Raw genomic sequence first — 230,686 nt, forward strand, 5'->3', positions numbered from 1 at the left:
GCTTTCGCACCTCAGTGTCAGTATTAGTCCAGGTGGTCGCCTTCGCCACTGGTGTTCCTTCCTATATCTACGCATTTCACCGCTACACAGGAAATTCCACCACCCTCTACCATACTCTAGTCAGTCAGTTTTGAATGCAGTTCCCAGGTTGAGCCCGGGGATTTCACATCCAACTTAACAAACCACCTACGCGCGCTTTACGCCCAGTAATTCCGATTAACGCTTGCACCCTCTGTATTACCGCGGCTGCTGGCACAGAGTTAGCCGGTGCTTATTCTGTCGGTAACGTCAAAATTGCAGAGTATTAATCTACAACCCTTCCTCCCAACTTAAAGTGCTTTACAATCCGAAGACCTTCTTCACACACGCGGCATGGCTGGATCAGGCTTTCGCCCATTGTCCAATATTCCCCACTGCTGCCTCCCGTAGGAGTCTGGACCGTGTCTCAGTTCCAGTGTGACTGATCATCCTCTCAGACCAGTTACGGATCGTCGCCTTGGTGAGCCATTACCTCACCAACTAGCTAATCCGACCTAGGCTCATCTGATAGCGCAAGGCCCGAAGGTCCCCTGCTTTCTCCCGTAGGACGTATGCGGTATTAGCGTCCGTTTCCGAACGTTATCCCCCACTACCAGGCAGATTCCTAGGCATTACTCACCCGTCCGCCGCTCTCAAGAGAAGCAAGCTTCTCTCTACCGCTCGACTTGCATGTGTTAGGCCTGCCGCCAGCGTTCAATCTGAGCCATGATCAAACTCTTCAGTTCAAACATCTTTGGGTTTTTAAGAAACCCTAAACTTGGCTCAGCAATCGTTGGTTACATCTTTGATTTCTCGCGGAGTAACTTGTGATGCTGATAATCTTGTTGACTATCAGTCTGACTCCACAAGCACCCACACGAATTGCTTGATTCAGTTGTTAAAGAGCGGTTGGTTAAGATCTTTCGTCTCAACCGAGGCGCGCATTCTACAGCAGCCTCATTTGCTGTCAAGTGGTTATTTTCAGAAGTTTTCGAAGACTTCTTCAACAACTTCAACCACTTGCGCTTGCGATCTCTCGTAAGCGGGAGGCGAATTCTACAGCGTTACACGCTGCTGTCAACACCTCTTTTTCAACTTCCTTTTGGCTTCGATGAACTGAAGCAACTTGCTGTCGATAACTGCATAACTCATTGTTTACCAAGAAGTTTTCCGTTTCGACTGCGCCGGAAGTGGGGCGAATTATAGGCTTCCAGAATCTGCCGTCAAGGCTTAATTACGCTTTTGTGGCAGAAGGCGCTTTTTTAGCAATAAGGCGAGGGATTCGACGCATTACCGGCGGCACCCGCATCAACAGAAGTAGCGCACCTATAGACGCGTAGATGGCCCACTCCTTCAGGTCCGCCCGCACTATCCATAGCATGTGCAGCAAACCGAGCCCAAGAATCACATAGACCAGACGATGCAGTTTCTTCCATCGACTCCCCAACCGACGCTGGCTATAGCGGTTCGACGTGACGGCCAAGATAAGGAGAGCAACAAACCCCAGCGCCCCCACAATGATGTAGGGCCGCTTGCTCAACTCTACGCCGAGCTGCGACCAATCCAGCCCCAGGACAAACACACAATAGGCCGCCAGGTGCAGCACAACATAAGCAAAGCACCACAGCCCCAACTGTCGCCGCACCGCTATCCACCCCGCCCAACCGCTCAATTTCTGCAGCGGCGTCATAGCAAGCGTGATCAGCAATAAAATGAGCGTCCCCAAACCCAGGCGATCAACGAGCACCTTGCCTGGATCAGGCCCCAGCGCAGAACTCCACGCTTCATACAGCCAGAGCAATGGCCACACTGCTGCGGCTACAAACACGCCGATGCGCCAGATGGGGTAGCGCATCAGTAGTTCTTCCGCAGATCGAGGCCTGCATATAAAGAAGCGACCTCATCCGAATAGCCATTGAACATCTGCGTCTGGCGCACATTCGGACTGAACAGGCCGCTCGGCAGGCGGCGCTCCCGCGCCTGGGTCCAGCGCGGATGATCGACCGTAGGATTCACATTCGCATAAAACCCATACTCATCGGCAGCAATACTTTGCCAGGTCGTTTTCGGCTGCTCACTGACCAGACTGATACGTACGATGGACTTCACACTCTTGAAGCCATACTTCCACGGCACCACCAAGCGCAACGGCGCGCCGTTCTGGTTAGGCAACTCCCGCCCATACATGCCCACAGCGAGGATCGCCAAAGGATTCATCGCCTCATCCAGGCGCAGCCCTTCCACATAAGGCCAGTCGATCAAGCCGAAACTTGAGCGTTGCCCAGGCATGCTCTTGGGATCCTGGAGGGTTTCAAAACGGATGTACTTGGCTTTGGAGGTTGGCTCGACCTGCTTGAGCAACGCCGAGATGGGAAAGCCTATCCACGGAATCACCATGGACCATGCCTCGACGCAACGCAGACGGTAGATGCGCTCTTCCAGCGCATAGGGTTTCATGAAGTCCTCCAGGGCATAGCGCCCAGGTTTTGCGACTTCACCATCAATCACGACACTCCAGGGCTGCGTCTTGAGCGAGCCCGCATTCGTTGCCGGGTCGCCCTTGCCTGTCCCGAACTCATAGAAGTTGTTGTAGTGAGTTGCATCCTTGAATGGCGTGATGGCCTCATCTTTGACCGTCACCGATTGCCACTTCGTGTTCGGAAGTTTTTCCGTAAACCAGTTGGGCGCGCTGCCCGGCTCGACGTCGGCATACCGCGAAGCATCGCTCGCACTGGCCCAACGCGGCAAGCTGCTGGCGGCAATACCAGCAAGCGCACCACCGAGCAGGCTGCGGCGAGAGAGATAGAAGGATTCAGGCGTGACGTCCGATTCGTGACAATCGGACGCTTTGGGTAATTTGATTAACATGGTAACTCCGCAGCGTTGGAGAACTGATGCACCAATAGACTGCGGAGTATGGGGGAAATTACATTAAGACAATGTTTTGTCCCGACGCAGACGCAACAAGTACTGAATCGGACCCGAAGCGGCGTAGGCCAGGAACGCCAGCAGCAGGATACGCGGTGGATCACTGAACACGACCGCGAACACTAGCACCACCACAAGGATGGCCACGAAAGGCACGCGCCCTTTGAGGTCAAATTCCTTGAAGCTGTTGTACTTGATGTTGCTGACCATCAGCATGCCGGCCGCTGCCACCATCAGGGCAACCAGGAACGACATCTTCGATCCCTGAATCCCGTAATCACTGAACGCCCAGACAATCCCCGCGACAACACCCGCCGCTGCCGGGCTGGCAAGGCCGATGAAGTAGCGCTTGTCGGCAGTCCCCACCTGGGTGTTGAAGCGCGCCAGGCGCAAAGCGGCACCCGCGACATAGATGAAGGCAACCATCCAGCCAACCTTGCCCATGTCACCCAATGCCCAGGCAAATGCCAGCAATGCGGGGGCAACACCGAAGGCGACCATGTCCGACAGCGAGTCGTACTCGGCGCCAAAAGCGCTTTGAGTATTGGTCATGCGCGCCACGCGACCATCCAGGCCGTCGAGCACCATGGCCACGAAAATTGCGATAGCAGCAAAGCCAAAGTATTTGCTGGCACTCGCCGCATCACCCGCCGCCAGCGCGCTCTGGGCACTCATGGAGTTGATGATGGAGTAGAAGCCGGCGAACAGGTTCGCCGTGGTGAACAGGTTGGGCAGCAGATAGATGCCACGATGCCGGACCTTGCGGCCTTCGGCGTCATGCCCTTCTTCGACATGTTCATCGATCGGCAGCATGCTTTCGGCGTCGGAAGCCTGGTTTGGCTCTTCGGGACGTTCGCTCATGGACTTTACCTTGCAACGGTGTGAAAAAATTCGACAGATACTTGCAGCGAGTGTTCGCCTGCAAACGATGCAGCTTTATACCAGAACCAACCCCTCAAACGAAAAAACGCGGCCTAAGCCGCGTTTTCCCTTGATGCGTACGACTTAGTTCTTGGCTTTGTCGACGATCTTGTTGGCACCGATCCACGGCATCATGGAGCGCAGTTGCTCGCCGATGACTTCGATACCGTGAGCGGCGTTGTTACGACGCTTGGCGGTCATCGAAGGGTAGCCGGTAGCGCCTTCGCTGATGAACATTTTGGCGTATTCGCCGTCCTGAATACGTTTCAGGGCGTTGCGCATGGCCTGGCGGGACTCGGCGTTGATCACTTCAGGGCCCGTCACGTACTCGCCGTATTCGGCGTTGTTGGAGATCGAGTAGTTCATGTTGGCGATGCCGCCTTCGTACATGAGGTCAACGATCAGCTTGAGTTCGTGCAGGCATTCGAAGTAGGCCATTTCCGGCGCGTAGCCAGCTTCAACCAGGGTTTCGAAACCGGCTTTTACCAGCTCAACGGTACCGCCGCACAGAACGGCTTGCTCACCGAACAGGTCGGTTTCGGTCTCGTCCTTGAACGTGGTTTCGATGATGCCGGTACGACCGCCACCCACGCCAGCAGCGTAGGACAGTGCAACGTTTTTGGCATTGCCCGACGCATCCTGGTAGATCGCGATCAGGTCAGGGATACCGCCGCCTTTGACGAACTCGGAACGCACGGTGTGGCCCGGTGCTTTCGGCGCGATCATGATCACGTCGAGGTCAGCACGCGGTACAACCTGGTTGTAGTGAATCGCGAAGCCGTGGGAGAAGGCCAGGGTAGCGCCCTTCTTGATGTTCGGCTCGATTTCGTTCTTGTACAGCGAGGACTGGAACTCGTCCGGGGTCAGAATCATGACCAGGTCGGCAGCCGCGACAGCAGAAGCAACGTCGGTCACTTTCAGGCCATGGGCTTCAGCCTTGGCTACGGTGGCCGAACCTTTGCGCAGGCCAACGGTGACGTCAACGCCGGAGTCTTTCAGGTTGCACGCTTGGGCGTGGCCCTGGGAACCGTAGCCGATGATGGCGACTTTCTTGCCCTGGATGATCGACAGGTCACAATCTTTATCGTAATAAACTTTCATGAGGTTCCTCTATATATCCAGGCCGTGAGGCCATTCGCTAATTTGGGTTAGATGCTGAGTACTTTGTCGCCACGGGCAATCCCGGTGACACCACTGCGTACGGTTTCCAGAATCGAGGCCGTCCCGATCGACTGGATGAAGCTGTCCAGCTTGTCGCTTGTACCGGTCAGTTGAACGGTATAAACGCTGGCGCTCACATCGACGATCTGCCCGCGATAAATATCGGTAGTGCGCTTGATCTCGGCACGTTGGGCACCCGTGGCCTTGACCTTGACCAGCATCAGTTCGCGCTCGATGTGGGCGCTTTCCGACAGGTCGACCAGCTTGACCACTTCGATCAGCTTGTTGAGGTTCTTGGTGATCTGCTCGATCACCTCATCGTGGCCCACAGTAGTCAACGTCAGGCGCGACAGGGTCGGGTCTTCGGTCGGGGCCACGGTCAGGCTTTCAATGTTGTAGTTGCGTTGCGAAAACAGGCCGACAACACGGGACAAGGCGCCGGGTTCGTTCTCCAGAAGCAGGGAGATAATATGCCGCATGATTAAGTACGCTCCGTCTTGTTCAGCCACATGTCGCGCATAGAGCCGTCTTTGATTTGCATCGGATAGACGTGCTCGCTGGTATCGACCTGAATATCGATGAACACCAGACGGTCCTTCATGGCGAACGCTTCTTCCATCTTCGGCTTCAGATCTTTCAAGTCAGTGATGCGAATGCCGACGTGGCCATAGGCTTCAACCAACTTGATGAAGTCCGGCAACGATTCCATGTAGGAATGGGAGTGACGACTACCGTAGCTCATGTCCTGCCATTGACGAACCATGCCGAGCACGCCGTTGTTCAAGCAGACGATCTTCACCGGAAGACCGTATTGCAGGCACGTCGACAGTTCCTGGATGTTCATCTGGATGCTGCCTTCGCCGGTGACGCAGGCAACGTCGGCATCCGGGAAGCTCAGTTTCACACCCATGGCCGCAGGGAAACCAAAGCCCATCGTGCCCAGGCCACCGGAGTTGATCCAGCGGTTAGGCTTGTCGAACTTGTAGTACTGCGCCGCGAACATCTGGTGCTGGCCCACGTCGGAGGTCACAAAGGCGTCGCCCTTGGTCACTTCGCACAGGGTTTCGATCACGGTTTGTGGCTTGATGATGCTGCCGTCACCCTTGTCATAAGGGAACAGACCGCGATCACCGCGCCATTCGTCGATCTGCTTCCACCAGCTGGCAACGGATTCCTTGTTCGGCGTTTCGCCGATGTCCTTGAGCGCAGCGACCATTTCGGTCAATACGCTCTCTACAGGACCCACGATTGGCACATCGGCCTTGATGGTCTTGGAGATGGACGCAGGGTCGATGTCGATGTGGATGATCTTGGCATTCGGGCAGAATTTGCTCGCGCCGTTGATCACTCGGTCATCGAACCGCGCGCCCACGGCCAGGATCACATCGGCGTGGTGCATGGTGAGGTTGGCGGTGTAGCTGCCGTGCATACCGAGCATGCCGACGAACTGACGGTCCGAACCCGGGAATGCGCCGAGGCCCATCAGGGTGTTGGTCACCGGCAGGTTGAGCAACTTGGCCAGTTCGGTCAACGGAGCGGAACCGCCGCCCAGAATCACGCCACCGCCGGAGTACAACACGGGGCGCTTGGCCGCCAGGAGCATTTCTGCCGCCTTGCGGATTTGCCCCGAGTGCCCGCGGACGGCCGGGCTGTAGGAACGCAGCTTGGCTTTCTTGGGAAAAACATATTCGAATTTTTCGGCCGGGTTGGTCATGTCTTTCGGGATATCAACCACCACAGGGCCCGGGCGACCGGACTGGGCGAGGTAGAACGCCTTTTTCATGACTTCCGGGATTTCCGACGCGTGCTTGATCATGAAGCTGTGTTTCACGATCGGGCGGGAAATACCGATCATGTCGGTTTCCTGGAATGCATCGGTGCCGACCATGGTGCTAGGCACCTGGCCAGAGATGATCACCATCGGGATGGAGTCCATATACGCAGTCGCGATGCCGGTAATGGCATTGGTTGCGCCTGGGCCGGACGTTACCAGTACCACGCCGGCTTTACCGGTGGCACGGGCGTAACCGTCAGCCATATGGGTCGCGGCCTGTTCGTGGCGAACCAGGATGTGGGTAACAGCCGGTTCCTTGAACAGTGCGTCGTAGACATGCAGCAGAGCACCACCTGGGTACCCGTAGATATAGTCGACGCCTTCGTCACGCAAAAAGCGGACGAGCATCTCACCGCCAGATAAAAGCTCCACGTTGTTCACCTCTAAAACGCCAGAATACCGTCCGTTAAAAAACCGACGGGTCTTAATAGGTTTACTTCTCAACAGAGCATGAGCGACGGTGGTCGCCGACTACGTCAGCACTGACTGAGCAAGTATTGGGATCGTCCCAAGTGTTGCGGGCTTTTCCCACCCAGCGCGAGGTAACGCGTTGCGGGTGTTACAGGTCGGCGCGGATGTGCGCCTCATGATCTGCTGAGCGGGCCTGCTTCTGGCAGTCCCGATACAGCGGACTTTGGATTCTTCTGTTTCACGCCCTTCAAGTCAAGCAATAATTGCGCTTTTTTCCAACTAAGCGCATGAGAACGTAGAAGAAAGGGCTTTGAGGAGGGATAAAACTCGCCTGAATGTCGTCAAGCGGTAGAAATGTGCGCAAGACTGCCGGAAAAACCGGCAGTCAGGCAATTAACGAGCGTCGACGATCAATTGATCGAACTTTTTCAGCGCGTTACGCAAGCCGAGGCTCTCCCGCGGCCGGTCGGCGTAGACCATCTCGGCCATTTCCAGGATCCCCGACGCATTCGGCAAGGGCAGGTCCTGTTCCAGGATCTGCTTCATACGCGCAAGGAAGATCCACTGCAGCCACTGGTGGAAGTCCAGGGTATCGACGGAAAAGGGCTCGACACTGCTGAGCGCTTCAGCACTGGGGGAGACTTCATCCCACCAGCCCTGAACGCGCAGTTCGCGCTCGATCAGCAATAACTGCTCGGCAATCGCGGGAAAACGCGCATCCATCAGAGGCTGACCTTGGCTTTTTGCCGTGCCTGCGCAGCACCCGCTGCATCGCCTTGGGCTGCACGCGCATCCCCGATCAAGGCCCACAGGCTGGCTTGCAGGTCTGGGCGCCCATTGGCCAGGCTCAGGCCACGGCGAGCGAACTGCTCCGCCTGGGGCGCATCGCCCTGGGCCATGCGCACCTGGGCCAGGCGATAGAGCACTTGTGGCTCACGCGGCGCCACGCGCTGGGCACGTTCAAGGCTCGACGAGGCGCCATTCAAATCGCCACCCGCCTGCTGCTGCTGTGCGGTTGTGAGCAACGCCAGCACCGGGCCATCGAGTTGTTCGTCAGCCGACAACCCGCCCGCATTGGACGATGACGGAATACCGCTCGGCGTAGAAGGCATGTTGTAGGTGCCCTGGTTGACCGGCGCGGTTTGAATCGGCGTGGAGTTCACCGGCCCGGAAGTGCTCGGGCCTGGGGTCCATGGTTCGGCACTGATAGGCGCCGAGGTTGCAGCCCCACTGCCGGGCACCATCACTACGACGCCGGAATCCTGTGGAATTGCCTGGGTTGCAGCTTGGGCAGGCCGTTTGACCACGGTCTGACGGAAGCCACCATTGGCCGAAATGCGGTCGTTATTGGAGACGGACGTGCTTGAGTCCACCACAGGGATAGAGCCGCGCTGCACGCTGGAGCAACCGCCGAGCAAAGCCAGAGCCGTAATGGCTGGAATCCACAACTTGTTCACTTGAAACCCTCTTTGCTTAATTCATCCAGCCCTTGACCCAATCCATCACCGAATCCGCGTCAGCAGGGGCACTGCCACTGCACGCGGCGCCGGGTGGTGGTTCGCTGCCGCGAATATACGGCATCTGCACCGCGCCCGGACAGTTGGCATCGGAGCCTTGGCCGGTGTGCGGATCAATCCAGGCCTGCACGATATTGTCCGGCTGCGGCATGTTGAGCGGCAACGGGTCAGCCTTGCGCATGAAACTGGTCCATACCTGCAACGCGCCTGTCGCACCGGTGAACGGCGTCTTGCCATTGTCGTCGCGCCCCAGCCATACCACGGCCAGTACATCCTGGCCGAAACCCGCGAACCAGCTGTCGCGAGAGTCGTTACTGGTACCGGTCTTGCCCGCCAGGGTCAGGTTCGACGGCAGCACGCTATAGACCGAACGCCCTGTACCCTCGCGCATCACACGCTGCATGGCGTTCTGGATCAGGTAGATGGAGCCGGCGTCGAAGCGCTGCTGAATCTGGAACGGGTAGCGCTTGAGCGGTTCGCCATCGGCGGTCAGCACACTGCGAATACCGCGCATCGGCGTATTGAAGCCACCATTGGCCAGGGTCTGGTACATGGTGGTCACTTCCATCGGCGTCATGGCCGCAGCGCCCAGAAGCATGGACGGGAACGCCGGGAACTCACGTTCGATCCCCAGTCGCGCCAGGGTCTTCAGCACATTCGGCACACCGACTTCAAGCCCCAGGCGCGAGGTCGAGATGTTGTAGGAATGCGCCAATCCTTGATACAGGAACACCGTGCCATGAGAGCGGCGGTCGAAGTTCTTGGGCGTCCATACCTGGCCATCCGCACCTTTGATCGACAGCGGGTCATCGGACAGCCAACTGGTCAGCGTGTACTTGCTGGGTTTTTCCAGTGCCGTGAGATAGACCGCGGGCTTGACCAGCGAGCCAATCGGCCGCACGGCATCCAGTGCGCGGTTGAAGCCTGCAAAACTGGCCTGGCGGCTGCCGATCATGGCCTGGACCTCGCCGGTTTCCGGGTTGGTCACGACCATGGCGGCTTCGACTTCATCCGAGCCTTTACGGCCAGTCAGGCGCTTGAAGGTGTCGTTGACCGATGCTTCGGCCTTCATCTGCAGGATGGGGTCGAAGCTGGTGAAGATCCGCAGCCCCTCTTCGGTCAAGTCTTCGTCGCGGTAGTCTTCGCGCAGTTGGCGCTTGACCAGGTCGATAAAGCCCGGGAACGAGCTATCCGCCAGCTTGCCGCGGGTTGTCACACCCAGTGGCATTTTTTTCGCAGCGGCCACTTGTTCAGCGGTGGCCACACCCTGCTGCTCCAGTACATCGAGCACCAGGTTGCGACGTTCAAGCGCACGCTCCGGGTTGCGGCGCGGGTTGTAATAGGACGGCCCCTTGACCATCCCCACCAGCAACGCAACCTGATGCAATTTCAATTCGGACAACGGCTGCCCGAAGAAGAACTGGCTGGCCAGGCCAAAACCGTGCACGGCGCGCTGGCCATCCTGCCCGACGAATACCTCGTTGAGGTAAGCCTCGAGGATTTCCTGCTTGCTGTAATGCAGCTCCAGCAACATCGCCATCATGGCTTCGGTGAGTTTACGGGTCAGGCTGCGCTCGTTGGTCAGGTAGAAGTTCTTGACCAGTTGCTGCGTCAGCGTACTGCCGCCCTGAGTCATCTTGCCGCCGGAAGTGTTGACCCAGATAGCGCGGGCAATCGACTTCGGAGAAACACCCCAGTGGCTATAGAAATCGCGGTCTTCGACAGCGACCAGGGTTTCCAGCAGATACGGTGGTACCTGATCGAGCTTGATCAGGATGCGATCTTCAAGGTTCTTCGGGTAAATACCGCCGATCAGCAACGGTTCGAGACGCACCACCGGCAGCTTGGAGCCATTGAGCGAGGACAGCTCAGCCACATAATCGCCAGAGAAACGCACGCGCACCGGCTGGGCTTTTTCCAGGCCTTCGTAGAACTGGAAGCCACGGGTGTTCAGGTCGACGGTATTACCGCTGACCGCCGCAGCGCCAGGGCCATTGCTCACGGGTTCGCGGCGGTAGCCCAGCGCATCGAGCTCGGTAAGGAAGTCTTCCTTGCTCAGCTTCTGACCAGAGAACAGCTCCAGCGGGCGTGCATACACCTTGGCCGGAATCGTCCAGCGCTTGCCGGAGAATTTTTCCTGCACCACGGCATCGAGGTACACCGCAAGGCCGGCGACCGCCACAAGGCCCACCAGGCCAAGCTTGATCACCCAGCCCAGCCAAGGGCGCGGGCCGCGGGAAGGAGGTTTTTTACGGGAACGGGGAGATCGGGTTCGAGTCATGGCGGCGGATTATACGCACTTTATTGATGATCAACATGAGCCGGACAGCGGTTTGCACGACTGGCATCAGCAGCCATAATGCCCCCCATGATTTTCCCCCGACTTTGAAGGATCGCCCGTGAGCCAGACCCTGATCGCTGCCCTGCAAAACCCGGCCTTGTACCCTCATCCGGTTGACGCGTTTCAAGTCATCGAGACCCATATTTCCTGGGTGATACTGACGGGCCCCTATGCATATAAGCTGAAGAAACCGATGAACTTCGGCTTCCTGGACTTCACCAATCTGGACGACCGCGGGCATTTCTGCCGCGAGGAACTGCGCCTCAACCAGCGCCTGACCGAAGATTTGTATCTTGAAGTGTTGCCGATTACCGGCACTGCCGAGGCGCCGCAACTGGGTGGCGACGGCCCAGCCATCGAGTACGCGCTGAAAATGCGCCAGTTCCCGCAAAGCCAGATGCTCAGCACCCTGCAAGCCAACGGCGAACTGACCAGCGCGCACATCGATGAGATGGCCAAGCAGATTGCGCAATTCCACCTCAGCGCCCCCAAAGTCCCGCAAGATCACCCCGCCGGCACGCCGGAAGAGGTGATGGCTCCGGTACGCCAGAACTTCGACCAAATCCGCCCATTCCTCAGCGACAAGGCCGACCTGACTCAGCTGGAGGCTCTGCAAGCCTGGGCTGAAAGCAGCTTCGAACGCCTCAAGCCTCTGCTTGCGCAGCGCAAGCTCGACGGTTATACCCGTGAATGCCACGGCGATATCCACCTGGGCAACGCCACGCTGATCGATGGCCGCGTGGTGATCTTCGACTGCATTGAGTTCAACGAGCCTTTCCGCTTTACCGACGTGTACGCCGACACCGCTTTTTTGGCGATGGACCTGGAAGATCGCGGCCTGAAATGCCTGGCACGGCGCTTCATAAGCCAGTACCTGGAGCTGACCGGCGACTACCAGGGCCTGGAGCTTCTGAACTTCTATAAAGCCTACCGTGCATTGGTACGCGCCAAGGTTGCGCTGTTCAGCATGCCCAGCGAAGCCAACCCGGTGCAACGCGCTACCACCCTGCGCCAGTACCGCAACTACGCCAACCTGGCGGAAAGCTACAGCACTATCCCTTCGCGCTTCCTGGCAATCACCCATGGCGTTTCAGCCGTGGGCAAGAGCCACGTGGCCATGCGCCTGGTCGAAGCCCTGGGCGCGGTACGCCTGCGTTCGGACGTAGAGCGCAAGCGCCTGTTTGGCGAACAACAGGTAGAGAACACCCTGCAGGCCGGTATCTACAATCAGGACGCCAGCGCTGCCACCTACGCACGCCTGAACGAGATTGCCGACACCGTGCTGCGCGCCGGCTACCCGGTGGTGCTGGACGCCACGTTCTTGAAACGCGCGCAGCGTGACGCCGCCGCCCAGGTTGCCGAAGCCACTGGCGCGCCGTTCCTGATCCTCGACTGCAACGCCCCGCAAGCCGTTATCACCAGTTGGCTGGCACAACGCCAGGCGGATAAAAACGATCCGTCTGACGCCACACTGGCCGTTATCGAAGAGCAACAAGCCAGTCGTGACCCGCTGACTACCGAGGAGCTGCTGCTCAGCAAGCGTGTGGAGACCAATGAAAGCGGGACGCTCGACGCGCTGGTCGGGCATATCCGTCAACACCTGCCGGGCCTGTAAGAAATATTTCTTGGTCGCGTCGTCGTCTTCGGCGCGCGACCCAGCGATAGTGGCACTATACTGGCTCCATAACGCCAGCCAGAGTCGCGATCATGAGTCAGCCAAAGCTTCTTGATACCCCGCTCTACGCCCTCCTGCACAAGGACGACATTCGCGGCTTCAACCAGGAGCGCCCTGAAAATGGCCCCATCGACATGCGCGGTGGCGACTTTCGAGGGCTGGACCTGCGCGACCTGAACGCCACCGGTATTGACTTCACCGACGCCTATTTTCGCTCTGCCGACCTGCGCGGCCTGGACTTGCGTGGCTGCTCACTGGAAGGCGCCAGCCTGGCCCATGCGCAGATATCGGGGGCTTATTTCCCGCCCGAACTCACGGCTGACGAAATACTCATGTCGGTCAATTTCGGTACTCGCCTGCGCTACCGCACCAAGTAACGCCACACACCGAGTTCCTGCCACATCCCCTGCCTGCCGGGCACTTTGCGCCTGCCTGCGAGTAAGCGCCGTCGCGCCATCCTTATAATCTTTTCAGCCCTTTCTGACCAAAGAACCACGCTTTTCCTACTCAACGCTACACTCATTTTCAGGCTGCCTGGTCACGACACCCACCGCACCATTCGGCCAACGCAAGGAGGCTTGATGAACGATGAGCTGCAACACCTGAAAAACCTTGGCAAGACGTCAGCGCAGTGGCTGCATGCGGTGGGCATCCACAGCGCGTCCGACTTGCGTCGCCTGGGGGCGGTCGACGCTTACCGAGCCGTGCGCACGCGCGGGTTTCGAGCGTCGAAGGTTCTGCTGTATGCCATTGAAGGGGCATTGATGGATGTGCACTGGAACGACATACCCACGGAGCGCAAGGAGGCCTTGAACCGTCAGCTTGAAGCGATCTCAGTGCATCAGAAGAACTAGAGTGGCACTCAAACCCAGTGTTTACGGGCATTACAAACGAGCGTTTGAGAAAAATGGATGAAGCAGAAAAACAGATGTTGACTCTCAAATGAGAATCGTTATGATTATCACAACTGGTCGCGAGATCAGCCGATAACTGAAAGACCATTGGTTCGGACTCTCAGATTATCTCCTCATCAGGCTAATCACGGTTATTTGACCCGGCTCTTGCCGGGTCTTTTTTTGCCCGCGAATTAACCGGCCTCAGCGCGCAATGATCAACGGATGCCCACGCTCCGGATGCGGCTGTACCAATACATCCAGACCGAATACAGCCTTGAGCGGCTCTGGTTGCAGGACGTTAGAGGGCGTATCCAGCGCGTGGGGGCGGCCGTTTTCCAGCAACAGGATCCGGTCGCAGTAACGCGCCGCCAGGTTCAAGTCATGCAGGATGACCAGCACCGCAGCGCCTCTGTCGGCAAAATGCCGGATAGCTTGCAAGGTGGTGTGTTGGTGCAGAGGGTCGAGCATCGATGTGGGCTCATCCAGCAACAACGTCTGCCCTGCCTCACCCGGCCATAACTGCGCCAATACCCGTGCCAGGTGCACACGCTGCCGCTCGCCGCCCGACAAGGCCAGGTAACTGCGGCCACTCAGGTGGCCTACATCAGCAGCCTGCAGCGCGGCGTTGATGATTTCGTCGTCGCGCACTCGCCCGGTCTGATGAGGCAAGCGGCCCATGCCCACCACCTCTTCGACACGAAAGGCAAAGTCCAGGGTGGAGGATTGTGGCAGCACCGCCAGGCGCTGGGCACGCTGCACACCTGTCATGTGCTTGAGCGCCTGCTGATCCAGCCACACCTTGCCCTGATCCGGCTGCAACTCCCCGCACAGCGCTCCAAGCAAGGTACTTTTGCCGGCGCCATTGGGGCCCAGAACGCCCAGCACTTCGCCCGGCAATAGGTCCAAGGTGATATCGGCGAGCACGGTCTTACCACCGCGCCGGATCTGCAACGCTTCTACCCGCAACATCAGGCGCGCCCTCGTAACAATAAATAGAGGAAAAACGGCGCACCGATAAACGCAGTGACAATACCGATCGGCAGTTCCGCCGGCGCCAACGCCAGGCGCGCTACCAGGTCCGCAAACAACAGCAGGCTCGCACCCGCCAACACCGAGGCCGGTAACAACACCCGATGATCCGGCCCAGCCAGCAGCCGCACCAGATGCGGTACCACCAACCCGACAAAACCAATCATGCCCGCCGCTGCCACTGCGGCGCCAACGCCCAAGGCCGTGCAGAACACCAACTCGCGCTTGAGCCCCTCGACATCAACACCCAGATGCTTGGCCTCGGACTCACCCAGCAACAGCGCGTTCAGCGCCTTGGCCCGGCGCGGCAACCATAGCGCCACGCCCGCACTCACCAGCAACAAGGGCCACAACCGCGAATAACTTGCACCATTGAGGCTGCCCAGGTTCCAGAACGTCAGGGTGCGCAAGGTGGCATCGTCTGCCAGATAGGTAAACAGGCCCACGGTCGAACTGGCCAGGGCCGTCAGCGCAATACCGGCAAGCAACATCGTCGCGACATTGGTCTGGCCATTGCGACGCCCCAGGCGATAGACCAGTGCCGTGACGCCCAGGCCACCGAGGAAGGCGCACAGCGACAACAGGTACGGCCCGAAAGCATCCGGCAGCCCGCCAAATAGCGAGCCACCGACAATCGCCACCGCCGCTCCCAGCGCCGCCCCGCTGGACACGCCGACCAAGCCAGGATCGGCCAGCGGGTTGCGGAACAACCCCTGCATCGCCACACCCGACAATGCCAGCACACCGCCGACCGCCAGCCCCAACAGGGTCCGCGGCAGGCGAATCTGCCCCAGGATCAACTCGGCCTGCTCCAACCCCTGGGCCTCTATCGGTACGCCCATCAGTTTTAGCGCAGCCCTGAGCGTGTCCACTAACGGCAGGCTGACCGGCCCCAGTGCCAATGAAAGCCAGATCGCCAATACACACAGCAGCGACAGCCCAATAAACAGCGTTTTTGGCTTAACCAGAGTGGTCATGGAGCAGGCTTAGGCTGGGACGGATAAAAACCGGCAGACAGTTTCTCCAGGCTTTGCGGCAATCGGGGCCCAAGGCCACCTACCAGCAAGGTCGGATCCAGCTCAAAGACGCGGCCGTTCTTGGCTGCCGGCGTAGAGGCAAGGATCGGGTTTTCTTTGAACAAGGCTGCGCGCGCCGCGTCACCGGTCAACGCGCGATCGGCAAATACCAACACCTCAGGGCTCAACCCCGCCAGCGACTCGACGGAAAACGGTTTATAGCCGGTGTGCGTGGCCAGATTACGCCCTCCAGCCTGCTGCAACATCCAATCAGCGGCCGTGTCCTTGCCCGCGATCAGCGGCTTGCCACCGGCATGGCCGAGCAGCAACAGCACGCCTGGAGCTTTTTGCGTGGCCTGGGCCTTGACCACCCAATTTTTTTGCTGTGCCAGCGCCTGCTCATACCCGGCAAACAGGGCATCAGCCTGGGCCTCACTGCCGAGCAGTTTCCCCAAGTGTTCGAGGTTGCCTTTGAGCGTGGGCAAATCCGGCTGGGCCGAGAACATATCCACCTGCACCCCGGCACTGCGAATCTGTGCCAGCACCGGCGGTGGTCCCATTTCCTCCGTGCCCACAAGGATTTGCGGGCGCAGGCTGAGAATGCCCTCGGCTGACAACTGTCGCTGATAACCAATGCTTGGCAAGGCCTTGAGCGAGGCGGGATGCTGACTGGTGGTATCCACTCCCACCAACTTCGATTCACCGCCCAGAGCCGTCACCCACTCCGACAGCGCCCCGCCAGCACTGACCCAGCGTTGCGGCAGTTCAGAGGCGTGCACCCCAGGGTTGACCAGCAGTGAAGCAACAAGCGCAATAGCGCTGGTACTCAGGCGCATAACAGGGTTTCCTTCCTAGGGCAGGGCCACTCAAGCACTCATTGATGTGACAGATAACCCCTGCCAGGCATCGTATTGAGCACCCAGTCAGCTGACGGGCGAAGCAGGCATTTGATAATTGTTTGCATTTGAACGTCAAGGCACTTAAGGATTGAAATGAAGTTTCTCTGCGCCTCAGGCGACCTCACCCCCAACAGCAGCCGCGGTTTTGATATCGATGGCCACAGGCTGTTGGCGGTGCGTCGGGACGGCACTGCGTACTTCTATCTCAACCGCTGCCCCCATCGTGGGATCCCACTGGAATGGCAACCTGATCGCTTCCTCGACGACAGCGCCAGCCTGATCCAATGCGCCACCCATGGCGCGTTGTTCCTGATTGAAAGCGGCGAGTGCATCGCCGGGCCCTGCGCAGGCCAACACCTCACTGCCCTGCCCGGTCGCGAAGACGAACAGGGATTGTGGGTCGATCTCTAGTCGCCCAGCAGCACCTTCAACCGACGCTCGACGTAAATCTCCTGCGGCGTGACCCGTACGCCGTAGGCGAGCACCTCCACACCTGCAGCCTTGGCCTCACGTAGCGCCGCCGCATAACCGGCGTCGATTTCCACAGCCGGGCGCACCGCGTCGATCCCCGACAGGTTCACGCAATACAACTGCACCGCCCGTATACCGTCGCGCGCCAGGTGGGCCAGCTCACGCAAGTGCTTGGCACCGCGCTGCGTCACCGCATCGGGGAAAGCCGCCACTGAGCTGCCATCAAAGCCCAGGGTGACGCTTTTGACCTCGACAAACGCAGCGCCCTGGGGGTAATCCAGGCGAAAGTCGATGCGGCTTTTCTCCTGGCCATAAGGCACCTCACGCTTCAACGCGGTAAAGCCGTTGAGTTCAGTGATCACACCGGCCAGCAGGGCTTCTTCCACCAATTGATTGGCACGCGCGGTGTTGACGCACGCCAGCCGGCCCTGGGGTGTTTCGGCAATTTCCCACGTGCCCGGCAGCTTGCGCTTGGGATCCGTAGAACGGCTGAACCAGACCTGGCCACCTTCGACCATGCAGTTGAGCATCGAACCGGTGTTAGGGCAGTGAATGGTGAGCAACTCGCCGGTAACGGTTTCGATATCGGTGAGAAAGCGCTTGTAGCGGCGGATCAGCCGCCCTTCTTCAAGAGGAGGATTAAAACGCATCAGCCTTGCCAACTCCGCAAACCACGGGCAATCCGCTCCACCGCTTCTTGCAGCCGATCAAGGTTTTGCGTGTAGGCAAAACGCACATGGTGCCCCGCCTGGTAGCGACCGAAATCCAACCCGGGCGTAAAGGCCACATGTTCGGTTTCGAGGAAATGCCGGCAAAACGCGAAGGCATCGCCGCCGAACGCGCTGATATCGGCATACAGATAAAAAGCACCTTCGGGCTCCACGGCGATACCGAACCCCAGCTCACGCAGGGCCGGCAGCAGGAAGTCACGGCGGCGGCCAAATTCGGCACGGCGCTGCTCCAGAATCTCCAGGGTTTGCGAGGTGAAACAGGCTAACGCGGCATGCTGAGCCATGCTTGGCGCACTGATGTAGAGGTTCTGCGCCAATTTCTCCAGTTCACCCACCGCTTCAGGGGGCGCCACCAGCCAACCGAGGCGCCAGCCGGTCATGCCGAAATACTTCGAAAAACTATTCAGAACAAAGGCGTCATCATCGACTTCCAGCACGCTGGCCGCGTCGGTGCCGTAGGTGAGGCCGTGATAAATCTCGTCGACCACCAAATGACCGTTGCGCGCCTTGATGGCGCCCGACAGCCCAGCCAGCTCGTCCCGGGTGAGGATCGTGCCGGTGGGGTTGGCGGGCGATGCCACCAGTGCGCCGACACTGTCCTGGTCCCAATGCCTGGCCACCAGATCGGCGGTCAACTGGTAGCGTACGTCTGGGCCGACCGGCACCAACTGCGCCGCGCCTTCCACAAGGCGCAGGAAGTGTCGGTTGCAGGGGTAGCCTGGGTCCGCCAGCAGCCAATGTTTACCCGGATCCACCAGCAAACTGCTGGCCAGCAACAATGCGCCGGAGCCACCGGGGGTGATCAGAATGCGTTGCGGGTCGATGCTCAAACCGTAGCGTTGCTGGTAGAAACCACTGATGGCTTCGCGCAATTCGGGCAAGCCGCGGGCGGCGGTGTAGCGCGTCTTACCGTTTGCCAACGCGGCTTGGCCGGCCTGGATGATCGGCTCGGCGGTGGTGAAATCCGGCTCGCCGATTTCCAGGTGGATCACGTCGTGACCGGCGGCCTGCAGCTCATTGGCACGCGCCAGTAACGCCATGACATGAAAGGGTTCGATGGCGCGACTACGCGCACTGTAGGGCTGAGCCATTAGCCTTCCTTAGACGGTGAGGACAAAATCTGGATTCTACCGAACCCTCACGGTAAAACATGCTCTATTGCCTGATTGGGGCTGCAAGTGCACCCTGCGCACGCTCGTAAAACAGCTAAAATCAATATTCGAGGCGATACATACCCAGTCATGGCGGGCTGCTGCGGTTTGCAACCCCTTTGCCCTGGGCCTCGACAACCGGGAGTAGCGCACCCTGAATCTATCTGGTAAGTTCGCCCGCTTGCAGCCGCAGGGCCGGCAGGTGTCGGTGACGTTGCAATCCTGCGCAATGGATTAGAAGAGTGAGAGGCGGTCTATTCATGTCCACCCAAGCAAAGCAACAGCAGACTCAAGGCCTCGGCGGCTTCGAACCCTATGTCGAAAAAAAGGGCGAGGAGTACATGGGCGAGCCCATGCGCGAGCACTTCACCAAGATCCTCAACAAGTGGAAACAGGACTTGATGCAGGAAGTCGACCGTACGGTTGACCATATGAAGGATGAAGCGGCCAACTTCCCTGACCCGGCCGATCGTGCCAGCCAGGAAGAAGAGTTCGCCCTCGAACTGCGCGCCCGCGATCGCGAGCGCAAGTTGATCAAGAAGATCGACAAGACCCTGCAACTGATCAAAGACGAAGAATACGGCTGGTGCGAATCCTGCGGCGTCGAAATCGGTATTCGCCGACTGGAAGCCCGCCCAACCGCAGACCTGTGCGTAGACTGCAAGACCTTGGCTGAAATCAAGGAAAAACAGGTCGGCAAGTAACGTTGCCGAGTTGAACGAATGGAGCGTGCGAACGCTCCATTTTTGTTTCTGGCGTTTATCGGTTATGCAGTAGTATCCGGGCCATGACAGCCTCTACCTATATTGGGCGTTTCGCCCCCACACCCAGCGGCCATTTGCACTTCGGCTCCCTGGTTGCCGCCCTTGCCTCCTACCTCGATGCACGCGCCCACCACGGCCGCTGGTTGATGCGCATGGAAGACCTTGACCCTCCCCGTGAAGAGCCCGGCGCTCAGGCGGCGATCCTGCATGCGCTGGAAAGCTACGGCTTTGAATGGGATGGCGAACTGGTTCGCCAGAGCGAGCGGCATGATGCCTACGCCAAAGTACTGAACGATATGTTCAACCACGGCCTGGCCGACGCCTGCACCTGCTCGCGCAAGCAGTTGGAGCCCTACAACGGGGTTTACCCAGGCTTGTGCCGCAATGCCGGCCACGACCCGCAAGACGCCGCCATCCGCCTGCGCGTGCCCGAGTTGGAGTATCACTTTGTCGACCGTGTGCAGGGCGAGTTCCGGCAGCATCTGGGTCGCGATGCCGGCGACTTCATCATTCGTCGGCGCGATGGCCTCTACGCCTACCAACTGGCGGTGGTGCTCGACGACGCCTGGCAAGGTGTAACCGATATCGTACGCGGCGCCGACCTGCTCGACTCCACGCCGCGCCAGCTTTACTTGCAAGAACTGCTGGGCCTGCGCCAACCCCGTTACTTGCATGTACCGCTGATCGTGCAGCCAGACGGCAACAAGCTGGGCAAGTCCTACCGCTCTCCACCGTTGACAGCCGACCAGGCCACGCCTTTGCTGCTCAGAGCACTGCGCGCCCTTGGCCAACAGCCCGACGCGCAACTGCTGTACGCCAGCCCACGAGAACTGCTGGATTGGGGCATTGCACACTGGGACGCCACCCGCATCCCGCGCACGCTGACCCTGGCCGAAGCGCAATTGAGTTGAAGGCGCTTGCAGGTTGCCAGCCATCCGTTAACATCGCGGCAGATTTTTAATCAGAGGCCAACATGTACATCTATCGTTTGGTCCTGCTGCTGGTCGTCGGGATCTACCTGTTCTCCCCCGCCATCATGGATTGGTGGATCGACGCCACGGGCGCCTGGTATCGCCCTTATCTGCTATGGCTGATCCTGATCGTCGTGACCTTCATCCTGCAGAGCCAAAAAGATGCCGATGAGCTTTAGTCTCACCCAGATGCTGCTGATCAGCGCCGCCTACCTGGCTGCGTTATTCGGCGTGGCCTGGATCAGTGAGCGCGGAATGATTCCTCGGGCGATCATTCGCCATCCGCTGACCTACACCTTGTCCCTGGGCGTCTACGCCAGTGCCTGGGCGTTCTACGGCACGGTGGGGCTGGCCTATCAGTACGGCTACGGCTTTCTCTCCAGTTACCTGGGGGTGTCCGGCGCGTTCCTGCTGGCGCCGGTGCTGCTGTATCCGATCCTGAAAATCACCCGGACTTACCAGCTGTCCTCCCTGGCAGACCTGTTCGCCTTTCGCTTTCGCAGCACCTGGGCCGGCGCGCTGACCACCATCTTCATGTTGATCGGCGTGCTGCCGTTGCTGGCCCTGCAGATCCAGGCGGTGGCCGACTCCATCAGCATCCTGACCCGCGAGCCCGTGCAACATCGGGTTGCCCTGGCGTTCTGCGCGCTGATCACCTTGTTCACCATCTTCTTTGGCTCTCGCCATATCGCCACCCGCGAGAAACACCAGGGCCTGGTGTTTGCGATTGCCTTTGAGTCGGTCATCAAGCTGATCGCCATCGGCGGTGTCGGTCTTTATGCGCTCTACGGCGTGTTCGACGGCCCCCAACAGCTGGAGCTGTGGCTGCTGCAAAACCAGACCGCCCTCGCCGCCTTGCATACCCCCTTGCAGGAGGGACCATGGCGTACGCTGCTGCTGGTGTTCTTCGCCTCGGCGATCGTGATGCCGCACATGTACCACATGACCTTCACCGAGAACCTCAACCCGCGCTCGCTGGTCAGCGCCAGCTGGGGCTTGCCGCTGTTCCTGTTGCTGATGAGCCTGGCGGTGCCGCTGATCCTGTGGGCTGGCCTGAAACTGGGGGCCACCACCAACCCCGAGTATTTCACCCTGGGCATCGGTATTGCTGCCAACAGCCCGGCCCTGGCGCTACTGGCGTATGTCGGGGGGTTATCGGCCGCCAGCGGGTTGATCATCGTCACCACCCTGGCACTCTCGGGCATGGCGCTCAACCACTTGGTACTGCCGCTGTACCAGCCGCCGGCCGAGGGCAATATCTACCGTTGGTTGAAATGGACCCGACGCGCGCTGATCGTCGCGATCATCATGGCCGGTTACGCGTTTTATCTGCTGCTGGGCGCCGGGCAAGACCTGGCCAACCTCGGCATCGTCGCGTTTGTCGCCACCTTGCAATTTCTGCCGGGCGTGTTGTCGGTGCTGTACTGGCCGACTGCCAATCGCCGTGGCTTTATTGCAGGGCTGCTGGCCGGGATCCTGGTGTGGACCGTGACCATGCTGCTACCGCTGGTCGGCAATCTGCAGGGCTTCTATATCCCGTTGCTGAACATGATTTACGTGCTGGACGACACCAGTTGGCACATGGCGGCCATCGCCTCGCTGGCCGCCAACGTACTGATGTTCACCCTGATCTCGCTGTTCACTAACGCCAGCGCCGAAGAAACCAGCGCCGCAGAAGCCTGTGCGGTAGACAACGTACGCCGCCCGCAACGCCGCGAACTGCATGCGGCATCGCCCCAAGAGTTCGCCACGCAACTGGCCAAGCCCCTGGGCGCCAAGGCCGCACAAAAGGAAGTCGAACAGGCGCTGCGCGACCTCTACCTGCCATTTGACGAGCGCCGCCCCTATGCCCTGCGCCGCCTGCGTGACCGTATCGAAGCCAACCTGTCCGGTTTGATGGGGCCGAGCGTGTCCCAGGACATGGTGGAAACCTTCTTGCCCTACAAGGCCGGTGGCGAAAACTACGTCACCGAAGACATCCACTTCATCGAAAGCCGGCTGGAGGACTACCACTCGCGCCTCACAGGCCTGGCCGCCGAACTCGACGCCCTGCGCCGTTACCACCGCCAGACCCTGCAGGAACTGCCGATGGGCGTGTGTTCCCTGGCCAAGGACCAGGAAATCCTGATGTGGAACAAAGCCATGGAAGAACTCACCGGCATCGCCGCCCAGCGGGTGGTGGGTTCGCGCCTCAATACACTGGGCGATCCCTGGAAAGAGCTGCTGCAGGGTTTCATCAACCTGCCGGACGAGCACTTGCACAAACAGCACTTGGCCCTCGACGGCCAGACCCGCTGGCTCAACTTGCACAAAGCGGCCATCGACGAACCTCTGGCGCCGGGTAACAGCGGCCTGGTGCTGCTGGTAGAAGATTTGACCGATACACAGATGCTCGAAGACAAGCTGGTGCACTCCGAACGCCTGGCCAGCATTGGGCGCCTGGCGGCCGGCGTGGCTCATGAAATCGGTAACCCGATCACCGGTATCGCCTGCCTGGCGCAAAACCTGCGGGAAGAGCGCGAAGAAGACGGGGAAATCACCGAAATCAGCGGGCAGATCCTTGAACAGACCAAGCGGGTTTCACGCATCGTCCAGTCGCTGATGAGCTTTGCCCACTCCGGCGCCCATCAGAATCAGGACGAAGCGGTGTGCCTGGCCGAAGTCGCGCAGGATGCCATTGGGCTGTTGGCCTTGAACCGGCGCAATTTCGAAGTACAGTTCTTTAACCTGTGCGATCCGGACCATTGGGTCGATGGCGACTCACAACGCCTGGCCCAGGTGCTGATCAACCTGCTGTCCAACGCCCGCGACGCGTCGCCGGCCGGCAGTGCTGTACGCGTCAAGAGCGAGGCTTTCGAGCACACGGTCGACCTGATCGTGGAAGACGAAGGCAGCGGCATTCCACAGAACATCATGGACCGATTGTTCGAACCCTTCTTCACCACCAAGGACCCCGGTGAAGGTACCGGTCTGGGCCTTGCACTGGTCTATTCCATCGTTGAAGAGCATTATGGACAAATCACCATCGACAGCCCGGCTGACACACAAAGCCAACGCGGCACCCGTATCCGGGTGACCTTGCCGCGTCATGTCGAAGCGACGTCCGCTGTGAACTGAGACCGTCGAGAGAATTGAATCAATGCCGCACATTTTGATCGTCGAAGACGAAACCATTATCCGCTCTGCCTTGCGTCGCCTGCTTGAACGTAATCAGTACCAGGTCAGCGAAGCCGGCTCGGTGCAGGAAGCCCAAGAGCGATTCAGCATTCCCACGTTCGACCTGATTGTCAGTGACCTGCGCCTGCCAGGCGCCCCGGGCACCGAGCTGATCAAGCTGGGCCAGGGCACCCCGGTGCTGATCATGACCAGCTACGCCAGTCTGCGCTCGGCGGTGGACTCGATGAAGATGGGCGCGGTGGATTACATCGCCAAGCCTTTCGATCACGACGAGATGCTCCAGGCCGTGGCCCGCATCCTGCGTGACCGTGTGTCGGCCAGCAGTGCGCCTGCCGAGCCACGCCCCACCGGCAAGACCAGCGGCGCCGAAAAACCAGGCGCCAGCAACAGCAATGGCGAGATCGGCATCATCGGCTCCTGCCCTCCGATGCAGGACTTGTACAGCAAGATCCGCAAGGTGGCGCCAACCGACTCCAATGTATTGATCCAGGGCGAATCGGGCACCGGCAAAGAACTGGTGGCCCGCGCCCTGCACAACCTGTCCAAGCGCGCCAAGGCGCCGATGATCTCGGTGAACTGCGCGGCGATCCCCGAATCCCTGATCGAATCCGAGCTGTTCGGCCACGAGAAAGGTGCGTTCACTGGCGCCAGCGCCGGGCGTGCGGGCCTGGTGGAGGCCGCGGACGGCGGCACCTTGTTCCTTGATGAAATTGGCGAGCTGCCGCTGGAAGCCCAAGCGCGTTTGCTGCGCGTGCTGCAGGAAGGCGAAATTCGTCGCGTGGGTTCGGTGCAATCGCAGAAGGTCGATGTTCGATTGATCGCGGCGACACACCGAGACCTGAAGAGCCTGGCCAAGATCGGCCAGTTCCGTGAGGACTTGTATTACCGCCTGCATGTCATCGCGCTCAAATTGCCGGCCCTGCGCGAGCGTGGCGCCGACGTCAACGAAATCGCCAACGCGTTCCTGTTGCGTCAAGGCGCACGCATTGACCGCACCGACCTGAAGTTTGCCGCGGACGCCGAGCAGGCGATCCGTCACTACTCGTGGCCAGGGAACGTGCGCGAGCTGGAGAACGCCGTCGAGCGCGCCGTGATTCTGTCGGAGAGCCCGGAGATTTCCGCCGAATTGCTGGGCATCGACATCGAGCTCAGCGACCTGGATGACGACGACTTCATCGGCCTGGCCCCGCAGCAGGGCGGCGGTAGCAATACCAGCCATGAGCCGACGGAAGATTTGTCACTGGAAGACTACTTCCAGCACTTCGTGCTCGAGCATCAGGACCATATGACCGAGACCGAACTGGCCCGCAAACTGGGTGTAAGTCGCAAGTGTTTGTGGGAACGGCGTCAGCGCCTGGGCATTCCACGGCGCAAGACCGGGGTGGCCAGCGAAAGCTGAGAGCGCAGCCCCACAGGTAACACCTGTTGATGTGAAAAAACTGTTACCGCTGACTTTTCACGTAACAAAAGCCGGGGCTTACGGTAACGAAGCCCCGGCTTTTTTTTGGCCCTCAATCTGGCGAAACCAGCCCAAACCCCCGGTTTTGCTGGACGGCGCAAAAGTTGGCACGCACCCTGCTATATGCTTAGTACAAAAACAATAACAAGCTTTGTACAAGACAATAAAAATAAGACGAATCGACTCACGCATAACAAAAACAACACGGCGGAGGCGCAGCTAACTGATTCTTTTGGAGAGGCGTTGCATTTGGGGCTTGCCCCGCAACCAGGCCGAGAACAACAAAAACTGCCCTAAGGCAGAGCCTGAACTGGTTGGATCGTAGATCAGCAACACAGCGACCAAAGCAATCCGTTTGCTCTTGACTCCCGATTGGGAGTGTCATGAAGGTGAAACTTCGTGGCGAGGGCGATCAACAAAAACAAGAAGCCCGACATCAATAATAAAAATAGAGCACGCAACTACTTCTGGGGGAGCTTCGGCTCCCCTTGTAGTTTCCGGGATTTGACCTGCAAACGCTTATGGCGCAATGCCTTTAGCTTGTTCCTACACCATCCCCTGACTAAATGCTAGAATCCCCGCCCATCATGCGGTCATTCTTCGTTATGGCCGAACATTCCTTCAAACAGTGCATCCCATGCTGAAGAAGTTGTTCCAGTCATTCCGTTCTCCCTTGCGTCGAACGCAACACAAACGCAGCACGCCTGAAGTGCTCAATAGCAGCCAGCATTCGCTGCAGCGCGCTCAATTCAGCCGTTATGCAGTGAACATCGTCGAACGTTTGCAGAACGCCGGCTACCAGGCCTACCTGGTGGGTGGCTGCGTACGCGACATGTTGCTCAACATCACGCCCAAGGATTTCGACGTCGCCACCAGTGCCACGCCTGAACAAGTGCGCGCCGAGTTTCGTAATGCACGAATCATCGGCCGGCGCTTCAAGCTGGTGCATATCCACTTTGGTCGCGAAATCATCGAGGTCGCAACGTTCCGCGCCGGTCACCCGCAAAACGATGAAGAGGAGGACACCAACCAGTCTTCCCGCAACGAGAGCGGGCGCATCCTGCGCGATAACGTCTATGGCACCCTGGAAGAGGACGCGCAACGTCGCGACTTCACCATCAACGCCTTGTATTACGACCCGGTCAGCGAGCGCATCCTCGATTACGCCAACGGCGTACACGACATTCGCAACAACCTGATCCGGCTGATCGGCGACCCGACGCAGCGCTACCAGGAAGACCCGGTGCGCATGCTGCGTGCCGTGCGATTCGCCGCCAAGCTCAACTTTGGCATCGAAAAACACACCGCCGCACCGATTCGCGAACTGGCGCCGATGCTGCGGGAAATCCCCTCGGCACGCCTGTTTGAGGAAGTGCTCAAGCTGTTCCTTTCGGGCTACGCCGCCGACACCTTTGAAATGCTGGTGGACCTGCAGTTGTTCGACCCCCTGTTCCCGGCCAGCGCCGAGGCCTTGGAGTACAACCCGACGTACACCCACACCTTGATCAGCGAAGCCTTGATCAACACCGACCTGCGCATCAAGCAGAACAAACCGGTGACCCCGGCGTTCCTGTTTGCCGCCTTGTTGTGGCCGGCCCTGCCCAAACGCGTACTGCGCCTGCAGGACCGTGGCATGCCGCCGATCCCGGCCATGCAGGAAGCGGCTCACGAGCTGATCGCCGAACAGTGCCAACGCATCGCCATCCCCAAACGTTTCACCATGCCGATCCGCGAAATCTGGGACATGCAGGAGCGCCTGCCACGCCGCAGCGGCAAGCGCGCCGATCTGTTGCTGGACAACCCGCGCTTCCGTGCCGGCTACGACTTCCTGCTGCTACGCGAAAGCGCGGGCGAGCAGACCGATGGCCTGGGCGAATGGTGGACCGATTATCAGGACGCCAATGACAGCCAGCGCCGCGAAATGATTCGTGAACTGGGCAGCAAAGGTGATAGCGCCGGCGAAGGCCCGAAAAAGCGTCGCCGCAGCGGCACCAAGCGTAAACGCAGCAGTGCCGATGCCTCGGGCGCTGCGGGCGAATAAACGTGGAACGTATCTACATCGGCATGGGCAGCAACCTGGCTGCCCCGGAGCAACAATTGCGCAGCGCGATCCAGGCGCTGGCGCAATTGCCTGGCACTCAGCTCGCCGGTGTGTCCGCCTTCTATCAAAGCGATTCACTGCTGCCCGGCCAGCCGCCCTACACCAACGCCGTTGCGGCGCTGGACAGTCACTTGGTGCCATTGGACCTGCTCGATGCGCTGCAAGCCATCGAAAACGATCAGGGCCGCGAACGCCTGGAACGCTGGGGCCCGCGCACCTTGGACCTGGATATCCTGCTGTTCGGTGATCGCCTGATCGATGAGCCGCGCCTCAAGGTGCCGCACTACCAGATGCATCTGCGCGCGTTTGTACTGTATCCGTTGGCTGAGTTGGCGCCAGCCGACCTGCAGCTGCCTGACGGCCAGCGTTTAAGCGACCTGCTCACCGCCTGCCCGTTCGTCGGCCTGGAACGCCTCCCTCAAGAATGACCCGGTCAATGTGGGAGCTGGCTTGCCTGCGATGCAAGCGACACGGTGTATCAGCCACACCGAGGTGATGCCATCGCAGGCAAGCCAGCTCCCACATTGGATATTCAGTGCGCCCCAAGCCTGTGCCCATCTTGCTGAATCGCGTCAGTAACAGCGGTAACACCGCCATCGTAACAATGCGGTAACACATCCAATTGACTTCCCGTGTCCTCCTCACGACTATAGGCGTCCCGCTGCCGCCAACCCGGCGCGACAGGGCGCAATCCAGGCCTTATAAGCACTGCTTTCAAGACAGTGCGCCTGTATAAACGAAGACTCACGCGCGTTACTCGCTGTTTCCAAGCGCCTGAACGAGGACCCTTTCATGCCAGACATTACCCTGACCACCTTGCAGAGCCTCAAGCTCAAAGGTGAAAAAATCACCATGCTGACCTGCTATGACGCCACCTTCGCCCACGCCAGCTGCCAGGCTGGCGTCGAAGTGCTGCTGGTGGGCGACTCCCTGGGCATGGTTCTTCAAGGGAATGACAGCACGCTGCCCGTGACCACCGATGAACTCGCCTACCACACCGCCAGCGTCAAGCGGGGCAACGATGGCGCTTTGATCATCGCGGACCTGCCGTTCATGGGTTACGCCACCCTTGAGCAAACCTTCCTGAACGCCGGCAAGCTGATGCAGGCGGGCGCGCATATGATCAAAGTCGAAGGTGCCGTGTGGCTGGCCGAGTCGATCCGGTTGCTGGCCGAGCGCGGCGTGCCAGTGTGCGCGCACATGGGCCTGACACCGCAGTCGGTCAATATCCTCGGTGGTTACAAGGTCCAGGGCCGCAATGAAGCCCAGGCCCGCCAGATGCGCGCCGATGCTATTGCACTGGAACAAGCCGGTGCTGCGATGATTCTGCTGGAGTGCGTGCCGAGCGAACTGGCCGCCGAAATCACCCAGGCCGTCAAAGTGCCCGTGATCGGGATTGGCGCAGGTTCCGCCACCGACGGCCAAGTGCTGGTATTGCACGACATGCTCGGCCTGTCGATCACTGGCCACGTACCGAAGTTCGTGAAGAACTTCATGGCCGGCCAGGACAGCATCCACGCGGCCCTGAGCGCCTACGTCAGCGAAGTCAAGAATGTAACTTTCCCAGGTATTGAACACGGGTTCTCGGCATGAACACCGTTAAAACCGTCCGCGAACTGCGGGCTGCCGTAACCCACGCCCGCAGCGCCAGCAAACGCATCGGCTTTGTGCCCACCATGGGTAACCTGCACAGCGGCCACGCCACCCTGGTGACCAAGGCCGCGCAGCAAGCGGATTTCGTAGTGGCGAGCATTTTCGTCAACCCGCTGCAATTCGGCGCGGGCGAAGACCTGGACAAATACCCGCGCACGTTGGCCGCCGACCAGGAAAAACTTCTGCAGGCGGGCTGCAACCTGCTGTTTGCGCCCACGGTCGAGGAAATGTACCCCGATGGCATGAACGGCCAGACCCGAGTCAGCGTGCCACAGCTGTCCGAAGGCTTGTGCGGCGCCAGCCGCCCAGGGCACTTCGAAGGCGTGGCCACGGTGGTCAGCAAGCTGTTCAACATGGTCCAGCCGGACATGGCCGTATTCGGCCAGAAGGACTACCAGCAGTTGGCGGTGATCCGCGCCATGGTCCGCGACCTGAACATGCCGATCCAGATCATCGGCGAGCCTACCGTGCGCGCCGAGGACGGCCTCGCGCTGTCATCACGCAACGGTTACCTCACCGAGGAGCAACGTGCGGTCGCACCAGTGCTGTACCGCGCGCTCAGCCAGATCGCCACGGCCATCCAAGGCGGCGATCATGATTTTGCCAGGCTTCGCGCCGAGCACATTCAGCAGATTGAAGCCGCTGGGCTGCGCATGGACTACCTGGAAGTGCGCCAAGGCGTACATCTGCGCCCGGCCACGGCTGAAGATCGTGATGTGGTGATCCTGGTCGCCGCTTATCTGGGGGCAACACGCCTCATCGATAACCTGCACCTGAACCTCGCCTGACCCCCGCTTTACCCTCAACCTGTTGCCCCGGCGGCTGTGCCGGTATAAAAAAGTACCGGCCACAGCGCAGACAAAGCCAAGACATATCCACACGCTAGGTTTAATGTAACTGCCCTGCGCTATGGTTAGCGCTGTCTGGAACCCAATCCTTGCGATAAGACTGGATGTTCCGGGCTTTGAAGTGTCCTAAAGGCAGTCCCCGTAATAAAAGGAAACCCGCAGCGATGGCGTACTACCGCACCCCTCATGACGTTACCGCGCTGCCCGCCTGGCAAGCGCTTGTTCAACATCGCCAAGCCATGCAGGATTTCAGCATGCGCGAGGCGTTCAATGCCGATCCTCAGCGTTTTTCCCAGTTCACCTTGAGCAGCTGCGGACTTTTCCTCGATTACTCGAAAAACCTGATCACCAGCGAAACCCGCGACCTGTTGGTGGGCCTGGCCAAGGAAGTCAATCTCAAGGCGGCGATCGACGCGCAGTACGCTGGCGAACCGGTCAACTCATCTGAGGGCCGCCCTGCCCTGCACACCGCCCTGCGCCGCCCGGTGGGCGATAAGCTGTCGGTCAACGGCGTGAACATCATGCCGGACGTGCACAAGGTGCTGAATCAGATCACTGACCTGGTCGGCCGTATCCACGACGGCCTGTGGCGTGGCTACACCGAGAAGCCGATCACCGACGTGGTGAACATCGGCATCGGTGGCTCGTTCCTCGGCCCGGAATTGGTCTCGGAGGCCTTGCTGTCCTACGCCCATAAAGGTGTGCGTTGCCACTACCTGGCGAACATCGACGGCAGCGAGTTCCACGAACTGACCATGAAGCTGCGCGCCGAGACCACGCTGTTTATCGTCTCGTCCAAATCCTTCAACACCCTGGAAACCCTGAAAAACGCCCAGGCCGCCCGCGCCTGGTACCTGGCCCAGGGAGGCTCGGAAGCCGAACTGTATCGCCACTTCATCGCCGTCTCGAGCAACAATGCCGCAGCCGTGGCCTTCGGTATCCGCGAAGAAAACATCTTCCCCATGTGGGACTGGGTCGGTGGGCGCTACTCGCTGTGGTCTGCCATCGGCTTGCCAATTGCCCTGGCTATCGGCATGTCCAACTTCAAGGAACTGCTGTCGGGTGCCTACACCATGGACCAGCACTTCCTGAACGCGCCGTTCGAAGCCAACATGCCCGTGCTGCTGGGCTTGCTGGGGGTGTGGTACGGCAACTTCTGGGGTGCGCAGAGCCATGCGATCCTGCCGTACGACCATTACCTGCGTAACATCACCAAGCATTTGCAGCAGTTGGACATGGAATCCAATGGCAAGAGCGTGCGCCAGGACGGTACACCAGTGTCCACCGATACCGGCCCGGTGATCTGGGGCGGCGTAGGCTGCAACGGCCAGCACGCTTACCACCAGTTGCTGCACCAAGGGACTCAATTGATCCCGGCCGACTTCATCGTGCCGATCGTCAGTTTCAACCCTGTGTCCGACCACCATCAGTGGCTGTACGCCAACTGCCTGTCCCAGAGCCAGGCGCTGATGCTCGGTAAGACCCGCAGCGAGGCCGAAGCCGAGCTGCGTGAGAAGGGCTTGCCGGAAGCCGAAGTACAGAAGCTGGCACCGCACAAGGTGATCCCGGGCAACCGTCCGAGCAACACCCTGGTGGTCGAGCGCATCAGCCCACGCCGCCTGGGTGCGCTGGTGGCGATGTATGAGCACAAGGTGTTCGTGCAGAGCGTGGTGTGGGGCATCAATGCCTTCGACCAATGGGGCGTTGAACTGGGCAAGGAGCTGGGCAAAGGCGTGTACAACCGCCTGACCGGCGCCGAAGAAACCTTGGCCGAAGATGCTTCGACCCAGGGCCTGATCAACTACTTCCGTGGTCGCCACCGCGGCTGAAGCCGTTCATTCAAGGCCAACGTCCGTTTGGACGTTGGCCTTGAACCCTCCCGCCCCAGGGTGCATCTTTATGACTTGTCGCAAAAACAAGAATAAGGAGCGCTCATGTTCGATATCAGCACCTTTCCCACCGCCGATGCCGTCCGCCGGGCTGCGCAGCTCAGTCAAGAGGACTACCAGCGCCTCTATCGCCAATCCATCGACCAGCCAGACACCTTCTGGGCCGAACAGGCCAAGGGCTTTCTCGACTGGATAAAACCCTGGCACAGCGTCCAGCAGTCAGACATCCACACCGGTGCCGCCCAATGGTTTGCCGGTGGCCAGTTGAACGTCAGCTACAACTGCATCGACCGCCATCTGGCGCAACGCGCCGATCAGCCGGCTTTCATCTGGGAAGGCGATGACCCGTCAACATCCTGCACGATTACTTACCGTCAACTGCACCAAAACGTCAGCCGCCTGGCCAATGTGTTGAAAAGCCGTGGCGTGAACAAAGGTGATCGCGTGTGCATCTATATGCCGATGATCCCCGAGGCGGCGTACGCCATGCTGGCCTGCACGCGAATTGGCGCAGTGCACTCGGTGGTGTTTGGTGGTTTCTCTCCTGACGCCCTGCGCGACCGCATCCTCGACGCCGATTGCCGCATCGTGATCACCGCCGACGAAGGCATACGCGGTGGCAAGCCCGTGGCGCTGAAACAGAACGTCGACAAGGCCCTGGCCAGTTGCCCGAATGTCAGCACGGTACTGGTGGTGGAGCGCACCGGGGCGGGCGTGAATTGGCACGAGGGCCGCGACCTCAAATACCAAGCCGCCCTGGACGCCGCCAGCGACAACTGCCCACCCGAGCCGATGGACGCCGAAGACCCGCTGTTTATCCTGTATACCTCCGGCAGCACCGGCAAACCCAAAGGCGTGTTGCACACCACCGCTGGCTACCTGCTGCAAGCGGCGATGACCTTCAAGTACGTGCTCGATTACCAAGAAGGCGAAGTGTTCTGGTGCACCGCCGACGTGGGCTGGGTCACCGGCCACAGCTATATCGTTTATGGCCCGCTGGCCAATGGCGCCACCTCGCTGATGTTCGAAGGCGTGCCGAGTTATCCGGACAGTTCGCGCTTCTGGCAGGTCATCGATAAACACCAGGTGAATATCTTCTACACAGCGCCCACCGCCCTGCGCGCCCTGATGCGCGAAGGCCACGGCCCGCTGCAGAGTACATCGCGCGCCAGCCTGCGCCTGCTGGGCAGCGTAGGTGAGCCGATCAACCCGGAAGCCTGGGACTGGTATTTCAACGCCGTCGGCGAACAGCGCTGCCCGATTGTTGATACCTGGTGGCAGACCGAAACCGGCGGCATCATGCTCAGCCCGCTGGTCAGCGCCCAGCGCATCAAACCGGGCTGCGCGACACAGCCCATGTTCGGCGTACAACCGGTGTTGCTTGATGAACAAGGCAAGGAAATCAGCGGCGCCGGCAGCGGTGTACTCGCCATCAAATCAAGCTGGCCGGGGCAGATTCGCAGCGTCTACGGCGACCCGCAGCGCATGATCGACACCTACTTCAAACCCTACCCCGGCTACTACTTCACCGGGGATGGCGCACGGCGCGATGAAGACGGCGACTACTGGATCACCGGGCGGATCGACGATGTGATCAACGTGTCCGGCCATCGCATCGGCACCGCCGAGGTGGAAAGTGCTCTGGTGCTGCATGATCAGGTCGCCGAAGCCGCGGTGGTGGGCTACCCCCACGACGTCAAAGGCCAGGGCATCTACGCCTTTGTCACCCCCATGAATGGCGTCGAACCCAGCGACGCGTTGAAAAAGCACCTGCTGGAGTTGGTCAGCAAGGAGATTGGCAGCTTCGCCAAACCGGAGTTGATCCAATGGGCCCCTGCCCTGCCGAAAACCCGCTCCGGCAAGATCATGCGACGCATCTTGCGCAAGATCGCCTGTAACGAACTGGACAGCCTGGGCGACACCTCGACCCTGGCCGACCCCAGCGTGGTGGACGGTTTGATCGACAAACGCCTCAACCGGTAGGGCCAGGATAATCCCCGGCCTGTGCAGGCCGGGGTTAGCTGTTAAACTTCGCGCCCCCTTTTTCTTATTCATCTGCAAGCAAGGCGCGCTCCATGACTCCCTTGAATCAGGCGCTGCGCGCCGCCCTCGATCACCGCCAAGACCTGATCAACACGCTGCACGCCCAGGGTACGGACTGCTATCGGCTTTTTCACGGCAGCCAGGAAGGCGCCGGGGGCTTGACCATCGACCGCTACGGCCCGCAATTGCTGGTACAAAGCTTCCATCAGTCCCTGGAAACCGCAGACCTGCTGGACTTACACCAACTGATCAACCAATACATGGGCCTGGAATTGTTGCTGGTGTACAACGACCGTGCCCGCGGCAACTCGCGCATCGACCGCGAAGACACGGTGTACCGCGCCGAGCCTGGCGCATTGGAAGACCTGGTCGGCCACGAGTGGGGCCTCAATTACCGTGTGCGTGGGCGCCACGCCGGGCAAGACCCGCTGCTGTTCCTCGACCTGCGCAACACCCGGGGCTGGGTCAAGGACCACAGCGCCGGCAAAAGCGTGCTGAACCTGTTCGCCTACACCTGTGGGGTAGGTTTGAGCGCAGCGGCGGGGGGCGCACGGGAAGTGTGCAACCTGGATTTTGCCGAGGGCAACCTGGCGGTGGGGCGTGAAAACGGCCAGCTCAACCCGCAGTTGCCTAGCATGGAGTTTGTACAGTCCGATTACTTCCCGGCGATTCGCCAACTGGCGGGCCTGCCGATCACCCAGCGTCGCGGGCAGAAGCTGCCGAGCTATCCGCGCCTGGAACAGCGCCAGTACGACCTGGTACTGCTCGATCCTCCCGCCTGGGCCAAGAGCGCTTTCGGCACCGTCGATTTGTTGCGCGACTATCAAAGCCTGCTCAAACCCGCACTGCTGGCCACCGCCGATAATGGCGTACTGATTTGCTGCAACAACCTGGCAAAAGTCAGCATGGAGGACTGGCGTGAGCAGGTGCTGCGCTGCGCGGAAAAAGCCGGGCGCCCGGTACGCGAGTGGCACGTGATGACACCTGGGGCCGACTTTCCTTCCAGGGATCAACAGCCCCCGTTGAAGACCCTGATCCTGCATTTGTAGGAAGTTTCCCAGCGCCCACGGTTCTTCGGAACCGAATTCCCGTGCCATACTCCAAGGCACTCTCGTTCGACATAGATGGCGTTCACCCATGCCCAAAGGATTGATCCGCGCCGTAGGCGCCTTGTTGACCGCCCTTGCTTTGTACAGCTTGCTGGGCTTTCTGATATTACCCGGCATCGCCCTTCGCATTGCCAACCAACAGTTGGCCAATTACGCCACGGTGCCGTCGCGAATCGAGCGCATCGAGCTCAACCCCTTCAGCCTGGAACTGACGCTGTGGGGCCTGAAGATCGGTGAGCCAGGCAAAGAGCAAGTAGGTTTCGAACGCCTCTACGCCAACCTGCAGATCGACAGCCTCTGGACCCGCGCCCTGCACCTGGCTGATGTGCAACTGGACAAGCCCAAGACCGAACTGCTGTTCGACAAGTCCGGCCAACTGAACCTGGCGCAGTTGTTCAAACTGCCGCCGAGCGAGCCAACCCCGGCCGATCCTGATGCCAAGCCGTTCCCACTGCGTATCGACAGCATCAAGCTGGCCGGTGGTAACCTGCATTTCCAGGACCTGCGCCCCAGCGAGCCCATCGAATTCCTCTACGACGAACTCGACTTCGAGCTGAAAAACCTTAGCACTTTGCCCGACGACAATGCCGACATGACCCTGGTCGCCGCCGGCCCCGAAGGTGGGCAAATCGACTGGAAAGGCAACTTCAGTCTGGTACCGATCACCTCCGAAGGCACCTTGAAGGTGACCGACGGCAAGATGAAAGCCTGGTGGCCGTATGTACGTGACGCCCTGCCACTGGTGCTGGAAGACGGGGTGCTCAACTTCAGCACTGACTACAAATTCAGCCTGGCCAAAGAAACCGAGCTGAACCTGACCAACACCGCCGCCAGCATCGCCCCCTTTGCTATAAAGGCCCCCGATGGCCGGCCACTGGCACGCCTGGAACGCCTGGACGTCAGCGAAACCACGGTAGACCTGGCCAAGCAGCAGGTCATTATCGGCAAGATCCGCAGCAACAAGCTGGAAACCTGGGCCGCCCGTGAGGCCGATGGTCAATTGGACTGGCAGAAGCTGTTCGCCAGCCAACCGAGCAAACCGGCCAAGGCACCGGAACCAACCGCTGCCGACGCGCCGTCGGCGCAACCGGCGGCCCCGAGCAAACCGTGGCAAGTGCTGCTCAAGGATGTGCAACTGCGTAACTATCAGGTGCACCTGGCCGACCGCCAGGCTAAACCTGCGGTCGCGCTGGAACTGGGCCCGTTGAATGTCGACGTACAGAACTTCGACAGCCTCAACCAGAGCCCCTTCGCCTTGAAGGTCGACACCGGCCTGGGTAAGCAAGGCAAGATCCAGGCAACCGGCGAGGTTAACCTCAACCCGGTCAGTGCCAAGCTGAAAGTGAACACCCAGGACATCGACCTGCGGGTCGCCCAGGCCTATATCAGCCCGTTTATTCGCCTGGAATTGCGCAGCGGCATGCTCGGCAGCAACCTGGACGTAAACCTCAAAAGCACCGAGCCACTGGCCCTCCAGGTCACCGGCCGCGCCCAGGTTGACCAGTTGCATACCCTGGACACCCTGAAGACCCGCGACTTCCTCAAGTGGCAGCGCCTGGTGCTAGAGGGCGTGAACTACCAGCACGGCCAAAGCCTGTCGATCGACAAGGTCAACCTGTTGCAGCCGTATGCGCGCTTCATGATCAACGAAGATCGCACCACCAACATCGACGACCTGCTGATTCCGCAGCCGGCCGACAGTGGCAGCAAGTCGGCCGCCAAACCTGCCGCCAGTAACGACAAACCCCTGGGCATTCATATCGGGCAGATCGCGATCAACGACGGTTCGGCCAACTTTGCCGACTTCAGCCTCACACCCAACTTTGCCACCGCGATTCAACAGCTCAACGGCCAGATTGGCACCATCGACAGTCGCCAGGCCAAACCGGCCAGCGTCGATATCAAGGGCAAGGTGGACCGTTACGCGCCAGTGACGATCAAAGGCAGCGTGAACCCGTTTGATCCGATGGCCGCGCTGGACATCGCCACCAGCTTCAAGCGTGTCGAGCTGACCAACCTGACACCTTACTCAGGTAAATTCGCAGGCTTGCGCATCCGCAAGGGTCGCCTGAATCTCGATCTGCACTACGTGATCACCAAAGGCCAGTTGAAGGCTGAAAACAAAGTGGTGGTCGAGCAACTGCAGTTGGGTGAAAAAGTCGACAGCTCCGATGCCGTGGACTTACCGATTCGCCTGGCTGTCGCCCTGCTCAAGGACTCCGACGGCAAGATCTCCATCGAACTGCCAGTAAGCGGCGACCTGAACAACCCGCAATTCAGCGTGATGCCGATTGTGTGGCAGACCCTGCGCAACCTCGTGGTACGCGCGGCAACCGCGCCCTTCAAGTTCATTGGCGGGCTGGTCACCGGTGGTGGCTCTGAAGACCTGGGCAATGTGTCGTTCGCCGCAGGCTCCAGTGAGCTGAACAAAGACGCCGAAGGCGCTCTGAACACCCTGGCCAAGGCGCTGAAAGAACGCCCTGCCCTGCGCCTGGAAATTGAAGGCACCGCCGCTGCCAGCAGCGACGGGCCGTTCCTGGCCGCACAACGACTTGAGCGTGAATACCAATATAACTACTACAAGATCCTCCAGCGCCGTGGCGACAAGGTCCCGGCCCAAGCCTCCCTGCTTGAAGTGCCAGAGAAGGAAAAAGCACCATTGCTGGAAGGCATCTACCGCACCCGCCTCAAACAGCAACCCCCGGCCGAATGGAAAGACCTGGGCAGCGATGAGCGCTCGGCGAAGCTCAAGGACGGTGTGATCAAGTTCTGGAGTGGCAGTGACGTGCTACTGCGCCAGTTGGGGCAGGACCGAGCCAGCACGATCAAGGATTACCTGGTAGACAAGGGCCAGTTGGAAGATGACCGCGTGTACTTCATCGATGCGCAGCTGGGGCAGGCCGAGAAAGATGGCCGGGTGATCACTCCAATGCACCTGGATGCTGAGTAACTTCTAAGCACCACCCATCCTAATGTGGGAGCTGGCTTGCCTGCGATAGCATCACCTCGGTGCAACTGAATGACCGAGGTGCCAGCATCGCAGGCAAGCCAGCTCCCACATTTTTTGACCTGATCATTCTGTTTCAGCCTGAAATAGAACAGGCCCCGACACAAGTGCCGGGGCCTGTAATGACCACATCCGTGTGGTCGGTCGCATGAACTCCAGAGGTGCGTCAGGTGGATATCTAACTCACCCTAAGCCGCCGCTATTCAGTCCAGACGAAACGTCAACGTTACTCTGCTTTCAGGCCATCGGCCGAGACAGCTTTAACGCCTTTGATCTTCTTGGTAATCGCTACAGCCGTTTCTTTCTGCGAAGCGGTCACAGCGGTAGGCGACGACAGGGATACAACACCTTTGTTGGTTTCAACCTTGATGTCGGTGCCAGGAATGCCTTTTTCAGTGACCAGGTCAGCCTTCACTTTGGTAGTGATCCAGGTATCGCTGGTGGTCTCTTTAGCGTCGTGGGCAGCGCCTTTGGTTTTGTCGATGCCGTCAGCTTTGGTAGCACCGCCAGCCAGCAGGCCGTCAGCAGAAACCGCGGTCACACCTTTGATTTTCTTGGTGATGGCTACAGCAGTAGCTTTCTGCGAATCCGAGACTGCTACGTCGGAGGACAGGGAAACCACACCTTTGTTGGTCTCAACCTTGATGTCCGAACCTGGAATGCCTTTTTCGGTCAGCAGGTCAGCTTTGACTTTAGTGGTGATCCAAGTATCCGAAACGCTTTCCTTAGCCTTGGTCGCTTCACCGGCCGCCAAAGTCATAGGGGCTTGGGAAGTCTGAGCAAAGGCTACGTTAGCACCCATGGCCAGGGTCAGAGCGGTAGCAGTAGCGAGAGCGAACTTCTTCATACGAGTAACTCCTGTTTTATTAAAAGTCTGCAGGCGTAAACCTTCATGCTGCAGCGCTACCAGGGATATTGCAGACAGTGTGCCAACTCGCTGAACAGATTAAATCCCTTATTAAACAATGAGTTATGAAAAGCATAAATTTTCGAAATCGTGCAACTTGCATGAAGCTCATCGTGCCTGCATGCAAGTTGCGGCTTTTGGGCGGCGCTAAACAGCTGATTCTGCTTCATTTTCTCGCGCCCATAAAAAAAGGACTCCGAGGAGTCCTTTTTTCAGCGTGAAGCCTGCGGGTGATTAAACGCCCGAAGCCTTGGCTGCTGCTACGTCCTTGATGGACAGCTTGATACGGCCGCGGTTGTCCACGTCCAGTACCAGCACTTCCACTTCCTGGCCTTCTTTCAGAATGTCGGTCACTTTCTCAACGCGAGCATCGCTCAGCATGGAGATGTGAACCAGACCGTCTTTGCCCGGGAGGATGTTGACGAACGCGCCGAAGTCGACGATGCGCTCAACCTTGCCGACGTAGATCTTGCCGATCTCGGCCTCAGCAGTGATACCCAGTACGCGCTGGCGTGCTGCTTCAGCCGCTTCCTTGGTTTCGCCGAAGATCTTGATCGAACCGTCGTCTTCGATGTCGATCGAAGCCTTGGTTTCTTCACAGATCGCACGGATGGTCGCGCCGCCTTTACCGATGACATCACGGATTTTGTCGGTGTCGATTTTCATCGCGATCATGGTCGGAGCATTTTCCGACAGTTCAGTGCGGGACTGACCAATGATCTGGTTCATCTGGCCGAGGATGTTCAGGCGCGCTTCCAGGGCTTGGCCCAGGGCGATTTCCATGATCTCTTCGGTGATGCCCTTGATCTTGATGTCCATCTGCAGCGCGGTCACACCTTTGGCGGTACCGGCTACTTTGAAGTCCATGTCGCCCAGGTGGTCTTCGTCACCCAGGATGTCGGTCAGGATGGCGAACTTCTCGCCTTCTTTAACCAGGCCCATGGCGATACCGGCAACCGGTGCCTTCATTGGCACACCGGCGTCCATCAGCGCCAGGGAAGCACCGCAGACCGAAGCCATGGAGCTGGAACCGTTGGACTCGGTGATTTCCGATACAACACGGATGGTGTACGGGAACACGTCAGCGGCAGGCAGCATGGCCTGAACCGAACGACGAGCCAGACGGCCGTGACCGATTTCACGACGACCCGCGCCGCCCATACGACCACACTCGCCCACCGAGAACGGAGGGAAGTTGTAGTGCAGCATGAAGGGGTCTTTTTTCTCGCCTTCCAGGGTGTCCAGCAGTTGTGCGTCGCGGGCAGTACCCAGGGTCGCAACGACCAGGGCCTGGGTTTCGCCACGGGTGAACAGCGCCGAACCGTGAGTCTTCGGCAGTACGCCGACTTCGATGTTCAGCGGACGCACGGTGCGGGTGTCGCGACCGTCGATACGTGGCTTGCCGTTAACGATGTTTTCGCGAACGGTGCGGTATTCGATCTCACCGAAAGCAGCTTTGACTTCGCTGGAGGAAGGCTGGCCTTCTTCGCCGGACAGCTTGGCGACGACCTGGTCCTTCAGCTCACCCAGGCGAGCGTAGCGGTCGGCCTTGACGGTGATGGTGTAGGCGTCGGAGATGGCAGCGCCGAACTCGGAGCGGATAGCGCCCAGCAGTTCGGTGGCTTCCGGGGCAGCAGCCCAGGTCCAGGTCGGCTTGGCAGCTTCGGCAGCCAGTTCTTTAACCGCGTTGATCACAACCTGGAACTCGTCGTGAGCAAACAGTACGGCACCCAGCATCTGGTCTTCGGTCAGCTCTTTGGCTTCCGATTCAACCATCAATACGGCTTCGGACGTACCGGCAACGACCATGTCCAGGCTCGAGGCTTTCTGTTGCTCGTAAGTCGGGTTCAGCAGGTAGCCGGTGCTTTCGTGGAACGCAACGCGGGCAGCGCCGATCGGGCCATCGAAAGGAATACCGGAGATGGCCAGGGCAGCCGAGGTACCGATCATCGCAGCGATGTCCGGATCGGTCTTCTTGCTGGTGGAAACGACGGTGCAGACAACCTGCACTTCGTTCATGAAGCCTTCTGGGAACAGCGGACGGATCGGACGGTCGATCAGTCGGGAAGTCAGGGTTTCTTTCTCGGAAGGACGGCCTTCGCGCTTGAAGAAACCGCCAGGGATCTTACCGGCAGCGTAAGTCTTTTCCTGGTAGTGAACGGACAGAGGGAAGAAGCCCTTGCTCGGGTCAGCGGTCTTGGCGCCAACAACGGTCACCAGTACGGTCACGTCGTCGTCAACGGTAACCAGCACTGCGCCGGAGGCTTGACGGGCGATACGGCCTGTCTCGAGGGTAACGGTCGACTGACCGAACTGGAATTTTTTGATAACCGGGTTCACGGTGTCCTACCTTCTTTGTGGCTCTTGGGGGAACTTGTCTTCTTGCGAAATTCTTGGGCAATGCCGGGAATCGGCCCGACGCTCGTCCAGGGTAAAACGTGTATCCAGATAAAACTTGAGGCTGGGAGCCTACCACGGGCCAACGGGAATCCCGATGACACGCGGCAGACAACCAACCTCTAGCGCAATCGCTTATTAGCGACGCAGACCCAGGCGACCGATCAGAGTCTGATAACGACCCAGATCCTTGCCTTTCAGGTAGTCCAGCAGCTTACGGCGCTGGTTTACCATGCGGATCAGACCACGACGGGAGTGGTGGTCTTTACCGTTGGCCTTGAAGTGACCTTGCAGTTTGTTGATGTTGTGGGTCAGCAGTGCAACTTGCACTTCTGGCGAACCAGTGTCACCAACAGCTTGCTGATAGTCAGCTACGATTTGTGCTTTTTCTTGAACGTCGAGAGCCATGAGGCAATCCTTTTTTCAGGAAACCACCCAAAGGGCAGTTTCAACAGGCCAGGGACAAATCCCTGTATCTAAAAATGAGTGTTGACCATGCCTGTTAACAGCCACACTCGTTCGGTCATTCTGACCGAATCAGCCGACGCGGCGCGATGCGCCCGTCTTCGCTCACTTCACCGATACCGATAAAGCGACCGTTATGATCCTGTACTCGCACCATGCCGAACTTCGGGGCATCCGGGGCGCGTACCGGCTGGCCGTTGAGCCAGTAGAACGCGCTGTGCTCCGAGAAGTGCAGCAGCGGCCAATCGAGCAAACCGCTGTCCGATGGCATGAGGAAGCGATCAACCGCTTCATTGCCGCCCTCGGCGTGTACCGCTTCCAACTCTTCCAGCGTGACCGTCTGGGCCAGGCTGAAAGGCCCGGCCTGGGTGCGTCGCAGTTCTGCAACGTACGCGCCGCAACCGAGCTTTTCACCAATATCTTCCACCAGGGTACGGATATAGGTGCCTTTGCTGCAGTCCACGGCCAAACGGGCAGTGTCGCCTTCACAAGCGAGCAATTCCAAGCGCGCAATAGTAACAGAACGCGGTTCGCGCTCCACTACTTCGCCCGCACGTGCCAGCTTGTAAAGTGGCTGGCCATCGCGCTTGAGTGCCGAGTACATCGGCGGTATCTGACTGATTTGCCCACGAAAAGCGGGTAAAGCAGCTTCAATATCCGCACGACCAACGGTCACGTCGCGAACCCGCAAAACATCACCTTCGGCATCCGCCGTGGTGGTAGTCTTGCCCAGTTGCATCAGGGTTTCGTAACCCTTGTCGGAATCAAGCAGGTATTGCGAAAACTTGGTGGCCTCGCCAAAGCACAACGGCAATACACCGGTGGCCAATGGATCAAGGCTGCCGGTATGCCCGGCCTTCTCGGCGTTGAGCAGCCAGCGAACCTTCTGCAACGCGGCATTGGAGGTAAAGCCAATGGGTTTGTCGAGCAGAATGATGCCACTGACGTTGCGACGAATACGTTTGACCTGAGCCACCGCTTACTCCTTGGCGTCTTCAGGTGTGGACGGATGCTGGCTGTCTTCAGCCACGGCGCGCTCGATCAGGGCCGACAGGTGCGCGCCACGCACGACGCTTTCGTCGTAGTGGAAGTGCAACTGTGGAACGCTGCGCAGCTTCATTTCACGGGCCAACTGCATACGCAGGAAACCTGCAGCAGAGTTGAGCACCTTGATGCTTTGCGCGATTTCTTCGCTGTTGTCCTGCCCCATTACGGTGATGAAGATCTTGGCGTGACCCACGTCACGGCTCACTTCAACAGCGGTAATGGTGACCAGGCCAACGCGTGGGTCTTTGACTTCGCGGCGGATCAGTTGGGCCAGCTCACGCTGCATCTGATCGCCAATACGCTGGGTACGGCTGTATTCTTTTGCCATGTCTTGTTACCTGTTACTGCCACACGGTGAAACCCGTGGGGTCTGAAAGCGGCAAACGCCCGGCCTGACAAAAGCCAGACCGGGCGTTGCGTTTAGAGTCCTGACGCTACACGGGGCATCTGCATGCCCACACGCTGCGCGGCTCCTGAAGTGCGCGAGTTAGAGGCTGCGAGCAACCTGAACCTTCTCGAAGACTTCGATCTTGTCGCCAACCTTGACGTCGTTGTAGCTCTTGACGCCGATACCGCATTCCATGCCGGCACGTACTTCGGCAGCGTCATCCTTGAAGCGGCGCAGGGATTCCAGCTCGCCTTCGAAGATAACGATGTCTTCACGCAGTACACGGATTGGACGGTTACGGTACACAGTGCCTTCAACCACCATACAGCCGGCAATCGCGCCGAATTTCGGCGAGCGGAACACGTCACGCACCTCGGCGATACCCAGGATGTTCTCCCGGACGTCACTGCCAAGCATGCCGGTAAGGGCCTTCTTGACGTCTTCGATGATGTCGTAGATGACGTTGTAGTAACGCATGTCCAGGCCTTCCTGCTCGACGATCTTGCGAGCGCCAGCATCGGCACGCACGTTGAAGCCGAACAGTACAGCGTTGGAAGCCAGTGCCAGGTTGGCGTCGGATTCGGTGATACCACCGACACCGCCACCGACAACGCGCACTTGCACTTCGTCGTTACCCAGGCCGTTCAAGGCGCCGTTCAACGCTTCGAGGGAACCACGAACGTCAGACTTGAGGACGATGTTAAGCGTCTTCTTCTCTTCCTGGCCCATGTTCTCGAAGATGTTTTCCAGCTTGCCGGCGTGAGCACGGGCCAGCTTGACCTCGCGGAACTTGCCTTGACGGAACAGAGCCACTTCACGGGCTTTCTTCTCATCAGCCACTACGCTCATCTCGTCGCCAGCGTCCGGCGTACCGTCCAGGCCGAGAATCTCGACTGGGATAGCAGGACCTGCTTCCTTGATTGGCTTGCCGTTCTCGTCGAGCATGGCACGTACACGGCCGTAGTTCGAACCGACCAGTACCATGTCGCCTTGGCGCAGGGTACCGTCTTGGACCAGCACGGTGGCAACCGGGCCACGGCCCTTGTCGAGACGGGACTCAACCACGACGCCACGGCCAGGAGCCGATGGAGTAGCGGTCAGTTCCAGGACTTCGGCTTGCAACAGGACCGCTTCGAGCAGTTCGTCAACGCCGGTACCCATTTTCGCCGAGACCGATACGAATGGCGTCTCGCCACCCCATTCCTCGGACGTCACGCCGTGAACCGACAGTTCGCTACGGATGCGATCGAGATCGGCGCCCGGCTTGTCGATTTTGTTCACGGCAACGACCAGAGGAACACCGGCAGCCTTGGCGTGCTGGACAGCTTCAATGGTCTGCGGCATTACGCCGTCGTCCGCTGCAACCACCAGGATCACGATGTCGGTCGCCTTGGCACCACGGGCACGCATTGCGGTAAACGCGGCGTGACCAGGGGTGTCGAGGAAGGTGACCATGCCGCGTTCGGTTTCAACGTGGTATGCACCGATGTGCTGGGTAATACCACCGGCTTCGCCTGCGGCAACCTTGGCACGACGGATGTAGTCGAGCAGGGAAGTCTTACCGTGGTCAACGTGGCCCATTACGGTCACAACCGGCGCACGGGAAACTGCCTCGCCTTCAAACTTCAGGGACTCGGCCAGGGAATCTTCCAGGGCGGTGTCGCTGACCAGGGTCACTTTGTGGCCCAGCTCTTCAGCAACCAACTGGGCAGTTTCCTGGTCCAGTACCTGGTTGATGGTGGCCGGAGTGCCCAGCTTGAACATGAACTTGATGATTTCAGCAGCCTTGACCGACATCTGCTGGGCCAGATCGCCCACAGTGATGGTCTCGCCGATCTTCACTTCACGCACGACAGGGCCGGTTGGGCTCTGGAAACCGTGGGCGTTGCGCTTCTTCAGCTTGGCCTTGCCGCGACCACCACGACGGAAGCCATCGCTTTCTTCGTCGGTGGTACGTGGGGCAACGCGTGGCGCAGGCGCTTTCTCTTTGACCGAGGCGCGGTGCGGAGCGTTTTTACGCTCGCCATCGCCACCACCACCGCGACGATTGTTGTCGTCAGCACGTGGTTTGTCCGGACGACGAGGCTCGTCGCGCTTGCGGGCGTCTGCTGCAGGAGCAGGTGCGGCGGCAGCCGGGGCAGCCTCACGCACAGCTTCAACAGGGGCGGCGACCGCGTCAGTGGCAGCAGGTTGCGCAGCAGCAGGCTGGCGACGCGCTTCTTCTTCGGCGCGACGCTTGGCTTCTTCTTCAGCCTTCTGACGTGCAGCATTTTCTACTGCGCGACGTTCTTCCAGCTCGCGTTTGCGCTCGGCTTCGATTTCTTCCGGGCTGCGCTGTACGAAGACTTTCTTCTTGCGTACTTCAACGCTGATGCTCTTGCTACCTGCAACCCGCAGGGTGCTGGTGGTTTTGCGCTGCAATGTAATCTTGCGCGGTTCTTCCACTTTCGCCTTGTGGCTGCTCTTCAAGTGAGTCAGCAAAGACTGCTTCTCACTATCGCTCACACCTTCATCGGCGGCGGTGTGCGGCAGACCTGCCTCACGCATCTGCTGCAACAGGCGCTCTACCGGTGTTTTGACCTCATCGGCCAGTTGTTTCACCGTGACTTGCGTCATGCACTTCTCTCCTCAGGCCGCGCCTAATTACTCGAACCAATGGGCTCGGGCGGCCATGATCAACTTGCCGGCACGATCTTCGTCAATGCCGTCGATGTCGAGCAGATCGTCAATAGACTGCTCGGCCAGGTCTTCGCGGGTAATTACGCCGCGCACCGCCAGTTCCATCGCCAAATCCTTGTCCATACCCTCAAGCGAGAGCAGGTCTTCGGCCGGATGGGCGTCTGCCAGCTTTTCCTCAGTAGCGATGGCTTTAGTCAACAAACGATCCTTGGCCCGAGCGCGGAGCTCGTTGACGATATCCTCGTCAAAGCCGTCGATGTTGAGCATTTCTTCCAACGGTACGTAGGCAATCTCTTCCAGGCTGGTGAAGCCTTCATCTACCAGCACCTGTGCCAGTTCTTCATCGACTTCCAACTCTTCGATGAAGTTGCGCAGGATGTCACCGGTTTCAGCTTGCTGCTTAGCCTGGATGTCCGATTCGGTCATCACGTTCAGGGTCCAGCCGGTCAGTTGGCTGGCCAGACGCACGTTCTGACCACCACGACCAATGGCCTGAGCCAGATTGTCTGCGCCAACGGCGATGTCCATTGCATGGGCATCTTCGTCAACGATAATTGCCGCCACTTCAGCTGGCGACATGGCGTTGATCACGAACTGCGCGGGGTTATCGTCCCACAGGACGATGTCCACACGCTCACCGCCCAATTCTCCCGACACTGCCTGGACGCGCGAACCGCGCATACCGATGCAAGCGCCTTGCGGGTCGATGCGTTTGTCCTTGGAGCGGACCGCGATCTTGGCACGCGAACCCGGGTCACGGGACGCAGCCATCACTTCGATCAGGCCTTCGGCGATTTCCGGCACTTCGATACGGAACAGCTCGATCAGCATTTCCGGCGCGGTACGCGACAGGATCAACTGCGGGCCGCGGTTCTCGGTGCGGATTTCCTTGAGCAGCGCACGCAGACGCACGCCGACACGGAAGGTTTCGCGAGAGATGATGTCTTCGCGGGCCAGCAACGCTTCGGCGTTGTTGCCCAGGTCGACGATCACGTTGTCGCGGGTAACTTTTTTCACGGTGCCAGAGATGATTTCACCCAGGCGTTCGCGATAGGCGTCAACGACTTGAGCGCGCTCGGCTTCGCGAACCTTCTGCACAATGACCTGCTTGGCGGTCTGTGCAGCAATACGGCCGAATTCGATCGACTCGATCTTTTCTTCGACAACATCGCCAACCTGAGCGCCCGGATGCGTTTGCGCAACCTTGCTTGGCCAGGTTTCGATGGCCGGATCATCAAGATCGTCCTCTTCGACCACCGTCCAGCGACGGAAAGTCTCATAGGCACCGGTGTGGCGGTTGATTTCCACACGCAGATCTACTTCGTCTTCAAAACGTTTCTTGGTAGCAGTGGCCAGGGCCAGCTCCAACGCTTCAAAAATCACGCTTGCCGGTACACCCTTTTCATTGGATACCGACTCAACAACCAGCAGTACTTCTTTGCTCATCGTACGCCTCGCCTTTCGCAAGCCATTGGATCCGCGGGATCCGCGTCTCAGTCAAAACTGGGAATAATGTTGGCCTTGTCGATCATATCGATCGGCAACAGGAACTCGTGGTCTTCTACCTGCACCACGACATCCTGCTCTTCTACACCGCGCAGAAGGCCCTGAAAGTTGCGTCGCCCTTCAAAGGGGGAGCGCAGCTTGATCTTCACTTGTTCACCGGCATATTTAGCAAACTGCTCGATAGTGAACAGTGGGCGTTCCATGCCTGGCGAGGAAACTTCAAGGGTGTATTCAACGGAGATTGGATCTTCAACATCCAGCACACCGCTGATCTGACGGCTGACAATGGCACAATCGTCCACCAGCACACCGCCCTCTTTATCGATATAAACGCGCAACATTGAGTGGCGACCTTGAGCCGAAAACTCAATACCCCAGCATTCATAGCCTAGGGCCACGACCACCGGGGCCAACAAGGCCTGCAACTCTTCTAGCTTGCTCGACACCTGAACCCCCTCGTGCATGTATGTGCATGCTGTGCAAAATAAAAAAATGGGCGAAACGCCCATCCTTGAAACGCCGTCGAACAGCGGCGTTGAAAGTGTCCAGCTAACAAAAAGCCCCTTAAAAGGGGCTCCGCTAAAACTGGTTGCGGGGGCCGGATTTGAACCGACGACCTTCGGGTTATGAGCCCGACGAGCTACCAGACTGCTCCACCCCGCGACAAAGCTGGGGCGGAAGTATACGACCGATCCCTTACAGGGTCAATGTAACCTTCCACCTACAAGAAAGCCCGCAACAGCGGGCTCTCCTGATAATTGGTACCGAGAAGGGGACTCGAACCCCTACACCCTATGGGCACAACCACCTCAAGGTTGCGTGTCTACCAATTCCACCACCTCGGCAATACAGCGCTTACAACCCTTCTTACTTCTGCTCTTGAGCTGGAGGTACGTCAGTCGCTGGAGTAGCCGACTTTTGCTCTTGAAGCACCGGGACATCATCAGAAGCCGGTTTTGCTTTTGGAACTTCCAACACTGCTGGGTTTGGCAAACCTACTTGAGTCAGCACATGAGCTTTCTCTTTAGCAAAGTAACCTAACCCTAAGCTGGTTATGAAGAAACCTGCGGCAAGTATAGCAGTAAACTTACTAAGAAAGGTAGAGGAACCTTGGCTTCCGAACACAGTATTTGAAGCACCTGCACCGAAAGACGCACCAGCATCCGCACCTTTACCCTGTTGCAACAAAACCAGAGCAACTACGCTCAGGGCAGCCAACAGATGAAAAACGACTACGACTGTTTCCAGCATTTTTTCAGTTTCCCGCGGCGCGACAGATCGCACCGAACTCATCTGCATTCAGGGAAGCTCCACCAATGAGCCCCCCATCGATATCCGGCATGCCGAACAGTTCGACCGCATTGGCCGCCTTCACGCTGCCGCCGTATAGAAGCCGCACACCTTGTGCGACTTCAGAATTCTCTGCCGCCAACTGCGCGCGGATGGCTGCGTGCACATCCTGCGCCTGTTGCGGTGTAGCAGTCAGCCCGGTGCCAATGGCCCAGACCGGCTCGTAAGCAATAACTGCCTTTGCAAATGCACCAACACCCAGCTCCTCGATGATGCTGCCCAGCTGACGCGAGACAACTTCAAGAGTCTTGCCCGATTCGCGCTGCTCAAGGGTCTCCCCTATGCACAACACCGGAATCAAGCCACAAGCCTGTGCTGCGGCGAACTTGCGGTTGAGCGTCCCATCCCGCTCGCCCATCATCTGGCGACGCTCGGAGTGCCCGACAAGCACATAGGAACAACCCGCATCAACCAGCTGACTCGGCGAAATCTCGCCGGTCAACGCACCTTGCATCGGCTCTACCGCAGAGTTCTGCGCGCCGACCTGAATCGACTTGCCCTTCAAGCCATCAACCACTTGGTTGATATGCAAGCAAGGCGGGAACACCGCGACGTCAACACCGCTAGGCAAGGCCAAGTGACGAAGGCCGTTGATCAGCTCAGCGACACTGGCGCGGGTACCGTGCATCTTCCAGTTACCAGCTACCATAGTGCGACGCATGCTGTACCCCGTCGGTCAAAGTGGGCGCAGATGTTACCCAACCACATCATCACTGGCAAGCCGAATTCAGGCGCAAACTTCAGTTACCAGTTTTGCCAGGTCTTCGGCATGGCCGCGAACCTGTGTTTCGTCCTCGCCTTCGACCATCACACGCACCAGCGGCTCTGTGCCGGACTTGCGCAGCAACACACGCCCGCGCCCCGCCATTGCCTGGGTCACGCGCTCGCAAGCCTCTTTGACAGCAGGGTGCTCGATGGGGTTTTCGCCACCGGCAAAACGCACATTGAGCAGCACTTGCGGGCACTTGCGCAGGGCTTGACGCGCCTGGGCCAGGCTCTCCTCGCGGCGACGCAGGGCCAACAGCACCTGTAGCGCGGCGATGATCGCGTCACCCGTGGTGGTGTGCTGGAAGCAGACCACGTGCCCGGAGTTCTCGCCGCCGACCAACCAGTTACGCTCCAGCAGTTCGGCGATCACGTAGCGGTCACCGACATTGGCGCGAATAAAGGGAATCCCCAGTTCTGCCAACGCCAATTCCAGCCCGAGATTACTCATCAGAGTGCCGACCACGCCACCTTGCAGCTTGTTACGCTCATGCAGGTCACGGGCAATGATGAACAACAGGTCATCACCATCCACGATCGTGCCAGTGTGATCCACCATCAGCACGCGGTCGCCATCGCCATCAAAAGCGATGCCCAGGTCCGCATGCTCAGCCAGCACAGCAGCCTGCAGCTGCTCCATGTGGGTGGAACCGCAGTTGTCGTTGATGTTCAAGCCGTTGGGCTGAGCCGACAGCACGGTAACCTGTGCACCCAGTTCCTTGAAGACGCTCGGCGCCACCTTGTAGGTCGCCCCATGGGCGCAATCGACAACAATCTTCAAGCCTGCAAAATTGGTGCTGCTCGGGACGCTGCTTTTACAGAATTCGATATAGCGGCCTGACGCGTCGTTAATGCGCGACACCTTGCCCAGCTTGCTGGACTCGACCACCGTCATCGGCGCATCCAGCAGCTCTTCGATCATCAACTCGATCTCGTCAGGCAGCTTGGTGCCCTGCCCCGAGAAAAACTTGATGCCGTTGTCATCATGAGGATTGTGGGAGGCGCTGATCACAATACCGGCTTCAGCGTGGAAGGTACGCGTCAGGTAAGCGATTGCCGGCGTGGGCATAGGCCCCAACAACATCACATCGGCCCCGGCGGCGGACAATCCGGCCTCCAGCGCAGACTCAAACATGTAGCCCGAAATACGGGTGTCCTTGCCTACCAGGATGCGACACGCGCCCATGCTGCGGAACGCCATGCCTGCCGCCCAACCCAGTTTGAGCATGAAATCAGGGGTGATCGGGAATTCGCCGACCCGACCACGAATGCCGTCGGTGCCAAAATATTTTTTAGTCATAAGTGCTCCATCATTCTTATTCGGCTGATTCTACAGCAGCGAGCATGCGCACCACATCGACCGTTTCGGCGACATCATGCACACGCAAAATACGTGCGCCCTTGGTCACGGCAAGCGCCGCAAGCGCCAGGCCGCCATACAGGCGTTCGCCGACGGGGCGATTCAAGGCGAGCCCTATCATGCTCTTGCGCGAAACGCCGACCAACAGCGGGCGACCAAGGGCGTGCAGCGCTTCCATGTGTTTGAACAGGCTTAGATTGTGCTGCAGGGTCTTGGCAAAGCCAAACCCCGGATCGAGGATGATCTGTTCGGGCGCAATACCCACAACCACACACTGGGCAACCCTCTCAGCAAGAAACCCACCCACCTCGCCAACCAGGTCGTCGTAATGCGGATTGTCCTGCATGTTGCCGGGCTCACCCAGCATATGCATGAGGCAGACAGGCAAGCCGGTTGCAGCGGCCGCATCAAGGGCGCCGTCGCGCTGAAGCGAGCGCACGTCGTTGATCAACCCAGCTCCCAGCCGCGCGGTTTCGCGCATCACTGCCGGGGTGGAGGTGTCTACCGAGATGATGACATCCAGCTCACGGGCAATACGCTCAACTACCGGCGCCACCCGCTCCAGCTCCTCCAATGGAGAAACAACGCGGGCGCCGGGGCGGGTCGATTCCCCACCCACATCAATCAGCGTCGCACCGGCAGCCACCATCGCCTCGGCATGGCGCAACGCGGCGTCCAACTGACTGAAGCGGCCACCATCGGAAAAGGAGTCAGGGGTTACATTGAGGATGCCCATGACATGCGTCCGGGCCAAATCAAGAACCCGGTTGCCGCAAGGCAACCGGGTAGAGGACAAAGCAGAAGTCATTTCAAACCTTAGTGATCAGCTGCCGGGCCGCCGATAGGCGTTTCAGGGCGCTCATTCTGCACCACAGGCGGAGTGCCCGAAGTACCCGAACCACCTTCCCAGTCGCGCGGCTCACGCGGCGTGCGGCCCGACATGATGTCGTCGATCTGGTCGGCATCGATGGTTTCGTACTTCATCAACGCATCAGCCATGGCGTCCAGCTTGTCACGGTTGTCAGTGAGGATCTGCTTGGCCGTGCCGTAGCACTGGTCAATGATGCTGCGAACCTCGGAGTCGATCAGCTTGGCTGTCTCACCCGAGAAGCTGGCGCTTTGCCCACCGCCGCCACGGCCCAGGAACACTTCGCCTTCTTCTTCGGCGTACATCAATGGGCCGAGTTTTTCCGACAAGCCCCACTTGGTCACCATGTTTCGCGCAATCTGGCTGGCACGCATGATGTCGTTGGAGGCGCCAGTGGTCACACCGTCGAAGCCAAGGGTCATTTCTTCAGCAATACGGCCACCATAAAGCGAGCAGATCTGGCTGATCAGCGCACGCTTGGAGAGGCTGTAGCGATCTTCTTCCGGCAGGAACATGGTCACACCCAGTGCCCGACCACGAGGAATGATCGACACTTTGTAGACGGGGTCATGCTCAGGCACAACGCGACCTACAATGGCGTGACCTGCCTCGTGATAAGCGGTGTTCTGCTTCTCTTTCTCGGACATGACCATGGATTTGCGCTCGGCGCCCATCATGATCTTGTCTTTCGCCAATTCGAACTCTTTCATCTCAACGATGCGCTTGCCAGTACGGGCAGCGAACAGCGAAGCCTCGTTGACCAGGTTCGCTAGATCAGCACCGGAGAAACCGGGAGTACCACGGGCGATCACAGCCGGAGCCACGTCGTCACCCATTGGCACCTTGCGCATGTGTACTTTCAGGATCTGCTCACGACCACGAATGTCCGGCAGGCCGACCACAACCTGACGGTCGAAACGGCCCGGACGCAGCAACGCAGGGTCGAGAACGTCGGGACGGTTGGTTGCGGCGATGACGATAATGCCGTCATTCATCTCGAAACCATCCATCTCTACCAGCAACTGGTTGAGGGTCTGCTCACGCTCATCGTGACCACCCCCCATGCCCGCGCCACGATGGCGACCAACGGCATCGATTTCGTCGATGAAGATGATGCATGGCGCGTGCTTCTTGGCCTGCTCGAACATATCGCGAACACGGCTGGCGCCGACGCCGACAAACATCTCGACGAAGTCAGAACCGGAAATCGTGAAGAAAGGCACCTTGGCTTCGCCGGCAATCGCCTTGGCCAGCAAGGTTTTACCGGTACCCGGAGGCCCCACCATCAGCACACCGCGAGGAATACGGCCACCCAGGCGCTGGAACTTGCCCGGATCACGCAGGAACTCGACCAACTCACCGACTTCTTCCTTGGCTTCGTCGCAACCTGCGACGTCAGCCAGGGTGGTCTTCACCTGGTCTTCGGAGAGCAGGCGCGCCTTGCTTTTGCCGAAGCTCATCGGCCCGCCCTTGCCTCCCGCACCGCCTTGCATCTGGCGCATGAAGAACATGAACACGGCGATAATCACCAGGATCGGGAAGCTGGCCACCAGGAGCTGGGTCCAGATGCTTTGCTGTTCAGGCTGCTTGCCTTCCACAACGACCTTGTTATCCACCAGGTCACCGATGAGACCGTTGTCCTGAATGGCAGGACGAATGGTCTTGAAGCTGTCGCCATCGTTGCGCTTACCGGTAATCACGTAGCCATCAACCGCTACGCGCTCGACCTTGCCATCCTTAACTTGCTGGATGAAGTCGGAATAGTTGAGGGTCTGCGGCTCGTTAGGGCTGGAGAAGTTGTTCATCACCGTCACCAGGACAGCCGCGATGATCAACCACAGGATCAGATTCTTTGCCATATCGTTCAATTAACTACCCTCTGAAGCAAGCTCCGCTACTGGCGCGCGCTTCGCATGATATTCACCGGCCTAACTTACTACATTACCTACAACTCTGGCAGGCGCCGTCTGTAACCCTTTGTGAAACTTTGACTACGCAATATTCGTAAAGCTTCGTGACGAAAGCGATATAAAAAAACCTATCGCCCTCCTCGAATTTCTCAAAAACGCTCTTCGCTCGCAGCGCCTTCGACACCGCGGAAGCCACGGCACAGCAGATACTGCTCCCTGGACCGGTCACGGGATGAGTCCGGCTTGCGTGTCTGTACCTTGTCGAACAACTTGCGAATGTTCTTGTGGTACTCGTCGAAACCTTCGCCCTGGAAGACCTTCACCAGGAAATCGCCACCCGGACGCAACACCCGACCTGCCAGATCCAGCGCCAGTTCACACAGGAACATGGCACGCGGCATATCAACAGCCGGTAATCCACTCATATTGGGGGCCATGTCGGAAATCACAAGGTCTACCTGCGAATTTCCCACAGCCTCCAGGATCTCGGCCAATACCTTGTCCTCGGTGAAATCGCCGTGAACAAAGGTCACGTCCGGGATGCTGTCCATCTCGAGGATGTCCGAAGCGATCAATCGACCTTGCCCACCAATCAGACGACTGGTCACCTGGGACCAGCCACCGGGGGCCGCGCCGAGATCGATAACGCTCATGCCTGGACGAATCAATTTGTCCTTGTCCTGGATCTCCAGCAACTTGTAGCTGGCCCGGGAACGGTAGCCGTCCTTTTGCGCCTTTTTGACGTAAGGATCATTGAAATGTTCTTGTAGCCACTTAAGGCTGGTTTTGGAACGGGCCACGGGCCACCTCGAAAAAATAAAACGGGTCGTGATTAACTGGGCGGTCCCGGACTCGCTCGGGTAAACTGGCCGCCGCTTTTTACAAGATCAGACGCAGGGGTCAGATTATGCCGCTCACTCAAGAGCAGAAGAAACAGTACAAATCCATTGGCCACCATCTGAAACCAGTTCTGATTGTGGCAGACAACGGTTTGACTGAGGGTGTGCTAGCCGAATTCGAGCGCGCACTGAACGATCACGAACTGATCAAGATCAAGGTCAACATCCTTGATCGCGAAGCGCGCCTGGCCGCCGTTGCAGAACTGTGCAAGGTCGGCAAAGCGGACCTGGTTCAGGTCATCGGCAAGATGGCGCTGCTGTATCGCAAGAACTTCAGCGTCAACAAGCAACTGTCGAACGTTCATCGCTTCAAATGATGAAAAGGGTCAAGGGCGTGCTTCGCGCGCCCCGCCACTCCATCCCGGCGCAGGTTGCATAACCAGCACCAGGCCAGAGAACCCTAGCACAAGATAGCTGAATAACTGCCAGCGCAACGCTTGCGGCAGCCACACATGCACCACGCAAAACATTGCGCATGCATACAGCGCCATCAACAGCAGTTGCCCGCGGATATCCCGCCACAAACTCTTCAGGCCTTCGGCCTTGATCAGCACCAACGCCTGAAGCATCACGCACGTCGCCGCAAAACCCACCAGCAGCGCACTCAGCAATCCGTCGATCTCATCGATCAGCAGCGGCGCCAGGCCAATCAGGCCCAACGCCGGCAATACACCAATATGTAACAGCCATAGGCCGCCCACCCAAAGCATCTGAGAGAGCTGCCAAAGCATGGCGCCCGCACGCAGCGGGCGCCGTCTTTCAGATGTGACGAACTTCGACAATCTCGTACTCAATGACGCCGCTCGGCGTTTTCACGGCAACCACGTCGCCTTCTTCCTTGGCAATCAGGGCGCGAGCAATCGGCGAGCCGACAGAGATCTTGCCTTGCTTGAAGTCAGCCTCATCCTCACCCACGATCTGGTAAGTCACGCTTTCGTCGGTCTCGACGTTGGCGATTTCCACGGTCGTGCCGAAAATTACCTTGCCGGTATGCGGGATGGTGGTGACATCGATGATCACCGCATTCTGCATACGGCCTTCGATGTCACGAATCCGCGCCTCGACCATACCCTGCTGCTCGCGAGCAGCGTGGTATTCGGCGTTTTCCTTCAAGTCACCCAGCTCGCGGGCCGTACCGATGTCCTGGCTCAGCTTTGGACGTACGACCTTGGTCAGATGGGCGTGCTCCTCTTCCAGGGCGCGCGCGCCCTGAACGGTCATCGGGTATTTGGTTATGCTCATGCCTTCAATCCTGCGTGTAGATCCTGCAAGCGACGCACGGTCTTTTCCGGACCGAACTTCAGCGCTTCACAGATAGCTTCGCCAGCAGCAATGGTAGTGGTGCAGTAAATCTTGTGCTGCAAGGCATTACGACGAATGGAATAGGAGTCCGCGATCGACTGGCGACCTTCGGTGGTGTTGATGATCAGAGTGACTTCGTCATTCTTGATCATGTCGACCACATGCGGACGGCCTTCCGTCACCTTGTTCACGCGACGTACTTTCAGGCCGGCAGCTTCGATCAGCTTGGCGGTCCCGGCGGTAGCCACGACTTCAAAGCCCAAGTTGATCAGATCGCGGGCGACCCCTGCAACCAGTGGTTTGTCATCATCACGTACGCTGATAAACGCAGTACCGCCGGTCGGCAGCACTTCACTGGCACCCATCTGGGCCTTGGCGAATGCTTCACCGAAGGTATCGCCCACACCCATCACTTCACCGGTGGACTTCATCTCTGGGCCCAGGATCGGGTCCACACCAGGGAATTTGGCGAACGGGAACACCGCCTCTTTCACACTGTAGAAGTTCGGAATGATTTCCTTGGTAAAGCCGATTTCCTTCAGGGTCTTACCAGCCATCACACGCGCAGCGATCATGGCCAGGGACACACCGATGCACTTGGACACGAACGGTACGGTACGCGAAGCACGCGGGTTGACTTCAATGACGTAGATGTCTTCGCCTTGCAGCGCCAACTGTACGTTCATCAGGCCGACCACACCCAGTTCCAGGGCCATCTTCTTGACCTGTTCGCGCATCTCGTCCTGGATATGCGCCGGCAGCGAGTACGGCGGCAGGGAGCACGCGGAGTCACCGGAGTGAACGCCGGCCTGCTCGATGTGCTGCATGATCGCGCCGATCACGACGTCAGTACCGTCGCAGACCGCGTCCACGTCCATTTCGATGGCGCAGTTGAGGAAGTGGTCCAGCAGCACCGGGCTGTCGTTGGAGACTTTCACCGCATCACGCAGGTAGCGCTTGAGTTCTTCTTCTTCGTAGACGATTTCCATCGCCCGGCCGCCCAGTACGTAGGACGGACGCACCACCAGCGGGTAGCCGATCTTGCTGGCCGCGCGAATGGCTTCGTCTTCGCTGCGCACGGTGGCGTTCGGCGGCTGACGCAGGTTCAGGCGCTCAACCATCTGCTGGAAACGCTCACGGTCTTCGGCACGGTCGATTGCATCCGGGCTGGTACCGATGATCGGCACGCCAGCGGCTTCGAGGGCACGCGCCAGTTTCAGCGGGGTCTGGCCGCCGTACTGGACGATCACGCCTTTAGGCTTCTCGACCCGGCAGATTTCCAATACGTCTTCCAGCGTTACCGGCTCGAAGTACAGACGGTCGGACGTGTCGTAGTCAGTGGAAACCGTTTCCGGGTTGCAGTTGACCATGATGGTCTCGTACCCGTCTTCGCGCAGGGCGAGGGCGGCGTGTACGCAGCAGTAGTCGAACTCGATGCCCTGGCCGATACGGTTCGGACCGCCACCCAGGATGATGATCTTGTCGCGGCCCGTCGGCGCGGCTTCGCACTCTTCCTCATAGGTGGAGTACATGTAGGCCGTGTCGGTGGCGAATTCTGCGGCGCAGGTGTCAACGCGCTTGTAGACCGGGAAGATATCCAGCTTGTGGCGATGAGTACGCAGGTTCTTCTCGGTCACACCCAGCAGCTTGGCCAGACGCTGGTCGGAGAAGCCTTTGCGCTTGAGGCGGAACATCAGGTCGCGGTCGATAGACGACAGACCCAGCGTCTTGACCTTCTCTTCTTCCTTGATCAGATCTTCGATCTGCACCAGGAACCACGGGTCGATCATGTTCATGCCGAAGATATCTTCGACGCTCAGGCCGGCACGGAAGGCGTCAGCCACGTACCAGATACGCTCGGCGCCCGGCACGGTCAGCTCGCGCTTGAGGATGCTCATGCTTTCCGGGTTGCTCAGGTCGAGCTTCTCGTCCAGGCCGCAAACACCGACTTCCAGGCCGCGCAGCGCTTTCTGCAGGGATTCCTGGAACGTGCGGCCGATGGCCATGACTTCACCGACCGACTTCATCTGGGTGGTCAGGCGCGCATCCGCCTTGGCGAATTTTTCGAAGGCAAAGCGCGGCAGCTTGGTCACGACGTAGTCGATAGACGGCTCGAAAGACGCCGGCATAGCGCCGCCGGTGATTTCGTTTTGCAGCTCGTCCAAGGTGTAGCCGATAGCCAGCTTGGCAGCGATACGCGCAATCGGGAAGCCGGTCGCTTTCGAGGCCAGCGCCGAAGAACGCGATACACGTGGGTTCATCTCGATCACGACCATGCGGCCGGTGTCCGGGCAGATGCCGAACTGGACGTTGGAACCGCCGGTTTCAACGCCGATCTCGCGCAATACCGCCAAGGAGGCGTTACGCAGGATCTGGTATTCCTTGTCGGTCAGGGTCTGTGCTGGTGCCACGGTGATCGAGTCACCGGTGTGCACGCCCATCGGGTCGAAGTTTTCGATGGAGCAGACGATGATGCAGTTGTCCTTCTTATCGCGGACAACCTCCATCTCATATTCTTTCCAGCCGATCAGCGATTCGTCGATCAGCAGCTCTTTGGTCGGCGACAGGTCCAGGCCACGCGCGCAGATTTCTTCGAACTCTTCACGGTTGTAAGCAATACCACCGCCGGTGCCGCCCATGGTGAAGGACGGACGGATGATGCACGGGAAGCCCAGGGTCTCGAGGACCGCATTGGCCTCTTCCATGCTGTGGGCGATACCGGAACGCGGGCACGCCAGGCCGATGGACTTCATGGCCTTGTCGAAACGCGAACGATCTTCAGCCTTGTCGATGGTGTCGGCATTGGCACCGATCATCTCTACGCCGAACTTTTCCAGGACGCCTTCGCGCTCCAGGTCCAAGGCGCAGTTCAGAGCGGTCTGGCCACCCATGGTTGGCAGCAGCGCGTCCGGACGCTCTTTTTCGATGATCTTGGCAACGGTCTGCCACTTGATCGGCTCGATGTAGGTGGCGTCGGCCATGGCCGGGTCGGTCATGATGGTGGCCGGGTTGGAGTTCACCAGGATGACGCGGTAGCCCTCCTCGCGCAGGGCTTTACAGGCCTGCGCGCCGGAGTAGTCGAATTCGCAGGCCTGGCCGATCACGATCGGGCCAGCGCCGAGAATCAGGATGCTTTTTATGTCTGTACGTTTTGGCATGGGTTTGTCACTCAAATCCGCAGGTCAGTCGGCAAGCCGTCTTGAACAATCTTTGAAGAGCCTGCGGGGGCCACCGCAATCCGGGGCCGCCCGCTGGCCACTCAGTCAGCGTCGCTTGGCCATCTCATTGATGAAACGGTCGAACAGCGGCGCTACGTCGTTCGGGCCCGGGCTGGCTTCAGGGTGGCCCTGGAAGCTGAACGCGCTCTTGTCGGTGCGCTCGATGCCTTGCAGGGAACCGTCGAACAGCGACTTGTGAATGGCGCGCACGTTGCTCGGCAGGGAGGCTTCATCCACCGCAAAACCGTGGTTCTGGCTGGTGATCATCACAACGCCGGTGTCCAGGTCTTGTACTGGGTGGTTGGCACCGTGGTGGCCGTGGCCCATTTTCAGGGTCTTGGCGCCGGAGGCCAAAGCCAGCAACTGGTGGCCAAGGCAGATGCCGAACACCGGAATCTCGGTCTCCAGTACGTCCTTGATGGCCTGGATAGCGTAGTCGCATGGCTCAGGGTCACCCGGGCCGTTGGACAGGAACACACCGTCCGGCTGCATCGCGAGCACATCGCTGGCAGGGGTTTGCGCGGGCACCACGGTCACACGGCAACCGCGCTCGACCAGCATGCGCAGGATGTTGTACTTGACGCCGTAGTCATAGGCGACCACGTGGTAAGGCAGATCGGCAGCCTCGATAGTCGCGTGGCTGTCGGTCTTCAGATCCCACACAGTGGAACGCCACTCGTACTTCTCTTTAACGCTGACGACTTTCGCCAGGTCCATGCCCTTCAGGCCAGGGAAACCTTGCGCCGCGGCAATCGCCGCCTCTTCGGAGATATTGTCACCGACCATGATGCAGCCGTTCTGCGAGCCTTTTTCACGCAGGATGCGCGTGAGGCGGCGCGTATCGATACCGGCGATCGCCACAACGTTGTTGGCTTTCAGGTAATCGGACAGCGACATCGTGTTACGCCAGTTGCTCGCAACCAGTGGCAGGTCACGAATCACCAGGCCCGCCGACCAGACACGATCAGACTCGACATCTTCCGGCGTAGTGCCGGTGTTGCCGATGTGCGGATAGGTCAGGGTAACGATCTGTTGGGCGTAGGAAGGATCGGTAAGGATTTCCTGATAGCCGGTCATGGCAGTGTTAAACACCACCTCTCCAACGGTCTGACCGTCGGCTCCAATGGCTTCGCCGCGAAAAATGCTGCCATCAGCAAGGGCGAGTATGGCTGGCTTAGTCAAGAAGACCTCCCGTAAATAAAGCCTGAAAGGGCGATCGCAGGTTGTAAAAAAGCGGAGTGACGTATGGACACGTCACCCCGCTTCTTCACTGAATTATTCTGCGCGCTTTTAGTGGACACACTAAAGCTGTAGCTTACAGAAAAAGGCTTTTTTGGTCCACCGCTAATGAGCCTTAAAGGCAGGGGAATGCGACAGGACGTCGCCTAGCGGGTAAAAACGGGGCCACAGGATAATCCTGAGCCCCCGTTTTAGCTACTGGTTAGTGCAAATCCAGCACGTCACGCATGTCGTACAGGCCCGGCTCGCGGCCGTCCAACCAAAGCGCAGCACGCACCGCGCCCTTGGCGAAAGTCATGCGGCTGGAGGCTTTGTGCGTGATCTCCAGGCGCTCGCCTTCGGTGGCGAACAGCACGGTGTGATCGCCAACCACATCACCACCGCGCACGGTTGCAAAACCGATGGTGTCGCGTGCGCGCTCCCCTGTGTGGCCTTCACGCCCGTATACCGCCACTTTCGACAAATCGCGGCCCAGCGCATCGGCAATAGCTTCACCCATGCGCAACGCAGTGCCCGACGGGGCGTCGATCTTGTGACGGTGATGAGTCTCGATAATCTCGATATCAGCCTCATCACCCAGCACGCGCGCCGCCAGGTCCAGCAATTTCAGCGACAGGTTTACGCCCACGCTGAAATTGGCAGCGAAGACGATCGGAATATCCTTGCCCGCCTCCACCAGCAACTGTTTCTGCTCGGCGCTCAAACCGGTGGTACCGATCACCATAGCCTTGCCCGCCTTACGGCAGAAGGCCAGATTTTTCAGCATCACTTCCGGCAGGGTGAAGTCGATCAGCACGTCGAACTCGTCAGCCACCTGCTCAAGGTTGCCAGACAACGAAACACCGATGCGGCCCAATGAGGCCAACTCACCTGCGTCCGCGCCGATCAACGTACTGCCTGGGCGAACAATCGCCGCCGTCAGCCCGGAGGCCGGCGAGCGTTGCTGCACCGCCTCGACCAGCGTCTTGCCCATGCGCCCGGCAGCGCCCATTACGGCTATACGTCGCATATTCAGATCCTTACAGGTCGCCGAAGAAGCGTTTTACACCGTCGAAGAAGCCCGTAGTCTTCGGCGAGTGGGAGTCATCGCCTTCCAACGAGCTGCGGAACTCTTCCAGCAGTTCACGCTGACGACGATTCAGGTTCACCGGGGTTTCCACCGCCACACGGCACATCAGGTCGCCAGCACCGCCACCACGCACGGGCGCAACGCCTTTGCCACGAATGCGGAACTGCTTGCCGGTTTGAGTCCCTTCGGGAATCTTGAGTTTGACCCGACCATCCAGCGTCGGAATCTCCAGCTCGCCACCCAGGGCCGCATCAACAAAGCTTATTGGCACTTCGCAGAACAAGTGCTTGCCGTCACGCTGGAAGATCGAGTGCTCGCGCACATTGATCACCACGTACAGGTCGCCCGTAGGGCCACCCTGGGCACCCGCCTCGCCTTCGCCCGACAGTCGAATACGATCACCGGTATCCACACCCGCCGGCACTTTCACCGACAGCGTCTTGTACTCTTCGACGCGGCCTTCGCCGTGGCAGGAGTCGCACGGATCGGAAATGATCTTGCCCTGGCCATGGCAACGCGGGCAGGTTTGCTGCACCGAGAAGAAGCCCTGCTGCATGCGTACCTGCCCGATACCGCCGCAGGTCGGGCACGTGATCGGCGAGGAGCCTTTCTTCGCACCCGAGCCGTCGCACGGCTTGCAGTTGACCAGCGTCGGCACACGGATATTGACACTGGTGCCGCGCACGGCTTCTTCCAGGTTCAGCTCCAGGGTGTAACGCAGGTCGCTGCCGCGCTGAGGGCCGCCACGCTGACCGCCACGGCCGCCGCCGAAGAAGTCGCTGAATACGTCGCCGAAAATATCGGAGAAGTTCTGGCCACCAAAACCGGCACCGCCGCCGCCCATGCTCGGGTCGACGCCAGCATGGCCATACTGGTCGTAGGCCGCACGCTTATTGGGATCACACAGGCATTCGTAGGCCTCGTTGGCCTCTTTGAACATCTCTTCGGATTCTTTGTTATCCGGATTACGGTCCGGGTGGTGCTTCATCGCCAGGCGACGGTAGGCTTTTTTCAGCTCCGCCTCGCTGGCGCCACGCTCCACACCCAATACTTCGTAATAGTCACGCTTTGCCATAAGTCTTTGCACTCTTAAGGACGTTCGACCTGGCCCTCCTGAACCCTGCCAAACTCGTTGAGCCCCAATACAGGCCCGGACCCAACTCACGTCAATTCAACGATCCTGGTCATTACTGTTTTCAGCCAGGGAGCCGGCCAAAAACGCGGTGACTGTCATTCGGAAAGCAGGAGCATTCCCGTTCACACCGCCAGCATCCGAGCGTTGTCGCATGCTGTAAAAATTCGCATACCCCAGACACGCCAACGCGGGAGCAAGCTCCCGCGCGGCGACATCCTACCAGTCACCGCTTGTGCGCGGTCAACCGGGCGACAACTTACTTGTTGTCTTTAACTTCTTCGAACTCAGCATCGACAACATCGTCGTGCTTGGCTTCAGGCTCTGCTTGTTGCGCAGCGCCGTCAGCCGGCTGGCCTTGCTCGGCGTACATTTTCTGAGCAACTGGCGCGGAGACTTTCGACAGCTCCTCAACCTTGGCTTCGATGGCAGCCTTGTCGTCGCCTTTAATGGCGGCTTCCAGGGCAACCACTGCCGCTTCGATTGCGGTTTTCTCTTCGTCTGTCACTTTGTCGCCAGCATCAGCGATCATTTTGCGCGTCGAGTGAACCAGCGCGTCACCCTGGTTACGGGCGCCTGCCAACTCTTCGAACTTCTTGTCGGCTTCAGCATTGGTTTCAGCATCACGGATCATCTGTTGAATTTCTTCATCAGACAGGCCGGAGTTGGCCTTGATGGTGATCTTCTGCTCTTTGCCGGTGGCCTTGTCTTTCGCGCCGACGTGCAGGATGCCGTTGGCGTCGATGTCGAAGGTCACTTCGATTTGTGGCACGCCACGTGGTGCTGGTGGAATCTCAGCCAGGTCGAACTTGCCCAGGGACTTGTTCTGTGCGGCTTGCTTACGCTCGCCCTGCAGCACGTGGATAGTCACGGCGCCCTGGTTGTCATCGGCAGTCGAGAACACCTGGGATTTCTTGGTAGGAATCGTGGTGTTTTTCTCGATCAGCGCAGTCATCACGCCACCCATGGTTTCGATACCCAGGGTCAGCGGGCTTACGTCCAGCAGCAGCACGTCTTTCACATCACCGGCCAGTACGGCACCCTGGATGGCAGCACCCATGGCAACGGCTTCGTCCGGGTTCACGTCTTTACGGGCTTCTTTGCCGAAGAACTCGGTAACCAGCTTCTGAACCAGTGGCATACGGGTCTGACCGCCTACCAGGATCACGTCGTTGATCGAGCCAACGTCGATACCGGAGTCTTTCAGCGCGATGCGGCAAGGTTCGATGGTGCGCTGAACCAGGTCTTCAACCAATGCTTCGAGCTTGGAACGCGAGATCTTCACGTTCAAGTGCTTAGGACCGGTAGCGTCTGCAGTGATGTACGGCAGGTTCACGTCAGTCGACTGAGCGGAAGACAGCTCGATCTTGGCTTTTTCAGCGGCTTCTTTCAGGCGCTGCATGGCCAGCGGGTCACCCTTGAGGTTCATGCCGCTTTCTTTCTTGAATTCGTCAACGAGGTAGTCGATCAGACGAATGTCAAAGTCTTCACCACCCAGGAAGGTGTCACCGTTGGTGGCCAACACTTCGAACTGGTGCTCGCCGTCAACTTCTGCGATCTCGATCACGGAGACGTCGAACGTACCGCCACCCAGGTCGTAAACGATCACGGTGTGGTCGCCCTTGGCCTTGTCCATACCGTAAGCCAGCGCGGCTGCGGTTGGTTCGTTGATGATACGTTTTACATCCAGGCCCGCGATGCGGCCGGCGTCTTTGGTAGCCTGGCGCTGGCTGTCGTTGAAGTAGGCCGGAACGGTGATCACCGCTTCAGTCACCGCTTCACCGAGGTAGTCTTCGGCGGTCTTTTTCATCTTTTTCAAGATTTCAGCCGAGATTTGCGGCGGCGACATTTTCTGGCCGTTCACTTCAACCCAGGCGTCACCGTTGTCGGCCTTGGCGATTTTGTAAGGCACCATCTTGATGTCTTTCTGTACGACTTCTTCGTCGAACTTACGACCAATCAGACGCTTTACCGCGTACAGGGTGTTGTGCGGGTTGGTCACCGCCTGACGCTTGGCCGATTGACCGACGAGGATTTCACCGTCGTTGGCGTAAGCGATGATCGACGGAGTGGTACGTGCGCCTTCGGCGTTTTCAATAACTTTTGCAACGCCGTTTTCCAGCACGGAGACGCAGGAGTTGGTGGTCCCCAGGTCGATACCGATAATTTTGCCCATGATTTACTCTCCCGAAACTTGAATTTGGTTGCCGCAGCAGTTTTGGCTAACTGCGGTAGCACTTAAACGCTTGACTTATAAATGGGGGCCTTGCGGCGAATTTCAAGCCTGCTCATCAATAGAAGGTGCAACGGGTGCAGGAGCCTTGCTCACCACCACCATTGCCGGACGCATCAGGCGACCGTTGAGCTGGTAACCCTTCTGGAACACCTTGATCACGCTATTAGGTTCCAGCTCATGGCTTTCCTGCATGGCCATGGCTTGGTGATGTTCAGCATTGAACGGCTCGCCGGCTTGCGGATCGATAGCTTCCAACTGATAACGCTTCAGGGTGTCCTGGAACATTTTCAGGGTCAGCTCGATGCCTTCGCGCATTGGGCGGATGTTTTCATCGTCCGGGTTGGACAACTCAAGACCACGCTCCAGGCTGTCGATGATCGGCAGCAGGTCACCGGCGAATTTTTCCAGCGCGAACTTGTGAGCCTTCTCTACATCCTGCTCGGCACGGCGGCGGACGTTCTGCAGATCGGCGGCAACACGCAACGATTGATCCTGCGCAGCGGCCAATTGCTCTTCGAGCACTTGCACACGTGTCGCCAGTTCATCACCGGCAGCCGAATTGGCGTCTGGAGTTTGCGTATCCTGCGTCTGTTCGTCAGCCATAGATTTCTCCTTTCAAAATCATGCGCGAACTCAACTCGCGCTTCTGCTCCGGTATATGGGGCCACAATTTTCAGGTTCAAGGGCGCAGGCGTTACCAAAAGTCTTTCGATTGACCTGGATCATTTCCTTCACGCTCATTCCACATCGCGCTAAAAAAATTAACGACTCAAGCAAATCGAGCTAAGTGCCAGGATTGTCAGGCCTGAACAAAACACTGTATAAATAACCAGACCTAAAGCCTGGGAGCGGCCGTCATGCTCGTGCACCTGTCTGTACATAACTACGCCATCGTTGAACATCTGGATCTTGAACTGGATCGCGGGATGAGCGTAATCACAGGCGAAACCGGCGCCGGCAAGTCGATCATGCTCGACGCCCTCGGCCTGACGCTTGGCGACCGCGCCGACAGTGGCGTGGTACGCCCTGGCTCCGACAAGGCCGACATCCTGGCCACCTTCGACCTGGCGGACATCCCCGAAGCCGAGGCATGGCTGGCCGAGCGCGACCTTAATAATGAAGGCCCCTGCATTCTGCGCCGGGTGATCACCGCCGAGGGGCGCTCGCGCGGCTATATCAACGGCACGCCTTGCCCTCTGGGCGACTTGAAAGCCCTGGGCGAATTGCTGATCGATATCCACAGTCAGCACGAACACCAATCCCTGTTGAAAACCGATACCCACCGTCGCCTGCTCGATGAGTACGCCGGCGCCACCGATCTTTCCCGGCAAGTTCAACTGGCCGCCCAACGCTGGCGCCAGACACGCCAGGAACTGGAACGCCTCTCCAACTCCGGCGACGAACAACGCGCCCGCCACCAGTTGCTCAGCTATCAACTGGAAGAGCTCGAGAGTCTGGGCCTGGGTGAGACAGAGCTGGAGCAACTTGAGCAGGAACACAAGAACCTGACCAACGCCGAGACCCTGCTGGGTATCTGCCGCCAGGTCGTCGAGCAATGTAGTGAGAGCGACTCCGGCAATGTCCTTAATGCACTGACCGCCAGCCTCAACCGCCTGTCCAGCGTGAACAATGCTTCCGGCTCACTGAGCGAAGCGACCACCCTGTTGACCAGCGCGCAGATCCAGGTTGAAGAGGCCGTGGGCGAACTCAATCGTTTCCTGGACCATTTCGACGCCGACCCAGCTCGCCTGCAGGAAATAGAAGAACGCCTGGACACTATTTATACACTGGCTCGCAAGCATCGAATCCAGCCGACAGAAGTCGCAACCATGCAGCAGAAACTGCTGGATGAAATCGAAACACTCAACGCGAACGACGAATCTATCGAACGACTGGGCGAAGAGCTCGCTTCGTTTGCCCGTCATTATCAGGAAAAAGCCCGGGAGCTGAGCGCTCTGCGCCAGCAGGCAGCTACTAGCCTGGCAAGCGCCGTTGAGCTGGAAATCCAACGCCTGGGCATGCCAGGCGGGCGCTTCACCATCGAGCTGCATCCCAACGCCAGTCAAGAATTGCAGCCCCATGGGCTGGAGCACGTCGAACTGCTGGTGAGTGCCAACCCCGGCCAACCGCTCAAGGCCCTGGCCAAAGTGGCCTCCGGCGGCGAACTCTCGCGGATCAGCCTGGCGATCCAAGTGATTACCGCCCAGACCTCACGGGTACCCACCCTGGTATTCGATGAGGTGGATGTGGGCATTGGCGGGCCGACCGCAGAAATTGTTGGCCAATTGCTGCGTCGCCTGGGGGATCGCGGCCAGGTGCTTACGGTGACCCACTTGCCGCAAGTGGCAGCCCAAGGGCATCAGCACCTGTTTGTGCATAAGGTGCGCGGCAGTGACGCGACACACACCGCCGTCTCCAAGCTGAACAAGTCGGAACGGGTGGAGGAAGTGGCGCGGATGCTCGGCGGTATCGACTTGACCAAGGAGTCCTTGGCTCACGCGAAAAAAATGGTGGTGGCCGCGAAGGCCTGAAGCGATATTTTCCACTCTATAGAAAGCACGAAGGCGACCCGAGGGTCGCCTTCAATCGTTTCGCAAAGCAAAACTGCGTCGATTTTTACTTTTTCTTACGGATGTACAACACGAGATTATGGTCGACCAAATCGAACCCATGCTCTTCAGCAATCTTGTGCTGCAGCGCTTCGATTTCAGGGCTGGTGAACTCGATAACCTCATTGGTATCCAGATCAACCATGTGGTCATGGTGACCACCGTCAGCCAATTCAAACACCGCATGACCGCCGTCGAAATTATGACGAACCACCAGCCCTGCGGCTTCAAACTGGGTCAGTACACGGTAGACCGTGGCCAGGCCGACGTCCTCGTTAGACTCCATCAGCGCCTTGTAAACATCTTCGGCACTCATGTGGCGCTGCTCAGCAGAATCGAGCATTTGTAGAATCTTGACTCGTGGCAGAGTCACTTTGAGACCGGCTTTGCGTAGTTCGCTATTTTCAACCATGGTTAGCTTTCTCGCGGATGCTGCTTCGCAGCTTCTCTTAATACGGGTATGATCGGCGTTTACGTTGTCCCAGCCAAGATAGTGGAAGTCGCCCACCGATGCAAAACACCAAGCTCTTGCTAACCAGTTTCACCTTTGTGGGACTGCTCGCACTCGCCGGTTGTTCATTCCCCGGGGTTTACAAAATCGACATCCAGCAGGGCAATGTCGTCACGCAGGACATGATAGACCAGTTACGCCCGGGAATGACCCGACGGCAAGTACGGTTTATCATGGGTAATCCCCTGCTGACCGACACTTTCCATGCCGATCGCTGGGATTATCTCTACAGCCTGCAGCCTGGTGGCGGTGAACGCCAGCAGGAGCGCGTCAGTGTCATCTTCAATGGCAATGACCAGCTCGTGAGCCTGTCCGGTGACTTCATGCCCGGCGTAAGCCGCGATGAAGCCTTGCTGGGCAAGGACAGCGGCACCAACGTGACCGCACCTGCGCAGGAAGCTGAAAAACCAAAATCCGAGGTACCGGCCAAGCCAGGTTCGTTGCTGGACACCATCCAGAAAGACATCGACAACGTGGAAACCGTGCCCGTCCCGACGCCTGAGCCTCTGGACACCAGCCCGCAATAATTTTGCGCTCGATAAAAAGCCCGGCATGCCGGGCTTTTTGTTGCCTGCCATTTACATAGGCATCTCTACATAACCTTGGTGCGACGCTGAACCTGTGGGAGCTGGCTTGCCTGCGAAAGCGATCTGACAGTCAACCAGGATCCTGGATCAGATCGAGAACATACCCGTTATCGGGACCGCCCCTTCCACATTTGGATCGCGGGTATCAGGTAGATATGCGCCGGCTATCAGGGCGTCATCGCAGGCAAGCCAGCTCCCACAGTTGGATCGCGGCGCTCCAGATAGCTAGGCTGCCATTTGGCAAGTTCAAGAATTCGCTTGCCTGGCCAATGCCGCCTTGGCCGCGCGTAGCCTGCGCACCTCTTTAGGGTCGGCCAGCAAAGGCCGGTAGATCTCAATACGGTCGCCTGCTTGTACGCAACGCGCCCCGGCATCCACGACAACCTTGCCAAATATACCCAGCGGGCAATCAGCCAGATCAACGTCAGGAAAATGCGCCGCTATTCCCGACGCCCGCACCGCCTCGCGCAAACTAGTGCCTTCAGCCACCTTTACCCCCAGCAACACCTGGCGATCCTCAGCGGCGAACACCACCTCAATCTCAACCATGCAGTTGCTTGGCGCGCTGACAGAACGCGTCCACCAGGGTATTGGCTGCCTGATTGAACAAAGGCCCCAACGTCGCACGAACAATCGGCCCGGCATAATCAAACGAAAGATCCAGGCTGATCTTGCAGGCCTTGTCCGTCAGCGCCTTGAACACCCACACACCGTGCAACTGGGTGAACGGCCCTTCCTGCAGGTTCATTTCGATGGACTGGCCCGGCACCAGCACATTACGCGTCACAAAATGCTGGCTGAGGCCGCCTTTGGCCACCCCCACGCTGGCAACCATGTGCTCGTCACTGCTCTCCAGAACCTCGGCCGTCGAGCACCAAGGCAGAAACTCCGGGTAACGCGCCACGTCGTTGACCAGGTCATAGAGCGCCTGCGCCGGGTAGGGCAACAGGGCCGAACGTTGAATATGCGTCGTCATGTGAGCGTTACTTCCACTGCTTAAGGCAAACATCGCGAAAGAACAGCCCAATCCGCGAGAGAAAAAAACCAAAGAACTGCCCGCATTGTCCGGGATTCGTCCAACTCGCTCAAGCACACAGGTTGACCGTAGCCGACACGCTCGCAACTCCCTATAATGCCGCCCCTATGGCTAAACAAAAGAAACACCCCACAGGGACCATCGCGCAAAATAAAAAAGCGCGACACGATTACTTCATCGAACATCGGTTCGAGGCTGGTCTGGTCCTGGCCGGCTGGGAAGTAAAAAGTCTGCGTGCCAGCAAACTGCAGCTGGTCGACAGTTATGTGCTGCTCAAGGATGGCGAGGCATGGCTGCTTGGCAGTCATATCACTCCGCTGACCACCGCGAGCACCCACGTGATTGCCGACCCGGTGCGTACGCGCAAGTTGTTGCTCAATGCCCGCGAGCTCGAAAAACTCGCCGCAGCCGTGCAGCAAAAAGGCTACGCGTGTGTCTGCTTGTCCTGGTACTGGAGCAAGCACCTGGTCAAATGCGAGATCGCATTGGGCAAGGGCAAGAAGGAATACGACAAGCGCGACACCGAACGCGAGCGCGATTCCAATCGCGAGCTGCATCGCGCCGTGCGCAACAAGGGCAAGGAAGAATAATCCTTGTGACGGTGTAGCCCACGCGGGCTACATCCCTTTGCGTCGCTCCGCCCGAGCCACGCGTTGAACCTCCTGACGCACCTCCTCCAACACCTCCTGCACATACAGCAGATGCCGTGTCGAGACTTCGCGCGCCTGCTCGGCCCGCCCCTCGATGATGGCCAGGTACAAGTCCCGATGCTGATTGATCAGCATGTCGCGGGTCTCGGTACGCTGCTGGTACATGCCACCAATATTCGTCACCACGTTACGCTTGAGCAGGTCGAACAGCCCGCGAATGGTGTGCAGCAACACGGCGTTATGACTGGCTTCGGCAATCGCCAAGTGAAACCTTGCATCCGCAGCACCCTCCTCCACTCGGCTCACTTCGTCGGCGCGCGCATAGCAATCCTGCAACGCTTCAAACGCTGCGGTCAGCCGTTCACGGTCGACTTCCGTGGCGCGTAACGCCGCGTAATAAGCACACGAAGCCTCAAGGGTCTGGCGAAACTCCAGCAGATCGCGCTGCGCTTCGGGATTGCTTTCCAACAAGTGCAACAGCGGATCGCTGAAGGTCGAACCCAGGGAGTCCACCACATAGTTGCCACCTCCCTGGCGGCTGACCAGCAACCCCTTGGCCGCCAGTTTCTGAATCGCCTCACGCAACGACGGGCGCGACACACCAAAGCGCTCGGCTAACGCGCGCTCGGCCGGCAAGCGCTCGCCCGACTTCAGCGTGCCCTCGAGAATCATCCCCTCAAGCTGCTCGACAATATCGTCAGACAAACGGCGCTGACGCACCTGATCAAACCCCATAACTCACTCTCCACCATCCCGACCACTCGCCGGGGCCCCTATTCTGGCCTATCGACGTGCCGGCAGCACCTATCAGAACGCCTTCAATTTCGCCGATCAGAACACCCCGCCTCCCGACCTACGACCAAAGTTTCGCAGGCGGCAAATTGACACACCCCTGCCCTGGCTCTTAATCTAGCCCACAGCGATTGTAAATTGGTATTACCAATTACCCAAGCTCACCAAACAACAACAATCAGGGGCCACCCCATATGCAAACCTGGCAACAGCTTTACAGCCCACTCGGCAGCCTCGGCCTGTCCGCACTGGCCGCCGTCATTCCTATCGTATTCTTCTTCCTGGCGCTGGCCGTGTTCCGCCTCAAAGGCCATGTGGCCGGCAGCATCACCCTGGCCCTGTCGATCCTGGTCGCCATTTTCGCCTTCCAGATGCCCGTAGACATGGCACTGGCTGCGGCCGGTTATGGTTTTGCCTACGGCCTGTGGCCCATCGCCTGGATCATCGTCGCGGCTGTATTCCTGTACAAATTGACGGTCAAGAGCGGCCAGTTCGAAATCATCCGCAGCTCCGTTTTGTCGATCACCGACGACCAGCGCTTGCAGGTGTTGCTGATCGGTTTTTGCTTTGGTGCCTTCCTGGAAGGTGCGGCCGGTTTTGGCGCGCCCGTGGCGATCACCGCCGCGCTGCTGGTAGGCCTGGGTTTCAACCCGCTGTACGCCGCCGGCCTGTGCCTGATCGCCAATACCGCGCCTGTGGCCTTCGGCGCATTAGGCATTCCGATCATTGTCGCAGGCCAGGTCACCGGTATTGATGCGTTCAAGATTGGCGCCATGACCGGCCGCCAACTGCCGCTGCTGTCGTTGTTCGTGCCGTTCTGGCTGGTGTTCATGATGGACGGCCTGCGCGGCGTTCGCGAAACCTGGCCGGCAGCCTCGGTGGCGGGCTTGAGCTTTGCCGTCACCCAATATTTCACCTCGAACTTCATTGGCCCAGAGCTGCCGGACATCACCTCGGCACTCGCCAGCCTGATTGCCCTGACGCTGTTCCTGAAAGTCTGGCAACCCAAGCGCACCGCAGGCGCACAAATTGCCGGCGCCACCTCCAGCGTAGCGGTCACTTCCAGCGCCGGCGGCTTCGGCTTGCCACGCAACACCGTGGTTTCGCCCTACAGCCTGGGGCAAATTTTCAAGGCATGGTCGCCGTTCCTGATCCTCACCGTACTGGTGACCATCTGGACTCTCAAACCCTTCAAGGCCCTGTTCGCCGCGGGCGGCTCGATGTACGGCTGGGTGTTCAATTTCGCGATCCCGCACCTGGATCAACTGGTGGTTAAAGTCGCGCCCATCGTGACCAACCCCACCGCCATCCCGGCCGTCTTCAAGCTGGACCCGATATCTGCCACCGGCACTGCAATCTTCTTCTCGGCACTGGTCTCCATGCTGGTGTTGAAAATCGACGTCAAAACTGGTCTTACCACTTTAAAAGAAACCTTCTTTGAGCTGCGCTGGCCGATCCTGTCCATCGGCATGGTGCTGGCATTCGCCTTCGTCACCAACTACTCCGGTATGTCCTCGACCATGGCCCTGGTTCTGGCTGGCACCGGTGCTGCCTTCCCGTTCTTCTCTCCATTCCTTGGCTGGCTGGGAGTTTTCCTGACAGGCTCCGATACCTCATCCAACGCCCTGTTCAGCTCACTGCAAGCCACTACCGCGCACCAGATCGGCGTCAACGACACCCTGCTGGTAGCCGCGAACACCAGCGGTGGCGTGACCGGCAAAATGATCTCGCCGCAATCAATCGCCGTGGCCTGCGCCGCCACCGGCCTGGTGGGCAAGGAATCCGACCTGTTCCGCTTTACCCTCAAGCACAGCCTGTTTTTTGCCACCATCGTCGGGCTGATCACCTTGGCGCAGGCGTACTGGTTCACCGGTATGCTGGTGCACTGAGACCTGCACGTAATAGGGTAAGAATCGACGCCGGGGCACCCTTCCGGCGTCTGCTATTTCTGGAGGACCGATGAGCCTGCCTGCTGCTTTCCTGAGCGACGTCGCACAACTGATCCCGCAAGATCGTCGCTTCGACGATCCACTTTCCACCCTCGCCTTCGGCACCGACGCCAGCTTCTACCGACTGATCCCACAGCTGGTGATCCGTGTGGAGTCAGAAGACGAAGTGGTAACCCTGCTGCAACTGGCCCAGCGCGACCGCGTGCCGGTGACCTTCCGTGCCGCAGGCACCAGCCTCTCGGGCCAGGCCATCAGCGACTCGGTGCTGATCGTGCTGGGTGATAACTGGAACCACCGCGAAATTCGCGGGCAAGGCACCCAGATACGCCTGCAACCGGGTGTGATCGGCGCCCAGGCCAACGCCTGGCTCGCACCGTTCGGGCGCAAGATCGGCCCGGACCCTGCGTCCATCAATGCTTGCAAGATCGGCGGTATCGTCGCCAACAACGCCAGTGGCATGTGCTGCGGCACGGCGCAAAACACCTACCACACCCTGGCGGGCATCCGTCTGGTGCTGGCCGATGGCAGCCGCCTGGACACCGAAGATGCCGCCAGCGTGCAAGCCTTCCGCCAGTCACATAGTGCACTGCTTGAACGCCTGGCCCTGCTGGGTCGCGAAACACGGGCAAATACTGAGCTGGCGGCAAAGATCCGCCACAAATACCGACTGAAGAACACCACCGGCCTGTCACTCAATGCCTTGGTGGATTTCGATGACCCGCTGGATATCCTCAGCCACCTGCTGGTCGGCTCCGAGGGCACCCTGGGGTTTATCAGTGCGGTCACCTACGACACCGTGATCGATCACCCCAACAAAGCCTCGGCGCTGATCGTCTTCCCGGATGTCGAAACCTGCTGCAACGCAGTCACCGTGCTGAAAACCCAGCCAGTCTCCGCCGTTGAACTGCTGGACCGACGCAGCATGCGCTCGGTGCAGGACAAACCAGGCATGCCTGCTTTCGTACAGCACCTATCGGAAAACGCCTGCGCACTGCTGATCGAATCCCGCGCCGCTTCGTCATCACTGCTGCACGAACAACTGACGCGCATCATGGCGTCCCTGGCGGCGTTTCCCGTGGAGAAACAAGTCGACTTCACCGAAGACCCATTGGAAAACGCCCGCCTGTGGGCAATCCGCAAAGACACCTTCCCCGCCGTAGGCGCCGTACGCAAAACCGGCACCACCGTGATCATCGAAGACGTGACCTTCCCGGTCGAACAACTGGCGATTGGCGTGAACCGCTTGATCGCACTGTTCGACAAACATCACTACGACGAAGCCATCCTTTTCGGACATGCCCTGGAAGGCAATCTGCACTTTGTGTTCACTCAAGGCTTCAACAGCAGCGAAGAAGTCGCACGCTATCAAGCGTTCATGGACGACGTCGCGCAACTGGTGGCCGTGGAGTTCGGTGGTTCGCTGAAGGCTGAACACGGCACCGGCCGCAATATGGCGCCGTTCGTTGAACTGGAATGGGGCAGCGACGCCTATCAACTGATGTGGCAACTCAAGCGCCTGCTCGACCCTAACGGCATCCTCAACCCCGACGTGGTACTCAGCGAAGACCCGCAGATCCACCTCAAACACCTCAAGCCCCTGCCCGCCGCCGATGAGCTTGTGGATAAGTGCATCGAGTGCGGGTTCTGCGAGCCGGTGTGCCCGTCAAAAGGCCTGACCCTGAGCCCGCGCCAGCGCATCGTGATCTGGCGCGATATCCAGGCGAAAAAACGCGCAGGCGTGGACACCACCGAACTGGAAGCGGCCTACCACTACCAGGGCATCGACACCTGCGCCGCTACTGGCTTATGCGCGCAACGTTGCCCTGTAGGCATCAATACCGGCGACCTGGTGAAAAAGCTGCGCAGCCGCGAAGCCGACCGTACGAAAACCGCCGACTGGCTCGCCAGCCATTTCGCCACCGCGCTGCAAGGTGCGCGCTTTACCCTGCACGTCGCCAATGGCGCACGCATGCTGCTGGGTGCTCCACGGCTGACTAGGCTCTCGAGCACGCTGACCAAGCTGTCCAAAGGGCAAATACCGCAGTGGACCAACGCCATGCCACAGCCCGAAAAAGCCATCCGCTTCAGCCCCGCAGTGACGGACGCTCGCCCGCGCGTGGTTTACCTGGCCGCCTGCGTCTCCCGCGCCATGGGCCCGGCAGCCGGCGATAAAGAGCAAATGTCGCTGTACGACAAAACCCGCCAACTGCTGAAAAAAGCCGGCTACCAGGTAGTCTTCCCCGACAACCAGGACAGCCTCTGCTGCGGCCAACCCTTCGCGTCCAAAGGCTACGCCGAGCAGGCCGAACACAAGCGCCAGGAACTGATCGGCGCCCTGCTCCACGCCAGCCGCGGCGGCCTCGACCCGATCTACTGCGACACCAGCCCCTGCACCCTGCGCCTGGTGCAAGAGTTGGGAGAAACGCGCCTAGACCTCTACGACCCGGTGCGCTTTATCCGCACCCACCTGATGGACCGCCTCGACTTCACACCCCAGGAAGCGCCCATCGCTGTACACGTCACCTGCAGCACCCAACACCTGGGCGAGAGCCAGGCACTGATCGAACTGGCGCGACGCTGCGCAAAAACCGTGGTGATCCCCGAAGGCATTCATTGCTGCGGCTTTGCCGGCGACAAAGGCTTCACCACGCCGGAGCTCAACGCCCACTCCCTGCGCTCCCTCAAGGACGCCGTGCAATATTGCAGCGAAGGCATCTCCACCAGCCGCACCTGCGAGATCGGCCTGAGCCAGCATGGCGGCATCGACTACCACGGCCTGGTCTACCTGGTAGACCGCGTCACCCGCGCCCGCGCCCACTGGCCCGGCAAAAAAACCGAACCCTGACGCACCGGCGCAGTCATCTGCATAGGCCTCGACAAACGAGGCCCATCAGTGATGTCGCTGGCAGCGGTTGCACGCCAGCAGCGTCGAGCCCTTTTGCGCAAGGAGACACCCTATGAAGCGTTCCGCTCTTGCTGGCTTGTTCATGACCGCTGCGATGCTCGCCTCCCCTGCTTTCGCCGCCAGTGACAAAGACCTGTGCCAGATCAACCTGGACAAAATCAACAACGGCAAAGCCCTGCTCGCCACCGACACCAGCGGTAAAAGTGGCGAAATAGACACCGCCGTCTCCCAGGCCAAGGCCGCCCACGCCGCAGGTGATGAGAAGAAGTGCATCGAAATCACCTCCAAGGCCCTGCAAGACCTGCAGAACAGCGAGAAAGGCGGCCAGTAAGCGAGAGGGCCAACCTTCGGGTTGGCCTTCGCTGACGTTTTGGCGTACACTGCACAGGCTTGTCACTCACTAAGAAACAACGAGTTACAAGCACGGGGCCGTTTAGGATTCGACGCCGGTCGCGAAACTTTAGGTGCATGCCGAGTTGGTAACAGAACTCGTAAATCCACTGTTGCAACTTCTTATAGTTGCCAATGACGAAAACTACGGCCAGGAATTCGCTCTCGCTGCGTAAGCAGCCTTAGCCCTGAGCTTCTGGTACCTTCGGGTCCAGCAATCACCAGGGGATGTCTGTAAACCCAAAGTGATTGTCATATAGAACAGAATCGCCGTGCAGTACGTTGTGGACGAAGCGGCTAAAACTTACACAACTCGCCCAAAGCACCCTGCCCTTCGGGTCGCTGAGGGTTAACTTAATAGAAACGGCTACGCATGTAGTACCGACAGCGGAGTACTGGCGGACGGGGGTTCAAATCCCCCCGGCTCCACCACTTCATCATCTAAAGACGTCCACGGACGTCTTTTTTTGTGCCTGAAACCCAGTAAATACGGGGCTTTCACCGCCATTGGCTTCCACAGAAGCTTTTAGAGTTCCAGGCGTTTTGGTATCCCAGTTGGTATCCCGAGCCCACTGGTGCTATTTTTGGGATACCAAAACGGTGTCAGAGGTAGCTCTCATGCCTACTAATGCAGCCCGCCTATCAGACCGCCAACTCAAGGCAGTCAAGGCAACAGGAAAAGACTTCGTTCTCACTGACGGCGACGGCCTTCAACTCAGGGTCAGAGCCAGTGGCTCGATGATCTGGAACTTCAATTACCGCGCGCCGGTAACCAAAAGCCGCCTCAACATGGCGCTCGGCCCTTACCCAGCCCTCTCGTTGGCAAATGCCAGAAAGAAAGCAGCTGAGGCACGCGAACTGCTGGCGCAAGGCATCGACCCCAAAGCGCACCGCGATGAGCTAAGGCAGGCCAAGCTGGCAAAAACCGAGCACATATTCGAGAAGGTGGCCACCGCTTGGTTCGAGTTGAAAAAACACTCCGTCACAACGGCCTACGCCGAAGACATCTGGCGCTCACTCACGCTGCATGTTTTCCCCAGCCTCAAAGCCACACCCCTCGCAGACATCACCGCCCCCATGATCATCAAGCTCCTACGCCCGATCGAGGCCAAAGGCAGCCTGGAGACGGTCAAGCGACTTTCCCAACGTCTCAACGAAATCATGGCCTACGGCGTCAACTGCGGACTGATCTTCGCGAACCCGCTCAGCGGCATACGGGCAGCCTTCAAAAAGCCGCAAAAAGAAAACATGCCGGCACTTCCCCCCGAAGAACTACCCGACCTCATGGTGGCGATTGCCAACGCTAGCATTAAACGCATCACCCGCTGCCTCATCGAATGGCAACTGCACACCATGACCCGCCCTGCCGAGGCTGCCGGAACGGCCTGGGCAGAAATTGATTTCGAGAAACGCATCTGGACCATCCCAAAGGAGCGCATGAAAAAACGCCGAGCGCACCCCATCCCCCTGAGCGACCAGACGCTCGCGTTGCTAGAGACACTCAAACCCTATAGCGGCCACCGGGAACATGTGTTTCCGGCAGACCGAAATCCGCGTACTCACGCCAACAGCCAAACCGCGAACATGGCGTTAAAACGTATGGGTTTTCAGGATCGGCTGGTCAGCCACGGCCTGCGATCAATGGCTAGTACCATCCTCAACGAACATGGATGGGACCCGGAGTTGATTGAAGTCGCACTCGCCCATGTCGACAAAGACGAAGTCCGAAGCGCGTACAACCGAGCGGACTACATCGAGCGAAGACGCCCGATGATGACTTGGTGGAGCGACTACATTCAAAAAGCCGCCACCGGCAATTTGTCGGTGACGGCCATTCATGAAAACAAAAACGGGAACGTCATCCCGTTTCGTTAATCAGTTCCTACTGGCGACAGCGGCGACACTGGCGACAACCCACTTATTTAGCGGTCCTGCGCATGGCGACAAAGCGGCGACCGTCGCCACCATCTGCATCGCCCACAAGCTTTTAAGGCCCAGCCCCTGAGGGCAGGAAGGCTTTGCCTTCCCGCCCTCAGGGGCTCACTTTAAAAACCGACGAACGGCCCACTGTCCATTCAAAGCCACCGTCTTCCATACACATCCATCGCCTAAAAACCCCACCCCATACACGGTTGACCACCCTCCGAGCACGCGCTACACCAGAGCCGTAGAGCGCTGTCATCGACAGCATTGCCCAGGTAGCCAGGGATCTTTAAGGCTACGCCCTACAGTGGTGGTCCCAGCCATGCGCGCTCGCTTCCAATTAGGCGCGCAGTCACGCCCAACGTGATCGAAGCCAACTTATCCACAGTGCAAATGCGGCAGCCCACGCCCGTCTCTTTCTCCAGGAAAGAGACGGGCGCCGAAACCACTGCCGCAGCCCTTGCCGGGCAACACATTGCAGCGTTTGTCAATGTGACAATCGGCGTGACAAACCCCGATGTCACACGCAGCAGCAATGCAGATGATGGTGCCGCAGCCCACGGAATGGACTGCACCTGACTGACAGTCAGGCACGCCCTGGTCATCGCATTACTGCCTGCAACAGACTCAGGATCTCGCGGCGCTGGTCTCGTCAGCCAACGCAGCCTCCACCCGCCCACCGTTATCGGTGCTCAGGAGGCAAGATCATGAGATGCCCAAGCTCCCGGTCGTAAAGAGCCGCCCGTCCCGCGTAAGTGGACACCCTCACAGGCTGCAGGGGCCTTGATCCCTGATAACACTCAACAACCGTGGCGGGGAGAGTGAGGGGGAAATTCGAAGCACCAGGAGAATGACGATGCAATTGTGCGAAGCGTTTGACCTGCCACAGCCGCTGCTGGAATACCGGCCCGAGCCGCTGGCGTATCCGGTCGAAGCGTTGGGACAGATATTAGGACCAGCCGTCGAACGCATGGCAGAGGTGATCGGCGTGCCCTGCGCCATGGCTGCGCAATCGGTGTTGGCCACTGCCGCCCTGGTGGCCCAGTCGCACGCCAATGTGCATCTCGATGGCCGTGTTTATCCGTTGTCCCTGTACATGCTGACGGTGGCATCGTCGGGTGATCGGAAAAGCGCAGTGGATCATCTGGCGCTGGCGGCTGCGCGTGAGTGGGAGCGGCGGCAGTGGGCGTTGTATTTGGAACAACTGAAATCCAATCGCGCCGCCATTCGAGGAAAGCACGAAGCTCGTGAGTTATCCGACCCCATACCGCCCAGGTTGATCATCGCCGAGCCCACCATTGAGGCGCTGATCAAAAACCTATGCCAGGGCTTGCCCAGCATGGGGTTATTCAACGATGAGGGCGGCCAGTTTCTGGGCAGCAGCACCATGAGCAAAGAGAACCAACTCAAGGCCATCACCACCCTGTCAGCACTCTGGGACGGCAGCCCCATCGACCGGGCGCGCTCCATGCCTGGCGAAAGCCTGCGAGCTTATGATCGTCGCCTCAGTCTGCATCTGATGCTGCAACCTTACCTGGCCACCCAGCTACTCACAGACCGGATGATCAACGGCCAAGGCATCCTTGGCCGTTGCCTGATCAGTTGGCCCGAACGCCTAGTGGGGCGACGCTTGTACAAGGCGGTCGACCTTACGCGAGATGCCAGGATCCAGCGCTACCAAGCGCGCATTACCGCTCTGCTGGATAAGCCGCTGTCGCTACACAACGACGGCTCACTTAACCCTGACAGGCTGGAACTGACACCCAGCGCTCGCGGTGCCTGGATCGATATTCACGACACCATCGAATGCCAATCTGGTGAGTTTGGCGAGCTGGCCGGCATTCAATCTGTCGCCGGGAAAGCAGCCGCCAATGTACTGCGTATCGCCGGGGTATTGGCGGTGATTGAAGACGCGCCCGTAGTGGACGAACCCCATATCCAGCGCGCCTCGACGCTGATGGATTACTACCTGGCCGAAATCCAGCGCCTGACGGAGCAAGAACCCATCAACAAGTTACGCGAGGAGGCGGATCGACTGCTGCGCTGGCTGACGCAAAAAGGCTGGACCCAATTTACCGTCCGCGACCTCAATCGCAATGGCCCCCGCTTTGCCCGCAAAAGCAGTCATCACACCATTACGCTGCTGGTCGAATTGATCTCACATAGCTGGCTGGACTCTTCTGACGGAAAGACCTTCGAGGTGCGCCATGTTCCGCCTCAATGACGCGGTGCGCCGTTACCAGGCGCAGCATCAGACACGACCTGCATTGCGGAGTGTCGCCACTTCCGTCGCCGCCTTGTCGCCATGCTTCAGAGCAGCAACTACAAGGGTTGTCGCCACTGGCGCCGTTGTCGCCACACCCGCCTTAGGGCCTGTCAACATCGGCCAACTGATCCACCAACTGCGCGAAGAGGGAGCAATGCTGCGGCATCAGCAAAACGCCCTGATTATTCGTCCCGCACATTGGCAACAAGTGAACAAGATCAGCGCCCACTGGAAAGCGGTGCTGCGCTTTCTGCAAGACAATGAAAACGGTGAAGCCGATGGCATTGGTCGGCCGACGTGACGGGCGCAACTTTGGCTACGGCCGTCAGCTCAGCTATGCCGGCCCACAAGCGCTGAAAGATCTGTTTGCCGGCGGCCACTTCGCTACGGTCAAAGCACACAGTGATCGCTGGCAGGCTTTCGTGAAGTGGTGTCGGTCAGCGGACGGCCCCGGTTACAACGACGCCCGCCAGATAGATCGCAGTACCTTGCACAGCTACGCCACACACCTGCGTCAGCAAATCCAACAAGGTGAAATCTGCATCGCCACCGCGCAGAACCGCCTGAGTAGCGTAAACCGTACCCTCGCAGCACTACGCGGCGACCAGTACGTGAAAATCGCCAGCCCGAGCAAGGCACTCGGCATGCAGCGATCAAGCGTACGCACCCGCGCACCGAATGGCCAAGATCACCAACAACTGAGTCGAGTGATTGAAGCGCTTCGCGAACAGCAACACCACCGCGTCGCTGCGATTGTCTGCTTGGCCCGCGCAACCGGCATGCGCTTGCGCGAAACGATCTTGGCTGACCTGCCACGTTTGCAACGTGAGGCTAAACACTTAGGCCGCATCAATATTCAGGATGGGACCAAAGGCGGCCGGGCTGGAGCTTCAGCAGCGCGCTGGATCATCGCAAATAACGAGGTTAAGGCAGCCTTGCAGATGGCTCGTCACGCCTCGCCACCCCACAGCCGCAATTTGCTGGCCGAAGGTGAAAGCTACGCCAAGTTCCAGCAACAGACGGTGAGGCCAGCCCGTGAATTGCTTCAGAAGCTGGGACTGAAGGGGGTTCATGAATTTCGAGCGGCTTATGCGTGCGAGCGCTACATACAGCTCACGGGCCACGCGGCCCCCGTCAATGGTGGCCGATGCTATCGCATCGACCACGCTCTGGACCAAAGCGCGCGACGGCAAATTAGTCTTGAGCTTGGGCACAATCGAATCGAGGTGGTTTCGGCTTACATTGGGGGTAGAGCGTGAGCAAGCCTTTCGATATGGCACTTTTCCTGGGTGGAGTACTGAACGGTTCGACAGCCACGCAGCAAAGACACATTCGACAAGCTCGTATCATGCAGGCAGCTATCCAACAGAGGTGGCAGCGCGATAACCCTTGGGGCTGGCACTTCAAGCATGTGCGTTGGTTTTTGGTACACCAGCTGAAGGACCGCTCAGAAGCCACCCGTTACTACTACAGGCTCACCGCACAACTTATCTCGAAAAGATTAGGCCGGAGCTGGCTTTGCCTTGATATCTAAGCGCCGACCGTCCCGGCCACATAAGTGGCCCTCCACGTTGACATTTCCCTTGACAAATGGTTATCTCGATAAAGACCATGGTACTTAGTGCCGTTAAGAGCCGTCTAGGTGCATGGGGCCGGTGAAACAGGCCCCATGCACCTAGACGGCACCCTAACCCATGCATTTCGTCGGCTAATCCCTTGCAACCACAGCCCTTCGCCTATAAATGCGCCAACTGAATGTGCTAACCTCAAATCCAAGTCTATTTCCACCCTTATGGGTACTTTCGCCATGATCAGCGGCCACCAGCATTCAAAAGACCTTAGCTTTGCGGAAATGATGAGCCTTAAAAGCAGCTCACGTGACCGCCAGGTTGATGCTGTCTATGCTGCAGACCCTGAGATGCTTGAAATGGCTGCTGCCCGTGCCAAAGCCGCCCTTCGTGGCAACTCTGCTTCAATCGCTCGCCCACTACGATTCTCTGCGCTAAGCAACTGATGCCCGAAGCGGCAAACGAAGACGCTCCGTTCGCCTTACTTGAACGTTCAGAGCTCTTCGCATTTCTGCTCGATCTAATTCAGCGCGTCTACCGCCCCTCAATTCAATCAGCTGTCACCGATTACGGCCTTGTGATCGTTGGCGGGCAATCGCTTACGCTTTGGGCCCGGCAATACCTCATCGACGAAATGACAGGCGAGGATGTCGGATTCGTCACTAGCGATGATTTGGACTTTATCGGTAAACCCAACTCTATTGATTATTGCGCCCGCGTGATGGGAGTCCCTTTTCGCAAGGCTAAGATGGACGACAACACTATAAACATTGCCGCCGCGTATATTGACTGGGTTGACGGTAAAGAGGTCATTGTCGATATCCTGGAAATGGACAGCGTCGGGGGCGCGCCTCAAAAAGAGATTTTCAAGTATTTATCTGTCCTGGATATCGAAGGTGTGCAGATCGCCGTCATCGACCCCATCACATGTCTGAAGTCTCGTTTATTCAATTTATTCTCTTACTGGCAGGATCGGCCACATCGGGAATCCGTGCGGGTGACGATTGCACTTCGCGCGTCGAACCATTATCTGCGCGACCTGCTGGTAAATGATGGGTATCGAGTCATATCAGAGCATATCCGCCGGATCAAGGCCTTAGCCCTGACACCGCTCGGCAAGCGTGTTTATGTCGAATATGGAATCGACGTGCTGGATGCCATCCCCTACGATCCGGCGCTATTCCCAACCGCCTACATGGATCGGGAACGACCGAACATGCTTCGCCAAATAGGTGATGCACGCCGACGGAAGTTAATTCAGTACCAACGATTCGCTTGTGGTCCTATTCACCTGAGCCATCTTCATCCCGCGGTAGAGAACGATCCAAGATAAGAGAATCTGGATAACGCAAAACACTCACGCGGTCATCTCATCGACTCTGCAACCAAGGATGGTGACGGAGACAAGGCCACAGCTATAATAGCTACCGATAGAGTATTAAATATTTTCAATATTTTGTACGTCGTAATACTCTCCAGAGAAACGGGAAAACAACCGATGATTGAGAAGAGCCAAAAAAATGTACTTACAACTTTCGGCGCTTGGCACTATTTTCCCGTTCAAATCAAAATCAATTAGCAGTTGCATTTCCACAGCATTATTACGAATATTTTGTATATAAACATCATTATTGTAGTGGGCCTTTTGCTTAATTGCGGAGGCTCTTCTTAACTGAATCTTATTGTTTCCCACATAGGCATCAATCTCATCCATACTGGAAAACAATGATGAAAATTTCGGCTCCAGCTTTAACAACCCAAAATCTTCTTTATGAGCCTCTTTATAGCTTAATATTGACTCCGTCTTATTTTTTTGCTTAGCAATTACATCGCCGTCAAAAATGAAAAAATCTATACTCTTAGAAATATTAAAAGTTGGCGTATTATCGATATCCAGAGCATTGTCTTTGAATACCGCCCTATATGCGCCAGCCAGCTTCTTTAACTTCCAAGAGTCATCGGTCGATTTTACTGCATAGAGAGAATTTTGATCATCAAGAGTAAGCCTTATTGCATAAAAATGGGCATTCTGTATATCTTTAAGTTTTTTCACCTTCTTTTCATCGCGAGCCACGCACTCTTGTATCAATTGTCCTGCATGTGTTTCATCTGCTGGAATCGACAAGACACTAGTTTCGTTATTTTCGGCGAGCAGCGAGTATTCTCGAATTTCTTCGACACTTTGGACTGCAGCATTGACATTTTCTTTTATTTTAGCATCCAAAAGTTCAGAAGTCTCAACCCAGCGCCCTGTGTAAACTATTTTACCCGCGCGAGTAGATCTCTTGAAAACCCACAGAGTAACAGTTGAATTGAGGACATCAAACGCTTTCAATGCTAAAAGATCGGCCATAATGTTAGTCTCGTTGTTTTAGAATTTTGACTTTATCAATACTGCTATAACGAAGAACATCACCAGTTAACGGTTGAAACTTAGCCAAACAACCTTCTGCATTCGATATAGAGTCGCCTTCATATCGATACTTTATTTCGTAATGTCCCCAACCAAACGCAACCAGCGCAGGATTTAAAATCACTTGCCCCGACTTGTAAGTCAGCCAAAATATCCAAGCCAGAAATATAAAAAAACCCAGAAATTTACCCGTCTCTTGATAATCCAAACTCATAAATGAAACCACATAAGGCAAAACGTAGTTCATTAGATCTGCTGGAACATGCTTGCACTCTTCCACAATGATTTTCCGCTTTGGTGTGGCGAGCCAAATTGTTCCTAATGATATTGAGAGCGAAATGAGACAGAGGGTAAAAAAACCAAGTGCTAATAAGGGATGCTTTAACGGCAGCTCACATTGACTGGCGAAATTTTTCCAGTCTGAGCACAGACTTTGAGCAGTCGAACCCATTGTAAAATCTTGGACGAGTAAGATCATGCTCAGGGGAAGGTAAGATCCTAAGTAGATCAATAATGCGACTAAAATCCTTGTCTGCATTTTGTAAATAGTCCTGAATCTGGTGATCTTTATTTAAAGGATTCTGGTGGCGGTCAGCCCCACAAAAACGCCACACAGCTCACTAAACTAGACAGAGCCAAGCTAGCATATTGCCATCTACAGGTCTAACCCTCCTGCGTTCTTTATCGGTTGGCGTTCAAGTTGCTGGCGGCTTCCTATCCGACAGCGGCGCGATCCTGGGTCACCAACAGACGCTCGTAGTAGAGCATGCCGATCTATCGATCCAGCACACGAGTACTCCAGTTTTGCGTGGCGGCCTCAGTCATATATCACCGGCGGCGCTACCAACCTTGAGCAAGGTGCGGTAATAGATCTAGCTCAATTCGGTACGCAATCCGTTCCAAATTGGTAAGGCCATCGTGACCTAATCCCTGAGCAAGAGCGCGGTTGAAGTAGCGTTTCAGGACATCGCAGCGGGTCACACTGCAAGCCCGTACTTCGTCCAGCCTATTGGTTATTGTCGTCTTTCTTTGCTGCCTGTGCGGAGGTTGGAGCTTTCGGCTGCGTAATATGTCAGGAATGACGCTGTGACTGTTACCGCTGACCGAAAACTGACCCGGTAAAGGCTGGTTGCCGACAAGGGCTATAACGCAGAGGCATTTCGTCAGCACTCTGACCGTTATCGAATGCAGCCAGTCATCCCGCTGCGCAAGATGATACGTAAGCCAAAGCCCGCGGCACCCCGCCGGCTCAACAAGCCCCAATACACGAGACGAGACATCATTGAGCGGATGTTCTGCTGGCTGAAAGACAACCACCTGATTGGTAACCGCTACGACAACCTCGCGGACAGCTTTTCTGCGATGCTCTCGCTGGACTGTTCGCTGCGGTGTTTACGACAGCTGGTTTCGTACAGAGTCCAGACCTCACCGAATGTTCGTATTCATGGGTCTCCTTTAATGGATTTGACAAGTAAAAAACACCACGGTGGCCGAGTCTGTAACGCTCATGGATAATGGTGGGTTTACGGCCGTTCAGCTACACGTCGCGCCCCTTTGACACCAGGACAATAGCCCCTTCCCCATGAACCATTACGCACATACCAAACTTGTCTCATTCATTTGGTCTATCGCGGATGACTGCCTTCGCGACGTTTACGTCCGGGGCAAATACCGTGACGTCATCCTGCCGATGGTTGTTCTGCGTCGCCTCGATACTCTCCTCGAGCCCACCAAGGCCGAAGTCCTGGAGGAGGTCCGCTTTCAGAAAGGCGAAATGAAGGCGACTGAGCTGGACGATGCACCGCTAAAGGCGGCCTCTGGCTACGTATTCTTCAACACGAGCAAATGGACACTGAAGCTGCTGCATGCAACCGCCACTAACAACCAACAGATACTGCTGGCCAACGTGGAAGACTACTTGAACGGGTTCAGCGACAACGTCAAAGAGATCATCTCGCGCTTCAAGCTACTGGAGCAGATGCGGCACATGGCAAACAAGCAGGTCTTACTGGACGTGCTAGAAAAGTTTATCTCGCCCTACATCAACCTCACGCCACATCAGGTCGAAGACCCTGACGGTAACACCCTGCCAGCCCTCAGCAACCTCGGCATGGGCTATGTCTTCGAAGAGCTGATCCGCAAGTTCAATGAAGATAACAACGAGGAGGCGGGCGAGCACTTTACTCCGCGTGAAGTGATCCACCTTATGACCCACCTGGTCTTCGACCCGATCAAGGATCGGCTGCCCCCCGTTATGACCATCTATGACCCCGCCTGTGGTAGCGGCGGCATGCTAACGGAGTCGCAGAACTACGTCATTGACCCCGATGGTTTGATCAAAGCTACCGGCGACGTCTATCTGTACGGTAAGGAAATCAACGACGAGACCTATGCCATCTGCAAATCCGACATGATGATTAAGGGCAACAACCCCGAAAACATCAAGGTCGGCTCCACCCTGTCCACCGATGAGTTCGCCGCCCAGCGCTTTGATTTCATGTTATCCAACCCGCCCTACGGCAAAAGCTGGAACAGTGAACTCAAATACATCAAGGACGGCAACGACGTCATCGACCCGCGCTTCAAGGTCGAGCTGAATAATTACTGGGGCACCAGGGAAACCAAAGACGCAACCCCCCGCTCCAATGACGGCCAACTGCTATTCCTGATGGATATGGTGGGCAAGATGAAGTCCACCAAGGACAGTTCCATAGGCTCGCGTATCGCCTCGGTCCACAACGGCTCCAGCCTGTTTGCAGGCGATGCTGGCAGCGGCGAGTCCAACATCCGCCGCCACATCATCGAAAACGACCTGCTCGACACCATCATCCAGTTGCCGAACAACTTGTTCTACAACACCGGCATCACCACCTATATCTGGCTGCTGACCAACGCCAAGCCCGCAGCACGACAGGGCAAGGTGCAACTGATCGACGCCAACCCGCTATTTCGTAAGCTACGCAAAAACCTTGGTGACAAGAACTGCGAATTCGCTCCTGAACATGTCGAAGAAATCACAAGCGCCTATCTTGCTTTCCAATCGGTCGAACGGAAGCTGGATGCCAACGGCGACCCCACCGGCATTGCCGTGCAGATCTACGACAACACCGATTTCGGCTATCACAAGGTCACTATCGAGCGCCCCGACCGCCGCCGCGCCCAGTTCAGCGCTGAACGGCTTGCTCCCCTGCGCTTCGATAAATCCCTGCGCGAACCGATGGAGTATCTGTGGGAAGCACACGGTGAGGCGGTCTATGAGCCGGGCTTCCTGAATGCGCATGCTAAGCCGGTCATGGAGTGGTGCGAAGAGCAGGGCATCACCCTGAACGCCAAGGCCCGCGCCAAGTTAATTGATACCGCCAACTGGAAGCGTCTGCGCGAATTGCTCGATCACGGACACCAGTTGATGCAGGCCATCGGTACGGATGAAACTGCCGACTACAACGAGTTTTGTGATCGCATTAGCAAGGTGCTGAAGACCCGAAAGATCAAGCTGTCAGCGACCGAGAAGAACGCCATCTTGAATGCGGTGAGCTGGTATGCCGAGGACGCAGAAAAGGTGATAGACAAATCTCTTCGCTTTACCGACCTGGAGCTCGCATCGGTAGCTGCGCAGCTAGGCTGCGACGTATCAGCGCTAGGCGATTTTGGCTTTTATGCACAGGCCGATGGCACCTGGCTGACCTACGCCTCAAACACCGACCTCCGCGACAGCGAGTCTGTGCCGCTGAAGGACAGCATTCACGGCTACTTCCTGGCCGAGGTGAGGCCCTATGTCGAAGAGGCCTGGATCAACCTCGACTCGGTCAAAATCGGATACGAGATCAGCTTCAACAAATACTTCCACTATCACAAGCCGCTGCGGAGTTTGGGCGAAGTTACGGCGGATATTCTGACGCTGGAGCAGCAGGCTGACGGACTGATCTCGGATATTTTGGGTGTCCCGATGGCGGCGTTGTCGGAGGTGGGATGATGGATAGGTTTGGGTTCGAGCAGTACGAAAGCTACGCAGAAAGTAATGTTAGATGGATTGGTAAATTACCATCGCATTGGAAAGTTGAGCGAAGCAAATGGCTTTTTTCTGACCGCAAAGAGCGCGCAAGACGGGGCGAGCCACAACTTGCAGCTACTCAAAAATACGGCGTGATTCCTCAATCGCAATTCATGGAGATTGAGGGACGCCGAGTGACCCAAGTCTTTCTTGATTTTGACATTCTAAAACATGTTGAATCTGGCGACTTCGTGATGAGCATGCGTAGCTTCCAGGGCGGAATTGAGTACTCTGAACACACGGGGTGCGTTAGTTCAGCATATGTCGCTTTGCGACCTGGACCGCGCGTAGAGCCAGCCTTTTTTCGCTATCTACTTAAAAGCACCAGATATATTGAGGCCCTACAAAGCACATCCAATCTAGTGCGTGATGGGCAGGCGCTTCGCTTTGACAACTTCTCGGCGGTCGACCTATTCATCGTTCCCATTGAGGAGCAGCGTTCGATCGCGACATTCTTGGACGAGAAGTGCGCCAAGATCGATGTAGCTGTGAAGATCAAGGAAGACCAGATCACGCTGCTACGCGAGCGGCGTCAGATCATCATTCAGGAAGCCGTAAACCGCGGCCTGAATTCCGCCACTCCATTGAAAGACAGCGGCATCGACTGGATTGGCCAAATCCCAGCGCATTGGGAGGTGCGGCGCAGCAAGTTTGTCTTCACGCAACGCAAAGAGTTGGCGCGAAAGGATGACATTCAGCTTTCTGCCACCCAATCCTATGGGGTTATTCCTCAAGAGAAGTTTGAGGAGCTGGTTGGTCGCAGGGTCGTGAAAATCCAGACGAACCTCGAAAAACGCAAGCACGTAGAGTTGGACGACTTCGTGATCAGCATGCGCAGCTTCCAAGGCGGCCTGGAGCGAGCTTGGGCGGCGGGCTGCATCAGGTCCTCCTACATTATTTTGCGACCGCACGAGGAGATTTGCCCGACCTTCTTCGGCTACCTTTTCAAAAGCCCTCGATATATTAAAGCCCTGCAAACAACTGCAAGCTTCATTCGCGACGGGCAAGACTTGACCTTCGAAAATTTCGCGATGGTCGACCTTTTCCTTCCACCCATCAATGAACAGCGTGAGATTGCGGACGAAATCAAAAGAAAATGCGAGAAGGTTGAGAATGGTATTGCCATCAAAGAACGCCAGATCGCCGCGCTCAAGGAATACAAAGCCAGCCTAATCAACGCGGCCGTCACCGGCAAGATCAAGGTTATTTAAGGGATAGTATATGGTCAGCAATACTAGGGAAGTTGCACTCGAGCAGGCGATTCAGAAATATCTGACCGGCTGGACGACCGAAGAGCTGGCAGGCAAGCCCGTGCCGGTTGGCGGCGGCCCCTATAGCATCGGCCTGCCCGGTGACTTCAACGCCCAGTATGCGCTAGACACTGCCATGTTCTGGCAGTTTTTGGAGTCGACACAGGGCAAGGAGCTGGCCAAGCTGCAATCGCGCAACCCATCAGATTGGCAAGCTAAGATCCTTGAGCGCTTTGATCGGATGATCAAAAGGCACGGCCTGCTGCATCTGCTGAAAAAGGGTCTATCGGTCGATGACGCGTTCTTCTCACTGATGTACCCCGCTCCGCTGGCCAGCTCTGCCCCCCGCATCCACGAAAACTTCGCTGCCAATATTTGGAGCATCACTCGACAGGTCCGCTATTCGCAGAGTAACCCTCTGGAAGAAATCGACATGGTACTGTTCCTGAACGGCATACCCTTGGTCACGGTCGAGTTAAAGAACGCCTGGACTGGGCAAACTGCCCGCTTTCATGGCCAGAAGCAGTACCACGAAAAACGCGACGCCACCCAGCCTCTGCTGCAATTTGGCCGCGCACTTGTGCATATGGCGGTGGACACCGACGAGGTGTTCATGACCACCAAGCTTACCGGGGCCTCGACTTTCTTTCTGCCGTTCAACAAGGGCCACAACAATGGCGAGGGCAACCCGCCGAACCCCAGCGGCCACAAGACCGCCTATCTGTGGGAAGAGGTGTTCCTGCCCGCCAGCCTTGCGGGCATCATCCAGCATTTCGTTCTGCTGGAGGGCAAAGCCACCGATCCGCTGGCGAAGAAATCGCTGATCTTCCCGCGCTATCAGCAGTTGGACGTGGTGCGCCGCTTGCTGGACCACGCGTCCACCAACGGTGTCGGCCACAGCTATCTGATCCAGCATTCGGCGGGATCAGGCAAATCGAACTCGATCACCTGGGCGGCCTATCAGCTGATCGACGCGTACCCCAATAGCGTCGGCCTCCCTGGCGCCAAGGGCCTAGACCAGCCCTTGTTTGACTCGGTTATTGTGGTGACGGACCGGCGCTTGCTCGATAAGCAGCTGCGCGACAACATCAAGGACTTCTCTGAGGTCAAGAACATCGTCGCCCCAGCGCTGCGTTCAGCCGACCTAAAATCCGCGCTGGAGAACGGCAAGAAGATCATCATCACGACAATTCAGAAGTTCCCCTTCATCATTGATGGCATTGCGGACCTAAGCGAAAAACGATTCGCCGTGATCATCGACGAGGCGCACAGCGGTCAAAGCGGCCAGGCCCATGACACCATGAACCGCGCGATGGGTGCCGGGGACACCGACCTGGACGAGGATGATCCGCAAGACCGAATCCTGGCGGCGATGCAGTCCCGCAAAATGCGCGGTAACGCGTCCTATCTGGCCTTTACCGCAACGCCTAAGGCGACCACGCTTGAGAAGTTTGGCGAACAGCAATCCGACAGGAGCTTCAAGCCATTCCATCTTTACAGCATGAAGCAGGCCATTGAAGAGGGTTTCATCCTCAATGTGCTGGCTAACTACACGACCTATAAAAGCTATTACGAAATCCAGAAGTCCGTGGAGGGAAACCCGCTTTTTGACACCCAGAAGGCTCAGAAGAAGCTGCGGGCCTATGTCGAACGCAGCCAGCACACGATCAACACCAAGGCCGAGATTATGCTGGACCATTTCATCCCACAGGTCGTGAATGCCAAGAAGCTTCGCGGCAAGGCCAAGGGGATGATCATTACCCAGAATATCGAATCCGCAATCCGTTATTACAAGGCTGTAAACAAGCTGCTCGACGCACAAGGAACCCCGTTTAAGGCGTTGATCGCTTTTTCGGGAGAGAAGACCGTCGATGGGTTGAAGCACACCGAAGCCGAAATGAACGGCTTTCCTGAAAGTGAGACGCGGGAAAAGTTCGACACTGACGACTATCGGCTGCTGATCGTGGCCAACAAGTATCTGACCGGGTTTGACCAGCCCAAGCTGGCTGCGATGTATGTGGACAAGAAGCTGCAGTTCGTCCTAGCCGTCCAAGCCCTGTCTCGCCTGAACCGTTCGGCCCCAAAGTTGGGCAAGCGAACGGAAGATCTGTTCATCCTCGACTTCTTCAACAGCGTCGATGACATCAAGACGGCCTTCGATCCCTTCTACACCGTGACAACGCTGTCCGAGGCGACCGACGTCAACGTGTTGCACGAGCTGAAGGACGCACTGGACCAAGTTGGAGTATACGAGTGGCAGGAGGTCGAAGACTTCGTCACACGTTATTTTGCCGGTGAAGATGCCCAGGCCCTCAGCCCGATCATCGATGTTGCAGCCAATCGCTTCAACACTGAGTTGGAGTTGCTGGACCCCGAGAAGATCGACTTCAAGATCAAGGCCAAGCAGTTCGTGAAGATCTACGGTCAGATGGCGTCGATCATCCCGTTTGAAGTGCTGGTGTGGGAAAAGCTGTTCTGGCTGCTGAAGTTTCTGATTCCCAAGCTCATGATCGAAGATCCCAATCAGGATATGCTCGACGAACTGCTTGAGGCCGTTGACCTGTCATCGTATGGCTTGGAGCGCACGAAGCTGAACCAGGAAATCGGCCTCGACGATTCCGACACGGAACTGACGCCGCAAAACCCGAACCCACGCGGCAACCGCGACGGCGATCCGGAAACTGATCCGCTGGATGAAATCATTCGCAGCTTCAACGAGCGGTGGTTTCATGGCTGGAGCGCGACGCCTGAGGAGCAACGTGTCAAGTTCGTCAACATCGTCAACAGCATCCGCGCACACCCGGACTACACAGCCAAGTACGAGGACAATGCTGACCCTTACAATCGCGGCCTCGCATTGGAAAAGATGCTCCAGGACGTGATGCTGAAAAGGCGAAAGGACGAGCTGGAGCTCTATAAGCTGTTTGCCTCTGATCCGGCGTTCAAAGCGGCATGGAGCCAGAACATCGAGCAGGTGCTCAAAAAGAACTTGGACAATCAGGCCAGCGCATAAAGCGAAAAAACTGGGGGAGTCTACCGGCTGCACAAGCACGCAGACGGCGACTATAGCCTCGACCCAGCCACCGCTGTAGTCAGAGGTAAGACCCATGATTCGGAGAAGACGCGGGTGTCGGAGATCATCAAGGCGCTGAGAGACAGCTTCGTTGTATGCGTACGGCCAAGTCATCTACCCAGCCCTGCAAAGCCAAGACATGGTGTGCACTTACATTTAAGTGGGCACCAGTTCTAGCCTTTTAAGCGGGTATTTCATGCAGCCAACACGCCGTTCCTATTCCAAATCCTTCAAAGCTCAGGTCATTCAAGAGTGTGCCCAGCCCGGTGCTTCGATTGCCAGCATCGCACTCAGCCATAACCTCAACGCAAACCTCGTCCACAAATGGATTCGCCTGCAAGCGCAGAAAAGCACAGCGCTGCAACCTGCATTTATTCCGTTACCCGTGCCGCTGGCAGGGGCGAAATCCCACACATCATCATCGAATATTTGCGTTGAAATACAGCACCCGCGTGGCACCGTCACAGTGAACTGGCCCACTGAAAATGCTGCTGCCTGCGCGACCTTTCTTCGAGACCTTCTGCGATGATTCGCATCGACTCCATCTGGCTCGCCACCGAGCCGATGGACATGCGCGCTGGTACCGAAACGGCATTAGCCAAGGTGATTGCGGTGTTCGGTGCGGCGCAGCCGCACTGTGCTTATCTTTTCGCCAACCGCCGCGCCAATCGCATGAAAGTGCTGGTGCATGACGGCTTCGGCATATGGCTGGCGGCGCGCCGGTTGAGCCAGGGCAAGTTCCACTGGCCAAGCATTCGTCATGGCTCTGAAATGCAGTTGGACACCGAGCAACTCCAAGCCTTGGTATTGGGCCTGCCATGGCAACGAGCAGGTTCCGGCGGCTCGATCACACTGCTTTAACGGCTGCCATTAGCCTATCGGTCTATCGCCGCGAAGCGCCTGCTCTGGCAAAATTCGGCGCATGACTTCTTCTCCCAATCTCGACCAAATGACTCCCGACCAACTGCGTGCCTTAGCTGCGCAATTGCTCTCGCAAGTCGAAACAATGGGTAAGACGGTCGAAACCATGGGCAAGAAGATCAACCGCGATCAGACGGTGATCGAGAAGCTGACCTTCGAAATTGCGCAGCTCAAGCGCTTGAAATTTGCCAAGCGCAGCGAGCAGATGAATCCTGAGCAGGCCAGTTTGCTCGATGACCTGATCGATACAGATATCGCAGCGATTGAAGCAGAGCTTCAGGCCTTGCAAACAGTGCCAGCGGCGACCGAGAAAAAGCAGAAGCCCAAGCGCACTGCATTGCCGGCTGAGTTTCCACGCACACTGATCCATCACGAACCTGACAACACTCACTGCCCATGCGGCTGCGCGCTGAAACGCATCGGTGAAGATGTCAGTGAGAAGTTGGATTACACACCGGGCGTGTTCACCGTCGAGCGTCATGTACGTGGCAAATGGGTCTGCGATGACTGCGAAACGCTTATCCAGGCACCGGTTCCGGCTCAGATCATCGACAAGGGCATCCCAACCGCTGGGCTGCTGGCCCACGTCATGATTGCCAAGTTTGCTGACCATTTACCGCTTTACCGTCAGGAATCGATCTTCGGTCGAGCGGGCCTGGCGATTCCACGCTCAACCTTGGCCGAATGGGTTGGCGTGACTGGGGTTCAGTTGCAGCCGCTGGTCGATGCGCTGCGCGAAGTGGTACTCGGGCAGCAGATTATTCATGCCGATGAAACACCCGTGCAAATGCTCATGCCGGGAACAAAGAAAACCCACCGTTCCTATGTTTGGGCCTACGCCACCAGCCAGTTCTCGGATGTGGCAGCGGTGGTTTATGACTTCAGCCCCAGCCGTGCCGGAGAGCATGCTCGCAACTTCCTGCAAGGCTGGAGGGGCAAGCTGGTCTGTGACGATTTTGGCGGTTACAAAGCCAGCTTCGAACTCGGCGTGACCGAAATCGGCTGCATGGCCCATGCACGGCGCAAATTCTTCGAGCTGCACGCTACGAATAAAAGCACGCTTGCTGAGCAAGCCCTGCGCTATATCCAGTTGTTGTACGAAATCGAGAGCGAAGTCCGCGATCTGGAGCCGGATTTACGGCGGCGAATACGGAAAGAAAAAGCCGTCCCGGTAATGGACATGCTACATGTCTGGATGAGCGCCCAGCGCGACCTTGTGCCCGAAGGCTCAGCCATCAGCAAAGCACTCGATTACAGCCTGAAACGCTGGGCAGCGCTGTCGCGCTACCTCGATGACGGGGCTGTACCCATAGACAACAATTGGGCAGAGAACCAGATCCGACCATGGGCTCTTGGACGCAAGAACTGGCTCTTCGCAGGGTCGCTACGCAGCGGAAAACGGGCGGCGGCGATCATGAGTTTGATCCAGTCTGCGCGGCTCAACGGTCATGATCCGTATGCCTATTTGAAGGACGTGCTCACACGCCTGCCGACGCAGCGGGCGAGTGAAATCGATCATTTGCTGCCGCATATTTGGCAACCGGTCTAATTGCGTAAGACGTGATGCTCGGATGCAAACGTTCAGTTGCGCCCAGTAAGCAGCGATGATGTCATATTGGACAAGCACGCTTATCGTGAGAAATTGGAACAGCCTTACGAGGTTGTGCCCGATACAGTTACATCAGAGCTCTTCCTTTGCCTCGGCGAACTGGCGCACGGCGTCGACTACTTGCCGTGCTCCGCTCTGAATTTCCTCTATCACAAAGCCGGCTTGGCTGACCAAATCGACGCCTTGATCGACCTTTTGGCGACTAGCCTGCATGCTCTCCACAGCATCCTGCGCTAGTTCATGGTTGCGCTTCACAACATCGACGATTTCCACGGTGGCCTGCGCCGTGCGGGCTGCAAGGTTTCGTACTTCATCGGCGACCACCGCAAAACCTCGGCCTTGTTCACCCGCCCTTGCAGCTTCGATAGCAGCATTTAGAGCAAGTAGGTTGGTCTGCTCGGCGATACCTCGGATGGTCTGCACGATGCTGCGGATCATCTCTGACTGCTGATTGACTGCAGTGATGCCTTCAGCCGCTCGTGAGAGCTCGGCTGCTATGCCTTGTACCACCTCGACCGTTTCACTAATGACCTTGGCACCATGGCGAGCGCTTCTGTCCGTCTGCTGGGATATATTGTAGGCGAGCGTGGCTGCATCGGATTCTGCCTGCTGCTGGCGCACTTGGGACGTAATATCACGGGCAAACTTAACTACTTTGTAAAGCCGGCCACTGGCATCGAATACCGGGTTGTAGGTTGCGCTCAGCCAGACGGTATCGCCATGCCGGTTGAGTCGCTGGAAGCGTCCAGAGAAGAACTCACCACGGTTCAGTCGCTCCCAGAAATCGCGGTATTCAGGAGAGTCCGCTTCACCTCGTGTGCAGAACATGCGGTGGTGCTTTCCCCGAATCTCATCCAGGCGATAGCCCATGGCCTGCTCGAAGTTTTCGTTGGCGTCGAGAACCTCACCTTTCAAGTTAAAGGAAATCGCAGCCATCGAGCGACTGATGGCCTGAACCATGCTGCTCTGCTCCTGCTCACGGATCACCTGAGTAGTAATGTCGGTGGCCAGCTTCAGCACGCCTTCGACGCGACCATCGGCGCCTCGGATAGGGTTGTAGCTGGCTTCGAGCCAGACCTCCAGGCCTTGCTTATTACGCCTCAGGAAACGTTCACGTATGTACTCGCCACCAGCCAGGCGCTGCCAGAACTTACGATAGTCGGCACTCGCCTGGTAATCAGGAAAACAGAAAATACGATGGTGCTGTCCGACGATCTCCTCCAGTCGGTAGCCCATGGTGGTAAGAAGGTTCTCATTGGCACCTATGATGGTGCCATCGGGTTTAAATTCAATTGTTGCCGTCGAACGGTCAACGGCCACGGCCCTTGCTTCTGCGGCCTGAAGCTTTTGCAGAGCCTCAGCCAAGGTCTGCTTGATTGCCTTGTTGAACATTGATTAGCCTTAGAGTGAATTTTACTATCGGACGAATGAGGAGAAGCCGTAAATCCCAATTCGAATGTTTAACTGATGCTTAAATCAGGTGATGTAGCGGGTCTGCAAATTGCACCAGCAAGCACCAACTTGAATCTATGGCTTGTGCAGTATCACGCTAGAGTCTTGGTCGCGCTTAAGCTTTCCAGCATCCTCTCTGCGCTCATCGGCTTGCCCAGCAGGTAACCTTGCAAAATGTCGCAACCCAACTCGGTAAGCATCTGTTGTTGTTCAGCGGTTTCCACACCCTCTGCAACGATCCTCAGCCCCAGCGTTTTACCGAGCGCTACTATGGCCGAAACGATAGCCGCGTCATCGTTACACTTAGCCAGCTCGGTGATAAAACCTCGGTCGATCTTCAGTTCGTTGGCTGGTAGGCGCTTAAGATAAAGCAGGCTGGAATAACCGGTACCAAAGTCGTCGATGGAGATATTCACGCCCAATGCTGCCAATTGATCAAGAGCAATCAAAGCAGCTTCAGCGTCCCGCATCGCCGTAGATTCGGTAACTTCCAGTGTCAGGAAACGGGGGGGCAGGCCACTGCTTTGCAGGGCATTGCGCACGACATCAACGAGCTTTGCATGGGCCAGTTGTACCGTCGAAATGTTGACCGCAATACTCCATTCGTCTTTACCTTCGCCTAACGCTTGCCATTCGGCCATCTGCCGGCACGCCTCATGGATTACCCAGCTACCGATTGGCACGATCAATCCAGTACGCTCTGCCAAGGGCAGGAAACGGACGGGCGGCACCAAGCCAAAACCTGGCTTGTTCCAACGCAGTAAAGCTTCAACGCCGATCATAGGGCCATTTGGGGCGAGCATCTTCGGCTGGAAGTGCAGGATAAATTCATTCCGATCCAGTGCGCACCGCAGATCCTGTTGCATTTCCAACTGCAGGTGAGCGTTAACGTTCATAGCTTTTTCAAAGAAGCAGTAGCCATCGCGGCCCTGCTCCTTGGCGTGGTACATAGCCGCATCGGCATTGACCATCAGCTCATGCTCGGTTAGGCCATTTTCTGGGAATATAGCGATACCGATGCTAGCGGACACATGCACTGTCTGCCGCCCAAGTACGTAAGGTAATCGAATATTTTCCACCAAGCGTTGCGCCAACATCGCAGCGTCTTCAGGTTCGCCGGGATCGATAAGCAGAACGAACTCGTCGCCTCCGAGGCGAGCCACCGTATCTTCGCCGCGTTTGGCGTCGTTGATTCGCTTTGCTACTTGCAGAAGCAACTGGTCGCCAGTGTGATGACCGTAAGTATCGTTAACAGCTTTGAAACCATCCAGATCCATGAAGAGTACGGCAAAGTGGCTCTTCTGCCTGATGGCTTTATGAATCGCTTGCTGAAGACGGTCGTTTAGGAGGATACGGTTAGGGAGGCGAGTAAGATTGTCGTGAAGAGCTAGCTGCACCAGTTCACTGTTTGCGAGGTCAAGGGAGCTGGCAAGTATGCTGGTGCGGACGTCAAGCATTGATACGATCAAGGCAATAGCGCAGACAGCCAGCGTGATCAGAATCACCAAAACCATTAGCCAGTTGCTATCAATGCCTGCATTGACCGCTCCGCACACGCTCCCGATAGGAAATTGGGCAGCCGCCATTCCGGTATAGTGCATTCCAACAATGGCACACCCCATAATTAACGAGGCGCCGATGCGTGTACGATTGATGTACTGACCTTCGCCACGCAGGCGGAAAGCGATCCACAAAGCCACGCCCGAAGCAAGGATAGCAATCAGCACCGATAGCGCGAACAAAGACGGAACGTATTCCACTACAGGATTCATCAGCAGCGCCGCCATTCCAACGTAGTGCATGGATGCAATTCCGATACCCATGAGCACCGCACCAAGCAGCAAACGCGGCAGTGGCATTTCCGTCTGGCATGCTAGCCACAAAGCAAAGGCGGAGGAGGCGATGGCGATCAACAACGATAAGCCAGTCAGCGTCGGGTCGTAACCCAGCTCGATGGGCAGTTGGAAGGCCAACATGCCAATAAAATGCATCGACCAGAGGCCCGTGCCCATGGCGGAAGATCCACCGGCAAGCCAAAGTGCCGATGCTTTGCCTTCGGTACGGGTGACTCGACCAGTCATGTCCAGCGCGGTATAAGACGCCAGGATCGCTACGGCGAAGGAAAACAGCACATACACGCTGTTATAGCTGCTTACTAGCATTGAAACCCCGAAGGTTGAATTTGGCTCCTCTGGGCCATCGGCGGCACGAGCAGTTTCTGAAGAGTACGCTTCATCCTATCGTCAAAAATTTTACAAAAAAAAGCGTCATGCCAGCCTTGCGACTTCCACGGGCACGCTTACGGCTGAATGCGATGCTGGAAATTGTAGTGCCGTGCTGGGCACCCATATTGAATGACCTGGGCTTTGAAGGCCTTGGAATAGGAACCGAGTGTTGGCTGCATGAAATACCCGTTTAAAAGGCTAGATCTGGTGCTCACTTAAATTTGAGTGCACACGATGTCTTGGCTTTGCGGGGCTGGGTAGATGACATGGCCGGACGGTTACGCTTCGTTGCTGAGGTAAGGGGTTCTTTACCGACATCGCTAATCACATCAGCCGGCAAAAGGATTTGATGGCTCATGGTCACGAAGCGTGCTGGTCAGATCGAATGCAAACGTGTGGGCAAGTGGAGTGCAGTATTCCAATTGGTATTCCAATTAAAAATTTGGAACTATATTGATCTTATAAATCAATATTTTACGCGACGGATTCAAATTACCCCGGCCCAAACGAACGAAAAAAGATGTCTATGGACGTCTTTTTCGTGCCTGAAGTCCAGTAAATACGGGAGGAAATAAATCCGCCTCCTTTCTCCAGTCCCATTTCCAATGGGATAAAAAGCGGCTACCTATACTGTACCGATCAGGAGACCGCGCAATACCTTGAGAGCCAACTTTCCGGGTACAGTAACGGCTAATGGGCCCACCGGTAGGATGTCACTATCCAGGGTTCAGCCTCACAAAAAAACCGTACGCTGAACACAGTAGAAAGCTAAGGCTCGATTACCCATCGCCCGCGCAACATTGCTTTCAGCTCATCAACGCTCAGCGTCATATTCCGCTTGCGATGGACCACGGCGTGACAGTTGGCGCACAACGTAACGAGGTCAGTCTCAGGATTCACGGCTTTCTCACCACCAAAGTCCGAAATCGGCACTATATGGTGAACGTGAATGAAGCCCTTCGCGTGCTCGCCGTATGCCTGTTCGAAATCAAAGCCACATGCCTTGCAGTCAAGCCCGTGGATAGCAATGGCCTTCACCCTTAGATCTTTCCGGCGTTCGTAACGGGTTCCAAAGTAACTTGATTTGCTGCCTTCATTGGCCGATTCAAAGGTCAATGGATCGCCTTCGATATTTGGTGTGCCCTGGTCAGCCTGGGAAGACAGGAGCTTCGCATGACTTAGGATTGCATCGTAATCCAGTTGGGAAATGGACCGAACTCCGTCACGCCAATAGTTGTTCACGCGAGTAGCGGGGATCGTCTCCAGGTACGCTCCGTTAATTTTCGAGGGGATAGCGCCTTCAAACGGAGTGAAGTTTTCGATCAAAGCAAAAAGGTCCCCCTTATCACTCCTCGGGTCTGCGTAGACCTTGCCGATGCGTGCCATACCAAAATAATGCGGATCGGCGCTGAGGCGGACAGAAGCAAAGGTTTTGTCCTGGATGCGTCCTTTGTAATAGATCACTTCGGTTCCTTCAGCAAGCCAGGCTTGGTACCGCTTGGGGAAGTGATAGACAGCACCGGTCTCGTCTTGCCATTGCGATGTGTCGTTTTCAACGATGACTGCGGGCATTCCATTTCCTCTCGACTGATGGCAAAAGCCTACCAAAAAAGAGGAAACTTCTTACAAAATATTCCAGCTCAACTTTTATAAATTAATAAGGTGAAAAAACTTTTCAGCTTCCCCCGGAATCAAAAAAAAAGACGTCCAAAGACGTCTTTTTTGTACCTGGCATTCCATCAACCACAATGCTAGTGTCGCCCCATGACTACCTATTGCCTCACCTCGACAACCACCACCACGACCGCATCAAGCGGAGCGTGCGAGGTGTCGTGAGCCAATAACCAACGAACTTCAAAGGCCCGCCAGCGATGGACAGGGCCTTTTTTATGCCTTGTGTCGCTGGTTCACACGCAAGGAGATGCACCCATGTACGCCCTGTTGATACTGGATATCCAAGTCGGACTCATCCACGGCCCGGAAAAACCCTGGCGCTGCGACGAGCTGTTGGAAACGCTCAACACCCTGATGGACAAGGCCCGCAGCGCAGGCGCGCCAATTTTTCTCGCGCGTCACATCGGCCCCGCTGGCTCGCCAATCGAGTCGGGCAGCCCGCTTACGCTGGTTGCACCGGAACTGAAGTTACTGGGCGGGGAAGTGGTGTTCGAAAAACGGCGGCCTAACGCTTTTGCAATGACTGACCTGGCGGACAATCTGCGCTCCAGCGGCGCCACCGGCGTGGTAGTCACTGGGATGAAAACGCAATACTGCGTCGACAGCACCTGCCGTGCCGCGCGTGATCTTGGCTTCGATGCGGTGCTTATCGCCGACGGTCATACCTGTTCTGACACGCCCTTGATGAAAGCCGAGGCCATCGTGGCTCATCACAATGCCACGCTCAACGGGCCGTTCTGCCAGTTGGTTCAGGCTGAGGACTGGAGTTTTTAACAGAGCCTGACGACGGGGGAGGTTAACAGGGCTGGGCTTCGGAATTTTCCCGCAAGATGCCGAGCTGTCGGTGAACTAGCGCACTCAGCCCAACAAGCCTAGCCTCCCCCTGTCGCTGCAAAATCAGCGACCGGGTTTAGCAGCTCGGTTAATATCAAGGCCTGCAAAGCCACCATCCGTTCGAGCGATGCTTTCAGCATCCGCTGGTTCGTATCATGGCGGCTGTGCGTGGGGCACTTTCGGGTGCGCCGGGTTCCTTGATTCCTGGTCTGCTAACCCGCGTACGGTCGCCACCCTTTTCGTTTAGCAGCGATGTCTGGCGACTCCATCAATCAAGGAGTTTCAGCCATGAAAAAGATCACCCCCAATCCCCCAACCACCCTCTTCACCCTCGCCGAAAACATCCACCCCGAAACCCTGCTAATCCAAGCCAGCGAAACCCTCGCCTCTCTCAACGCCATGACCACCGACCTGGCTTTCGAACTCGAAGGTGCGCACCGCCACAAGTTGCTGGCCGCTCAGCAATTGATCGTTTTGGGTGAGCTATTAGTAGAACGGGTCCTGAACACCCAACCATTCACTACCCATCCGCCACAACCCTAAACCACGAAAACGGGCGAGACGCCTCACCGCATCTCGCCCGCTGGCATCCCCTCACACTTCCCATTACCCTGACGGCCTTTATCAGACAACCGGAAGTCAGATACCCGTGTTCAAGCCCTTCGCCGTCATCGCCCTCGCCGTCATCCCTTCACTCGCCACCGCTGCCGAGTTGACCGGGGTTTGGCAAGGTACTTTGGGCAAGTCCGCTATCACCGCCTGTTTCAACGGCGCCGATGGTGAGCATGGCAGTTATTACTACCAGCGCATCCGTACCCCGATTCAGTTGACTCAGGCCAACGACAACGCGCCGTGGGTGGAGGAAGGAAACACCGGTTTCTGGGCCCTGCAAAAACCTCAGGGCGATACTCTTTCCGGTGCTTGGAGCAAAACCGATGGCGGTGCGCCGCTGCCACTGGCCCTGCGCCGCATTGGCACGGACGGCTGCGGCAGTGATGCCTATAACGCGCCCTTGGAAGCCGCGCCGCTGCCGATCAAGACTGAGAAGAAAACTTTCCAAAACCACACCTACCAGCTCAAGACCCAAGGCCCACGCGTCACGCTCAAGCTTGCGGGTGACGGCCCGGCGGTGCAGAAGATCAACCAGCAACTCGCCGCGTTGGCCGTCAATGACGAAGATCTAACCGACTATTTTTATGAACGGCGTGAATACCTGGGTCGAAACGGTTCGGTCTATACCAGTGAAATCGAGGTTGAGCCTGCCTATTGGTCATCGCAATTTCTCACCGTGCGGTTTTACCGCTGGGCCGCAGGCCAAGGCGCCATGGGCATCAGTTGGGGCCTGCACTCCTGGAACCTGCAAACCGGCGAGAGTGTGGACCCATGGGCCTGGCTCGGCGGCCATCAGCAATGGCATGACGCCTACTCCGGCCATTTGAAGCTGCCGGCCGCCTTCAGCACTTGGCTGGCCAAGCAAACCACCACCGACGAGGGCTGCCCCGCGATTACCGATTACTCCAACTTTCACCTCAGCTTCAACACCCAGGGCCTGCAACTCTCGACACCGGCCAATGGTGACGGTTGCGACAACGACTTGGCCTTCACCTGGGAGCAGTTGGAGCCGGTGCTGACCGAACAAGGCAAAGCGGCACTGCCCAGTTTGAAACTGCCTTGACGCGCCGGAGAAAAACCCCGCGGCCGTTCACCAAAGGTTAAGAATCGCGCTCGTATACTCCCTGACTACCCATGACCGGTCGCCCGATCGGTCTCATGCCTCGGTAGCCAGACTCCATGACGCGCCCCGCTCCCCTGCTGCTCTTGCTTGCTGCTCTGTTGTTCTTCTTCGCCCTCGGCAACCACGAGCTGCAAGGCTCTACCGAAGCCCGGGTGTCCGGGATCGCCATGGCGATGCACCTGGACAATGACTGGGTGGTGCCGCGCCTGTTTCGTGAACCCTTCTTGGAAAAACCGCCCCTGAGCCTATGGCTGGATGCCGGGGCGATTCGTTTGTTTGGCGCTAGCACCGGGGCGGTGCGCCTGGCCTCAGCGTTTGCCGGGTTGTTCAGTGTGATGCTGTTGTACGGGATGTTGCGTCGGTTCGGGCGGCCGCAGACGCTGGCGTTCAGCGCTGCGCTGATCCTGGCGACCATGGCCAGTTATTGGGGCAATGTGCGGGGTGTGGGTGAGGATTCGTTGCTCAGCCTCGGTGTCACCGCGGCCCTGCTGGGGTTTTACCAGGCGGTACGGCCCAAGCGTGAAGGTTCGAGTATCTGGGCTTGGGCGTTGTTTACCGCTGGGATGGTCATCGCCACGTTGAGCAAGGGCGTGTTGGGGCTGGCGATGCCGGGCATAGTGATCTTTGTGTACTTGTTCAGCACCAGCCTGATGGATAAACGCCTGCGGCTGGGCGATTGGCTCAAGCCAGCGCTGTTCACCTTGTTGGCCTTGGTGCCGTTGCTGATCTGGCTGGGGTTTCTGTTTCAGCGCGGCGGGATGCAGGCGGTGGGTGAGGTGTTATGGACCAATAGCGTCGGGCGCTTCAGTGGTTCGTTCGTAGAAGCCGGGCATTACGAGCCGTTTTACTATTACCTCGCGAAACTGCCCGAGGCCTTCCTGCCCTGGAACATCCTGGTGTACCTGGGCCTGTGGCACTTCCGCAAAAGCCTGGTGCGCAACCGCTATCGGTTGTTTTTCAGTGTGTGGCTGGTGGCGCAGTTCACCCTGCTGACCCTGGCTTCCAGCAAACGCACGGTGTACTTGATGGCGCTGACGCCAGCTGCCGCGGTACTGGCTGCCGAGTATGCGCGGGTGTTGCTGGAGTGGGCCAAGGACCATAAGCCGGGGCTGTACCGTTATCATCGGCGCATTATTGGCGGGGTTTTCGCCCTGGCCATCGCCTGCTACCTGAGCGCAGCGTTCTGGTTTGCACCCAAAGCCGATGTGCGCCATTCATTCGTACCCGTGATCAGTCAGATCCAGACCCTGCAAGACGAAGGCAGGACGGTAGCGATGTACCAACCCAACGAGCGCATCGACGGCGCCAGCGTGTTCTACCTGCAGGCCTACTTGCCGATCCTGAACACCGAAGCCGAACTGCGCGCCTTCCTCAGCGCCAAGCCCGGCAACGTGGCGTTGACGGACCACACCGACCGGCTGAAAGAGCCGGTCACGGTGATCAAGCAAATGGCAGTCAACCGCCAGCCTTACTACTTCGTGGAGCAGTAAGGCCGGCGCGGGGTATCAATGCTTGGTGAGTTTGTCCAGGTAGCCCATGGCAAACGCCGAGACCACGAACGTCATGTGGATGATCACGTACCACATCAGGTGCTGTGGATCGACGTTCTTGGCGTCCATGAAGATCCGCAGCAGGTGGATGGAGGAAATCGCCACGATGGAGGCCGCCACTTTCATCTTCAGCGACGAAGAGTCCATGGTGCCCAGCCAGTTGAGCTTTTCTTTGTTTTCGTCGATATCCAGCTGCGAGACGAAGTTCTCGTAGCCGGAAATCATCACCATCACCAGCAAGCCACCGACCAGGGCCATGTCGATCAACGACAGCAGCAGCAGGATCACTTCGGCTTCCAACATGGTGAAGATGTTGGGAATCACGTGAATGATTTCCTGGAAGAATTTCAGCGCCAGGACCAGCAAGCCCAGGGACAGGCCCAGGTAGATCGGCGCCAGCAGCCAACGCGAGGCGTACATTGTATTTTCGATAAAGCGTTCCATTGAATCTCACACAGCTTGGCTAAAAATGGCGCCGAGTATACCAGCCGCCACCCGGCCCCTGTCACCGCGAGAAAACTGACCCAAGTGGCATCTGTAAGAGAATTTTTCTGCTAGTGTCGAGGCCATTCACTCGGCTCGATGATGTCGGACAGGAAAACTCAGATGATGGATGTGCGATCCCCTTTGGCCACTTTCGGCCTGTGCGCGGCGTTGCTGATGGCCAGCGGCTGCTCCCCCAAAGAAGAGCAGAAGCAGGCGACCCTCGAAGAGAAAACCACGAAGTTCGAACAGTCCCTGGACAGCATCCAGGATCCCAAGCTGCGCGATGCCATTGCGGACCTGGGCGGCTCGCTGCTGTTGCTGGAGCGTGCGCGCGTCAAGCTCGCCAGCAAGCCCATCGAAGCCGAGTACGGCGAAGATAGCCTGGCCCTGCTCAAGCATTACCCTACGCCCCAAGCGCTGGTGGACACCTACATCAATGGCCTGTTCGTCCTGCGCAAAACCTCGCACTCCGACTACCTGACGGATTTGCAGCCGGTCTTCCCGTTCAACTTCAACGCCCCTGACCAGTTCCCCTTCCCCCATGGCCTGGAATGGCAGTCGGTCACCCTGAGCAACAATAAAGTCATTCCCTTCCAGCCGGAATGGTCAGAAACCGACCCCGGCATCCAACTGAGCCCCAGCAGTTCCAACCTGACCAACCCCGACGACCTGACGGTGACCTACCCGTTTATTGAAGGGATCGAGACGGAAAACAAGAGCCAGCCACAACCCATCAGCCTCAAGGGCGCGGTGGAAGTGATCACCCCGGGCAAGGTGCTGACGTTCGACCTGACCAAACAAGACGTGGGCCATAAACGCACCGACGGCAATATCACCCTCAACCTGCTGACGCTGGAAAAGAACTACGCCGAGATTGAACTGACCAACAGCCAGCCCCTGGCCGCCGAAGTGGGCGATGCGTCACCCAATCCGCTGCTGGTGCAGGCACGGGACACCACCGGGCAATTTCTGACCCGCTCAGGCTCGATCAACGAGAGTGCCGCGCAAGTGGCGTTCTATGAAAAACAACTGGCCGAGATGCAAAAACAGACCGCGTGGTCCGATGCCTTCGATAAACAGCTCACCGACGCGCAAAAAGCCTTCGAGCGCCAGCAGACCAGCCATTACGCCAAGGTGTATTTCAACGGGCTGATCGATAACCTGCAGGTGAATGTGCTGGATTTCTCCAAGGCCACGCTCACCCGTAAAGACCTGGACCTGCCGGTGATGCGCTTTGACAGGAACAGCCTGCAAAAGACCGTACAGCCCCTGCCAATGCCGGTCACGGTGTATGACGACGGCGCCGCCAGTTGGCTCAAGGATGCCTCGATGACGGAGGACCAACTGAAAAACAGCGTCACCATCAGCCAATCGACCGAAGACGCCAGTGCCGCAAAAATCGTGTTCGACCACCCGTTCACCTTCAATGACGACCTGGTCGGTGCCGAGCGCAACAACAGTGACGCGCCTATCACCTTCTTCACCGCCGACGACAAGGGCGAGCGCGGCGAGCCTATCGAGCTGCCGACCGAGGCGTTCGAGCTGAATGCCGTCAGCGGCACGCTCACGTACGACCTCAACCTGTTCCCGGAAACCCCGGCGTTTGTGGTGGGCTCGGTACCGTTGTTTTTGGCCACCATCGAGAAAGCCACGATTGACGCCGCCAAGCTGCCCAAGGGCCTGTCGCTCAAGGACAACGCGCTGATCGTCGACCAGAAGGACTTCCCCGCCGACAGCTGGCGCTTCTACGCCAAGGATGCCAGCGGCAATTACCTCAAGGAGATCCTCGGTGTCAGCCACCGCGCCGAGGAATATGGCACGGCGATGTTTGACGTGCATTACTTCTACGGCCAGCCGACCACGCTGGAAAGTTACCAGCGCACCGACCTCAGCACCGTGCAGTACGGCTTTGAGGTCAAGCTGGACAAGCCTGAGAGCAAATAGCCCTGGGTGGACGCGGAGCGTCCGGGGCGGCGTTACCACGCGGAGCGTGGGAACGATCCTCAGAGGGCCAGCCGCTCCTGGCCGCCATTGAGTTGGCGCAGATGAGCCTGCAGGTGCAGGCACCAGATCTGCGGCTCGTCCATTTGCTCGTAACCGTGCAAGGTCAGGCTATCAACGATGGTGCCCAGCATGCGTTCTGCCACGAAGGGCCCATGGAACGGGCCCTGGGATTTGACGGTGGAAGGCTGCTCGCCCGACATGCCGGCGGCAAACAACAGCGTCCACATCCCGTTATCCCCGGCGAGAGGGCGAATGGAGCATTCGATACGGGTGACCAGGCCCAGGCACTGGCGGGTAAGGCAAAGGTTGCGCGACATGGCGGCGCCCCTCGGTAGATCGGTGTTCAGCCCCAGCGCAAGGCAAGGCTGTTTCTATCCTGCGACTCCTGTGGATATCCCTGACTCTGAGAATAGAAGAAAAACACCACAAACCAAGGTTGTAGGGACCAACGGGCGTTGGTCCCCGAGAATGGAGTCAATTTTGTGGCACGCTAAACGCGCCCCAAAACACCACAGACCACTGTGGGAGCTGGCTTGCCTGCGATGACAGACTCACAGCCAACCTCCCAGCTGACTGATACACCGCTATCGCAGGCAAGCCTGCTCCCACCTTAACCAAGTGATGAAAGCAATCAGGTCGGCTTGGCTTCGGCCAACGCCTGCTGCGCCAGCTCCTTTTCCGCCTCCTTCAAATCCTCCTCACTGATCATCTCGGCAATTGCCCGCAAGCGCTCCACCACCCGCGCATTCACGGTGCCTTCCGGGAACTGCCCCTCGGCGTCCGGCTCACCGGCATCCTCGCCCACCAGCAGGCTCAAGGCCTCATCCGCCTGGCGCACCGCATAGATATGGAATTGCCCGGCACGCACGGCCTGCAACACCTTCTCGTCGAGCATCAGCGTGGCGACGTTGGCCTGAGGGATGATCGCACCCTGCTCACCAGTCAACCCACGGGCTTCGCAGAGGCGGAAGAAGCCTTCGATCTTCTCGTTGACCCCGCCCACCGCCTGCACTTCACCAAACTGGTTGATCGAGCCGGTGATGGCAAAACATTGCTTGAGCGGCGTCTTCGACAGAGCCGAGATCAAGGTGCACGCCTCGCCCAGGGACGCACTGTCGCCGTCCACATACCCGTAGGACTGCTCCAGGGCAATACTGGCGGAGATGGCCAACGGGAATTCCTGGGCATAGCGGCTGCCCAGGTAACCGGTGAGGATCATCACGCCCTTGGAGTGAATCGGCTGGCCGAGGTTAACTTCGCGCTCGATGTCGACAATACCGCTACCACCTGGGTACACCGTGGCGGAAATCCGCGCCGGCACGCCGAATGCCGAGTCGCCGACCTCCAGCACCGTCAAGCCGTTGCACTTGCCCACAGCGGCGCCGGCAGTGTCGATCAGGATGACGCCGGCGAGCATGTCGTCGAGAATCCGCGCCGACACGCGGCCGGTGCGCGTGGCCTTGGCCTTGAGGGCGCGCTCGATATGCCCGGCATCGGTCATCTCGTCACCGGCCAGGTGGCGAATAAAGTCCGCCTCGCTGACCAACTGGAACAGGTCGCCAATACGCGCCGACAAACGGCCCTGATGTTCGGCCAGGCGTGCGCTGTAAGTCGCCAGGCGCGCGACCGCATCCGAGGTCAGCGGCGCCATACCCTCTTCCGAAGTACGGGTTTTGAGCAACTGGGCGAACTGCTCCAGGCTCTCGTCGACCATGGGGATGTCTTCGTCGAAGTCCACCAGTACGCGGAACATCTCCTGGAAGTCCGGGTCGGCGTCCTGCAAGGCGTAATACAACTGGCGCGAGCCGATGATGATCACCTTGACCTGCAAGGGAATCATCTGCGGGTTGAGGGTCACGGTGGCCAGGCGGCCGAGTTCGCCCAGGGGCGATTCCATCTTCAGTTTGCGCGATTGCAGGGAGCGCTTGAGCGCATCCCACACAAACGGCTCGCTGAGCATTTTTTCGGCTTCCAGGATCAGGAAACCGCCGTTGGCGCGGTGCAACGCACCTGGACGCAACTGGCGATAGGTGGTGTAGAGCGCGCCCTGGTCGGTGCTGTATTCGATACGGCCGAACAGGTTGTCGTAGGTCGGGTGCGGTTCAAACACCACCGGCGCGCCGCCGTTGACCGAGTGGCCCACCACCAGGCTCGGGCAGTACTGCTCTTCGAGCAGCTTGCGCGCCTGGGCGTCGGTCTTGGCGTCGTCCACCAATTGCTCGACCACGGTTTTGAGCAGGTACACCTGCATGGCCTGCAGGTAGCCACAGACGCCGGCGTTTTCTGCGTATTTTTCCGACAACGGCGCCAGCAAAGGCTGCAGGGCCAGGGTGATGGTTTCTTCGTTGAACTGGCGCAGCTGGTTGTTGGACTCACGCTTCCACTGCGGCAGGCTGGCCAGCTCTTCGTTGAGGCGTTCTTCCAGCTCGGAGATATCGGTGTGGAAGCGCTCGCGATCGGCTTCCGGCAGTTGCGAAAACTCGGCTTCATCCAGCGCCTTGCCGTCGAGCATCGGCGTGAAGGCGATGTTGGAGCTGTCGCGGTACAGCGCCACGTCTTTTTCCAGGGCCAGGCGCTCGATCACGTCCAGCGCTTTGTCGTAGCGCTGGTTGAACGCCCGGTCGATGGCGCTTTTACGCTGTTGATAAGTCGGGTGCTCGAACACCGCCGGGAAGGTGGCGACCAGGTTGTCGACCAGGCCGTTGATATCGGCGATAAACGCCGCGGCGGCGCCACCCGGCAATTCCAGGGCACGAGGCTCGCGGGGCTCATCGAAATTATTCACATAAACCCAGTCCGCCGGGGTTTGCAGGCGCTTGCCTTCGGCTTTCAGGTAGCGTTTGACGAACGAAAAGCGGCCGGTGCCCGGCTCGCCCATGACAAACACGTTGTAACCGGGGCGTGGCATGGCCACGCCGAACTGCAAGGCTTCAACCGCACGTTCCTGGCCAAGCACACCGCGAAAGGGCTCCAAATCATTGGTGGTCGAGAAGCTGAACTGTTCAGCGGAGAAAGGGCGAGTCAGCGCTTCGGGCGCTAGACGCAAGCTGGCAGCAACAGGATCAGGCATCGGGCTTCCTTACATCAGGCGGGGCAGATGGGGCATTCTGGCTCCCGGTTGAGCGCTCTGGCAAGGCGCGCTTTCGGGAAAGCATAGCCACCGCACGCGTCCTGCAAAAAAATCACCCGCCACTGAATGTTTATAAAAAAACACGGAACCCTGGGAACGTGCCTAAACTCCAAACTGCGCGGGTTGGACTAATAACTGGCCCCTAGGGTGCGTTGAGCACCTGAACCCTTGTCCATTGGTTTGCACACAAAGAGAACAAAGCTATGAAACGGATCCTTCTTGGTACTCTCTTCACCGTCGTCTCCCTCAATGCAATGGCAGAAGCACCAGGTGGCCCGAACTGCGGTTGGGGCAACATGTTGTTCGAAGGCCAGCGCGGTACTCCGGCCCACTTCCTCGCCTCCACCACCAACGGTACTTCGGGTAACGCCACCTTCGGCATGACCTCGGGCACCAACGGTTGCAGCACCAACAGCGCCCTGACCTACGGCGGCAAGTCCTGGATTGCCATGAATGGCATGATGAACGAGCTGTCCGAAGACATGGCCAAAGGCAACGGCGAAGCGCTGACCACCTACGCGGTGGTACTGGGTGTTGCGCCGGAAGATCGCGATCACTTCGCGGCCGTGACCCACGAGCACTTCCAGCAGATCTTCAGCAAGGCTGACGTGACCGCTGACGACGTGCACAACAACACCATTGCTGTACTGAAAAGCGATGCCCGTCTGGCGAAATACGCAACCCAGGCTTAAGCTCGACCTGCCCGCGCCTTTCGAGGCGCGGGTTTTATTTTTTCGACCCGCCCACCTTGGGTCTTTTTTTCCGTCCGACTTAAGTAGCCTCCATGCTCAAACGCCTCGCTTGCCTGGCTCTCTTCGCCTGCGCCCCGCTGCATGCGGCACCGCACCTCGACGATCAACGTTTGCAGCAACTGGCCAATGATCCGTTCTGGCTGTCGCTGGGGCACTACGAAGCCGGCAAGATCAGTGGCTGGCGCAGCTATGTCAGCGACAAGAAATTCTTCATCGCTCCCGATGGCGCGCACCATCCGGACGCCGAACTCAAGGCCACCGTTGATGCGCTGTATGCACCGGCCAGCCTGGGTGAAAAGCACGCCCAATGCGTCTACCCCGCACGCACCCGCTGGCTCAAGGCCCAGTTGCAACTGAACGACCTGCCCGCCCTGGAGTGCAAAGAGTTCACCCAGTGGTTCAAGGATGTCGCGCCCCATAGTGCGGTGATGATCTTCCCGGCAGCCTACCTCAACAGCCCGTCGTCGATGTTCGGCCACACCCTGCTGCGCATCGACCAGGCTGACGTGCAAAGCAACAACACCGCCCTGCTCAGCTATGCGATCAACTTCGGCGCCTATATCGAAGGCTCCGACAACAGCATCCTCTATGCCTGGAAGGGCCTGATGGGCGGTTATCCGGGCCTGTTCGCCCTGGTGCCCTATCAGGAGAAACTCTCCGAATACCGCAGCCTCGAAAACCGCGATTTGTGGGAATACCGCTTGAATCTCACCGAGGTCGAGACCAAGCGTATGGTCGAGCACGTGTGGGAGCTCAAGCAGATCCAGTTCGATTACTTCTTCTTCGACGAAAACTGCTCCTACCGCCTGCTCGAACTGCTGCAAGTGGCCCGCCCTGGCCTGCGTTTGACTGAGCAATTCCCACTCACCGCGATCCCTACCGACACGGTCAAAGCGGTAAAAGACGCAGGGCTGGTGGAAAAGATCGACTATCGCCCCTCCCGTGAACGTGAACTGCTGGAACGCGCCAAGCCACTCGATAGCGATGAGCAACAGTGGGTGCTGAAAATCAGCGACGACCAAAAGCAACTGCAGGAACCGGCATTCAAAGCACTGCCCCGCGAGCGCCAGGCACTGATCGTGGATGCTGCTTACCGCCTGGGCCGCTACCGCGCCAACGGCCTGGAGCGCGACGCGACACGCTCCCAGCGCAGCTTCGAACTGCTGCGCGCGATCAACCAGAACCCGGCGCCAGACCTGAAGATCACCCCGCCTGGCCTGCCGGAAAACGGCCACGAGTCGCGCACCTGGCAAGCCGGCATCGGCACCCGTGGCGACAAAGCCTTCGGCGAATACGGCCTGCGCATGGCCTACCACGACCTCAACGACAACGCCGAAGGCTTCCCCCTGGGCGCGCAGATCGAAATCCTGCAAATGAAATTGCGCCAGTACGAGGGCAATCACTGGCAGCTCCAGCAACTGGACCTGGCCACCATTCGCTCGCTGACGCCACGCAATGCGCTGCTGCAACCTTGGTCGTGGCAAGTCACCGGCGGCCTGGAGCGGGTGCCGGGCAAACACGACGACGAAACCCTGGTCGCCCACGTCAACGGCGGCGCGGGCGGCACCTGGCAACTCTCCGACGACATGCTCGGCTTCGCCCTCGGCACCGTGCGCGTGGAGCACAACAACGACTTCAGCGAAGCCATCTCCCCGGCCGCCGGGTTCAACACCGGCGTGCTGTGGAAAAACCCGTTGGGCAACCTGAGCCTGGAAGCCAAGGGGGATTTCTTCACCAACGGCGAAGTGCGGCGCAGCATCAGCCTCAACCAGCAGTGGGAACTGTCGCGCAACCTGGGCCTGCGCCTGAGTGCCCAGCGTGAGTACAGCCACCTGTCCACGCCAGTGAATGAAGTGATGCTTGAGCTGAAGTGGTACCACTACTGATTAATGAGTGCGGGCTTGCTCGCGATATACGGTATATCAGCCAAGGTTTAAGTGACTGACGCACCGCCATCGCAGGCAAGCCAGCTCCCACAGGTTTTATACTCGGCCCACAACTTTCTGACCTGCCTTTCACACCGCCCCAACAAATCCCCTTCTAGACTTCCCTTATCAGCCGTAAAACGGCCAGGGAGTACGCCATGTGGCGGTATGCGGTCATGCTGTGCGCGGTGGTGGGGTTGTCGGGTTGCCAGTCAACCCATCAGGAATTGCTGGCCAAAGGTTATCCACCCGCCTTCGCCGATGGTTTTGATGACGGTTGCAGCAGCGGTCGCCAGGCCGCTGGGGTGATTACCGGGGCGTTTCGCAAGAATGTGCCACGCTACCTCAAAGACCGGCCATACGCCGAAGGCTGGGAAGATGGGTTTCGTCAGTGCAAGGCCATGCGCGAGAGCCAGGAACTGCGCGATTACGAGGAAAACCGCAGGGACGACCGCGAACACGATTGGCAGCAGGAAAAAGATCGTGACGCCGCCAAAGCCTATCGCTCACGCTGATCGTTCCCACGCTCCGCGTGGGAATGCCGCCCTGGACGCTACGCGTCCGCTCGCGAGGTCGTGACGCGGAGCGTCACAGGATGCATTCCCACGCGGAGCGTGGGAACGATCAGCCCGCGAACGTGGCCCAACTTCCATAGGAAGGAGAACGCCATGAGCCGAGCTTTTGTAAATGAAGATAACGCGGCGGCCCAGGCTGATCAGCCGGTGGAGCGTCAGGTCAGCGCGCAACCTAACCGCCTGACCGCGCAAGGGTTGGCGCAATTGCAGGCCAAGGTGGCGCAGTTGCAAGGGGAGCACAGCGACGAAGCCGCCAAGGGTGAGCAGGCCGATAAACAGCGCCAGGCGGATCTTGAGCGGGACCTGCGCTACTTCAACCAACGAGTGCAGAGCGCCCAGGTAGTCGCGCCGGCCACGTCCACCGACAAGGTGCAGATCGGCAGTTGGGTCACGTTCGCCAACGAGCAGGACGAACAGCAGCGCATCCAGTTGGTCGGTGAAGACCAGGCCGATGCCAACGCAGGCTTGATCAACTGGGGCTCGCCCCTGGGCCGTGCTTTGTTGGGCGCCCAGGTGGGCGACGAGGTGCTGTGGCAGCGCCCCGTCGGCGATCAGTTGATCGAAGTGTTACGCGTCGAACCCGAGATTTAAACGATGCCTTGGGCCAGCATCGCGTCAGCCACTTTCACGAAGCCCGCGATGTTCGCGCCCTTGACGTAGTTGATACGGCCGTTTTCTTCACCGTAATGCACACAGGCATGGTGGATCGACTGCATGATGTTGTGCAGCTTGCTGTCCACCTCCCCGGCGGTCCAAAGCAGGCGCATGGCGTTCTGCGACATTTCCAGGCCGCTCACCGCCACGCCCCCTGCGTTGGACGCCTTGCCCGGCGCAAACAGGATGCCCGCGTCGATAAAGATATCCACAGCCTCCAACGTGGTCGGCATGTTCGCGCCTTCGGCCACGCAGAGGCAGCCGTTGCGCAGCAAGGTGCGCGCTGCTTCGGCATCAAGTTCGTTCTGGGTAGCGCAAGGCAGCGCGATATCGCAGGCCAGTTCCCACGGCGCCTGGCCTTTGCGGAACTCCAGGCCGAAACGTGTGGCCAGCTCACTGATACGCCCGCGCTGTACGTTTTTCAGCTCCAGCAGGGCCGACCATTGTTCTTCGGTCAACCCGCTTTCGGCGTACAGGGTGCCTTCGGAGTCCGACAGGGAAATCACCTTGCCGCCCAGGTCCATGACCTTGCGCGCCGCGTACTGCGCCACGTTACCGGAGCCGGACACGGCCACACGCTTGCCTTCGACGCGCTGGCCTTGGCGCTTGAGCATTTCCTCGGCGAAATACACACAGCCGAAACCGGTGGCTTCCGGGCGGATCAGGCTACCGCCATAGGTCATGCCCTTGCCGGTCAGCACTGAGGTGAATTGATTGCTCAGGCGTTTGTACTGGCCGAACAGGAAGCCGATTTCCCGTGCGCCCACGCCGATATCGCCGGCCGGTACGTCCACGTCCGCACCGATGTGGCGGTACAGCTCGCTCATGAACGCCTGGCAGAAGCGCATCACTTCGGCGTCGCTCTTGCCCTTGGGGTCGAAGTCCGAGCCGCCTTTGCCGCCGCCCATGGGCAGCGAGGTCAGGGAGTTCTTGAAGGTCTGTTCGAAGGCGAGGAATTTCAGCACACCCAGGTTGACCGAAGGGTGGAAGCGCAAGCCACCTTTGTAGGGCCCAATGGCGCTGTTCATCTGGATACGGAAACCGCGATTGACCTGGACCTTGCCGTGGTCATCCACCCACGACACCCGGAACGTGATCGCGCGCTCTGGCTCGCAGATGCGCTCCAGGATGCCCGAGTTCAGATAGTGCGGGTTGGCTTCAAGAAAGGGCCACAGGCTGCGCAGGACTTCTTCTACAGCCTGGTGGAATTCCGGTTGGTCCGGGTCGCGTTTCTTGAGGCGGGCAAGGAAGGAATCGACGGATTCGGTCATGAACAGTCTCGGCAAATTGATTGTTGTTAAACGGAGATTGAGCCGGACTTTATCAATTCGTTTCGCACCGCGACAGGGCAAAATGTCGCCTTTGTGAAATTAAATGGTGCAATAAGTATAAATAACTCCCGCTTACTGCCCTTAAATGGGGATTTCACTCTGAGTTTTGCACCAACAAGGAGGCCGTTATCGCAGGCAAGCCAGCTCCCACATTAGATCGAGTACACCGGTCATGTGGGAGCTGGCTTGCCTGCGAAAGCGGTGGTTCAGCTCAAGATTCAGTGGCTGACACACCGCCTTCGTGAGCAAGCCCGCTCCCACAGCATTTGCCCACAGACCCGCGCATGTCTCTAGCGCGTACCGGGCACCAGGTCGAGTATCTCGTCGATGCCCAGGCAACGTGGCTCCAGTTCCAGCGTCCTGCCATTGGCGAGTATGCCGACGGCAGTATCGCGCATGGCCAGGTAGGCACTGCGCAACATGTGATTGGCATAAATCACCGCGTTGAAACCTGCTCGCTCCAGCACCTCGAACTTCAGGTGAACATAGCTGGTCGGCACACAAATCAGCGGTACCCTGGGCCGCTGCAGGCGAAACTGCCGGGCGAATTCCAGAATTTCCAGGCCATCCTGCTTGCGGCTGTGGATCATGATGCCATCCGCCCCCGCCTCCACATACGCCAGGCACCGCGCCATCGCCTCTTCCATGGCGCGATTCAGAATCAAGCTTTCACACCGGGCAATCATCATCAGCCCTGAGCCGGTGCGACTCGTGCACCCGGCCTGGAGCTTGGCGCAAAAGGCCTCGATGGACTCCTGCGCCTGATCGACCTCGATGCCCAAGAGTGAATTCTTCTTCAGGCCGCATTTGTCTTCGATCACCACCGCCGAGACGCCTGCGCGCTCCAGCATCTTGATATGAATCGCGAAATGTTCGGCCTTACCGCCGGTATCGGCATCGAATATCAGCGGCAGCGAGCACACATCGAAGATTTCGCGAATCCCCGGCAATCGGTTACTGGGCGAAAGAATTTCGATGTCGGGTAACCCGCGCTGGGTCGAGTCGGTCAGCGAACTCGACCAGATGGCGTCGTACCCCACCGTATGCCCTGGGCTGATTTCCAGCCTGGCGCGCTGCGCGAGCAACGCCGATATCGGGCTATGGGCTTCGAGTACACGCAGGCAACGGTTGCTATCCAATAGCGCCGACAGAGGGCGTCGGCGCGCTTCGGTATCCATCATAGGGTTCAGGCTCCTTATCAGCGGCACAACAAGGGTTAGCGGACAGCCTCAATCCCAGGCGGGCTGTTCGCACTTGAGCACCGACGCCATCTTTTGCAGATGTTCGCAGGCCCTGGCCACGTACTCCCTGGAGAGCCGCGCGATACGCGCGTAATCCACGGCCTGCCCGGTGGCGCTGGCATACAGCCGCAACGCCTCAGCGGCATGCTTGAAGTGGCGTGCTTCCACGCTGCCGCAATGCACGCTGAGAAAACTTGCGACGCGGCTGGCCTCACCGGCGCTATAGCCCCGTACATCGCGCAACCACTGCTTCCATAGCGGGGTCATCAGGTTGTATTCGCCGGTATTGAACAACTCCGTCATGGCCATCATTTCCAGCGCTTCGATGAGTTGCGGCGCCAATGGGCGTTTTTCCCCCACCCAACCGGAGAACTCTTTGGTAATCGGGTTGAGGAATTTGTCTTGCAGGCGCCAATCATCGGAGCCGCAGATGGCCGAAGCCATGCGGTAATACAGCTTGGAATGGTGCGGATGCCCATGCATTTCACCCAGCCCGATGTCCTCGACAATGATCTCCCCACAATGGGCCGCCGCTTCGAGCATTTTCAACCGGGCGTCATCCGTCAACGATGCCGACTCCTGGAGGATGCGCACGATGACGCTCGAGACGGCATGGGCGGCGCCGTCCGGGCTACGCCAGCCACAGAAGAACGTACACAGTGACGACTCGCTCCAATTACTGGAGGTCATGTCGACATAGGTCTCGCAGTACGTGTCCAGCGCGGCGGTTTGACTGTTGAAACCGCTGAGCAGGGCCTGGACCAGATGTCCGTCCTCGACATCCACCAGCGCCTGGTTCACGTACCCGATCAATTGGCGGTTCAGATTTTCCACGGCTCATATCCTTTTAAGGTGGGGTTAATGCGCAACGATTTCTGACATGAAACGACTAAAGCGTGTGAGGCCCTCAATCAGCGCTTCACGCTCAACGGCGTAGGAGATGCGGATGCTGTTTTCGTCGCCACAGCCAGAGCCGGGCACTACCGCGATATGGGCCTCGGTCAATAACAGATCGGCCAAGTGGTCGACGTCACGAATAACGGTGCCCAGGTAGCGGCCCCCCAACTTGCGGGACACATCGATAAACAGATAGAACGCCCCTTCCGGCGGGGCGCACCGAATGCCGTCGACATGCCCCAGGCAGGTGCAGGCCACGAGCAATTGCTGGTCGAGGAAGGCATTGACCTGGCGGGTAAAGTGCGGCGCGTCCGCCATCAGGCTGCCGAGCGCGGCATATTGGGACAGGCTGCTGGGGTTGGACGTCGTATGCCCTTGCAGGTTGTGCATGGCGGCGATGACTGGGGCGGGCGCGCACGCATACCCTACCCGCCAGCCGGTGACCGCGTGGCTCTTGGAAAACGAATCGACCAGTACCGTCTGATGTTTGAGCGGCGCAAACAGCGACACGATGTTGTGATGTTCATGGGGCGCGCGCACCAGTTTGCGGTAACACTCGTCGAACACCACCCAAAGCCTGTGTGCGAAGGCGAGCCGGGCAATACCCAGCAGTTCTTCGCGCTGATAAACCGTGCCCGTCGGATTGTTCGGGGTGTTGATCACAATCATCCGGGTGCGCGGGGTCAGGGCCTTCTGGACCGCTGCGCAGGTGAGGCGATAGTCATCCGCAGCCGTGTCGACATAGACGGGAACGCCACCGGCCAGTTGGATCTGGGTGGGGAAGGTTTCCCAGTACGGCACCGCGACGATGACTTCATCCCCCGGATTGAGCAGCACCATTGCGGCGTTATACAGCGCCTGCTTGGCACCGGCGGTCACCGCTATTTCATCGGCGGCGTAATTCACCCCGCAGCGCTGAGTGACCTGCTGCGCCAGCGCGTGGCGAAGCTGGGGCAGGCCGATGGGCGGCGTGTAGCGGTTGCGGGCAGTGGCGAGCGCATCGGCCGCGGCGGCTTTCATGATCGGGCAGGCATCGAAGGACAATTCGCCCGCGGCAAAGTTGACCACGTTGACGCCGGCTTCTTTCAAGGCATTGGCTTTACTGCGCATGCTGGATGTGCCGGGTGCGCTAAGACGTTGCGCACGCTGGGACAACGGCAATGACACGGCAGACGGTTCACTGTTATTCATTGTTATACCTGCCAGAACACGTTGGAACGTTCGTTCGCCCTACCGGGCTTGGGCCTCCAGCCCTTGCTGAACCCGCCAGGACAGCGGCAAGGTCAGCAACAGGGTGGCGGCCAGCAACAGGACGGCCATGGGCACACCGGTGGCATCCCCAAGGCTGCCGAACAGCACCGGCGCCAAGGCGCCGCCACCGATGGTGCCGGTGTAGAACACGGCGAACGCCTGGTCGCGCCTGCCCGGCCCTGCCAGGTCCGGGACTGCGCCGTACAGCACCGACGACGTGCCGTTCAGCGCCAGCCCCAGCAGCGGCAACATCACCATCAAGCCGGCGTAGGGCAAGTACACCGCCATGACAATCAGCACAGCCGTGGTGAACTCCGTGGCCCATACCGTTTTCATCATGCCGATGCGCGCACCGAGGTAACCGCACAACAATTTGCCGAAGGCGCCCCCGACGAACAGCATCGTCAGCGCCAGGCCGATGCCCGCAGGCCCGGCGCCCTTGGCCTTGAGCAAAAACGGCAGGAAGGTGAGGAAACCCATGCGCACGGCGCTGTCCAGCGTGCCGGTCACGATCAGCGCACGCAGGCCGCTCGCGGAGCCGGCGCCGTCGCCCGTACGGGTGGCTTTCAGCGGCGCCGCCGTCGCCTCGGTGCGTGCCGGGATCAGCCACCACAACAGGCCTGCCGCCAGCAACCCGAGTACACCCAGCAGGGTGACACTGGCGCGCCAACTGATGACCGCCAGCAACAGGCCGATCAGCCCCGGGATCAGGGTCTTGCCGATATCGCCGCTGAAGTTGTACTGCGACAGCGCTTGTTTGACGCCCCCGCCGGCCTCGTGCGTATCGGTGATCAACGACGAGGCCAGCGGGTGCTGCGTACTCGCGCCGAGCCCGCCCAGCAGCAGCGCGAATAACAACACGCCCAGCCCACCGGCCTGGCCGGCCAGCAGGTAGGCCAGGCCCGCCAACGCCGTGCCACCTACCAGCAAGCGTTCACGCCCCCAGCGCGCGGCAGCCCGGCTGGCCAGTAACTGAAAACCGGCCATCATGCCCGCATAGGCACCGCGCAACAGGCCGATCTGGGCGTAGCTGAGGCCGAACTGCGCTTGCCAGATCGGCAACAGCACATAAATCACATCGGTCAGCCCGTCGTGCACGGCATGCGCGCCGCAGCCGGCCACCAGAGCGCGGCGACGCACGCTGACCGGGTCAGGCGGCGACAACGATGGCGTTGCGGTCTGCTTCAGGGTGTTCATCTGGGTCAGAGGCTCTCAGGCAAAACGCCGGGTTAACCCAGCAACTGCGCACAGTCGCTCATCACACTGGCTTTACGCTGCAGGTATTGGGCGAAAATGTCGCGTGCCGTGGCGGGGTCCACTTCAATCTGCATGGCAGTGGTGAACTCATTCACCGCCGCCACCGCATGGGCGAAATGGTTGCTCTCGGTACCGCCGGTGTGCACCGTGACCCAGGCCACCGTCGCACGGGATTTCTCCGGCGGCACGCCCATGTCCCGCACGAACCACTGCGAGTACAACGGGTGGATGAATTCCACTTCGCCATGGGTGTACACCTCGTGGATCAACGTGGTCAGCAACCCCTGCAGCAGGTCGCGATCACGCAGGCGGCGGGTGTCGGTCCAGTCCTTGAACGCCTGTGCCGAGGGCAGGCAATTGTCCTTCAATATCCACTGGTCATCACCGCACAGCGCGGTGGCCATGGTGTAGAACAGGTCTGCGTGCAAGGTGTTGCCCAACGCGCCCAGATCTTCATCGGTGATGCGTTGCAGGCTGCCGCAGGCGCGGTACAACTGCGCCGCGGCGGCGGAGCCTTCATCGGAGCGCGCCAGCAAGGTAATGCGGTTGGCCAGGCCGGACACACTGGCTGCCGAATTATTGGTCTTGGACCAACTGGCGAAGAACTTGCGCAGTACCGCCGGCGAATGCCGACGCGAGGTAAGTCGCGCAAAAGCGTCTTCGATATCCACCAGCGCGTCTTCCTGAGCCCAGAAGGCTTCGAACAGCGCGTGACGCAAGGCACCGGCCGGCATGTCGTTCAATACCGGTTCGATGAGCTTCAACAACTGGCTGCGCTTGATCACGGTGTTAGTCATGTTCACCTCTCATAGTCCTTTATTGGATGAAAAAATCAGGCTGGTTTGCCGCGCTGTCCGGCGATCAGAGCCTGGGGCTTTACCGGTTTCCAGCCCAGCAGGGCAATCGCCAGCGACAACAGCTGAAAACCTGCGACCAACGCCACGCAGCCCGGCCAGCCCCATTGATTCCAGAGCATGGCCGGGGCCACGGCGCCGGCGCTGCCGCCCAGGTAATAACCGGTCAGGTACAGCCCCACGGCGCCGGACTTGTCCGGGCCCGCCGTGGTGGCGATATACGCATTGGCGGATGCCTGTGCCAGGAATACGCCGGTGGAGCTCAGGGCCAGCCCCAGCACGATCAGCCACAGGGACGGCAACAATGTCAGCGCCGAGCCACAGATGCCGAGCGCCACAGCGCCGGTCAGTAACTGCGATTGTGGTCGCGATTTGCTCAAGCGCCCCGCAACAGGAATGACCACCAGCGCCAGCAGGAACACCGCATACAAAGTGCCCAAGGCTGCAGCGCCCAGGTTGAACGGGGCCTGGCTGAGATACAGCCCGGCATAGGTAAAGGTTGCGACTTGGGAGAACAGCACGCAGAAACCGACGCCATAGGCCGCCAGCAAGGGTTTGCGCAGGAGCCGGCGCACCCCGTGCATGCCCACGGCCGCAACGCCGGGCCGCGCCACCGGATTGGCCGGCAACAGCCACACAATCAGCAGGCCGACCAGCAGGCTGATCACCGCCAACAGTTCGAAGGCTTCGCGCCAGCCCACATATTGGGTCATGACACCCGAGACAAAGCGCCCGGCAAACCCACCGAGCACCGTCCCCGCGACGTACAAGCTGGTGATCTCGGTGACCGTGGCCGCACGCCAGCGATCACCGATATAAGCCACGCTGGTGGCGAACACCACTGGGATCAACATCCCTTCGACAAAACGCCACACCAGTAGCTCGGCAAAACTGTCCACATAGGCCGTCAGCAGCGTCGGTAGCGCCAGCAGCAATGCGGCCACGGCAATCACCGTGCGCTGCTCGAAACGGCCGGTCAGGCGCCCGACAAACGGCGCGGTCACCGCCACGGCCAACGTGGTCACCGTGATGCTCCAGCCTGCCTGTCGGGCACTCACCTGGAAGCTTTCGGCAAACGCAGGCAGGATGCTCTGTGTCGCATAAAGATTCAGAAACGCCGCACAGCCACACAGGAACACGGCGAAGCGGGCGTGATGCATGCGCGGGTTCATGTGGCCTCTCGTCTTATAGTCGAGGATGTTTATAGAATACCCAGCGCAGGGAACACCAATACCGAATTCGGACCGATCAATACCCAGGAAACAGCATGCTTGATCTACGCAAGTTACGGTACTTCCTGACGGTCGCCGAAGAGCTGCACTTCGGCCGCGCAGCCCAGCGCCTGCACCTTGCCCAGCCGCCCCTGACGCGGCAGATTTCGGCCCTGGAAACCGAGCTTGGCTTTCGCCTGTTCGACCGCACCAGTCGCACGGTCACACTGACCGCCCAAGGCCAGCACTTTTTGCCGTATGCCCGCGCAGCGCTGGAGCACGCCAGGCTTGCGCAAGACATCGCCGCCAAGCTGGCTGCCGGCTCGACCGGCCAACTGGTCGTAGGCTATGCCAGCTCAATCGCGTTGTCGGAACTCTTCAGCCAAACCCTGCAAGCCTTCGCCCAGCGTTTTCCCGATGTGCAACTGACCCTGGTGGAGAGCGCTTCCGGCAGCCTGCACACGCACGTGCTGGACGGGCGCATCGACATCGGCATGAGCCGCCTGCTGCCGGAGGCCGGGCAAACCGGCGTCGAGGCTTTGTCCTTGGGGCAAGAACCGCTGGTGGCGGCGCTTTGCAGCGACAACCCGCTGGCGGACCAGGACGAAGTCACCCTCGCCCAGCTCAGTGAGTACCCGTTGATTCTGTTCCCCAGCGACTACGGTTCGGGCCTCAACGGCTCCATCGAGCACCTGTATCAACGCCGCGGCCTGGCGCTGCGCCCGGGCCCTGCTGGGCGCCAGATCACCTCGATCATCGCCCTGGTGGCGGCAGGCCAAGGTGTCTCGCTCGTGCCCCAGTGCACCCGCACCCTGGCCAGGGAAGGCGTGGTCTACCGCCCCTTGGCAGACCCCGAAGCCTGGGTACACCTGCTGATACTCACGCGCTCACCGTCACGCTCATTGTTGGTCGAGGCGTTTATGGGGGTGGTCGAAGAATTGCTGCGCAGCCGCCCAACGCTGGCGCCCACGACGCTTCCGGCATAACGCGGGCAAAAAAATACCCCTGCGTGAGGGGTATTTTTTCAACAGGCTGTAGCGGCTATTGCAGCATCAGGCCAGCTTTTTGTGGCGTACGCGGTGCGGCTGGGCAGCGGCCTCACCCAAGCGCTTCTTGCGGTCGGCTTCGTACTCGGTGTAGTTGCCTTCGAAGAACACCGCCTGGGAGTCATCTTCGTACGCCAGGATGTGGGTCGCGACGCGGTCAAGGAACCACCGATCGTGAGAGATCACAATGGCGGCGCCCGGGAAGTCCAACAGGGCTTCTTCCAGGGAACGCAGGGTTTCAACGTCGAGGTCGTTGGACGGTTCGTCGAGCAGCAACACGTTGCCGCCCTCTTTCAGGGTCAGGGCCAGGTGCAAGCGACCGCGCTCACCACCGGACAGGTCCTTGACGAACTTCTGCTGGTCGCCGCCCTTGAAGTTGAAACGGCCGACGTAGGTGCGCGACGGGATTTCATAGTTGCCGATACGGATCTGGTCGGAACCGTCGGAGATCTGCTGGAACACAGTCTTGCTGCCGTCGAGGTCGTCGCGGCTCTGGTCCACACAGGCCAGTTGCACGGTGTCACCGATCTCGATGCTGCCGGAGTCCGGGGTTTCCTTGCCCATCAGCATGCGGAACAGTGTGGATTTACCCGCACCGTTACCACCAATAACGCCGACGATCGCGCCTTTTGGCATGGCGAACGACAGGTTGTCGATCAGCACGCGGTCGCCATAGCCTTTGGTCACGTTCTTGAACTCGATGACCTTGTCACCCAGGCGCGGACCGGCCGGGATGTAGATCTCGTTGGTTTCGCTGCGCTTCTGGAATTCCTGCGACTGCATTTCTTCAAAGCGTTGCAGACGGGCCTTGGATTTGGACTGGCGGGCCTTGGCGCCTTTGCGCACCCACTCCAGTTCTTCCTTCATGGCTTTTTCGTGGGCCGATTGCTGCTTGGATTCGGCGGCCAGACGGTCGGACTTGGCTTCCAGCCAACCGGAGTAGTTGCCCTCGTAAGGGATACCGGCGCCGCGGTCGAGTTCGAGGATCCAGCCGGCGACGTTGTCCAGGAAGTAACGGTCGTGCGTGATCGCAACTACGGTGCCCGGGAAATCGTGCAGGAAGTGCTCTAGCCAGGCGACGGAATCGGCGTCCAGGTGGTTGGTCGGTTCGTCGAGCAGCAGCATGTCAGGGGCCGACAGCAGCAGGCGGCACAGGGCCACACGACGCTTCTCACCACCGGACAGGTGCTCGACCTTGGCGTCCCAGGCTGGCAGGCGCAGCGCATCGGCGGCGACTTCCAGTTGGCGCTCCAGGTTGTGGCCATCGCCCGCCTGCAGGATCGCTTCGAGCTTGGCCTGTTCGGCAGCCAGCTTGTCGAAGTCGGCATCCGGTTCGGCGTAGGCGGCGTACACCTCATCAAGGCGGGCCTGGGCGTCCTTGATCACGCTGACGGCTTCTTCGACCACTTCGCGCACGGTCTTGGTCGGGTCCAGGATCGGCTCTTGCGGCAGGTAACCGATGTTCAGGTCCGGCATCGGACGCGCTTCGCCTTCGAACTCGGTGTCGACGCCCGCCATGATTTTCAGCAGGGTGGACTTACCCGAACCGTTGAGGCCGAGCACGCCGATCTTGGCGCCTGGGAAGAAGGACAGCGAAATGTTTTTCAGGATTTCCCGCTTCGGCGGAACAACTTTTCCCAGCCGATGCATGGTGAAGACGTATTGAGCCATGGTGAACCTAGCGTCAGTGACTGATGAATTAAGCGGACGAAGCCAGTGCCAGGCCATGCGCCGCGCGGGCCTTTGACTATCATCAATGCCAGCGAGCAAAAAAAGCCTGAATGTCTGGGGCTGGAACGCCCCCGCGTAACCGGCAAAGCTACCTGAATGCGCTGGGGCAGTCCAGCCAGGCAGGACTGGCACTTTGCCACAACTCAAGGCATGCTAGCCGCCCTTCGGGCGTCCGGCTTATAGTGCACGTCGCGCGCCAGTCCAGCCAAACCGCAGGATCACAGTTTGTCCAACGTCACGCCGCCCACGCCCTTGCGCGCCGCTCATATTGCGCCGGGAGCGCCCCTGCACGGCACCTTGAAAGGCGCGTTGGCGACGCTTGTCCTGCTGTTGCTCGCCCTGTTGTTCTGGCAACTGCTGGACCAATTGCAGCAAAACCAGAAAAACCAACAGCAATACACCATCGACTACAGCGCCGACCTGGCCGAGCAGATCAGCCAGAACATGGCCCTGAGTGCACAGATCGCCCTGAACCTGTTGCCGATTGTCGAGCCGCCGCGCAATGCCGAACAGCAGCAGGCCCTGATGCGCACGCTGCAGCGCTCATTACCGGACCTGCGCAGCTTCGCCCTGCTCGCCCCCAGCGGCGCACTGATCAGCGACACTGCCGAAGGCAGCCAAGACAGTGCCCTGCTCGAAGACCTGGTCAAGCGCAGTCACGCCCAGTCCTACTACCTGAGCAATGATAATGACGGCACGGTCATCTATCTGTTGCTGCACCAACCCAGCGGTGGCTCCAAGGTGTACTGGGCCTTGCGCCTGGCGCCCAATTATCTGGCCAACCTCACACGCCAGGATGTCCAGGGCCAGCGCCCGATGTGGGCAATCGAGAACAGCCTGAACCATCGTGTGGTCAGCCGTGACAGCGGCATGCTGGCGCAGTGGTCCGGCGCCCTGACACCGGAAGAATTGAACCGCAGCGTGCTGGTCACGCCGTTGAGCAAAAGCGATTGGCAACTGCGCGGCATGTTTGACCGCAGCGCGGTATTGGAACAACTACTGCCCGCCTTTATCGGCAAGTGCCTGCTGGGCCTGGCGTTCTCGCTGATCCCGGTGATCGTGCTGCTCAACATGCGCCGCCGCCAACGCCAGGTGAACGAAGGCCGGCGACGCTACCAGGACATCTTCGAAGGCACCGGCGTCGCGTTGTGCGTGTTGGACCTGTCGGGGCTCAAGGCGTTTTGCAACAAGACCCAGGTGCAAAGCCGTGAGCAGTTGCACGCCTGGTTGCAGGCCAACCCCACGGAGCGCAAACAACTGCTCAAGGAGTTGCGCGTCACCGAGGTCAACCAGATGGCCGTGCGCCTGCTCAACGTCGCGTCCTGCGAGCAGGCGTGGGAACGCCTGATCGATGACTGCCCGCGCAATGCCACGTCCATCGGCTATCAGGTGCTGGAAGCCGTACTGACCCGGCAAAAACAGCTGGAGCTGGAAATCCAGCTCAACGACGTGGCCGGCAACGAACAGTACCTGTGGCTGGTGATGCGTTTGCCGGAGCAGCAGGATGACGTCAAGGCCGTGATTCTCAGCATCAGCGACATCACCAGCCGCAAGCTGATCGAGTTGTCGCTGGTGGAGCGTGAAAGCTTCTGGTCGGATGTGGTGCGCACCGTGCCCGACCACCTGTATGTGCAAGACGTGATCAGCCAGCGCATGATTTTCAGCAACCATCATTTGGGTCACACCCTGGGCTACAACAAAGCCGAGTTGCAGCAAATGGGTGAGTACTTCTGGGAAATCCTGCTGCACCCCGAAGACGCCGAGCACTACCATGACGCGCGCCAACAACAACGCCAGGTCGGCTATACGACCCAATTGCACTGCCAACTGCGCTTTCGTCACCGCAATAACCAGTGGCGCCGCTTCGATATCCGCGAACAGGCCCTGGCCCGCGATACGTCTACGGTGGTCACCCGGATCATCGGCGTGGCCAAGGACATTACCGACCAGATCGAGGCCAGTGAATCGCTGCGCGACAGTGAACAGCGCTACCGGATGCTGGCCGAAAGCATCAGCGACGTGATCTGCTCCACCGACAGCCAACTGGCCCTCAACTACATCAGCCCCTCGGTCAACACCGTCCTGGGCTATGACGTGGACTGGGTGTTCAAGAACGGCTGGCAGTCGATCGTTGCCAACCCTCAGCAGTTGACCGGCATCTATAGCCTGATGGAACAGGTCAGCCGCGCCCTCGGCAACCCCGACGCCTTGAACACCTTGCGCGATGAACTGCAGACCCAACTGTTTCTGTTCGACTGCCTGCGCGCCGACGGGCGCAAGGTGCCGATAGAACTGCGCCTGGTGCTGGTGTGGGATGAACATGGCGCGTTTGAAGGCATCCTCGGCGTGGGCCGCGATATCAGCCAGCAACGCCGCGCCGAAAAAGACCTGCGCATGGCGGCCACGGTATTCGAGCATTCCACCTCGGCGATCCTGATCACCGACCCGGCCGGTTATATCGTGCAAGCCAACGAGGCGTTCAGCCGGGTCAGCGGCTATGCGGTGAGCGATGTGCTCGACCAGTTGCCCAATATGCTCACCGTCGATGAGCAGCAGGAAGCCCATCTGCGTTATGTGCTCAAGCAATTGCACCAGCACAGCACCTGGGAAGGCGAGGTGTGGCTCAAGCGTCTCAATGGCGAGCATTACCCGGCCTGGGTCGGCATTACCGCGGTGTTCGACGACGAAGGCGACCTGGCCAGTTACGTGTGTTTCTTCAGCGATATCAGCGAGCGCAAGGCCAGTGAGCAGCGCATCCACCGCCTGGCCTACTACGACGCCCTGACCCACCTGCCCAACCGCACCCTGTTCCAGGACCGCCTGCACACCGCGTTGCAGTCCGCCGAACGGCAGAAGTCGTGGGTGGTGCTGATGTTCCTCGACCTTGACCGCTTCAAGCCGATCAACGACTCCCTCGGCCACGCGGCCGGCGACCGCATGCTCAAGGAAATGGCCACGCGCCTGCTCGGCTGCGTGGCCGAGGACGACACCGTGGCGCGCATGGGCGGCGACGAATTCACCTTGCTCTTGCAACCACGGGTCAGCCGCGACATGGCGCTGAACCGCGCCATTCATGTGGCCGAGCAGATCCTCGCCAGCCTGGTCAAACCTTTTGTGCTGGAGGGCCGCGAATTCTTCGTGACCGCCAGCATCGGCATCGCCCTGAGCCCGCAAGACGGCAACGAGCTAAGCCAATTGATGAAAAACGCCGACACGGCGATGTATCACGCTAAAGAGCGCGGCAAGAACAACTTCCAGTTCTACCAGGCCGACATGAACGCCAGCGCCCTGGAGCGCCTGGAACTGGAAAGCGACCTGCGCCACGCCTTGGACCAGAACGAATTCGTGCTCTATTACCAGCCGCAATTCAGCGGCGACGGCAAACGCCTGACCGGCGCCGAAGCCCTGCTGCGCTGGCGCCACCCCCGCCGTGGCCTGGTACCGCCCGGGGACTTTATCCCGGTGCTGGAAGAGCTCGGGCTGGTGGTGGATGTGGGCGACTGGGTAATCGGCGAAGCCTGCCGCCAGCTCAAGACCTGGCACCAGAACAAGGTGCGCGTGCCGAAAGTCTCAGTGAACATCTCGGCGCGGCAGTTCTCCGACGGCCAGTTGGGCACGCGCATCGCCACCATCCTCAAGGACACCGGCCTGCCACCGGCGTGCCTGGAGCTGGAACTGACCGAAAGTATCCTGATGCGTGAAGTCAACGAAGCCCTGCAGATCCTCGCCAGCCTTAAAAACCTGGGCCTGAGCATCGCGGTGGATGACTTCGGCACCGGTTATTCGTCGCTCAACTACCTCAAGCAATTCCCCATCGATGTGCTGAAGATCGACCGCACCTTCGTCGACGGCCTGCCCTCGGGTGAGCAGGACGCACAGATTGCCCGGGCGATCATTGCCATGGCCCACAGCCTGAACCTGGCGGTGATTGCCGAAGGGGTGGAAACCCATGAGCAGTTGGACTTCCTGCGTGAGCATGGCTGTGATGAGGTGCAGGGTTACCTGTTCGGGCGGCCAATGCCGGCGAATCGGTTTGAAGTGCAGTTCAGTAATGATGCGCTGTTCATGTTTGACTGAAAGTGCCGTCCCTGATCGTTCCCACGCTCCGCGTGGGAACGCAATTCTGGACGCTCTGCGTCCGCTTTTAAATGTGACGCAGAGCGCCACGGGATGCATTCCCGCGCAGAGCGTGGGAACGATCAGGGGCTGAGTGAAAACCACTTGTCCGCGACATGATGTCCTTTCATATGCCATCTAAAACCCATTGGGTTAGAATGCCCTCCTTTTCTGCCCCCGATCCTTGAGGACCGCCATGTTCAGCCGTGATTTGACTATTGCCAAGTACGACGCCGATCTCTTCGCCGCCATGGAGCAAGAAGCCGTGCGCCAGGAAGAGCACATTGAGCTGATCGCTTCGGAAAACTACACCAGCCCTGCGGTGATGGAGGCTCAAGGTTCGGTTCTGACCAACAAGTACGCCGAAGGCTACCCAGGCAAGCGCTACTACGGTGGTTGCGAGTACGTCGACGTGGTTGAGCAGTTGGCCATCGACCGTGCAAAAGAGCTGTTCGGCGCCGATTACGCCAACGTCCAGCCACACGCCGGTTCCCAAGCCAACAGCGCCGTGTACCTGGCCCTGCTGCAAGGCGGCGACACCATCCTGGGCATGAGCCTGGCCCACGGCGGTCACCTGACCCACGGCGCCACGGTTTCGTCCTCCGGCAAGCTGTACAACGCCGTTCAGTACGGTATCGATGCCAACGGCCTGATCGACTACGACGAAGTCGAGCGCCTGGCGGTCGAGCACAAGCCAAAAATGATCGTGGCCGGTTTCTCTGCCTACTCGCAGATCCTCGACTTCCCACGCTTCCGTGAAATCGCCGACAAGGTCGGTGCCTACCTGTTCGTCGACATGGCCCACGTGGCCGGTCTGGTGGCTGCGGGCGTTTACCCCAACCCAGTGCCTTACGCCGACGTGGTCACCACCACGACCCACAAGACCCTGCGCGGTCCACGTGGCGGCCTGATCCTGGCGCGTGCCAACGCCGAGATCGAGAAGAAGCTCAACTCCGCCGTTTTCCCGGGCGCCCAAGGCGGCCCGCTGGAGCACGTGATCGCGGCCAAGGCGATCTGCTTCAAGGAAGCACTGCAGCCTGAGTTCAAGACCTACCAGCAACAAGTGGTCAAGAACGCCAAGACCATGGCCAGCGTGTTCATCGAGCGCGGCTTTGACGTGGTGTCCGGCGGTACTGAAAACCATCTGTTCCTGCTGTCGCTGATCAAGCAGGACATTTCCGGTAAAGATGCTGACGCTGCCCTGGGCAAAGCCTTCATCACCGTGAACAAGAACTCCGTGCCGAACGACCCACGTTCGCCGTTCGTCACCTCCGGCCTGCGCTTCGGCACCCCGGCAGTGACCACCCGTGGCTTCAAGGAAGCCGAGTGCAAGGAACTGGCGGGCTGGATCTGCGACATCCTGGCCGACCTGAACAACGAAGCCGTGATCGACGCGGTACGTGAGAAGGTCAAGGCCATCTGCAAGAAGCTGCCGGTATACGGCGCTTGATGGCAGTTGCGTGAATAAGAAGCCCGGCTCATGAGCCGGGCTTTTTTATGCCGATTTCAATTTGAAACAGGGTCAAGTGTGGGAGCTGGCTTGCCTGCGATGGCGGTGGGTCAGTCACTGATGGGCTGACTGAAAACCGCTATCGCAGGCAAGCCAGCTCCCACATTTGTTTGCATTACAAGCCCGGGTTATTGGTAGACCCGCTCAAAGCCTTGGCGAATCTTGTCTTCGGGCAGCTCATCGGCAATAAACACGATCACACTCTCCCGCGCCTCGCCCTCGGCCCATTCGGTATCCCAGTCGAAGCCATACAGCTTCAGCACGCCCTGGAACACCATGCGTCGATCCTCCCCGGCAATGTTCAACACGCCTTTGTAACGCAGCAGTTGCTTGCCATGGTCTTCCAGCAGTTCGTTCATGAACTCGCTGAGACGGTCGATATCCAGCGGCTGGTCGGTGCGTAGCACCAGGCTGGAAATACGGTCCACCGAAGGCGCTGCACTGACCGGGCGCAGGCTCATGCCGGCATTGAGGTTGAAGCCGCGTACGTCCAGCAGCTCGGCCAAATCAATCTTGCCGTGGTCCACTACGCGAATCGGCGCACGGCGGTTGATGCGGGTGAGGCGCTGGCTGAGGGCGTCGAAGCTGGCGTCGTCTACCAAGTCGCGTTTGCTCACCAGCAAGCGGTCGGCAAAGCCGATCTGGGCCTGGGCGATGGTCTGGGTCAGGTGATGCTCGGCGTGGGCCGCATCCACCAAGGTGATGATGCCGTCGAGGATATAACGCTCGCGCAGTTCTTCGTCGATGAAGAACGTCTGGGCCACCGGCGCCGGGTCGGCCAGGCCGGTGCATTCGATCACCAGCCGGTCGAAGGCGATCTCGCCGCTGTCCAGGCGTTCCAGCAGCAGGTACAGGGCTTTGGTCAGGTCGGTGTGGATGGTGCAGCACACGCAGCCGTTGGACAGGGTCATCACTTGCACCGGCTCGTCGCCCAGCAGTTGGGTGTCGATACCGGCGTCACTGAATTCGTTTTCGATCACGGCGATTTTCAAGCCGTGCTCGGCTTTGAGCAGGTGGCGCAGCAAGGTGGTCTTGCCGGCGCCGAGAAAGCCGCTGAGGATGGTGACGGGGATGGGAGAGGACAAAGAGATTCTCCTTGAGGAAACACAGAAACAAATGTGGGAGCAAAGGCCCCTGTGGGAGCTGGCTTGCCTGCGATGCAGACAACTCGGTGCTTGCGTCAGACCGAGGTGATGCTATCGCAGGCAAGCCAGTTCCCACAGAAAGCCCTGCTCCCACAGGGATATCGCATTGGCCCGCGTTACCGGGTCAGCAGCACTTGGGCCCACCCTTGCCGCCATAACGGGCTTCCTGGCGTTCCCGGAAGAACGCCTTGTAGTCCATCACCGGCTTGTCCGGGTGTTTGGTTTGCATATGCTCGACGTAGGTGTCGTAGTCGGGCATGCCGACCATCAGGCGGGCGGCCTGACCGAGGTATTTACCGAGGCGACTGATGTCATTGAACATGCTTGCAATCCTCGTTTACGCGTCCGGTACAGCCTGGAACGGGGCTTCTTTATCTGTACGTTCTTTGTTACCCCAGGCGGCGACGCCGACTTTGAGCGCATAGAACAGGATGCTGAACACCACGAACAGGAACAGCGCCGTCAGCGTTGCGTTGGTGTAAGCGTTCCAGATCACGTGCTGCATCTGGTCGATGCTCTTGGCCGGGGCGAGGATCTGGCCGTTAGCCAGGGCATCGCTGTATTTCTTGGCCAGCGACAGGAAGCCGATCGCCGGGTTGGCGTCGAACAGCTTGATGAAGCCTGCCGTGGTGGTGCAGATCAACAGCCACACCGCTGGCAACATGGTCACCCAGATGTAGCGCTGGCGCTTCATCTTGATCAGCACAACGGTCGCCAGCATCAGCGCGATACCGGCCAGCATCTGGTTGGAGATACCGAACAGCGGCCACAAGGTGTTGATGCCACCCAGCGGGTCGATCACGCCTTGGTACAGCAAGTAGCCCCACATGGCCACGCAACCGGCCGTGGCAATCAGGTTGGCGGTCCAGGACTCGGTGCGTTTGAGCGCAGGCACGAACGAACCCAGCAGGTCCTGCAGCATGAAGCGACCGGCACGGGTACCGGCGTCCACCGCCGTGAGGATAAACAGCGCTTCGAACAAGATCGCAAAGTGGTACCAGAACGCCATGGTGTTTTCACCCGGCAGCACGCTGTGCAGGATCTGCGCGATACCTACCGCCAGGGTCGGCGCACCGCCGGCACGCGCCAGGATGGTGGTTTCACCGATATCGTGGGCAACGGCCGACAACGCCTCAGGCGTAATGGCAAAGCCCCAGCTGCTGACGGTTTGCGCCACGGTGACCACGTCGGTGCCGACGATGGCAGCCGGGCTGTTCATGGCGAAGTACACGCCAGGCTCGATCACCGAAGCGGCAACCATTGCCATGATGGCCACGAACGATTCCATCAACATGCCGCCGTAACCGATGTAACGGGCATGGCTCTCACTGGCGAGCAACTTGGGCGTGGTGCCCGAGGAGATCAGCGCATGGAAGCCCGAGACCGCGCCACAGGCAATGGTGATGAACAGGAACGGGAACAGGCCGCCCTTCCACACCGGGCCGGTGCCGTCGATGAACTGGGTGAGTGCCGGCATTTTCAGATCAGGCATGGTGATCAGGATGCCAATCGCCAGGGCGATGATGGTGCCGATTTTCAGGAACGTCGACAGGTAGTCGCGGGGCGCCAGAATCAGCCACACCGGCAGCACAGCGGCCACGAAACCGTAGCCGATCAGCATCCAGGTGATCTGGATACCGGTGAAGGTGAACGCCTTGGCCCACACCGGATCAGCGGCAATCTGCCCGCCCAGCCAGATCGAACCGAGCAGCAACAGCACGCCGATGATCGAGATTTCACCGATGCGGCCCGGGCGGATGTAGCGCATGTAGATGCCCATGAACATCGCGATCGGGATGGTCGCCATCACCGTGAAGATGCCCCATGGGCTCTCGGCCAGGGCTTTGACCACGATCAGCGCCAGCACCGCGAGGATGATGATCATGATCAGGAAGCAGCCGAACAGCGCGATGGTCCCGGGAATGCGGCCCATCTCTTCGCGCACCATATCCCCCAGGGAACGGCCGTTGCGACGGGTGGACAGGAACAGGACCATGAAGTCTTGCACCGCACCGGCCAGCACCACCCCGGCAATCAGCCACAGGGTACCGGGCAGATAGCCCATTTGCGCCGCCAGCACCGGGCCCACCAACGGGCCTGCACCGGCAATCGCTGCAAAGTGGTGACCGAAAAGAATGTGTTTGTTGGTCGGCACGTAGTCCAGACCATCGTTGTTGACCACCGCAGGGGTTGCCCGCCGTGGATCGAGTTGCATCACGTTGTTGGCGATGAACAGACTGTAGTAACGGTACGCAACCAGGTAGATGGCCACCGCAGCGACCACAATCCACAAGGCGTTGATCGCCTCGCCGCGGCGCAAGGCCACTACGCCCAGGGCGCACGCGCCTACAATTGCCAGCACCAGCCAGGGTAAGTGGCGTAGCAGGCTATTATTATTTTTCATTTTTATATTCCAGCCAGGGTGGACAGAAAGGACAGCCAGCCCGAGTTTAGCGCTACTGGCCTTAAAGACCAGCCCCCTACGTTGGTCTAGAGCCTTCAACCGTTAAAAAAAGCCGAAATAAACGCCCCTTGATGGCCCCGGGCTACACTCCTCCCATTCACAGAGGGCTATACCATGACCGAACATGCGTCTGAACGTCGCCGTTTTCGCCGAATCGCCTTTGATGCCACGGCCGAACTTCGGCAAAACGGCAGCGAATGGCCGGTGAAACTGGTGGATCTGTCACTCAAGGGATTGCTGGTGGAACGGCCTGACGACTGGAAGGGGAATAAAGCGCTGCCCTTTGACGTCGACATACGCCTGGAACAGAAGACGCATATAAAGATGCAAGCGCGGCTGACCCATGAAGATCAGGGCCAATTGGGCTTTGTGTGCAAGCACATTGATCTGGACTCGATCAGCCATTTGCGTAGGTTCGTTGAGTTGAACCTGGGTGATGAGCAAGAACTGGAGCGCGAGTTGGGCGCCCTGCTGGAGCTCTAGCCGCCAACATGAATCAAGGGTGGGAGCTGGCTTGCCTGCGATGGCGGTGTATCAGACAAGGATGGGTAAGCTGACCCGCCGCTATCGCAGGCAAGCCAGCTCCCACAGGTGTTCAGCAGTGTTGCGGATTATTCGAACAGGGCATCCAACGCCTGCTCCAGCCGCGTCACAGCAATAATCTGCAACCCCGACGGCGCCTCCTTCGGCGCATTGCCCTTGGGCACAATCGCCCGTTTGAAGCCATGCTTGGCCGCTTCCTTCAACCGCTCCTGCCCACTCGGCACCGGGCGCACTTCGCCCGACAACCCCACCTCCCCAAACACCAGCAAGTCATGGGGCAACGGCCGATTACGCAGGCTGGACATCACCGCCGCCATCAACGCCAGGTCGGACGCGGTCTCCAACACCTTGACCCCGCCCACCACGTTGAGGAACACATCCTGGTCGTGGGTCGGAATGCCGCCATGCCGGTGCAGCACCGCCAGCAGCATCGCCAGGCGGTTCTGGTCCAGCCCCAGCGTGACCCGGCGGGGGTTGGCCAAATGGCTGTCATCCACCAACGCCTGGACTTCCACCAGCATCGGCCGGGTGCCTTCCCAGGTGGCCATCACCACACTGCCTGGGACTTCTTCCTGAGCGCGGGTGAGAAAAATCGCCGAGGGGTTCGAGACTTCTTTCAGCCCCCGGTCGGTCATGGCGAACACCCCCAGTTCGTTGACGGCGCCAAAACGGTTCTTCACCGCTCGCAGCAAGCGCAGGCGACCGTCGGATTCCCCTTCGAAATACAACACGGTGTCGACCATGTGTTCCAACACCCGTGGCCCGGCCAGTGCGCCTTCCTTGGTCACGTGGCCGACCAGGAAGATCGCCGTGCCGCTCTGCTTGGCGTAACGCACCAACAGCGCCGCGCTTTCGCGCACCTGGGACACACCGCCGGGTGCCGATTGCAGTTGTTCAGTGAAAATCGTCTGGATCGAGTCGATAACCATGACCTTGGGCTTTTCGATGCGCGCCGTGGCGATGATGCTTTCGATGCAGGTTTCGGTCATGACCCGCAGTTGGTCCTGGGGCAAGCCCAGGCGCCGGGCACGCATGGCCACTTGCTGCTGGGACTCTTCGCCGGTGACATACAACGCAGGCATGCGGCTGGCGATGCTGCACAGGGTTTGCAGCAGGATCGTGGACTTGCCGATGCCCGGGTCACCGCCAATCAATACCACCGAGCCGTCCACCAGGCCACCGCCCAGCACCCGGTCCAACTCGCCGGAGGCGGTGGAAAAGCGCGGGATCTCTTCGACGCTGACTTCGGCCAGGGTCTTGATCTGCGCCTGTTGCCCGGTCCAGCCGGCACGACCGGTGGGGGCCGCGGCACCGCCGCTCTCGATCATGGTTTCAGTCAGGGTGTTCCACGCGCCGCATTCGGAGCACTGGCCCGCCCATTTGGGAAAGGTCGCGCCGCACTCTGTGCAGCCGTACATGCGCTTGGCCTTTGCCATATGAGAACCTCCAACCGAAAAACCGCGATGATAGCTCAGCGCGACGCTGGGGTCCGGATTTCGCCATTAGCCAAACGTGAAGCGCTGTTACCTACGGGGTCTTCGGCGTTCAGGTCGGCGCCTTTGGCTTGCAGCGCGCCCAGCAACTCGACGCGCTTGAACAACCCGGCGTACATGGCGGCGGTCTGCCCTGCGCCGTTGCGTTGGTCGGGGTTGCAGTCGGTGGCCAACAGGCGCTGGGCGATTTTCAGCTCACCTTTGAAGATGGCGCCCATCAACGCTGTGTTACCGCGTTTATCCTGCACGCAGGCGTCGGCGCCGGCATCGAGCAGACGCTCCACATACGGGCCCTGGCCGTGATAAGCAGCCAGGATCAATGCGGTGTAGCCCTTGTCATCCTGGGCATTGAGGCCGTAGCCGGACTCTATGAAGGTGTTGAGCATGTCGAGGTCGCCACGACGGGCGGCGTCGAAATAGTAGTCCTGCAACTGTGCCTTGAGCGCCACCGGGTCGGGGGACTCGGCATGGGCAGCGAAGGCCAGCATGGCCATCAGTAAACCGATAGTGATGCGCATAGGGTGTTCTCCTGCCAAAGGTCGACGCCCGTGAAGGCGCCGACCATAACCAACGAATCAGTCAGTCAGTTTTTCCGCCAGCGCCTTTACGCGAGCCAGGTCGCCCTTGGCGACCTTGGCCACGCCAGTGCCGTACTCGGGATCGGCCTTGTAGAGGAACGACAGGATGATGTGCTTGCTCTCGTCATCGGTGGTGGCCAATGAGCCGCCGAAGTTGTTGATCAGGTCTTCGCGCTCTTTCTTGGTGTAGGAACGGTACAGGTCACCGGCCTGCTTGAAGTTCTGCTCACGCTGGATCTTGGCCTGCTGGGTGCTGCCCGACAGCGGCGCCTGGCTGTAGCGTGCGGCTTGCGGCTCTTCGCGCGGCAACAGGCGGCTTGGCTGGTAATTCACACCGGTGGTGGTCTTGCCAAAGTTCATCGCGCCATCCTGGTTGCCGTTGTTGACGGTGACCCGTGGAGCGTTGATCGGCAACTGCAGGGCGTTCGCGCCCAGGCGGTACATCTGCGTATCGGCGTAGGAGAACACCCGCCCCTGCAGCAAGCGGTCTTCCGACGGCTCGATACCCGGTACCAGGTTGGCCGGGGCCATCGCGACTTGCTCGGTTTCCTGGAACACATTGGCCGGGTTGCGGTTCAGCACCATTTGCCCGACTTTGCGCTCGGGCACATTCGGCCAGATCTTGGTGGCATCCAGTGGGTCGAAATCAAACTTGGCCAGGTCTTCAGGCTTGAGCACCTGCACATACAGGTCCCACTTAGGGAAGTCGCCTTTGTTGATGTGCGTGACCAGATCATTGGTCATATGGCTGTAGTCACGCCCTTGTACTTCGGTAACTTGCTTGGGATCAAGGTTCTTGATGCCCTGCAGGCTCTTCCAATGAAACTTGACGTAGTGCACTTCACCTTTAGTGTTAATCAACTTGTAGGCATGTACGCCATTGCCGTCCATTTCGCGGTAACTGGCGGGGGTGCCGGAGTCCGAGTACAACTCGGTCAGTGTACGAGTGGACTCTGGAACATGGGAGAAGAAGTCGAAACGGCGCGAGTCATCGTCCAGGTTAGTGCGCGGGTCCGGTTTAAAGGCATGGACCATGTCCGGGAACTTGATGGCATCGCGAATAAAGAACGTTGGGAAGTTATTACCGACCAGGTCCCAGTTACCTTCGGCGGTATAGAACTTGGTGGCGAAGCCCCGTGGGTCCCGCAGGGTTTCCGGGGAGTGGTTGCCATGCACCACCGCCGAGAAGCGCACGAACACCGGCGTGGTTTCACCGGCGGCGAACACTTTGGCCTTGGTCAGGTCGCTGAGGTTGTCGGTCACGGTGAAGGTGCCATGGGCGCCCGTGCCGCGTGCGTGCACCACGCGCTCCGGGATGCGTTCGCGGTCGAAGCGCTGCAGCTTCTGGATCAGTTGCACATCCTGCAGCAACACCGGGCCATTGGCGCCGGCGGTCTGGGAGTTCTGGTTATCACCGACGTTGGCCCCGTTATCGCGGGTCAGGTTGGCGGCTTGCACAGAGAGGGAAAGCAGGCTGGCGGTTACCAGTGCCAGCGCATGGCGCGCCGACACGGGCCTGCGGCTGATTGGAGTATTCATCGAGGTTTCCTCTGGTTTTTTTAATGCACATTCAGTTGTGCTTGCCAGAGGCTAGTGACCTGCGAGTCAGAAGATAAATAGAAAAACACCACAGACCCGATTAAGAAAAAAATCTGGTAACCCGCTGAAATAGCGGCTAATTCGCGCGCGATTGATGGCACTTTGCAAACTATTTGCGATTTGATGTGTCGATAAAAACCGACAGTGTTAACAGTTGTGTCGAGCAAGCGCTGTTCGACTGAATTACACTGACCTCCACCCTCCTCAACTGTAACAAGGAATAACCTATGGGCGTGATCAGTGAGTTCAAGGCCTTCGCGGTCAAAGGTAATGTGGTCGACATGGCCGTCGGTATCATCATCGGTGCTGCCTTCGGCAAGATTGTTTCCTCATTTGTAGGCGACGTGATAATGCCTCCCATCGGCCTGCTGATCGGTGGTGTGGACTTTGCCGATCTGGCCGTCACGCTCAAGGCAGCACAGGGCGATGTCCCCGCTGTTGTCCTGGCCTACGGCAAGTTCATCCAGAGCATCATCGACTTTGTGATCGTCGCGTTTGCAATCTTCATGGGCGTGAAGGCGATCAACCGTCTGAAGCGCGAAGAAGCCGTGGCCCCAAGCCTGCCGCCGACGCCGAGCAAGGAAGAAGTGCTGCTGGGCGAGATCCGCGATCTGCTCAAGGCACAGAACAACAAGCCGCTTTAACCGGCGGATGCAAAAAAGGCGCCTCGCAAGGCGCCTTTTTTCTACCAATAATTTTCTACCGCCACCTGGCCAGGCCGTCGGCTCAGGCTCAGTTGCATGTCCCGCTGCTTGAGCAACTGGCGCGTGTCATCGACCATCTGCGGGTTGCCGCAAATCAGTACGCGCGAATCCTGCGCCGTCAGCTCCACGCCGGCGGCCCGCTCCAATTCGCCATTTTCGATCAAGGCCGTAATACGCCCATTCAACGCGCCCGGATGCTGCTCGCGGGTGACGATAGGAATGTAGGTGAGCTTGTGGGCGTACTCGGCCAGGTACTCGCGCTCACCCAGTGTGTCGATCAGCGACTGGTAGGCCAGTTCCTTGGCTTCCCGGGCGCTGTACACCAGGATGATGCGCTCGAATTTTTCCCAGACTTCGAAGTCCTGCAGGATCGACAGGAACGGCGCGACGCCCGTACCGGTTCCCAGCAACCACAGGTCGCGCCCGTCGACAAAGCGGTTGAGAGTCAGAAAACCCGTAGCCTGGCGCTCTACCAGCAAGGTATCGCCCACCTTCAGACGGCTCAGTTCACTGGTGAACTCACCACCGGGGACCACGATGGAAAAGAAATCCAGATGCTCGTCAAACGGCGAAGACACGATGGAATAGGCACGCCAGACGGTGCTGCCATCCGCCTTGGTAACGCCCAGGCGCACGAACTGGCCGGCGGTAAAACGAAAACCGGCATCGCGGGTGGTGCGCAGGGTGAACAGGCTGGGGGTCAGCGATTGCACATCGAGCAGGGTCTGGCGGGTAAATTTCTCAGCACTGGCCGTCATGGGGGGCTCCGTTTTGCACAGGCCTTTAGTGTCCCTCAAAACAGCCCGCGCAAACACCGATGATTGGTACTGGCTTTGCAATCGCTCAAAGCACACTCAGCTGGGCTGCACGTTTTTTGCCCATCACGGGGTCAACCATGCACTCCACTCCGGAACTAACTATTTGGCTATTAACGTGCCCCGAATACCTCACTAGAAGCAACGGCACTTACAGCGACATCATTTTGATACCACCTTCAAAACATTGAAAAAAAAGCCCCTGCCAAGCGCTCCTATACAAAACTTCGAGTCTTGTACAAAACCGGCGAACTAAACGAGCCCTGTAGATAAAATTTTTTTTAAACTCAGTTGTAGGACTTACCCTACACTTCTTTTCGAGCTGCATTGGGAGATCAGGACGTACCCAGGTTACATAGACACCTATGGAGAGTCACCGATGGTCAATTGGCATAATACCCGGCTACCTAAGCTGGACGGCGAGAGTGAAATCACCAGTGTGTTTGAGATGGTGATAAACCACACCTATGAACTAGGCTTCGAATATTGCTCCTTTACCATGAGCACCCAATCACAATACCCCCCTACAAAACCAATTTTATTCAATAACTATCCAAATGAATGGCTCAGTATTTATAAAAAAGCACACTTCTTCGATGTAGACCCCGTTGTAACCCACTGTAAAACTTCGGTACTGCCCATTCTCTGGGAGCAAAAAACCTTTGCTGACGCCCCCCAGCTGTGGGAGTTGGCCCAGGCATGCGGAGTGCATTTCGGCTGGACCCAACCCGTGCATGATTTCCAGGGGGTGTTCAGCATGCTGACCCTGGTTCGCAGCAAGGGCAAGGTCACCCCTGCAGAGCTCTACGAAAAAACCGCCCAGGTGTTGTGGCTTTGCCATGTGATGCATGCGGTGGTCGCGCGCAAGTACGCCAACGCACCCGAGATCAAAGCGCCCAGCAAATTGACTGCCCGGGAAACAGAAATACTCAAGTGGTCCGCGATGGGCAAGACCGCCTCCGAGATTGCCGCGATTCTTTGCCTGTCCGAGCGCACCGTGGGCTTTCATATCAGCAGTACCTTCAAGAAGCTGGGCGTGCATAACAAGATCCAGGCGGTGCTGCGTGCCGCTAAAGCCGGGCTGTTTTAGCCCACGCAAAACACCGCATGTCATCGCGTTGAAAAAAACGTAATATTTACGGCCAATTCTGAGTGTTGAGGGTGCGCTTCGCGTGGCCCCCGCCGTTCACTCAGACGGTCCGTCTGATTACCCAGAGCCTTGCCCCGCCATGCCCCTGCTTGACAGCCCTTTCGCCCAGCTCGACCTGATTCGTCAGCCAGAGCAACACAATGATCCGCTGCAAGCCTTCGATGCCGCCGACGAATACCTGCTCAGCCACCTCGCCGCGCAACAGCCCACTGCCGCCACCCGCGTGCTGGTCCTCAATGACAGCTTCGGCGCCCTGGCGGCCAGCCTTCAGGGCCAGGTACAGGTAACCTCCAGCGGCGATTCGTTCCTCGCCGCCCAGGGCCTGGAAAAAAACCTGGTGCGCAACGGCAAGCCCTTCGATGCCGTGCCCTTCATACCGGCTAGCCAGCTCGCGACCGGGCCGTTCGATCGCGTGTTGATCCGCGTGCCGAAAACCCTGGCGTTGCTGGAAGAACAACTGATCCGCCTGCAAGGGCAACTGGCGCCCGGCGCCGAGGTGATCGCAGGTGCGATGGTCAAGCATTTGCCCCGGGCCGCAGGTGAATTGCTGGAGCGTTACATCGGGCCCATGCACGCCTCATTGGCGGTCAAAAAGGCACGGTTGCTGATCGCCAGCGTCGAGCAGCGCCCTGCCGCGGTCTCGCCCTACCCGACCCGCTATACCCTGGATGCGCCGGTCATCGAGTTGTGTAACCACGCCAACGTGTTTTGCCGCGAAGGCCTGGACATCGGCACCCGTGCCTTCCTGCCGCATCTGCCAAAAAGCCTGGGCAGCGCCCGCGTGGCGGACCTGGGCTGCGGCAACGGCGTACTGGCGATTGCCAGCGCCCTGCAAAACCCCGACGCGCACTACACCTTGGTGGATGAGTCGTATATGGCAGTGCAATCGGCCGCCGAAAACTGGCAAGCCGCCTTGGGTGAACGGGACGTCAGCGTACGTGCCGACGATGGCCTGGCCGGCCAGGAGGCGCAATCGCTGGACGTGGTGCTGTGCAACCCGCCGTTCCACCAACAACAAGTGGTCGGTGACTTCCTCGCCTGGCGTATGTTCCAGCAGGCACGCGAAGCACTGGTGGTCGGTGGCGCCTTGTACATCGTCGGGAATCGTCACCTGGGCTACCACAGCAAGCTGGCGCGGCTGTTCCGTGGTGTCGAGCAAGTAGCGGCCACGCCCAAGTTCGTGATCCTCAAGGCGCGTAAATAAAAAAGCCCTGCTTTTCGATCAAGAAAAGCAGGGCTTTTTCGTAGGAGTATCAGTGCGTGCTCAGGCCTGCCGCATTCATGAACATGCGCATCAGGCTGGCCACCACGAACAGGGCCAGCACGCTGCCGGTCCAGATCATCGCCAGCCATCCCAGGCGCCGCCACAATGGCTGCTTCTCGGCCTGTTCGATTTCGTGCAACGAAGGTTTGGACATGTTTCAATCCTCCTAGTGATAGCCGTCTTCGTGGGTGACCTTGCCGCGGAACACGTAGTAGCTCCAGAAGGTGTAGCCCAGGATGAACGGGATGATGAACAACGTGCCCACCAGCATGAAGCCCTGGCTTTGCGGCGGCGCGGCGGCATCCCAGATCGACACGGACGGCGGGATGATGTTCGGCCACAGGCTGATCCCCAGGCCACTGTAGCCGAGGAAAATCAGCACCAGCGTCAACAGGAACGGCGTGTAGTGCGCATTACGTGCCACGGCGCGGATCAGCCCGTACATGGTAACCAGCACCAGGATCGGCACCGGCAGGAACCAGAACAGGTTCGGCAAGGTGAACCAGCGCGACGCGATTTCCGGGTGGGTCAGCGGCGTCCAGATGCTGACGATGCCGATCACCGCCAACACCACGAAGGCCAATGGCCGCGCCAGGTTGTGCATCTGCTCCTGCAACTTGCCTTCGGTCTTCATGATCAGCCAGGTGCAGCCGAGCAAGGCATACGCCACGATCAGCGCCACGCCGCAGAACATCGTGAAGGGTGTGAGCCAGTCCAGTGAGCCGCCGGCGAACTGGCGATCCACCACCGGAATACCGTCGATAAAGGCGCCCAACGCCACCCCCTGGAAGAAAGTCGCCGCCAGCGAGCCGCCAATAAACGCCTTGTCCCACAGGTGACGCTTGTGGTCCTTGGCCTTGAAGCGGAACTCAAAGGCCACGCCGCGGAAGATCAGCCCGATCAGCATCAAGATCAGCGGCAGGTACAGCGCCGACAGCACCACCGAATAGGCCAGCGGGAACGCGCCGAACAACGCCGCGCCGCCGAGTACCAGCCAGGTTTCGTTGCCGTCCCATACGGGCGCCACGGTGTTCATCATCACGTCACGGTCGACTTTGCCCGGGATAAACGGAAAAAGAATGCCGATCCCCAGGTCGAAGCCGTCCATGACCACGTACATCATGATGCCGAAGATGATGATCACGGCCCAGATCAGCGGAAGATCAATACCCATCTCAATTCCCCTTGTGCTGGATGTGGTCGTGGTCGTTATCACTGCCGTCGTCGGCAGCAGACAACGGACGCGCCGGGGTGCGTTTCTGGCCAGGGCCACCGTGGGCCGGCTCGGTACTGTCGTGGGTCACGGGGCCTTTGCGCACCAGGCGCATCATGTAGCCCAGGCCCGCACCGAACAGCGCGAAGTACACCACCACGAACAACACCAGGGTAATGGTCATCTGCGTCAGGCTATGCCCGGAGGAGGCATCCGCCGTGCGCATCAACCCGTAGACCACCCAGGGCTGGCGACCGATTTCGGTGGTGAACCAGCCGGCAAGAATCGCAATCAGGCCAGACGGGCCCATCCACAACGCCAGGTACAGGAACGGTTTGGACGTGTACATCTTGTCGCCCCGGCGCAGCCACAGGCTGAACAGACCGGTGAAGATCATCAGGAACCCCAGGCCGACCATGACCCGGAACGACCAGAACACAACGGTGGAGTTGGGGCGGTCTTCAGGCGGGAACTCCTTGAGCGCCGGCACCTGCTTGTCCAGGGAGTGAGTCAGGATCAGGCTGCCCAGGTACGGAATCTCGACCGCGTACTTGGTTTTCTCGGCTTTCATGTCCGGCCAGCCGAACAGGATCAACGGCGTGGGCTCGTTGCCGATATTTTCCCAGTGGCCTTCAATCGCGGCGATTTTGGCCGGCTGATGCTTGAGGGTATTAAGGCCATGGAAGTCGCCGATCACCGCCTGGATGGGCGCAACGATCAGCGCCATCCACATCGCCATCGAAAGCATTTTGCGGATCGCCGGGTTGTCCTTGCCGCGCAGCAAATGCCAGGCCGCCGACGAGCCGACGAAGAACGCCGTGGCAACAAAAGCAGCCGTGGCCATGTGCATCAGGCGGTAGGGGAACGACGGGTTGAAGATCACTGCCAGCCAGTCGGTCGGGATCACGCGGCCATCGATGATTTCAAAACCCTGGGGCGTCTGCATCCAGCTGTTGGAGGCAAGAATCCAGAACGTGGAGATCAACGTACCCACGGCCACCATCACCGTGGCAAAAAAGTGCAGCTTGCGCCCCACTTTGTTCCAGCCAAACAACATCACGCCCAGGAAACCAGCCTCGAGGAAGAAGGCCGTGAGCACTTCGTACGTCAGCAACGGCCCGGTGACAGAGCCGGCGAAGTCCGAGAAGCGGCTCCAGTTGGTGCCGAACTGGTAGGCCATGACCAGGCCCGATACCACACCCATGCCGAAGTTGACGGCAAAGATCTTCGACCAGAAATGATAGAGGTCACGGTAGGTGTCGTTGTGGGTCTTGAGCCACAAGCCCTCCAGCACCGCAAGGTAACTGGCCAGGCCGATGGTGATCGCCGGGAACAGGATGTGGAATGAGATGGTGAACGCGAATTGAATTCGGGCGAGATCTAGCGCCTCCAAACCGAACATAAGTCTTCCTCTGTCAGGTAATACCGGCTGCTGGCTGGGAGCCTGCACCCACTGCCCCCACGGATATGGAGTGTGGCGAATTTCAATTCGTTTCTTTTATTACCCATCGCGTGGGGAATTTGGCCTTTCGGCCACCAGAACAATCCCGGGGCAGGTTTTGATCTGGATCAAGCATCGTTGAAAGAGTAGTCCCATTTTTGCCGTAGGACTGTGTGGTCTTTTGCCGCGTGACAGCTTGCCTCAGCTCAGTTCTTGCAACTATTTGTTACAGCTTGATGCTAATCTCGCCATTCTCCCGTTGCCGACCTGATTGCCGATGCCCAGTGAACCTGCGTTGCTGTTACGTCACCACCGCCCTTTCATCGCGTTCTGGCTGGCGCGGATCTTCACGGCCAGCGGCTTCCAGATGCTCACTGTGGCAATTGGCTGGAACCTCTACCAGCTGACCGGCAACGTCCTGGACCTGGGCCTGGTCGGCCTGGTGGAATTCATACCGCGCGTACTGTTCATGCTGCACACCGGTCACGTGGCTGACCGCTATGAACGGCGCCGGGTCGCCGCTATCTGCCAGACGTTACAGGCACTCATTGCCTTGTCCCTGGCCATCGGCGGCCTGACCGGCAACGTGACCCGCGAGATGATCTTTATCCTCGCCTTCCTGCTGGGCGCCGCACGTTCGTTTGAAATGCCTACCACCCAGGCGCTGTTGCCGAGCATCGTGCCCAGCGCGCTGTTCCCCCGCGCCGTGGCCGCCTCGCAATCGGCCCAGCAACTGGCAACCATCGTCGCACCGGCCCTGGGCGGCCTGCTTTATGCGTTTGGCAGTGTGTGGGTGTACGGTCCCACCGTGGCGTTGTACCTGATTGCCTGCGTGCTGACCCTGAACTTGCCCGCCCGCCAGACCCCACTGAACAAAGCCAAGGCCACGATGGACTCGCTGCTGGCCGGTATTCGCTTTATCCGCAGCCGCCCGGACATTCTCGGCGCCATCTCCCTGGACCTGTTTGCCGTGCTGCTGGGCGGCGCCACCGCGCTGTTGCCGGTGTTCGCCAAGGACATCCTGCTGACCGGTGCCTGGGGCCTGGGCCTGCTGCGGTCGGCCCCGGCCGTGGGCGCATTGCTGATGTCACTGTGGCTGGCGCGCTTTTCGGTAGACCGCCAGGTGGGCCGCGTAATGTTCACCGCCGTCGGCGTGTTCGGGGTGGCAACCATTGCCTTCGGCCTGTCGACTTCGTTCTGGTTTTCACTGGCGGTGCTGGTGGTACTGGGCGCGGCAGACATGATCAGCATGGTGATCCGTGCGTCGTTCGTGCAGTTGGAAACGCCAGATGAAATGCGCGGGCGGGTGAGTGCGGTCAATGGCCTGTTTATCGGTGCGTCCAATCAATTGGGCGAATTCGAATCCGGGATTACCGCCCACTGGTTTGGCACCGTGCCTGCGGTGGTGATGGGCGGGGTTGGCACTTTGGTGGTAACCGGGGTGTGGATCAAGCTGTTCCCGACGCTGGCCAACCGTGATCGTATGCACGTACCGGTCGAAGAAAAGAGTACTTGAGAACGTTCTGACCATTGCACGTTTACCGGGGAGGATAAGTAGGAACCAAGCCGATCCCAAAGGTTGCAAAGAGCTACACAGCCAATGGAACTTTACCTACAGCATCACCACTCAGGGGCTACCTAGTTCAGTCATAAAATCTGAGGTTTTTCATGCTAGTCGGCTCCCCTCGCCCTAACACCTACCCCGCACTGTCCGAGCCTGCTTCGGCAAACGTTGGTCAGCGCCAGAAACGCTCAATCGATTCCAGTCCACCTCAAAAACAGGAACTAGTGAAGGAGACCGTGCCAGACCCAGATTCAGGCAATGGATATACTCAAATCACTGTTAACCCTGATCCGGGCAAAAGCGTCGGGATGGAGCAGAAAGCCCCCGGGACCGTCGACCTTGGCCCAAACACTAGCGTCGACCCAGTCACACAAAAGATAAGCGACGACTTCAAAAGCGTTCAACAAGAAGCCTCGATTTACCTGAAGAACAAATTTGCCGAGATGGCGGCCAAAGCCAAGACCCCTGCCGAAAAAGAAAAGTGGGATATAGATCCCGATAACACCTACATAGTGACGTACGACTACAACACCCAGGGTGAAAGACCTTATCCCGCGAAAATCATCAAGCGCATCTCATTGACCGAGGCACTCATTACCAACGATCAGGACGTACCAAAGGGTAATGGTTACCCAGTCGCTTTCTACCCAGGCGGCCCTGAGGTCATCGTTAAGCCTGAATTAAAAACGCATACACCTGGCACCTTCAGCTTCAGCCGGTTCAACCCCTACACTGAAAAGGCTGACACTACCCATACCTTTCAAGGCATTTACCGAGAGTCCGCCGAAGAACCTGCACCGGTTTACAACGCAGGAAACCAGAGTGCGCTCACTCCCGATGAGTTCAGGAAAATGATTTGGAAGGCGGACTATAAAAAGCCTTACGATCAATTCCTGAATGAGTTCTGGAACCAGAACGAGAAAAACTATCCGTTACTCTCCAAAGCGTCTCTGATCAAGGCCGCCAAAACCCAGCATCAAGAGCACAGCCTCACTAAGGACGCCCACGACTTGGTCATGCGGGCCCTCGGTTTGTCAGGCGAAGAGACCGCCTGGCCGGACATCAAACTTGAAGACCTGCAAAAAAAACCTCCAAAAGATCCCAACATCGAAATGGGGATGCTGAAAGTCGGAAACTTTCAATCTACCGATCTTATGTACATCACGGACAAAAAGGTCAGATACGATGCCAACGGCAACAAGCTTCCACCCCTGACGCTTTTGTACATACCCGGAAACTCTTCCCCCATTCACACTTTCAACAGCCAGGCTGAAATGAAGGCATGGTTCGCCAAGCAGATGGCCGATCCCGTGAAGCGCGAAGCGATGGTCGCGCACTTCCCCCTCAAAGATAAACCTAACGGCTATGCGCAAGCAGGCACAGAAGAGACGCTGACCGGGCTCGGTACCTGGCCTGAAAAGCGCGAGACCCCGGGAGGGTTATTGTCCTATGACCATCGGGCGTTCAGCGGTTACTGGGACCCACAAAACTACATTAAGGCAGAACCCAGCCATTCGCCCTTCGACGAACTCACAAAGCGTCAGAAAGACCGATCTTATGCAGATGCTGCCGTGGATATCACCAGTGACAGCGACGTCACCAAGAAAAATATTCTCTCTGGTTTTGAAAAGGCTACAAAAGTAGCGATGTTCCTGACTCCACTGGCTTTCGCGATGCCTGAAGTGGGACTGGCATTGGATGCGTTCTATCTGGCCAGCGGAGCCACCAATACGGGTATTGGTATCGATGACAAAATACATGGCAAACCGACTGGCAACCAACGAATCATATTCGGCGTGTTCAATGCCGCAACTGTGGCGATACCGCGTATCGTAAAGGCTGGCAAAGCGGGGGAAGGTGCCGTTAACGAACTCAAGGCGCCTACGGTAAAACCCGGCGAGGCACCTTCGCCCCCCCACTACCCGCCAGATACCGCCCCCCCTGTAGGGGCCGGCGAATCGACAGTCAATCGTCTACGTCCATCTCAATGGAAGGACATCAGCAGCCATGTGGTACCAGAGGGTGAGCAACTGATCTCAGGCGTTACCCCAAACGCCAAAGGCATCTATCAAATCAAGGGGCCCAACGGCGAAGACCGATGGATGATCCGAATAACCGATGACGCAGGAAACAGCCAAGTACATGAGATCGACGGCCGGTTTAAGCTCAGTGATGGTTATGCCCAGATCATTGACCCATTGACCAAAAAACCTGTGATGACCGTGCAGGCCACTGCGCAGGGAGAGTGGACGCCGATCAATGGGCCTGGGGGGATAAAATTCCCTTGGCAATCAGGAAGCTCTCGAACGCAGCCATTTGATCCCGGCGCTTACGACTATCCCCGCGAGGGGGAAGCCTCTTCATCAGAAGCGTCCGGGAAAGTAGATAAACGGCTGAAGCAAGATGCAGATCACTACCTAAAAAAAGCAAAACCGAAAACGATGCCCATTCATTCGGACCTGCCATCCAACACACCGCCCAAAGAAGTCATCAATTCCGTACTCCAAAAATCACCCGGTATGATTTTTGGCGAAGACCATACGCAATCGGCGGTGTTGCGAGTGCTTATGGATGAAGCGCCTACATTCAAAGCCAATAATGTGAGCCTGCTGTATTCAGAGGGCTTTGAACACTCTTTGCAGCCAGACCTTGATAGGTTTTTCGAGACGGGTGAGTTTTCTCAAGCATTGAGGGAACGGTTGAGGTTAATTGACCGCGCGCATGTCGCCCATGAGCCCTACACCAATAAAAATCTTCTTCTGACGATGCGAAAATATGGCATTCGAGTTAAAGCAATTGACGTGCCCTCGGTGGAGCCCATCGCCAGGCGTATTAAAAACATGAACTATTATGCGGCCAACGTGATCGAGCAAGATCAAGCTGCCGCCCCCCGAACAAAATGGATTGCACGGGTCGGCAGCTACCATGTGTTTAAGTATAAAGATGTTCAAGGCCTCGATACACTGACAGGCGCAACAGGGGTTACTGTGGACAACGCGCCTGCGAATGTCTCAACCTCTGTCGTTCAATCCCGAGACAAAACGCAGATCTATATTGACCTCGCAGAGCGTTGAAAATGTGCAACCCCTTAAGGGGCTGTGTCAGAGCACCTTATCCAGCGTTACAGGAAACTCCCGCACCCGCTTGCCGGTGGCATGGTGAATCGCATTCGCCACCGCCGCCGCCACGCCGACGATACCGATCTCCCCTACGCCCTTGGAACCCAGCGCATTGACCACCTCGTCGTGTTCTTCGACAAACAGCACGTCAATCTCGCCGATATCGGCGTTAACCGGGATGTGGTATTCGGCCAGGCTGTGGTTCATGTAGCGTCCCAATTGGTGGTCGACCTGAGTCTCTTCATGCAGCGCCATGCCAATGCCCCATACCACGCCGCCGAGGATCTGGCTGCGGGCCATCTTCGGGTTGACCACGCGCCCGGCGGCTACCGCGCTGACCACACGGCTGACCTTGATGGTGCCCAGGTCTTCATCGACGCGCACTTCGACGAACACCGCCGAGTGGGTAGCGCTGGCATAGCTCTCGCGCTTCTTGTCGGGCTCGCTGTCGACCTGTACCTGCAAGGCTTCTTCACCGCTGTCCTTGACCAGTTGCGCCAACGACACACTCACGTCACCGCTCTGTAGCTGGCCGTCTTCAAACCGAATGGAATCGGCATCCTTAAATACCGGGTAAGTCTGCCGGGCGATCTCCAGCAACTTGGCATTGAGCGCTTCGCACGCTTGCTGCACGGCGGTGCCGACGGAAGACACGGTAAACGAACCGCCCTGCAACGGCGCCGTGGGCAATGACGAATCCCCCAGCAGAAAGCTGATATCGGCCATCGCCACGCCACTGGTTTGAGAGGCAATCTGGGTCATCACTGTGTAGGTGCCCGTGCCGATGTCCGTGGTGGCACTGCTCACGGTGAGTTTGCCGTTGCTATCGATGCGGGCCTTGGCGCTGGCTTTCATCTGCATGGCTTCCCACACCCCACCGGCCATGCCCCAGCCGATCAGTTGGCGGCCGTCACGCATGCTGCGCGGTTCCGGGTTGCGCTGGCTCCAGCCGAAACGTTCGGCGCCTTCGCTGTAGCACTCGCGCAGGGCCTTGCTCGACCAGGGTTTGTCTTCGTTCTGGTTGCGTTCGGCGTAGTTGATCAGGCGCAATTGCACCGGATCGATGGCCAAGGCGCAGGCCAGTTCGTCCATGGCGCACTCCAAGCCAAGCACGCCAAGTGCTGCACCGGGAGCACGCATATCCAGCGGAGTAAAGACGTCCAGCGGCACCAGCTTGTAGGTCAGTTGCACGTTGTCGCAGTGATAGAGCATGCCGCTCCACTCCACCACGTGCTCGCTGAAATCCTCAAAGCGCGAGGTCTGGCCAATCGCGGTATGCCCCAGCGCCAGCAAGCGACCATTGGCGGCGGCGCCCATCTGCAAACGCTGCAAGGTGCGCGGACGATAGCCGAAGGTGAACATCTGCTGGCGCGTCAGGGTGACCCGCACCGAACGCTTGAGCGCCATGGCCGCCATCACCGCGAGCGGCAATTGGTATTGCGGGCGCAGGCCCGAACCGAAGGCACCGCCGACGAAAGCGGCAAAGATGCGCACCTGGCTCTTATCCAGGCCGAAGACTTTTTGCACATAGGCCTGGCAGTTCTGCGGGCCCTGGGTCTTGTCGTGAATATGCAGGGTGCCGTCGGGCTGATACAGCACGGTGCTGGCGTGGGACTCCATCGGGTTGTGGTGCTCGATGGGCGTGCTGTAGTGCAAGTCCAGACTGATTGCGGCACCGGCCCATTCAGCCTCGAAGTTGCCGCGCGGTTTGGGTGGGGTCTGGGGCGACGGGTGCGCCGCCGCTTGCTGGGTGAGCAGGTCGGTTTCGAAGGCTTCAGGCGCGTAGTCGATCTGCACCAGCGAGCCAGCGTGCCGCGCCAGTTCGAGGTTATCGGCAATCACCAAGGCCAAGGGCTGGCCACTGTAGAGTACGCGGTCGTTATACAGCGGGCGAAAAGGCGAGCCATCGGCCGCATCGGCATCGGCGAACGCCTCATCATAGCTGGCGATTTTCGGCCGATTGAGGTGATGGATCACGTCCACCACACCCGGCAACGCCAACGCCTTGGACGCATCGATGCGCAGCACCCGGCCTTTGGCGATAGTGCTCGACACCACGCTGCCATGCAGCAGGCCGTCCTCGGGAAATTCACCGGCGTAGCGTGCTTGGCCGGTGACCTTGAGCAGACCGTCGACACGGTCCAGGGGTTTACCGATGGCGCTCATGGCTGTTCTCCTGCGACGGCGGCGTCGCTCAGGGCACGAATGATTGCGCGCCGGGCCAGCTTGATCTTGAAGCCGTTGTGTTCCAACGGTTCGGCGTCTTGCAGCAGGGCATCGGCGGCGGCGCTGAAGGTTTCGCGGCTGACCGTGCGGCCGATCAGCAAGGCTTCCACTGCGCGGTCACGCCAGGGTTTATGCGCCACACCGCCCAAGGCCAGGCGGGCGTCGATGATTTCATCACCGTCCAGCTCCAAGGCGGCAGCCACCGAAACCAAGGCGAAGGCATAGGAGGCACGGTCGCGGATCTTCAGGTAGTGGCTGTGGCGGGCCAAGTGATCGGCGGGCAGTTCAATCGCGGTGATCAGCTCATCGTCGGCCAACTGGTTGTCACGTTGCGGCGCATCGCCTGGCAAGCGATGGAAGTCGGCGAACTCGATCACCCGCGCGCCGCCGCGTCCTTCTACATGCACCCGCGCCGCAAGCGCCGCCAGGGCCACGCACATGTCCGAAGGATGGGTGGCCACGCACTGCTCACTGGCGCCGAGGATCGCATGGATACGGTTCAAACCGTCGCGCGCCGGGCAGCCGCTGCCGGGCTGGCGCTTGTTGCACGGCGCCGCGGCGTCGTAGAAGTAATAGCAACGGGTGCGCTGCAACAGATTGCCGCCGGTACTGGCCATGTTGCGTAACTGCGGGGACGCCCCGGCGAGGATGGCCTGGGACAGCAACGGGTAACGCTGCTCAATGAGTGGGTGCCAGGCCAGGTCGGCGTTGCTCACCAGCGCACCGATACGCAGGCCACCCTCGGCGGTCTCTTGAATGTCGTGCAGCGGCAAGCCGGTGATGTCGATCAGATGCTCGGGATGGCTGATGTTTTCCTTCATCAGATCCAGCAGGTTGGTGCCACCGGCGATAAAGCGCGAGGCGCCGCTGCTCATCTGAACGGCCTGCTGCACATCGGTCGGCCTGCTGTAGTGGAAGGGGTTCATGACTCACCTCCCTGGCGGCGGCAGGCCGGCAGCGCGTCTTCGATGGCATCGCGGATGTTGTTGTAGGCGCCGCAGCGGCACAGGTTGCCGCTCATCAACTCCTGGATCTGCGCACGGTCGTGGGCGCGGCCTTCATTGGCCAGGCCCACGGCAGAACAGATCTGGCCGGGGGTGCAATAGCCGCACTGGAACGCGTCGTGCTGGATAAAGGCCTGTTGCATGGGGTGCAGTTGGTCGCCGTCGGCCAGGCCTTCGATGGTGGTCAATTCGGCGCCGTCGCACATCACGGCCAGGGTCAGGCAGGCATTCACGCGTTTGCCGTCACGTAACACGGTGCAGGCGCCGCACTGGCCGTGGTCGCAGCCTTTTTTGCTGCCTACCAGGTCCAACTGCTCACGCAGCAAGTCCAGCAAGGTGGTCCAGGGCAACACGTTCAGTTGGCGAGCCTGGCCGTTGAGTGTCAGGCGTATCGGGTGGGCGACGAACGGCTGGGCCGCCGCGCCATGGGGGGTCGCGCTCATAAACACCTCACGGGTTGAAGTACATCCGCGGCGTTCAGGAAAATCGCCGTCTTAGGGGTACGACTTCCGGGTGTTTTGAGCGTTCAAGATGATTGATCAGCGGATATTGAGCTGGGCTTTCAGGGTGTTTTGCGGTGGGTTGATCGAGGTATTGGTGAATTCGAACCAGCCCTGGGCCTGGACGTTCAGGTCGAACACATAGATGTAGCCCATCAAGGTGCCCACGCCGTTGCACGCCTCACTGATGTTGCCGACCTGGCACACCGCTGTGCGTTGCCCATTCAACTCTGCGCCGTTAAAGCGGCCCATGGGGCTGTTGCCCAGGCCGACTTCCATCACCGAGACCTGGGTGGGCCCGCGGTGCTCGCACATCTGGGTGGTGTTGACCCGCTCCGGGATCGCTTCGCTGCAGTCGGCCGATTCCACCTTGAACACCCGTACCTCGCTCAAGGCCGGTGCAGTCGCGCCCCACGCCGGTGCTGCGCCCAGCCACAGGCTGATACTGGCGATCAGAGCTAGACTCCACGGGTTGGCTTTTTTCATGCTGTCGATGACCGGCTGTTGAACGTCGGCGCAGTATGCCTCAAGCCCATGCGCCACACAGCCTCGGCTGCTGGTATGATGCGCCGCTTTTTCCGATCCTCTCTGAAACCACAAGCGTTTGGCGCAGTTTGTGCTTTGACTTAGAGGTCAACAAATCACGACGCACACTAGCGTCACAGGGAGCCGGCATGCTGGAAAAGCTGTTTCAACTCAAAGCCCACAACACCAATGTGCGCACCGAGATTCTCGCGGGGATCACCACCTTCCTGGCCATGGCCTACATCCTGTTCGTGAACCCGAGCATCCTCGGCGAGACCGGCATGGACAAGGGCGCGGTGTTTGTCGCCACCTGCCTGGCGGCGGCCATCGGTTCGACCGTGATGGGCCTGATCGCCAACTACCCGATTGCCCTGGCACCGGGCATGGGCCTCAACGCCTTCTTCACCTACACCGTGGTCCTGCACATGGGCCACACCTGGCAGGTGGCGCTGGGCGCGGTATTCATTTCGGCGGTGCTGTTTTTCTTGCTGTCGATCTTCCGCATTCGTGAGTGGATCATCAACGCCATCCCCCTGCCGCTGCGCTCGGCGATTGCCGCCGGCATCGGCCTGTTCCTGGCGCTGATCGCCCTGCATAACGCCGGTATCGTGGTGAGCAACCCGGCCACCATGGTGGGCCTGGGCGACCTGAAACAACCGGCGCCGATCCTGGCGACCCTGGGTTTCGTGCTGATCGTCGCGCTGGAAGCCCTGGCCGTACGCGGCGCGGTGCTGATCGGCATCCTGGCGGTGACCGTCGCCTCCATCGTCCTGGGCTTCACGCCGTTCATCGGTGTGACCTCAGTACCGCCGTCCCTGGCGCCGACCTTCCTGCAGTTGGATATCAAGGGCGCGCTGGACATCGGCCTGGTCAGCGTGATCTTCGCCTTCCTGTTCGTTGACCTGTTCGACAACTCCGGCACCCTGATCGGCGTCGCCAAGCGCGCCGGCCTGATGGGCAAGGACGGCCATATGCCGAAAATGGGCCGTGCACTGATCGCCGACAGTACCGCTGCCATGGCCGGTTCCCTGCTGGGTACCTCGACCACCACCAGCTACATCGAATCGGCCGCAGGCGTGAGCGCCGGTGGCCGTACCGGCTTGACCGCCATCGTGGTCGCGATCCTGTTTTTGCTGGCGCTGTTCTTCTCGCCATTGGCCGCCAGCGTACCGGCCTATGCTACCGCGCCAGCCTTGCTGTTTGTGGCGGTGCTGATGAGCCAAGGCCTGGCCGAAATCGACTGGGACGACATTACGGTGGCAGCGCCGGTGGTGATCACCGCCCTGGCGATGCCCTTCACTTACTCCATCGCCAACGGCATCGCCTTCGGTTTCATCGCCTGGACCGCCATCAAGCTGCTTTCGGGCCGCTACCGTGAGCTGAACCCGGCACTGGTGATCCTGTCGATCCTGTTTGTGATCAAGCTGGGCTGGTTCAACGCATGACTTTCGACGCCGCAAGCTACACCGCTCAACTGCAAGACAAGGTCACGCGCCTGCGTGACCTGCTCGCACCGTTCGACGCGCCCGAGCCGCAGGTCTTCGACTCGCCGCTGCAGCACTTCCGCCTGCGCGCGGAGTTCCGCCTGTGGCGCGAAGGCGGCGAGCGCCACTACGCGATGTTCTCCCAGGAGGACAAGCGCACGCCGATCCTCATCGAAGAGTTCCCCATCGCCAGCCAGCGCATCAACCAGTTGATGCCGCAACTCAAGGCCGCCTGGCAAGCCAGCGCCGCCCTGAGCCACAAGCTGTTCCAGGTGGAGTTCCTCACCACCCTGGCCGGCGACGCGATGATCACCCTGTGTTATCACCGCCCGCTGGACGAACATTGGCACACCGCCGCAAACACATTGGCCGCTGAGCTGAATGTGAGCATCATCGGCCGTTCCAAGGGCAAGCGCGATGTGATCGGCCACGACTACGTGGTGGAGAAACTCGACGTCGGTGGGCGCACCTTCAGCTACCGCCAACCCGAAGGCGCGTTCACCCAGCCCAACGGCACGGTGAACCAGAAGATGCTCAACTGGGCCTACGAAGCGCTGGGCGATCGCCCGGACGATTTGCTGGAGCTGTATTGCGGCAACGGCAACTTCACCCTGCCGCTGGCGACCCGCGTGCGCAAGGTGCTGGCCACCGAGATCAGCAAGACCTCGGTGAATGCGGCCCTGAGCAACCTGGATGAAAATGGCGTGGATAACGTCACCCTGGTGCGCCTCTCCGCCGAAGAACTCACCCAAGCCCTGAATGACGTGCGCCCGTTCCGCCGCCTGCACGGCATCGACCTGAAAAGCTACGAATTCGGTAGCGTCTTCGTCGACCCGCCCCGCGCTGGCATGGACCCGGACACCTGCGAGCTGACCCGGCGCTTCGACAACATCCTGTACATCTCCTGCAACCCGGAGACGCTGGCGGCGAACATCGCGCAACTGCACGACACGCACCGGATCTCCCAGTGTGCAATGTTTGACCAGTTCCCGTGGACGCACCATATGGAGTCGGGTGTGTTGCTGACCCGCCGATAAATCTGCGGGTTGTAGCAGCGAGCTTGCTCGCTCCTACAGTTCCCCTGTTGGTTATTCAAGTGTCTGTTGTCTCTGGGGGCTGCGGTACTTCCTTGCGTGGCCGGCCCCCCTTCTTGCCATTGGCCCGGGCCGCTGCGGTCTTGGCCGCGCTGCTTTTGCGACCATTGCGCGATGCCACCAGGCTGGTTGCCAGGTCCATCAGCGGCTGGCTTGTAGCGATCAACCCTGTGATCGAAACATCCAGGTCCTGCGCTTCACAGCTAATCGCCTTGCCTCCGAAAGTCACTTCCAACTGCTGGAAATCCTTCTCTGAAAACCCTTCGAACTCCGGCAGGCCAGCCACCGGCAACACCACGCGGCTGCCATCGCTGAAGCCAATGGAGAGGCAATCGTTTTCATAACGTACGTTACTGGCGTTGGCGTACAGGCGTTTCAACCTGCGTCCTCGGGCGATTGCCTTGTCAACGTCGGCTTCAGTGAGAGGTACATAAGGTGTGACTTTGGCTTTTATGATCTTTCTCATAAATCGATCTCCACAAAACCTGGGGCTCTGACCAGATTCAAAATTGTTTTCTGCCCTACGACATCGTGTCGGGCACGTGCAATCACGTAAACACCACGCTGAATGACCAATCCAGGAATGAGTTCATCCGTTTCCCAATTCCAGGAATGATTCTCCAGGCAAACCGTCTGCAGTTTTTCCCACCAGATCCTGCGTGCCCGCGCCAAGTAGTGCCGCTGCATGATCGTCGCGCGTATTTCCTTCAGTACCGCCATGGGTGGCCGTCTGCGTTCAGGCTCTACATCCCACAACTCAACTTCCCCATCCAGGAAACTGAAACGAAACCGCGCATCCCATCCCTTGCCCCTGACATGCACATGGGGCGGGCAATGCTCATCCCTGATAAACACCGAAATGACATAGCCTTTGTAAGCACCTACTCTCATCGTAACCCATCCGTTAGGTTATTTTCCGTCAGGTAACAATTTCCCTCTGCCACCCGACAACCGGCTCCTATTCCCGAAGCTGTTTCACAGATTAGTAAGCACAAAAAACCCGGCGAATGCCGGGTTGTAACCAGGGATGCCAACGACTGGAACGACCCGGTCAATGCTCGAAAGTCCGCCTCGTTCAGCAACCTCGCGCAATACTTCAACCGAATGCCCATCAGCCGGTAATCCAGCAATTGCACTGATTAAACGTTCGATCACCGAACAGATCCGCAGCCATCCATTGACCAAATTAACCAACCAGTACATTTTGACTCCACAACCAATAAGAACTGTGGAGAAGCCTCTATGCCGCCCATCGTGCTGGTGCTCAACGGCCCCAATCTCAACCTGCTCGGCACCCGCGAGCCTGCCACTTATGGCCATGAAACCCTGGCCGACATTGCCACCCTGTGTGGTCGCAGCTCCGACAAGCTCGGGCTGAAGATCGAGTTTCGCCAGACCAACCACGAGGGCGAATTGCTTGACTGGATCCACGGCGCCCGCAACCGCTGCGCGGGTATTGTGATCAACCCGGCGGCCTGGACTCACACTTCGGTCGCGATCCGCGATGCCCTGGTGGCCAGTGAAGTGCCAGTGATCGAAGTGCATTTATCCAACGTGCATGCCCGTGAAGCCTTTCGTCATCACTCGTTTGTGTCACCGATCGCCCAGGCCGTGCTGGCCGGGTTTGGCAGCCATGGCTACCACCTAGCCCTGGAACATTTCAGCCTGACGCTGAAGGGACGCACGTAATGAAACCACGCATTCTCGCTGGCCTGATCGGCGCCGGCATCCAGGCCTCACGCACACCGGCACTGCATGAGCAGGAAGGCGACGCCCAAGGCTTGCGCTACCTGTATCGCCTGATCGACCTGGAGCCGCTGCACCTGGACCTCAAAGCCCTGCCGGAATTACTACGGGCCGCTGAGTTGATGCACTTCACCGGTTTGAACATTACTTACCCGTGCAAGCAGGCGATTCTGCCGTTGCTCGATGAACTTTCCGATGAGGCCCGGGGCATTGGTGCGGTCAACACCGTGGTGTTCAAGGACGGCAAGCGCATTGGCCATAACACCGACTGCCTGGGGTTCGCCGAAGGCTTTCGGCGCAACTTGCACAACGTGCCGCGCCAACGCGTGGTGCAGATGGGCGCCGGTGGTGCGGGCGCGGCAGTGGCCCATGCACTGTTGGCAGAAGGCGTGGAGTACTTGAGCATCTTCGATGTCGACCGCACTCGCGCCCAGGACCTTGTGGATAACCTTGCCCAGCAGTTCGGCGTCGGTCGCGCTCAGGTCGGCAGCCACTTGGAAAACGCCATGGCCGAGGCCGATGGCCTGGTGAACACCACGCCGATGGGCATGGCCAAGCTGCCCGGCACGCCTGTGCCTGCGGCGTTGTTGCGGGCTGAATTGTGGGTGGCGGAAATTGTGTACTTCCCGCTGGAAACCCAACTGCTGCGCGACGCGCGCGCCTTGGGTTGCCGTACCCTGGATGGCGGCAATATGGCGGTGTTTCAGGCGGTGAAGGCATTTGAGTTGTTCAGCGGCGAAGTGGCGGATGCAGACAGAATGCTGGCGCACTTCCAGAGCATGAATATCTAGGTATGCAACCCCATCATGATCGTTCCCTCACTCTGCGTGGGAACGATCAGTTCTCAGGCTTGCAGGTAGCGCAACACCGACTCGCAAATCATTTCCCGATGGCGCTGCTTGATCGTCTCATCCGACAGTTCGATCTGGAAAATCTCGCTGAAGGTGTGCCGGTTGGACACCCGGTAGAAACTGAACGAGTTGATCAGCAAGTGCACATCCAGCGGCTCCAGCCCTTCGCGAAACAGCCCCAACTCAGCCCCGCGGCGCAGGGTCTCCCCCAACCCTTCCAGGATTTTGCTGTTCATCGCCTTGATGGTCTCGGTGCGTTTGACGTACTCGGCGTTGTGGATGTTTTCGATGCTGACGATGCGCACGAAATCCACGTTCTGGTCGTGGTGATCAAAGGTGAATTCCACCAGCCGGCGAATCGCCTCACGCGGCTCCAGGGCGGTGAGGTTCATGCGCGTTTCGGTGTTGCGGATATCACCGTAGAGCTTTTCCAGCACCTCGACGTATAGCTGCTCCTTGCTGCCGAAGTAGTAATAGATCATGCGCTTGGAGGTGTGAATGCGCTCGGCGATGGCGTCTACGCGAGCGCCGGCCAGGCCCTGTTGAACAAACTCGACAATGGCTTCCTGGAGAATATTCTCCCGGGTCTTTTCCGGATTGTTCTTGCGACTCTTGCGCGGTGCGTCAGCTACCGCGGGGAGATCGGGACTCGAGGTCATGTTGCGCTCACGGCCATTGTTGTGCAGGCGCTGATTATGGGCCGCGGCGCTCCCCGAAGGAAGCACCTGCCTTGCGGTTATAGCCGAGCCTGGCGTACAGCCCCACTGCGCGACTTGGCCATCGCCGCCAGACGCACCGCCACGTTGGCAGCGCCGTAGCCGGCATAGCCATTCTTGCGCTGGATGATCTCGAAGAAAAACCGCCCCTCGAACGCCTCGGTGTACACATGAAACAACTCACCACCCTGGGCGTCGCGGTCGTACAGCACGTTGTAATACGCCAACTCACTGAGGAACTCCTCGTCGAAATCGAAGCGTGCCGCCAGGTCGTCGTAATAGTTGAGCGGGATATCCAGCAACGGCACACCGGCCTCTTTGGCCCGGCGTACCTCGGCGAAAATATCCGCGCAATCGAAGGCAATGTGGTGCACGCCCGAACCGCGATAGCTGGAGAGCGCGTGGGAAATCGCGGTGTTGCGGTTTTCGGAGATATTCAACGGCAGGCGAATCGAACTGCAACGGCTGCGCAATGCACGGCTTTTCACCAGGCCGTAGGGGTCGGGCAGGACCACTTCGTCATCGGCTTCGAAATCCAGCAGGCTTTTGTAGAACAACACCCAACTGTCGAGGCTGTCGGCCGGCAGCGCCATGGCCATATGGTCGATGCGCAGCAAGCCGCCACTGGCGGGCGCAGCCGTTTGCAGGTTGAAATCGGTGTCGTACAGCCCGCCTTCGCTGGGGTCGACCAGGTAAATCAGGCTGCCATCCGGTGCACGCACGGCGGCCAATTCCAGTTCGTTGGGGCCGACCAGGCCGCGATAAGGCTGGCCCTTGTAGGCCACCGCCCGCTCCAGGGCCTTGGCACTGTCCTTGACCCGAATTGCGGTGGCGCACAGCGACGGGCCATGGGCCTCGAAAAAGTTGTGGGCGAAGGAATAGGGTTCGCAGTTGAGGATCAGATTGATATCGCCCTGGCGCAACAGGCTCACATTCTTCGAGCGATGCTGGCCGGCCTTGGCAAACCCCAGGCGTTCCAGCCAATTGCTCAGTTTGGCGCCAAGGCTTTCATCCACGGCAAATTCGAGGAATTCGATCCCGTCGTACTCGCTGGCCGCCGGGGTTTCAAACAGGATGTCCACTGGCGCAGCGGGTGCCTCTTGCGCCAGGCGCTGGCGGGTTTTTTCCTCGAGGTACAGCAACGAGCGCAAGCCATCTGCCGCATTCGCACGAGTGGGCGCGGCGCGGAAGCCATCGTTGAAAATTTCCAGGGACAAGGGCCCGGTGTAGCCACTTTGGATGATCGGCGCGAGAAAGCCCGCCAGGTCAAATTCGCCCTGGCCGGGGAAGCAACGGAAATGCCGGCTCCACTCCAGCACATCCATGGCCAGGATCGGCGCGTCGGCCATTTGCACAAAGAAAATCTTGTCGCCGGGGATCTGGGCGATGCCACTCGGGTCGCCCTTGAGCGACAAGGTGTGGAAGCTGTCGAGCAACACGCCCAGGCTTGGGTGATCGACCTGGCGCACCAGGTTCCATACCTGCTGCCAGGTGTTCACATGCTTGCCCCAGGCCAACGCTTCATAGCCGATGCGCAGGCCGCGCTTGGCCGCGTGTTCGGCCAGCAGGCTCAGGTCATCGAGCAGAATGCGTTCGTCACCCACGCTGTCGGCCGAGGCGTTACTGCACACCAGCACCAGGTCGGTGCCTAGCTCTTGCATCAGATCGAATTTGCGTTCGGCGCGCTCCAGGTTGCGCGCCAGGCGATCACGGCGGCAGCCTTCGAAGTCGCGAAACGGCTGGAACAGGGTGATGGCGATGCCGAGGTCGGCACACATCTGCCTAACTTCCCGAGGGCTGCCGTCGTAATACAACAAGTCGTTCTCAAAGATCTCCACCCCATCAAACCCGGCGGCGGCGATGGCTTCGAGTTTTTCCGGCAGGGTGCCGCTCAAGGACACAGTGGCGATAGAACGTTGCATGGAAGACTCCCGGCAATTGTTGTTTGTGGCAAATTATTCGCCCCCAGCCTACAGGCAGCAATTAAAATGTACGAACCGGTTAGTTTTTGGTGCGATTATCGAACACTAAGCCCCTTTGGCGAATTGACGACTTTTTAACCACTGCGCACCATCGACCGGGCAATTCGCTCACGTAACAAAGACCCAGAACACACCATAAGAATTTCAAAAAACGGGTACAAACCTCATGCCTCTGCAAAATTCAGCCCTGGCCGCGCGCCCGGGCAACCCGCACGCCGGCATCGGCGACAAGATCCGCGGTGCCCTGGCCGTGGGTAAAACGCGCTGGGGCATGCTGGCCCTGGTGTTCTTTGCCACCACTTTGAACTACATCGACCGCGCCGCCCTGGGCGTGATGCAACCGATCCTCGCCAAGGAAATGAGCTGGACGGCGATGGACTACGCCAACATCAACTTCTGGTTCCAGGTCGGCTACGCCATCGGCTTTGTGCTGCAAGGCCGCCTGATTGACCGGGTTGGCGTCAAGCGCGTGTTCTTCTGCGCCGTGCTGCTGTGGAGCCTGGCCACCGGCGCCCATGGCCTGGCCACCTCGGCGGTCGGCTTTATGGTCTGCCGGTTTATCCTCGGGCTGACCGAAGCCGCCAACTACCCGGCCTGCGTCAAGACCACACGCTTGTGGTTCCCGGCGGGTGAACGGGCAGTGGCCACCGGCATCTTCAACGCCGGCACCAACGTCGGCGCGATGATGACGCCCATGCTGCTGCCGTTGATCCTGCACGTGTGGGGCTGGCAGGCAGCGTTCCTGTGCATGTCGGCACTGGGCGGTATCTGGCTGGTGCTCTGGGGCTTGAAGTATTACAACCCGGAAGACCACCCCACGGTTAAACAATCCGAATTGGACTACGTGCAACAGGAAGTCGAACCCGAACAACCCCGCGTGCCGTTCAGCCGCATCCTGCGCATGCGTGGCACCTGGGCCTTCGCCCTCGCCTACTCGCTGACCGCGCCGGTGTTCTGGTTCTACCTGTATTGGCTGCCGCCGTTCTTGAATCAGCAATACAACCTGGGCATCAACGTGACCCAGATGGGCATTCCGCTGATCATCATTTACCTCACCGCCGACTTTGGCAGCGTCGGGGGCGGGATCCTGTCGTCATTCCTGATTGGCCGTGGGATGAACTCGATCAAGGCGCGGCTGTTGTCGATGCTGCTGTTCGCCTGCTGCATCGTCGGCGTCATCATGGCGGCCGGCTCCAGCCAGCTGTGGGTCGCGGTGTTTGCCATCTCCCTGGCCATCGGCGCGCACCAGGCCTGGACCGCCAACATCTGGAGCCTGGTGATGGACTACACGCCCAAGCACATGATGAGCACGGTGTTCGGTTTCGGCGGCATGTGCGCGGCCATCGGCGGCATGTTCATGACCCAGATCGTCGGCCATATCCTCACGGTGACCAACAACAACTACACGGTGTTGTTCACCCTGATCCCGGCGATGTACTTCATCGCACTGGTGTGGATGTACTTCATGGCGCCGCGCAAGATCCCTACCGTAGACGTTTGATCTACCTGCGCCGCTGCTGCCAGGCAGCGGCTAACCCGCTCATACAGATCACCCCGATACCCACCACCGTGGTCATATCGGGGGTATGGCTGAATACCAGCCAGCCCAACAACCCCGCAAACACGATCTGGCAATAGCCAAACGGCGCCAGCAAGGCCGGCGCCGCGAAGCGGAACGCCTGGGTGAGCATCAGGTGCGCGGTCATCCCGCAGGTGCCCAGCGCCAGCATCATCACCGCGTGCCACAGCGTCGGCACTTGCCAGAAGAACGGCACCATTGCACTCATCACCAAGGTGTTGCACAGGCCGGCGAAGAAGTTGCTGGTGGTCGGGCTGTCGTATTGGCTGAGGATGCGCGTGAGCAACTGGTAGAAGCAGAAGAACAGCGCCGAACACAGCGGCAGCAACACCGCCGGGGTAAACAGCTCGCCGCCGGGGTGGATAATGATCACCACGCCGATAAACCCGCAGATCACCGCTAGCCACTGGCCTCGGGTCACGTGCTCACCGAGCAACGGCACCGACAGCGCCGTCACCAGGATCGGCGCCAGGAAGTTCACCGCAGTGGCTTCGGCCAACGGGATGTAATGCAGCGCTGTGGTGAAGAACAGGCTGGTGCCCAACAGGCATAACGCCCGCACCACCTGCATGCCCGGCCGCTTGCTGCGCAACACGCGCAGGCCCGATTGCGGCAGAAAGATCCCGGCCATCAGCAAGGTGTGCACCATGTACCGCGCCCACACCACCATCACGATCGGGTAAAACCCGGCCAGGTATTTGGACAAGGCGTCGTGGCTGGAGAACAGGAACGTCGCCAGCACAATCAGCAGGATGCCTTTGAACGGATGGTTGACGCCGGAGAGCGGGGTACTAACAGTCATTGAATTCTCTTGTGTGGCGAGCGGGACGCTGAGCGCTGAACCAAGTCGCGCTCAACCCGGTAATCTAGCAGCCGGGCCGGAGTCTGCCCCAAGAGCATAACCAAACACTGGGCGAACAGCGCACTAAATCGATGGATCCGAGTCCAACGCTGCACGCTCGCCCCGGCGTTGCACACTATTTAACCAAGGCCTTGCCGCTATGAAAAAAATCCTCTTTGCCCTGTCTGCCCTCGCCCTGCTCGCCGCCTGCGATAAAACCCCGAAAGAAGCCCCCAAGCCCGCGCCGGCTTCCGTGCAAGCGACCCTGGTGCCCGAGACTCCGCCGACCGATAAATGGGTAGGCAAGTGGGTCGGTGTCGAAGGCTTGCACCTGACCATCGCCAAGGACGACAGCATTGGCCGTGGCCACTACCTGCTGACCATGCAATACGGCCTCGACGCCGATGACGCCGGCACCTTCAAAGGTGAGGCCACCGAAGACGGCATCGCCTTCATCCGCCCCGACGGCCCGCAGTTGTTGCGCGCTGGCGACGGCGCCGCCACCGGCTTGAAATGGCTGGCAGATAAAAAAGACTGCCTGATCGTCGCCACTGGCGAAGGCTATTGCCGTTAATACCGACCATAATCAATCACGGTTTGCACACAGAGGATTGCTCCCATGCTATGGAAAAAAGGCCGACGCAGCGACAACGTGGTGGATGCCCGTAACGACAGTGGTGGCGGCGGCGGTATGCGCTTCGGCGGCGGCAAGGGCCTGAGCCTCACGGCCATCGTGCTGATCGTTGGCATTGGCTGGCTGACCGGCCAGGACCCGATGCAGATTCTTGGTCAATTGACCGGCCAGATGGAACAGGCGCCATCGGTCAGTACCCAGCCGCGTCAAGCGCCGCCAGCCAACGATGAGCAAGCCGACTTTGTGCGCGCTGTGCTGGGCGATACCGAAGACACCTGGGGCCAAGTGTTCCAGGAAAATGGGCTGGCCTATAAGAACCCGAAACTGATCCTGTTCCGTGGCCGGGTGAACTCAGCCTGTGGTGGCGCCACCTCGGCCAGCGGCCCGTTCTACTGCCCGGCTGACCAGCAGGTGTACTTGGACCTGGATTTCTTCCGGGAAATGTCGCAACGCTTCCAGGCCGCCGGTGATTTCGCCCAGGCCTACGTGATCGCCCACGAAATCGGGCACCACGTACAAACGTTACTGGGCATCTCGTCCAAGATCCAGGCGGCGCGCCAACAGGGCCGGCAGATGGAAGGCGACGGTGGCCTGCTGGTTCGCCAGGAGCTGCAAGCCGACTGCTTTGCCGGCGTGTGGGCCAACCATGCGCAAAAACGTCTGAACTGGCTGGAACCCGGCGATATCGAAGAAGCCCTGAACGCAGCCAATGCCATCGGCGATGACCGCTTGCAGCAACAAGGCCAGGGGCGCGTGGTACCAGACTCGTTCACCCACGGCACCTCGGCCCAGCGCGTGCGCTGGTTCAAGACCGGCTTCGCCCAGGGCCAGATCACTCAATGCGATACCTTCGCGGCCAAGAGTCTCTAAATGATCAAACGATGGGGGTTACTGCTGGGTGTGCTCGTGTCCTGTTGCACCTTCGCAGCCGAACACGGCGTCAAGGTGGTCAGCCCCGATCGCTTTCATCTGGAGGCCGGCGACCTCAGCCTGGGCCTGAGCCAGGATTGGCGCGAACCACTGCCCAAGGTCACACGCGCATTGATCATCGTGCATGGCCGCCTGCGCAATGCACAAACCTACCTGCAAAGCGGCATCGACGCCGCCGAGCATGCCGGGGTGGGCGGTACTACGCTGGTGATCGCGCCGCAGTTTCTCAATCAAGCCGACGTGAAGCGCAATCACCTGGGCCACGAGGTGGTGCGTTGGACGGGTAACGACTGGATGGCCGGCGAAGCGTCCACCGGCCCAGGGCAGATCAGCTCTTATGGCGCTCTGGACCAGATCATCAAGCACTTGGGCAACCACAAACTGTTCCCGGCGCTGAAAGAAATCGTGGTCGCCGGGCATTCCGGTGGCGGCCAAGTGGTGCAGCGCTTCGCCCTCACCGGCCACGACCACCCGTTGCTGAACTCCGAGGGCATCCGCCTGCGGTATGTGGTGGCTAACCCGTCGTCCTATGCGTACTTCAGCCCGCAGCGCCCGGTGACGTTCGACATCGCCAATTGCCCAGGCTTTAACGACTGGAAGTACGGCATGCAAAACCTGCCGGATTACGTGGGGGGCCGAGGTGCCCAGCAACTGGAACAAGACTACGTCTCACGCGACATCACTTACCTATTGGGCCAGCAGGACACCGACCCCAACCACCCGGCATTGGATAAAAGCTGCGAAGCCGAAACCCAGGGTGCGTATCGGCTGATGCGTGGCCACAACTACTTTGATTACCTCAAACAGCGGCATCCGCAGTTGGGCCACCGGCTGGTAGAAGTGCCGGGGGTGGGACATGACGGGGACAAAATGTTTACCTCGCCAGAGGGAGAAAAGGTACTGTTCGCCCAGTAGCACCTGAAGGAACCCCATCAAAATGTGGGAGCTGGCTTGCCTGCGATGACGGACTGTCAGTTGATAAAGTGTCAGCTGACCCACCGCTATCGCAGGCAAGCCAGCTCCCACATTTGCTCTCTGTCGCCCGGGTTAGATCATTCGGCGCAACGCCGCACAATCCTCGGCATGCCAATCCGCCAATTCCGGCCAAGGGTTCTCCGGCAAGTTCACCAACACCGTCTTGGTGCCCGCTGCCCGGCCACAATCCAGGTCAAAGCGGTAATCCCCGACCATCACCATGTCGCGGGGTGCTACGTCCCAAGCCGCCGCCAGTTTCAGCAACCCACCGGGATCCGGCTTGTGCGGCGCATCATCGCGCCCCAGCACATCCTCAATCGCAAAGCAGTCCGCCAGGCCTATCGCCTCCAGGGTGATATGGGCCAGCTCCCGCGCATTGCGGGTCAGGATCCCCAGGCGGTAACCGCGCCCGGCCAATTCCTGTACCAGCTCCACCGCGCCCTGCGCCGCCACCGAACCCAGGGCCAGCTCGCGCTCGTGCTCCAGCAACCAGGCGTGCTTGGCGGCTGCAACCGGCGCAGGCAAGGCCGCCAGGTGCGTGAGGATGTCGTCTTCAGGTGGAATGTCCAGCGCCACGCGGATAGCGGCAAAATCATGCACGGCCACCGTGAGGGTGCCGTCCATGTCGAACACCCAGTGCCTAACGTCGCCGAGGCTCATGCCCAATCCTTGCGATGGCGGATCAAACCTTCCTGGGTCACCGACGCCACCAGTTGCCCGGCGCGGTTGTACACGCTGCCCCGGGAGAACCCCCTGGAGTTGCCAGCCCACGGGCTGTCCATGGCGTACAACAACCAGTCATCGGCACGCAGGTCGGCGTGGAACCACAGCGCGTGATCGAGGCTGGCGACCTGCATGTCTTTCTGCCACACGGTCTTGCCATGGGGCAGCAGCGAGGTGGTCAGCAGGCCAAAGTCCGAGGCATAGGCCAACAGGTATTTATGCAACGCCGGTGTGTCCGCCAAGGCACCGTCGGCACGAAACCACACGTACTTGACCGGGTCGGACGGCTGCGGGTTGAACGGGTCTTTTTCGGTGACCGGGCGCACTTCGATGGGCTTGGGGCACAGCAGCTTGTCGCGCATGTGCTCGGGGATCAAGTGCGCACGTTGCTGGGTCAGCTCCAGCTCCGACGGCAGGTTTTCCGGGCCCACTACCACCGGCATGGTGGTCTGGTGCTCGAAGCCTTGTTCGTCGTACTGGAACGAGGTCGTGCAGGTGAAGATCGGATTGCCCTTTTGAATCGCGGTGACACGACGCGTGCTGAAACTGCCACCATCGCGCACGCGGTCCACCGAATACACCACCGGCAACGCGGCATCGCCAGGGCGCAGGAAATAACCGTGCAGGGAATGTACATGCCGCGCTTCTTCTACGGTCTGGCTGGCCGCCGACAGTGACTGGCCGAGCACTTGGCCGCCGAACAGCTGGCGAAAGCCCAGGTCCTGGCTGCGGCCGCGAAAGAGGTTCTCCTCGATCGGCTCCAGGGTCAGCAAGTCCACCAGATCTTCCAATACTTGGCTCATAGAGCAACTCCTACAATCAATAGGGCATTCCGGGCTGCTTATCCGTGCAGCGTGTCCAACCATTGGGCGCGGGTGATGCGGTACAAAACATGCGGTCGCAGCGGGTCACCGGCTGCGACTTTCGGGTGTTCAAAATCTGCCTGCGGATCGTAATGCATACCGATGGCCTGCATGACTTTTTGTGAGGGCAGATTGCTCTCGGTGGTGAAGGCCAGGATTTCGTCCAGTTGCAAGCGGTCAAAACCACAGCGCAACGCTGTCCAGGCGGCCTCACTGGCATAACCCAGGCCCCAATGTTCGCGGGCCAGGCGCCAGCCGATTTCCACCGCCGGGGTAAAGCCGGCTTCAAAGCTGACATTCGCAAGCCCGGTCAGGCCGATAAATTCGCCCGTGTCCTTGCGCTGCAAGGCCCAAAAACCAAAGCCATATTCAGCAAAATGCCCGCGAATCCGGCCGATAAGCGCGGCGCTTTCCAAGTGGCTCAATTGAGCCGGAAAGTAGCGCATCACCTGCGGGTCGGCGCACATGCGCGCAAAGTCCGGCAGGTCGCTGTCGCGCCATTGGCGCAGCACCAAGCGTGCACTTTCCAATTCCAGTATCGGCTCCATGGGTCCCCCCTGCCTTGCCATGTGCGTGAGTGTACAGCGCTGTTAAGATCCGTCGCAGGTTCCCGTCAGAAAATCCCATGCCCTTGCCATTGATCTACCACGAAGACTACAGCCCTGAGTTCCCGGCGGACCACCGGTTCCCAATGGACAAGTTTCGCCTGTTGCGTGACCACCTGGTGGACAGCGGCCTGACCGAAGACAGCCAATTGCTGCGCCCGCCGCTGTGCCCGGCAGACATTTTGGCCCTGGCCCATGAACCTGGGTATATCGAACGCTACATGAGCGGCGAACTGTCCCGCGAAGACCAACGCCGCCTCGGCCTGCCGTTGAGCGAAGCCCTGGCCCGGCGCACGGTGCGCGCGGTGGGCGGCTCGATCCTGGCCGCCGAACAAGCCCTCGAACATGGCCTGGCCTGCCATTTGGCGGGCGGCACCCACCATGCCCATTACGATTATCCGGCGGGTTTCTGCATTTTTAATGACCTGGCGGTGATCAGCCATTACCTGTTGGCCAGCGGCCGGGTCAATCGCGTGCTGATCTTCGATTGCGACGTGCACCAGGGCGACGGCACCGCACGCATCCTGCACGACACGCCGGACGCCATCACCGTGTCGCTGCACTGCGAAAAGAACTTCCCGGCACGCAAGGCCCAGAGCGACTGGGACATCCCGCTGCCCATGGGCATGGGCGATGCCGACTACCTCAAGGTGGTGGATGACGCGCTCAACTACCTGCTGCCGCTCTACCAGCCGGACCTGGTGCTGTACGACGCCGGCGTGGATGTGCACAAGGACGACGCCCTTGGTTACCTCAAGCTGACAGATGCAGGCGTCGCCGCCCGTGATGAAAGCGTGATGCGCCACTGCCTGGGCCGCGACATACCGGTGATGGGCGTGATCGGCGGCGGTTACAGCAAGGACCGCCCCGCCCTCGCCCGCCGCCACGGCATCCTGCACCACAGCGCGCAGCGGGTGTGGACGTCATCAGGCTGTCATTGAGCTGTGGGCGTTACCCACAATGCCTGTGGAACGGCCTGTGGATAACTTGAGCGTAAGCGGCTGCAAGCGAGTAGCCGCATGGCCTGTAGGAAAGTGTACGTTTTTTGATCAGGCAGCGGCGTCATGGTCGGGTAGAATGCTCGGCCTATTCACATCACCGTAGCCCTTCCCATGCCTCAGACTTCTGCCCACCACGTCTCCATTATCGGCGGCGGCCCCGCCGGGCTGATGGCCGCCGAAGTCTTGAGCCAGGCGGGCGTGCGCGTGGACCTGTACGACGGCATGCCTTCAGTGGGGCGCAAGTTCCTGCTGGCCGGCGTGGGCGGCATGAACATCACCCACTCCGAGGCGTACCCGGCGTTCCTGTCGCGCTACGCTGAACGCGCGCCGCACATGGCGCCGTTGCTGCGCAGCTTTGGTGCCGAGGCGTTGTGCGAATGGATCCATGGCCTGGGTATTCAAACCTTTGTTGGCACCTCCGGCCGGGTATTTCCTACCGATATGAAAGCCGCGCCACTGTTGCGCGCCTGGCTCAAGCGTCTGCGGGAGCAAGGTGTGGTTATCCACACCCGGCATCGGTGGACGGGTTGGAATGCCGAGGGCGATTTACTTATCCACAGCCCGGACGGCGAAAAAGTTGTCCACAGCGTCGCTGTGCTGCTGGCCCTGGGCGGCGGCAGCTGGTCGCGATTGGGCTCCGACGGTGCATGGCTCAACCTGTTTGAAGGCAAAGGCCTGCCCTATGTGCGACTGCAACCGAGCAACTGCGGGTTTGAAGTGTCGGCATGGAGCGCGTTGATGGTCAGCAAATTCGCGGGCGCACCGTTGAAAAACGTCGCCATTGGCCTGGGGGATGACAAGCCTCGGTTGGGCGAATGCGTGATCACTGCCACCGGCATTGAAGGCAGTTTGATTTACGCCTTGTCGGCGCCGATTCGCGAAGCGATCAACCGCGACGGTGCGGCCACGGTGCATATCGATTTACTGCCCAGCAAGCCGTTGGACAAGGTGCAGGCCGCATTGGCCAAGCCCCGTGGCTCGCGTTCGATGAGCAAGCATTTGCACAGTCAGTTGGGATTGGATGGCGTGAAAGCGGCGTTGTTGCGCGAGCTGACGCCCGCTGAACACTTCACCGATCCGGCGCAATTGGCGGTGGATATCAAGGCGTTGCCGCTGACATTGGTGAAAACGCGGCCGATGGATGAGGCGATCAGCACGGCGGGTGGTGTGCCGTTTGAAGCGCTGGATGAGCGGTTGATGCTCAAGCCGTTGCCTGGGGTGTTTTGTGCGGGGGAAATGCTCGATTGGGAAGCGCCGACCGGTGGGTATTTGCTGACCGGGTGTTTTGCCAGTGGCCGGGCGGCTGGGCTGGGGATGTTGGAGTGGCTCCAACGCTGATCGTTCCCACGCTCTGCGTGGGGATGCCGCCAGGGACGCTCTGCGTCCCGCTTTAGGTTCGTGACGCAGAGCGTCACAGGATGCGTTCCCACGCGGAGCGTGGGAACGATCAATCACTTCTTCTTACGCGGCCCAGTGTTAAAAACCGGCACCTTGCGCACCGGCTTGATCGAAGGCTCGGCCGGCGCCACTTCCCCACTGTCCACCCACTTGCCCAGGTTGCGCTTGCCGCCACCGCCGGACGTTTTAGGCTTCTTCGGCTTTTTCGGCTTCTTGACCACCTGCCCGCTGGCATCGGTGTCCGGCACGCGGTGCTCCGGCTCGAAATCCGGTTCCATCTTGCGGGTGAGGGTCTGACGGGTCAGCATCTCGATCGCCGAGAGCATGTTCACCTCGTCGGCACACACCAGGGAAATCGCCTCACCGGTGTTGCCCGCACGCCCGGTACGGCCGATACGGTGGATGTAGTCTTCGGCCACGATGGGCAGGTCGAAGTTGACCACCAGCGGCAGGTCTTCGATATCCAGGCCACGGGCCGCCACATCGGTGGCCACCAGGATTTGCACTTCGCTGGCCTTGAAGCGGTCCAGTGCGCGTTGGCGGGTGGCTTGGGGTTTGTCGCCATGGATGCCGTCGGCGTTGATGCCCAGGCCCTGCAACTTGTCCACCAGGGCGTCTACGCCGTTGCGGGTCTTGGCGAACACCAGCACTTGCTTCCAACGGCCTTTGCGCATCAGGTGCACAAACAGCTCCGGCTTGCGCTTCTTGTCCACCGGCACAACCCACTGCTTGACGGTGTTGGCGGCAACGTTGCGTGGGCTGACTTCGATGCTCAGCGGGTCGTTGAGCATTTGCCCGGCGAGCAGGCGGATGTCATCGGAGAAGGTCGCGGAGAACAGCAGGGTCTGGCGCTTTTTCGGCAGCATGCGATAAATGTTGGCAAGCTCTTCGGAGAAGCCCAGGTCGAGCATACGGTCGGCTTCATCCAGCACCAGGGTTTGCAGCTGGTTGAGCTTCAGCGCGTTCTGGCGGAACAGGTCGATCAGGCGGCCAGGGGTGGCGACCAAAATATCCACACCCTTGCGCAGCTTCATCATCTGCGGGTTGATACTCACGCCGCCGTACACCGCGTAAGTGGTCAGCGGCAGGTGCTGGGCGTACTCGGCAACGCTGGCGTGAACCTGCTCAGCCAGCTCGCGAGTGGGGCACAGGATCAGCGCACGCGCCGAGTTGGCGGCGACTTTCGGCCCTTCCAGGGTCAGCAGTTGCAGCAGCGGCAAGGCGAAACCTGCGGTCTTGCCGGTGCCGGTCTGGGCCGCGGCCATCAGGTCGCGACCGGCCAGCACGGCCGGAATGGCTTGCGCCTGCACCGGCGTCGGGGTCTGGTAGCCAAGCGTCTCAAGGGCGCGCAGCAAGGGTTCGATCAGGCCAAGGGTGGCGAAAGTCATGTAGTTACCGTAGGAAAAATTCAGCGCAAGGGCGTAATGCGCGGCAGTTTACCTTATTTCCGGTTTGGGCTTGCGCCATTGGGGCAGGCTGATCAGCAACACCGCGCTGATGATCACCAGCATTGCCAAGGCTTCTTCCAGGCCGATGCTCTCACCGACGAACACAATCCCCAGTAACACGGCCACGGCCGGGTTCACATAGGCGTAGCTGGTCGCCGCCGCCGGGCGTACGTGCTTGAGCAGGTACATATAAGCGTTGAAGGCGATGATCGAGCCGAACACCGTGAGGTACGCCAGGGCCAGCCAGCCTTCCAGCGGCGGCATGGCCTGCAGGTGCTCGCCGGACAGCGCGCTGACGATCAGCAGCGCCATACCGGCCACGAGCATTTCCGCGGCGCTGGCCATGGCGCCTTGGGGCAGCGGCAAGTGGCGGCTCCACACCGAGCCGAAGGCCCAGGACGCCGCCGCCATCAACAGCAACACCGCGCCCAGTGGGCTCGACTGCAAGGTACTGCCCATGTTGAGCATGGCAATGCCGATAATCCCCAGCAGCACCCCGGCCCATTCCAACCGTGTATTACGTGCGCCCCAGAAAAACCCACACAGCAAGGTAAACAGCGGCACCGTCGCCACCGCCAGCGCGGCCACGCCGGACGACACGCCCATATGTTCGGCCACACTCACGCCACCATTGCCCACGGTGAGCAACAAAATGCCGATCATCCCGGCCGCCTTCCACTGCGGCCAGGTCGGCGCCGGCACCCCGCGCCACCTCAGAAAGCCGTACATCAACGCGCCCGCCGTGCAAAACCGAATCCCCGCCAGCAACAGCGGCGGCCAGTACTCCACGCCAATGCGGATCACCAGATAGGTGGAACCCCAGATCACATACAACGCAAAAAAGGCGGCGATCAACGGTAAGGGAAAGCGACGTGGGCCAGGCATTGGGCGGCTCTATGGCAGGAAATGGGAGACTTATTCTAGAAACGAAGGTGGATAAACTTAAGTTACAAAACCTGTTTAAAACGCCAATACACTTCTCAAACCATGGTTATGAAGGCTATAAACCGTGCTTTCGAAAGCGATGCGCAACCGGAGCCTTATCATGGACAAATACGACCGCATGCTCCTCAGCGCCCTGCTTGAAGATGGCCGTGCTTCCTACGCGCAACTGGCGCGCACCGTGAACCTCTCCGCACCCGCCGTGGCCGAACGCGTGGCCAAGCTTGAGGCCAGCGGCGTGATCACCGGGTACCAGGCCAAGGTGGATTTATCCAAAGTGGGTTTGCCGATTCAATGCGTGATTGAACTGCGACTGACCAACCATGGCAGCCAAAAGGTTTACGACGCCCTGGCGGAAATACCCGAACTGACCGAATGCCACCGGGTCACCGGCGACCCGTGCGTGATCATGCAAGCGGCGGTGGGCTCGATGCCCGAGCTGGAAAACCTGATTAATCGGGTAGCGAAGTTCGGCTTCAGCAAGACCTCGATTATTTTGTCCAGCGCCATAGAGCGGCGGGTGCCGTTGGGGCAATTGGAAGCCAATGGCAAAAATGCTGGCTGATCTGCCCAAGCGACGCGGTCAACTGTGGGAGCTGGCTTGCCTGCGATGGCGCCAGTGGCCTCACCGGTTGCCCGCCGCGCCCCCTGTAGGAGCGAGCTTGCTCGCGAAAAACCCGAGGGCGCCGCGTGCATTCAGGACGCCAGCGTCACCGTTGGCGTTCTTCGCGAGCAAGCTCGCTCCTACAAAGGGCTCGATCTGCGCTGGACGATCAGATCGACTATCTGCTCGATGGTCGTGATGTGATCCCAATCCTCCTGCGTCGCTTGCAACTTGAACTGCCACTTGATCTGCATGACAAAGCACGTCAGATCGTCATCAATGATGTCGAAGTCATGGATGAAATCGGTTTGCTCCGTCACATCGCTTCGGTCGATAAAGCCGATGATATCGACGAATAGCTGGATCACTTTTTCGCTGATGTCGGCTCTGGTCAGGCTACCTTCCATTTCTCGCCTCATAGGCACACTTACCAATACTGACTAGGTCAAAGACTGCAAGCCCGGCAGCAACGAAGGGTATGCCTCGCCCGATGATGCCAAATACCCGAACCGTGCCAAACGTTGCCTTTGCCATTCTGGCCATGGTGGGTTGCCTGATCAATGTACGAGGGAAAAAGCGCATGCCGATCAGGCTAGCCAGGTTCGTGGTTTTGCTGGAGCCGACGTGAACCCAAGCACCCACCGCAATTTTGCTTATCGGTATGCCCGCCGCGCCAGTGATCACGGTGGCTGCCGTGAGGCCGTAGTGTTGCTGTGTACATTTCCAGAGTTCATCAAACGTCGTATCCGGCACAGCGGGGTCAGCGTGAATCGGCTTGAGTAACTGGTAATGAGGGCCATGACTCCAACCTGGCGAACTCGGCAACACCATGACTGCCGGGCAGCTTGTCATCGTGTTGCCCACATGAAACGCCATGCTTGAACTGGAGCCCAGATCAATGCCATTTGATTCAAGTTCCAACTTGCTTCGCATAATCGCTGTATGAAGATCGCTTTCCTGCATGACTGTAATCCCTGTGCATGAGTGACAGACGGGATGGTAGGTCGCAGTAAGACGCGATAGAGGAGTAAAGAGGAAAACCAGAAAGGTCCTAGGTCATAGCCGGATTTGGCCTACCGACCATTCAGCGCTCAGGTGAAAGAGACCTCAAAACCTCCGTGTTTCAGTGGCCAGCAAGACCGATCCCTTTCATTTGCGGGACGTTTCCGAGAGAATCCCACGGCCTTGTTTCCGTCGGATTCGGTAGCTAGTCTCGCTCTGTCATCGAATGTTCGGTGCCCGGACGTGCAAGTCCGATGGCAAGCAAGATCATAAATAAACCTACAGCCAATATGCCTGTTATGGCGGCTGTGCGTGGGAGGCCTTCGGGCCTGCTGGGTTTGGATCCTTGCCCCGGTCTTGCACACCTACGCACAGTTGCCACCCTAATTCGCGTGCAAGCGAACGGTGTCGACTTCTTCCAGCAAGGAGTTTCACCATGGTCAAAAAAGTCACCCCCGATCCACCCCAGCCCAAAACCGACTTCCTCAGCGAAGACGCCTTGCTCCACCGTCGTGCCATCGACTACTACCTCAAGGCATCCGCCCCGGATGCGCCGATCTTTATCCTCAATGACAACCTGAGCTTCGAAGACGCCCTGGCCCATGCGGCGGAGTTGTTGCACTGCGCGGTGGAGACAGCGAATGCGTCGGGTGAGGTGATGAAGGCGCCGCAGCGGGCGGTGATGCATTTGGTGGAGATGGCGAAGGGGGTGGTGGACCAGGCGCTGGAGTGCGCACAGCCTCGATAGTCGACGCATAACCCCCTGTGGGAGCGGGCTTGCCCGCGATAGCGGAGGGTCAGGCAATAAATGGCTGGCTGATACACCGCTATCGCAGGCAAGCCAGCTCCCACATTGGAACTTCAGTGTTCTTGAGAGGGGTGGCTGGATCAGAACCCGCGATGTTTTGCTCGCGAAGGCGGTGTGTCAGTCAACTTATTTAGCGACTTGCTGATCGTTCCCACGCTCTGCGTGGGAATGCCGCCCTGGACGCGCTGCGTCCGCACTTAAAGTCGTGACGCGGAGCGTCACCAGATGCATGCGCACGCGGAGCGTGGGGACGATCAGCGCCAGGCCTTAGAACCCGCGATGTTTCTTCAGGTGTTCATTGATCTTTGCGGCAGGCACTTTCTGCAACGTGCACAACAGGTCATGGGACAGCTCGCGCAAACCATGAGTCTGGCGCAGTTCCCGGGCCAGGTGCGCGGTGAGGTTGGCGGCCATTTCCGCATCCGCCAGCGCCCGGTGAGCCTGGCCGGTGTGGGGCAGTTTGGCGTAGGTGTTGAGGGTGCCGAGCTTGTGGTTGGGCGCCGCCGGCATCAGGCGGCGAGCCAGCAGCAGGGAGCAGGCAAATTTTTGCAGGCGGGTGCGGCGGATCAGGCCAAGCTCAAAGTCCCAGAACTTCTGGTCGAACGCGGCGTTGTGCGCCATCAAGGGCGTGGTGCCGACGAACTCATTGACTTCGTTCATCACCCGTTCAGCCGGTGGCGCGCTGCGCAGCATGGCGTTGCTGATGCCGGTGAGCTGTTCGATAAACGCCGGTATGCGCACGCCAGCATTCATCAGGCTCTGGTAGCGGTCCACGATTTGCCCGCGCTCAAGGATGACCACGCCAATCTCCGTGGCCCGACAGTGGCTGCTGGGGGTGATGCCGGTGGTTTCAAAGTCGATGACCGCTATACGTTCCAAACCTGTTCCAACTCCGTTCTACGATCTATTTGAGCAACAACGCGCCTTCGATCGGCACGTAGTGGCTGGCGGCGCGTATCAGTGAGTTGGCCGTCAGCCCCGGCACGCCGTAGGCCACGGCCCGCACGCCATGTTTGTGGATGATGCGCTCGAGCAACATGTCGAAATCGCCGTCACCGGAAGCCAGCACGACTTCGTCGACATGGTCGGCGGCGTCCATGATGTCCAGCGTGATGCCCACGTCCCAGTCGCCCTTGGCCGAGCCGTCGCTGCGCTGGATGTACGGCTTGAGTTTTACCGTGAACCCCAGGTTGCGCAGGATCTGCTGGAACTGCTGCTGCTTGCTGTCGCCGCGGTCGATGGCATAGGCGTACGCCTCGACAATCTGCCCGCGCGCGCTGATGTCAGCCCACAGGGCGGCGTAGTTGAAGTGGCAACCATAGGCCTGGCGCACGGTGTAGTAGAGGTTTTGCACATCGGCGAACACTGCAATTTTTTTCACCGCACTTCCTCATGGACAGCCAGGCGCCAGCGCCCGGAAAGGGCGCCAGTATGCCAGCCAAGGGAGCGTTTCCGGGAAAAAATCAGACCGGAGCGCCGCAGCGCCCCGGCGTGGTGTGTCAGACGAAGGAATCGTCGTCGCCAAAGGATGAAGAATCGTCGGAATAATCGCTGTCGGCGAAGTTGTCAGAGTTGCTGCCCCAGCTGTCATTGCCGGCAAACTTCTGGTCATCGTTGTCCCAGTTGCCTTGATCACTGGCCGGTGCCGGTTGTTCGATGATTTCTTCCACCACCTGCGGCTGCTGGTTGTGATGGAACAGGCTGCTGATGCCTTCGGCCAGCAACACGCCCCCTGCCACACCGGCGGCGGTTTTCATGGCGCCACCGAGGAAGCCGCTGCCGGCTGGTGCGGCGACCGGTGCTTGCGGCGGCTGGTAGTTCTGCTGCGGCGCCGGCTGGCCAAAAGCGGGCCGCGCCGGTTCACGCCAGCCGCCACCTGTGTTGCTCGGCGCAGGCTGTGGCTCACGGGAGCCGCCGCCAAAGATGCTCGACAGGAACCCACCACCGCTGGCCGGTGCCGGTTGCGTGGCCTTGGCCCGTTGCAGCTCGTCCTGCAATTGCTGGATCTGCTGGGCCTGTTGCTTGTTTTGCGCGTCGAGGCTCTGCAGCGCATGTTCCTGCACGAGAATCGACTGGGTCATGTAATAGCCGACGGCGGGTTGGCGAGCCATATGCTCCTTGATCCGCGCTTCGGCCTGGGCGTCGCGGGGGGCTGAGTCCGTTTCGGCTTGCTGCAACCGTGAAAACAGTCCATCGATCAGGGTTTGCTCTTCGCTGTTCATGGCGACCTCGTTAGATTGCCGATAAAAAATTCCGGTCCCGCCTGTGATCAGGCTGGGGGCTTTCCAGTTATGGGGATGTTACGAGTTGTTTCAATGGTCTTTACTCAAGGTTTACGTTTGCGCCCCTTGGACCCTGATCGGTTAAAGTGTGGCCCTCTGCTTCCAGGCCTGTGATGACCCTGATGAATCCGTTAGACGTTTTGCGCGACTCCTTCCGCTTTACCCAGCGCAACCTGGGCGCCATCGTCCAGCTGTGCCTGCCATTGGTGATCCTCGAAGCCTTGTTGCAACAGGTGCTGGACCACACGCTGGGCCCGGATGCGTTTCCCGGCTACAGCGTGGTCGTGGGTTTGTTGGTGTACCCGCTGTACACCGGCGCCCTGATCCTGTTTCTCGATGCCCGCACCCGGGGCGAGTCGCCGCGCACCAAGGACGTGTGGGCCATGGCCTTGAGCCTGTGGCCGCGTTTTGCCCTGCTGACAGCCATGAGCACCTTGCTGATTCTGCTGGGGCTGTCGCTGTATTTCCTGCCGGGCTTGTGGCTGATGGTGGTGCTGGCGTTTGCCGAATACCTGCTGGTGCTGCGCGGTATGCCGGCGTTGGCGGCGATGAAGGAGAGCTTTCGCCTGACCCGCGGGCATTTCTGGCGCATCCTGGTGTGCCTGCTGTGCGTGATGACGCCGTTGTGGCTGCTCAAGGGCGCCAGCGTGGCGGCCTACCCTGAACCGGCGCCGTTGCTGGGGCTGCTGATGGACAGCGCCCACAGCTTCCTGCAACTGTTCACCAGCGTGGTGCTGTTCCGTTTATTCATGCTGATCGGTGGCGACGCCGACGTGCGGTGATATGCTCCGTGGCTCTTCTGACACGCATATAAGCCGAGCCGATGACCCGTTTATTGCGCATCACCCTGTTGAGCCTGTTAATCATCACCGGCCTGCTGGCCGCGCTGATCTACAGCCTGACCTGGCGCCCTGCCGACAAAGAGACCCTGCCCGTCAGCTGCGTGGCACCCCGTGCGCCGACACTGTTGCCGGGGCAGGCGCTCAAGGTCATGACCTGGAATGTGCAATACCTGGCCGGCAAGAACTACGTGTTCTGGTACGACACCCCGGACGGTAGCGGCCCGGACGATCGCCCCACCGTCGAAGACATGGCCTTCAGCCTCGACGAAGTGGCGCGGGTGATTCGCGACGAACAACCCGACATCCTGCTGTTGCAGGAAGTCGACGAAGGCGCCAAGCCTTCCCATTATCAGGACCAGCTTGCGCTGTTACAGGAGCGCCTGGTCGACCTCTACCCCTGCAGCGCCCAGGCGTTCGACTGGAAGGCCGACTTTGTGCCCAGCCTGCATATCTTCGGCAGTGTCGGGCGCAAGCTCGCTACGCTCAGCCGCTACCAGATCGAACACGCCGAGCGCCTGCAACTGCCGGCCGCCGAAACCAACTTCATCAGCCGGCAGTTCCAACCTAAACCTGCGTTGCTACTGACTTACCTGCCCTTGAGCGATGGCGGCCAACTGGCGGTGCTCAATACACGCCTGGACGGCGGCGCACCTGGCCGCTCGGCAGCGCAACAACAAGTGCAAGCCACGGCCAAGCTGCTGGACAAGTTCGAAGGCCGGGGCACGCCCTGGTTGATCGGCGGGGATTTCAATCTGCTGCCACTGGGCCAATACCTGCGCCTGGACGCGGCTAAGCGTGGGCAGTATGCGCCGGACAGCGAGTTGCACCTGCTGTGGGACAAGTACCCGATGATCCCGCGTAACGGCGAGTCCAGCGGGATTGATCGAGAAAAATGGCTGACGCACTTCCCCAATGACCCGAGCCTGGACGGGCCGGATCGCACCTTGGATTATCTGTTCTACAGCCCGCGCATCAAGCGGGTGGAGGCGAAGGTGAGGCAGGAGGACACATTGCGCATTTCCAACCATCTACCGGTTATCGCCCGCTTCCTGCTGCCTGCCGCGCAATAACCCACACCCTTAATCTTTTGTGGGAGCTGGCTTGCCTGCGATGCCGCCGATGCGGTCTTTCAGTGACACCGCAGCGATGCGATCGCAGGCAAGCCAGCTCCCACATTTGAACTGCATCGCGCCTACTTACGCGGCTTGATCCGGGCCGTCGCTTCGGCCACCAACGGGTCATCCGGCCAGTAATGCTTGGGGTAGCGCCCTTTCAAATCCTTCTTCACCTCGGCATAGGTACTGCGCCAAAAGTTCGCCAGGTCCTGCGTGACCTGCACCGGTCGCCGCGCCGGGGACAGCAGGTGCAGCTTCACGGCCAGGCGCCCACCGGCAATGCGCGGGGTGTCTGCCAACCCGAACAATTCCTGCAAGCGCACCGCCAGGATCGGCGGCTGTTCGCTGTAGTCCAGGCGTACCGATGACCCTGAAGGCACTTTCACATGCTGCGGCGCCAGCTCTTCCAGGCGTTGGGGCAAGGGCCATGGCAGCAGGTTGTGCAGGTAGCTGGAAATATCCAGGTTGGCGAAATGGCTGAGGCGCGAGACCTTGCCCAGGTAAGGCATCAGCCAGTGCTCCAGGCCCGCGAGCAGGGCCTTGTCACTGATGTCGGGCCACTCGCTGGTGTTGCCGGCATCCAGTTGGCGCAGCAGCATCACACGGGCTTGCCACTGACGCAGTTCCGGGGTCCAGGGCAGCAGTTCCAGGCCTTTGCGGCGCACCAGGTTGACCAGCGCCTGGCTGCGAGCGGATTCGTCGAGGCCGGTCAGGGGTTCGCGGCTGAGCACCAGTTCACCGACTTTGCGTTGGCGCTCGGCACGCAAGACGCCTTCGCGCTCGTCCCAGTCGAGTTGGTCGACGTTGCGCACTTGCTCGGCCAGCACCGTGTCGAACAGCGCCGGGGCAAAATCCGCCGCCAGGTAGATGCGCTCTTCACGCTGGCCCTGGCGGCTGCCCAGGTCGGCGATCACCAGCCAGGGTTGTTTCATCAGGCTGTCGGCTTCGGCAAACAGCGCTGCTCGGCCATTGGCCAGACGATATTCAGCGCCACCAGGGCGCCGTTGCTGGGCGACGCGGTCCGGGTAGGCCAATGCCAGCAAGGCGCCGAGCCAGCGCGGGTGGTCGGGGTTGTCCACCGGCTGGGTCGCCTTGCCGCGCAGGTAGCCACGGTATTGCCGGGCCAGTTGCTTGGCGCGCTGCACGCCCCCCTGGGTGCCGCGCGCACGTTCTTCACCGGACATCAGCGCCAGGCGGCTGTGCAAATCGGCACCGCCGCCGCGCAAGATGTCGCGTTCGCCCAACAAGGCTGCCACGTCGCAGCCGGTGGCGGCGAGGCCCAGGTCCTGGCCACGTAATAACAGATGGGCGATACGCGGGTGAGCCGGCAACTCGGCCATCTTCTGGCCATGGGCAGTGAGGTTTTCTTCGTCCAATGCACCGAGGCGTTGCAACAGATCCTGGGCCTGGGCATACGCGGCAGTCGGTGGTACGTCCAGCCACACCAACTGGTTGGGCTTCACACCCCAACGGGCCAGTTGCAAGGCCAGCCCTGCCAGGTCAGCGGCGAGGATTTCCGCGCTGCCATAAGCGGCCAGACCGTCGTGCTGGTCTTCGGACCACAACCGGTAACACACCCCCGGCTCCAACCGCCCTGCCCGGCCGGCGCGCTGGGTGGCGCTGGCGCGGGAGATGCGCTGGGTGTCGAGGCGGGTCATACCGCTGCCGGGGTCGAAACGCGGCACCCGCGCCAGCCCGGCGTCGATCACCACGCGTACGCCGTTGATGGTCAGGCTGGTCTCGGCGATGTTGGTGGCCAGCACCACTTTGCGCTTGCCGGCCGGCGCCGGGTCGATGGCGGCGCGCTGGGCGTTGAGGTCCAGCTCACCGTGCAACGGGCATAACAGTACATCAGGGCGATCACCCAAGGCCTCAGTCAGTTGCTGGTTGACCCGGCGAATCTCCGCCTGCCCCGGCAGAAATACCAGCACACTGCCGGGCTCGTCATGCAGGGCTTCAAGGACAGTTTGCACCACGCGCGGCTCGATAAACTCCCCGGCCTGGTACGGCCGGCCCCAGCGCATCTGCACCGGGAACATGCGCCCTTCGCTGCGCAGGATCGGCGCGTCATCCAGCAGGCCGGCCAAGCGCTCGCCTTCGAGGGTGGCGGACATCAGCAGGATCTTCAGCGGCTGCTCGTCGCGAAACAGCTCGCGACCGTTAAGGCTCAGGGCCAGCGCCAGGTCGGCATCGAGGCTGCGCTCGACGAGATTGCCACTTGCACTATCTTATCAAAGCTGTCAAAAATGTAGTTAATACAGTGGCTTGAATGGATTTATGTGAATGGAAAACACTTTGACAATCATCAAGGAAATGCAGTGTTTGCCTTTCTATCCGATCACAGCGATCCCTCGTGACGTCCTGGAGCTCATGCAGCGTTCTTTCGATGCTTTAGCCACACGTTCCAATACAAAGGCTGGCAACCTCATTCCCGTTTTCGATGCCTACTGTCATGTGACCGCTACGCCCATCACCTACCTGTCACTTTCGAACGCGGGATTCGAAAAAGTCATCCAAGGCTTTTTGGGGGCCCTCGATGGCGACTCGCTAGTTCCCGTGGGATATCAAGCCAGGAGGGAGTACCAGCGGAGCTTCGTCAAGCTAATGATCAAGATGCGCGAAGAGATTCCGATGCTGCCGGAACTCACCACCGCAGACTGGCAACCTAAGCTCTACCAGCACGTGTGGCAGGAGATGCAACATCACCTGGATCCTATTGCTGTGCGGTACTGGAATGGCTGGACGGTTCAAGGCCGTAATGGAAAAAACGGGTACGTGCCCATTGCTTATTTGTGGAACTCTCATGGCCATGAGTTCGCTGAAAGTGTGTACGAACACTACAGCAACAACATGTCGAAAAAGTTGAGCCCATCCCATTCTGACTTCAATACATTTGTCTATTATCTCGCGAACAACGAAGAACGCTGGCCAATCTCGACATTCCAAAATCCAGTGGAAATCAGGCGACTATTCGTTGACTTCATGTTCCACAGCTTCACACAGGCATTAGAAAACGGTACAGACTTAGATAACCGAAGCCGTTCCTACTCAAAATTTGTATTCTCAATGGATGAGGTTTTTCTGCAATCCGGAATTTGGGCTAAGCCATTCTCGGGCGCTCTACCCAGGCCAATTTCAAAGTCGACGTCAGGTACAAAGACAAATACCAAACAGAAAGCTGACGGAACAGTTGTAAAGGACAAATTGATTACAGAAGTTCCTATCCACCTTACCGATAGCGAAGCTATCGAAATTCTGTTCAAAAACATCCATGAAGACAACGCGCTCGTTTTGAAATGGGCGAGACATCGACTGCAAAAAGCCAAAGAAGCATACGAGGCCTGCGTAGAGCGTGGGCAACGAGGAACTGTTATCACCGGTGGTAACAGCAACGCAAAAACTATCGACGAAATTGGCGCAGAAAATATATGTGCGACCTTCCTAAAAAAAGGGATCACATATTTCAAGAACAACTTAAAGAGCATCCTGGGCAAAGCTCCCAAAGGCGAAGCCTATAAGCTTCTTGGCATTCCCAGCGTAGAGACCGTCTTCGCTCTACAGATGCTATTGATCCACGGACATCCAGATGTCACCGACGCGTTTTTCTTGGGCCTAGAACTTTATGATAAGCGAGGCGACCTAACAGCGCTCACAAAAACAGAGTCGGGCGCCTATCAATTGACCGGATATAAAGACAGGGCTGGCGGCCATAATAGTGAGAGAAAGATCCTGCTATCGGATGAAGAGACCGAGTGGGTACAGCTTACGCTTTCCATGAACCAAGTATTGCGAGACGAGCTTCGAGCAGCAGGTAACGACGAGTGGCGATATATGTTTCTTCACACCGCAGGACGATTTGCTACACCGTCTAAGCCAGAGTCCATTAAGCTGAATGATAAAACCATTAAGTTCAGACGCGAAATGGTTGAAGAGTTCATGGTTCTTGGAAATCGTAGCGAATTCGCGACCGTGCGCTTCATTTCTAGGCTGTCAGTCACAGCATTTCGCGCTTCCGCAGCCGTCGAGATCTTCCTGCGTGATCACGACGTTGAGGAGATGGCCAGGGCGTTGGGCCACAAGGGATACACCTCCACACTGCTTAGCAGCTACTTGCCAGAGCCCATCCTGGCCTTCTTCCAGACACGCTGGATCCGTCTGTTTCAGCGCGGGATTATCTGCCGCGCTATGAAAGACAGCCCGCGCCTGCTAGAAGTCGCCCACTTCGCAAGCATGGAGGAGCTCCATAAATTCCTGGAAAACCACGCATTGCGGGAAATCCCGGAGCACTTGCAGAACCCTGACTATCTCAAGACGCCCGCAGCCGCAGCCGCAGCAAACGATTCTGATGCTGACAAGCCTGGCCAGGTGATCGTTTCGATCGATACCGGCGTGCTCACGGCCCTGCTGTCGCTAAAAGCCGCCGTTGTCGAAGCAACCAAGACAAACCCAACAGGCAGGCAGCTCTGCTCGAAGGCCATCTACTGGGCGCGCTTCACTGATCTGGTGGTCAAAGATATTGAGGAAGGCCTGGACAGTGACTTGATTGATCACCTCGAAGCTGCTCAACACCACGTCAATGCCTCTCACATGGAAGACCTGATCTATGCAACTGCCTCCTGAGCTCGATTTCCTTGCCCCTTTCTTGGTTGAGCCCTCAGAGGCGTATCGATACGCGTCTTGGCTGCTGAATGACTTCGACGCTGATATCTGGGAATACAGCTTTGACTACAAAAAGCCCAAAAACCTGGATTGGAGGGTGCAGCTGGATGATGGAAGCCTGCTGACGGATGCCAAAAACCAAAATCTTCTGTTGGGCTTCAAGTACTACCTAACGTCCTGCACTCGTGACGATTCGGGCTATATTCAGGAGACCAATGAAGTCCAGGGCCAGCAGCTTCAGCGCTTCTGTCATGCATGCCACATCTTGGATTTCTTGTTAATTAATGGCAAACGCTACCGATTGGCGAAGTATGGCCTGGAAGGTCTTACTGCCGGTAACTTGACAGAGATTCTCGAAACGCTTGCTGACACTCCACTCATTGCAGAGTCGGTGTACAACTGGCGTGAACGGCTGAGAAATTACTGCTTAAAGCTTGTCGAAGCAACCAGTTCCATCGCCTTGGCCGAACTCATTCAAGCCATGCCCCAAATTGCCGAAGTTTCCGATGAGCAGCGTGTCGATAACAACCTCGGCATTGCTTGCGAGCTAATTCCTAAAGTTCGCGCCGCGCTCTATCTTAAAGGTTTCTACCACAAGCAGGTGGGTGGTAACAGACCAAACACCACTCAGCTATCGCAGGAGATCTATCTAGAGACCCTTTGGGGGAAAAACCAACCCAAAGTGATGTATGACATCCTCATTTATAATGATGACTCCTCACAGTTCGATCGTGAGTTCCCAGGTGCGCCTGTAACAAGCGGCGCCCGAGAAAAAATGCGTGATTCTACATACGTTACTTACCGGCGCGCAGTGTATCAGCTAGGCGTTCTCCATGAGTTGAAGTTGCCAGCCCCAAGGGAAGAAGCCCTCATAAAGGCGGAAAAATTCCAGCCTGATCTGTCGACCATCGGGCGCTTCCGCACCCTTCCGTCCGAAATCGTCTTCACGGGTCTGCGCCAGGCAATCGAGTTTCACCTCGACCATGGCCAGGAGCTTAGCAGGGCGTTTTGCCGTATCGCACTAGAGTGTCGTAAACGCAGCGTTTCCCCGAGCGCCCTGACCGCATCAGAGGTTCAACAACTGGTAGGGCCCAAGCTGGCAGCGTTTGGTGTAAGCAAGCTTTGCTTGGCTATGAACTCAGCGAACAACGGGGCATACCACAGCAATATCAAGGGCACCAAAGAATCCTATTTTGAGAGCCTGCGTGCCAATCATGGCCTCTATGAGCTTCTGGGCGTCTACATAGGCTGCGTACAGCTGACTGTGGGAATCCTGATGGCACGCAGGGTCAGCGAGCTGTACGACTTGAACGCCAAAGACTGCCTAGATGAGACCGAGGGTTGGCTGCTGTTCCGGAACGCAAAAAGCACTCGGCACTTGTTTGGCATGCGCCGCCGAGAAGCCAGGCCGATCGAGCCGATCGCGGCAGATATGATCAAAACACTCATTCGAATGCAGAAGGTGCTTCGTCGTATCGGCTACATCCCGAAGCTTCAGAAGCTCCTTTCTGTTCCGAACTTCAAGGGTGCAGCGAAACTGACAGAGTCCAGTGCCTACGTCTACAACCGCAACCTGGATCTCTACTGCGACTATTTTGAGACCCCGCTGACGGCTAAGGGGGAACGACACTACTTCCGCCAGCATCAGATGCGCCGGTTCTTCGCGATGCTGTTCTTCTACTGCGGCAGCTTCGCCAAGCTCGATACGCTGCAATGGATGCTCGGGCACACTGATCCGAAGCACGTATACCGCTACATCACGGAGTCGACTGATGGTGCAGTGCTGGCCAGCGCGAAAGCGCAGGCCGTGGCCGAGCAACTGCACCAAGGCAACTATGAGAACTTCATGGAGCTCACGCATCTGCTGAAGGAACGCTACGGTACTGAAAAATTCACGTTGATCAGCACCCACGACCTGGAAGATCAAATTGTGGAGTTGATGCAGGAGGGCTGGGTCGAGATCGAGCCCGAGTTTTTCAGCGATCACGAAGGCAAAAAATTCAAGATTGTGGCGCGCCTTAAGCGTGCTCCGGAGGCAGCATGAGCAAGGGCAAGGGTGTTTCACTGGCCGCACAGGCCGTGCCGTCGGTGCGTGGGCTGCACGCATTACTGGTTGAAGCTATCAAACGGCCTAAGCAGTACTATGCCGACCAGGAGCTTCTTAAAGCGCTGAAGAGCCAAGGTGGTATTGCGGCTCTAGAACGCATGGTAACCAGCGATCGTGGCGAATCCCTACAGATCATGGCCATGAGCCTGAACTCTCTGAAAACCTACGCCGAAGGTCACTTACCTGGCGGGTTCAAGGCCCTCAATGACCTAAGGCTCAAAGCGCTAGAAGCCCTTAAGATTGCGGAGAATCGTGGAGAGCGAGCCAACAAGCGCAGCCGCTCTGGCCTCACGCTGAAGGTTGCCGAACTGGAGCATGAGCTTCTGCTGCATCGCCAGACCAACATGCTCCTGCTTAAAGCGCTGGCAGAGTCCCACGATTGGTTTTTCAACATCCACAACGCCTCCTCCCACTTGCTGCGGGAAAAGGCGGCGCAGGATGCAACTGAGAACCTAAGAGCGATCCTCAGCATGGCGATGCCACCCTTCAATACCCTGCACACTGTCGAAGCGCCGGCACCCTCCGCCGACGTGTCCAACATTGCCGATTACAGGAAGGGGTAGTCATGCAAGCCGTGACCAAGAAAAAGCTTCATTCTCTACTCGGTGAGTTTACATTTTTCAGCCATTACTCTGTCGATCGATTCAGCACCAAAGAGGCGACGAACATGTCCTTCTTGTGTTGGCCGAACGGTTCGCCCTGCCTCATCGGCAACTTGTATCTTCAGACTTTGCTCAACAACCGAGGTCGCACACGCAATGGCCTTTCCCGGAGGGGGACGAAGGGGGGCTCGATGGCAGGCCATGCAGGGATGGTGGGACAGTTGCTGAAGCGGTGCTATCGGGATGGTATCGATCCGATCAACCTCACGGATCAAACCTTCACGGCTTACATTGTCGAAATCCGACTGGAGCCCGCTAAGTACAATCCAGCTCAGCCCAAGAAGACAGAAAATAGTGTGATTGCCACGGGCAAGGTGTGGCTCGATTTTTTGGTTTTTGTGGGCACCTTCTATCGTCACCCGAATTTCGTTTCAGAGAACGGAACCATCCGTGCGCGCGAGGAGACCTACTACATCAAAGTCCGGGGAGGCAGAAAAGTTCTAAAGTCCCATCTTTGGCACCACTCATTCGGCAAGCCTCACCGAGTACGGCGTCGTGACCCTGTTACCAGCGAGCAAGTACAGATGCTTAGGGCTGCCAATCGAAAGGACAAGGCCACCGACTTCGTGAAAATGCGGCGCCTCATAATGATCGAATTGTTCAATGACCTCGGCCCTCGGCGTGGCGAGCTGGCAAACCTGAAGGTGCAGGATGTGCGCGATGCGATTGCTCTTGGCCTCGACTCTCCGGTATTGCGCTTGGACACCCTGAAGCGTGAGGAAGATGCTAAGCGGTATGTACCGATTCTGATGCCAACGCTGCGAATGTTAGACCGGTTCATCGATGGCCCTCGGCGCAAGCTCATGCGCAATTTTTACAAAGGAAGCAAGGATCACGGCTACCTGTTTGTATGCTCCAGAACCGGAAAGCCCCTCAGCGACAAAAATTTTTCTAACGAAATCCTAAAGCTTCGAAAGCTCGCAGGTATCGAGTCTCAGATCTGCCCGCACATGTTCCGGCATGCCATGATCACTCGCCTCTTCACCCAGTTCATCGCACGGCATCAGCTGAACAACGCGGATGATTTTCGGCGTGCGCTTTTGGACACCGAAACCTTCAAAGCCGAGGTCGCCGAATGGACTGGTCACCTCGACCCAGACTCGGTGGAGAACTACATCCATCTCGCTTTCAGGGATCTGTCGGGCTACACCGAGACCCTTAGCTCAACGCACCTTACACTGGCTATGGACAAGTACTTCACACTCTCAAAAGACCTTGAGCAGCAGTTGGAAGAAGGTTTACCGGTAGCCGAATACCTCCGACTAAGGCAGGAGCTTAAGGAACTGTACAAGCAAGACGCTGAGATCGCAGAGAAGCGCATTACGTCGCTGAAAAAGTGATAAGGCTGAGGCAGATGAAGCGATCTGCCAATAAGCCGCTCAGCGGCCTCCTGCTTGACCTAAAGCGCCAGATCCGTAGCAATACCAATACCAGGAGGCGGCTCTCACAACCTCATAACGCCTCACCAGCGGTCTAGTATTGATTCATCCTGGCAATATGCTATCCATGAGATCGGGGGAATCTATCTCCCCTAGGATTAGCTCCAGCGCTCCACGGGCGTTAGAACGCAAAAAGCAGGGAGAATCGATGCGCCTAGATCAGATGCCATACAACTCAATGCCCACCCTGGCCGTCCTTCCGTTCCGGCAATTCAGCATCGGATGGACATGGCAGTTGCGGGCACTCAAGCTCTTCCCCGACTCCCAATTGTCCTGGAAGCGTTACTTCTACGATAACGGCAGTGGCCATGCGAGGGCGGCTGTTTTCACCTCCTACGAGGAGGCCATAGGAGCTGCGGACGAATTCAACAGCCGAACCAGTGAACTGGTAGCTCAGGCGGTGCCGGATCCTGTGCTTCAGAACTCGACCGCCCTGAAGGTCGAGAAAGCACTGACGGCGGCGCGCCGTATCCGGGGAGAAGAAGAGCTCATGGAGCGCGAAGCAATCAAGCGAAACGCCCATTTGCCCCGTCCCAACATGCAGGAGCTGGAACTGCACAATACGATGGAAAGCTTGCGACAACCCCTCTACCAGGAGCTTGAGCGCGCTCCTTACCTGGAGATAGTTGCCATCCCGAGATTCAACATGTGCCTTCGTCGTACCGAAGACCAGACGTGGGAACAGATCGGAGCCTTGTCTCCCAAACGCTCGCAGATTTGCCTGCGAGAGGTGACAGCCAAAGGATTCGGTCTTTCGGGAGCAGATCACTGGGGGAGAACGAAAGCACAGATTCGGGCACTGCTTCTTCCCAGAGCCAATCAGCTGCTGCAGTTAGCGAGCGTCAAGCAGATGCTTGCCGAGGCGAGGATGCGCGGCCAGAGAGTAGTGGTCTGCGGTGGCTTCGTGTTCTGGTATGAGGACGACGGGGTGCCACGGTGGGTGCTGAAAAACACGGGTGGCGAGTCCAGCAGCGATGAAGGAAACACCTTGTGGTACGAGGGAACGATCTTATCCAAGAACCATGGCCGGATCGTCGTGCTTCCCTATATCAAGGAGAACGGGGAAAAGGTTCAAGGGCACACGAAGAACGCACCGCACGATGGAAAGGCGCTACCTCGCCATCGAGATCAGTACGTCACCCTACCTTTTGAGATCCTGGACGGCGACCTCATGATCGGACTATTTGGTGAGCTCCACTATGAGTAATGCACCGACTAATCGGACATCCCTTCCATGTAAGGACAGCAGATGATCACGAAGATCAAAATCCAGGGCTATCGGATCTACGGCGACTTCACGCTGCTGCCCAACAGGGATCTCAATATCCTTGTGGGCGGTAATGACGCGGGGAAGTCGACCCTGATGGAGGCAATTGGTCTCGCGCTCAACGGGCGTACCGGTGGTCGCTCCGCTCAGGAGGAGCTGAACCCGTACTGGTTCAACAAAGACCTGGTTAATCAATTTCTGGAAGACTGCGCCCGGGATGAAAAATCGGCGCTACCAGAGATCCTGATTGAGCTATTTCTAGAAAATCGGCCAGAGTTGCAGTTTCTCTGCGGGGCGATCAACAGCGATAGGAAGACGAATGCCTGCCCTGGTATCTCGTTCAAGGTCATTCCTAACCCCGAGTATGACGAGGAACTTGCCCAGTGGCGTATCAACCCCAGCGCGCTGATACCCGTTGAGTACTACAAGATTGAATGGCGTACCTTTGGGGATGAGGTACTGACTCGGCGCCCCCGGCAGCTCGCCGTTGCGACTATCGATTCCCGTACCGTCCGCTCAACCTCAGGCGTCGACTATCACCTACGCCAGATCCTCAGTGACCATTTGGAGCCGAGCGAGAAAGCCAAGATCTCCCAGCATTACCGCGAGATCAAAGAGTCCATGACCTCTAACTCCCTGGGAGGAGTGAATGATCGCCTCAAGGATATTCGAGCGCCACTGGATAACCAGGTGATGGCCTTAGCCATGGATCAAAGCGCTCAATCCTCCTGGGAGGGGTCGGTCACACCACACGTAGATCATGTGCCGTTCGCCTTGGCAGGCCAAGGGCAGCAGGCTTCGATCAAGATTTCGCTGGCCATGCAGCGCCTGTCCGAGCACACCAGCATCGTGATGATTGAAGAGCCAGAGAATCACCTGTCACATACCAGCTTGACCACGCTGCTGTCGCGCATCGAGGAGGCTGCAGGTGAGCGTCAACTGTTCATCTCGACCCACAGTGCCTATGTGCTGAATCGCCTCGGCCTGAGCTCCTTGCTCCTCCTGCATCGCGGCAAGGCATCTCACATCGAGACGCTTGATCCGGACACGGTCGGCTATTTCCAAAAGCTCCCAGGCTTCGACACGTTGCGGATGGTGCTGGCTCACAAGCTCGTCCTAGTGGAGGGCCCTTCGGACGAGATTCTGTTCGAGCGATTCTTCAAAGACCTCTACGGTAAGCACCCGATGGAGCTGGGGATTGATGTGATGAGCATGCACGGGCTGACGTTGAGGCGCTGCCTTGAACTGTGTACTGCCATCGATCGACCAATTGCAGTTCTTCGAGACAACGACGGAGAAGACCCAGAAACCCTTAAGGAAACTGTCAGCGAACTGCTCGAAACAGGAAAGCGCGAACTCTTTATTGGTGCAAAGGAAGCGGGCAGGACATTGGAGCCACAATTGAGGGCGTGCAACAGCGAAGAGTCTCTGCGCAAGATTCTTGGGGCCACTGATAGGGCCAAGCTTGAGAAATGGATGTCGAGAGAGAAAACGGAAGCAGCACTTCTCATCGCCAAATCCAAGGAGACGGTCACACCGCCACCATATATGGCTGCGGCTGCGGCGTTCATTCATGGCTAAAAACTACCTGACCCTGGCAGTTGCGGGTGCTCGCAAGACTCAAGGCCTGGTGGAGCATTGCAAAGCATTAGCAGCCGATCGCAAAGTTCTGCTCATCACCTTCGCCCAGGCCAATCAGATCGAGTTGCGCGAGCGCGTAAGGCGGTATGCCGGAGACCGACCCGGCTTGGAAGTCTCTGGCTGGTTCAGCTTTTTGCTGCGTCATTTCGTCAAACCCTTCGTCCCATTCGCATTCCCCGGCAAGCGCTGCAGGGGCTTCAATTTCGAAGGTGATCCAGGACGATATGCCAGCGGTGAGAATCGATTTTTCGATTCGTCGGACAGTGTGTATGCGAAGGAATTAGCACGCTTGGCCCACCAACTGATTGGCCAAAGCGGCGGGGCCTTGATTCAACGCCTCGAATGCCTTTACGACGAAATACTCATCGACGAGGTTCAGGATCTTTCAGGTTACGACTGGGACATCCTGGAGGCGCTGTTCGGCACACGCATTGAGATACGGCTCGTCGGGGACGTCCGGCAGGCAGTCTTGTCCACCAATCCTCGTGGTCAAATGAAGAAGGCCTTTGCCTACTCGAAATCCATTGCATGGTTCAAAAAACAGCAGAAAGCAGGCCGCCTGGAAATCAACTACAGCTCTGTCACGTGGAGGTGCTGCCAGACAATAGCTACCTTTTCCGACACCATCTTCGAGGCAATCTGGGAGTTTCCGGAAACGACCTCACAGAATCACTCGATCACACCCCACGACGGCGTTTTCCTCGTGAAGAAGACTCACGTCCGTCAGTACGTTGAGACATTCCAACCCCAGTGCCTGCGCAACAGCATTCGCTCGGGGACGGAGTTCGACCTCAACTACATGAACTTTGGGGTATCCAAAGGGCAAACCTTCAACCGCGTGCTGATTTATCCAACCGAACCTATCGGCAAGTTCATCAGCAAAGGGGAGTATCTCTTGCCCCTATCCGCAGCCGATTTTTATGTAGCGGTCACACGGGCCGAGCAAAGTGTGGCGATTGTCTTGGATAAGCCAGGGGCCTCACAGATCCCCTATTGGCATCCAACTGTCGCCGCTGAGTAATTGCATGGACTTGACCACCCATTTGAATTCGACTTGACCAGTCGTTTGCGTCGGATTTGACCAGCCCGCTGGCCGACCCTGATCGGCCAAAAGCAGCCGCTCGACGACTTAATGGCGAAATGCTAACTTCAGGCTAATGTTTGGCTGTCTCCTCTGTTTCGGGCGCTCCGTCGAGCGACACTGGCCCAGGTTAGATATGCAAGCAATTGCAATCGACGCATAGCATTTGTCGGCCGGCGTCGCGATCTAGCAACCATAAGGAGGCAGTAATGTCCAGCTGGTATGACATTAAAATTCAAGGATTCGAAGTATTTAGCAACTCTAGTCAGTGTTTCTCGGAGTGGTATTTCCAAAAATCCGATCGTATAACTAGGGAAGGGAATGAAGCTAACATTGATACTAAGCGGTATTTATACGTGACCGACGCAGCGACGGCCCGTCGTCGACTAGCGCTCCAAGGGTGCGACAGACGTCTCCTAGAATCGGAGTATGAGCGAGCCATTATAGATATTGAGAAAGAATTTGAATTTGCAACAGAATACTACCCGGACGACGTAGCCACTCTTCGCAACGCAATTACCGGAATGACGTTAGACGACTGGTTATCCAAATTAAAAGTCATCGTAAATGAGGAGCTAGATCGACGCGCTCTACATGATAACTATCAGCACACGGATGCGGTAATAAACTATTTGACTAGTGTTGGCAAATGGAACAGCGATAATCGATATACTTCTTTCCCTTGCATTACTCCCGACTGCTACACGCTCGCAGTGTTAGAAGTTACTCCTGACGACGCCGAAGTGATAATGGACTGCACAGACTGCGTCAAGGCAGGATCTATAGCTGCGTTCGATACGTATATCGAGTACCTTCAGCCGCGCACATACCTTTATGAAATTTTTAAAACTTCGATACATGAAATAGAAAACATTGTGCACACGGTCGAAGTAAATAATACACTTGCAAAGCTTCTGTTTGCAGGTGTTATCACCGCGCTTGAAACATATCTATCAGATACAATGAGAAAATTAATATTTAATAATCAAGCAGTAATCCGAAGGTATGTTGAATTTGAAGATTCGTTTCAGAAAAAAATCAAGATTAGTGAGATATACCTGACGCTTGAAAAGCTTGAAAAAGATGTGTCGGCATTACTCGACAAGACCAGCTTTCACAACATCGAAGAAACATCAAAACTATATCAAAACGTTTTGATTGTAAACTTCCCTAGAGAAGAAACACTAGAACTAAAGAAAGCTGTTGAGATCCGGCACGATATCGTCCACAGAAATGGCAAAACTTTTAAAGGCGAGTATCGCAATATAACAGAGCAAAACGTTATTGCTCTTATATCGTCGATTGTTTCATTCCTGGAAAAAATTGACGATCAAATCCGAAACAACTTGCTTTTCTACGAAAATGATAATGAAAGCGACTGGAGCCCAAACCCGAGATTCCAAATTATTGTGATGTGACTGCTTTTAGCTTCGCAGCAATCACCCACGTAAGGGCCACAGTCACTGAACCCAAGGCCATAAATCGGCCCTATACGCTCTTCATCCAGGCACTTGCGCACTGCTGCCCGAAGCACCGTCTCGTCACCCATGGAGTTCGCGGAGATGATGCCAGACTTCAGCGAAGCGGGTGTATCGATCAAACAGCTGCGATCGAAATCGGACAAAGGGACTGCCACAACTGATGACGACCAGCACCGCCGTGACCCAATGCGCGACTAGTCGCGTCACCGGGATAAACTCAAAGCCACAGGTCTGCCGCAAAACGCTGGTCGCGGATTGAAGCAGGGGCATGCCCATCGATGATCAGCTTCTGCTGCAGATGGCGTACGAGATGCCAAGCCAGAGGTTCGCGGATCTCCAAGCAACCTTGGATCTGATGGAAACTATTGGAGCGCTGTGTAACAAGGGCCTCTCGAAGCGCTATAAAGCCATCAACGCCGATGACCGACCTGTGAACACGGATAGGATTATTCAGCCCAGGACGACGCTCGTAGACGCTTAAAAGCGATCGAAGGATTACAGGGAGATCATCCCCATAGGCTTCGCAGGCAAGAGACCAGAGCTGACCATCAGACAGTGGGGTCATAGAATCCGATGTCGGGCTCGCATTATCCATAAATTGGCAACATGCCCCAAGCGCGGCCAGAATTCAGATGCACCCTGTAAACCAATTTTTTAACGTGTTAACCGCCGAGGTTTACAGATCAAAAATTTAGTTTACAGATCCGAATTTTCGAAGCGCGCAGTAGGTCGCCAAGTGCGAATTGTGATCGCCTACGACCTCGCCCAGCAGGTACATTGGCCATGTCGATCGTTTCTGCCTCTAAGCCATACCAGTCACCGGTTTCAGTCAGAAATGCATCGCTGCGGGGAGCGTAGTTAAATTCCGAGCGCCGAACGACGGCAATTCAACGAAGAGATTATTCAAGATGGCTGTAAAGGGTTTGAAAATTCGTACGGCAGTAATCACCGACGCAGAAGCCATCCAGCGCATTTATGCTCCCATTGTTCTAAATACAGCGATCTCATTCGAAGAGACCCCGCCAAGCGTTGAGGAAATTGCTCAGCGGATAACGACGACACTTCAGACATATCCCTACCTAGTGGCTGAAGAGGATGGCGAGATCAAGGGCTACGCCTACGCAAGCCAGCACAGGGCTCGTCCGGCCTACCGATGGGCTGTTGACGTGACGGTTTATGTAGCTGAATCGGCTCGCCGGCAGGGCGTTGGCCGTGAGCTCTATGAGACCTTGCTTCCGATCCTTGAAAAACAGAGATTTCGCGCAGCTTACGCCGGAGTTGCGCAACCCAATGAGGGCAGTGTGGGCCTGCACGAGTCGCTAGGCTTCGTCCATATCGGGACATATCCGGAGGTGGGCTTCAAGCTTGGGAAATGGCACGACGTCGGTTACTGGCGGCTCGGACTGTGCCAGGCGACTCCGCCACTGGAGCCAATTATTTTTCCCGAGCTTAAAGCGGCATCATAGTAGTCCACTCGAATTCTGGACGTGAGCTACCGTGCTGCATCTGTGAGATAGCTTTGCACTTGCTTGACTACATCCCGAGCGGTGCGGGTTACTCCGATCAATGTCGCAGAGGCGAGCCCCGTCCAATCGCCGTAACCCACCAGCCACAGATTGGGTGACGCAACACTTCGATTTTCGTCCACAGCCACTTTACCGTCCAGGCCTACAACGCCCAGGCTGCTCAGGTGGTCGAGCGCGGGAGAAAATCCCGTGCACCAGACGACATCCACCGCTGTTTCGTCTCCTGACGACCACACAACGCCTGTTGAAGTGAAGCGCTTGAATGGTCGTACGGCATTCAGCACGCCGCGTTCACGAGCCTCCCTGACCGACGGAACCATCACGATGTCTCCGAGCCCTCCTGGCGGCTGCTGAGGTTCCAGGCCCTCCTGCTGCGCCTTCAATCGAGCAGTAGCTCGCTCGAACAGGACGCGACCATCGACCTCATCAGGTAGAAACTTCGGGGCCTCTTGAGTTACCCAGGTTGCCTGAGCCACTTTGGAAACCTCGGCGTAAATCTGAGCTCCCGAGTTGCCACCACCGACGACAAGGACAGTTTTCCCCTCAAACTCATCCGGCCCAACGTAATGAGCGGAATGAAGCTGCTGCCCTAAAAACAACTCCTGTCCGGGATAGCTTGGGATAAATGGGCGGCTCCAGGTGCCTGTTGCACTGATAACCGCTTTGGCCTCCCAGGCTCTTCCCTCGGAGACAACCCGTAATCCGTCTTCGATTTTCTCGACACGGTTTACCCGCGTGGATCGGATGATGGGAAAGTCATATCGGCGTTCGTACTGAGTTAGATAGTCGACAACATCGTCCCGCCCAGGAGTCCCCTCGGATACTGCTGGCATGGGCCAGCCGGCAATAGAGCTCCAAGCAGACGGCGAGAATAGTCGGAGAGAATCCCACCCATGCCGCCAGGCCCCTCCCGGTGCTGACTCGGCGTCGAGTAATACATAGGAAAGGCCGGTACGCCTCAAGAAATAGGCTACGGTGAGCGCGGATTGGCCACCGCCAATGACCACTACATCAAATTTCGAGTTTTGATTCACCAACATCCCCCCAGGCCCATCTGCTTTACATCGGTTTAAACCCTGCGGCCATTCTCATCAATGACGACTTGTCCGTCTTCTTTGACGAAGCTGCCGCGCTGCTCTTGCGGTAGAAGGTCGAGGACTGCCTCTGACGGACGACACAAGCGTGTGCCCAAGGGCGTCACGACGATGGGGCGATTGATCAGGATGGGGTGAGCCATCATGGCATCGATGAGCTGATCATCAGTAAGTGACGTATCGACCAGTCCCAACTCCTCGTAAGGAGTGCCTTTGATGCGAAGCAGGGCCCGCACCTCAATACCCATATCCTTGATCAACCTGACAAGCGTGGTGCGGTCAGGTGGGGTCTGTAGGTACTCGATAACAGTCGGCTCTTCTCCGCTGTTGCGGATCAGCTCCAAGGTGTTGCGAGAGGTGCCACATTGCGGGTTGTGATAGATCGTGATCTGGCTCATACAGTTTCCTCGCACTGACGTTAGATGGAGCGCTGGTTGACGCGTTTGGACAGCTCTTCGGCGGACTCTTTACGCTCGGAGTAGCGATCAACCAAGTAGTCCTGGCGACCCCGCAACAGCAGCGTGAACTTCATCAGCTCTTCCATCACGTCCACCAGTCGGTCGTAGTACGAGGACGGCTTCATACGGCCTGCCTCGTCGAACTCGGTGAACGCCTTGGCCACCGAAGATTGATTTGGGATGGTGAACATCCGCATCCATCGACCCAGTACGCGCAGCTGATTCACCACGTTGAAAGATTGCGAGCCGCCGCAGACCTGCATCACAGCAAGGGTTTTGCCTTGCGTAGGTCGTACAGCGCCAATCGCCAGCGGAACCCAGTCAATTTGGGCTTTGAATACTGCACTCATGGAGCCGTGCCGTTCAGGCGAACACCACACCTGTCCTTCAGACCATTGCATGAGTTCGCGCAATTCCGCGACTTTGGGATGTGTATCCGGAGCATCGTCCGGCAGCGGCAAACCCGAGGGATCGAAGATTTTGGTTTCGGCGCCAAACTCCTCCAACAAACGGGCTGCTTCCTGAGTCACCAATCGGCTGAAAGAGCGCTCTCGCGTCGATCCATACAGAAGCAAGATTCGAGGCTTATGGAGTGACGGTGTACGCGGCTCCAGTTGCTCCAACGACGGAATGTCGATCAGGTCGGCGTGTACGTTCGGCAATGTATCTTGCATAAAAACTCCTACGGCGGCGCCAGGTTGGGCACCGCCTCGGTTGATCTTTAAAGCGAACCGATGCGATTCAGTTCAGCTTTCAACTGTTCAGCGCTGATGGTCTTCAGTGGCAGCGCAAGAAATGCGCTCACGCGCTCGTGAATTTTGGCGAGTGTGGTTTCAAACGCTGCGGTGATCTCGGCTTCCGACCCGCTAGCGTCAGACGGGTCGGCCAGACCCCAATGCGCCTTCAAAGCTGGCCCAAAGAAGATTGGGCATGCCTCACCCGCTGCCCGGTCACAGACAGTGATCACGATGTCTGGAGGCGAACCTTCAAAAGCATCCGAAGCCTTGCTGCTCAAGCCCGCAGTGGAGATACCCGCCGCCTCCAGCGTTTGCAATGCCCGTTGATTCACCCGGCCACTGGGAAAGCTTCCTGAGCTGACGGCTTCTACACCCTCGGGCGCCAAGTGGTTGAATAGCGCCTCGGACAGAATGCTGCGGCAGCTGTTGTGAGTGCACATGAACAAGACTTTCATCAGACGATTCCTTGATTCAGAAACTGAGGCGCAGTGCCAGGGCGGACAATGTGGCGACGAGGATGGGCACGGTCAGCACGATCCCGGTCTTGAAGTAGTAACCCCAGCTGATCGTTATGTTTTTCCGGGCGAGCACGTGCAGCCACAACAGAGTTGCCAGACTGCCAATTGGCGTGATCTTTGGGCCTAGGTCGCAGCCAATGATGTTGGCGTACACCATCGCTTGCTGAACGACGCCATCAACTTCGGCGGCATGAATGGATAAGGCACCAACCAGAACCGTAGGCATGTTATTCATGATCGAAGACAGCACCGCTGTTAGCAGCCCTGTACCTAGGGACGCGCCCCAAACGCCATAACCGGCGAACACGTTCAGGATCTGCGCGATGTGGTCGGTCAGACCGGCGTTTTTCAGGCCATAAACAACCAGGTACATACCCAAAGAAAAAATCACCACCTGCCATGGCGCCTCTTTGAGCACCTTGCTTGTGTTGATGGCGTGACCACGAGCCGCGATGACGTAAAGAATGAATGCACAGACCGCTGCAATGGCGCTGATTGGCACCCCCAATGGCTCAATGACAAAGAAGCCGATCAGGAGTAGTGCCAACACCCACCAGCCGGCTAAAAAAGTGGCCCGGTCGTGGATTGCCTCGTCCGGATTGTCCAGTTGGTTGAGGTCATAGGTCTTTGGTAAATCTTTGCGGAAAAACCACAGCAACATGACTAATGTCGCCGCCACGCTGACGAAGTTTACCGGCACCATGATCGAAGCATATTCGTTGAAGCCGATATCGAAGTAGTCGGCAGAAACGATGTTGACCAGGTTGGAAACCACCAGCGGTAAGCTCGCCGTATCGGCGATAAAACCGGCTGCCATAACGAATGCCAACGTAGCAGCAGGAGAAAAACGCAGCGCCAGCAACATCGCGATCACAATGGGTGTGAGGATCAATGCTGCTCCGTCATTAGCGAACAGGGCAGACACCGCTGCGCCCAGCAGGACGATAAATGCGAACAGCTTGCGGGTGCTCCCGCCTCCCCATCGGGCCACATGCAGCGCAGCCCATTTGAAAAAGCCTGCCTCATCAAGCAGCAAACTGATGATGATGACCGCGATGAAAGTTCCGGTAGCATTCCAGACGATGCGCCAGACCTCGGGTATGTCTGCAAGAGTAACGACGCCTGCCAGCAACGCCACGATGGCACCCAACGTGGCACTCCAACCAACTCCGAGCCCTTTGGGCTGCCAGATGACGAGCACGATGGTGGCGATAAATATCAATACGGCAATCAGCATTTCGTTAATCCGGTTGGGCGTGAATCAGCTGCACACGGCCTGATTGATAGGACGGTCGTTCATACCGCACAGGCGTTTAGCCTCGGTTTCCAGCCAATGCTGATTGGCGTCTACGACTTCTTTCAAAACCGCAGTTACCCACGCAGGCAAATCGGGGTTCAGGCGGTAGTACACCCACTGACCTTGCCGGCGATCCATCAACAAACCAGCAGAACGCAGCAGGGCCAAATGACGAGAAATCTTCGGCTGGCTTAGGTCGAGTGCCGCCGTCAGCTCGCAGACACACAGCTCGCCTTCGCTCACGACAAGCAGGGAAATTTTGGCTCGGGTGTCATCCGCCAAGCACTTGAATAACGTGGTGGGGTTCATGGGTTCTGTCATAGATCCTCCAGGTGTTTGGTCTTGACCAAAACGAAGAGCTTGAAGCGCTCGTGGATGTCGTGGAGCGTATGGCGAAATGCGCCGGGATCATCGCTCGTTACTGGGTCAGGAAAGTCCCAGGCAATGACTTCACCTGCACTGGGCATTGGTAGGCACTCGCTGGCGGATTTATCGCAAAGAGTGATTACGTAATCGAATCGATCAGCTTGAAATTCGCTGATGGACTTGCTTCGCAGGCCCGTTGCATCGACTCCAACCACTTCCAACGCCTGAATCGTGCGCGGATCAACCTCAGAGGGTTGGGATCCTCCGCTGAAGGCCTCGAAGCGCGGGTCGGTGTGACGCAGCAAAGCCTCTGCAAGCTGGGAGCGGGCTGAGTTGGCAACGCACACGAAAAGCACTTTGATAGCAGGGGTCATGACTAGACTCGATGCATATGGATAATCGAATATACGCTTTGTCAGATATACGGTAAAGCGAATATGATGATTGCTGCTTAGGCTTGACCCATAGCAGTTCACGCAAAGCAGCACAAAGGAGATGAAAGGATGGAGGCGGAGATGATGATCCAGGCAATGGAAATAGCCGGAGGGCAATGGCAGCGCTTTCGCGACGCCCTGGAATATGCTGACCTTCCATCAGACGATATTGATCTTCCTGGCCGAACCTTTTTTGAGTTCACGCTGGACAGTGAGACGGTCGCATGGGGAGGATTCGAAACGCATGGTACGGACGGGTTGCTGCGCTCTCTGGTCGTAGTGCCGACATACAGATCGAAAGGGGTCGGTGTCGCGGTGCTTCGGATCATTGAAGCAATAGCTGTCGAGCAGGGAATATCTCGATTCCATTTGCTGACAACAACAGCACCAAGATTTTTTGAGCAGCAGGGCTACGCGCTACACCAGCGAGGCTCTGCGCCGCCTCTGATCTCACAGACGGAGCAGTTCAGGGGGCTTTGCCCTGGCTCGGCTTGCTACATGTGTAAGGCGTTACCATTCGTCAATGGCTGATAGTCTGCCCAACGATAGCCTGAGAGGCCAGATCGGAAAAATGTGGCAGTGAGGCTCGGCGCACAAGACCACGAATCGCACAGCCTCTGGTATGGCGCCCCCACTCGATAGAACGCAACGACAGCCTAGATGGGATTAGGCTCTTATGCCGTGGTCAAGCCGCATAAGCTCGTCATGGATAATTGTGAATCCCATAGGTGTGCACAGCACCCTGCAGGGTGCCTGACGGCCTACACCTACCGCAGATCTTACAAGCCATCGCTGCGCCTTCTTCCGACTTCCAAATACTTCAAGCGCGATAGAGAAAACATGTTCGTAACGCGCATGAAAACAGCGAGACTTAGCACTCCAGCAGCCAATTTGGGAACCAACGCTTCGTCCGACAACCTTAAGCTCATCCATGCTTCAGCCTCTTGTGATACTGGTCTGGTCGTCTCGTAGCTATGCAGGGGGCATCCCGCCACCCCACACAATGCCTTTAACCTTTCAACGATTGTGCCGGACGGCCATGAGCTGCACGCATGCCTTCGAGGCACACTCACCGTCCTGGCTTGGCTGCCCTGATCGACGCCTGGGTCTGCAGGCGCGCTTTCAAGCATCGTTCTGGGCAGTAAGCCTCTCCACCTACTGACCCGTTCGCATGTGTGGACAGGCCCAGCTCGTGGCGCGGCCGTTTAGCTCAGACGCAACGCTTACCATCGAATTGAAGATCTGCTCGCAGCTACCTATCACTCAGCACTGATCGTGCAAAATGGGAAAGATTGGAAGCCCCGTCTCCATTCCTGCGCAATAGGTAACCCTTGATACCGACCTGGCCAGGCCCATCCCGATCACACCTTTCTGAGTCGCCAATCATGACGATCTGTCTCTGACCACTGAGCTCATTTTCTGGCCGGACATTAAGCAGATCGCAGGTGTGCTGATAGATGCCGGCTTGCGGTTTCATAACACCAATGCGATAGCTGAAAACATAGGCCCCAAGGTGCGGGAAAATCCTTTCCACTACGGGGCCGTAGGCCATTGCCAGGTTTGAACATACGGCCAGTCTCACCCCCGCAGCTTGCAGTAGCCCAACGGCCTCAACCGCGTCTGGATAAGGCTGAATGCTTGCCAGCTCTTCCTCCAAGTATTGATCAAGAAATGCGAGTTGGGAGGGCGAGATCTTGATACCAAAGGCCAGCGCAGCCTCGCTTAGAGAAAGGCAACGGGTCATGATCGTTCGAATGTCATCAGCGCGAGGCAAGCGGCCTTGGCGTCGCCCCTCTCGAAGCAACTGTCGAAACGGATGTGTCGGCTGCTGTATCTCGACCAGCGTTCCGAAGGCGTCAAAGATAACGGCATTGGTCTTCATCTGAGTTTCCTTCGCTGTTCAGCGTCCGCAAGACAGCCAGCCACTCTAACGAGAATCAAGTTCAACAACCAAAAAACCAAGCTACCGAAGAGTAACGTCAAATTTTGAAAATTCATCCACCAGCGTTTTTCGACCCAGCATTTTCGGAAGCTTGAAGACGTTCCTGTACCCATACCACAAAAACATAGGAATAATGACAAGCCCAACTCCAAAGGTTGCCGTTGCAGCAATAATCCCAGCTGGAACCGCTGCTAGCGAAATAACCACACCCTTTACCAAAGTCGACCTTGCAATAATTCGCAGATCATCCAAGTCGCACTCAACTTTCCCACCAGCCTTCTCAAAAGCGACAACAATTATCGATTTCTTTGAGGCATGCTTATAGTACCAAGTTCGCGGAACATCAGTCGCCAAAGCACCATGCTTCACAAGGTACTTCAGCATCACAACCTCTTTGAAATAGAGAGTAGCGCCGTGCTCATCTTCATATCTAACACGTCGATAGAGAGCGTCTAGATCACCGCTCCCTTGAGCATCATAGTTCTTAACAGTCAATGTCAGTTTCTTTAACTCGGACATGCTTCTTCCCTTAAACACACATTAACTATTAATGGATTAGATGACGGTGGGGCCTAATTAAGCAGGCTGAGACAGCGGCCTCGACAACGCGGGGGCACTCAAGCGGCGGCAGGCAATCGGCTGACCATGACGTAATGATCGTTGCCTGACACTGTCCGCAATAACGCCATGCCTTCGACCTCCGCTATCACCTCACTAGGGGGTGTGACAATTGTCATCCCATCAACCAGTTGCCCTGAAAGATCGCCATACACATACGCAACGAAACGATCGCCAACTTCAGCTGCATCTACCAAGTACGCGTCCACTAGTGCACCCCAATCATGGGCCTGCGCAATCGCCAACTTAGCTGACACAGGACTGGGCAGTCGTATTCCGCCCTCAGCCGTCCAGTCCTGGGAATTCAGACAACTCATGGATTCTCCATCACGTTCGAATTTGAAACCTACTCACTTACTGAAAAAGCTAAACGACGGCAGCCCAATCAGTCTTCATACACTGACAACTAGGTCTGGCCGAAAGCCAGTTTCTTCGGTGGGATAACCACGAGGATTACTCACAAACCGGACGCCATTAACAACCTCATCCACAGCTTCGTGGGTATGGCCAAAGATCCATAGATCGATCTTGAAATCCATCAGGCCATCCCAATTGTTGCCATAGGCTGCTCGCAAGTGAGGATCGGCTCCTTGGTCACTCACGAACTTCATAAGGGGCGGATGGTGAGTCACAACTACACGCTTACCGTTGAATGGCAGCGACAGCTGAGCCTCTAACCACTCCTTCGTCTCTCGATTTCTCGCGATCAGGTCATCAGGGCGCAAACGCCGATACTGTTCACCGACACGGATAGCGCGAAAGTCATTCAGTGAGTCACGAGCACACCAAGAAGCAGCTACTGGGTCTCCGGTCGCGGCCAGGCTTGTCCAAGCCGTAGCACAGAGAAACTGCACATCACCGTACTCTAAAACCTGATTTTCCAAGACGTGGACGTGCGCCTCAGCAGCGTCAAGCAGCTTGCTGTGAGTTCGATCTATATTCCCGCTGTAGTGCTCATGATTGCCCATGGCGTAAACGACAGGCGTGCTGAAGGCCAGGCTGGCCCATCTGGCCCCCCTGGACTTCACATGGATGTCGCCGGCTAATACGACCACGTCACAGTCCACCACAGGGGGGACGAAATCGGCGAACTCACAATGTAAATCAGACAGTATGTGAAGCTTCATCCCTAGCCTGCTGACGTCGACTTTCTAATAAATTGATCACTCCCTGGCCGGTCGCCCGGACGCGGCGAGGCTGTCATCTGTAGGCCCACGATAAACGATGAGCGCCATTATTGCCAGCTTTCGATATTTATCGACGGATGGCGCTGTGGCCCTATTCTTCGTTTTGAGCGCTCAGCATGCAGAACGAGATAGCAGCAATAGTCCGAGCTCTGCGCGACCTTAGAGGATCGGCCCAGGAGGAGCTCGCCGAGATCAGTTCCCAAGCCAATCTGTCGCGATTGGAGCAAGGGAAAACGCAGGTCTCTTTGGTCAAGCTGAGCAAGATCGCGCTGACCCTAGATTTCGACCTCGTGGCTCTGGTCGCACTGTGTCAGGCCCTCCAAGATGGGTCATCACCTATCGATGTCATGGCGAAGGCTTCGCAGGATTTGGAGGGCTTCATAGCCCTGGGAGGCTTGCAGGGCCTGAAGAAGCACTGGGACGCTGGTGAAGGGCTGGTAAAGCGCACGCGAGGCAAACCCAGTAGCCCAGATCGAATCCGAGCTGTGCTAGAGCTCAAGGCCAGTGGCATGTCGAAGGCGGAGGTGAGTCGAGCGCTGGGTTTGCCTGAAGCGACTGTCAGGCGTTACTGGCTCAAAGAACTGCCTGGCTAGAAAGGGAGTTGTGGGGTACCCATGCCCATTCGATGCCGCACAACCCTACATAGCCAATGCCTCAGCCTCCAATAGAGCTCAAGGCGATATTGAAAGTCAGCTCGTGCTTGTCAGCATCTAAGGCCCGGATGGTGAAGGCGCGCCCAACCTGGTGATGTGTTTTGGACGGCAGGAACACTTTGACCCACTGTGCCGGGAGGAGAGGCCTGAGGCCGAAGAGCCCATCCCCGCTCACCACCACCCTGCGCATCAAGGGCGTCGGCGCACTGATCGACTTGACCTTTATGGGAATGGATGGGCTGCTCGTCAGCGGCAAAATTTTCATTGTGACCTACCACCAGGACACGCTGAACGAAACAGCCGAGGACTTCAGAACACGCGGTATCTGGTTCAGGAAGAACAGGGCCAGGCTGGCCGGGCGTTGCGCCGCAATGGTTGCCATCGTGCCGTCGGAAGACCAGCGCCAGGCCTTTGCCGTAGACATGGAGAAGCAATCGCGTGGTTTGGGGGTGCGCTAGTGTGCGCTGGAGAGTTTCGATGCAGCCTGGGCGGCGACAGCCCGTTTTGTCTAGGATGTCGCCGACAAGCCCGGCACTCTCGCTCGCCTTCCGGAGAAGAACGTGGCCTTTAATTGATGGCCGGGGAGTATGTGTAGGAGATGCCGTTAAACTTGAAAAGGTCGTACGGGCGGATGTTATCGTGGTAGTCGGCCACCATATGCTTCAACTCTTCCCGCCCATCGAGGAATACAAAGTTCGTGGAGCCCTCATCGGGCTTGCGCCGGACTTCAAGATCGCGCAACGCCTCGCCATTGTCTTTGAAGGTGAGCTCGCTCGACCACCCGTTACCGTCCGCATCGCTTTGTGCCGTTATTATGAAGAGCAGGCGAGTGAAGGTGTCGCCCAGCTTCGCAAGAATAGTTGATGCTTCAACACACCAACCTTGGTGCATGTCCCCATCTCGGAAAATCACGGCGTACCGCTCACCCGAGATGAGCTGAACGCTAGCCTGAGGCGGCTCACCCCAAACGCCTCCCCGGAAGACGGCGATGTCTTCTGTAATCAGGTTCCACCCTTTTGCAACTTTCTCGAATTCGAAAATGCTCACGTGCGGGGCACATGCGTGGTAGTCATGCCCCTCCGTCTTCGTGTAAAACAAAACGACCATCCCTTCCCCACGATTGCTGTAAGGCAAGGAATACTGATCAATGACGTTGTGCTCCAGCGGCAATTCCAGGTCAGGATCGTAGCCATTCCAATCCGCCGCGTTCAGATGCTGCATGCACAGTTCAATCGCCCGCTGGCGATTCCAACGCCCTGGAATGTCACACTCTGGCTCAGAGTTAGGCGGCGCCGACTCTACTGGCGGGTGATTATGGTAGGTGGTGTTGTAGCTGACGTTGACGTTGCCCGTGTTATTCGCCACTACCGGGCTTTGATTGCCAGAAGTCGAGTGAGACGCAGCCTCTTCACGTGCTCCCGTCGCCTCACTACCGGCTTTGGCCCCAGCCCTCTTGACGAATTTCTTCACTCCCAGCAGAGCTCCGCCTAGCGCGAGCACGCCGCTCGTAATACCAGCAATATTGTCCCAATCTGGCAGGCTTCCTATCTCAAACATCGCGTGCTTCCCATAGCTGTAATCGGTGGGGAGGAAACACGACATGACCTAGCGTCAGCCGGGGTGACCCAAGTGCCCTCATCGGAGCTGCATATATAGCATTGACGCGCCTAGTTCAACCTTTTCGCCGCATCTGCTACTGGATCGGCAGCGAAGCGGTCAGCCGCCAATAAGGCTGGGGATTACTTGAACACTCATGACCTTCGGGGCTTGGCTTTAGCTGTCGCTTCTGCGATTAAAGGATTGTCGGGCCAAAAGTGCTTTGGATATCTACCTTTGAGGTCTTTCTTGACTTCCACATAGGTACTCCGCCAGAAGTTGGCAAGATCTTGGGTGACCTGTACAGGCCTCCGAGCCGGCGACAACAAATGCAGTGTCAGGGCCTGTTTCCCCCGAGCAATCCGAGGCGTTTCGGTCAGCCCGAACAACTCCTGTAGTCGCACAGCAAGGATTGGCGGGTACTCTGAATAATCAATGCGGATGTTCGAACCAGAAGGTACTTGAATCGTCTGCGGCGCTTGAACCTCTAAATCCTGTGGGAGCGGCCAAGGCAGGAGGTTTCTAACTATCGAAGACAGATCCAGCTGGCTGAACTGGCTGAGCCTCGTGATTTTTCTCAGATACGGCGTGAGCCACTCCTCCAGCGTGTCCAGGAGGTTGTTATCGCTTAGATCAGGCCACTTGGTTTCTGCCTGCCCATTTTGAAGATCGAGCTGACGCAGCAGATCGACCCGCGCTTGCCACTGCCGCAGCTCAGGGTTCCAAGGCAGGAGCTCAATGCCTTTCCGCCTCACCAGGTTGACCAAGGCAAGCGAACGGGTTTGCTCATCAAGATTTAGCAGAGGTGTTGTGGACAGCACCAACTGACCCACCTTCAACTGCCGCTCAGCCTTGAGTACTCCTTCCCTCTCGTCCCAGTCGACCTCATCGACAGACCTCACAAGGTAAGCCAGCTCGTCATCGAACAGGGCCGGATCAAGGTCACTTGCCAGGTAGATTCGCTCCTCACGCTGCCCTTGCCGGCTACCCAGGTCGGCCACTACCAGCCACTCGTGCTTGGTGAGAGCATCAGGCTCTGAGAACACGGCAGCCCGCCCGTTGGAGAGACGGTACTCGGATGCACTTGCACGCCTCTGGAGGCCAATTCGGTCAGGGTACGCGAACGCCAGTAGGCATCCCACCCATCGCGGGTGATCGAGCTCGCAAACCGGGATGGAGGCCTTCCCACGCAGGTGGGATCGGTACTGCCGAGCAGACTGCTTCACTCTCTGGAATGAGCCACCACCTCGACGTAAGTGCTGCTCGCCAGACAAAGCACTCAGCCTGGTGTGAAGGTCGGCACCTGCTCCACGCAGGATGTCCTTCTCACCAAGCAGCGCTGCGATATTGCACGCAAGGTCATCCAGCCCCATCGCGCTGCCTTTGATGAGCATGTGAGCGATCCGTGGATGCGCTGAGAACTCACTCATGGCCGAACCATGCGGTGTTATCTGACCAGCATCGTCGAGTGCGCCCAGGCGCTTCAGCAGATCTCTGGCTTGCCCAAAAGGGGCGGATGGAGGTTGATCTAGCCAAGTCATATCTTCCGGCTTCATTCCCCACCGGGCCAGCTGGAGTGCTAGGGCTGCGAGATCTGCCTGCAGGATCTCAGGGGTGCTGTAGCCCGCCATTTGCTCGTGCTGCGACTCCGACCAGAGGCGATAGCAAACACCTGGCTCCAAACGCCCCGCCCTCCCCGCTCGCTGAGTAGCGCTGGCCTTCGAAATACGCTGCGTGTCGAGTCGGGTCATCCCGCTGCGAGGATCAAACTTCGGCACTCGCTCAAGACCACTGTCCACAACCACCCTGACGCCTTCGATGGTCAAGCTGGTCTCAGCGATGTTGGTGGCCAGTACAATCTTTCGAGAGCCCTTCGGTGCGGGGTCTATGGCAGCTCGCTGCGCGTTCAGATCGAGGTCACCGTACAGCGGGCATACGATCACCTCGCAACGGCTGCTCAACTGCTCTTTGAGGGTCTCTGCCACCCGCCGAATTTCTGCTTGCCCAGGAAGAAAAACCAGAACGCTTCCGGACTGTTCGTTGATGGCGGCCAAGCAGGTGTCCGTGACTCGTGCATCGATTCGCTCGCCCGGCTGATAGGGGCTACCCCAAACCGTCGAGACCGGATACATCCGCCCTTCGCTGGTGACCACAGGCGCATCATTCAGCACCTTTGAAAGGCGAGCGCCTTCCAGGGTGGCGGACATCAGGAGCAGTTTCAGCGGAGACTCATCGCGCAGCAATTCGCGGCCACTCAGGCACAGAGCCAGTGCAAGGTCTGAGTCGAGGTTACGCAGGTGGTACTCATCGAAGATGACTATACCCACACCATCCAAGGCAGGATCATCTTGTAGCCGGCGAGCAAGGATCCCCTCCGTGACGACCTCGATCTTGGTGCGCGGGCCCACCCTACTCTCTAGGCGAATCCGATACCCAACCGTCTCACCTACTTTCTCACCCAGCTCGTTCGCCATACGCTCGGCTGCAGCTCGCGCAGCAAGCCGGCGAGGCTCAAGCATGATGATGGTTTGACCCTGAAGCCAAGGCTCATCTAACAAGGCGAGCGGTACGCGGGTGGTTTTACCCGCGCCGGGTGGTGCCTGGAGCACCACTTCATCACGCTCGCTCAGAGCTTTCAGAAGGGCCGGCAAAGCGGAATTGATTGGCAACGAACTCATGTGTACTCCTGCAACATGAGCGGCAGTATACGCTCACTCAGTTGCAGGATCGCAGGCCGACTAAGTCAGCTGAGAAACTGTGGTGAAGCTACCCAAGCTCTTCCAAACCTCGGGCAAGCATTGCCCTATACCCTGCACGGTCCTGAATGAACGGAGAAAAGGCTATGGCCCAACCATTCCTCGAAACCATTTTCTGACACATTAGCCAAGGCCATACCAACCGAGCGCACATCATCAAACCAGGCTTTGCTTGTCCCTGAACCCAGATTTTCATGCACGTAAGGCGTGTCATCTTTTACCGCCGTCCACCGCTTGAACGAAGCACGTCTCACTTGGCATGGGACGCATCGACCGCAGTATTTTTACCCAAAACGCTGGAATCGTCCCAACTGTTGGATGCAATGGCATGCAGCTTCAGCAGATCCTGGTTACGACACTCGGCCAACATTTCTACTTTCGTCTTCAAAGCATAAGGGTTTTGGATGCGTACATTGATGTCGGCAACGTTGAAAATCTCTTGCAGCCGCCCGAGATGGCGTCAACGGCGGATTGATCGCGATGAAACCGTTCTCGCAAATATACAGCGGCACCGTTTCGCCACGATGGTAACTATCAAGTGAAGTTGCTACTGCCAGTCCGAACGCGAGGAAGATGATCGAGCGTGCCCTCTGGGAGGGCTCTTGCGCACCGGGAGATCGGGTGACGTGGTTAAGTCCGATCCTGGATAGCCCGAGGCTCTGGGCAAAGTGATCCTGTTTTTCCCCACCCCCCGAACAGTCTGGCTGACGGCGTAGGGCTTCACGCCTTGTGCAACTAGATCAATGGAACCTATCAGGCTATCGAGGCCAAGCCCCTGAGACCCCGATGGAAATGGGACGGCCATTTGCGGAGTATATGATCTCGGCAACCGCATCGGCCACACCAGAGAAATTGAGGAAATCTGTTTCTGTCTCGTTATCTATCCACATAGCAACCCTCCCTGAAAGTCATGGCGTCAAGCGGTGGCAGTGACGCGCCATAGTAGCCCTCCAGCAGGGCAAAGGGCCACCATATCAAGGAGGGCCCCGCGCCTCTGCATTGATGGGGAGCATCGCTCAGTTGCTTTCAGCGGGCGAGCGTCAACCAAGAGCAGTAGTTTGAGATCGAAAGGAGCTGCGAAAATGATTTTCTCTGCTAAACCTCATGGTGAGATTTTCCTGAACGGACAACGACGGACAAGCGACTGTAACCGCCACTTGCACTAAAGGCTGTTCATGCATACAGTGTAAGTGTGCTGGCGAATTCAAACGAGATTGACCTTTCGGCAATTCTGAAGGCCAAAGTAAAAGAACTCGTATAAGCTTTGCCGCCCACAAACACTCGTTCGTCCATGCCCGATATACGTCGCCTTCGCGACAGGTAGGATTCACATGAGCAAGCGCCATCCCAATCTGAGGCTCACGTCGCCTCGATGCACCTACTGCGGCGCCATATGGCACCCGGCAGAAGGTATCGATGCACTCGCAACATATTGCCCTAATTGCTCGGATCAGCGTCGAGCCGCCGCTCAGGATCATTTCCAACTCAAGCCATTGAGCGCTGCCGACTTTGTCAACGGTTATCTGCTGCCCCGGCGTCTGCGCAGCGCAGCTGGCTAAGAGCACTCGTTAGCGGGAGAAGTAGGTTTCCAGCTCCCGGTCAACCTTCTTGCGAGGTATGACGCCTTGCGATTGGCCGAGTGTCATTTTGCGTCCCGTCCCTACAGGCTCGCTCCAGGCCTTCCACTCATGACGCCGCTCAGAATGCAGATTCCACTCCACGAAGTTCAGGCGCTTGGGGGACTGTAGCTCCCATCGCACCAATTCCGGGGTTACATTTGTTTCCCAGGGTTGGTCGATCGGGAGACCCGAAATGGCATTCAGGACGTCGCCGGTAGTGGCGTAGCGGGCAGCAGAGTCATCTGCAAGCATCTTACGGATTACGCGGCGCCATGGTTTGGGGATGTGTGGTAACCAACGCAGGCGATCTGCGAGCCCGCCATTGCGCACAATGTCTACAGGCGCCTCGTTCTGAAGGATGTACCAGGTCTCCCCATGAAGCAGCCGGAAAAGCGTCATACCCAGAGCCCAAATGTCGCTCTTGACGCTGGTTCCGCCCCCCTGCCAAACCTCGAACGCGATGTGATCCGCATAACCCGCAGCGGAGCCATAGCCCAGCAGCAAATCATCTGTCACTAGCCCGAAGTCACCGAGCTTCGCCAAGCCCGTGTGATCGAGCAAGATGTTGCCCGGTTTGATGTCCCGGTGAAGCATGCCACGCCCATGCAACGCGTCCAGGCCGATCAGGACATCGGTCGCAATCTTATGCACACGAGCCAAAGGTAGTGGGCTTTGCTCGTAAAGGGGCTGCAACGATCCGCCAGGGCAGTAAGCCATCGTGAATCGGATGCTGTCTTGCAGCTCCTCAATTCCGTACACCTGAACTACGTTTCGATGAGAGGCGCTCGAAAGGTGCTTGGCCTCAACCAAAAAACCCTCCCTAATCGCCTTCCACTCAGCATCATCATGCTCGGGCTTTCGGGCCAGCACTTTAACCGCGACATCTCCGTGGACGCCGCACTTGCCCAGGAACACCTCGCCGAAGTGACCGTTGCCCAGCTTCTTGATGATTTCGAGTTCCGGTACGACGCTGCTCATGGCCGGTTCCTGTGGGCGACTACCAACATGGCGGCCTCGCGGCTTCCCTTGCGAAGCTTGGCCCCGTTGAGCTGCTGCTCCCAGAAAGGATCGTCCTTGAGGATCTCGTCAACCTTGCGCTTGTAAGTTCTGGATATCCAGGCCTTGTCCATGACACGGATCTCACAGGCAGACGCAGCGGCGCACATGATCACACCCCTCAGCTCAGCTCCATCCAAGAGACCACCCTTTGCTGCGCTGCCCTGCGGCAATGCACTAGCTTTGATGACGACCTGATTCACGCCGTTCTGCTGGATGTATGACACGCAGCGATGGAACAGCGTTTCATACGCCTTCGGGCGATCTCCTGCCGCTAGTTTCCAGGTGTCGTCCTTGATCAGGACGAGCGGTTCATCCGAGTCGTCCGGGATCGTGGTATCCACTACGGTTACATCACTCGCACTGACTACCAGTCCTACGCAGCGTAAGGCCATATACTTTTCCTTGTGGAGGCAATTAAATATCACCCCATGGTATTACAGCGTTCGGCTTCGTCAATCACCCCTTCTCGGGGAAAAAACCCAGCCTAAGCTCGGATAAGTCGAAAATTGCCAGGTCGGACAGGAAGGGAGTCGCAGACGAGCTATGCGTCAGCACCTGCTGGTAAGGCTCTGGACGGTCGAGCAGCCGCGCCCGGTGAGGGTGTGAGAGAACGGTAGCCGGACTGGCTACACGGAAAACAATTACGGAACTGAATCTTGAACAACAGCACGCCAAGTTATCAAACCCTGCAAGCTGGGCTTGCTTCCATCGCTCGATCCATCGGCTCTTGGGTCAAAAAAGTGTTCCTGGGCACCTGCCTGCTCGTTGGCACCAGTTACGGATCCATGATCATCGCGCTGCTGAGCATTGGGAGCGCAGCCATGATTTCCGTTATGAGCGGCAACATTAAAGACGAGTACACCTCCACTCACACACTGGAGCAGTTTTTCGAGACAGAGTACCTATGGCCATCGATCATGTTGTCGATCTTCGCCGTGATCGCCGTTTTCTTGCGTGAAGTAGGGGTTGTCACCTCCACCCGAAAAAAAGAAAAGGAACTGCAAGATCGCCTGACGACCATGCCGCCCAAGCAGTTTCTGGCGGCCTACAGCGATGCTGTAATCGACATTCGGTTCTTATTTGAGAGCCAAGCGCAGGATGACTCCCAGCCGATGACCAAACAGAGCTTGGCGAGTGATATCCGCGTGGTGCTCACTAAGATACTCGTGTTGGCACAAAACTGGGACAGCGCTCCTACCGAGACATATCGGGCCAACGTAATGATGGTGGAGCTGGACAAAGATGCCATTCGTAGGAACTTCTCGCAGCAAGTCAACGAAAGCCCGTTCTTCTTGTTCAGCTCAAACATTGATGCTCGCCTGGATAACGCCGACGGCATACTTCACATCACCGACCTAGAACTGTCCACCTCCGTAGGTAACCAGGATCTTGCCGCTCCAGATAACGACATCCGTCCGATCTGCTTCCCCTTCAAAGTCGACGCGAATGATCATGCAAAGTCGCAACCTAATCTGCCAGGCGGGCCGGTAGCTGTCTCCACCAATGAGTCACAGTATATTCAAGACTCCCGCACGCATTTCAAAGACTGGCTGGAAGACGAGGCGCGGCAAAACCCTCACGTGACCGAACACTACAAAACGACGATTGGCAAGTACTACACCACGCACCGTTATGCAACGTCGATACTTTCCATTCCGCTAGCGCTAGGCGACGACACCAAAACCCCAATTGGATGCCTAAACATCTATAACAACAAGGCAAATATTTTAATGGGCGACAGCCGCAATGCACAATTTGTCCAGCTATTGCAACCGATTTGCGCGTATTTGCATGATATGATATTATTATACCGTGCATTTATTGACATGGAGGCTAGTGAAAATGACTGAACTTGCCGTAGCTAAAGTTGCCGCCGAAGAGACCGGTGACGCTAAAGTGAGCGCCTCCGCTGCTTTGAAGCACAAAGCATTCGCAAAGATTTACAGTGGCCGGATGTCTCGCGATGAGCTCAGGGCTTCTATGTTGGCCAAGGCTAAAGATGTAGTTGAAAAGGGCATTGGAACCCTTGATCTCGTTACAGTAGTCGAGCACCGCTAGGGGCTCAGCCGCTACCACTTGAAAGCCACCGCAAGGTGGCTTTATTGTTTCTGCAATGCACTGCATCTGAGCCGTACTTCCAGGCGGAATCTAGGCTACAGACATCAGGTTAGGCCGCTCTGCAATTTGAGTTCTCGCATGTGCTCGAAAACTTGAGCAGTGACAAGCTCCCTGAAGTCATCCATGTAGATGATTTGCACACCGTAATGACCTACCGTGGCGGCAAAAGCCTCACCCAAAAAGAAAATTTTACTTCTATACTTTCTTACAATAGGAATAATGAAACTTTCACCCTGATGCTTTACCTTAATCAAAAAGCAAAGAAACTCCCCTACAAACTTTATTGCATTGCAATTGCTCCGCACCGCCAATTCATGATAGCGCGTAATCGGAGCGATAATGAAAGTCTGGTCATTGCAAGCTAGGTGCTCATCCTCGTCTTCGTCATATTTAATTTCCACGCTTCGGATCATCAGTTCATCTTCATCATACGCAGATTTCATCAAAAATTTGGGGAAGTCGATTTGAAGAATTCCTTCAGCGTCAATCTCAGCATCTGCGAAGGCGTAAACTACATCTGAAATCTTCTGGAACTGACCGCCGTAGTAAGCCAGTACCTCATAACCACCACCGCAGAGCATTTTGATAGTTTCAGACTCAAAGCGCCCCTCAAACTCACTGATCAAATGAAGGGCGAACTGCCGAAGAGCCATGCAGGTTCCGAGAGCGACTACATCCCCTTCAGGAACATCAAAATTATCAGGAGAAAACTGCTCGAAGTACTCGACAATATACTTTCCACCACTTCCTCCAGCCCACAGTTCAAAATGGTCATTCCCACCCCCAAATTCGGCATCAACATTTGAAATGCTAATTTCATCGCCCTCAATACTGAGTGCAATAATGCTGACCTCAGCTTTTCTCAGTAGCTTGTCTGCGAGAAACGCCTCGATGAAACGTTTACCTGAGAGTTGAGGATCCACCTTGATAAGTTGATCAATCAATCGTCCAACAGCCTGGATATCATTGACATTGCCAGCAAAAGCTACAGCAAAGCGCTCATTCACCAGCAAAATCTTCTGGCATAGCCCCATCACTACACGGTCATTTAATCCAGGCTCACCATCTTTGGCGTGGAACGACGGGATTGGAGAAGAGTTCATCCACATATCGGGGCTAGTGAGGAGAATATCCGCTTGCAGGAACGCACCGACTTTCAGCTTGTAACCCGCGATCATAGTCATGTTCGAATCCTTAGGAGTGAGAAGCGGGCTACGGTACATCTCCCTCTGCCTGGGACAAAACCGTTTTAACGGCAGAACACTGCACTCTCGGGGCTGCCGACGATCAGGTGGTTCTCCGATCAATTGCATCGTTCGAGGGTGCTGCAGGGGTATTGGGGACTGGCGTGCGTAGCTGTGGGGAAATGACGTTCAGTCGCCTTGAGGGCGAGCATAGCGGCAGGATATGAGCCGGTTTCGAGACCGTGGCGACTGCGGTAGGTGACATTGAGATCACGCCGAGGTTCGTCATAGGGTGAAACTTCAACGAGGGGCCAGGGACTTGCCTGGAAGGAGCTCACTTTTGGCAGGAGAATGCCCTGAGCTTTGACAAGATTTCAGGGTATTTCGGTGAATGTGGCAAAACGTGGAATTCGTCGAAGATCAACAAGCCCACGCCGTCCAGCGCCGGGTCGTCCTGCAGGCGGCGGGTGAGGATACCTTCGGTGACCACCTCGATACGCGTATTGGGGCCGACTTTGCTGTCCAGCCGAATGCGGTAGCCCACGGTCTCACCGACCTTTTCACCCAGTTCACTGGCCAGCCGCTCGGCAGCAGCACGGGCAGCCAGGCGCCGGGGTTCGAGCATCAGGATGGTTTGCCCGGCGAGCCACGGCTCATGCAACAAGGCCAACGGCACGCGGGTGGTTTTACCGGCGCCGGGGGGCGCTTCCAGCACGGCTTCATGGCGATGCGCCAAGGCGTCACGCAGGGCGGGTAAAACATCATCGATCGGCAACGAATTCATACTGGCTCCAAAGCAGAGCGGCGAGTATAACGGCGAACTGCCGAGTGCCGATGCGGGTCTTAAAAACACCCACGCTTTGGGCTGTGAATGCAGTCGGAGGTGGGAGCTGGCTTGCCTGCGATAGCGGTGTGACAGTTGCCGCTGTATTTCCTGAACCGTCGCAATCGCAGGCAAGCCAGCTCCCACATTGGTTCATCGGCGCCTGGCCGATCTGGCTTATAGTCACCCTTAAATATGTTCAGGAGACTTTTTCATGCGTATCGCTTCCCGTGTCATCGGCGGTGTCCTCGCCGTTACCCTGCTGAGCCAACTTACCGCCTGCGGGTCGATTTTCTACCCCGACCGTCGTGGCCAGATCGATGGCAAGATCGACCCGACCATCGCGGTACTCGATGCCCTCGGCCTGTTGTTTTATGTGATCCCCGGCCTGATCGCCTTCGGTGTCGACTTCGCCACGGGCGCCATTTACTTCGAACCGGGCAAGACCGCCCAGGTCGCCCCCGAGAAACTGCACGAAGCCATCGGCGCTGACGGCACGGTCGATAACGCCAAGCTGCAGAGCATCATCCAGAAAGAAACCGGCCGCACCTTGCCGCTGGACGACCCACGCCTGATCCAGTTCAAGGGCAGCGTGCAGCAGCTGGCGGCCCTGGGCCTGCAGCCTGCCGCGTAAGGACAGCTCATGACCAGCAGCCCCGAACACGCAAGGCTCTTGCGCCTGGCCACCCGCGCCTCGGTGGGCGTGGCCTGTGTGTTGATTGTGACCAAGGCCATCGCCTGGTGGCTCAGCGGCTCGGTGAGCATGCTCGCCGGGTTGACCGACTCGCTGCTCGACGGCGTGACCTCGCTGCTGAACTTGCTGGCGGTGCATTACGCCCTGCGCCCCGCCGATGACGATCATCGTTATGGGCATGGCAAGGCAGAGTCGCTGGCGGGTATGGCGCAAGCCTTGTTTATCGCCGGCAGTGCGGTACTGATTGCGCTCCAGGCCTATGAACGGCTCAAGCATCCGGAGCCGGTCGGCGCACCGTGGCTGAGTATCGGCGTGATTATCTTGTCGCTGGGGCTGACCATGGCCCTGCTGATGCTGCAACACCGCGTGGTGCGCGAGACCGGCTCCAACGCGGTGCGTGCCGACTCGCTGCATTACCGCTCAGACTTGCTGCTCAATGGCAGCATCCTGATTGCGCTGGTGTTGGCAGGCTTTGGCTTTCATCAGGTCGACGCCTGGTTCGGCCTGGGAATCGCCGCTTACATTCTGTGGAGCGCGATCCAGATCGCCCGGGAAAGCTTTGCGGTGTTGATGGATGAAGAGCTACCGCCGGATGTCAGCCAGCACATGCTGGAGCTGGCCCGTGGCGTGCCCGGCGTACTGGGTGCCCACGACTTGCGTACGCGGGTTTCCGGCAACCACTGGTTTGTGCAGTTGCACCTGGAGTTGCCGGGGGAATTGACGCTGTCGGTGGCCCACGGCATCAGCGACCAGGCCGCCGATGCCATCCACCGGGAATACCCGAAAGCCGAAGTGCTGGTGCACGCCGACCCACGGGAAGTGGTCACCGGTAACAAGGCCTAGTACTGCACCTGATACCCCCGACTGCCCAGGCAGTTGCCCTGAGCCTGGCGGTAGGTTTGCACCACCGCAGGGTCCGGGGCGTAGGTGACGGTGCGCGGGTCGAAGCCACTTTGTTGCACCGCCCAGCGATAACAGTCGTAGCCGTCCTGCTGTACCTGGGCTGGCGACTGGCCGTTGGCCGGGTAAGCCACCACGTCATAACCGTTGCCTTGAGGCGTCGGCGGAGGTGATGGCACCTGCGTCGGTGGTTGTACCACCACGTATTGTTGGGTGCTTTGCTCGTAGGCGTAATAGGCGCCTGCGGCGAGGAACAACAGCGAGCCGCCTACCCACACTTCACGTGCGTAGTCCGGCAGGTAATGCACGCGGATGCCGTAGGGCGGCGTCACCACCACGTAGCGCGGGCCTTGGGGGCGATACCAGTAGCCACCGGAGAAAAAGTAGTCCTGGCCACGGTAAGGCACGCGGTAATTGCGGTCGGGGAAACGGTCGATGACATATCCAGGGCGATGCTGCGGGCCTGGGCCCCAGCCATTGCCATGCCCGTCGGGGCGGCCTGGCCAGCGGTTATCACCGGGGCGATCGTTACTCGGACGCGAACCGGGGCCGCCGGCCTCCCAATGCCGGTTGTCATCGGGGCGTCTGGGAATATCACGGTAATAACCCTGGCGCGGCTCCTGGGTCTGGCGCACGGTATCGGGCCGGCCCTGGATCGGCAGGTTATTGGAGGGTTGCGGTTGCGGTGCTGGTCGCCCCGGCTCATGACCTTGAGGCCGACCCTGCCATTGGCCACCCTCGTGCTGGCCGCCACGATCACCCTGCGGGTTTTGTGGGCGTGGCTGATTGTGCTCAGGCCGTTGCCCCTGGCCCGGTGAGTTATCGCGTTCGTCGGCCATCGCCTGGGAGCCGACGCTGACCACCAGCAAACCAACACCTGCCATACGCCAGATGCGCTTCATGCTTTTCCTCACTGCGGATTGGGGCTTGATCATGAGACTGGAAAAGCCTCGCCCGGTTCTGAGACAGGTTATCAGTCACGAGAACTATTTTCTGAAGGCAAAACGCGCACAAAGAAAAAGGGGTGACCCGTCGGCCACCCCTTGAGAATTTCGTCCTGGCTCAACGCTTTTGACGTTGGCTCACCTCACGCCGTCTTGTGGACAGTGTGCAGCCTGGAGGCCGGCTCAACCCTGCTGGGGCGGCGGCCGCAACGGGCCTGATTGGGCGCGTTGCTGTGGACTGTTGTCCAGGCGGTGATTCTGTTGGTAATCATAGGCGTGCCGGGCGGGCAGAGGATTGCGAAGATTGCGTCAATAAACAGTGCTTGCGCAATTTTTAACCCTTCATGGATAATTAACCGCAATAGTTACGACAAAGGCCAACCCAATGAGCAAGCTTGACCGATACGACCTGAGTATTCTGGCGGAATTGCAGCGCGACGCGAGGATCTCCAACCAGGAGCTGGCCGAACGCATCGGCCTGTCGCCTTCGCCCTGCTCACGCCGGGTCAAGCAATTGGAGGACGACGGCTACATCGCCCGCCAGGTCGCCCTGCTCGACCGCAAGATGCTCGGCCTGAGCCTCACCGCTTATGTATTGATCGGCATGGACCGTCACACGCCGGAACGCTTCGAGAATTTCGAGGCCGCCATCCGCACCCTGCCGCAAGTGCTGGAGTGCAGCCTCGTGACCGGGATGGATGCGGACTACCAGTTGAAGGTGGTAGTGCCGGACATGGATCACTATCAAAAATTGCTGCTGGGGCATCTGACCCGGATCGAAGGGGTGACCAGCGTGCGTTCCAGCTTTGTGCTGAACCAAGTGCTCAACAGCACCGAACTGCCCCTGACCCACCTGCGCACCTGAGAACAACGGTGGGAGCTGGCTTGCCTGCGATGGCGGCGGGCCAGTTTGCATCACGGTACCTGACAGACCGCTATCGCAGGCAAGCCAGCTCCCACAGTTCGATGGTGTAGGACTCAGGTCAATGTTGCGTTTGTGACGCTGCCGTATACTGCTCGCTTGTCTTGTCGGAAGAGTCCCATGAACAACATCGACCCCGCCCTGTTTGAAGAATGGATGATGACCGGCCTGGTCACTATCCTGATCATTTTCATGGGCTTTATCGTCTGGGACCTGGCGAAAAAATCCAAGGCCGGGCGCTTTGGTTCGTTCATCCTGTTTTTCGTGTTGGGCCTTGGTGTGGCAGCGTTCATCATCAAGAGCGTGGTGATCGGCCTGATTGAATCCGGCGCCTTATAAGCGCGCCGGCACTGCCTTCCATTGGCCTTGATCCAGGCCGTCGATAGACCAGTCGCCAATGCGCACGCGCACCAGGCGCAGCGTCGGCAGGCCCACTGCTGCGGTCATGCGCCGTACCTGACGGTTGCGCCCTTCACGTATCACCAACTCCAGCCAATGCGTCGGCACGCTTTTGCGAAAGCGTACCGGCGGGTTGCGCGGCCATAACGCCGGTTCATCCAGTTGCCGAGCCTCGGCAGGCAAGGTCATGCCATCGTTCAGCTCGACACCATCGCGCAGACGTTGCAGCTGTTCTTCAGTCGGCTCACCTTCCACTTGCACCCAGTAGGTTTTCGCCAATTTGTGCTTGGGATCGGCGATGCGCGCCTGAAGCTGGCCATCGTTGGTCAACAGCAGCAAGCCTTCGCTGTCACGGTCCAGGCGCCCCGCCGGGTAAATACCGGGAATATCGATAAAATCCTTGAGCGTCGCGCGCCCGCCTTCGTCGCTGAACTGGGTCAGCACATCGAACGGTTTGTTGAACAGGATCAGCTTCGGCTCGGCCGGTGGCGCCTTGGCGACACGTCGAACAGGCTGCGAAGGTTTCACGCCTGGGCGGCGCGAATCGGGACGGGTAGGACGGGACATGGCAAAGGAACATCTAACGGTCAGGACCGACAATGCTAGTGGCCTGACCGCTAAATGACCATCCCAACCGCTTAGCGGAACGGCGGTTCGTCGAAGCTGCGCAGTTTGCGCGAGTGCAACGAGTTGAGTTCGGTGCGCAACAGGTCGACCGCCTCGATGCCGATCTTCAAGTGCTGGCTGACCGCACGCTCGTAGAACGCGTTGGCCGAACCCGGCAGCTTGATCTCGCTGTGCAGCGGCTTGTCGGATACGCATAACAAGGTGCCGTAAGGCACGCGCAAACGGTAACCCTGGGCGGCGATGGTGCCGCTTTCCATGTCCACGGCCACGGCGCGAGACAGGTTGATCAGCGGCCGCTCCTGGGCCCAGCGCAGTTCCCAGTTACGGTCGTCGTAGGTCAGCACGGTACCGGTGCGCAGGCGTTTTTTCAGCTCTTCGCCTTTTTCGCCGGTGACTTTCGCCGCCGCTTGCTGAAGCGCCAGCTGCACTTCGGCCAGGGCCGGGATCGGGATGTTCGGCGGTACTACACGGTCCAGAATCCCGTCGCGGCGCATATAGGCGTGGGCCAGTACGTAGTCGCCGATGGTCTGGGATTGGCGCAAGCCGCCGCAGTGGCCGATCATCAGCCAGCAATGCGGGCGCAATACGGCCAGGTGGTCGGTGATGTTCTTGGCGTTGGACGGGCCCACGCCGATGTTCACCAGGGTCACGCCGTGGCCGTCAGTGGCCTGCAGGTGATACGCCGGCATCTGGTAGCGGTGCCAGACCACGCCGGCGGCAATGGCCGAGGCTTCGCCGTGGTCCATGCTCTTGTCGATGACCACGTTGCCCGGCAGCACCATGCGGATAAAACGCGGGTCACTGCGCAGTTGCTCCAGGCCATGCAGGATGAACTGGTCCACGTAGCGGTGGTAGTTGGTCAGCAGGATCCACGGCTGTACATGGCGCCAGTCGCTGCCGGTGTAATGCACCAGGCGGCGCAGGGAAAAGTCCACACGGGCGGCATCGAACAGGGCCAGGGGCAGCGGGTCGGTGTTTTCCCAGTCGTACAGGCCATCGGCAATGCCGTCGGTGGCGGCGGACAAGTCGGTACTGGGGAATACACGGGCCAGGGTCGCGGCGGTGACGCCGGAGCCGGCCAGTTCATCGCCCTGCTCCACCACGTACGGATATGGAATGTTCTGCTGGCTGACGCCTACTTCCACCGTGACGGTGAAGTCGTGCATCAGCGGCACCAGTTGCTCCAGCAGGTACTTACGGAACGCGGCCGGGTGGGTCACGGTGACGCTGTAGGTACCCGGCAGTTGCACCTTGGCATACGCCCGAGTGGTTTGGGGGACTTCACCGTGGCAGTGGTAGGTCAAGCGCAGTTCCGGGTAGCGAAACAATGCGCGCTGCTCGGCGTCGGGCTCGACGCGGTCCTTGAGGTATTGCTTGAGCGCCTGGTTGAGCGCGCCAGTGGCACGCTCATGCAGCGCCGCCAGCCGGTCCACGGCTTCTTCGGCGGTTTTAACGACAACAAAAGCTTCGGTCACGGTAAGCATCCTGTGTTCTGACTTGCAGGCCTTTATCTTGCCTGTATCCAGGCCTCACCGAAACACCAGAAGTGGAATGCGTTGATAGGTGGGAGCTGGCTTGCCTGCGATAGCGGTCTATCAGCTACATAATTGCTGGCTGGACCACCGCTATCGCAGGCAAGCCAGCTCCCACATTTGGATTGTGTTTATTCAGAGCGATTGCGGGGTTGAGCGGGCGACAATTGCTTCCACGTCGACGCCACGCGGCAAGGTGCCATATACCCGCCCCGACGATTCACCCAGCCGGCTGGCGATAAACCCATCACTCACCGCCGCATTACCCGCCTCCAGCAACAACTTGGCCTGTAACGCCAGGGCGATGTCCTCGGTCAGTTGCCGCGCCCGATACTGGATGTCCTGGGTGTCCATGAATGCCGCCTTCAACTGCTCGATATGCCGCGCCAACTGCTTGTCGCCGTGGCCATCGCCCAGCTCCACAAACAACGCCTCCAGTACCCCCGGCTCTTTGGACAGGGCACGCAATACGTCCAGGCACTGCACATTGCCGGAACCTTCCCACGTCGAATTCACCGGTGCCTCGCGGTAAAGGCGCGGCAGGATGCTGTCCTCCACATACCCGGCACCGCCCATGCATTCGGCGGCTTCGTTGATCATCGCGGGCGCGCGTTTGCAGATCCAGTACTTGCCCACGGCCGTGACCAGCCGGGCGAACTTGGCTTCATGTTCATCATCAAGATGATCCAGGGCGCGCCCCATGCGCAGGCTCAAGGCCAGGGCCGCTTCGCTTTCCAGGGCCAGGTCGGCCAGCACGTTCTGCATCAGCGGCTGCTCGCTGAGCACGCGGCCACCCACCTGCCGATGAGCGCAGTGATGGCTGGCCTGGGTCAGCGCCTGACGCATCAAGGCGCTGGAGCCGACCATGCAATCGAAGCGGGTCATGGCAACCATTTCGATGATGGTCGGAACGCCGCGGCCTTCTTCACCGACCATCCACGCCAGGGCGCCGCGAAATTCCACTTCGCTGGAGGCGTTGGAGCAGTTGCCGAGTTTGTTCTTCAAGCGCTGGATGTAGAACTCGTTGCGCGTGTCATCCGGGCGGTGCCGGGGCAGCAGGAAACAGGTCAGGCCCTTGTCGGTCTGGGCCAGGGTCAGAAAGCCATCGCACATCGGTGCCGAGCAGAACCACTTATGCCCCACCAACTCGTAGGCTTGGCCAGGGCCACTCGCGCCCACGGGGTAAGCGCGGGTGGTGTTGGCGCGCACGTCGGTGCCGCCCTGCTTCTCGGTCATGGCCATGCCGATAGTAGCGCCGGCCTTGTGGGCGATGCCGACATTGCGGGGGTCGTATTGGGTACTGAGGACTTTAGGCAGCCAGAGGTCCGCCAGCTCCGGTTGCAGGCGCAGGGCCGGGACGCAGGCGAAGGTCATGGTCAGCGGGCAGCCGCTGCCGGCTTCGGCCTGGCTGTGCAGGTAGGTCATCGCCGCACGCGCCACATGGGCGCCCGCCTGGGGATGGGCCCACGGCAACGACGGCAGGCCATGCTCGACGGCGGTGCGCATCAGCTCGTGATAAGCCGGGTGAAACTCAACCAGGTCAATGCGATGGCCATAACGGTCATGGCTGCTGAACACCGGTTTGTTCTGGTTGGCCAGGAAGCCGGCTGCCATCAACGGCCCACCCGCCAGCGCGCCGTAGGCATCAATGCGCGCTTGGGCCCAGCCGGCGCCAAAGCGGCGTGACCATTCCTGCAAAGGCAAGTCGATGCGATACAGGTTGGTGCCGTCCAGGGACGGTGGCTGGTTGGTGACGTCGTGGGTTTCGGCAAACTGATGCAGGTTCATGACGGGCCTCCTGGAAAAAAGGCCGCATGAACAGTGGCCCGGAATTCAGTTAAGCACCGTGCAAGACCTTAAAAAAGTGGCATACGCGCCGAATGTTCGGCGCTTTCACCCTCATCCGCGCACAGCACGCTACGTTCAAGTGCCGCCTGCAAAGCATCGAAACGCACCGGCTTGGCCAGCCGATCCGTCATGCCAATGCCATGGCAGCGCTCACGCTCCGGCCCATTGGGCGAAGAGCTCAGGGCGATCACCGGCAATTCACCGCAGCCAGGCAATGCGCGAATCTGACAGCACAACGAAAAGCCACCCTCTGGCACATCCAGCAGCACGGCGTCGAAGCTGTGCGCTTGCAACGCAGCGAGTGCCGCCGGGCCGCTGTCCACGGTTTTGACCCGGTAACCGAGCTTGAGCAACATGCCACGCACCGCCAGTTGGCCCACGCTGTTGTCGTCCACCAACAGCACCGTGCACTCCTGAGGCGCACGCTGTGCAGGCAGCGTTTGCGTGGCGGGCGTCACCTGCTGCGGCACGGCGCTGACGTCCACTTCCAACTGGAAGCGACTGCCTTTACGGGGCTCAGAATGATGGGTCAGGCGCCCGCCCAGCAGTTCGATCAACTGCCGGCAGATCGCCAGGCCAATGCCCAGGCCGCCGTATTCACGCGTCATCGAGCCGTCCAACTGAAAGAAACGCTGATACAGCGTGGCCTCATCGAGAAAGGCGAAGCCGATACCGGTGTCGGTGACGATAAAGCTCAGGTGCAAGGCGCCATCCCCTTGGGGCACGCCCACCACTCGCAAGCGCACCGCGCCGACGTGGGTGAATTTGAAGGCGTTATCGAGCAGGCAATCCAGGCACTGGAGCAGTTTGTCGGCATCGCCGATCAGCCGGTCCGGCACCTCATCGGCCACATCAATGGAGAACGCCAGGCCTTTGCTCTGGGCGCTGCCGGTGAATTGCTGGCGCAAGGTATCGAGCGTGCCGCGCAGGCTGAACACTTGCGGCTGGGCCACCAGGCGACCGGCCTGCAATTCGGTGAGGGTGAGGATGCCGTTGACCATGCGCATCATGTCCCGCGCCGAGCCGGCGGCGGTTTGCTGGTACTGCGTCAGGTCATCGTCCAATGACACGGTTTGCATCAGCTCCAGCGAGCCGATCACACCGTTCATCGGCGTGCGCAATTCGTGGGTCAGGGTGGCGAGAAATTCGTCTTTGAGGCGATTACTGCGGGCCAGTTGCTGGTTGAGCGCTTCCAGCTTCTGGCTGGCATCGAGGAGAATCTGCGCCTGCTGTTCGCGCATGCCGTTGATGCGGTCGGCCAGGGCCAGGGACAACAGCGCCACTTCAATGGCTGAGCCGAGCTGGCTGGCGTACATGGTCAGGAACACGTTAGGCAGGTAACCCAGCACCATCAGGGTGTTGACCACCCCGCCGAGCAGGAAGGCCGACCAGGCGATGATGAAATAACGCGCCATGCGCTGCCCGCAATACCAGGCCTTGATGGCCGCCACGAAGATGGTCACGGTAAACACCAGCGCCAGCGCAGTGGCCAGGCGCAGGGCCACGGCGTAACTGGTCAACAACGCCAGTGCCATCACCAACCCTCCACAGGCCGCGAGCGCCAGCAGGATACGGTTGAGCCAGCGGCTGTGCTGCGCGGTGTGCAGGAAACTGCGCGCGAACAGGCTGCCGAACAAGGCCGCCGAGCCGATCAGGAAGGGCACCGCCGCATTCGCCCACCACGGGTTGTTCGGCCAGAAGTACTCCACCGCGACGCCATTGACCGACAGCTGATACAAGCCGAACGAGGCGATATAGAGGATGTAATACAGGTAGCTGGTGTCGCGCACGCTCAGGTAGATGAACAGGTTGTAGATCAGCATGCCCAGCAACACACCGTAGATGGCCCCCAGCACGTACAAGCGCAGCGGCTGCTCCTCCATGTAGGCGGTGCCGGCCCATAATGTCAGCGGTGCCTGGATCGAGCCTTGGCTTTGCAAACGCAGGTAGACGGTTTGTTGCTGGTCGGGCAAGAAGCTGAGCTTGAACAGGTAGTTGCTCTGGCTCACCTCACGGCTGGAAAACGGCAACGCGCTGCCGGTGCGGGTGGTGAGGCGGAAGTGACCAGTGCCGTCGTCCTGGTAAAGGTCCAGGCGATTGAGCGGCGGGTAGGCCAGTTCCAGAAACCAGGTGCGCGGTGCCCGGGGATCTTTGGCGGTGTAGTGCAGGTTGACCTTCAGCCAGAACACCGAGCGTGAATAGCCGGCATTGAGCGTGTCTTTGTCGTGGGTCTTGAATTGGGCGGCATAGGCGGGGGAACTGACATCGGCGATGGTGAGGGCATCGGTTGGGTCTTCGAGCACTTGCATGACCCGGCCCAACGGGAGGCTTCGCGTGTCCTGGTTGAACTCGACGGCGCTGGCGAGCATCGGCAGCCCGCACAATAAAAAAATCAGCAAATAGCGCATAGAGCCCCAGCGTAGCCTGGTCCGGTTGTGTCAAAAGCCCCCCATTCCTTTTGAGAAGACGTACACCGGCGATACAGTAAGTTGTTTGGATGCACTTTAGCATAGCCAGTAAAAGCCATTAGCCACCGTGGGAACTTTTTTTAGGACAGCTCTAGGGCAATGCTTTCAGCTCATCTCAGTGCAGCGCTCAGCCACGGCAAATCGCGCCGCAGCGGCAAACTCCTGCCATCGCCAGGCAGCCACGCAAAAAGCGTTTGGTGGTAAGCTCGCGCACCATGAATATCTACAGCTCTCGCCCCGTTGTCCTCTGTCTCTCCGGCCACGACCCCAGTGGTGGCGCCGGCCTGCAGGCAGATATCGAAGCCCTGCTCGCCCAGGGTTGCCACGCGGCCCCGGCCGTCACCGCGTTGACCGTGCAAAATACTGTCAATGTCAGTGATTTCCGCGTGCTTGACCGTGAGTGGGTACTGGCCCAGGCCAATGCCGTGCTCGGCGACTCTGAAGTTGCGGCAGTCAAGCTGGGCATGCTCGGCTCCACCGCGATGGTCGACACCGTGGTCGAACTGCTGCAGGCGCACCCGCATTTGCCGGTGGTCTGCGACCCGGTGCTGCGCGCCGGCGGCGGCGGTAGCCTGGGCAAGGACGAGGTCGGTTATGCAATGCGCGAGCGGCTGCTGCCCTTGTCATTGATCGCCACCCCCAACCTGCCCGAAGCGCGCATCCTCGCGGAACTGCCCGACGGCAGCGCCGACGACTGCGCCGAGAAGCTGTTGCCGTACATCAAGCACCTGCTGATCACCGGTGGCCATGGCGACGAGCACGAAGTGCACAACCGCCTGTACAGCCGCGACGGCACGCGCCAGACCTTTACCTGCCAGCGCTTGCCCGGCAGTTATCACGGCTCGGGTTGCACCTTGGCCAGTGCGCTGGCCGGGCGCATTGCCCAAGGCGAAGGTTTGGCCAGCGCCGTGCAAACGGCTCTCAACTACACGTGGCGTACCCTGCGTGATGCCGAACAACTCGGCCAGGGCCAGTTCGTGCCGCGTCGATTGCCGCTGGATTTCTGCTCGTAACTTATCGCTCGTCAGCAAGGGGTTTGCCCGATGAAACTACGCGGCCTTTACGCCATTACCGACAGCCAACTGTTGGCCGGCAAATTCCTCGCCTACGTCGAGGCGGCGCTGGACGGTGGCGTCACCCTGTTGCAGTACCGCGACAAAAGCAGCGACGAGGCACGGCGCCTGCGTGAAGCCGAAAAGCTCTATGAACTGTGCTCGCGCTACAAGACTCAATTGATCATCAACGACGATGCCGAACTGGCCGCGCGACTGGGCGTCGGCGTACATCTGGGCCAGACCGACGGCCCGCTGACCTCGGCCCGGGCACTGCTCGGCGCCAAGGCGATCATCGGCGCCACCTGCCACAGCCAGATCGAACTGGCCGAACAGGCCGCCAAAGAAGGCGCCAGCTACGTCGCCTTCGGCCGCTTCTTCAATTCCACGACCAAACCCGGCGCACCCGCCGCCACCGTTGACATGCTGGCCCAGGCCCGCAAGCGCCTGCACCTGCCGATCTGCGTAATCGGCGGCGTCACCCTGGAAAACGCCGAGCCGCTGGTGGCCCACGGGGCTGACCTGCTCGCCGTGGTCCATGGCCTGTTCGGTGCCGACAGCACCCAGGAAGTCACGCGCCGCGCCCGTGCATTCAACGACCTTCTTAAATCTTCAGTTTAGAGAGCCCGATCATGTCCCGTTCCGAAACCCTGTTTGCCAACGCCCAGAAACACATCCCCGGCGGTGTGAACTCCCCCGTGCGTGCGTTCAAGAGCGTGGGCGGCACGCCGTTGTTCTTCAAGCATGCCGAAGGCGCCTACGTCACCGATGAAGACGACAAGCGCTATGTCGACTACGTCGGCTCCTGGGGCCCGATGATCCTCGGCCACAGCCATCCGGATGTGCTGGAGGCGGTGCGCCAGCAACTGCAACACGGCTTGTCCTACGGCGCCCCGACCGCGATGGAAACCGAGATGGCCGACCTGGTCTGCTCGATCGTGCCGTCGATGGAAATGGTGCGCATGGTCAGCTCCGGCACCGAAGCCACCATGAGCGCGATCCGCCTGGCCCGTGGTTTCACCGGCCGCGACAACATCATCAAGTTCGAAGGCTGCTACCACGGCCACTCCGACAGCCTGCTGGTGAAAGCCGGCTCCGGCGCGCTGACCCAGGGCGTCCCCAATTCCGCTGGCGTACCTGCGGCATTCGCCAAGCACACCCTGACCTTGCCGTTCAACGACATCGCAGCCGTCGAGCAGATGCTCAGCGAAGTCGGCCAGGACGTTGCCTGCATCATCGTCGAGCCGGTTGCCGGCAACATGAACTGCGTTCCACCGGCCCCGGGTTTTCTTGAGGGCTTGCGCGAGCAGTGCGACAAGCATGGCGTGGTGCTGATTTTTGACGAAGTGATGACCGGTTTCCGGGTCGCCCTCGGTGGCGCCCAGGCTTACTACGGCGTTACGCCAGACCTGAGCACCTTCGGCAAGATCATCGGCGGCGGCATGCCGGTAGGCTGCTTCGGCGGCAAGCGCGAGATCATGCAACACATCGCCCCGCTCGGCCCGGTATACCAGGCAGGCACCTTGTCGGGTAACCCACTGGCCATGGCCGCCGGCCTGACCACCCTGCGCCTGATCAGCCGCCCGGGCTTCCACGCCGAGCTGACCGACTACACCACGCGCCTGCTCGACGGCCTGCAACAACGCGCCGACGCCGCCGGCATCCCGTTTGTGACCACCCAGGCCGGTGGCATGTTCGGCCTGTACTTCAGCGGCGCCGACGATATCGTCACCTTCGATGACGTGATGGGCAGCGATGCCGAGCTGTTCAAGCGCTTCTTCCACCTGATGCTCGAAGGCGGCGTGTACCTGGCACCGAGCGCCTTTGAAGCCGGCTTCACCTCGATTGCCCATGGCGAAGCCGAACTGAAGTTGACCCTGGATGCTGCCGAGCGCGCCTTCGCGGCCCTGAAATAAGTGACGGCAACCTCTGACGTTGCCCCTGGCAGCGTCAGATTTGCTACTTTGCTTACAGAGAATTCCTGGTTTTTTCGAGAATTGCACTGCAATCCGGCAGATAACTTGCCCAAGCAGCAGAAAAACGAGTAAAGACTTTGTAAGCAGAGGCCTGCTTATTTCATAATGCGCGCTTATTGGACTCCCTCGAGGGTCCGCGCGCCCCGTCAGAGGTAAGTCGATTCCCATGAAACGCACCGGCCGCACCCTGGTTCTGGGCTGCCTGTTGCTCCTTCAACCGCTACTGGCACATGCCCAGGCCGGCGGCAACTCGTTGTTAATTCCAGCGATGGGTCGTTGCACCCTCAATACCCAGCCAGAGAGCCAGGCCGAAGCCCTGAGCGCGTGCCAGAAACAGGCCGAGGACGGGGATGCGCAGGCGCAATACGAGTTGGGCGAGTACTACCACGACAGCAAGAACCCGGCCGTTGACCTCAACAAAGCGTTGAGCTACTTCGAGAAAGCCTCGTTGCAGGGCCACGCCCAGGCGCAATACCAGTTGGGCAACAT

Annotated in this window: 201 protein-coding genes, 2 tRNA genes, 1 rRNA gene, 1 other RNA gene and 4 pseudogenes (2 of these 209 cut by a window edge); 93 read left to right on the forward strand and 116 right to left on the reverse strand. The window is 58.5% G+C overall.

The features are described 5' to 3' along the window. From AB4P90_RS24395 to mrcB, 10 genes are all read right to left on the reverse strand, one after another. A 16S ribosomal RNA gene (locus tag AB4P90_RS24395) occupies positions 1-764 on the reverse strand; it reaches 773 nt to the left of the window's first position. A 488-nt stretch (positions 765-1,252) separates the two neighbouring features. Continuing rightward, positions 1,253-1,873: a protein-methionine-sulfoxide reductase heme-binding subunit MsrQ gene (gene msrQ, locus AB4P90_RS24400; protein WP_020301783.1), complete on the reverse strand. Its 621-nt coding sequence runs from the start codon at positions 1,871-1,873 to the stop codon at positions 1,253-1,255. After that, positions 1,873-2,886, reverse strand: a complete 1,014-nt coding sequence (gene msrP / locus AB4P90_RS24405) for a protein-methionine-sulfoxide reductase catalytic subunit MsrP (RefSeq protein WP_032902680.1) — start codon at positions 2,884-2,886, stop codon at positions 1,873-1,875. Before msrP ends, msrQ begins: the two co-directional genes overlap by 1 nt. 63 nt (positions 2,887-2,949) lie before the next feature. Continuing rightward, positions 2,950-3,807, reverse strand: coding sequence for a CDP-diacylglycerol--serine O-phosphatidyltransferase (pssA, locus tag AB4P90_RS24410; RefSeq protein ID WP_014719927.1), 858 nt, complete (start codon positions 3,805-3,807; stop codon positions 2,950-2,952). A 144-nt stretch (positions 3,808-3,951) separates the two neighbouring features. After that, a complete protein-coding gene (gene ilvC / locus AB4P90_RS24415) occupies positions 3,952-4,968 on the reverse strand; it encodes a ketol-acid reductoisomerase (protein WP_003194132.1) in 1,017 nt (338 codons plus the stop codon). A 47-nt stretch (positions 4,969-5,015) separates the two neighbouring features. Continuing rightward, on the reverse strand, positions 5,016-5,507 hold the full coding sequence (gene ilvN, locus AB4P90_RS24420) for an acetolactate synthase small subunit (protein ID WP_003176102.1): 492 nt from the start codon (positions 5,505-5,507) through the stop codon (positions 5,016-5,018). A 2-nt stretch (positions 5,508-5,509) separates the two neighbouring features. Beyond that, positions 5,510-7,234: an acetolactate synthase 3 large subunit gene (locus AB4P90_RS24425; RefSeq protein WP_014719928.1), complete on the reverse strand. Its 1,725-nt coding sequence runs from the start codon at positions 7,232-7,234 to the stop codon at positions 5,510-5,512. A 432-nt stretch (positions 7,235-7,666) separates the two neighbouring features. Beyond that, positions 7,667-7,996, reverse strand: a complete 330-nt coding sequence (locus AB4P90_RS24430; RefSeq protein WP_014719929.1) for a YqcC family protein — start codon at positions 7,994-7,996, stop codon at positions 7,667-7,669. Beyond that, positions 7,996-8,730: a M48 family metallopeptidase gene (locus AB4P90_RS24435; protein WP_032902681.1), complete on the reverse strand. Its 735-nt coding sequence runs from the start codon at positions 8,728-8,730 to the stop codon at positions 7,996-7,998. Before AB4P90_RS24435 ends, AB4P90_RS24430 begins: the two co-directional genes overlap by 1 nt. A 16-nt stretch (positions 8,731-8,746) precedes the next feature. Further along, on the reverse strand, positions 8,747-11,071 hold the full coding sequence (mrcB, locus tag AB4P90_RS24440) for a penicillin-binding protein 1B (protein ID WP_014719931.1): 2,325 nt from the start codon (positions 11,069-11,071) through the stop codon (positions 8,747-8,749). A gap of 118 nt (positions 11,072-11,189) precedes the next feature. On the opposite strand from mrcB, the gene AB4P90_RS24445 reads away from it, so the two are divergent. The 3 genes from AB4P90_RS24445 (at position 11,190) to AB4P90_RS24455 (ending at position 13,660) form a co-directional block, all read left to right on the forward strand. Then, positions 11,190-12,746 carry a bifunctional aminoglycoside phosphotransferase/ATP-binding protein gene (locus AB4P90_RS24445; protein ID WP_014719932.1) on the forward strand — a complete coding sequence of 519 codons (1,557 nt, stop codon included), beginning with the start codon at positions 11,190-11,192 and terminating at the stop codon, positions 12,744-12,746. 92 nt (positions 12,747-12,838) lie between these two features. Beyond that, positions 12,839-13,183: a pentapeptide repeat-containing protein gene (locus AB4P90_RS24450; protein WP_014719933.1), complete on the forward strand. Its 345-nt coding sequence runs from the start codon at positions 12,839-12,841 to the stop codon at positions 13,181-13,183. A 204-nt stretch (positions 13,184-13,387) separates the two neighbouring features. Then, positions 13,388-13,660, forward strand: coding sequence for a TfoX/Sxy family protein (locus AB4P90_RS24455; RefSeq protein ID WP_003194139.1), 273 nt, complete (start codon positions 13,388-13,390; stop codon positions 13,658-13,660). A 243-nt stretch (positions 13,661-13,903) separates the two neighbouring features. On the opposite strand, the gene AB4P90_RS24460 is transcribed toward AB4P90_RS24455, so the two are convergent. From AB4P90_RS24460 to AB4P90_RS24470, 3 genes are read right to left on the reverse strand one after another with little or no spacing between them, the layout of a single operon-like run. Further along, positions 13,904-14,671, reverse strand: a complete 768-nt coding sequence (locus AB4P90_RS24460; RefSeq protein WP_014719935.1) for a heme ABC transporter ATP-binding protein — start codon at positions 14,669-14,671, stop codon at positions 13,904-13,906. Then, positions 14,671-15,708, reverse strand: a complete 1,038-nt coding sequence (locus tag AB4P90_RS24465) for an iron ABC transporter permease (protein ID WP_014719936.1) — start codon at positions 15,706-15,708, stop codon at positions 14,671-14,673. The genes AB4P90_RS24460 and AB4P90_RS24465 overlap by 1 nt, the downstream gene beginning before the upstream one ends. Next, entirely contained in the window at positions 15,705-16,583 is an 879-nt protein-coding gene (locus AB4P90_RS24470) for a hemin ABC transporter substrate-binding protein (protein ID WP_014719937.1), read from the reverse strand. The genes AB4P90_RS24465 and AB4P90_RS24470 overlap by 4 nt, the downstream gene beginning before the upstream one ends. Positions 16,584-16,739: 156 nt before the next feature. Here AB4P90_RS24470 and AB4P90_RS24475 point away from each other — a divergent pair, with 156 nt between their 5' ends. After that, positions 16,740-17,057 (forward strand): Rieske (2Fe-2S) protein, encoded by a 318-nt coding sequence (locus AB4P90_RS24475; protein ID WP_014719938.1) that lies wholly within the window; start codon positions 16,740-16,742, stop codon positions 17,055-17,057. Here AB4P90_RS24475 and sfsA read toward each other — a convergent pair. Both sfsA and AB4P90_RS24485 read right to left on the reverse strand, forming a co-directional pair. Further along, positions 17,054-17,767 carry a DNA/RNA nuclease SfsA gene (gene sfsA, locus AB4P90_RS24480; protein ID WP_014719939.1) on the reverse strand — a complete coding sequence of 238 codons (714 nt, stop codon included), beginning with the start codon at positions 17,765-17,767 and terminating at the stop codon, positions 17,054-17,056. The genes AB4P90_RS24475 and sfsA overlap by 4 nt on opposite strands. Further along, positions 17,767-18,939 (reverse strand): pyridoxal phosphate-dependent aminotransferase, encoded by a 1,173-nt coding sequence (locus tag AB4P90_RS24485; protein ID WP_395605431.1) that lies wholly within the window; start codon positions 18,937-18,939, stop codon positions 17,767-17,769. Before AB4P90_RS24485 ends, sfsA begins: the two co-directional genes overlap by 1 nt. A 320-nt stretch (positions 18,940-19,259) precedes the next feature. Between AB4P90_RS24485 and dksA the strand changes: the two genes are divergently transcribed. From dksA to AB4P90_RS24550, 13 genes are all read left to right on the forward strand, one after another. Further along, a complete protein-coding gene (gene dksA / locus AB4P90_RS24490) occupies positions 19,260-19,703 on the forward strand; it encodes an RNA polymerase-binding protein DksA (protein WP_003194150.1) in 444 nt (147 codons plus the stop codon). Between the two features lie 83 nt (positions 19,704-19,786). Next, positions 19,787-20,674 (forward strand): tRNA glutamyl-Q(34) synthetase GluQRS, encoded by an 888-nt coding sequence (gluQRS, locus tag AB4P90_RS24495; protein WP_395605432.1) that lies wholly within the window; start codon positions 19,787-19,789, stop codon positions 20,672-20,674. 62 nt (positions 20,675-20,736) lie between these two features. Beyond that, positions 20,737-20,913, forward strand: coding sequence for a hypothetical protein (locus AB4P90_RS24500; RefSeq protein WP_003176118.1), 177 nt, complete (start codon positions 20,737-20,739; stop codon positions 20,911-20,913). Continuing rightward, positions 20,897-23,851 carry a sensor histidine kinase gene (locus tag AB4P90_RS24505; protein WP_003194154.1) on the forward strand — a complete coding sequence of 985 codons (2,955 nt, stop codon included), beginning with the start codon at positions 20,897-20,899 and terminating at the stop codon, positions 23,849-23,851. Before AB4P90_RS24500 ends, AB4P90_RS24505 begins: the two co-directional genes overlap by 17 nt. 22 nt (positions 23,852-23,873) lie before the next feature. After that, the gene (locus AB4P90_RS24510; protein WP_096144125.1) at positions 23,874-25,310 is read left to right on the forward strand and encodes a sigma-54 dependent transcriptional regulator; all 1,437 of its coding nucleotides are present in this window, start codon (positions 23,874-23,876) and stop codon (positions 25,308-25,310) included. Between the two features lie 697 nt (positions 25,311-26,007). Further along, positions 26,008-27,411 carry a polynucleotide adenylyltransferase PcnB gene (locus tag AB4P90_RS24515; protein ID WP_003194157.1) on the forward strand — a complete coding sequence of 468 codons (1,404 nt, stop codon included), beginning with the start codon at positions 26,008-26,010 and terminating at the stop codon, positions 27,409-27,411. Positions 27,412-27,413: 2 nt separating this feature from the next. Then, a complete protein-coding gene (gene folK, locus AB4P90_RS24520; RefSeq protein ID WP_395605433.1) occupies positions 27,414-27,899 on the forward strand; it encodes a 2-amino-4-hydroxy-6-hydroxymethyldihydropteridine diphosphokinase in 486 nt (161 codons plus the stop codon). Between the two features lie 364 nt (positions 27,900-28,263). Further along, positions 28,264-29,064 (forward strand): 3-methyl-2-oxobutanoate hydroxymethyltransferase, encoded by an 801-nt coding sequence (gene panB, locus AB4P90_RS24525; protein WP_014719944.1) that lies wholly within the window; start codon positions 28,264-28,266, stop codon positions 29,062-29,064. Further along, positions 29,061-29,912 carry a pantoate--beta-alanine ligase gene (panC, locus tag AB4P90_RS24530; protein ID WP_395605434.1) on the forward strand — a complete coding sequence of 284 codons (852 nt, stop codon included), beginning with the start codon at positions 29,061-29,063 and terminating at the stop codon, positions 29,910-29,912. The genes panB and panC overlap by 4 nt, the downstream gene beginning before the upstream one ends. A gap of 224 nt (positions 29,913-30,136) precedes the next feature. Then, positions 30,137-31,801: a glucose-6-phosphate isomerase gene (pgi, locus tag AB4P90_RS24535; protein WP_003194166.1), complete on the forward strand. Its 1,665-nt coding sequence runs from the start codon at positions 30,137-30,139 to the stop codon at positions 31,799-31,801. Between the two features lie 105 nt (positions 31,802-31,906). Further along, positions 31,907-33,844 carry an acetate--CoA ligase gene (acs, locus tag AB4P90_RS24540; RefSeq protein ID WP_395605435.1) on the forward strand — a complete coding sequence of 646 codons (1,938 nt, stop codon included), beginning with the start codon at positions 31,907-31,909 and terminating at the stop codon, positions 33,842-33,844. A 92-nt stretch (positions 33,845-33,936) separates the two neighbouring features. Beyond that, complete coding sequence (locus AB4P90_RS24545) at positions 33,937-34,953, forward strand: class I SAM-dependent rRNA methyltransferase (RefSeq protein ID WP_198833218.1); 1,017 nt, start codon at positions 33,937-33,939, stop codon at positions 34,951-34,953. Positions 34,954-35,041: 88 nt separating this feature from the next. Then, entirely contained in the window at positions 35,042-37,963 is a 2,922-nt protein-coding gene (locus AB4P90_RS24550; protein ID WP_395605436.1) for a DUF748 domain-containing protein, read from the forward strand. A 283-nt stretch (positions 37,964-38,246) separates the two neighbouring features. On the opposite strand, the gene AB4P90_RS24555 is transcribed toward AB4P90_RS24550, so the two are convergent. From AB4P90_RS24555 to rlmE, 16 genes are all read right to left on the reverse strand, one after another. After that, positions 38,247-38,867, reverse strand: a complete 621-nt coding sequence (locus AB4P90_RS24555; protein WP_014719949.1) for a BON domain-containing protein — start codon at positions 38,865-38,867, stop codon at positions 38,247-38,249. Between the two features lie 294 nt (positions 38,868-39,161). Beyond that, positions 39,162-41,267 (reverse strand): polyribonucleotide nucleotidyltransferase, encoded by a 2,106-nt coding sequence (pnp, locus tag AB4P90_RS24560; protein WP_003194180.1) that lies wholly within the window; start codon positions 41,265-41,267, stop codon positions 39,162-39,164. A gap of 195 nt (positions 41,268-41,462) precedes the next feature. After that, positions 41,463-41,732 (reverse strand): 30S ribosomal protein S15, encoded by a 270-nt coding sequence (gene rpsO, locus AB4P90_RS24565; protein ID WP_003177875.1) that lies wholly within the window; start codon positions 41,730-41,732, stop codon positions 41,463-41,465. 115 nt (positions 41,733-41,847) lie between these two features. Next, a complete protein-coding gene (gene truB, locus AB4P90_RS24570; protein ID WP_019817949.1) occupies positions 41,848-42,765 on the reverse strand; it encodes a tRNA pseudouridine(55) synthase TruB in 918 nt (305 codons plus the stop codon). 3 nt (positions 42,766-42,768) lie between these two features. Beyond that, positions 42,769-43,164 (reverse strand): 30S ribosome-binding factor RbfA, encoded by a 396-nt coding sequence (rbfA, locus tag AB4P90_RS24575; RefSeq protein ID WP_003176137.1) that lies wholly within the window; start codon positions 43,162-43,164, stop codon positions 42,769-42,771. Positions 43,165-43,323: 159 nt separating this feature from the next. Beyond that, entirely contained in the window at positions 43,324-45,840 is a 2,517-nt protein-coding gene (infB, locus tag AB4P90_RS24580; protein ID WP_003194185.1) for a translation initiation factor IF-2, read from the reverse strand. Positions 45,841-45,867: 27 nt separating this feature from the next. Further along, entirely contained in the window at positions 45,868-47,349 is a 1,482-nt protein-coding gene (gene nusA / locus AB4P90_RS24585) for a transcription termination factor NusA (RefSeq protein ID WP_003194187.1), read from the reverse strand. Positions 47,350-47,396: 47 nt separating this feature from the next. Beyond that, positions 47,397-47,855: a ribosome maturation factor RimP gene (gene rimP / locus AB4P90_RS24590; protein WP_032873230.1), complete on the reverse strand. Its 459-nt coding sequence runs from the start codon at positions 47,853-47,855 to the stop codon at positions 47,397-47,399. Positions 47,856-47,995: 140 nt separating this feature from the next. Next, positions 47,996-48,072, reverse strand: a tRNA-Met gene (locus tag AB4P90_RS24595). A gap of 96 nt (positions 48,073-48,168) precedes the next feature. Further along, positions 48,169-48,254, reverse strand: a tRNA-Leu gene (locus AB4P90_RS24600). Between the two features lie 22 nt (positions 48,255-48,276). Continuing rightward, positions 48,277-48,660, reverse strand: coding sequence for a preprotein translocase subunit SecG (secG, locus tag AB4P90_RS24605; RefSeq protein ID WP_003194191.1), 384 nt, complete (start codon positions 48,658-48,660; stop codon positions 48,277-48,279). A 4-nt stretch (positions 48,661-48,664) separates the two neighbouring features. Continuing rightward, positions 48,665-49,420, reverse strand: a complete 756-nt coding sequence (tpiA, locus tag AB4P90_RS24610) for a triose-phosphate isomerase (protein WP_003194193.1) — start codon at positions 49,418-49,420, stop codon at positions 48,665-48,667. A gap of 66 nt (positions 49,421-49,486) precedes the next feature. Then, positions 49,487-50,824, reverse strand: a complete 1,338-nt coding sequence (glmM, locus tag AB4P90_RS24615) for a phosphoglucosamine mutase (RefSeq protein ID WP_003194195.1) — start codon at positions 50,822-50,824, stop codon at positions 49,487-49,489. 16 nt (positions 50,825-50,840) lie between these two features. Continuing rightward, entirely contained in the window at positions 50,841-51,692 is an 852-nt protein-coding gene (gene folP, locus AB4P90_RS24620) for a dihydropteroate synthase (protein WP_198833217.1), read from the reverse strand. An 8-nt stretch (positions 51,693-51,700) separates the two neighbouring features. Further along, a complete protein-coding gene (gene ftsH / locus AB4P90_RS24625) occupies positions 51,701-53,611 on the reverse strand; it encodes an ATP-dependent zinc metalloprotease FtsH (protein WP_019817951.1) in 1,911 nt (636 codons plus the stop codon). A gap of 200 nt (positions 53,612-53,811) precedes the next feature. Continuing rightward, positions 53,812-54,462: a 23S rRNA (uridine(2552)-2'-O)-methyltransferase RlmE gene (gene rlmE, locus AB4P90_RS24630; protein ID WP_014719954.1), complete on the reverse strand. Its 651-nt coding sequence runs from the start codon at positions 54,460-54,462 to the stop codon at positions 53,812-53,814. 107 nt (positions 54,463-54,569) lie between these two features. On the opposite strand from rlmE, the gene AB4P90_RS24635 reads away from it, so the two are divergent. Beyond that, positions 54,570-54,878, forward strand: a complete 309-nt coding sequence (locus AB4P90_RS24635; protein WP_003176146.1) for a YhbY family RNA-binding protein — start codon at positions 54,570-54,572, stop codon at positions 54,876-54,878. 9 nt (positions 54,879-54,887) lie between these two features. Here the strand turns inward: AB4P90_RS24635 and AB4P90_RS24640 are convergent, their stop codons facing one another. The 8 genes from AB4P90_RS24640 to grpE form a co-directional block, all read right to left on the reverse strand. Further along, complete coding sequence (locus tag AB4P90_RS24640) at positions 54,888-55,292, reverse strand: MFS transporter (RefSeq protein WP_395605437.1); 405 nt, start codon at positions 55,290-55,292, stop codon at positions 54,888-54,890. A 28-nt stretch (positions 55,293-55,320) separates the two neighbouring features. Beyond that, the gene (gene greA / locus AB4P90_RS24645) at positions 55,321-55,797 is read right to left on the reverse strand and encodes a transcription elongation factor GreA (RefSeq protein WP_032873232.1); all 477 of its coding nucleotides are present in this window, start codon (positions 55,795-55,797) and stop codon (positions 55,321-55,323) included. A 2-nt stretch (positions 55,798-55,799) separates the two neighbouring features. Next, on the reverse strand, positions 55,800-59,021 hold the full coding sequence (carB, locus tag AB4P90_RS24650) for a carbamoyl-phosphate synthase large subunit (RefSeq protein WP_003194205.1): 3,222 nt from the start codon (positions 59,019-59,021) through the stop codon (positions 55,800-55,802). 105 nt (positions 59,022-59,126) lie between these two features. After that, on the reverse strand, positions 59,127-60,263 hold the full coding sequence (gene carA / locus AB4P90_RS24655; protein WP_003194208.1) for a glutamine-hydrolyzing carbamoyl-phosphate synthase small subunit: 1,137 nt from the start codon (positions 60,261-60,263) through the stop codon (positions 59,127-59,129). A 259-nt stretch (positions 60,264-60,522) separates the two neighbouring features. Then, on the reverse strand, positions 60,523-61,329 hold the full coding sequence (dapB, locus tag AB4P90_RS24660) for a 4-hydroxy-tetrahydrodipicolinate reductase (protein WP_014719957.1): 807 nt from the start codon (positions 61,327-61,329) through the stop codon (positions 60,523-60,525). A gap of 10 nt (positions 61,330-61,339) precedes the next feature. Next, complete coding sequence (gene dnaJ, locus AB4P90_RS24665) at positions 61,340-62,464, reverse strand: molecular chaperone DnaJ (RefSeq protein ID WP_014719958.1); 1,125 nt, start codon at positions 62,462-62,464, stop codon at positions 61,340-61,342. A 316-nt stretch (positions 62,465-62,780) separates the two neighbouring features. Then, positions 62,781-64,697 carry a molecular chaperone DnaK gene (gene dnaK / locus AB4P90_RS24670; protein ID WP_014719959.1) on the reverse strand — a complete coding sequence of 639 codons (1,917 nt, stop codon included), beginning with the start codon at positions 64,695-64,697 and terminating at the stop codon, positions 62,781-62,783. Positions 64,698-64,799: 102 nt separating this feature from the next. Continuing rightward, positions 64,800-65,360: a nucleotide exchange factor GrpE gene (gene grpE / locus AB4P90_RS24675; RefSeq protein ID WP_395605438.1), complete on the reverse strand. Its 561-nt coding sequence runs from the start codon at positions 65,358-65,360 to the stop codon at positions 64,800-64,802. Between the two features lie 254 nt (positions 65,361-65,614). On the opposite strand from grpE, the gene recN reads away from it, so the two are divergent. After that, the gene (gene recN, locus AB4P90_RS24680) at positions 65,615-67,288 is read left to right on the forward strand and encodes a DNA repair protein RecN (RefSeq protein WP_003194217.1); all 1,674 of its coding nucleotides are present in this window, start codon (positions 65,615-65,617) and stop codon (positions 67,286-67,288) included. 85 nt (positions 67,289-67,373) lie between these two features. Here recN and fur read toward each other — a convergent pair whose 3' ends face one another. Beyond that, positions 67,374-67,778: a ferric iron uptake transcriptional regulator gene (gene fur / locus AB4P90_RS24685; RefSeq protein WP_003194220.1), complete on the reverse strand. Its 405-nt coding sequence runs from the start codon at positions 67,776-67,778 to the stop codon at positions 67,374-67,376. A gap of 98 nt (positions 67,779-67,876) precedes the next feature. On the opposite strand from fur, the gene AB4P90_RS24690 reads away from it, so the two are divergent. Next, entirely contained in the window at positions 67,877-68,404 is a 528-nt protein-coding gene (locus tag AB4P90_RS24690) for an outer membrane protein assembly factor BamE (protein WP_019817954.1), read from the forward strand. A gap of 306 nt (positions 68,405-68,710) precedes the next feature. Here AB4P90_RS24690 and AB4P90_RS24695 read toward each other — a convergent pair whose 3' ends face one another. Together AB4P90_RS24695 and AB4P90_RS24700 are read right to left on the reverse strand one after the other, a co-directional pair. Continuing rightward, the gene (locus tag AB4P90_RS24695) at positions 68,711-69,013 is read right to left on the reverse strand and encodes an RnfH family protein (protein WP_127881943.1); all 303 of its coding nucleotides are present in this window, start codon (positions 69,011-69,013) and stop codon (positions 68,711-68,713) included. Beyond that, the gene (locus AB4P90_RS24700) at positions 69,006-69,440 is read right to left on the reverse strand and encodes a type II toxin-antitoxin system RatA family toxin (protein WP_003194226.1); all 435 of its coding nucleotides are present in this window, start codon (positions 69,438-69,440) and stop codon (positions 69,006-69,008) included. Before AB4P90_RS24700 ends, AB4P90_RS24695 begins: the two co-directional genes overlap by 8 nt. A 167-nt stretch (positions 69,441-69,607) precedes the next feature. Here AB4P90_RS24700 and smpB point away from each other — a divergent pair, with 167 nt between their 5' ends. Beyond that, entirely contained in the window at positions 69,608-70,090 is a 483-nt protein-coding gene (smpB, locus tag AB4P90_RS24705) for an SsrA-binding protein SmpB (protein ID WP_014719962.1), read from the forward strand. Positions 70,091-70,117: 27 nt separating this feature from the next. Here smpB and AB4P90_RS24710 read toward each other — a convergent pair whose 3' ends face one another. Next, positions 70,118-70,885, reverse strand: a complete 768-nt coding sequence (locus tag AB4P90_RS24710) for an FCD domain-containing protein (RefSeq protein WP_014719963.1) — start codon at positions 70,883-70,885, stop codon at positions 70,118-70,120. Positions 70,886-71,136: 251 nt separating this feature from the next. On the opposite strand from AB4P90_RS24710, the gene AB4P90_RS24715 reads away from it, so the two are divergent. The 10 genes from AB4P90_RS24715 (at position 71,137) to AB4P90_RS24760 (ending at position 83,276) form a co-directional block, all read left to right on the forward strand. Then, a complete protein-coding gene (locus AB4P90_RS24715) occupies positions 71,137-72,831 on the forward strand; it encodes a lactate permease LctP family transporter (protein ID WP_395605439.1) in 1,695 nt (564 codons plus the stop codon). Positions 72,832-72,901: 70 nt separating this feature from the next. Next, positions 72,902-75,736 carry an FAD-binding and (Fe-S)-binding domain-containing protein gene (locus AB4P90_RS24720; RefSeq protein WP_395605440.1) on the forward strand — a complete coding sequence of 945 codons (2,835 nt, stop codon included), beginning with the start codon at positions 72,902-72,904 and terminating at the stop codon, positions 75,734-75,736. A gap of 112 nt (positions 75,737-75,848) precedes the next feature. Further along, positions 75,849-76,127 (forward strand): hypothetical protein, encoded by a 279-nt coding sequence (locus AB4P90_RS24725; RefSeq protein ID WP_003194233.1) that lies wholly within the window; start codon positions 75,849-75,851, stop codon positions 76,125-76,127. Positions 76,128-76,221: 94 nt separating this feature from the next. Beyond that, positions 76,222-76,618, forward strand: a transfer-messenger RNA (tmRNA) gene (gene ssrA / locus AB4P90_RS24730). A 186-nt stretch (positions 76,619-76,804) separates the two neighbouring features. Then, positions 76,805-78,061, forward strand: coding sequence for an integrase domain-containing protein (locus tag AB4P90_RS24735; RefSeq protein ID WP_073844153.1), 1,257 nt, complete (start codon positions 76,805-76,807; stop codon positions 78,059-78,061). A 904-nt stretch (positions 78,062-78,965) separates the two neighbouring features. Beyond that, the gene (locus AB4P90_RS24740; protein WP_073844151.1) at positions 78,966-80,333 is read left to right on the forward strand and encodes a YfjI family protein; all 1,368 of its coding nucleotides are present in this window, start codon (positions 78,966-78,968) and stop codon (positions 80,331-80,333) included. Further along, positions 80,317-80,676, forward strand: coding sequence for a hypothetical protein (locus AB4P90_RS24745; RefSeq protein WP_073844149.1), 360 nt, complete (start codon positions 80,317-80,319; stop codon positions 80,674-80,676). Before AB4P90_RS24740 ends, AB4P90_RS24745 begins: the two co-directional genes overlap by 17 nt. Beyond that, positions 80,654-81,634: an integrase domain-containing protein gene (locus tag AB4P90_RS24750; RefSeq protein WP_073844147.1), complete on the forward strand. Its 981-nt coding sequence runs from the start codon at positions 80,654-80,656 to the stop codon at positions 81,632-81,634. The genes AB4P90_RS24745 and AB4P90_RS24750 overlap by 23 nt, the downstream gene beginning before the upstream one ends. Continuing rightward, positions 81,631-81,909, forward strand: a complete 279-nt coding sequence (locus AB4P90_RS24755; RefSeq protein ID WP_073844145.1) for a hypothetical protein — start codon at positions 81,631-81,633, stop codon at positions 81,907-81,909. The genes AB4P90_RS24750 and AB4P90_RS24755 overlap by 4 nt, the downstream gene beginning before the upstream one ends. A gap of 479 nt (positions 81,910-82,388) precedes the next feature. After that, complete coding sequence (locus AB4P90_RS24760) at positions 82,389-83,276, forward strand: hypothetical protein (protein WP_047882044.1); 888 nt, start codon at positions 82,389-82,391, stop codon at positions 83,274-83,276. A 105-nt stretch (positions 83,277-83,381) separates the two neighbouring features. On the opposite strand, the gene AB4P90_RS24765 is transcribed toward AB4P90_RS24760, so the two are convergent. Next, positions 83,382-84,296, reverse strand: a complete 915-nt coding sequence (locus AB4P90_RS24765) for a Kiwa anti-phage protein KwaB-like domain-containing protein (protein ID WP_073844143.1) — start codon at positions 84,294-84,296, stop codon at positions 83,382-83,384. A gap of 4 nt (positions 84,297-84,300) precedes the next feature. Next, positions 84,301-84,807, reverse strand: coding sequence for a hypothetical protein (locus AB4P90_RS24770; protein WP_139273372.1), 507 nt, complete (start codon positions 84,805-84,807; stop codon positions 84,301-84,303). A gap of 674 nt (positions 84,808-85,481) precedes the next feature. Here AB4P90_RS24770 and AB4P90_RS24775 point away from each other — a divergent pair. From AB4P90_RS24775 to tnpC, 7 genes and pseudogenes are all read left to right on the forward strand, one after another. Beyond that, positions 85,482-85,772: pseudogene (locus AB4P90_RS24775) on the forward strand (IS5/IS1182 family transposase); the annotation flags it as partial. Between the two features lie 166 nt (positions 85,773-85,938). Beyond that, positions 85,939-88,329 (forward strand): class I SAM-dependent DNA methyltransferase, encoded by a 2,391-nt coding sequence (locus tag AB4P90_RS24780; protein WP_047882042.1) that lies wholly within the window; start codon positions 85,939-85,941, stop codon positions 88,327-88,329. Further along, positions 88,326-89,618 carry a restriction endonuclease subunit S gene (locus AB4P90_RS24785; protein WP_073844139.1) on the forward strand — a complete coding sequence of 431 codons (1,293 nt, stop codon included), beginning with the start codon at positions 88,326-88,328 and terminating at the stop codon, positions 89,616-89,618. The genes AB4P90_RS24780 and AB4P90_RS24785 overlap by 4 nt, the downstream gene beginning before the upstream one ends. A gap of 10 nt (positions 89,619-89,628) precedes the next feature. Further along, the gene (locus tag AB4P90_RS24790; protein ID WP_047882040.1) at positions 89,629-92,670 is read left to right on the forward strand and encodes a type I restriction endonuclease subunit R; all 3,042 of its coding nucleotides are present in this window, start codon (positions 89,629-89,631) and stop codon (positions 92,668-92,670) included. A gap of 256 nt (positions 92,671-92,926) precedes the next feature. Further along, complete coding sequence (gene tnpA, locus AB4P90_RS24795; protein WP_009682494.1) at positions 92,927-93,259, forward strand: IS66-like element accessory protein TnpA; 333 nt, start codon at positions 92,927-92,929, stop codon at positions 93,257-93,259. Beyond that, positions 93,256-93,591 carry an IS66 family insertion sequence element accessory protein TnpB gene (gene tnpB / locus AB4P90_RS24800; protein WP_009682493.1) on the forward strand — a complete coding sequence of 112 codons (336 nt, stop codon included), beginning with the start codon at positions 93,256-93,258 and terminating at the stop codon, positions 93,589-93,591. The genes tnpA and tnpB overlap by 4 nt, the downstream gene beginning before the upstream one ends. Positions 93,592-93,652: 61 nt before the next feature. Further along, the gene (tnpC, locus tag AB4P90_RS24805; RefSeq protein WP_034128274.1) at positions 93,653-95,200 is read left to right on the forward strand and encodes an IS66 family transposase; all 1,548 of its coding nucleotides are present in this window, start codon (positions 93,653-93,655) and stop codon (positions 95,198-95,200) included. 132 nt (positions 95,201-95,332) lie between these two features. Here the strand turns inward: tnpC and AB4P90_RS24810 are convergent, their stop codons facing one another. The 4 genes and pseudogenes from AB4P90_RS24810 to AB4P90_RS24825 form a co-directional block, all read right to left on the reverse strand. Then, positions 95,333-95,881, reverse strand: a complete 549-nt coding sequence (locus tag AB4P90_RS24810) for a methyl-accepting chemotaxis protein (protein ID WP_230633870.1) — start codon at positions 95,879-95,881, stop codon at positions 95,333-95,335. Between the two features lie 42 nt (positions 95,882-95,923). Beyond that, a pseudogene (locus AB4P90_RS24815) lies at positions 95,924-96,652 on the reverse strand (PAS domain-containing protein); the annotation flags it as partial. A 152-nt stretch (positions 96,653-96,804) separates the two neighbouring features. Then, a complete protein-coding gene (locus tag AB4P90_RS24820) occupies positions 96,805-98,874 on the reverse strand; it encodes a bifunctional diguanylate cyclase/phosphodiesterase (protein ID WP_033690316.1) in 2,070 nt (689 codons plus the stop codon). Between the two features lie 831 nt (positions 98,875-99,705). After that, positions 99,706-100,509 (reverse strand): HNH endonuclease, encoded by an 804-nt coding sequence (locus tag AB4P90_RS24825; protein WP_395605441.1) that lies wholly within the window; start codon positions 100,507-100,509, stop codon positions 99,706-99,708. Positions 100,510-100,866: 357 nt separating this feature from the next. Here AB4P90_RS24825 and AB4P90_RS24830 point away from each other — a divergent pair, with 357 nt between their 5' ends. The 4 genes from AB4P90_RS24830 to AB4P90_RS24845 all read left to right on the forward strand — a co-directional run bounded on the left by AB4P90_RS24830 (position 100,867) and on the right by AB4P90_RS24845 (position 104,670). After that, positions 100,867-101,385 (forward strand): cysteine hydrolase family protein, encoded by a 519-nt coding sequence (locus AB4P90_RS24830; RefSeq protein ID WP_395605442.1) that lies wholly within the window; start codon positions 100,867-100,869, stop codon positions 101,383-101,385. 348 nt (positions 101,386-101,733) lie between these two features. Beyond that, positions 101,734-101,988: a DUF6124 family protein gene (locus AB4P90_RS24835; protein ID WP_094774590.1), complete on the forward strand. Its 255-nt coding sequence runs from the start codon at positions 101,734-101,736 to the stop codon at positions 101,986-101,988. 106 nt (positions 101,989-102,094) lie between these two features. Further along, positions 102,095-103,120 (forward strand): hypothetical protein, encoded by a 1,026-nt coding sequence (locus tag AB4P90_RS24840; RefSeq protein WP_395605443.1) that lies wholly within the window; start codon positions 102,095-102,097, stop codon positions 103,118-103,120. 116 nt (positions 103,121-103,236) lie between these two features. Then, positions 103,237-104,670: an ArnT family glycosyltransferase gene (locus AB4P90_RS24845; protein ID WP_395605444.1), complete on the forward strand. Its 1,434-nt coding sequence runs from the start codon at positions 103,237-103,239 to the stop codon at positions 104,668-104,670. A 15-nt stretch (positions 104,671-104,685) separates the two neighbouring features. Here the strand turns inward: AB4P90_RS24845 and AB4P90_RS24850 are convergent, their stop codons facing one another. Then, positions 104,686-105,174 carry a TIGR00645 family protein gene (locus AB4P90_RS24850; protein ID WP_014719996.1) on the reverse strand — a complete coding sequence of 163 codons (489 nt, stop codon included), beginning with the start codon at positions 105,172-105,174 and terminating at the stop codon, positions 104,686-104,688. A gap of 162 nt (positions 105,175-105,336) precedes the next feature. On the opposite strand from AB4P90_RS24850, the gene AB4P90_RS24855 reads away from it, so the two are divergent. Beyond that, entirely contained in the window at positions 105,337-107,160 is a 1,824-nt protein-coding gene (locus tag AB4P90_RS24855) for a hypothetical protein (RefSeq protein WP_395605445.1), read from the forward strand. Positions 107,161-107,219: 59 nt separating this feature from the next. Here AB4P90_RS24855 and AB4P90_RS24860 read toward each other — a convergent pair whose 3' ends face one another. Next, the gene (locus AB4P90_RS24860; protein ID WP_003194269.1) at positions 107,220-107,537 is read right to left on the reverse strand and encodes a hypothetical protein; all 318 of its coding nucleotides are present in this window, start codon (positions 107,535-107,537) and stop codon (positions 107,220-107,222) included. 314 nt (positions 107,538-107,851) lie between these two features. Next, the gene (locus AB4P90_RS24865) at positions 107,852-110,290 is read right to left on the reverse strand and encodes a Lon protease family protein (RefSeq protein WP_014719999.1); all 2,439 of its coding nucleotides are present in this window, start codon (positions 110,288-110,290) and stop codon (positions 107,852-107,854) included. A gap of 263 nt (positions 110,291-110,553) precedes the next feature. On the opposite strand from AB4P90_RS24865, the gene AB4P90_RS24870 reads away from it, so the two are divergent. The 4 genes from AB4P90_RS24870 to AB4P90_RS24885 all read left to right on the forward strand — a co-directional run bounded on the left by AB4P90_RS24870 (position 110,554) and on the right by AB4P90_RS24885 (position 114,193). Next, entirely contained in the window at positions 110,554-111,042 is a 489-nt protein-coding gene (locus AB4P90_RS24870) for a DUF3015 domain-containing protein (RefSeq protein WP_003194274.1), read from the forward strand. 92 nt (positions 111,043-111,134) lie between these two features. Continuing rightward, positions 111,135-112,988 carry a DUF4105 domain-containing protein gene (locus AB4P90_RS24875; RefSeq protein ID WP_019818006.1) on the forward strand — a complete coding sequence of 618 codons (1,854 nt, stop codon included), beginning with the start codon at positions 111,135-111,137 and terminating at the stop codon, positions 112,986-112,988. 197 nt (positions 112,989-113,185) lie between these two features. After that, positions 113,186-113,542, forward strand: coding sequence for a hypothetical protein (locus AB4P90_RS24880; RefSeq protein ID WP_047711822.1), 357 nt, complete (start codon positions 113,186-113,188; stop codon positions 113,540-113,542). Between the two features lie 153 nt (positions 113,543-113,695). Beyond that, the gene (locus tag AB4P90_RS24885; protein WP_014720002.1) at positions 113,696-114,193 is read left to right on the forward strand and encodes a GreA/GreB family elongation factor; all 498 of its coding nucleotides are present in this window, start codon (positions 113,696-113,698) and stop codon (positions 114,191-114,193) included. Here AB4P90_RS24885 and gdhA read toward each other — a convergent pair. The 7 genes from gdhA to AB4P90_RS24920 all read right to left on the reverse strand — a co-directional run bounded on the left by gdhA (position 114,190) and on the right by AB4P90_RS24920 (position 122,259). Beyond that, positions 114,190-115,527, reverse strand: a complete 1,338-nt coding sequence (gene gdhA, locus AB4P90_RS24890; RefSeq protein ID WP_323555542.1) for an NADP-specific glutamate dehydrogenase — start codon at positions 115,525-115,527, stop codon at positions 114,190-114,192. The two genes, AB4P90_RS24885 and gdhA, sit on opposite strands and share 4 nt — an antisense overlap. Before the next feature lie 350 nt (positions 115,528-115,877). Further along, a complete protein-coding gene (gene aepX, locus AB4P90_RS24895) occupies positions 115,878-116,768 on the reverse strand; it encodes a phosphoenolpyruvate mutase (RefSeq protein WP_395605446.1) in 891 nt (296 codons plus the stop codon). 48 nt (positions 116,769-116,816) lie between these two features. Then, positions 116,817-117,662 (reverse strand): hypothetical protein, encoded by an 846-nt coding sequence (locus tag AB4P90_RS24900; protein ID WP_395605447.1) that lies wholly within the window; start codon positions 117,660-117,662, stop codon positions 116,817-116,819. A gap of 24 nt (positions 117,663-117,686) precedes the next feature. Then, on the reverse strand, positions 117,687-118,916 hold the full coding sequence (locus AB4P90_RS24905) for a pyridoxal phosphate-dependent aminotransferase (protein ID WP_395605448.1): 1,230 nt from the start codon (positions 118,914-118,916) through the stop codon (positions 117,687-117,689). A 39-nt stretch (positions 118,917-118,955) separates the two neighbouring features. Next, positions 118,956-120,173 (reverse strand): MFS transporter, encoded by a 1,218-nt coding sequence (locus AB4P90_RS24910; RefSeq protein WP_395605449.1) that lies wholly within the window; start codon positions 120,171-120,173, stop codon positions 118,956-118,958. Positions 120,174-120,205: 32 nt separating this feature from the next. Further along, the gene (locus AB4P90_RS24915; RefSeq protein WP_019818016.1) at positions 120,206-121,030 is read right to left on the reverse strand and encodes a hypothetical protein; all 825 of its coding nucleotides are present in this window, start codon (positions 121,028-121,030) and stop codon (positions 120,206-120,208) included. A 35-nt stretch (positions 121,031-121,065) separates the two neighbouring features. Then, on the reverse strand, positions 121,066-122,259 hold the full coding sequence (locus tag AB4P90_RS24920; RefSeq protein ID WP_019818017.1) for an MFS transporter: 1,194 nt from the start codon (positions 122,257-122,259) through the stop codon (positions 121,066-121,068). 95 nt (positions 122,260-122,354) lie between these two features. Between AB4P90_RS24920 and AB4P90_RS24925 the strand changes: the two genes are divergently transcribed. Then, positions 122,355-123,284, forward strand: a complete 930-nt coding sequence (locus AB4P90_RS24925; RefSeq protein ID WP_336827039.1) for a LysR family transcriptional regulator — start codon at positions 122,355-122,357, stop codon at positions 123,282-123,284. Positions 123,285-123,350: 66 nt separating this feature from the next. Here the strand turns inward: AB4P90_RS24925 and ettA are convergent, their stop codons facing one another. Further along, positions 123,351-125,015, reverse strand: a complete 1,665-nt coding sequence (ettA, locus tag AB4P90_RS24930) for an energy-dependent translational throttle protein EttA (RefSeq protein ID WP_014720011.1) — start codon at positions 125,013-125,015, stop codon at positions 123,351-123,353. Between the two features lie 285 nt (positions 125,016-125,300). Between ettA and AB4P90_RS24935 the strand changes: the two genes are divergently transcribed. Both AB4P90_RS24935 and glyA read left to right on the forward strand, forming a co-directional pair. Further along, positions 125,301-129,152 carry an EAL domain-containing protein gene (locus AB4P90_RS24935; protein ID WP_395605450.1) on the forward strand — a complete coding sequence of 1,284 codons (3,852 nt, stop codon included), beginning with the start codon at positions 125,301-125,303 and terminating at the stop codon, positions 129,150-129,152. Between the two features lie 235 nt (positions 129,153-129,387). Further along, positions 129,388-130,641 carry a serine hydroxymethyltransferase gene (gene glyA, locus AB4P90_RS24940; RefSeq protein ID WP_003194304.1) on the forward strand — a complete coding sequence of 418 codons (1,254 nt, stop codon included), beginning with the start codon at positions 129,388-129,390 and terminating at the stop codon, positions 130,639-130,641. A 188-nt stretch (positions 130,642-130,829) separates the two neighbouring features. On the opposite strand, the gene yjiA is transcribed toward glyA, so the two are convergent. The 3 genes from yjiA to AB4P90_RS24955 all read right to left on the reverse strand — a co-directional run bounded on the left by yjiA (position 130,830) and on the right by AB4P90_RS24955 (position 134,250). Beyond that, positions 130,830-131,786 (reverse strand): GTPase, encoded by a 957-nt coding sequence (yjiA, locus tag AB4P90_RS24945; protein WP_014720013.1) that lies wholly within the window; start codon positions 131,784-131,786, stop codon positions 130,830-130,832. 184 nt (positions 131,787-131,970) lie between these two features. Next, the gene (locus tag AB4P90_RS24950) at positions 131,971-132,168 is read right to left on the reverse strand and encodes a YbdD/YjiX family protein (RefSeq protein ID WP_003194308.1); all 198 of its coding nucleotides are present in this window, start codon (positions 132,166-132,168) and stop codon (positions 131,971-131,973) included. A 15-nt stretch (positions 132,169-132,183) separates the two neighbouring features. Next, positions 132,184-134,250 carry a carbon starvation CstA family protein gene (locus tag AB4P90_RS24955; protein ID WP_014720014.1) on the reverse strand — a complete coding sequence of 689 codons (2,067 nt, stop codon included), beginning with the start codon at positions 134,248-134,250 and terminating at the stop codon, positions 132,184-132,186. A 174-nt stretch (positions 134,251-134,424) separates the two neighbouring features. On the opposite strand from AB4P90_RS24955, the gene AB4P90_RS24960 reads away from it, so the two are divergent. Continuing rightward, positions 134,425-134,793, forward strand: coding sequence for a PilZ domain-containing protein (locus tag AB4P90_RS24960; protein ID WP_020301754.1), 369 nt, complete (start codon positions 134,425-134,427; stop codon positions 134,791-134,793). A gap of 128 nt (positions 134,794-134,921) precedes the next feature. Here AB4P90_RS24960 and radA read toward each other — a convergent pair whose 3' ends face one another. The 3 genes from radA to katB are packed head-to-tail and all read right to left on the reverse strand — an operon-like array spanning position 134,922 to position 138,463. Then, a complete protein-coding gene (gene radA, locus AB4P90_RS24965) occupies positions 134,922-136,289 on the reverse strand; it encodes a DNA repair protein RadA (RefSeq protein ID WP_019818022.1) in 1,368 nt (455 codons plus the stop codon). A 35-nt stretch (positions 136,290-136,324) separates the two neighbouring features. Then, positions 136,325-136,864: an ankyrin repeat domain-containing protein gene (locus AB4P90_RS24970; RefSeq protein ID WP_014720017.1), complete on the reverse strand. Its 540-nt coding sequence runs from the start codon at positions 136,862-136,864 to the stop codon at positions 136,325-136,327. Positions 136,865-136,921: 57 nt separating this feature from the next. Further along, positions 136,922-138,463: a catalase KatB gene (gene katB, locus AB4P90_RS24975; protein WP_020301753.1), complete on the reverse strand. Its 1,542-nt coding sequence runs from the start codon at positions 138,461-138,463 to the stop codon at positions 136,922-136,924. A gap of 287 nt (positions 138,464-138,750) precedes the next feature. On the opposite strand from katB, the gene mscL reads away from it, so the two are divergent. Beyond that, on the forward strand, positions 138,751-139,167 hold the full coding sequence (mscL, locus tag AB4P90_RS24980) for a large-conductance mechanosensitive channel protein MscL (RefSeq protein WP_019818024.1): 417 nt from the start codon (positions 138,751-138,753) through the stop codon (positions 139,165-139,167). A 41-nt stretch (positions 139,168-139,208) separates the two neighbouring features. Here mscL and AB4P90_RS24985 read toward each other — a convergent pair whose 3' ends face one another. Continuing rightward, a complete protein-coding gene (locus tag AB4P90_RS24985) occupies positions 139,209-139,985 on the reverse strand; it encodes a ferredoxin--NADP reductase (RefSeq protein WP_019818025.1) in 777 nt (258 codons plus the stop codon). Positions 139,986-140,421: 436 nt separating this feature from the next. Here AB4P90_RS24985 and AB4P90_RS24990 point away from each other — a divergent pair, with 436 nt between their 5' ends. Together AB4P90_RS24990 and AB4P90_RS24995 are read left to right on the forward strand one after the other, a co-directional pair. Next, on the forward strand, positions 140,422-141,132 hold the full coding sequence (locus AB4P90_RS24990) for a LuxR family transcriptional regulator (RefSeq protein ID WP_060768002.1): 711 nt from the start codon (positions 140,422-140,424) through the stop codon (positions 141,130-141,132). Between the two features lie 139 nt (positions 141,133-141,271). Next, the gene (locus AB4P90_RS24995; RefSeq protein ID WP_014720022.1) at positions 141,272-142,396 is read left to right on the forward strand and encodes a class I SAM-dependent methyltransferase; all 1,125 of its coding nucleotides are present in this window, start codon (positions 141,272-141,274) and stop codon (positions 142,394-142,396) included. 49 nt (positions 142,397-142,445) lie between these two features. On the opposite strand, the gene AB4P90_RS25000 is transcribed toward AB4P90_RS24995, so the two are convergent. The 3 genes from AB4P90_RS25000 to AB4P90_RS25010 are packed head-to-tail and all read right to left on the reverse strand — an operon-like array spanning position 142,446 to position 145,071. Next, positions 142,446-142,610, reverse strand: coding sequence for a DUF2474 domain-containing protein (locus AB4P90_RS25000; RefSeq protein WP_003194328.1), 165 nt, complete (start codon positions 142,608-142,610; stop codon positions 142,446-142,448). A 12-nt stretch (positions 142,611-142,622) separates the two neighbouring features. Beyond that, the gene (gene cydB, locus AB4P90_RS25005) at positions 142,623-143,630 is read right to left on the reverse strand and encodes a cytochrome d ubiquinol oxidase subunit II (protein WP_014720024.1); all 1,008 of its coding nucleotides are present in this window, start codon (positions 143,628-143,630) and stop codon (positions 142,623-142,625) included. A 1-nt stretch (position 143,631) separates the two neighbouring features. After that, a complete protein-coding gene (locus tag AB4P90_RS25010) occupies positions 143,632-145,071 on the reverse strand; it encodes a cytochrome ubiquinol oxidase subunit I (RefSeq protein ID WP_020301750.1) in 1,440 nt (479 codons plus the stop codon). Positions 145,072-145,387: 316 nt separating this feature from the next. On the opposite strand from AB4P90_RS25010, the gene AB4P90_RS25015 reads away from it, so the two are divergent. Together AB4P90_RS25015 and AB4P90_RS25020 are read left to right on the forward strand one after the other, a co-directional pair. Next, positions 145,388-146,626, forward strand: coding sequence for an MFS transporter (locus tag AB4P90_RS25015; RefSeq protein ID WP_058410077.1), 1,239 nt, complete (start codon positions 145,388-145,390; stop codon positions 146,624-146,626). Between the two features lie 152 nt (positions 146,627-146,778). Continuing rightward, positions 146,779-149,748 (forward strand): membrane-targeted effector domain-containing toxin, encoded by a 2,970-nt coding sequence (locus AB4P90_RS25020; protein WP_395605451.1) that lies wholly within the window; start codon positions 146,779-146,781, stop codon positions 149,746-149,748. Between the two features lie 27 nt (positions 149,749-149,775). Here the strand turns inward: AB4P90_RS25020 and AB4P90_RS25025 are convergent, their stop codons facing one another. The 4 genes from AB4P90_RS25025 to AB4P90_RS25040 all read right to left on the reverse strand — a co-directional run bounded on the left by AB4P90_RS25025 (position 149,776) and on the right by AB4P90_RS25040 (position 154,009). After that, a complete protein-coding gene (locus tag AB4P90_RS25025; RefSeq protein ID WP_014720028.1) occupies positions 149,776-151,959 on the reverse strand; it encodes a xanthine dehydrogenase family protein molybdopterin-binding subunit in 2,184 nt (727 codons plus the stop codon). Next, complete coding sequence (locus AB4P90_RS25030) at positions 151,956-152,945, reverse strand: FAD binding domain-containing protein (protein WP_395605452.1); 990 nt, start codon at positions 152,943-152,945, stop codon at positions 151,956-151,958. Before AB4P90_RS25030 ends, AB4P90_RS25025 begins: the two co-directional genes overlap by 4 nt. Beyond that, positions 152,942-153,466, reverse strand: a complete 525-nt coding sequence (locus AB4P90_RS25035) for a (2Fe-2S)-binding protein (protein ID WP_019818032.1) — start codon at positions 153,464-153,466, stop codon at positions 152,942-152,944. The genes AB4P90_RS25030 and AB4P90_RS25035 overlap by 4 nt, the downstream gene beginning before the upstream one ends. Positions 153,467-153,562: 96 nt before the next feature. Continuing rightward, positions 153,563-154,009 carry a DUF4879 domain-containing protein gene (locus AB4P90_RS25040; protein ID WP_014720031.1) on the reverse strand — a complete coding sequence of 149 codons (447 nt, stop codon included), beginning with the start codon at positions 154,007-154,009 and terminating at the stop codon, positions 153,563-153,565. Between the two features lie 188 nt (positions 154,010-154,197). On the opposite strand from AB4P90_RS25040, the gene AB4P90_RS25045 reads away from it, so the two are divergent. Next, complete coding sequence (locus AB4P90_RS25045; RefSeq protein ID WP_003194342.1) at positions 154,198-155,493, forward strand: NCS2 family permease; 1,296 nt, start codon at positions 154,198-154,200, stop codon at positions 155,491-155,493. Next, positions 155,490-156,569 (forward strand): tRNA (uridine(54)-C5)-methyltransferase TrmA, encoded by a 1,080-nt coding sequence (trmA, locus tag AB4P90_RS25050; protein ID WP_395605453.1) that lies wholly within the window; start codon positions 155,490-155,492, stop codon positions 156,567-156,569. Before AB4P90_RS25045 ends, trmA begins: the two co-directional genes overlap by 4 nt. Positions 156,570-156,624: 55 nt before the next feature. Here trmA and AB4P90_RS25055 read toward each other — a convergent pair whose 3' ends face one another. The 3 genes from AB4P90_RS25055 to AB4P90_RS25065 form a co-directional block, all read right to left on the reverse strand. Next, on the reverse strand, positions 156,625-157,092 hold the full coding sequence (locus tag AB4P90_RS25055; protein WP_395605454.1) for a DUF2442 domain-containing protein: 468 nt from the start codon (positions 157,090-157,092) through the stop codon (positions 156,625-156,627). Beyond that, the gene (locus AB4P90_RS25060; protein WP_038451588.1) at positions 157,089-157,517 is read right to left on the reverse strand and encodes a DUF4160 domain-containing protein; all 429 of its coding nucleotides are present in this window, start codon (positions 157,515-157,517) and stop codon (positions 157,089-157,091) included. Before AB4P90_RS25060 ends, AB4P90_RS25055 begins: the two co-directional genes overlap by 4 nt. Positions 157,518-157,601: 84 nt before the next feature. Further along, positions 157,602-157,829, reverse strand: a complete 228-nt coding sequence (locus AB4P90_RS25065) for a hypothetical protein (protein ID WP_144269790.1) — start codon at positions 157,827-157,829, stop codon at positions 157,602-157,604. A 39-nt stretch (positions 157,830-157,868) separates the two neighbouring features. On the opposite strand from AB4P90_RS25065, the gene aroQ reads away from it, so the two are divergent. Beyond that, the gene (gene aroQ, locus AB4P90_RS25070) at positions 157,869-158,315 is read left to right on the forward strand and encodes a type II 3-dehydroquinate dehydratase (RefSeq protein ID WP_395605455.1); all 447 of its coding nucleotides are present in this window, start codon (positions 157,869-157,871) and stop codon (positions 158,313-158,315) included. After that, entirely contained in the window at positions 158,315-159,163 is an 849-nt protein-coding gene (locus tag AB4P90_RS25075; protein ID WP_395605456.1) for a shikimate dehydrogenase, read from the forward strand. The genes aroQ and AB4P90_RS25075 overlap by 1 nt, the downstream gene beginning before the upstream one ends. A gap of 53 nt (positions 159,164-159,216) precedes the next feature. Here the strand turns inward: AB4P90_RS25075 and AB4P90_RS25080 are convergent, their stop codons facing one another. Together AB4P90_RS25080 and quiC are read right to left on the reverse strand one after the other, a co-directional pair. Then, positions 159,217-159,882, reverse strand: a complete 666-nt coding sequence (locus AB4P90_RS25080; protein WP_395605457.1) for a TetR/AcrR family transcriptional regulator — start codon at positions 159,880-159,882, stop codon at positions 159,217-159,219. A 77-nt stretch (positions 159,883-159,959) separates the two neighbouring features. Further along, positions 159,960-161,861, reverse strand: coding sequence for a 3-dehydroshikimate dehydratase QuiC (quiC, locus tag AB4P90_RS25085; protein ID WP_058410080.1), 1,902 nt, complete (start codon positions 161,859-161,861; stop codon positions 159,960-159,962). Between the two features lie 226 nt (positions 161,862-162,087). Between quiC and AB4P90_RS25090 the strand changes: the two genes are divergently transcribed. Continuing rightward, positions 162,088-163,422, forward strand: a complete 1,335-nt coding sequence (locus tag AB4P90_RS25090) for an MFS transporter (RefSeq protein WP_058410081.1) — start codon at positions 162,088-162,090, stop codon at positions 163,420-163,422. A gap of 1 nt (position 163,423) precedes the next feature. On the opposite strand, the gene AB4P90_RS25095 is transcribed toward AB4P90_RS25090, so the two are convergent. Continuing rightward, a complete protein-coding gene (locus tag AB4P90_RS25095; protein WP_003194370.1) occupies positions 163,424-164,302 on the reverse strand; it encodes a DMT family transporter in 879 nt (292 codons plus the stop codon). Between the two features lie 199 nt (positions 164,303-164,501). On the opposite strand from AB4P90_RS25095, the gene AB4P90_RS25100 reads away from it, so the two are divergent. From AB4P90_RS25100 to AB4P90_RS25110, 3 genes are read left to right on the forward strand one after another with little or no spacing between them, the layout of a single operon-like run. Then, positions 164,502-164,915: a lipoprotein gene (locus tag AB4P90_RS25100; RefSeq protein ID WP_014720039.1), complete on the forward strand. Its 414-nt coding sequence runs from the start codon at positions 164,502-164,504 to the stop codon at positions 164,913-164,915. Between the two features lie 45 nt (positions 164,916-164,960). After that, positions 164,961-165,845: a neutral zinc metallopeptidase gene (locus AB4P90_RS25105; RefSeq protein ID WP_395605458.1), complete on the forward strand. Its 885-nt coding sequence runs from the start codon at positions 164,961-164,963 to the stop codon at positions 165,843-165,845. Beyond that, entirely contained in the window at positions 165,846-166,820 is a 975-nt protein-coding gene (locus AB4P90_RS25110; RefSeq protein ID WP_058410083.1) for a hypothetical protein, read from the forward strand. It begins immediately after the preceding gene. A gap of 132 nt (positions 166,821-166,952) precedes the next feature. Here the strand turns inward: AB4P90_RS25110 and AB4P90_RS25115 are convergent, their stop codons facing one another. From AB4P90_RS25115 to AB4P90_RS25125, 3 genes are read right to left on the reverse strand one after another with little or no spacing between them, the layout of a single operon-like run. Next, positions 166,953-167,540 carry an HAD family hydrolase gene (locus AB4P90_RS25115; RefSeq protein ID WP_014720042.1) on the reverse strand — a complete coding sequence of 196 codons (588 nt, stop codon included), beginning with the start codon at positions 167,538-167,540 and terminating at the stop codon, positions 166,953-166,955. Beyond that, positions 167,537-168,406, reverse strand: coding sequence for an acyl-CoA thioesterase II (tesB, locus tag AB4P90_RS25120; RefSeq protein ID WP_014720043.1), 870 nt, complete (start codon positions 168,404-168,406; stop codon positions 167,537-167,539). Before tesB ends, AB4P90_RS25115 begins: the two co-directional genes overlap by 4 nt. Before the next feature lie 38 nt (positions 168,407-168,444). Next, a complete protein-coding gene (locus AB4P90_RS25125) occupies positions 168,445-169,014 on the reverse strand; it encodes a GNAT family N-acetyltransferase (protein ID WP_014720044.1) in 570 nt (189 codons plus the stop codon). 77 nt (positions 169,015-169,091) lie between these two features. On the opposite strand from AB4P90_RS25125, the gene AB4P90_RS25130 reads away from it, so the two are divergent. Continuing rightward, positions 169,092-170,012, forward strand: a complete 921-nt coding sequence (locus AB4P90_RS25130) for a histone deacetylase (protein ID WP_395605459.1) — start codon at positions 169,092-169,094, stop codon at positions 170,010-170,012. Between the two features lie 171 nt (positions 170,013-170,183). Then, positions 170,184-171,410 (forward strand): TIGR03862 family flavoprotein, encoded by a 1,227-nt coding sequence (locus AB4P90_RS25135; RefSeq protein ID WP_395605460.1) that lies wholly within the window; start codon positions 170,184-170,186, stop codon positions 171,408-171,410. 113 nt (positions 171,411-171,523) lie between these two features. Here the strand turns inward: AB4P90_RS25135 and AB4P90_RS25140 are convergent, their stop codons facing one another. After that, positions 171,524-172,858 carry a DEAD/DEAH box helicase gene (locus tag AB4P90_RS25140; RefSeq protein ID WP_020301742.1) on the reverse strand — a complete coding sequence of 445 codons (1,335 nt, stop codon included), beginning with the start codon at positions 172,856-172,858 and terminating at the stop codon, positions 171,524-171,526. Positions 172,859-172,906: 48 nt separating this feature from the next. Then, on the reverse strand, positions 172,907-173,803 hold the full coding sequence (gene yedA, locus AB4P90_RS25145) for a drug/metabolite exporter YedA (protein WP_073452101.1): 897 nt from the start codon (positions 173,801-173,803) through the stop codon (positions 172,907-172,909). A 160-nt stretch (positions 173,804-173,963) separates the two neighbouring features. Here yedA and AB4P90_RS25150 point away from each other — a divergent pair, with 160 nt between their 5' ends. Beyond that, positions 173,964-174,425 (forward strand): Lrp/AsnC family transcriptional regulator, encoded by a 462-nt coding sequence (locus AB4P90_RS25150; RefSeq protein WP_014720049.1) that lies wholly within the window; start codon positions 173,964-173,966, stop codon positions 174,423-174,425. 179 nt (positions 174,426-174,604) lie between these two features. Here AB4P90_RS25150 and AB4P90_RS25155 read toward each other — a convergent pair whose 3' ends face one another. Together AB4P90_RS25155 and AB4P90_RS25160 are read right to left on the reverse strand one after the other, a co-directional pair. Continuing rightward, entirely contained in the window at positions 174,605-174,871 is a 267-nt protein-coding gene (locus tag AB4P90_RS25155; protein WP_019818047.1) for an acyl carrier protein, read from the reverse strand. Further along, positions 174,861-175,427, reverse strand: a complete 567-nt coding sequence (locus tag AB4P90_RS25160) for a hypothetical protein (RefSeq protein ID WP_032873225.1) — start codon at positions 175,425-175,427, stop codon at positions 174,861-174,863. Before AB4P90_RS25160 ends, AB4P90_RS25155 begins: the two co-directional genes overlap by 11 nt. A 475-nt stretch (positions 175,428-175,902) precedes the next feature. Here AB4P90_RS25160 and AB4P90_RS25165 point away from each other — a divergent pair, with 475 nt between their 5' ends. Then, the gene (locus AB4P90_RS25165; RefSeq protein ID WP_014720050.1) at positions 175,903-176,214 is read left to right on the forward strand and encodes a DUF6124 family protein; all 312 of its coding nucleotides are present in this window, start codon (positions 175,903-175,905) and stop codon (positions 176,212-176,214) included. 327 nt (positions 176,215-176,541) lie between these two features. Here AB4P90_RS25165 and AB4P90_RS25170 read toward each other — a convergent pair whose 3' ends face one another. The 3 genes from AB4P90_RS25170 to AB4P90_RS25180 all read right to left on the reverse strand — a co-directional run bounded on the left by AB4P90_RS25170 (position 176,542) and on the right by AB4P90_RS25180 (position 178,496). Continuing rightward, a complete protein-coding gene (locus AB4P90_RS25170) occupies positions 176,542-177,153 on the reverse strand; it encodes a PolC-type DNA polymerase III (RefSeq protein ID WP_014720051.1) in 612 nt (203 codons plus the stop codon). Between the two features lie 25 nt (positions 177,154-177,178). Next, positions 177,179-177,655: an NYN domain-containing protein gene (locus tag AB4P90_RS25175; RefSeq protein ID WP_003194396.1), complete on the reverse strand. Its 477-nt coding sequence runs from the start codon at positions 177,653-177,655 to the stop codon at positions 177,179-177,181. 118 nt (positions 177,656-177,773) lie between these two features. Next, positions 177,774-178,496 (reverse strand): DUF2076 domain-containing protein, encoded by a 723-nt coding sequence (locus AB4P90_RS25180; RefSeq protein ID WP_019818050.1) that lies wholly within the window; start codon positions 178,494-178,496, stop codon positions 177,774-177,776. Between the two features lie 182 nt (positions 178,497-178,678). On the opposite strand from AB4P90_RS25180, the gene AB4P90_RS25185 reads away from it, so the two are divergent. Together AB4P90_RS25185 and AB4P90_RS25190 are read left to right on the forward strand one after the other, a co-directional pair. Next, a complete protein-coding gene (locus AB4P90_RS25185; protein WP_032904195.1) occupies positions 178,679-179,338 on the forward strand; it encodes a YciC family protein in 660 nt (219 codons plus the stop codon). A gap of 41 nt (positions 179,339-179,379) precedes the next feature. After that, a complete protein-coding gene (locus tag AB4P90_RS25190) occupies positions 179,380-180,468 on the forward strand; it encodes an endonuclease/exonuclease/phosphatase family protein (protein ID WP_102666349.1) in 1,089 nt (362 codons plus the stop codon). 122 nt (positions 180,469-180,590) lie between these two features. On the opposite strand, the pseudogene hrpB (AB4P90_RS25195) reads toward AB4P90_RS25190, so the two are convergent. Then, positions 180,591-182,717: pseudogene (gene hrpB, locus AB4P90_RS25195) on the reverse strand (ATP-dependent helicase HrpB); the annotation flags it as partial. Between the two features lie 79 nt (positions 182,718-182,796). Here hrpB (AB4P90_RS25195) and AB4P90_RS25200 point away from each other — a divergent pair. From AB4P90_RS25200 to AB4P90_RS25235, 8 genes are all read left to right on the forward strand, one after another. Beyond that, positions 182,797-185,133 (forward strand): hypothetical protein, encoded by a 2,337-nt coding sequence (locus tag AB4P90_RS25200; RefSeq protein WP_130175021.1) that lies wholly within the window; start codon positions 182,797-182,799, stop codon positions 185,131-185,133. Next, on the forward strand, positions 185,117-187,216 hold the full coding sequence (locus AB4P90_RS25205) for a site-specific integrase (RefSeq protein ID WP_130175022.1): 2,100 nt from the start codon (positions 185,117-185,119) through the stop codon (positions 187,214-187,216). Before AB4P90_RS25200 ends, AB4P90_RS25205 begins: the two co-directional genes overlap by 17 nt. Beyond that, on the forward strand, positions 187,213-187,842 hold the full coding sequence (locus AB4P90_RS25210; RefSeq protein WP_130175023.1) for a hypothetical protein: 630 nt from the start codon (positions 187,213-187,215) through the stop codon (positions 187,840-187,842). Before AB4P90_RS25205 ends, AB4P90_RS25210 begins: the two co-directional genes overlap by 4 nt. 2 nt (positions 187,843-187,844) lie before the next feature. Next, positions 187,845-189,281, forward strand: a complete 1,437-nt coding sequence (locus tag AB4P90_RS25215; RefSeq protein WP_130175024.1) for a tyrosine-type recombinase/integrase — start codon at positions 187,845-187,847, stop codon at positions 189,279-189,281. A 247-nt stretch (positions 189,282-189,528) separates the two neighbouring features. Beyond that, positions 189,529-190,587: a hypothetical protein gene (locus AB4P90_RS25220; RefSeq protein ID WP_130175025.1), complete on the forward strand. Its 1,059-nt coding sequence runs from the start codon at positions 189,529-189,531 to the stop codon at positions 190,585-190,587. Positions 190,588-190,629: 42 nt separating this feature from the next. After that, positions 190,630-192,228 (forward strand): ATP-dependent nuclease, encoded by a 1,599-nt coding sequence (locus AB4P90_RS25225; protein WP_395605461.1) that lies wholly within the window; start codon positions 190,630-190,632, stop codon positions 192,226-192,228. Beyond that, complete coding sequence (locus tag AB4P90_RS25230) at positions 192,221-193,309, forward strand: UvrD-helicase domain-containing protein (RefSeq protein WP_130175027.1); 1,089 nt, start codon at positions 192,221-192,223, stop codon at positions 193,307-193,309. The genes AB4P90_RS25225 and AB4P90_RS25230 overlap by 8 nt, the downstream gene beginning before the upstream one ends. A 269-nt stretch (positions 193,310-193,578) precedes the next feature. Further along, on the forward strand, positions 193,579-194,787 hold the full coding sequence (locus AB4P90_RS25235; protein WP_333691478.1) for a HEPN/Toprim-associated domain-containing protein: 1,209 nt from the start codon (positions 193,579-193,581) through the stop codon (positions 194,785-194,787). Between the two features lie 280 nt (positions 194,788-195,067). Here the strand turns inward: AB4P90_RS25235 and AB4P90_RS25240 are convergent, their stop codons facing one another. Beyond that, on the reverse strand, positions 195,068-195,415 hold the full coding sequence (locus AB4P90_RS25240) for a hypothetical protein (protein WP_395605462.1): 348 nt from the start codon (positions 195,413-195,415) through the stop codon (positions 195,068-195,070). Between the two features lie 343 nt (positions 195,416-195,758). On the opposite strand from AB4P90_RS25240, the gene AB4P90_RS25245 reads away from it, so the two are divergent. After that, complete coding sequence (locus AB4P90_RS25245) at positions 195,759-196,316, forward strand: arsinothricin resistance N-acetyltransferase ArsN1 family B (protein WP_130175030.1); 558 nt, start codon at positions 195,759-195,761, stop codon at positions 196,314-196,316. Between the two features lie 26 nt (positions 196,317-196,342). Here AB4P90_RS25245 and AB4P90_RS25250 read toward each other — a convergent pair whose 3' ends face one another. The 7 genes from AB4P90_RS25250 to AB4P90_RS25280 are packed head-to-tail and all read right to left on the reverse strand — an operon-like array spanning position 196,343 to position 201,220. Next, on the reverse strand, positions 196,343-197,416 hold the full coding sequence (locus AB4P90_RS25250) for an ArsO family NAD(P)H-dependent flavin-containing monooxygenase (RefSeq protein WP_130175031.1): 1,074 nt from the start codon (positions 197,414-197,416) through the stop codon (positions 196,343-196,345). A gap of 29 nt (positions 197,417-197,445) precedes the next feature. Beyond that, positions 197,446-197,868 carry an arsenate reductase (glutaredoxin) gene (gene arsC / locus AB4P90_RS25255; RefSeq protein WP_032856855.1) on the reverse strand — a complete coding sequence of 141 codons (423 nt, stop codon included), beginning with the start codon at positions 197,866-197,868 and terminating at the stop codon, positions 197,446-197,448. A gap of 20 nt (positions 197,869-197,888) precedes the next feature. Next, on the reverse strand, positions 197,889-198,602 hold the full coding sequence (gene arsH / locus AB4P90_RS25260) for an arsenical resistance protein ArsH (protein WP_054092739.1): 714 nt from the start codon (positions 198,600-198,602) through the stop codon (positions 197,889-197,891). Between the two features lie 47 nt (positions 198,603-198,649). Beyond that, entirely contained in the window at positions 198,650-199,120 is a 471-nt protein-coding gene (locus AB4P90_RS25265; protein ID WP_003395039.1) for an arsenate reductase ArsC, read from the reverse strand. A 16-nt stretch (positions 199,121-199,136) separates the two neighbouring features. Beyond that, complete coding sequence (locus tag AB4P90_RS25270; protein WP_333691477.1) at positions 199,137-200,420, reverse strand: arsenic transporter; 1,284 nt, start codon at positions 200,418-200,420, stop codon at positions 199,137-199,139. Positions 200,421-200,444: 24 nt separating this feature from the next. Continuing rightward, the gene (locus AB4P90_RS25275; protein WP_058428034.1) at positions 200,445-200,801 is read right to left on the reverse strand and encodes a metalloregulator ArsR/SmtB family transcription factor; all 357 of its coding nucleotides are present in this window, start codon (positions 200,799-200,801) and stop codon (positions 200,445-200,447) included. After that, on the reverse strand, positions 200,798-201,220 hold the full coding sequence (locus AB4P90_RS25280) for an arsenate reductase ArsC (protein WP_333691476.1): 423 nt from the start codon (positions 201,218-201,220) through the stop codon (positions 200,798-200,800). Before AB4P90_RS25280 ends, AB4P90_RS25275 begins: the two co-directional genes overlap by 4 nt. Before the next feature lie 129 nt (positions 201,221-201,349). Between AB4P90_RS25280 and arsN2 the strand changes: the two genes are divergently transcribed. Next, entirely contained in the window at positions 201,350-201,811 is a 462-nt protein-coding gene (gene arsN2, locus AB4P90_RS25285; protein WP_368960441.1) for an arsenic resistance N-acetyltransferase ArsN2, read from the forward strand. Between the two features lie 135 nt (positions 201,812-201,946). Here the strand turns inward: arsN2 and AB4P90_RS25290 are convergent, their stop codons facing one another. From AB4P90_RS25290 to AB4P90_RS25310, 5 genes are all read right to left on the reverse strand, one after another. Continuing rightward, positions 201,947-202,213: an antitoxin Xre/MbcA/ParS toxin-binding domain-containing protein gene (locus tag AB4P90_RS25290; protein ID WP_395605463.1), complete on the reverse strand. Its 267-nt coding sequence runs from the start codon at positions 202,211-202,213 to the stop codon at positions 201,947-201,949. A gap of 319 nt (positions 202,214-202,532) precedes the next feature. Beyond that, positions 202,533-203,162, reverse strand: coding sequence for an HAD family hydrolase (locus AB4P90_RS25295; protein WP_333691474.1), 630 nt, complete (start codon positions 203,160-203,162; stop codon positions 202,533-202,535). Positions 203,163-203,243: 81 nt separating this feature from the next. Next, entirely contained in the window at positions 203,244-203,741 is a 498-nt protein-coding gene (locus tag AB4P90_RS25300; RefSeq protein ID WP_333691473.1) for a hypothetical protein, read from the reverse strand. Between the two features lie 98 nt (positions 203,742-203,839). Further along, complete coding sequence (locus AB4P90_RS25305) at positions 203,840-204,157, reverse strand: hypothetical protein (protein WP_055137227.1); 318 nt, start codon at positions 204,155-204,157, stop codon at positions 203,840-203,842. Between the two features lie 75 nt (positions 204,158-204,232). Continuing rightward, positions 204,233-204,967, reverse strand: a complete 735-nt coding sequence (locus AB4P90_RS25310; RefSeq protein WP_060548093.1) for a metallophosphoesterase — start codon at positions 204,965-204,967, stop codon at positions 204,233-204,235. A 176-nt stretch (positions 204,968-205,143) separates the two neighbouring features. Between AB4P90_RS25310 and AB4P90_RS25315 the strand changes: the two genes are divergently transcribed. Then, complete coding sequence (locus tag AB4P90_RS25315; RefSeq protein WP_093466079.1) at positions 205,144-205,620, forward strand: helix-turn-helix domain-containing protein; 477 nt, start codon at positions 205,144-205,146, stop codon at positions 205,618-205,620. A 61-nt stretch (positions 205,621-205,681) separates the two neighbouring features. Here the strand turns inward: AB4P90_RS25315 and AB4P90_RS25320 are convergent, their stop codons facing one another. After that, positions 205,682-205,870 (reverse strand): hypothetical protein, encoded by a 189-nt coding sequence (locus tag AB4P90_RS25320; protein WP_369682540.1) that lies wholly within the window; start codon positions 205,868-205,870, stop codon positions 205,682-205,684. On the opposite strand from AB4P90_RS25320, the gene AB4P90_RS25325 reads away from it, so the two are divergent. Beyond that, positions 205,800-206,138: a hypothetical protein gene (locus AB4P90_RS25325; protein WP_256348844.1), complete on the forward strand. Its 339-nt coding sequence runs from the start codon at positions 205,800-205,802 to the stop codon at positions 206,136-206,138. The two genes, AB4P90_RS25320 and AB4P90_RS25325, sit on opposite strands and share 71 nt — an antisense overlap. 109 nt (positions 206,139-206,247) lie before the next feature. Here the strand turns inward: AB4P90_RS25325 and AB4P90_RS25330 are convergent, their stop codons facing one another. Both AB4P90_RS25330 and hrpB (AB4P90_RS25335) read right to left on the reverse strand, forming a co-directional pair. Continuing rightward, on the reverse strand, positions 206,248-207,237 hold the full coding sequence (locus AB4P90_RS25330) for a hypothetical protein (protein WP_333691469.1): 990 nt from the start codon (positions 207,235-207,237) through the stop codon (positions 206,248-206,250). A gap of 194 nt (positions 207,238-207,431) precedes the next feature. Next, positions 207,432-209,954 (reverse strand): ATP-dependent helicase HrpB, encoded by a 2,523-nt coding sequence (hrpB, locus tag AB4P90_RS25335; RefSeq protein ID WP_130175042.1) that lies wholly within the window; start codon positions 209,952-209,954, stop codon positions 207,432-207,434. 337 nt (positions 209,955-210,291) lie between these two features. Here hrpB (AB4P90_RS25335) and AB4P90_RS25340 point away from each other — a divergent pair, with 337 nt between their 5' ends. Continuing rightward, positions 210,292-210,507, forward strand: a complete 216-nt coding sequence (locus AB4P90_RS25340) for a hypothetical protein (protein WP_395605464.1) — start codon at positions 210,292-210,294, stop codon at positions 210,505-210,507. Positions 210,508-211,600: 1,093 nt separating this feature from the next. Here the strand turns inward: AB4P90_RS25340 and AB4P90_RS25345 are convergent. Continuing rightward, complete coding sequence (locus AB4P90_RS25345) at positions 211,601-212,629, reverse strand: serine/threonine-protein kinase (RefSeq protein WP_130175043.1); 1,029 nt, start codon at positions 212,627-212,629, stop codon at positions 211,601-211,603. Further along, positions 212,626-213,102, reverse strand: coding sequence for a hypothetical protein (locus AB4P90_RS25350; protein WP_130175044.1), 477 nt, complete (start codon positions 213,100-213,102; stop codon positions 212,626-212,628). Before AB4P90_RS25350 ends, AB4P90_RS25345 begins: the two co-directional genes overlap by 4 nt. A gap of 264 nt (positions 213,103-213,366) precedes the next feature. Between AB4P90_RS25350 and AB4P90_RS25355 the strand changes: the two genes are divergently transcribed. Both AB4P90_RS25355 and AB4P90_RS25360 read left to right on the forward strand, forming a co-directional pair. Beyond that, positions 213,367-214,560 (forward strand): hypothetical protein, encoded by a 1,194-nt coding sequence (locus AB4P90_RS25355; protein ID WP_330211318.1) that lies wholly within the window; start codon positions 213,367-213,369, stop codon positions 214,558-214,560. Further along, a complete protein-coding gene (locus AB4P90_RS25360) occupies positions 214,553-214,768 on the forward strand; it encodes a hypothetical protein (RefSeq protein WP_076964220.1) in 216 nt (71 codons plus the stop codon). The genes AB4P90_RS25355 and AB4P90_RS25360 overlap by 8 nt, the downstream gene beginning before the upstream one ends. A gap of 104 nt (positions 214,769-214,872) precedes the next feature. Here AB4P90_RS25360 and AB4P90_RS25365 read toward each other — a convergent pair whose 3' ends face one another. Further along, positions 214,873-216,012 carry a hypothetical protein gene (locus AB4P90_RS25365; RefSeq protein WP_395605465.1) on the reverse strand — a complete coding sequence of 380 codons (1,140 nt, stop codon included), beginning with the start codon at positions 216,010-216,012 and terminating at the stop codon, positions 214,873-214,875. A gap of 403 nt (positions 216,013-216,415) precedes the next feature. Continuing rightward, positions 216,416-216,796 (reverse strand): annotated as a pseudogene (locus AB4P90_RS25370) (DEAD/DEAH box helicase); the annotation flags it as partial. 253 nt (positions 216,797-217,049) lie between these two features. Between AB4P90_RS25370 and AB4P90_RS25375 the strand changes: the two are divergent. Then, on the forward strand, positions 217,050-217,469 hold the full coding sequence (locus AB4P90_RS25375; protein WP_003194410.1) for a hypothetical protein: 420 nt from the start codon (positions 217,050-217,052) through the stop codon (positions 217,467-217,469). 9 nt (positions 217,470-217,478) lie between these two features. Further along, positions 217,479-218,372 carry a cation diffusion facilitator family transporter gene (locus tag AB4P90_RS25380; RefSeq protein ID WP_014720058.1) on the forward strand — a complete coding sequence of 298 codons (894 nt, stop codon included), beginning with the start codon at positions 217,479-217,481 and terminating at the stop codon, positions 218,370-218,372. Here the strand turns inward: AB4P90_RS25380 and AB4P90_RS25385 are convergent. After that, complete coding sequence (locus tag AB4P90_RS25385; RefSeq protein WP_289329046.1) at positions 218,369-219,331, reverse strand: DUF6515 family protein; 963 nt, start codon at positions 219,329-219,331, stop codon at positions 218,369-218,371. The two genes, AB4P90_RS25380 and AB4P90_RS25385, sit on opposite strands and share 4 nt — an antisense overlap. 427 nt (positions 219,332-219,758) lie before the next feature. On the opposite strand from AB4P90_RS25385, the gene AB4P90_RS25390 reads away from it, so the two are divergent. Together AB4P90_RS25390 and AB4P90_RS25395 are read left to right on the forward strand one after the other, a co-directional pair. Next, positions 219,759-220,238 carry an Lrp/AsnC family transcriptional regulator gene (locus tag AB4P90_RS25390; protein ID WP_003194418.1) on the forward strand — a complete coding sequence of 160 codons (480 nt, stop codon included), beginning with the start codon at positions 219,759-219,761 and terminating at the stop codon, positions 220,236-220,238. Between the two features lie 186 nt (positions 220,239-220,424). Continuing rightward, positions 220,425-220,634, forward strand: coding sequence for a DUF2788 domain-containing protein (locus AB4P90_RS25395; RefSeq protein WP_025999909.1), 210 nt, complete (start codon positions 220,425-220,427; stop codon positions 220,632-220,634). Here the strand turns inward: AB4P90_RS25395 and AB4P90_RS25400 are convergent. The 4 genes from AB4P90_RS25400 to AB4P90_RS25415 all read right to left on the reverse strand — a co-directional run bounded on the left by AB4P90_RS25400 (position 220,629) and on the right by AB4P90_RS25415 (position 227,109). Next, entirely contained in the window at positions 220,629-221,261 is a 633-nt protein-coding gene (locus tag AB4P90_RS25400; protein ID WP_005791693.1) for a pseudouridine synthase, read from the reverse strand. The genes AB4P90_RS25395 and AB4P90_RS25400 overlap by 6 nt on opposite strands. 71 nt (positions 221,262-221,332) lie before the next feature. Further along, positions 221,333-222,805: an AMP nucleosidase gene (gene amn, locus AB4P90_RS25405; protein ID WP_161981173.1), complete on the reverse strand. Its 1,473-nt coding sequence runs from the start codon at positions 222,803-222,805 to the stop codon at positions 221,333-221,335. A 183-nt stretch (positions 222,806-222,988) separates the two neighbouring features. Then, positions 222,989-224,641: an acyl-CoA dehydrogenase family protein gene (locus AB4P90_RS25410; protein WP_014720060.1), complete on the reverse strand. Its 1,653-nt coding sequence runs from the start codon at positions 224,639-224,641 to the stop codon at positions 222,989-222,991. Between the two features lie 68 nt (positions 224,642-224,709). Beyond that, a complete protein-coding gene (locus AB4P90_RS25415) occupies positions 224,710-227,109 on the reverse strand; it encodes a hybrid sensor histidine kinase/response regulator (protein WP_014720061.1) in 2,400 nt (799 codons plus the stop codon). A 275-nt stretch (positions 227,110-227,384) separates the two neighbouring features. Here AB4P90_RS25415 and AB4P90_RS25420 point away from each other — a divergent pair, with 275 nt between their 5' ends. The 4 genes from AB4P90_RS25420 to AB4P90_RS25435 form a co-directional block, all read left to right on the forward strand. After that, a complete protein-coding gene (locus AB4P90_RS25420) occupies positions 227,385-228,182 on the forward strand; it encodes a hydroxymethylpyrimidine/phosphomethylpyrimidine kinase (RefSeq protein ID WP_019818058.1) in 798 nt (265 codons plus the stop codon). A gap of 30 nt (positions 228,183-228,212) precedes the next feature. Beyond that, positions 228,213-228,842, forward strand: a complete 630-nt coding sequence (thiE, locus tag AB4P90_RS25425) for a thiamine phosphate synthase (RefSeq protein ID WP_014720063.1) — start codon at positions 228,213-228,215, stop codon at positions 228,840-228,842. 11 nt (positions 228,843-228,853) lie between these two features. Beyond that, positions 228,854-230,137, forward strand: coding sequence for a glutamate-1-semialdehyde 2,1-aminomutase (hemL, locus tag AB4P90_RS25430; RefSeq protein WP_019818059.1), 1,284 nt, complete (start codon positions 228,854-228,856; stop codon positions 230,135-230,137). Positions 230,138-230,363: 226 nt separating this feature from the next. Then, positions 230,364-230,686: the 5' portion of a tetratricopeptide repeat protein gene (locus AB4P90_RS25435; RefSeq protein ID WP_014720065.1), read on the forward strand. Its footprint extends 232 nt past the window's final position; the window shows 323 of its 555 coding nt (coding positions 1-323); its start codon is at positions 230,364-230,366; its stop codon lies off the right edge, out of view.

This window comes from Pseudomonas sp. B16120 (assembly GCF_044218845.1).
In the GTDB taxonomy this organism is placed as follows: domain Bacteria; phylum Pseudomonadota; class Gammaproteobacteria; order Pseudomonadales; family Pseudomonadaceae; genus Aquipseudomonas; species Aquipseudomonas paracarnis.

Excerpts from the sequence above, each read along its gene's own strand:
- tesB (WP_014720043.1), bottom strand. The coding sequence starts at position 168,406 with ATGAGCCAAGTATTGGAAGATCTGGTGGACTTGCTGACCCTGGAGCCG.
- AB4P90_RS25135 (WP_395605460.1), top strand. The coding sequence starts at position 170,184 with ATGCCTCAGACTTCTGCCCACCACGTCTCCATTATCGGCGGCGGCCCC.
- AB4P90_RS25345 (WP_130175043.1), bottom strand. The coding sequence starts at position 212,629 with ATGAGCAGCGTCGTACCGGAACTCGAAATCATCAAGAAGCTGGGCAAC.
- AB4P90_RS25130 (WP_395605459.1), top strand. The coding sequence starts at position 169,092 with ATGCCCTTGCCATTGATCTACCACGAAGACTACAGCCCTGAGTTCCCG.
- fur (WP_003194220.1), bottom strand. The coding sequence starts at position 67,778 with ATGGTTGAAAATAGCGAACTACGCAAAGCCGGTCTCAAAGTGACTCTG.
- AB4P90_RS25350 (WP_130175044.1), bottom strand. The coding sequence starts at position 213,102 with ATGGCCTTACGCTGCGTAGGACTGGTAGTCAGTGCGAGTGATGTAACC.
- AB4P90_RS25385 (WP_289329046.1), bottom strand. The coding sequence starts at position 219,331 with ATGAAGCGCATCTGGCGTATGGCAGGTGTTGGTTTGCTGGTGGTCAGC.
- katB (WP_020301753.1), bottom strand. The coding sequence starts at position 138,463 with ATGAATACTCCAATCAGCCGCAGGCCCGTGTCGGCGCGCCATGCGCTG.
- AB4P90_RS25330 (WP_333691469.1), bottom strand. The coding sequence starts at position 207,237 with ATGTTTGAGATAGGAAGCCTGCCAGATTGGGACAATATTGCTGGTATT.
- AB4P90_RS25090 (WP_058410081.1), top strand. The coding sequence starts at position 162,088 with ATGCCTCTGCAAAATTCAGCCCTGGCCGCGCGCCCGGGCAACCCGCAC.
- AB4P90_RS25220 (WP_130175025.1), top strand. The coding sequence starts at position 189,529 with ATGCGCCTAGATCAGATGCCATACAACTCAATGCCCACCCTGGCCGTC.
- AB4P90_RS25060 (WP_038451588.1), bottom strand. The coding sequence starts at position 157,517 with ATGAGAGTAGGTGCTTACAAAGGCTATGTCATTTCGGTGTTTATCAGG.
- AB4P90_RS25185 (WP_032904195.1), top strand. The coding sequence starts at position 178,679 with ATGAATCCGTTAGACGTTTTGCGCGACTCCTTCCGCTTTACCCAGCGC.
- AB4P90_RS25410 (WP_014720060.1), bottom strand. The coding sequence starts at position 224,641 with ATGAACCTGCATCAGTTTGCCGAAACCCACGACGTCACCAACCAGCCA.
- AB4P90_RS25380 (WP_014720058.1), top strand. The coding sequence starts at position 217,479 with ATGACCAGCAGCCCCGAACACGCAAGGCTCTTGCGCCTGGCCACCCGC.
- AB4P90_RS25020 (WP_395605451.1), top strand. The coding sequence starts at position 146,779 with ATGCTAGTCGGCTCCCCTCGCCCTAACACCTACCCCGCACTGTCCGAG.
- AB4P90_RS25415 (WP_014720061.1), bottom strand. The coding sequence starts at position 227,109 with ATGCGCTATTTGCTGATTTTTTTATTGTGCGGGCTGCCGATGCTCGCC.
- mrcB (WP_014719931.1), bottom strand. The coding sequence starts at position 11,071 with ATGACTCGAACCCGATCTCCCCGTTCCCGTAAAAAACCTCCTTCCCGC.
- AB4P90_RS24785 (WP_073844139.1), top strand. The coding sequence starts at position 88,326 with ATGATGGATAGGTTTGGGTTCGAGCAGTACGAAAGCTACGCAGAAAGT.
- glyA (WP_003194304.1), top strand. The coding sequence starts at position 129,388 with ATGTTCAGCCGTGATTTGACTATTGCCAAGTACGACGCCGATCTCTTC.
- AB4P90_RS25390 (WP_003194418.1), top strand. The coding sequence starts at position 219,759 with ATGAGCAAGCTTGACCGATACGACCTGAGTATTCTGGCGGAATTGCAG.
- arsN2 (WP_368960441.1), top strand. The coding sequence starts at position 201,350 with ATGGAGGCGGAGATGATGATCCAGGCAATGGAAATAGCCGGAGGGCAA.
- AB4P90_RS24955 (WP_014720014.1), bottom strand. The coding sequence starts at position 134,250 with ATGAAAAATAATAATAGCCTGCTACGCCACTTACCCTGGCTGGTGCTG.
- AB4P90_RS25045 (WP_003194342.1), top strand. The coding sequence starts at position 154,198 with ATGCTGGAAAAGCTGTTTCAACTCAAAGCCCACAACACCAATGTGCGC.
- AB4P90_RS25305 (WP_055137227.1), bottom strand. The coding sequence starts at position 204,157 with ATGAGTTGTCTGAATTCCCAGGACTGGACGGCTGAGGGCGGAATACGA.
- AB4P90_RS24515 (WP_003194157.1), top strand. The coding sequence starts at position 26,008 with ATGCTGAAGAAGTTGTTCCAGTCATTCCGTTCTCCCTTGCGTCGAACG.
- AB4P90_RS24910 (WP_395605449.1), bottom strand. The coding sequence starts at position 120,173 with ATGAACACCCTGAAGCAGACCGCAACGCCATCGTTGTCGCCGCCTGAC.
- hemL (WP_019818059.1), top strand. The coding sequence starts at position 228,854 with ATGTCCCGTTCCGAAACCCTGTTTGCCAACGCCCAGAAACACATCCCC.
- AB4P90_RS25265 (WP_003395039.1), bottom strand. The coding sequence starts at position 199,120 with ATGAAAGTCTTGTTCATGTGCACTCACAACAGCTGCCGCAGCATTCTG.
- AB4P90_RS24950 (WP_003194308.1), bottom strand. The coding sequence starts at position 132,168 with ATGTTCAATGACATCAGTCGCCTCGGTAAATACCTCGGTCAGGCCGCC.
- AB4P90_RS24995 (WP_014720022.1), top strand. The coding sequence starts at position 141,272 with ATGCCCCTGCTTGACAGCCCTTTCGCCCAGCTCGACCTGATTCGTCAG.
- AB4P90_RS24735 (WP_073844153.1), top strand. The coding sequence starts at position 76,805 with ATGCCTACTAATGCAGCCCGCCTATCAGACCGCCAACTCAAGGCAGTC.
- tnpC (WP_034128274.1), top strand. The coding sequence starts at position 93,653 with ATGACTTCTTCTCCCAATCTCGACCAAATGACTCCCGACCAACTGCGT.
- AB4P90_RS25375 (WP_003194410.1), top strand. The coding sequence starts at position 217,050 with ATGCGTATCGCTTCCCGTGTCATCGGCGGTGTCCTCGCCGTTACCCTG.
- AB4P90_RS24460 (WP_014719935.1), bottom strand. The coding sequence starts at position 14,671 with ATGTTGCGGGTAGAAGCGTTGCAGATCCGGCGCGGTGGTAAGACCGTG.
- AB4P90_RS25140 (WP_020301742.1), bottom strand. The coding sequence starts at position 172,858 with ATGACTTTCGCCACCCTTGGCCTGATCGAACCCTTGCTGCGCGCCCTT.
- AB4P90_RS24500 (WP_003176118.1), top strand. The coding sequence starts at position 20,737 with ATGTACATCTATCGTTTGGTCCTGCTGCTGGTCGTCGGGATCTACCTG.
- ettA (WP_014720011.1), bottom strand. The coding sequence starts at position 125,015 with ATGGCTCAATACGTCTTCACCATGCATCGGCTGGGAAAAGTTGTTCCG.
- AB4P90_RS25365 (WP_395605465.1), bottom strand. The coding sequence starts at position 216,012 with ATGACTATGATCGCGGGTTACAAGCTGAAAGTCGGTGCGTTCCTGCAA.
- rbfA (WP_003176137.1), bottom strand. The coding sequence starts at position 43,164 with ATGGCAAAAGAATACAGCCGTACCCAGCGTATTGGCGATCAGATGCAG.
- AB4P90_RS25230 (WP_130175027.1), top strand. The coding sequence starts at position 192,221 with ATGGCTAAAAACTACCTGACCCTGGCAGTTGCGGGTGCTCGCAAGACT.
- AB4P90_RS24780 (WP_047882042.1), top strand. The coding sequence starts at position 85,939 with ATGAACCATTACGCACATACCAAACTTGTCTCATTCATTTGGTCTATC.
- AB4P90_RS25340 (WP_395605464.1), top strand. The coding sequence starts at position 210,292 with ATGGGACGCATCGACCGCAGTATTTTTACCCAAAACGCTGGAATCGTC.
- rpsO (WP_003177875.1), bottom strand. The coding sequence starts at position 41,732 with ATGGCTCTCGACGTTCAAGAAAAAGCACAAATCGTAGCTGACTATCAG.
- folP (WP_198833217.1), bottom strand. The coding sequence starts at position 51,692 with ATGACTTCTGCTTTGTCCTCTACCCGGTTGCCTTGCGGCAACCGGGTT.
- arsC (WP_032856855.1), bottom strand. The coding sequence starts at position 197,868 with ATGAGCCAGATCACGATCTATCACAACCCGCAATGTGGCACCTCTCGC.
- AB4P90_RS24750 (WP_073844147.1), top strand. The coding sequence starts at position 80,654 with ATGGCATTGGTCGGCCGACGTGACGGGCGCAACTTTGGCTACGGCCGT.
- AB4P90_RS24985 (WP_019818025.1), bottom strand. The coding sequence starts at position 139,985 with ATGACGGCCAGTGCTGAGAAATTTACCCGCCAGACCCTGCTCGATGTG.
- tpiA (WP_003194193.1), bottom strand. The coding sequence starts at position 49,420 with ATGCGTCGCACTATGGTAGCTGGTAACTGGAAGATGCACGGTACCCGC.
- AB4P90_RS24915 (WP_019818016.1), bottom strand. The coding sequence starts at position 121,030 with ATGACTAACACCGTGATCAAGCGCAGCCAGTTGTTGAAGCTCATCGAA.
- AB4P90_RS24455 (WP_003194139.1), top strand. The coding sequence starts at position 13,388 with ATGAACGATGAGCTGCAACACCTGAAAAACCTTGGCAAGACGTCAGCG.
- AB4P90_RS25115 (WP_014720042.1), bottom strand. The coding sequence starts at position 167,540 with ATGAGCCTCGGCGACGTTAGGCACTGGGTGTTCGACATGGACGGCACC.
- AB4P90_RS24820 (WP_033690316.1), bottom strand. The coding sequence starts at position 98,874 with ATGCTAGTAAGCAGCTATAACAGCGTGTATGTGCTGTTTTCCTTCGCC.
- radA (WP_019818022.1), bottom strand. The coding sequence starts at position 136,289 with ATGGCAAAGGCCAAGCGCATGTACGGCTGCACAGAGTGCGGCGCGACC.
- AB4P90_RS25000 (WP_003194328.1), bottom strand. The coding sequence starts at position 142,610 with ATGTCCAAACCTTCGTTGCACGAAATCGAACAGGCCGAGAAGCAGCCA.
- aepX (WP_395605446.1), bottom strand. The coding sequence starts at position 116,768 with ATGATGGATACCGAAGCGCGCCGACGCCCTCTGTCGGCGCTATTGGAT.
- trmA (WP_395605453.1), top strand. The coding sequence starts at position 155,490 with ATGACTTTCGACGCCGCAAGCTACACCGCTCAACTGCAAGACAAGGTC.
- AB4P90_RS25155 (WP_019818047.1), bottom strand. The coding sequence starts at position 174,871 with ATGGAAGGTAGCCTGACCAGAGCCGACATCAGCGAAAAAGTGATCCAG.
- pgi (WP_003194166.1), top strand. The coding sequence starts at position 30,137 with ATGGCGTACTACCGCACCCCTCATGACGTTACCGCGCTGCCCGCCTGG.
- AB4P90_RS25035 (WP_019818032.1), bottom strand. The coding sequence starts at position 153,466 with ATGAGCGCGACCCCCCATGGCGCGGCGGCCCAGCCGTTCGTCGCCCAC.
- AB4P90_RS25275 (WP_058428034.1), bottom strand. The coding sequence starts at position 200,801 with ATGACAGAACCCATGAACCCCACCACGTTATTCAAGTGCTTGGCGGAT.
- AB4P90_RS25075 (WP_395605456.1), top strand. The coding sequence starts at position 158,315 with ATGAAACCACGCATTCTCGCTGGCCTGATCGGCGCCGGCATCCAGGCC.
- AB4P90_RS24465 (WP_014719936.1), bottom strand. The coding sequence starts at position 15,708 with ATGACCACTCTGGTTAAGCCAAAAACGCTGTTTATTGGGCTGTCGCTG.
- AB4P90_RS25235 (WP_333691478.1), top strand. The coding sequence starts at position 193,579 with ATGTCCAGCTGGTATGACATTAAAATTCAAGGATTCGAAGTATTTAGC.
- AB4P90_RS25095 (WP_003194370.1), bottom strand. The coding sequence starts at position 164,302 with ATGACTGTTAGTACCCCGCTCTCCGGCGTCAACCATCCGTTCAAAGGC.
- AB4P90_RS24555 (WP_014719949.1), bottom strand. The coding sequence starts at position 38,867 with ATGAAGAAGTTCGCTCTCGCTACTGCTACCGCTCTGACCCTGGCCATG.
- AB4P90_RS24450 (WP_014719933.1), top strand. The coding sequence starts at position 12,839 with ATGAGTCAGCCAAAGCTTCTTGATACCCCGCTCTACGCCCTCCTGCAC.
- AB4P90_RS24885 (WP_014720002.1), top strand. The coding sequence starts at position 113,696 with ATGAGCCGAGCTTTTGTAAATGAAGATAACGCGGCGGCCCAGGCTGAT.
- AB4P90_RS25010 (WP_020301750.1), bottom strand. The coding sequence starts at position 145,071 with ATGTTCGGTTTGGAGGCGCTAGATCTCGCCCGAATTCAATTCGCGTTC.
- AB4P90_RS24830 (WP_395605442.1), top strand. The coding sequence starts at position 100,867 with ATGTACGCCCTGTTGATACTGGATATCCAAGTCGGACTCATCCACGGC.
- AB4P90_RS24550 (WP_395605436.1), top strand. The coding sequence starts at position 35,042 with ATGCCCAAAGGATTGATCCGCGCCGTAGGCGCCTTGTTGACCGCCCTT.
- AB4P90_RS25150 (WP_014720049.1), top strand. The coding sequence starts at position 173,964 with ATGGACAAATACGACCGCATGCTCCTCAGCGCCCTGCTTGAAGATGGC.
- AB4P90_RS24880 (WP_047711822.1), top strand. The coding sequence starts at position 113,186 with ATGTGGCGGTATGCGGTCATGCTGTGCGCGGTGGTGGGGTTGTCGGGT.
- quiC (WP_058410080.1), bottom strand. The coding sequence starts at position 161,861 with ATGCAACGTTCTATCGCCACTGTGTCCTTGAGCGGCACCCTGCCGGAA.
- AB4P90_RS25015 (WP_058410077.1), top strand. The coding sequence starts at position 145,388 with ATGCCCAGTGAACCTGCGTTGCTGTTACGTCACCACCGCCCTTTCATC.
- AB4P90_RS25200 (WP_130175021.1), top strand. The coding sequence starts at position 182,797 with ATGGAAAACACTTTGACAATCATCAAGGAAATGCAGTGTTTGCCTTTC.
- AB4P90_RS25225 (WP_395605461.1), top strand. The coding sequence starts at position 190,630 with ATGATCACGAAGATCAAAATCCAGGGCTATCGGATCTACGGCGACTTC.
- secG (WP_003194191.1), bottom strand. The coding sequence starts at position 48,660 with ATGCTGGAAACAGTCGTAGTCGTTTTTCATCTGTTGGCTGCCCTGAGC.
- AB4P90_RS24765 (WP_073844143.1), bottom strand. The coding sequence starts at position 84,296 with ATGGCCGATCTTTTAGCATTGAAAGCGTTTGATGTCCTCAATTCAACT.
- AB4P90_RS24970 (WP_014720017.1), bottom strand. The coding sequence starts at position 136,864 with ATGCGCATCACTATCGGTTTACTGATGGCCATGCTGGCCTTCGCTGCC.
- dksA (WP_003194150.1), top strand. The coding sequence starts at position 19,260 with ATGTCCACCCAAGCAAAGCAACAGCAGACTCAAGGCCTCGGCGGCTTC.
- ilvC (WP_003194132.1), bottom strand. The coding sequence starts at position 4,968 with ATGAAAGTTTATTACGATAAAGATTGTGACCTGTCGATCATCCAGGGC.
- AB4P90_RS25315 (WP_093466079.1), top strand. The coding sequence starts at position 205,144 with ATGCAGAACGAGATAGCAGCAATAGTCCGAGCTCTGCGCGACCTTAGA.
- panC (WP_395605434.1), top strand. The coding sequence starts at position 29,061 with ATGAACACCGTTAAAACCGTCCGCGAACTGCGGGCTGCCGTAACCCAC.
- AB4P90_RS24990 (WP_060768002.1), top strand. The coding sequence starts at position 140,422 with ATGGTCAATTGGCATAATACCCGGCTACCTAAGCTGGACGGCGAGAGT.
- AB4P90_RS24790 (WP_047882040.1), top strand. The coding sequence starts at position 89,629 with ATGGTCAGCAATACTAGGGAAGTTGCACTCGAGCAGGCGATTCAGAAA.
- AB4P90_RS24640 (WP_395605437.1), bottom strand. The coding sequence starts at position 55,292 with ATGCTTTGGCAGCTCTCTCAGATGCTTTGGGTGGGCGGCCTATGGCTG.
- AB4P90_RS24475 (WP_014719938.1), top strand. The coding sequence starts at position 16,740 with ATGAAGTTTCTCTGCGCCTCAGGCGACCTCACCCCCAACAGCAGCCGC.
- AB4P90_RS25165 (WP_014720050.1), top strand. The coding sequence starts at position 175,903 with ATGGTCAAAAAAGTCACCCCCGATCCACCCCAGCCCAAAACCGACTTC.
- AB4P90_RS24635 (WP_003176146.1), top strand. The coding sequence starts at position 54,570 with ATGCCGCTCACTCAAGAGCAGAAGAAACAGTACAAATCCATTGGCCAC.
- thiE (WP_014720063.1), top strand. The coding sequence starts at position 228,213 with ATGAAACTACGCGGCCTTTACGCCATTACCGACAGCCAACTGTTGGCC.
- AB4P90_RS25055 (WP_395605454.1), bottom strand. The coding sequence starts at position 157,092 with ATGAGAAAGATCATAAAAGCCAAAGTCACACCTTATGTACCTCTCACT.
- AB4P90_RS25240 (WP_395605462.1), bottom strand. The coding sequence starts at position 195,415 with ATGACCCCACTGTCTGATGGTCAGCTCTGGTCTCTTGCCTGCGAAGCC.
- msrQ (WP_020301783.1), bottom strand. The coding sequence starts at position 1,873 with ATGCGCTACCCCATCTGGCGCATCGGCGTGTTTGTAGCCGCAGCAGTG.
- recN (WP_003194217.1), top strand. The coding sequence starts at position 65,615 with ATGCTCGTGCACCTGTCTGTACATAACTACGCCATCGTTGAACATCTG.
- mscL (WP_019818024.1), top strand. The coding sequence starts at position 138,751 with ATGGGCGTGATCAGTGAGTTCAAGGCCTTCGCGGTCAAAGGTAATGTG.
- AB4P90_RS25400 (WP_005791693.1), bottom strand. The coding sequence starts at position 221,261 with ATGTCCCGTCCTACCCGTCCCGATTCGCGCCGCCCAGGCGTGAAACCT.
- aroQ (WP_395605455.1), top strand. The coding sequence starts at position 157,869 with ATGCCGCCCATCGTGCTGGTGCTCAACGGCCCCAATCTCAACCTGCTC.
- ftsH (WP_019817951.1), bottom strand. The coding sequence starts at position 53,611 with ATGGCAAAGAATCTGATCCTGTGGTTGATCATCGCGGCTGTCCTGGTG.
- amn (WP_161981173.1), bottom strand. The coding sequence starts at position 222,805 with ATGCTTACCGTGACCGAAGCTTTTGTTGTCGTTAAAACCGCCGAAGAA.
- AB4P90_RS24770 (WP_139273372.1), bottom strand. The coding sequence starts at position 84,807 with ATGGGTTCGACTGCTCAAAGTCTGTGCTCAGACTGGAAAAATTTCGCC.
- glmM (WP_003194195.1), bottom strand. The coding sequence starts at position 50,824 with ATGACTAAAAAATATTTTGGCACCGACGGCATTCGTGGTCGGGTCGGC.
- pssA (WP_014719927.1), bottom strand. The coding sequence starts at position 3,807 with ATGAGCGAACGTCCCGAAGAGCCAAACCAGGCTTCCGACGCCGAAAGC.
- AB4P90_RS25215 (WP_130175024.1), top strand. The coding sequence starts at position 187,845 with ATGCAAGCCGTGACCAAGAAAAAGCTTCATTCTCTACTCGGTGAGTTT.
- AB4P90_RS24855 (WP_395605445.1), top strand. The coding sequence starts at position 105,337 with ATGATGGATGTGCGATCCCCTTTGGCCACTTTCGGCCTGTGCGCGGCG.
- AB4P90_RS24710 (WP_014719963.1), bottom strand. The coding sequence starts at position 70,885 with ATGGGGTTTGATCAGGTGCGTCAGCGCCGTTTGTCTGACGATATTGTC.
- AB4P90_RS25245 (WP_130175030.1), top strand. The coding sequence starts at position 195,759 with ATGGCTGTAAAGGGTTTGAAAATTCGTACGGCAGTAATCACCGACGCA.
- dnaJ (WP_014719958.1), bottom strand. The coding sequence starts at position 62,464 with ATGGCAAAGCGTGACTATTACGAAGTATTGGGTGTGGAGCGTGGCGCC.
- AB4P90_RS24920 (WP_019818017.1), bottom strand. The coding sequence starts at position 122,259 with ATGAACCCGCGCATGCATCACGCCCGCTTCGCCGTGTTCCTGTGTGGC.
- AB4P90_RS24745 (WP_073844149.1), top strand. The coding sequence starts at position 80,317 with ATGTTCCGCCTCAATGACGCGGTGCGCCGTTACCAGGCGCAGCATCAG.
- smpB (WP_014719962.1), top strand. The coding sequence starts at position 69,608 with ATGGCTAAACAAAAGAAACACCCCACAGGGACCATCGCGCAAAATAAA.
- AB4P90_RS25080 (WP_395605457.1), bottom strand. The coding sequence starts at position 159,882 with ATGACCTCGAGTCCCGATCTCCCCGCGGTAGCTGACGCACCGCGCAAG.
- AB4P90_RS24845 (WP_395605444.1), top strand. The coding sequence starts at position 103,237 with ATGACGCGCCCCGCTCCCCTGCTGCTCTTGCTTGCTGCTCTGTTGTTC.
- carB (WP_003194205.1), bottom strand. The coding sequence starts at position 59,021 with ATGCCAAAACGTACAGACATAAAAAGCATCCTGATTCTCGGCGCTGGC.
- AB4P90_RS24875 (WP_019818006.1), top strand. The coding sequence starts at position 111,135 with ATGCTCAAACGCCTCGCTTGCCTGGCTCTCTTCGCCTGCGCCCCGCTG.
- gdhA (WP_323555542.1), bottom strand. The coding sequence starts at position 115,527 with ATGACCGAATCCGTCGATTCCTTCCTTGCCCGCCTCAAGAAACGCGAC.
- AB4P90_RS25190 (WP_102666349.1), top strand. The coding sequence starts at position 179,380 with ATGACCCGTTTATTGCGCATCACCCTGTTGAGCCTGTTAATCATCACC.
- AB4P90_RS25250 (WP_130175031.1), bottom strand. The coding sequence starts at position 197,416 with ATGTTGGTGAATCAAAACTCGAAATTTGATGTAGTGGTCATTGGCGGT.
- AB4P90_RS25160 (WP_032873225.1), bottom strand. The coding sequence starts at position 175,427 with ATGCAGGAAAGCGATCTTCATACAGCGATTATGCGAAGCAAGTTGGAA.
- gluQRS (WP_395605432.1), top strand. The coding sequence starts at position 19,787 with ATGACAGCCTCTACCTATATTGGGCGTTTCGCCCCCACACCCAGCGGC.
- AB4P90_RS24760 (WP_047882044.1), top strand. The coding sequence starts at position 82,389 with ATGCCCGAAGCGGCAAACGAAGACGCTCCGTTCGCCTTACTTGAACGT.
- AB4P90_RS24850 (WP_014719996.1), bottom strand. The coding sequence starts at position 105,174 with ATGGAACGCTTTATCGAAAATACAATGTACGCCTCGCGTTGGCTGCTG.
- yedA (WP_073452101.1), bottom strand. The coding sequence starts at position 173,803 with ATGCCTGGCCCACGTCGCTTTCCCTTACCGTTGATCGCCGCCTTTTTT.
- AB4P90_RS24925 (WP_336827039.1), top strand. The coding sequence starts at position 122,355 with ATGCTTGATCTACGCAAGTTACGGTACTTCCTGACGGTCGCCGAAGAG.
- panB (WP_014719944.1), top strand. The coding sequence starts at position 28,264 with ATGCCAGACATTACCCTGACCACCTTGCAGAGCCTCAAGCTCAAAGGT.
- AB4P90_RS24690 (WP_019817954.1), top strand. The coding sequence starts at position 67,877 with ATGCAAAACACCAAGCTCTTGCTAACCAGTTTCACCTTTGTGGGACTG.
- AB4P90_RS24725 (WP_003194233.1), top strand. The coding sequence starts at position 75,849 with ATGAAGCGTTCCGCTCTTGCTGGCTTGTTCATGACCGCTGCGATGCTC.
- AB4P90_RS24715 (WP_395605439.1), top strand. The coding sequence starts at position 71,137 with ATGCAAACCTGGCAACAGCTTTACAGCCCACTCGGCAGCCTCGGCCTG.
- AB4P90_RS24825 (WP_395605441.1), bottom strand. The coding sequence starts at position 100,509 with ATGCCCGCAGTCATCGTTGAAAACGACACATCGCAATGGCAAGACGAG.
- AB4P90_RS24485 (WP_395605431.1), bottom strand. The coding sequence starts at position 18,939 with ATGGCTCAGCCCTACAGTGCGCGTAGTCGCGCCATCGAACCCTTTCAT.
- grpE (WP_395605438.1), bottom strand. The coding sequence starts at position 65,360 with ATGGCTGACGAACAGACGCAGGATACGCAAACTCCAGACGCCAATTCG.
- AB4P90_RS24695 (WP_127881943.1), bottom strand. The coding sequence starts at position 69,013 with ATGGTTGAGATTGAGGTGGTGTTCGCCGCTGAGGATCGCCAGGTGTTG.
- AB4P90_RS25210 (WP_130175023.1), top strand. The coding sequence starts at position 187,213 with ATGAGCAAGGGCAAGGGTGTTTCACTGGCCGCACAGGCCGTGCCGTCG.
- AB4P90_RS25420 (WP_019818058.1), top strand. The coding sequence starts at position 227,385 with ATGAATATCTACAGCTCTCGCCCCGTTGTCCTCTGTCTCTCCGGCCAC.
- ilvN (WP_003176102.1), bottom strand. The coding sequence starts at position 5,507 with ATGCGGCATATTATCTCCCTGCTTCTGGAGAACGAACCCGGCGCCTTG.
- tnpA (WP_009682494.1), top strand. The coding sequence starts at position 92,927 with ATGCAGCCAACACGCCGTTCCTATTCCAAATCCTTCAAAGCTCAGGTC.
- nusA (WP_003194187.1), bottom strand. The coding sequence starts at position 47,349 with ATGAGCAAAGAAGTACTGCTGGTTGTTGAGTCGGTATCCAATGAAAAG.
- AB4P90_RS24960 (WP_020301754.1), top strand. The coding sequence starts at position 134,425 with ATGACCGAACATGCGTCTGAACGTCGCCGTTTTCGCCGAATCGCCTTT.
- dapB (WP_014719957.1), bottom strand. The coding sequence starts at position 61,329 with ATGCGACGTATAGCCGTAATGGGCGCTGCCGGGCGCATGGGCAAGACG.
- AB4P90_RS24835 (WP_094774590.1), top strand. The coding sequence starts at position 101,734 with ATGAAAAAGATCACCCCCAATCCCCCAACCACCCTCTTCACCCTCGCC.
- AB4P90_RS25205 (WP_130175022.1), top strand. The coding sequence starts at position 185,117 with ATGCAACTGCCTCCTGAGCTCGATTTCCTTGCCCCTTTCTTGGTTGAG.
- AB4P90_RS25180 (WP_019818050.1), bottom strand. The coding sequence starts at position 178,496 with ATGAACAGCGAAGAGCAAACCCTGATCGATGGACTGTTTTCACGGTTG.
- msrP (WP_032902680.1), bottom strand. The coding sequence starts at position 2,886 with ATGTTAATCAAATTACCCAAAGCGTCCGATTGTCACGAATCGGACGTC.
- AB4P90_RS25270 (WP_333691477.1), bottom strand. The coding sequence starts at position 200,420 with ATGCTGATTGCCGTATTGATATTTATCGCCACCATCGTGCTCGTCATC.
- dnaK (WP_014719959.1), bottom strand. The coding sequence starts at position 64,697 with ATGGGCAAAATTATCGGTATCGACCTGGGGACCACCAACTCCTGCGTC.
- AB4P90_RS25105 (WP_395605458.1), top strand. The coding sequence starts at position 164,961 with ATGCTATGGAAAAAAGGCCGACGCAGCGACAACGTGGTGGATGCCCGT.
- AB4P90_RS24865 (WP_014719999.1), bottom strand. The coding sequence starts at position 110,290 with ATGCCTGATCCTGTTGCTGCCAGCTTGCGTCTAGCGCCCGAAGCGCTG.
- AB4P90_RS25065 (WP_144269790.1), bottom strand. The coding sequence starts at position 157,829 with ATGTACTGGTTGGTTAATTTGGTCAATGGATGGCTGCGGATCTGTTCG.
- AB4P90_RS24470 (WP_014719937.1), bottom strand. The coding sequence starts at position 16,583 with ATGCGCCTGAGTACCAGCGCTATTGCGCTTGTTGCTTCACTGCTGGTC.
- AB4P90_RS25310 (WP_060548093.1), bottom strand. The coding sequence starts at position 204,967 with ATGAAGCTTCACATACTGTCTGATTTACATTGTGAGTTCGCCGATTTC.
- cydB (WP_014720024.1), bottom strand. The coding sequence starts at position 143,630 with ATGGGTATTGATCTTCCGCTGATCTGGGCCGTGATCATCATCTTCGGC.
- hrpB (WP_130175042.1), bottom strand. The coding sequence starts at position 209,954 with ATGAGTTCGTTGCCAATCAATTCCGCTTTGCCGGCCCTTCTGAAAGCT.
- AB4P90_RS24740 (WP_073844151.1), top strand. The coding sequence starts at position 78,966 with ATGCAATTGTGCGAAGCGTTTGACCTGCCACAGCCGCTGCTGGAATAC.
- AB4P90_RS24720 (WP_395605440.1), top strand. The coding sequence starts at position 72,902 with ATGAGCCTGCCTGCTGCTTTCCTGAGCGACGTCGCACAACTGATCCCG.
- sfsA (WP_014719939.1), bottom strand. The coding sequence starts at position 17,767 with ATGCGTTTTAATCCTCCTCTTGAAGAAGGGCGGCTGATCCGCCGCTAC.
- AB4P90_RS25290 (WP_395605463.1), bottom strand. The coding sequence starts at position 202,213 with ATGGATGAGCTTAAGGTTGTCGGACGAAGCGTTGGTTCCCAAATTGGC.
- AB4P90_RS25040 (WP_014720031.1), bottom strand. The coding sequence starts at position 154,009 with ATGAAAAAAGCCAACCCGTGGAGTCTAGCTCTGATCGCCAGTATCAGC.
- AB4P90_RS25025 (WP_014720028.1), bottom strand. The coding sequence starts at position 151,959 with ATGAGCGCCATCGGTAAACCCCTGGACCGTGTCGACGGTCTGCTCAAG.
- AB4P90_RS25360 (WP_076964220.1), top strand. The coding sequence starts at position 214,553 with ATGACTGAACTTGCCGTAGCTAAAGTTGCCGCCGAAGAGACCGGTGAC.
- AB4P90_RS24505 (WP_003194154.1), top strand. The coding sequence starts at position 20,897 with ATGCCGATGAGCTTTAGTCTCACCCAGATGCTGCTGATCAGCGCCGCC.
- AB4P90_RS25300 (WP_333691473.1), bottom strand. The coding sequence starts at position 203,741 with ATGTCCGAGTTAAAGAAACTGACATTGACTGTTAAGAACTATGATGCT.
- AB4P90_RS24430 (WP_014719929.1), bottom strand. The coding sequence starts at position 7,996 with ATGGATGCGCGTTTTCCCGCGATTGCCGAGCAGTTATTGCTGATCGAG.
- AB4P90_RS25110 (WP_058410083.1), top strand. The coding sequence starts at position 165,846 with ATGATCAAACGATGGGGGTTACTGCTGGGTGTGCTCGTGTCCTGTTGC.
- AB4P90_RS25030 (WP_395605452.1), bottom strand. The coding sequence starts at position 152,945 with ATGAACCCCTTCCACTACAGCAGGCCGACCGATGTGCAGCAGGCCGTT.
- AB4P90_RS24860 (WP_003194269.1), bottom strand. The coding sequence starts at position 107,537 with ATGTCGCGCAACCTTTGCCTTACCCGCCAGTGCCTGGGCCTGGTCACC.
- AB4P90_RS24905 (WP_395605448.1), bottom strand. The coding sequence starts at position 118,916 with ATGAATAACAGTGAACCGTCTGCCGTGTCATTGCCGTTGTCCCAGCGT.
- AB4P90_RS25280 (WP_333691476.1), bottom strand. The coding sequence starts at position 201,220 with ATGACCCCTGCTATCAAAGTGCTTTTCGTGTGCGTTGCCAACTCAGCC.
- AB4P90_RS24870 (WP_003194274.1), top strand. The coding sequence starts at position 110,554 with ATGAAACGGATCCTTCTTGGTACTCTCTTCACCGTCGTCTCCCTCAAT.
- arsH (WP_054092739.1), bottom strand. The coding sequence starts at position 198,602 with ATGCAAGATACATTGCCGAACGTACACGCCGACCTGATCGACATTCCG.
- AB4P90_RS25295 (WP_333691474.1), bottom strand. The coding sequence starts at position 203,162 with ATGAAGACCAATGCCGTTATCTTTGACGCCTTCGGAACGCTGGTCGAG.
- AB4P90_RS25100 (WP_014720039.1), top strand. The coding sequence starts at position 164,502 with ATGAAAAAAATCCTCTTTGCCCTGTCTGCCCTCGCCCTGCTCGCCGCC.
- AB4P90_RS25320 (WP_369682540.1), bottom strand. The coding sequence starts at position 205,870 with ATGCGCAGGGTGGTGGTGAGCGGGGATGGGCTCTTCGGCCTCAGGCCT.
- infB (WP_003194185.1), bottom strand. The coding sequence starts at position 45,840 with ATGACGCAAGTCACGGTGAAACAACTGGCCGATGAGGTCAAAACACCG.
- AB4P90_RS24510 (WP_096144125.1), top strand. The coding sequence starts at position 23,874 with ATGCCGCACATTTTGATCGTCGAAGACGAAACCATTATCCGCTCTGCC.
- tnpB (WP_009682493.1), top strand. The coding sequence starts at position 93,256 with ATGATTCGCATCGACTCCATCTGGCTCGCCACCGAGCCGATGGACATG.
- AB4P90_RS24700 (WP_003194226.1), bottom strand. The coding sequence starts at position 69,440 with ATGACGACGCATATTCAACGTTCGGCCCTGTTGCCCTACCCGGCGCAG.
- AB4P90_RS25125 (WP_014720044.1), bottom strand. The coding sequence starts at position 169,014 with ATGGAGCCGATACTGGAATTGGAAAGTGCACGCTTGGTGCTGCGCCAA.
- AB4P90_RS24545 (WP_198833218.1), top strand. The coding sequence starts at position 33,937 with ATGACTCCCTTGAATCAGGCGCTGCGCGCCGCCCTCGATCACCGCCAA.
- acs (WP_395605435.1), top strand. The coding sequence starts at position 31,907 with ATGTTCGATATCAGCACCTTTCCCACCGCCGATGCCGTCCGCCGGGCT.